Here is a 163,416-nt window from a genome sequence, read left to right as displayed (position 1 = left end):
GGGGCAGTTGACGGATCTTCGTGGGACGTCACTGTATCCACAGAAAGCCGGTGAATACGTCGAGTGCGATCGGTAAGTGGGTGTTTCTCGGCCAGGAAAACGGTGGTCCGGTCGCCGAAGAGACGGTTGAGGACGCTGTATTTGATCGGGTTGTCGTGACGACGGGCCAGGGCGCGGCAGGCAACACGCCCGGTATTCCAGTCAAGGCAGGAGACCTGATTGGGCACTTGGGGCGCTACGACGCGCTGAACCAGTGTAGTTCGGGAACCCGAATGGCACACATTGAAGTCTTCTGCGATGACAGCATCCAGCCGTTCCTCGAAAAGGGGCGTGCATGGGTCAATCAACACAGCCCGAACAAGGAGGATTGGACGGCACTTGGCCTGCCATCCGAGCCGACGATCCTGCGGATCGCGCCGGGCACGTTGCTGTATCAACGTACTCAAGACAAGAAAAAATTTGTTCCTGGTGTTGATCCACAGTTGAGAAAAACGGGCGCCGTTCAGGTGTATTCGCTCGCCGAACTGGCGCGTGACCCGAATCGACGAGTCGCTGAGCCGCATCCGAATCCCGATCCGGGTTATCCGGTGAACTGGTGGCACGTTGACGGTGTGAATGCACAAGGTCAACCGATTGACGGCTGGGTGTGCGACTTCAACCACGCGGGCGGTCGGGTGACGCGGGAATTCGCGCAGAAGTGGATTGATTTCGAGTGCTTGGCGGATGCCCATGATCCGGCGCATACGATCTTTGCGACAACGCAGGGGTGGGTTGATTATGCGAGCGGAGCCAATGTTGACGACCTTGCTTCGCGTTCGAAGCTCAGTCCGTTGATGCTTAAGGTGTATGACGCCCTGATTACCAGAGGCGATGGTAAGCATGCGGCTGATGAGCTATGTGCGCTGTCACGGACCGAGCGTGGTGGATATCCGTGGTTGATGCAGGCGGCGTCCCGATTGATTGTTAAGCATGAGAGCGAGTGGGCGAATCCGTCGAAATGGAAGCAGTTGATCACCGAGTTGGAAAAGCAGACGGGGCCGAAGTCGCAGCATGAGGAAGAGCAGAAGCGGATCAAGAAGCTCGCATGGTGGGATGACGTCAAGGCACGTATCCCGGGTTTCCCTACGACGGATGTCTTTCACCTTCACCCAATTGCACTGCGAGCCAACTTTGCCTCAGCTCCCGACGCGTGCCAGTGCGGCTGCTGTTACGAGGAGGTATTTCAGATCACTCGCATGGGATCCAATTATGGCCCAGTTTACTGGGGCTCCAAGCCGATGGCAAAGTCGACGGTGCTGGGTGATATGGTGAGTGCCGGGGAGTTGTCCTCAAGTGAACAGAGGATACTTGTTGCCATGTCTGAAAACGAAGGAAATTTGGATGCCGTACAGTCATATGACAGCGAAGTCGTAACTGCAGGGGCAATGCAAAAAACGATTAATTCATATGGAAATGGAGAATTTCCTGAGCAGGTTGCACAGTTCAAAACATTCAACGAAGCTGACTATCGAGATCTATTCGAACGATGCGGGTGGATGGTCGATGGGGCTGGACCGACGGCTACCATGTACTATTCTCATCCGATACTTACTGGGGGAGAAAAAATTACTGGAGACGGCTTGAAAAAGCTTATCAGAAACGGGTGTTCGAAGAGTAGTTTCAAGTCTAGGATCAAGAATGAACCCCTGGCGGCCATTGTTCATGCGATTTCTAGCAGATCATACGAAAAACGCCAGTTGATGGATTTCGTTGACCGTCTAAGAAACATAGTATTGCCCACTGTTCCGGCGCGTTATTCGTGCACAGTTGGCGAATATTTTGCATCGGATCTCGGCCGTGCAACGGCGCTGGATCAAAGTGTAAACAGGCCGTCTTATGTCGGACCAGACATCGGCAAGGCGCTAGATACATTCTTCTCCCGTCACCCATCTATTCCAAGAAATCCGGACGAATGGGGAGATAGTCGTGCGGATTACGAATATGAAATATTGGAAATATATGGTCCGGATAGACGGATGGCAAAGGTTGGTGGCGTGAGCGTTGCTCCCGCAAGATATTCATCACTCAAGAACGGGCTTTCTTAAAGGAGGTGTCGTTGAATTTTATTCGATCTGTTTTGGTTAAATGTTTGTCGGTGGCTGCGATCGGATACTCGCAAATATGCCACGCGAGCGCGGATCGCATACCTCTTGTGGGTGGTGCCATGCTTGTATTCTCGGCGCCGTTGACGTCTAATGAGAAAAAAATCTTTGGATCCGGATGGAAGGTTGCAACATATACAAGCGTGGGAGGGGATAAATTCAATCTTTTCCCGTTGGAGAAGTTAACTCGAGAAGGGGGGGTAATATTTGGAGATTATCTGCACCTAAGAGTATCTCCTACTGGAGGATACGCTGTTATAGACATAATCAGGGCTGGCTTTGTAGATCCTGGCATGTCCGGGAAGCCAGAGGTTCAGAGTAGACAATATTGTCCAGTCTTGGAAACAAAGACTGGTTGTATTGTGAGCAACCAGTCTGGCGAACTGTGTGCTGGGCAGTGGGAGAGACAAAGCGATCATTGGATCGTTCCGGGGTTGATGGATGATGCAAGCAACGGAATGCTTAGTCATCAATTTAAAGATGCAAACGCTTTATGGAATGGATATGTAAATTCTGTTGGAAAACCATTTCATCTTTCAATTCGTGAGGAGATTTATTCGGGTTTGGGGGTTTATAATTTGATGGCATGCGATTTACCGAGGGCGGGTAATGTTGAGTCGTACAAAAACATTGCTGAGGAATTAAAAAGGGCTGGGGATGTTGTGGGGTCGGAGTATATTATGAAGAGGCTTCAAGGTGTGGCGGTTCAGCATAATCAGAATGGGTTGTGAAAAGCTCGAGGTAGGAATCCTGAGCATGTGTGCAGTCGAGTCTGGTGGAGAGGCTGCATCGCGTACAAAGCGTATGCGAAGTAACGCGACCGCGCTTCCCGCGCACAGGAAAACAGCCCGTTCGGCTTGTGCCGAACGGGCTGATTCGTTTGAGGTTCGCCGTGACTACCCGCGGCGTTCGCCGCCCTCCGTCACTGCCGCGCGGTTCGCGCGTTGTCCGGCATCGGCTGGTTGTAGTTCGTGCGGAACGGATTGATGTCGAGCCCGCCGCGGCGCGTATAGCGCGCATACACCGCGAGCTTCACCGGTTTGCACGCATGCAGGATGTCGAGGAAGATCCGCTCGACGCACTGCTCGTGAAAGCCCGTGTGGTTGCGGAACGAGATGATGTAGCGCAGCAGCCCCGCGTGATCGATCTGCGGCCCGACGTAGTGAATCTGCACGCTGCCCCAGTCGGGCTGGCCGGTGACCGGGCAGTTCGAGCGCAGCAGGTCGGACACGAGCGTTTCCTCGACCGGCGCTTCGTCCTCGGCGGCCGACAGCAGCGACGGATCGGGTTCGTACACGTCGGTGTCGAGGTCGAGCCGGTCGAGCGACAGCCCGTCGAGCTCCTCCATCTCGAGCTTGCCGAAATCGTGCGGCGACACGAGCTGCACCGACACGCTCGCGCCGCACGCGGCCGACACGTCGCGTTTCAGCACGTCGCGCACGGCGTCGACCGAGTCGAACTTCGATTGCGCGAACGAGCCGAGATACAGCTTGAACGACTTCGATTCGACGATGTTCGGCGATTCGGCCGGCACGAAGAACGTCGCGACCGCGAGCTGCGGCTTGCCGCGCGCGTTGAGCCACGACAGCTCGTACGCGTTCCAGATGTCGGTGCCGAAGAACGGCGGCGCCGACGTGATGCCGAGCTGCTCGCGCGCGCCGGCGCGCGGGATCGGGAACAGCAGCGACGCGTCGTACTGCGCTGCGTAGACGGTCGCCTTGCCGAGCGGGGAATGTTCGGGATTCATTGCACGAAGCCTTTACGACAGGAAGAGGCGGTAAGCCGGATTGGCGCTCTCCTCGACGTACGGATAGCCGAGCGCCGCGAGGAAGCGTTCGAATTCGGCGCGATCGGCCTGCGGCACCTGCAGCCCGACGAGGATCGAGCTGTAGTCCGCGCCCTGGTTGCGGTAGTGGAACAGGCTGATGTTCCAGTCCGGCGCCATCGACGACAGGAACTTCATCAGCGCACCCGGCCGCTCCGGGAATTCGAAGCGGAACAGGCGTTCGTCGAGCGCGAGCGGCGAGCGGCCGCCCACCATGTAGCGGATGTGTTCCTTCGACAACTCGTCGTGCGTCAGGTCGACGGTCTTGAAGCCGTGCGACTCGAAGTTCGCGGCGATCTCGGCCGATTCGCCGCGACGCTTGATCTGCACGCCGACGAAGATGTGCGCGGATTGCGCATCGGCGATCCGGTAGTTGAACTCGGTCACGTTGCGATCGCCGACGAGCGAGCAGAAGCGCTTGAAGCTGCCCCGCTCCTCGGGGATCGTGACGGCGAACACGGCTTCGCGCGCCTCGCCGACTTCCGCGCGTTCGGCAACGAAGCGCATCCGGTCGAAGTTCATGTTCGCGCCGGACGTGACCGCGACGAGCGTCTGGTTCTCGATGCCTTCGCGTTCCGCGTAGCGTTTCGCGCCCGCGACCGCGAGCGCGCCGGACGGTTCGAGCACGCTGCGCGTATCCTGGAACACGTCCTTGATCGCCGCGCACAGCGCGTCGGTGTCGACCGTCAGCACGCCGTCGAGGAATTCGCTGCAGAGCCGGAAGGTTTCCTCGCCGACGAGCTTCACCGCGGTGCCGTCCGCGAACAGGCCGACCTCGCTCAGCTCGACGCGCTCGCCTTTCTGCAGCGATTGTGCCATCGCGCACGAATCCTCGGCCTGCACGCCGAATACCTTGATTTCCGGCCGCACCGCCTTGACGTAGGCCGCCACGCCGGCCGCGAGCCCGCCGCCGCCGATCGGCACGAAGATCGCGTGAATCGGCCCCTGGTGCTGACGCAGGATTTCCATCGCGATCGTGCCCTGGCCGGCGATCACGTACGGATCGTCGAACGGGTGGACGAACGTGAGGTCGCGCTCCGCCTGCACCTTGACCGCGTGCGCGTACGCATCGCTGTACGACTCGCCCGCCTGGATCACCTCGACGCTCGGGCCGCCGTGCGCGCGTACCGCGTCGACCTTCACCTGCGGCGTCGTGACGGGCACGACGATCACGGCCTTGATGCCCATCCGTGCCGCCGAGAACGCGACGCCCTGCGCATGATTGCCGGCCGATGCCGTGATCACGCCGCGCGCGAGCGCGTCGGCCGGAATGTGCGCCATCTTGTTGTACGCGCCGCGCAGCTTGAACGAGAACACCGGCTGGTTGTCCTCGCGCTTCAGGTAAACGGGGTTGCGCAGTCGGGCCGACAGGTTGCGGGCGGGTTCGAGTTCCGTCTCGAGCGCGACGTCGTAGACGCGCGCGGTGAGGATTTTCTTCAGGTAATCGTGGGATGCCATGGGCGCTCGCGTGCAGTGCGGAAGCAGACGGTAAAGGATCAATGATAGCGCCAAGGGTCCGTCCGCACGCAAGCGGCATGCCGGGCGCGCGGTCGCGCAAGCGCGTCGGCGGGCGTGTTTGCCGCGCGGAGCGTCCCCTTTTTACCGGGTTAACCGCGTGGTTACCGACCGGACGGACGGCGAATGCGGGCGCGAAATCGCGCCGAAGCAGGCCCGGCGCGGGTTGCGGCGAAAGCCCCACGACCTGTCCGGCGTCTCACGGGCGGGCCGATCATGGGTTAGAATTCCGTTTTGAATCAAGGATCGGAAGATGCAGAGGCACCCTCGGATCGCCCCGTTGAAGCCGACGCCGCGCGCAGCCAGCCCCGCGGCGGAGCGGCATGCGCGCCGCGCGCGATCGTGCTGATGGCTCCGAGTGCCGCCAGGCCCCGCCGGCCCGGAACGGTGAGTCCAGACCCGCTCCGGCCCCATGCGAGATAGTCGCGCGCCTGGCACCAGAACAGATTTCCCCAAGATTGCGCCTACGCGCTTGCCGACGCCCGTGCACGGTGTATCGGCCCTCCGAGTCGTCCGAACATGAACGCACCACAAGTTTTCGATCCGCATGGCGCGGCCGCCACCGTCGCCGCCGACCCCGCGCCCCGTCTGCGCGAGATTCCCTACAACTACACGTCCTTCTCCGACCGCGAGATCGTGATCCGCCTGCTCGGCGCGGAGGCGTGGTCGGTGCTCGACGAGCTGCGCGCCGAACGGCGCACGGGCCGCTCGGCACGGATGCTGTACGAAGTGCTCGGCGATATCTGGGTCGTGCGCCGCAACCCGTACCTGCAGGACGACCTGCTCGACAACCCGAAGCGCCGCGCGCTGCTGATCGAGGCGCTGAACCACCGCCTGACCGAGATCGGCAAGCGCCGCCGCGCCGACCTGACCGAGCACCGCGACGACGCGGGCCGCGAACGCGCCGGACGCGTCGAGATGCTGGAAGCCGCCGCGCAGCGCGCGGTCGACGAGTTCGCCGACGAATTCGACAAGATGGCCGACCTGCGCCGCCGTGCGACCAAGGCGCTCGGCCGCTGCACGCAGAAGGACAACATCCGCTTCGACGGGCTGTCGCGCGTGTCGCACGTGACCGACGCGACCGACTGGCGCGTCGAATACCCGTTCGTCGTGCTGACTCCCGATACCGAAGCCGAGATCGCGGGCCTGATCAAGGCGTGCTTCGAACTCGGCCTGACCGTGATCCCGCGCGGCGGCGGCACCGGCTACACGGGCGGCGCGGTGCCGCTCACGCCGTTCTCCGCGGTGATCAACACCGAGAAGCTCGAACAGCTCGGCGCGGTCGAGCTCACCGAACTGCCGGGCGTCGCGCACAAGGTGCCGACGATCTTCTCCGGCGCGGGCGTCGTCACGCGCCGCGTGACGGAAGCGGCCGAAGCGGCCGGCTACGTGTTCGCGGTCGATCCGACCTCGCTGGACGCATCGTGCATCGGCGGCAACGTCGCGATGAACGCGGGCGGCAAGAAGGCCGTGCTGTGGGGCACAGCGCTCGACAACCTGGCCTGGTGGCGGATGGTCGACCCGGACGGCAACTGGCTCGAAGTCACGCGCCATGAGCACAACCAGGGCAAGATCCACGACATCGCGGTCGCGCGTTTCGAGCTGAAGTGGTTCGACGGCGCGTACGCGCCGGGCGAGAAGCTGCTGAAGAGCGAGATGCTCGAGATCGAAGGCCGCCGATTCCGCAAGGAAGGCCTCGGCAAGGACGTCACCGACAAGTTCCTCGCCGGGCTGCCGGGCGTGCAGAAGGAAGGCTGCGACGGGCTGATCACGTCCGCGCGCTGGGTGCTGCACAAGATGCCCGCGCACACGCGCACCGTCTGTCTCGAATTCTTCGGCCAGGCGCGCGAGGCGATCCCGAGCATCGTCGAGATCAAGGATTACCTGTTCGAGACGTCGAAGCAGGGCGGCGCGATTCTCGCGGGCCTCGAGCACCTCGACGAGCGCTACCTGCGCGCGGTCGGCTACGCGACCAAGAGCAAGCGCAACGCATTCCCCAAGATGGTGCTGATCGGCGACATCGTCGGCGACGACGCCGATGCGGTCGCGCAGGCGACGTCCGAAGTAATCCGGATGGCGAACGGCAAGAGCGGCGAAGGCTTCGTCGCGATCAGCGCGGAGGCGCGCAAGCGCTTCTGGCTCGACCGCAGCCGCACGGCCGCGATCGCAAAGCACACCAACGCGTTCAAGATCAACGAGGACGTCGTCATCCCGCTGAACCGGATGGGCGAGTACACCGACGGCATCGAGCGGATCAACATCGAGCTGTCGCTGAAGAACAAGCTGCAGCTGGTCGACGCGCTCGAAGCGTTCTTCCGCGCCGGCAACCTGCCGCTCGGCAAGACCGACGACGCGAACGAAATCCCGAGCGCCGAACTGCTCGAGGATCGCGTGCAGCAGGCGCTGGAGCTGCTCAAGCGCGTGCGTGCGCGCTGGGAGTTCGTGCGCGACCGGCTCGACCAGCCGCTGCGCGAGGCACAGCACTACCTCGTGCAGCTCGGCTACGAGGCGCTCGCCGAGAAGTTCGCCGATCGCGCGGACGATCAGCCGGGCGCGACCGTGTTCCACGTCACGCAGGACCGCACGGTCCGCATCTCGTGGAAGCAGGAGATCCGCGCGGAGCTGCGCGCGATCTTCAACGGCGGCGCGTTCAAGCAGATCCTCGACGAGGCGCAGGCGATCCACAAGCAGGTGCTGCGCGGCCGCGTATTCGTCGCGCTGCACATGCACGCAGGCGACGGCAACGTCCACACCAACATCCCGGTCAACTCCGACAATTACGAGATGCTGCAGGATGCGCACGCGGCGGTCGCGCGCATCATGACGCTCGCACGCTCGCTCGACGGCGTGATCTCCGGCGAACACGGGATCGGCATCACGAAGCTCGAGTTCCTGACCGACGACGAGATCGCCGAATTCCGCGCGTACAAGCAGCGCGTCGATCCGAACGGCCGCTTCAACAAGGGCAAGCTGCTCGACGGCGCCGACCTGCGCAATGCATACACGCCGAGCTTCGGGCTGATGGGCTACGAGTCGCTGATCATGCAGCAGTCCGACATCGGCGCGATCGCCGATTCGGTGAAGGACTGCCTGCGCTGCGGCAAGTGCAAGCCGGTGTGCGCGACGCACGTGCCGCGCGCGAACCTCCTGTACAGCCCGCGCAACAAGATTCTCGCGACCTCGCTGCTGGTCGAGGCGTTCCTGTACGAGGAACAGACGCGCCGCGGCGTGTCGATCAAGCACTGGGACGAGTTCAACGACGTGGCCGACCACTGCACGGTGTGCCACAAGTGCGCGACGCCGTGCCCGGTGAAGATCGACTTCGGCGACGTCACGATGAACATGCGCAACCTGTTGCGCAAGATGGGCAAGAAGAAATTCAACGCCGGCAATGCGGCCGGCATGTTCTTCCTGAACGCGACCAATCCGCAGACGATCAACGCCGCGCGCAGCGTGATGATGGGCGTCGGCTACAAGGTGCAGCGCTTCGCGAACGACATGCTGAAGAAGGTCGTGACGAAGCAGACCCAGCATCCGCCGGCGACGGTCGGCAAGCCGCCCGTGGTCGAGCAGGTGATCCACTTCGTCAACAAGAAGATGCCGGGCAACCTGCCGAAGAAGACGGCGCGCGCGCTGCTCGACATCGAGGACAACAAGATCGTGCCGATCATCCGCAACCCGAAGTCGACGACCGTCGATTCGGAAGCGGTGTTCTACTTCCCGGGCTGCGGCTCCGAGCGCCTGTTCTCGCAGGTCGGCCTCGCGACGCAGGCGATGCTGTGGGAGGCGGGCGTGCAGACCGTGCTGCCGCCGGGCTACCTGTGCTGCGGCTATCCGCAGCGCGGCTCGGGACAGTACGACAAGGCCGAGAAGATCGTCACCGACAACCGCGTGCTGTTCCACCGGGTCGCGAACACGCTGAACTACCTCGACATCAAGACGGTGGTCGTGTCGTGCGGCACCTGCTATGACCAGCTCGCGGGCTACGAATTCGACAAGATCTTCCCGGGCTGCCGGATCATCGACATCCACGAGTTCCTGCTCGAGAAGGGGATGAAGCTCGACGGCGTGACGGGCACCCGCTACATGTATCACGACCCGTGCCATACGCCGATCAAGACGATGGATCCGGTGAAGCTCGTCAACGAGCTGATGGGCACGGAGAAGGACGGCTACAAGATCGAGAAGAACGAGCGCTGCTGCGGCGAATCGGGCACGCTCGCGGTCACGCGTCCGGACGTGTCCACGCAGGTCCGCTTCCGCAAGGAAGAGGAAATCCGCAAGGGGGCCGCGAAGCTGCGCAGCATCCCGGTCGTGGCCGGCGACACGCCGGCGCCGGCCGCGAACGGCCCGGACGTGAAGATCCTGACGAGCTGCCCGTCGTGCTTGCAGGGCCTGTCGCGCTACAACGAGGACGCGAACCTCGAGGCCGACTACATCGTGGTCGAGATCGCGCGCCAGGTGCTCGGCGAGAACTGGATGGCCGATTATGTCGCACACGCGAACAATGGCGGGATCGAGCGCGTGCTGGTCTAATGCGGGCATGACGACCGCCCGGCCGGGCGAGGGATGAGAGCGGGCGCCTGCGCTGAAGCGCCGGCGCCCGTCCACATGGGAGCGACGATGGAATGCGTGTTTTGCCGTGAAGACGGCGGCGAGGTGCTCTGGCAGGACGATGCGCTGCGCGTCGTGCTTGCGACGGGCGAGCACGACTACCCGGGCTTCTGCCGGGTGATCTGGGGCACGCACGTGGCCGAGTTTTCCGATCTCGGCGAGCCCGAGCGGGCACATCTGATGCGCGTGGTCTATGCGGTGGAGCGGGCCGTGCGCCGTGTGATGCAGCCGAACAAGGTGAATCTCGCGAGCCTCGGCAACATGGTGCCGCACGTGCACTGGCACGTGATCCCGCGCTTCTCCAACGACGCCCATTTCCCGCAGCCCGTCTGGGCGCCGCGCCAGCGCAGCGTGTCCGAGGCACTGCTGCGCACGCGCGCGGCGCAGGCCTCGCTGCTGCACAATGCGGTGCGCGAGGAAATTCAACGCATGACCGATTCGAGGCAGCCATGAGCGGTTTGACTTCCACGACGCCGATTCCGTCCGGCGTCGTCGTGCACGCGGTGTCGCGCGTGCTCGAATTGCAGTACCCGAACGGCGAGAGCTACCGGATTCCGTTCGAGCTGATGCGCGTTTATTCGCCGTCGGCCGAGGTGCGCGGCCACGGGCCCGGCCAGGAGACGTTGCAGACCGGCAAGCGCGAGGTGACGATCACCGCGCTCGAGGGCGTGGGCAACTACGCGCTGCAGCCGACGTTCTCGGACGGCCATTCGACCGGCATCTATTCGTGGGATCTGCTGTACGAACTGGCGACGCAGCAGGACGCGCTGTGGCGCGACTATTTCGACAAACTGAAGGCGGCGGGCGTCGAGCGCGACGCGCCGATGCAGGCGGCTCCCGCGCCGCACGGCCACTGCCACTGAAATCGACGGCGCCCGCTCGGCGCCGTCTTGCCATTTACTGAGGATCAACGCGATGAGCAAAACCCACTTCGGCTTCGAAAGCGTCGAGGAAACCGAAAAAGCGAAGAAAGTGGCGGGCGTGTTCCATTCGGTCGCGAGCAACTACGATCTGATGAACGACCTGATGTCGGCCGGCATGCACCGCGCGTGGAAGGCGTTCACGATTGCGCAGGCGAACGTGCGCCCCGGCTTCAAGGTGCTCGACATCGCGGCCGGCACGGGCGACCTGACCAAGGCGTTCGCGAAGGCGGCGGGCCCGACGGGCGAGGTCTGGCATACCGACATCAACGAATCGATGCTGCGCGTCGGCCGCGACCGATTGCTCGACAAGGGCATCGTGACGCCGTCGCTGTTGTGCGACGCCGAGAAAATTCCCTTTCCCGACAACTACTTCGATGTCGTCACGGTCGCATTCGGGCTGCGCAACATGACGCACAAGGACGCCGCGCTCGCCGAGATGCGCCGCGTGGCGAAGCCCGGCGGCCGCGTGATGGTGCTGGAATTCTCGAAAGTCTGGGATCCGCTGAAAAAAGCGTACGATCTGTATTCTTTCAAAGTATTACCGTGGCTTGGCGACAAGTTCGCGAAAGATGCTGAAAGTTACAAGTATCTTGCTGAGTCTATCCGGATGCACCCCGATCAGGACACGCTGAAGACGATGATGGAACAAGCGGGCCTCGATGCCGTCAAATATTACAATTTGTCAGGTGGCGTGGTAGCGTTACACCTAGGAACCAAGTACTAAGGGGTTCTTTCCATACATTCGCCTTACATCTGGAGAAGCTGATGTCCGAATCGCGTTCGTTGTTCAACCGTAGCAAGCCGTCGACGCCGTGGGCTCGACGGGTCGGCACGCTGCTGATGGTCGGCCTGCTCACGGCCGGCACGTTCGCATCGCTCGACGCTGAAGCCAAGCGCATGGGCGGCGGGCGCAGCATCGGCCGTCAAAGCTCCACCGTCACGCAGCGCCAGGCCACGCCGCCCGCGCAGCAGCCGATGCAGCAGGCCGCGCCGGCGCAGGCGCAGCGCGCGAACCCGGCCGCACCGGCTCCGGCCGCGCAGCCGAACCGCTCGCGCTGGCTCGGGCCGATCGCCGGTCTCGCGGCCGGCCTCGGCATCGCGGCGTTGCTGTCGCACTTCGGCCTGGGCGGCGCGTTCGCGAGCATGATGGCGAACGTCATCGTGATCGCCCTGCTCGCGATGGTCGGCATCTGGCTGGTCCGCAAGTTCATGAACCGTCGCCGTTCGCACGAACCGGCGTACTCGGTGGGCGGTTCGGCATCGTCGTCGGGCGGCTACTCGCAGAGCCCGTCGTTCCAGCAAGGCAGCACCGGCAACAACTATGCCGGCAGCGGCAGCAGCTATGCGAACGAAGCGCAAGGCGTGTTCGGCGGCGGCGCAGCCGCCGCGGGCGCGATGGCGGCCGCGCCGCTGCAGGTGCCGGCCGGCTTCGACACCGAAGCGTTCCTGCGCAGCGCGAAGGTCTACTTCGTGCGCCTGCAGGCAGCCTGGGACCAGGGCAACCTGGCCGACATTCGCGAGTTCACGACGCCGGAAATGTTCGCCGAGATCAAGATCGACCTCGACTCGCGCGGCAACGAGGCGAACCAGACCGATGTCGTGCAGCTCGACGCGGAACTGGTCGCGATCGAGGATCGCGGCATCGAGCAGTCGGCGAGCGTGCGCTTCCACGGGCTGATCCGCGAATCGGCGAATGCGTCGGCGGCGCCGTTCGACGAGGTGTGGAACCTGTCGAAGTCGGGCAGTCAGGGCTGGCTGCTCGCGGGTATCCAGCAGCTCAACACGCACTGAGCATGACCGGGGGCCGGCTTGCCGGCTGCCCGGGCGACGGCCGCCGCACTGCGACCGCTTGCCGCCCGGGAGTGCGGTTGGCCGCGGTCTGCCGACGATCCGACGTTACAATAGAAACCCGCGTGGGCGCCCGGCCCGCGCGGGTTTTTTCTTTCCCAGCCCGATGACCTTTGCCGCCAAGCCTTTTGCTGCTGCTGTCAATCACCTGCTCGCGCGCGAATCGTGGGCGCGCGACCGCCTGATCCCCTACGCGGGCAAGACCGCCCGGCTCGACGTGCCGCCCGTCACGCTCACGCTGCTCGTGCAGCCCGACGGCTATCTGTCCGCCGTGGAAGCGCGCGATGCGCAACACGTCGACGTGTCGATCGCGCTCGCGGGCGACACCGTCGCCGCATTCCTGCAGGGCGGCCAGGCGGCCGTGATGAAGCACGTGAAGATCGAGGGCGACGCGGAGTTCGCGACGCAGATCGCGAAGCTGGCCGAGCACCTGCGCTGGGAACCTGAGGAAGATCTCGCGAAGCTGGTCGGCGACGCGGCGGCGCACAGGATCGCGACGGTCGTGCGCGACGCCGGCGCGCGCGCGCGCCGCACCGGCCGCAACGTGCTCGATTCCGTCGCCGAATACTGGCTCGACGAAAACCCGCAAGTCGTCCGGCGCACGGTGCTCGGCGGCTTCGACGCCGAACTGGCGCGTGCGCGCGATGCGCTCGCGCGGGTCGAGAAACGGGTCGAGCGACTCGAACAAAAAATCGGCGCGCGCACGGGCTCCGGCCCGCGCGGCGCGCACTGAGGGCCGCAGGGCATGCGCATTTTCCGTTTCATCAAGATTGTCTACACCGTCATCCGCTTTGGCCTCGACGAAGTGATGCTGTCCCGGATCGACGACCGGCGCGTGAAACTGCTGTTGCGGATCACGACGATCGGCCGCCGCTATTCCGATCCGCCCGCCGTGCGGCTGCGTCACGCGCTCGAAAGCCTCGGCCCGATCTTCGTGAAGTTCGGCCAGGTGCTGTCGACCCGCCGCGACCTGCTGTCGGTCGATTTCGCGAACGAACTCGCGAAGCTGCAGGACCAGGTGCCGCCGTTCGATTCGGCGGTCGCGATCGCGATCATCGAGAAGTCGCTCGGCGCGCCGGTCGACGAGCTGTTCGACGAATTCGAGCGCGAGCCGATCGCGAGCGCGTCGATCGCGCAGGTGCATTTCGCGAAGCTGAAGCAGGGCCCGCACGCGGGCAAGGCCGTCGCGGTCAAGGTGCTGCGCCCGAACATGCTGCCGGTGATCGATTCGGACCTCGCGCTGATGCGCGACATCGCGACGTGGACGGAGCGCATGTGGGCCGACGGCCGGCGCCTGAAGCCGCGTGAAGTCGTCGCCGAATTCGACAAGTACCTGCACGACGAGCTGGACCTGATGCGCGAGGCCGCGAACGGCAGCCAGCTGCGCCGCAACTTCGCGGGCCTCGATCTGCTGCTCGTGCCCGAGATGTTCTGGGATTTCTCGACGTCGCAGGTGCTCGTGATGGAGCGCATGACCGGCGTGCCGATCAGCCAGGTCGAGACGCTGCGCTCGGCCGGCGTCGACATCAAGAAGCTCGCGCGCGAAGGCGTCGAGATCTTCTTCACGCAGGTGTTCCGCGACGGTTTCTTTCACGCGGACATGCACCCGGGCAACATCCAGGTGAGCCTCGATCCGAACACGTTCGGCCGCTATATCGCGCTCGATTTCGGGATCGTCGGCGCGTTGTCGGATTTCGACAAGAACTACCTCGCGCAGAACTTCCTCGCGTTCTTCAAGCGCGATTACCACCGCGTCGCGACGCTGCACCTCGAGTCGGGCTGGGTGCCGCCCGAGACGCGTGTCGAGGAGCTGGAAAGCGCGATTCGCGCGGTGTGCGAGCCGTATTTCGACCGCGCGCTGAAGGACATCTCGCTTGGCCAGGTGCTGATGCGCCTGTTCTCGACGTCGCGCCGCTTCAACGTCGAGATCCAGCCGCAGCTCGTGCTGCTGCAGAAGACGATGCTGAACGTCGAGGGGCTCGGCCGTTCGCTCGATCCTGAACTCGACCTGTGGAAGACGGCGAAGCCGTATCTCGAACGCTGGATGACCGAGCAGATCGGCCTGCGCGGTTGGTACGAGCGCTTCAAGGTCGAGGCGCCGCAGTGGAGCAAGACGCTGCCGCAACTGCCGCGCCTGATCCACCATGCGATGGCGGCGCGCCACGACGCGCCGCGCGCGGCGAGCGAGGACCTGATGCGTCAGATCCTCGTCGAGCAGAAACGCACCAACCGGCTGCTGCAGGCATTGCTGATCTTCGGGCTTGCCGTCGGCGTCGGGGCGCTCGTCGCGCGCGTGCTGCTCGCGCTCGCGTACGGTGCATGAACGAAGGGAGCCGCGCGATGCCTGAACCGACACGACCGTCCGCACCGAGCGCCGCCGATTTCGCGACGCGCGACCCCGGCAACGCCGCGTTCTGGGACGAGCGTTTCGCGCGCGGCGTGACGCCGTGGGAATTCGGCGGCGTGCCCGACGGGTTTCGCGCGTTTGCGCAGCGCCTCGAGCCGTGTGCGGTGCTGATTCCCGGCTGCGGCAGCGCGCAGGAGGCCGGCTGGCTCGCGCAGGCCGGCTGGCCCGTGCGCGCGATCGATTTCTCGGCGCAGGCGGTGGCGACCGCGAAGGCGCAGCTCGGCGCGCATGCGGACGTCGTCGAGCAGGCCGATTTCTTCGCGTACCGATCGCCGTTCGACGTGCAGTGGGTGTACGAGCGCGCGTTCCTGTGCGCGCTGCCGCCGAGCCTGCGCGCCGGCTATGCGGCGCGGATGGCCGAATTGTTGCCGGCCGGAGCGTTGCTGGCCGGCTATTTCTTCGTGACGACGAAACCGAAGGGGCCGCCGTTCGGCATCGAGCGCGCCGAACTCGATGCGCTGCTCGCGCCGCACTTCGAACTGATCGAGGATCTGCCGGTGACCGATTCGCTGGCCGTGTTCGAAGGGCACGAGCGCTGGCTCACGTGGCGCCGTCGCTGAAGCCGGGGCGTCGCGGCCGTTGCCGGAGCGCGCCGGGGTTTCGGCTATAATTCAAGGTTTTGCAAGCCGTTTCCAGTTTCTGCGGGAAAAATATCATGCCGATCTACGCCTATCGATGCGAAGCGTGCGGTTTCGCGAAGGACGTGCTCCAGAAGATGAGCGACGCGCCGTTGTCGCAGTGCCCCGAATGCGGGAAGGATGCTTTTCGCAAGCAGGTCACCGCCGCCGGCTTCCAGCTGAAGGGCTCCGGCTGGTATGTCACCGATTTCCGCGGTGGCTCGGGCGGCACCAGCGCGCCGGCGACGGCGTCCGGCGACACGGCGGCGGCACCGGCCGCTGCGGCAGCCGCGCCCGCTGCCGCGAGCTCCGAAAGTACGACGACGAGCGCCGCGCCGGCCCCGGCTACGGCGCCCGCCGCCGGCAGTTGACCGTCGCGGCCCGGCCGGGCCGCGACCAACCCGCGCTTCCGGCGCGGTTCATTGACGGCAGATGATGATTGACGGCAGATGATGAAAAAGACGACCCTGAAAACGGTGTTCCTGACCGGCCTGCTGGTTCTCGTCCCGCTCGCGATCACGCTGTGGGTGCTCGGCCTCATCATCGGCACGATGGACCAGACGCTGCTGCTGCTGCCCGAATCGTGGCAGCCGGAGCGGATGCTCGGCTTCCACCTGCCGGGGATCGGCGCGGTGCTGACGCTCGCGTTCATCTTCGTCGTCGGGCTGGCCACGCAGAACTTCATCGGCCAGAAGCTCGTCACGTGGTGGAACGCGGTCGTGCGTCACATCCCGGTCGTCGGGCCGATCTACACGAGCGTCAAGCAGGTGTCGGACACGCTGCTGTCGAGCAGCGGCAACGCGTTCCGCAAGGCACTGCTGATCGAATACCCGCGGCGCGGCTCGTATACGATCGCGTTTCTGACGGGCACGCCCGGTGGCGACGTGGTCAACCATCTGACGGAAGAGTACGTGAGCGTGTACGTGCCCACGACGCCGAACCCGACGTCGGGCTTCTTCCTGATGCTGCCGAAGAGCGAAGTCATCGAACTCGACATGTCGGTCGATGCCGCGCTCAAGTACATCGTCTCGATGGGCGTCGTGGCGCCTTCGGCGCCGGCTCCGGCGCCCGCCCGCCGTCCCGTCGAGCCGCCGCTGTAAGTAAAGAATCATCGCCCGGGCCGCGCGTTGCGGCACCCGTTGATCAAACCGAACGAAAGCAAACATCATGTCGATGCGTACTGAATACTGCGGTCTCGTGACCGAACACCTGCTGGGCCAAACCGTGTCGCTGTGCGGCTGGGTGCAGCGCCGCCGCGATCACGGCGGTGTGATCTTCATCGACCTGCGCGATCGTGAAGGCCTCGTGCAGGTGGTGTGCGACCCGGATCGCGCGGAAATGTTCGCGACCGCCGAAGGCGTGCGCAACGAGTTCTGCGTGCAGATCAAGGGTCTCGTGCGCAACCGTCCGGAAGGCACGGTCAACGCCGGCCTGAAGAGCGGCAAGATCGAAGTGCTGTGCCATGAGCTGATCGTGCTGAACGCGTCGATCACGCCGCCGTTCCAGCTCGACGACGACAACCTGTCGGAAACGACGCGCCTCACGCATCGCGTGCTCGACCTGCGCCGTCCGCAGATGCAGCACAACCTGCGCCTGCGCTACCGCGTCGCGATCGAAGCACGCAAGTACCTCGACGAGCAGGGCTTCATCGACATCGAAACGCCGATGCTGACGAAGAGCACGCCGGAAGGCGCACGCGACTACCTCGTGCCGTCGCGCGTGAACGCGGGCCAGTTCTTCGCGCTGCCGCAGTCGCCGCAGTTGTTCAAGCAGCTGCTGATGGTCGCGAACTTCGACCGTTACTACCAGATCACCAAGTGCTTCCGCGACGAGGACCTCCGTGCCGATCGTCAGCCGGAATTCACGCAGATCGACTGCGAGACGTCGTTCCTCGGCGAGCAGGAAATCCGCGACCTGTTCGAAGACATGATCCGTCACATCTTCAAGACGACGATCGACGTCGAACTCGACGCGAAATTCCCGGTGATGCCGTACTCGGAAGCGATGGCGCGTTTCGGTTCGGACAAGCCGGACCTGCGCGTGCAGCTCGAATTCACCGAGCTGACCGACGCGATGAAGGACGTCGACTTCAAGGTGTTCAGCACGCCGGCCAACGCGAAGGACGGCCGTGTCGCGGCGCTGCGCGTGCCGAAGGGCGGCGAGCTGTCGCGCGGCGACATCGACGGTTACACGGAATTCGTGCGCATCTACGGCGCGAAGGGCCTCGCATGGATCAAGGTCAACGAGAAGGCGAAGGGCCGCGACGGCCTGCAAAGCCCGATCGTCAAGAACCTGCACGACGCGTCGATCGCGGCGATCCTCGAGCGCACCGGCGCTGAAGACGGCGACATCATCTTCTTCGCGGCCGACCGCGCGAAGGTCGTCAACGACAGCCTCGGCGCATTGCGCCTGAAGATCGGCCATTCGGAATTCGGCAAGGCGAACGGCCTCGTCCAGGCCGGCTGGAAGCCGCTGTGGGTCGTCGACTTCCCGATGTTCGAATACGACGACGAAGACGCGCGCTACGTCGCCGCGCACCACCCGTTCACCAGCCCGAAGGACGAGCACCTCGAGTACCTCGAGACCGATCCGGGCCGTTGCCTCGCGAAGGCGTACGACATGGTGCTGAACGGCTGGGAAATCGGCGGCGGCTCGGTGCGTATCCATCGTGAGGAAGTGCAGAGCAAGGTGTTCCGCGCGCTGAAGATCGGCGCGGAAGAAGCGCAACTGAAGTTCGGCTTCCTGCTGGACGCGCTGCAGTATGGCGCGCCGCCGCACGGTGGTATCGCATTCGGTCTCGACCGCATTGTCACGATGATGGCCGGCGCCGACTCGATCCGCGACGTGATCGCGTTCCCGAAGACGCAGCGTGCGCAGGATCTGCTCACGCAGGCGCCGAGCCCGGTCGACGAGCGTCAGCTGCGCGAACTGCACATCCGTCTGCGTCAGCCGGAACAGCCGAAGGCGTAACGCGTGCCACAGGTCGTGTGCGCGGCGACGCGTGCACGACATCCAGCGAAAAAGGCGCCGTGGTGCGCCTTTTTCGTTTTTTGCGGTACAGTCGCAGCACTTGCCGCACGTTCCGGCACAGGCCCGGCGCCCGGCCCTGTGCCGCATGAAACAAAGATGACGAAGCCGCCGAAAATCCCCGAATCCGTTCTCGTCGTGATCTATACGCCCGAGCTCGACGTGCTGGTGATCAAGCGTGCCGACCAGCCCGATTTCTGGCAATCGGTGACCGGATCGAAGGACGCGCTCGACGAGCCGCTCGCGCTCACGGCCGCGCGCGAAGTCGCCGAGGAAACCGGCATCTCGGTCGGGTCGCACGACGTGCCGGCCACCGCGCTGATCGACTGGCACCACCGGATCGAATACAGCATCTATCCGCAATACCTGCATCGCTATGCGCCGGGCGTCACGCGCAACGTCGAGCACTGGTTCGGCCTGTGTGTGCCGCGCCGCGTCGACGTGACGTTGTCGCCGCGCGAGCATGTCGACCACGCGTGGCTGCCGTACCGTGAAGCGGCCGCGCGCTGCTTCTCGCCGTCGAACGCCGAGGCGATCCTGCAATTGCCCGTGCGCGTATCGCTCGCGCGGGCGCCGCACGGCTCGTCCGCATGAATGCGGAAACCCGCAAGCGCTTCGCGCAATTGCGGCAGATGTTCCTGCAGGAGCGCGGCTCCGCGTCGCGGCTCGCGTTCACGGCCGGCAACACGGTGCGGCTCTGCGAGACCGGCAGCGAATTCTTCCACGCGCTGATCGAACGGATCGATGCGGCGCGCGAGCAGGTGATGCTCGAAACCTACATCTTCTGCGACGACGCGGCCGGCCGCCCGGTGTCGGATGCGCTGATTCGCGCGGCGCAGCGCGGCGTGCGCGTGCGCGTGATCACCGACGGCGTCGGCACCGCGCGCCTGCCGCTGTTCGATACGTGGGCCGGGGCCGGTGTCGAGCACTGCATCTACAACCGCTACCTGTTCGGCCGCTTCGGCTTCTCGCGCACGCACCGCAAGCTCGCGGTGATCGATCATGCGGTCGCGTTCTGCGGCGGCATCAACATCGTCGACGACTACGCGCAGGGCAGCGCGACGCTGCCGTTCCCGCGCTGGGATTTCGCGGTCGAGATGGCCGGGCCGGCGGTGTCGGACGTGCGCGCCGCGTTCGAGCTGCAGTGGCACCGCATCCAGTTCGGCCACAAGCCGTACGCGCAGTACGCGGCCGGGCTGCACGGCGGCGAGGCGTTCCCGGACATGTTCCGGCGCTGGATGCGCAGCCACCGGTGGATCAAGGCCGGTGCGCTGCGGGTCGTGACGGAGCCGAGCGTCGCGTTCGTCGCGCGCGACAACGTCGTGAACCGCCGCGCGATCGAGAAGGCGTATCTCGCCGCGATCGGCCAGGCGCGCCAGCGGATCCTGCTCGCGAATCCGTATTTCATGCCGGGCCGCAAGCTGCGCCGCGCGCTGACGGGCGCCGCGCGCCGCGGCGTCGACGTACGGATCCTGATCGGCCGCAACGAGTTCACGGCGCTCGATACGGCCGTGCCGTTCCTGTATCACGCGCTGCTGCGCGCGGGCGTGCGCGTGGCGGAATACGACAAGACGATCCTGCACGGCAAGGTCGCGGTGATCGACGACAACTGGGCGACCGTCGGTTCGTCGAACCTCGACGCGCTGAGCCTGATGCTGAACAATGAGGCGAATGTCGTGCTGGTGCGCTACGATGCGGTCACCAACGAACTGCGCGACGCAATCGCGGCCGCCTTCACCGAAGGCCGTGAAATCGACGCCGCCCGGTATGCCGCGCGGCCGCGCATCGAGCGCATGCTGAACTGGATCGCGTACAACACGTACCGCATCGTGATGAAGGCGCTGACGGTCGGTGGTTACGACTGACACGGACTAAGCATCCGCTTCAAAAATCTGTCCGCACGTTCGTGCGGAAAAGCCGCTCCGGTCCCGCCGGAATCGCGCAAAATAGCGGCTCGGTTAGACACCGGTTTCTAATAATTTCCTTGTTTCGCGAGCGGCCGCACTCAATAATAGTACGGCCGTTCGATTTTATTCGAACCCCCGAACGGTTACAGAAATAGCTATGCGAAAAGGCGAACAGACGCGTGCCGCGATACTCGAAGCTGCTTTGGACCTTGCCAGCCGTGACGGGCTGGAGGGGCTGACGATCGGCCTGCTGGCCGAGCGCATGCAGATGAGCAAGAGTGGTGTGTTCGCGCACTTCGGATCGCGCGAAGACCTGCAGGTCGAGGTCGTCCGCGAGTATCACCATCGTTTCGAAAACGAGGTGTTCTTTCCGAGCCTGCGCGAGCCGCGAGGCTTGCCGCGCCTTCGGGCGATGCTTGCCCGCTGGACGGAGAAGCGCATCCAGGAGGTGACGACCGGATGCATCTACATCAGCGGCGCCGTCGAGTACGACGACCGGCCGGACAGCCCCGTGCGCGAGCAGTTGATCGCGAGCGTGACGGCCTGGCGTGCCGCGATGCTGCGTGCCATTTCGCAGGCGAAGGAAGAAGGTCATCTGCGTGCGGATACCGATCCGGACCTGATGCTCTTCGAGTTGTACAGCTTCACGCTCGGCCTGCATCACGACGCACGATTCCTGCATTCGCCGGATGCCGTGCGCCTCACGTGGGCCGCGCTGGAAAAGACGATCGTTTCGTATCAGAGCGAGAGCCGTTAGCGGCGCGTGATCCGCCCGCCGGGAGCTCGAGCCGTTTTGCCCACCTTTGGAGAGAGTCATGGGACAGTACGCCGCGCCGCTGCGCGACATGCAATTCGTGTTGCACGAGCTTCTGAACGTCGAAGCCGAGGTCAAGCAAATGCCGCGGCACGCGGACCTCGACGCCGACACGATCAACCAGGTCCTCGAGGAGGCGGGCAAGTTCTGCTCCGAGGTACTGTTCCCGCTGAACCAGGTCGGCGACCGTGAAGGCTGCACGTATGAAGGCGACGGCGTCGTGAAGACCCCGACCGGCTTCAAGGAAGCGTATCGGCAGTACGTCGAGGCAGGCTGGCCGGCGCTCGGCTGCGATCCGGATTACGGCGGCCAGGGCCTGCCCGCGTTCGTGAACAACGCGCTCTACGAAATGCTGAACTCCGCGAACCAGGCATGGACGATGTATCCGGGCCTGTCGCACGGCGCCTACGAATGCCTGCACGCGCACGGCGCGCCGGAACTCCAGAAGCAGTATCTGCCGAAGCTCGTGTCGGGCGAATGGACGGGCACGATGTGCCTGACTGAGCCGCACTGCGGCACCGACCTCGGCATCCTGCGTACCAAGGCCGAACCGAACGGCGACGGCTCGTACTCGATCAGCGGCACGAAGATCTTCATCTCGAGCGGCGAGCACGACATGTCGAAGAACATCGTCCACCTCGTGCTCGCGCGCCTGCCGGACGCGCCGCAAGGCACGAAGGGGATCTCGCTGTTCATCGTGCCGAAGTTCGTTCCGGACGCCGCGGGCGAGCCGGGCGAGCGCAACGGCATCAAGTGCGGCTCGATCGAACACAAGATGGGCATCCACGGCAACTCGACGTGCGTGATGAACCTCGACAACGCGAAGGGCTGGATGGTCGGCGAGCCGAACAAGGGCCTCAACGCGATGTTCGTGATGATGAACGCAGCGCGCCTGGGCGTCGGCATGCAGGGCCTGGGCCTCACGGAAGTCGCGTACCAGAACTCGCTGACGTACGCGAAGGAGCGCCTGCAGATGCGCTCGCTGACGGGCCCGAAGGCACCGGACAAGCCGGCCGACCCGATCATCGTGCACCCGGACGTGCGCCGCATGCTGCTCACGCAGAAGGCCTACGCGGAAGGCGCGCGCGCATTCACGTACTGGTCCGCGCTGCAGATCGACAAGGAGCTGTCGCACGGTGACGAAGCGGTGCGCAAGGAAGCGGCCGACCTCGTCGCGCTGCTCACGCCGATCATCAAGGCGTTCCTGACCGACAACGCGTTCGAGTCGACCAACCACGCAATGCAGATCTACGGCGGCCACGGCTTCATCTCCGAGTGGGGCATGGAGCAGTACGTGCGCGACGCGCGGATCAACATGATCTACGAAGGCACGAACTCGATCCAGTCGCTCGACCTGCTGGGCCGCAAGGTGCTCGGCGACATGGGCGCGAAGCTGAAGAAGTTCGGCAAGCTCGTCACCGAATTCGCGGAAGCCGAAGGCGTGAAGCCGGAGATGGCCGAGTTCATCAACCCGCTCGCCGACATCGGCGACAAGGTGCAGAAGCTGACGATGGAAATCGGCATGAAGGCGATGCAGAACCCGGACGAAGTCGGCGCCGCCGCCGTGCCGTACCTGCGCACCGTCGGCCACCTGGTGTTCTCGTACTTCTGGGCGCGCATGGCGCGTCTCGCCCTCGACAAGGAAGCGTCGGGCGACCCGTTCTACAAGTCGAAGCTCGCGACCGCACGCTTCTATTTCGCGCGCCTGCTGCCCGAGACGGCGGCGACGATCCGCGCCGCGCGCGCCGGCTCGAAGACGCTGATGGAAGTCGACGAATCGCTGTTCTGACGCGAGTCCGGGCGGTGTGCGCCGCGCGCCGCCCGAACGCAACGGTTCCTGGTACTCACTTCGTCGTGCAGCCCTCACAACCCGCGCTGCACGACATTATCCGGAGACATCCCGTGAGCAATTTCCTGATTCGCAAGGTCGCCGTGCTGGGCGCCGGCGTGATGGGCGCGCAGATCGCCGCGCACCTCGTCAACGCGCGCGTGCCGGTGCTGCTGTTCGACCTGCCGGCCAAGGAAGGCCCGAAAAACGCGATCGCGCTGAAGGCGATCGAGAACCTGAAGAAGCTGTCGCCCGCGCCGTTCGGCGTGAAGGACGACGCGAAATACCTCGAAGCCGCGAACTACGAAGACGACATCGCGAAGCTCGCCGAGTGCGACGTCGTGATCGAGGCGATCGCCGAGCGGATGGACTGGAAGCACGACCTGTACAAGAAGGTCGCGCCGCACATCGCACCGAACGCGATCTTCGCGACCAACACGTCGGGCCTGTCGATCACGAAGCTGTCCGAAGGTTTCTCGGACGAGCTGAAGTCGCGCTTCTGCGGCGTGCACTTCTTCAACCCGCCACGCTACATGCACCTCGTCGAGCTGATCCCGACCGCGCACACGCGTCCGGAGATCCTCGACCAGCTCGAGACCTTCCTGACGAGCATCGTCGGCAAGGGCGTCGTGCGCGCGAAGGACACGCCGAACTTCATCGCGAACCGCGTCGGCATCTTCTCGATCCTCGCGGTGATCACCGAGGCCGCGAAGTTCGGCCTGCGCTTCGACGAAGTCGACGACCTGACGGGCAGCCGCCTCGGCCGCGCGAAGTCGGCGACGTTCCGCACCGCGGACGTGGTCGGCCTCGACACGATGGCGCACGTGATCAAGACGATGCAGGACAACCTCGCCGACGATCCGTTCTTCCCGGTCTACCAGACGCCTGCCGTGCTCGCCGAACTGGTGAAGCAGGGCGCGCTCGGCCAGAAGACGGGCGGCGGCTTCTACAAGAAGGAAGGCAAGGCGATCAAGGTGCTCGACGCGAAGACGGGCACGTACGTCGATTCGGGCGCGAAGGCGGATGAAACCGTCGGCCGCATCCTGAAGCGCCCGCCGGCGGAACGCCTGAAGCTGCTGCGCGAGACGGACCATCCGCACGCGCAGTTCCTGTGGTCGATCTTCCGTGACGTGTTCCACTACATCGGCGTGCATCTCGAGTCGATCGCCGACAACGCGCGTGACGTCGACCTCGCGATCCGCTGGGGCTTCGGCTGGAACGAAGGCCCGTTCGAAGGCTGGCAGGCTGCCGGCTGGAAGCAGGTCGCCGAGTGGGTGCAGGAAGACATCGCGGCCGGCAAGGCGCTCGCGAACGTGCCGCTGCCGTCGTGGGTGCTCGAAGGCGCGGTTGCGGAGAAGGGCGGCGTGCACACGGCCGAAGGCTCGTGGGCGCCGGCGTCGAAGCGCTTCGTGCCGCGCTCCGACCTGGCCGTCTACGGCAAGCAGGTGTTCCGCGCGCCGCTCGTCGGCGAAGCCGGCGCCGACCCGAAGACGTACGGCAAGACGCTGTTCGAAACCGACGCCGTGCGTGCTTGGGTCGACGATCGCGCAGGCGAGGACGACGTCGTGATCGTGTCGTTCAAGTCGAAGATGAACACGATCGGACCGAGCGTGATCGACGGCCTCGTGCAGGCGATCGAACTCGCGGAGAAGGACTACAAGGGCGTGGTGATCTGGCAGCCGACGTCGCTGAAGCTCGGCACGCCGGGCGGCCCGTTCTCGGCCGGTGCGAACCTCGAAGAGGCGATGCCCGCGTTCATGATGGGCGGCGCGAAGGGCATCGAGCCGTTCGTGAAGAAATTCCAGGAAGGCATGCTGCGCGTGAAGTACGCGAACGTGCCGGTCGTCGCGGCCGTGTCGGGCATCGCGCTCGGCGGCGGGTGCGAGCTGATGCTGCACAGCGCGAAGCGCGTCGTGCACGTCGAGAGCTACATCGGTCTCGTCGAAGTCGGCGTCGGCCTCGTGCCGGCGGGCGGTGGCCTGAAGGAGGCGGCGCTGCGCGCGGCGGATGCGGCAACGGCCGCGAACGCGACCACCGACATCCTGAAGTTCGTCACGAAGTCGTTCGAGAACGCGGCGATGGCGAAGGTATCGTCGTCGGCGCACGATGCACGCGCGATGGGCTACCTGAAGCCGTCCGACACGATCATCTTCAACGTGTTCGAGCTGCTCGACACCGCGAAGAAGGAGGCACGCGCGCTGGCGGCCGTCGGCTACCGTGCGCCGCTGCGCGCGAAGGACGTGCCGGTCGCGGGCCGCTCGGCGATCGCGACGATCAAGGCGTCGCTCGTCAACATGCGTGACGGCCGCTTCATCAGCGACCACGACTACCTGATCGCGAGCCGCATCGCCGAAGCCGTGTGCGGCGGCGACGTCGAAGCCGGCAGCCTCGTCGACGAGCAGTGGCTGCTCGCGCTCGAGCGCCGCGCGTTCGTCGAGCTGCTCGGCACGCAGAAGACGCAGGAACGGATCATGGGCATGTTGCAGACCGGCAAGCCGGTGCGTAACTGAGCGAGCGGATAAGGAGCTTCAAATGAGCAAACAACTGCAAGACGCATACATCGTCGCCGCCAGCCGCACCCCGATCGGCAAGGCCCCGCGCGGTGTCTTCAAGAACACGCGCCCCGACGAGCTGCTGGTTCACGCGATCAAGTCGGCGGTCGCGCAGGTGCCCGGCCTCGACACGAAGGTGATCGAGGACGCGATCATCGGCTGCGCGATTCCGGAAGCCGAGCAGGGCCTGAACGTCGCCCGCATGGGCGCGCTGCTCGCGGGCCTGCCGCAGACGGTCGGCGGCGTGACGGTCAACCGCTTCTGCGCGTCGGGCATCACGGCGCTGGCGATGGCGGCGGACCGCATCCGCGTCGGCGAATCGGACGCGCTGCTCGCGGGCGGCTGCGAATCGATGAGCATGGTGCCGATGATGGGCAACAAGCCGTCGATGTCGCCGCACATCTTCGATCGCAGCGAGGATTTCGGCATTGCATACGGGATGGGCCTGACGGCCGAGCGCGTCGCCGAGCAGTGGAAGGTGAGTCGCGAAGACCAGGACGCGTTCTCGGTCGAGTCGCATCGCAAGGCGCTCGCCGCGCAGCAGGCCGGCGAGTTCGGCGACGAAATCTCCGCGTACACGATCACCGAGCGTTTCCCGAACCTCGCGACGGGCGAAGTCGACGTGAAGACGCGCGAGATCGCGCTCGACGAAGGTCCGCGCGCGGACACGTCGCTCGAAGGCCTCGCGAAGCTGCGCACGGTGTTCGCGAACAAGGGCTCGGTCACGGCCGGCAACAGCTCGCAGACGTCGGACGGCGCGGGCGCGCTGCTGGTCGTGTCGGAGACGGTGCTCAAGGAATTCAACCTGACGCCGCTCGCGCGCTTCGTGAGCTTCGCGGTGCGCGGCGTGCCGCCGGAAATCATGGGCATCGGCCCGAAGGAAGCGATCCCGGCCGCACTGAAGGCCGCGGGCCTGAAGCAGGACGATCTCGACTGGATCGAGCTGAACGAGGCATTCGCCGCGCAGTCGCTGGCGGTGATCCGCGATCTCGGCCTCGACCCGTCGAAGGTCAACCCGGTCGGCGGCGCGATCGCGCTCGGCCACCCGCTCGGCGCGACCGGCGCGATCCGCGCGGCGACCGTCGTGCACGGCCTGCGCCGCCGCAACCTGAAGTACGGGATGGTCACGATGTGCGTCGGCACCGGCATGGGTGCGGCGGGCATCATCGAACGCCTGTAAGCGGAGCGGGACAGTAGCGATCACGGTGCGCGAGCCACGAGCTTGCGCACCGTTTTTCATTCCGGAAGAGGAAAGTCAAAGGAGACGGTTGTGGCCGAAATTCAAGTGGAACGCGCCGACGGCGTGATGACGATCACGATCGCGCGCCCGGCGAAGAAGAACGCGCTGACGGCGGCGATGTACCAGACGATGGCCGATGCGCTCGCCGACGCGCAGGAAGACAAGGCGATCCGCGTGATCCTGCTGCGCGGCAGCGACGGCAACTTCAGCGCGGGGAACGATCTCGAGGATTTCCTGAAGGCGCCGCCGAAGGACGAGAACGCGTCGGTATTCCAGTTTCTCGCGCGGATCAGCGGTGCGACCAAGCCGATCGTCGCCGCGGTGCCGGGCATCGCGGTCGGTGTCGGCGTGACGATGCTGCTGCACTGCGATCTCGTCTACGCTGCCGACACCGCGGCATTCTCGCTGCCGTTCGCGCAGCTCGGGCTGTGCCCGGAAGCCGCATCGAGCGTGCTGCTGCCGCGCCTGGCCGGCCATCAGGTCGCCGCTGAAAAGCTGCTGCTCGGCGAAGCGTTCGACGCGCTGGAAGCGCACCGCATCGGCATCGTCAACCGCGTGCTGCCGGCCGCCGAGCTCGACGCATTCGCGGCGAAGCAGGCCGCGAAGCTCGCGGCGCTGCCGGCGTCGTCGCTGCGCGTGACGAAGGCGTTGCTGAAGGAGACGGGCGGGGTGTCCGTTGCCGCGCGGATGAACGAGGAAGCCGGCCACTTCTCCGCGATGCTGCGCGCGCCGGAAGCCCGCGAGGCGATGACCGCGTTCTTCGAGAAGCGTAAGCCGGATTTCCGTCAGTTCGACTGACGCAGCGGCCGGGCGGCCGGCATCAGGCCGTGCCGTAATCGACGTGGCCGGTTTCGCGGCAGAAGCAGACCAGCCGCAGGCCGGCCGCCTTCGCGATCTCGATCGCGAGCGACGACGGCGCGGAGATCGTCGCGACCATCGGGATTCCGACCTGCGCCGACTTGCGCACGAGCTCGTAGCTCGCGCGGCTCGACAGGAACACGAAGCCGTCGGTCGCGTCGGCGCGCGACAGCACGAGCGAGCCGATCAGCTTGTCGAGCGCGTTGTGGCGGCCGACATCCTCGAACGCCATCCGGATCGCGCCTGTTGCGTCGCACCACGCGGCCGCGTGCAGGCCGCCGGTGAGTTGCGTGAGCGCCTGGTGCACCGGCAGCGCGTGGGCCGCGCGCGCGAGCGCGTCCGGCGCGAGGCGCGCGAGAAAGCCGGTGTCGGGCACCCGTTCGGGCGCGAGGTCGAGCAGGTCGATGCTCTCGATCCCGCACACGCCGCAGCCGGTACGCCCCGCGAGCGCGCGGCGGCGGTCCTTCAGCGCGGCGAAGGCCTGCTGGACGACCTCCAGATGCACCTCCGCGTGCGGCAGCGATGCATTGGCGTGCAGGATCACCTCGATGTCCTTGATGTCGCTGCCGCGTTCGACGATCCCTTCCGAGATCGCGAAGCCGACCGCGAACGCCTCGAGGTCGCGCGGCGTGCACATCATCACCGCGTGCGAGATGCCGTTGAAGACCAGCGCGACCGGCCATTCCTGGCCGACGTAATCGTGCGCGGTTTCGACGGCGCCGCCGCGCGTGCGGCGCACGGACAGCTCGATCGCGCCGCGCGGTTCTTCTGTTTCAGTCGGATTCACGAGCACTCCCGTTGATTCGTGGCGGGGCGGCGACGATCGTGTCCGCCGCTCGCGCGCAGAGGTTCTAAAATACCTCAGGCAGGCCGGCCGCGCCGGCATCCGCCACTCAGGTAACGACCATGGGACTCAGCGACGCTCCGCTGCTATTCAATTTCGAACACGATTCGTCGGAAAACCTGACGTACATCCCGATGATCGTGCGTTTCAATCTCGACCGTTTCGGTCTGCGGATTTCACTGGAGCAGTGGCAGCTGCTGCCGCTCGAGGACCGCAAGCTGCTCGCACGCTTCCCGGCCGACGACGACACCGCGATCGAGCCCAATTTCGATCACGCGCTGTTCGAAATGCTGCGCACGCACGCCGACCTCGAACCGTCGTGGTTCCAGCCCGACGAGCAGCCGAGCTGGCGAGCGACCGATTCGGTGCCGGACGCGCTGGTGCAGCAGAGCGCGCTGGCCGGGCTGCAGGCGCCCGCGCTCGCGCAGTGGCAGCGGCTCGCGCCGTTCCAGCGCTACGTGCTGATGAAGCTGTCGCGCAAGCCGAAGCTCAATCACGACTTCCTGCCGGCGATGCGGGAGTTCGGGCTGACGGCCACGCACTGACGGGCCGCGTGCGGCGCCGCAGCGCGGCGCGCGCCGATCAGAGCGGCGGCAGTGGCCGCGGCTTGCGGTCGGGGCCGGTCGCGACGTAGGTGAGCGTTGCTTCGGTGACCTTCACGATTTCGCCCATCAGGCGCATGCGCTGCGCGTACACCTCGACGTCGACCGTCACCGACGTGTTGCCGGTGCGCATGATGGTGGCGTAGAAGCTCAGCAAATCGCCGACGAACACCGGCTGCTTGAACACGAACGAATTGACCGCGACCGTCGCGACGCGGCCATTCGCGCGCTGGCTCGCGGGGATCGAGCCGGCGATGTCGACCTGCGACATGATCCAGCCGCCGAACACGTCGCCGTGGACGTTCGCGTCGTGCGGTTGCGGGACGACGCGCAGCGCGGGCTGCTTTTGCGGAAGTTCGAGGGTCGAATTGGTCATGGCGGGGGCTTTCATCCTGTAATAAATGCGCCGCCGCGCGCAGGCCAGCCGGCGAGGCCGCCGGCAGCGGCGCGTAGCGGCTTCTGCGACAATACAACGTTCGCAAATTGTACGAGAAAGCGGGCGAGCCGGCCGCCACCGCAACGCGTGCCGCACCCCGCCGATCCTTCCCCCCATGCGCCGATATTCCGCTTCCGGCGAGCCCGCGCCGGCTCAGACCGGGCCTCGCAACGACTGGCAGACCATCCGGTCGCTGCTGCCGTACCTGGCCACCTACAAATGGCGCGTCGCGCTCGCGCTCGGCTGCCTGATCGGCGCGAAGGTCGCGAACCTCGGCGTGCCGGTCGTGATGAAACGCATCGTCGATCATCTGTCGGCGGTGCAGCAACTCACCGCGCTCGGTCGCGCGGAGCAGTCGGCCGGCATCGTGCTGGCGGGCGGCGTCGGCCTGCTGGTCATCGCCTATGCGCTCGTGCGGCTGTCGACGTCGCTCTTCACCGAGCTGCGCGAGATCCTGTTCTCGAAGGTCACCGAGAGCGCGGTGCGCCAGCTCGCGCTGCAGGTGTTCCGGCACCTGCACGGGCTGTCGCTGCGCTTTCATCTCGAGCGCCAGACGGGCGGCATGTCGCGCGACATCGAACGCGGCACGCGCGGCATCCAGCAACTGATTTCCTATTCGCTGTACAGCATCCTGCCGACGCTCGTCGAGGTCGGGCTCGTGCTCGGCTTCTTCGTGGTCAAGTACGAGGCGTACTACGCATACGTGACGTTCGCGGCGCTGGTCACGTACATCGTGTTCACCGTGAAGGTCACCAACTGGCGAACGCACTTTCGCCGCACGATGAACGAACTCGATTCGCGCGCGAACTCGCGGGCGATCGATTCGCTGATCAACTACGAGACGGTGAAGTACTTCGGCAACGAGGAGTGGGAGGCGCAGCGCTACGACGAAAACCTGAAGCGCTACCGCAAGGCCGCGATCCGCTCGCAGAATTCGCTGTCGGTGTTGAACTTCGGCCAGCAGGCGATCATCGGCACCGGGCTCGTGTTCATCCTGTGGCGCGCGACGCAGGGCGTGCTGGCCGGCAAGCTGACGCTCGGTGATCTCGTGCTGATCAACACGTTCATGCTGCAGTTGTATATCCCGCTGAATTTTCTCGGCGTCGTGTATCGCGAACTGAAGCAGAGCCTCACCGACATGGACCGCATGTTCGGACTGCTGTCGGCCGCGAAGGAAGTCGCGGACGCGCCCGACGCGCGGCCGCTCGCGGTGGCCGGCGCGCAGGTCCGCTTCGAGCACGTGAACTTCGCGTACGAAGCGTCGCGGCAAATCCTGCACGACGTGACGTTTACGATCGACGCGGGCACGACGACCGCGGTGGTCGGGCACAGCGGGTCAGGCAAGTCGACGCTGTCGCGGCTGCTGTTCCGCTTCTACGATCTCGACCGGCAGGGGGGCGGTGCGATCCGGATCGACGGCCAGGACATTCGCGACGTCACGCAGGATTCGCTGCGTGCATCGATCGGGATCGTGCCGCAGGACACCGTGCTGTTCAACGACTCGATCTATTACAACATCGCCTATGGCCGGCCGACCGCGAGCCGTGACGAAGTGATCGCGGCCGCGCGTGCCGCCCACATCCACGACTTCATCGAGAGCTTGCCGAAGGGCTATGACACGCCGGTCGGCGAGCGCGGGCTGAAGCTGTCGGGCGGCGAGAAGCAGCGCGTCGCGATCGCGCGCACGCTGTTGAAGGATCCGCCGGTGCTGCTGTTCGACGAGGCGACGTCGGCGCTCGATTCGCGCTCGGAGCGCGCGATCCAGCACGAACTCGACCAGATCGCGCGGCACCGCACGACGCTCGTGATCGCGCACCGGCTGTCGACGGTCGTGCATGCGCAGCAGATTCTCGTGATGGACCATGGGCGGATCGTCGAGCGCGGCACGCATGACGAACTCGTGCGCGCGGACGGGCTGTATGCGCAGATGTGGGCGCTGCAGCAGCAGCGCGCGGCGGCGGGCGGGGAAGCGGCCGAGGCCGCGTGAGCGTGGATGCCGCGCCGGGCGGCGCGGGAACGGTCGGTTCAGCGACCGTTCGGCATCGGGCGGCGTTGCGCCGTCACGGCCGGGTGCTCCGGCGCGGCGTGAGCGGCATTTGATTCAGGAGCGGCCTGCCGACGATCGGCCGGGCCGTCATCGGCCTTGCCGGCCCTTGGCCGCCGCGCCCTGTGGCTCGACGGCCAGGCCGAGAAACGATCAGCCTGCGGCGGCACGCAGCCGCGCATCCAGTTCGCCCAGCTGCGCGGGCGTGCCGACGTTCTCCCAGATACCTTCATACAATTCGCCGCTCGCGCGGCCGGCCTCGATGGTCGCCTTGAAATACGGCGTCAGCGGCCGGTGCGTGCCGGGCACGATGTCGTGGAACATCCGCGTGTCGTACACGCCGATGCTGCCGAACGTGACGCGCGGGGCGCCGGCGAGCGCCAGCCGGCCGTCGTCGCGGAGCACGAAATCGCCGTCCGGGTGGAACGGCGGGTTCGGCACCATCACGAGATGCATCGCGGGCGCGTCGAGCGCGGCCATCCGCGCGGCGCGGGCGGCAAGCGTCCGGTAGTCGAATGCGCAGTACACGTCGCCCGCGACCGCCGCGAACACCGTCGGCCGGCCGTCGCGCTCGAGCAGCGGCAGCGCCTGTGCGATGCCACCGGCGGTTTCCAGCGCGTCGCCTTCGGCCGAATACGCGAGTCGAACGCCCCAGCGCGAGCCGTCGCCGAGCGTTGCCTCGAGCTGTTCGCCGAGCCACGCGTGGTTGATCACGATCGTTTCGATGCCCGCGCGCGCGAGCGCCTCGATCTGCCAGACGATCAGCGACTTGCCGCCGACTTCGAGCAGCGGCTTCGGGCGGGTGTCGGTCAGCGGGCGCATCCGCTCGCCGCGCCCGGCGGCGAAAATCATCGCCGTGGTCAGGGTAGTGCTCATGTTCGGCTGAATGTGAGGGCGGTCAGAACGTATAGCCGACGTCGGCCGCGCCCTTGCCCTCGAGCTCGTCGAGCAGCTTCGCGAACGGCACGAGCGGGCGGTAGCGCAGCGCGACCTTGCGCGCGTACGCGAGGAAGCGCGGCAGATCGTTCAGGTAATGCGGCTTGCCGTCGCGGTAGTTGATCCGCGCGAACAGGCCGAGGATCTTGATGTGGCGCTGCAGCCCCATCCATTCGAGCTGGCGGTAGAACTCGCCGAAGTCCGGATCGACCGGCAGGCCGGCCTTCTTCGCCTTTTCCCAGTAATACGCGAAGCAGTCGAGCTCGAACTCCTCGTCCCAGCTGATGAACGCGTCGCGCAACAGCGACACGACGTCGTACGTCAGCGGCCCGTACACGGCGTCCTGGAAGTCGAGCACACCGGGGTTCGGTTCGCAGACCATCAGGTTGCGCGGCATGAAATCGCGCAGCATGAAGCCCTGCGGCTGCGCATGGGCGCTCGCGACCAGCAGTGCGAAGGTGCGGTCGAGCGTGCCGCGCATCGCGTCGGTGACGGGCTTGCCGAGGTGCCGGCCGACGAACCATTCGGGCAGCAGCTCCATCTCGCGGCGCAGGAATGCCTCGTCGAACGGCGGCAGCACGTCGGGCTTCGAGCTCAGCTGGAAGCGGATCAGCGCGTCGAGCGCGTCGCGCATCAACGGGCGCGCCGCGACCGGGTCGGCCGGATCGAGCACCGAGATGTACGACGTGCGTCCGAGGTCGGTCACGAGCATGAAGCCCGCGTCGAAATCGTGGGCCAGCACGTCTGGCACATGGTCGCCGGCCGCGGCGAGCAACTGCGCGACCTGAACGAATTCGCGACATTTCTCGGGCGGCGGCGCGTCGACCGCGACCAGCGAGCCGCCGGGGCGCGTGGCCGACGCGACCCGGAAATAGCGGCGGAAACTGGCGTCCGACGACGCGGGTGCGAGGGTCGACAGGTCGAGGGCGAAGCGCTCGGCGAGCGGACGCAGCCACGCGGTCAGTGCGTCGAGGCGGGCGTCGGGCTGGGATGCGGCGGATGGGGGTGTCATGAAACTCGGCGGAGGGGGGAACGTCTTGCCATATAATACCCCACGACTTTTTTGACGCGCCCCGCGTCAGCTTCCGCCGTGCAGGCTCGCCGCCTGTCGCGCCGTCCGCCCGATCGCCCCCCCGGTTTGCGCTCAGCCGCAGTCGCGGTGCGACGGCGCGGCCCGCCGCGCGCGAATGTGCCGTGCAGGTGCGGTTGACAAGGGGCGATTCGCCAAACGATAGATGCCGCCCAAACCGCTATTCCCGAATGTCTTCCCCGGTGACGGGGCGCCGCGCAAACGGCGGCTCGCGCTCGCGCTGCTGGCCGTGCCCGGCCTCGTGCCGGCCGTGTCGTACGCGCAGCTGTCGGGCGCGGCCGCGCAGCCGCAGCCGCTCGACTCGCCGTGGGACCTGCGTCTCGCCCCGCAGCTCGAGGATCATCCGCTGAAGGACGGCGCGAAGCCGGCCACCTTCGTGATTGCCGACCATACGAGCGGCACGGCCGATCAGGACCTCGCCGCGAAGGGCTCGGCCGAGCTGCGCCGCGGCGACGCGGTCGTGAAGGCCGACGCGATCCACTACGATCAGGATACCGACATGGCCGACGCGTACGGCCAGGTCAAGGTAATCAACGGCGGCACGTCGTTCGCGGGCCCCGAGGCGCATCTGAAGGTCGAGGCGAACCAGGGCTTCATGACGGCGCCGAAGTACCACTTCAACGTGACGGGCGGGTCCGGCAGCGCGGAGCGCGTCGACCTGCTCGACAGCGAGCGCTCGGTGTTCGTCAACGGCACCTACACCGCGTGCCAGTGCTCGACCAACCCCGCGTGGTACATCAAGGGCAGCCGTTTCGACTTCGACACGGGCGCCGACGAAGGCACCGCGCGCAACGGCGTGCTGTTCTTCCAGGGCGTGCCGATCTTCGCGAGCCCGTGGATGACGTTCCCGCTGTCGGGCGAGCGGCGCAGCGGCCTCTTGCCGCCGACGTTCTCGATGAACTCGAACAACGGGTTCGAGCTGACGCTGCCGTACTACTTCAACATCGCGCCGAACCGCGACCTGACGATCACGCCGCGCATCATCTCGCGGCGCGGCGTGCAGACCGAAGCGACGTTCCGCTATCTGTCGCCGTCGTATTCGGGCACGTTTACGGCCAATTACCTGCCCGACGACCGGCTCGCGCACCGCAACCGCTACGCGATCTACTGGCAGCACCAGCAGAACTTCGGCGGCGGTTTCGGCGGCTACGTCTACTACAACAAGGTCTCGGACGATACGTATCCCGAAGACCTTGGGTCGATGAACCAGTTCGTCAACGGGACGCAGACGCTGTACCAGCAGGAAGCCGGCCTCACGTACAACAACGGCCCGTGGTCGGTGCTCGCGCGCTATCAGCACTGGCAGACGCTGCCGCCGTCGATCGCGCCGTACAGCCGCGAACCGCAGTTGAACGTGAAGTACACGAAGTACAACGTCGGCGGCTTCGACTTCGGCGCGGAAGCCGACTATTCCCGGTTCCGCATCACGACCGCCGATGCGACCGAAGGCGACCGCATCGTTTTCAACCCGTACATCGCATACGGCGTGTACGGCCCCGGCTACTTCGTCGTGCCGAAGGTCCAGTATCACTTCGCGTCGTACGACCTGAACTATCTGTCGTCGCGCACGCCGAACAACCCGAAGCGCTTCACCGAGTCGATTCCGACCGTGAGCTTCGACTCGGGCCTGATCTTCGACCGCTCGGTGCGCCTGTTCGGCCAGGACTTCATCCAGACGCTCGAGCCGCGCCTGTACTACGTGTACACGCCGTATCGCGACCAGTCGAACGCGCCGCTGTTCGACACCGCGGAATCGGACTTCGGCCTCGCGGAGATCTACCAGCCGAACACGTTCGTCGGCAACGACCGGATCGCGGACGCGAACCGGATCACGGCCGGCCTGACGTCGCGCTTCATCGATCCGCGCACGGGCGACGAACGCGCGCGCTTCGTGGTCGCGCAGCAGTACTATTTCGCCGACCAGCGCGTCACGCTGAATTCCGGGCAGAGCGCCGTGCTGGCGCGCCACTCGGACCTGATCGTCGGCGCCGCGCTGAAACTCGGCTCCGGCTTCATGTCGGAGACGGCGTTCCAGTACAACCAGAACAACAACCAGCTCGTGAAGTCGAGCGTCGGTTTCGGTTTCAGCCCGGGCGAGCGCCGCGTGATCAACGTCGGCTACCGCTATACGCGTGCGAACACGACGCTCGACAACCAGCCGATCAACCAGTTCCTGGTGTCCGCGCAATGGCCGCTCACGCGCCGCCTGTATGCGATCGGCCGCTTCAACTACGACCTGGCCGCCGACCGGGTCGTCGACGGTCTGCTCGGCTTACAATACGACGCGGATTGCTGGGCGCTCGGAGTCGGTGTCCAGCGGTACGCGAACGGCGTGAACACGTCGGGGCAGCAGAATTCGTCGACGCGAGTCATGATGCAGCTGACGTTGAAGGGGCTGTCGAGCGTCGACAACGGTCTCGTGGCCGCATTCCGCGCCGGGGTGCCGGGCTACACGCCGCTGCCGTCCGCGCCGCCGCCGATGTCCCGCTTCAGCAATTACGAGTAACGCCGGCTTGTCTGCACGGTCAGCACGATTTCAATGGAGTATCAGTGGCAATGAAGAAAACCCTTCGTTTCGCGGCAGTCGTGTCCAGCCTCGCCGCGTCCGCCGCGCTGCTCGCCGCCGCGCCGGCCGCGGCGCAGGCGCTTGGTTCGCAAGGCGCGCAGCTCGCCGACGAAGTCGTCGCGGTCGTCAACAACGACGTGATCACGGGCCGCGAACTCGACCAGCGCGTCGGCCTGATCTCGCGCCGGCTGCAGCAACAGAACGCACCCGTGCCGCCGGCCGACCAGCTGCGCGCGCAGGTGCTGAACCAGATGGTGCTCGAACGCATCCAGGTGCAGAAGGCCAAGGACGACGGGATCCGCATCGACGACGCGACCGTGCAGTCCACGCTGCAGCGTCTCGCGCAGGCGAACGGGATGACGCTCGAGCAGTACCGCGCGCGGATCGTGGCGCAAGGGGTGCCCTGGAGCGTATTCACGAGCGACGCCCGCACCGAGCTGATGCTGTCGAAGCTGCGCGAGCGCGAGGTCGACGGCAAGATCACCGTGTCGGATGCCGAGGTCGCGAACTACATCGCGAGCCAGCGCGGGCCGAACGCATCGCAGCAGCAGGACCTGCGCTTCCAGCACATCTTCATCAAGGCACCGACCAACGCGCCGCAAGCCGACATCGAAGCCGCGCAGAAGAAGGCTGAAGCGCTGCTGCAGCAGGCCACGTCGGGCGCCGATTTCGAGAAGCTCGCGAAGAACAATTCGGAAGCGAACGACGCGAAGAAGGGCGGCGATCTCGGCTTCAAGGCGCCGGGCGCGCTGCCGGCCGACGTCGTCGACGCCGCATCGAAGCTGCGCCCGGGCCAGGTCAACCCGACGCTGATCCGCGTGCCGGACGGCTTCGAGATCGTGCGTCTCGTCGACCGCCGCCAGAGCCAGGGTGCGACCGCCGCGGCACCGAAGATCGTCCAGACGCACGTGCGCCACATCCTGTTGCGCGTCGGCGAAGGCAAGTCGGAAGGCCAGGCGCGCCAGCAGCTGCAGGACATCCGCCGCCAGGTCGAGGCGGGCGGCGATTTCGCGAAGTTCGCGCGCACCTACTCGCAGGACGGTTCGGCGTCGCAGGGCGGCGATCTCGGCTGGATCAGCCCGGGCGAGACCGTGCCGGAATTCGAGCGCGCGATGAACAATCTGCAGGACGGCCAGATCAGCCAGCCGATTCGTACCGAGTACGGCTACCACCTGATCCAGGTGATGGAGCGCCGCGAAGCGGAAGGCTCGGTGCAGCAGCAGATGGATATCGCGCGCCAGGCGATCGGCCAGCGCAAGGCCGAGCAGGCGTACGCCGACTGGCTGCGCGAGCTGCGCGATTCGTCGTACGTGCAGTACAAGATCGGCGGCGTCGGCCCGGCGAACTGAGCGAGCTTCGCATGACGGCATCCGCGCTGCAGATCGCGATCACGACCGGCGAACCCGCGGGTGTCGGCCCGGAGCTGACCGTGCAGGCGTTGCAGGATGCCGCGCAGCGCTGGCCGGGCGCGCATTTCACCGTGCTCGGCGACGCCGCGCTGCTCGACGCGCGCGCGGCGGCCGTCGGTGCCGACCGTGCAGTGCTCGCCGGCGGCGGGCCGGTGTCGGTCGAGCACCATCCGCTCGCCGTGCCCGCACGGGCCGGCAAGCTCGATGCGGCCAATGGCCGCTACGTGCTCGCGCTGCTCGATGCCGCGATCGACGGTGCGATGGCGGGCCGGTTCGACGCGATCGTCACCGCACCGCTGCAGAAGAGCACGATCAACGATGCCGGCGTACCGTTTACCGGCCATACCGAATACCTTGCGGAACGCACGCACACGCCGTGCGTCGTGATGATGCTGGCGGGCACCGGCGAGCGGCCGCTGCGCGTCGCGCTCGCGACCACGCACCTGCCGCTGAAGGACGTGTCGGCCGCGCTGACGATCGACGGGCTCGTCGAGACGCTGGCGATCGTCGATCGCGACCTGCGGCGGGACTTCGGCCTCGTCGCGCCGCGCATCCTCGTGACGGGGCTGAACCCGCATGCGGGCGAGAACGGCTATCTCGGGCGCGAGGAGATCGACGTGATCTCGCCGGCGCTCGCGCGCGCGCAAGCGCAGGGCATCGACGCGCGCGGCCCGTATCCGGCCGATACGTTGTTCCAGCCGCGCTATCTCGAGGATGCCGATTGCGTGCTCGCGATGTTCCACGATCAGGGCTTGCCCGTGCTGAAGTATGCGACCTTCGGCGAGGGCATCAACGTCACGCTCGGGTTGCCGATCATCCGCACCTCGGTCGATCACGGCACCGCGCTGGATCTGGCCGGCACGGGCCGTGCGGATCCGGGCAGCATGGTCGCCGCGCTCGACACGGCCGTCACGATGGCGCGCCATCGCCGCGCGGCCTGACGCCCACGGCCCCAGGCCTGACTTCATTCGTCGTATTTTTCGTTTTTCTCAGTCGATGTCGAACAGCAGACAGCACCAAGGCCACTTCGCGCGCAAGCGCTTCGGGCAGAACTTCCTCGTCGATCACGGCGTGATCGACTCGATCGTCGCGACGATCGGCCCCGCGCGCGGCCAGCGAATGGTCGAGATCGGCCCCGGCCTCGGCGCGCTGACCGAGCCGCTGATCGCGCGCCTCGCGACGCCCGAGTCGCCGCTGCATGCGGTCGAGCTCGACCGCGACCTGATCGGGCGCCTGAAGCAGCGCTTCGGCGCACTGCTGGAACTGCACGCGGGCGATGCGCTCGCGTTCGACTTCGGCTCGCTCGCGGCGCCCGGCGACAAGCCGTCGCTGCGGATCGTCGGCAACCTGCCGTACAACATTTCCAGCCCGCTGCTGTTTCACCTGATGACGTTCGCAGGCGTGGTCATCGACCAGCATTTCATGCTGCAGAACGAGGTCGTCGAACGGATGGTCGCGGAGCCGGGCACGAAGGCGTTCTCGCGGCTGTCGGTGATGCTGCAGTACCGCTACGTGATGGACAAGATGCTCGACGTGCCGCCGGAGTCGTTCCAGCCGCCGCCGAAGGTCGATTCGGCGATCGTCCGGATGATTCCGTACGAGCCGCACGAACTGCCGGACGTCGATCCCGTGCTGCTCGGCGAAGTGGTCACGGCAGCGTTCTCGCAGCGTCGGAAGATGCTGCGCAACACGCTCGGCGACTACCGCGAGACGATCGATTTCGACGGGCTCGGCTTCGACCTCGCGCGACGCGCGGAGGATGTGAGCGTGGCCGAATATGTCGGCGTCGCGCAGGCGCTTGCGAAGGTGCGCAAGGCCGCGGAGTAGCAGGACCACGCGGGCAACGCGCGTGATGCCCGACGGCTCGAGATTCATGAGGCTGCCCTGACCGGCAGCCTTTTTGTTTTTCCGCGCCGTTCTCGTCGAGGCCGGACCGCGGCCGGGCGGCGTTACGCGCGCCCGCGCGGCGGCGCGTTGACGAGCGCGATCCCGGTCAGCACCAGCGCGGCCGCGGACATGAAGCGCCAGCCGACCGATTCGCCGAGCAGCAGCACGCCGAACGCGACGCCGAACAATGGCGACAGGAACGTGAACACCGACAGCCGCGACGCGCTGTAGCGCGTCAGCAGCCAGAACCACGACAGATAGCTGACGAACGCGACGATCACCGACTGGTACGCGAGGCTCGCGAGCGCGATCGGCGTGACCTGCGCGAACGACGTCTGGCCGAGTAGCGCGGCGAGCGCGATCAGCACGACGGCCGACACCGCGAGCTGGTAGAACAGCGTCTTGCTCGCGCTGGCCCGCGCGAGCGACGTCGAGCGCACGACGACCGTCGTCGCGGCCCACATCGCGCCGCCGAGGATGCCGAGCGCGTCGCCGGCGAGCCCGGCCAATACCGATGCGCCGGGCGCGCGCGGCTTGAGGAAGCCGTCCGCGAACGCGAGCGCGATGCCGGCGAACGCGAGGCCGACGCCGGCCCACTGGACACGCTGCAGCCGCTCGCCCGGCGCGAACAGGTGCAGGCCGAGCGCCGTGAAGCACGGGGCCGTGTACAGGAAGATCGCCATGTGCGACGCGCTCGTCAGCGTCAGCCCGAAGAACACGCAGACGAACTCGCCGGCGAACAGCGCACCCGCCGCGATGCCCGCGCCGAGCGTGCCGTCCGCGCGGAACAGCGGCGTGCCGCGCGAGCGGGCCCAGCCCCACAGCAGGAGCGCGGCGATCACCGAGCGCAGCCCTGCCTGGAACATCGGCGGGATCGCCGCGTTCGTGCTCTTGATCGCGACCTGCTGGAAGCCCCAGATCGCGCACAGCAGCAGCATCACACCGATGGCGCGCGTGTCGAGCGCGCGGCGCGCGGGCGTGCCGGCGAGGGCGGTCATCGGCGGACCTCGCCGATGCGGCGGGAAGGGGGCACGGACAAGGACAGCGGCGGACGGAGGTCGTGTCCGGCGCGCTCGATTCGGCGGTTTCGCACGGCAGGCTGTGTGGCTGATTGAGGTGGTGGTCGCGTTCAAGCGGCGGACGGCATGCCCGCTTTTGGTGCGAGGTGGGAGGATGTTACCCGATCGGTGGACTTGCAGGGTGCCGTCGGGTGCGGTGACGACTGCCGCCGCACGGGCATCGGGCTCGCCGTCCGGAAGCCGGTATCGGCCGCTGGCGGACGGGGCGCCGACGGCGGGATTCACCCGACTCCGGTAGAATTTCCGCTTCTGGAAAGTCCCCACAGGAGTACAACACATGCGTTTGCTGCATACGATGCTGCGAGTCGGCGATCTCGACCGCTCGATCAAGTTCTACACCGAATTGCTCGGCATGAAGCTGCTGCGTCGCGAGGATTATCCGGAAGGCAAGTTCACGCTCGCGTTCGTCGGCTATGAAGCGGAAAGCACGGGCACCGTGATCGAGCTGACCCATAACTGGGAGACGCCGTCCTACGATCTCGGCAACGGCTTCGGCCATCTGGCGGTGGAAGTCGACGACGCGTACGCGGCCTGCGACAAGATCAAGGCGCAAGGCGGCAAGGTGACCCGCGAAGCGGGTCCGATGAAGCACGGCACGACCGTGATCGCTTTCGTCGAGGATCCGGACGGCTACAAGATCGAGTTCATCCAGAAGAAGGCGCACTGAGCGCGGGATGAGCGGCGCGCGGCGCCCGATGGGCGTGGCGCGCAACGAAAACGGGCGATGCGGAGGAATCCGCATCGCCCGTTCGCATTTTCGGTGCGACCGATCGCGTTACAGCGACGGCAGCAACTCGGGCGGGTGATGCTTGAGCGTGTGCCGCGCTTCGCGGAATTCCGGGAAGATCGATTCGACGGTCTGCCAGAAGGCCGGGCTGTGGTTCATTTCGCGCAGGTGCGACAGCTCGTGCGCGACGACGTAGTCGATGATCGACATCGGGAAGTGGATCAGCCGCCAGTTCAGCCGGATCTTGCCGTCGCTCGAGCAACTGCCCCAGCGCGTCGCGGCCGACGACAGCGCGTACATCGAATACGTGACGCCGAGCATTTCCGCATAGACGACGAGGCGTTCGCCGAAGATCCGCTTCGCTTCGCCCTGCAGCCAGCCCTGCACGCGATCCTTGATCTGCTGCATGTCGGCTTGCGCGGGCAGCGGCAGCGACAGCCGCTGCGCATCGGCGTCGAAGGCGAGCGCACCGGCGCCGAGCGCGATCGTGATCGTCTTGCCGAGATACGGGAGTTGCGCGCCGTCGCGCCAGTCGATCTGCGGCAGCGCGCGCTGCTCGGTGCGGGTTTTCCACTCCGCGAGCTTCGCGAAGATCCAGCGCTGCTTCTCGGCGATGGCCGCTTCGATGTCGGCGAGCGTGACCCAGCGCGGCGCGGTGATCGACAGCCCGCTGCCGTCGATCGTGAAGCCGATCGTGCGGCGCGCGGAGCGCTTCAGCCGATATTCGAGCACACGGCTGTCGAGTGCGAACGTGCGGACGCGGGAGCGATCGGGCGCGGGGCCCGGATCGAGCGGCGCCGTGGGCACCGCGGGGGCCGTGGCCGCTTCAGGCGGCGAGGGCGGTGCGGCGGGCGCCGACGGTGCCGGCGATGCCGTCGGCCCGTCGAAGAGCGGCAGATCCATCTGGCGATGATCGAGGGCCACGACGGCAGGCCGTGGCCGCGGACGCTTTTTCATCAGTTCGCTTCGTTTCGTCGTTCGCAACGGCTGCAATCCGGGTGATTCAGACGCGCGCGGCATCGCGCGCGCCGGCATTGCCCGGCTGGCGATAGGCATCGGGATCGATGCGGCGCATTTCCGCTTCGATCCATGCTTCGACCTGCGAGTTCAATACGTCGGGCGTCTTGCCGTCGACGGGAATCGGCTTGCCGATCGACACGGTGACGACGCCCGGGAATTTCGTGAACGAATTGCGCGGCCACACGCGACCTGCATTGTGCGCGATCGGCACGACCGGCGTGCCGGTTTCGATCGCGAAGCGCGCGCCGCCCGTCTTGTACTTGCCCTGCTTGCCGACCGGCGTGCGCGTGCCTTCCGGGAACATGATCATCCAGGCGCCTTCCGACAGGCGCTTCTTGCCCTGACGGATCACCGACGCGAACGCGTTCTTGCCTTCCTTGCGGTTGATGTTGACCATGTGCAGCAGCCCGAGCGCCCAGCCGAAGAACGGCACGTACAGCAGTTCGCGCTTGAACACGTAGCAGAGCGGCTTCGGCATCAGCGCCGGAAACGCGAGCGTCTCCCACGCGGACTGGTGCTTCGACAGCAGCACGGCCGGGCCGTCGGGCAGGTTTTCCATCCCTTCGATCCGGTAGCGGATGCCGTTCAGCCAGCGCACGACCCACAGCGTCGACTTGCACCAGCCGGCCGCCATCCAGTAGCGCGCGTCGGGACGCATGAACGGGAACGCGATGAAGCACGCGGTGGCGTAAGGCACCGTGTACACGATGAAGTAGATCAGCAGCAGCAGGGAGCGGACGAAGCGCATCGGCGTGGGTCTGACAGTTGGGAGGATGCGCGCGGCGGCTGCATCACTCGTGTTCGTGTGAAAGGAAGTCGAGCGCGAATGCGCGCAGATCGTCGTGGACCTTCGTGCCGTCCGGCAGATTGCCCGCGGCGAGCGTCTTCTTGCCCTTGCCGGTCAGCACGAGGTGCGGCTTGAAGCCGACCGCGACGCCGGCCTGCAGGTCGCGCAGCGAATCGCCGACGGCCGGCGTGTGACCGGGGTCGACCTCGAAGCGCTCCGCGATCATCTGCATCATGCCGGGCTTCGGCTTGCGGCAGTCGCAGTGGTCTTCCGACACGTGCGGGCAGAAGAACACCGCGTCGATGCGCGCGCCGACGGCGGCCGCCGCGCGATGCATCTTCAGGTGCATCGCGTTGAGCGCGGCCATGTCGAACAGCCCGCGGCCGATGCCGGACTGGTTGGTCGCGACGACCACGCGATAGCCCGCGTGGTTGAGTCGTGCGATCGCCTCGAGGCTGCCGGGCAGCGCGATCCACTCGTCGGGCGTCTTGATGAACGCGTCCGAATCGACGTTGATCACGCCGTCCCGGTCGAGGACGACGAGCTTGCGGTTGGGGCTGGTCGGCATCGTTCGGCCCTTATGCGGCGAGCTTCGAGATGTCGGCGACGCAATTCATCTGCTGATGCAGCGCGGACAGCAGCGCGAGACGGTTCGCGCGCAGCGCGGGGTCCTCGGCGTTGACCATCACGTCGTTGAAGAACGTGTCGACCGGCGCACGCAGCGCGGCGAGCGCCGACAGCGCGCCCGTATACGCACGCGCCTCGAGCTGCGACTGCACGTGCGGCGTCACGGCCGCGAGCTGTTCGTGCAGCGCCTTTTCGGCGGCCTCGACGAGCAGCGTCGGCTGCACCGCACCGTTCGCGCCGCCTTCCGACTTCTTCAGGATGTTCGAGATCCGCTTGTTCGCGGCCGCGAGCGCTTCGGCTTCCGCGAGGCGCGTGAATTCGCGCACCGCGTCGAGGCGCGCGACGAGATCGTCGACGCGCGTCGGGTTCAGGCTCAGCACCGCGTCGACTTCGCCGGTCGTGTAGCCGCGCTCGCGCAGCAGGCCGCGCAGGCGGTCCATGAAGAACGCGAGGATCGCATCGGTCGATTCCGCGACGCCCGGCACGCCTTCGAAGCGTGCGTGGGCCGTGCGCAGCAGCGACACGAGATCGAGCGGCAGCTGCTTCTCGACCAGCAGGCGCAGCACGCCGAGCGCGTGACGGCGCAGCGCGAACGGATCCTTCTCGCCGGTCGGCGCGAGGCCGATGCCCCAGATGCCGACGATCGTCTCGAGCTTGTCGGCCAGCGCGACGGCGGTGGACACCGGCGTGGTCGGCAGCGCGTCGCCGGAGAAGCGCGGCTGGTAGTGCTCGGCGCAGGCGAGCGCGACGTCGTCGGGCTCACCGTCGTGGCGCGCGTAGTACGTGCCCATCGTGCCCTGCAGTTCCGGGAACTCGCCGACCATGTCGGTCAGCAGGTCGGCCTTCGCGAGGCGCGCGGCGCGCTTCGCGTGCGCGGCGTCGGCGCCGATTGCGGGCGCGATCTCGCCGGCCAGCGCTTCGAGGCGCTCGACGCGCGCGAGCGCCGAACCGAGCTTGTTGTGATAGACGACGTTCGCGAGCAGCGGCACGCGGTCGGCGAGCGGCTTCTTCTTGTCCTGCTCGAAGAAGAACTTCGCGTCGGCGAGGCGCGGGCGCACGACGCGCTCGTTGCCCTCGACGATCTCGCCCGGCGTCTTCGTCTCGATGTTCGACACGATCAGGAAGCGCGAGCGCAGCTTGCCGGCGATGTCGGTCAGCGCGAAATACTTCTGGTTCGTCTGCATCGTGAGGATCAGGCATTCCTGCGGAACCTGCAGGAATTCGTCCTCGAAGCGGCACGGGTAGACGACCGGCCATTCGACCAGCGACGTCACTTCGTCGAGCAGCGATTCGGGCATCACGACGGTGTCGCCGTTCGCGTGCTCGTTCAGCTGCGTGCGGATCGTTTCGCGGCGATCGGCGAAGTGCGCGATCACGCGGCCCTTGTCGCGCAGCGTGTCGGCATACGCGCGTGCGTGCTGGATCGCGACGAGGCCGTCGGACAGGAAGCGGTGGCCGAGCGTGGTGTCGCCGGCATCGACGCCGAACGCCGTGACGGGCACGATCCGATCGTCGTGCAGCACGGTCAGGCGGTGCACCGGGCGCACGAACTTCACGTCCGAGCCGTCCGGGCGCTGGTAGGTCATGACCTTCGGGATCGGCAGCTTCTCGAGCGTTTCGTCGAGCGCGGCCTGCAGCCCGTCGGCGAGCGTCACGCCGGCGGCCGAGTAGTTGACGAAGAACGCTTCGGCCTTGCCGTCCTGCGCGCGCTCGAGATCGGCGATCGACAGGTTCGGATGGCCGAGCGCCGCGAGCTTCTTCGCGAGCGGGGCGGTCGGCTTGCCTTCGGCGTCGAGCGCGACCGACACGGGCAGGACCTTTTCGCGGACCTGCTTTTCAGGCGCGACGGCGCGCACGTTCTGCACGACGACCGCGAGGCGGCGCGGCGTGGCGTAGCGTTCGAATACGAGGTCGCCTTCGACGAGGTCGCGCGCCGCGAGGCGTTGCGCGAGACCTTCGGCGAATGCGTCGCCGAGGCGCGCGAGGGCCTTCGGCGGCAGCTCTTCGGTCAGCAGTTCGACGAGCAGGGGGGCGGGATGATTGTGCGTCATGTCTGGAATAAATCTCGTCTCGTCAGTCCTGATCGATCTTGCGTTCGACCTTGAGCGGCGGCGCCCATGCCGGCTGGGCGGCGTCCTGGGCGTCGGTGGTGAGGCCCGGCACGCCCGGCGGGTTGCCGAGCATCGGGAAGCCGAGCTTCTCGCGCGAGTCGTAGTAAGCCTGCGCGACGAGACGCGACAGCGCGCGGATGCGGCCGATGTACGCCGCACGTTCCGTCACCGAGATCGCGCCGCGCGCGTCGAGCAGGTTGAACGTGTGGCCGGCCTTCAGTACGAGTTCGTACGCGGGCAGCGCGAGCTGCGCGTCGATCATCTTCTTCGCTTCCGCTTCGTAGCTGTTGAAGAACGTGAACAGCAGGTCGACGTTCGCGTGCTCGAAGTTGTAGGTCGACTGCTCGACCTCGTTCTGGTGGTAGACGTCGCCGTACGACAGGCGGCGCAGCTCGGGGCCGTTCGGGCCCTGCTCTTCCCACTCGGTCCACACGAGGTCGTACACGTTCTCGACCTTCTGCAGGTACATCGCGAGGCGCTCGAGGCCGTAGGTGATCTCGCCGAGCACCGGCTTGCAGTCGAGGCCGCCTACCTGCTGGAAATACGTGAACTGCGTGACTTCCATCCCGTTCAGCCACACTTCCCAGCCGAGGCCCCACGCGCCGAGCGTCGGGTTCTCCCAGTCGTCCTCGACGAAGCGCACGTCGTTCTGCTTCAGGTCGAAGCCGAGCGCCTCCAGCGAGCCGAGGTACAGGTCGAGGATGTTTTCCGGCGCCGGCTTGAGCACGACCTGGTACTGGTAGTAATGCTGCAGGCGGTTCGGGTTCTCGCCGTAGCGGCCGTCCTTCGGGCGGCGCGACGGCTGCACGTAGGCGGCGCGCCACGGCTCGGGGCCGACCGCGCGCAGGAACGTGTGAACGTGCGACGTGCCCGCGCCGACTTCCATGTCGATGGGCTGGAGCAGGGCGCAACCCTGCTTGTCCCAGTAGGACTGCAGCGTCAGGATGATTTGCTGAAACGTAAGCATGAAGAGCCTTCGTGGCGCTGGCGCTCCGTTGCGGGCGGCGCTCCGGGCGGGCCCGGAGGGTCGGCTCGCGCGGCGGCGCGGCTTGTTAGTGTGCTGAAACGTGCAATTTTACCGGATCGGCGGGCGGATGCGGCCGGAACGCGGACGAAGGGGCTTCCGGCGGTGTTTCGGCGAGCCGTGCGCAGCCGGTGCGCGGGTTGCCGGTATGCGCGGTGCGCCCGTGGCAGCGGCGTCTCGATGCGCTTGTGGCACCGCCTGCCGCGCCGCCTTGCGCGGGCGTTAAGATGCGCGTATCGAAGTGCGCGCGACGCCTGCCGCGCGACCGATTTTCCACTCCGGACCGCATGGACGATTCGAACGACCTCCTCATTCCGCTGATGCCGCCGCTGCTCGCGCTGCTCGGGCAGGCCGCCGACGCGCAAGCGCGCGGCGAGCACGGCGCGCACGCACTCTGGCTCGCCGCCGCCGGCCATTTGCATGCTGTCGACACGGCTGCGCTCTCGCAGCTCACCGTGACGCTCGTCGCACGGCAGCGCACGGCCGACGCGCTCGCGCTGGCCGAGTGCGCGGTGCGCATTCATCCGGACGCCGGTGCCCGTTTCAATCACGGCTACGCACTGCAGATGCTCGGCCGTCACGCGGAGGCCGTCGCGCCGTACCGCGCCGCCTATGCGCTCGATCCGCGCTGGCCGTCGCTGCGCAACAACCTGGCGATCGCGCTGCGGCTGTCGGGCGGCGACCGCCGCGAGGAAATCGCGCTGCTCGACGCAGCCGTGGAAGCCGACCCGCACGACGTGCAGGCGTGGATCAACCTGATCGTCGCGCGGCTCGCGACGCTCGACCTCGACGGCGCGCTCGCCGGTGCGGCGCGGCTTGCGGAGATCGCGCCCGACAATGCGCTCGCGCTGAACAACATCGCGATGGCGATGAAGGAGGCGCAGCGCTGGGACGACGCCGAGCGCTACGCGGCGCGCGCGTGCGAACTGGCGCCCGACGACGCGTCGTTCCGTTTCAACCTCGCGATCATCCAGCTCGTGCGCGGCAACTACGCGGCCGGCTGGCGCGGCCACGAGGCACGCTGGGACGGCGCCGGCGAGCTGCGCGGCCGCCGGCCGGCGCTGCCCGGCCCGCGCTGGCAGGGCGAGCCGCTCGCGGGCAAGACGCTGCTCGTCTGGGGCGAGCAGGGGCTCGGCGACGTGCTGCAGTTCGCGCGCTTCGTCGCGCCGCTCGCGGAGCGCGTGCACCGCGAGGGCGGCCGGCTCGCGTGGAACACGTTTCCGCAAGTGGGCACGTTGATGCGGCGCAGCCTCGGCGCGCACGCGGACGCATTCAGCGCGGGCGGCGGCGTCGACGAACTGCCTGCGTTCGACTACGAAGTGCCGCTCATCGGCCTGCCGCTGATGCTCGGGATGGAGACGTCGACGCTCGGCGCGTCGGTGCCGTACCTGCATGCCGATCCGCACGCGCGCGATGCATGGCGGGCGCGGCTCGCGGGCGACGGCCGGCTGAAGGTCGGGCTCGTGTGGACGGGCAGCGCGGGGCACCAGCGCAATCCGTTCCGGCGCGTCGGGCTCGAACGCTATGCCGATGCGTTTCGCGGTATCGACGGCGTCGCGTTCCATTCGCTGCAGCCGGGAGCGGACGCGGATGTCGCCGCGGCGCGCGCGGCCGGTTTCGCGATCGAGGACTTCACCGCCGAACTGAAGAGTTTCGACGATACGGCCGCGTTCATCGGCGCGCTGGATCTGGTGATCACGGTGTGCACGTCGGTCGCGCACTTGTCGGGCGCGCTCGGCGCGCGCACCTGGGTGCTGCTCGACGTGAATCCGCACTGGCCGTGGCTGCTCGAGCGCACCGACAGCCCGTGGTATCCGACCGCGACGCTGTACCGCCAGCCGACGTTCGGCGCGTGGGCGCCGGTGATGGAAGCGCTCGGGTGGGATCTGCGCGGCCTGGCCGCGGACGCGAAGCGGAGCGGCTGAGCGGCCGCCGCCCCGCGTGCGACGGCCGCCCGATGCGTCAGGCGTTGCGGTCGTCGCCGGCCTTCGCGCCGTTGCGGCGGCGCAGGCCCGGCCCGAACGTGAAGCCGAACGCGAGCAGCACCAGCGACACCGCGAGCACGATGTTGTTGCCGCTCGTCACGTAAGGCGTGAAACCGCTCGTGCCTTCGATGCGCACGTCGAGCGAGCCGATCGTGAACGGCTTCAACTGGCCGAGCACGCGTCCGCGCGCGTCGATCGCGGCGGTCATCCCCGTGTTGGTCGAGCGCAGCATCGGCCGGCCCGTTTCGAGCGCGCGCATCCGCGCGATCTGCAGATGCTGGTCGAGCGCGATCGTGTCGCCGAACCACGCGAGGTTCGTCACGTTGACGAGCACGCCGGGCGGCTGCGGGTTGTCGCGGATCGTCGCGGCGATTTCCTCGCCGAACAAGTCCTCGTAGCAGATGTCGGCCATCACCGGCTGGTTGTGCACGAGGAACGGCTTCTGCACCGGCGCGCCGCGCGCGAAGTCGCCGAGCGGCATCTTCATCAGGTCGACGAACCAACGGAAGCCCCACGGAATGAATTCGCCGAAGGGCACGAGATGGTGCTTGTCGTAGTGATAGATGTCGCGCGAATGCGGCGTCACGCCGTACAGGCTGTTCGTGTAGTCGACGTAATGACCGTCCGGCGTCACCGACGCGCCGACCGCGCCGAACAGCACGGCCGAGCCCGTCGTGTCGCTGAACTTGCGGATCGCGACGGCGAACGGCTCGGGCAGCTCCTGGATCATCACCGCGATCGCGGTCTCCGGCGTGACGATCAGGTCGGCCGGCTTCTCGACGATCATCTGCGTGTACATCTTGATCGCCGCGTCGATGCCTTCCTGCTCGAACTTGATGTCCTGCTTCACGTTGCCCTGCAGCAGCCGCACCGTAAGCGGCGCGTTCGCGGGCACGGTCCACGTGGCCTGCGACAGCCCGATGCCGGCCGCGACGAGCGCGACGGCGATGCCGGCCGGCGCGACGACGCGCACGCGCGCGTTGCCGGCGCCGGCGGATTCGGATGCGGGCGCCCGGCGCGCGGCGACGAGCGCCTGCACGATCAGCGCGGCGAACAGCGCGAGCACCCACGCGATCCCGTACACGCCGACGACCGGTGCGAAGCCCGCGAACGGGCCGTCGACCTGCGGATAGCCGCTCGCGAGCCACGGAAAGCCGGTAAACACGGTGCCGCGCAGCCATTCGCCGAGCGCCCATGCGCTCGCGAAGGCGAACGCGCCGTGCCAGGTCGGCGAGAACGGCCGCGGATCGGGTTCGCGGCGATGCCATGCATGGCCCGCGCAGAACGACCAGAGCCCCGCCGAGAACGCCGGGTACAGCGACAGGTAGAGCGAGAACAGCACCAGCGCGCCGCCCGCGAGCGGCGCGGCCATTTCGCCGTACACGTGCATGCTGATGTACAGCCACCAGATGCCGCTGATGAAGTTGCCGAAGCCGAACGCGCCGCCGGTGAGCGCGGCGCCGCGCCAGCTCGACGTGCGCGTCAGCTGCGCGAAAAACCAGACGAATACGGCGAGCTGCAGCCAGCCGCCGTGCGGGGTCGGTGCGAAGCTGAGCGTATTGGCCGCGCCGGCGAGCAGTGCGGCCGGATAGTGCCAGCGCGGCAGCGTGCGGCCGGGGGCCGGCGCAAAAAGGCCGCCTGCCGGGCGGGACGGGATTGGATCGTCCATGTGAAGCGAAAAAGGGCGAGCGGTTGAAGGAGACGCGGCCGGCGCGAGACGGTCAGTCCTCGTGGGAGGTTTCGGCGCGGCGGCTCGCGAGCGGGTTGCGGCGCACCAGCAGCACGTGGACCTGGCGTGCGTCGCCGCGCTGGATCTCGAACACGAGATTGCCGAGCTGCAGCTTCTCGCCGCGGTGCGGCACGCGGCCGAAGTGATGGGTGATCAGGCCGCCGATCGTGTCGACCTCGTCGTCGGGGAAGTCGGTGCCGAACGTTTCGTTGAACTGTTCGATCTCGGTGAGGGCGCGCACGCGGTAGCGGCCGTCCGGCCCCGAGATGATGTTGCCGGCTTCCTCGTCGAAGTCGTATTCGTCTTCGATGTCGCCGACGATCTGTTCGAGCACGTCCTCGATCGTGATCAGGCCCGCGACCCCGCCGTATTCGTCAACGACGATCGCGAGGTGGTTGCGGTTCACGCGGAAGTCGTGCAGCAGTACGTTCAGGCGCTTCGATTCGGGAATGAACACGGCGGGACGCAGCATCCCGCGCACGTCGAATTCCTCTTCGGCATAGAAGCGCAGCAGGTCCTTCGCGAGCAGCACGCCGATGACGTTGTCGCGGTTCTCCTCGTACACGGGGTAGCGCGAGTGCGCCTTCTCGAGGACGAACGGGATGAAGTCTTCGGGCTTGTCGGCGATGTTGATCGCGTCCATCTGCGCGCGCGGCACCATGATGTCGCGGGCGCACAGGTCGGACACCTGGAACACGCCTTCGATCATCGACAGCGAATCGGCGTCGATCAGGTTGCGTTCGTGGGCGTCCTGGAGGATTTCCAGCAGCTCGGTCCGGGATTCCGGCTCGGGCGAGATGAAGTCGGTCAGGCGCTCGAGCAGCGAGCGCTTTTCTTGCGGTTTGTCGGTGAGCTTACGACTGGGATACGAATCGTTCATGGTGGTGCGCCCGGGTCATGCCGGGGCGCGCGGTCACGGAGTAGGCAAGGATACACCAAGGGCATGGCGCGGCCGTGTCACACCGGCCGTCCGGCCAGGGCATGCGGTGCGCGCGAGCCCGCTCGGGAACGGCCGCGCCGGGCGCGGCGCCGTCCTTCGTCTCCATCCTATCTCAGAAAGGCGCGGCGGGGCAGCGGCGGCAAAAAAGCGGGGGCGACCGGCCGGGCTGCCGGCGTCAGCGGCATTTCGTCGCGTGCGGGACGTGCCGGGCCGACGTTCGGACCCTCAGAAGCGCATGCCGGCAGAGCAGCCGCCGGCAGCCGCGCCGTTGGTCGCGGCGCCGCCGCAGCCGAGGATGCCGCAGCCGGACAGCGCGACGCTCGCGGCGACGAGCAGCGCGGCCAGCGTGATGCGCGATTTGCGTGACGGTTTCATGGGCGCGGGGCCTCCTTCGCGTGCATGAGCGGTGCGGGCCGGCTGGTCGAGCCTCACCGGCATCGCGCGAGCAGCCCTTCCAGCGCGCGATCGGGGATGCCGCTCGCGCGCAGCGCGTCCACCGTGCGGCTCACGTAGTCGAGCGTCGTGCCGTAGCGGCCGGCCGCGCAGCTGAACACTTCCTTGACGACGGGGTCGCTCAGCTTGCCGGTGTAAGTGGGTACGTCGCGGCGCATCACGAACGCGAGTGCGTTCACGCGTTCGCCTGTTTCGAGCGAGCACGGCAGCCACGCGGGCCGGTACGACCCCATCGGCATTTCGCGTTTCCACAACGTCTCGAGATGCGGCTGCGCGGTCGGGCCCGCGAGCCGGAATGCGATGCCCGAGCACGAGCCGCCGCGATCGAGCGCGAGCACGAGGCCCGGCCGTTCGGGCGTGCCGCGGTTCACGCGCGACCACAGGTAGAGCCCGCGATGATAGCCGTGCACCTTGCCGCGCACGGCGGCGACGGTCGGCAGCCCGGGGTTCCAGATCAGCGAGCCATAGCCGAACAGCCAGAGATCCTGCCGGCCGTCCCAGTCGCGCATCGTGTGCGCGAGCGACGCGGCGAGCTCGTCTTCCGTCAGCAGCCGTCCCTCGCCGATCGACGGCGGGTAGGCGGGCGGCAGCATCGCGGCGTGGTGCATGGTGCGGACGACTTTACTGGTACGGGTTCGGAAAGCCCAGTTTCGCGAGGATGTCGACTTCGAGCGCCTCCATTTCGGCGGCGTCCTCGTCGCTCGTCTCGTGATCGTAGCCCTGCGCGTGCAGCGCGCCGTGCACCAGCAGGTGCGCGTAGTGGGCCGCGAGCGGCTTGCCCTGGTCGTGCGCTTCCTTCTCGACGACCGGGCAGCACAGCACGAGGTCGCCGATCACGGTGCCGTCGGGCGCCGGGTCGTACGCGAAGGTCAGCACGTTGGTCGGGTAGTCCTTGTGGCGGTAGCCGGCGTTCAGCGTGCGGCCTTCTTCCTCGCCGACGAAGCGCACGGTGAGCTGCGCGCTCGCGAACAGCGCCGGTTCGATCCATTCGGCGATCAGCTTGCGCTTGGGAAGCGTCTTGCGGATGTCGCCGGTGATTTCGTCACCGTACTGCACGGACAGGTCGAGCTCCAGCTCGCGCACCTCGTTCGCCATTTCCGCGAGTTCCTCGTCGAGCGGCGCGGGTTCGGCACCCACGTGCAGCGTCACGCTGTCGTAGTGCTCGGGCTGCAGCGCGAGCTTCGCGCGCATCGCCGGATCGTTGTGCTGCGCGACGATCGCGACGGCGGCCTCGCCCGAACTGCCCGACAGGTCGAACATCAGGCTGCGGCCGTCGGGGAAGTCGATTCGAAGCCCTTGCGCGCTGACGGTCCGGGCCTTGCCCTTCGCATCGAACAGCGAGAGACGGGGGAAATCGGGCGCGGCGGACTGGTCGCGCCCGGACTTGCGAGAACGGGAAGATTTCATGACGGGTGCGGCGATTGGAACGCGTTGAGGATACACCAAACGGCCGATCGTTCCCGAATTCGAACCGGCCGCGCGCAAGCGAAAAAAGGCCCGGCGCGCCGTCGGGCGGGCCGGGCCGTCGGCCGGTGCGGCGCGCGGGCGCCCCCGGTTCGTTACGCGTCCCGGTGCTGCGCGTGGAAGTCGTCGTACGCCTCGACGATGCGCGCGACGAGCGGATGCCGCACGACGTCGGCGCTCGTGAAGCGCGTGAGCGCGATGCCGCGCACGCCGCCGAGCACCTGCTGCGCCTCGACGAGGCCGCTCTTGTGCCCGCGCGGCAGGTCGACCTGGCTCGTGTCGCCGGTGACGACGGCCTTCGAGCCGAAGCCGATCCGCGTGAGGAACATCTTCATCTGCTCGGGCGTCGTGTTCTGCGCCTCGTCGAGGATGATGAACGCGTGGTTCAGCGTGCGGCCGCGCATATATGCGAGCGGCGCGATCTCGATCATCTGGCGCTCGAACATCTTCGCGGTCTTGTCGAAGCCGAGCAGGTCGTACAGCGCGTCGTACAGCGGCCGCAGGTACGGGTCGACCTTCTGCGCGAGATCGCCCGGCAGGAAGCCGAGCCGCTCGCCGGCCTCGACGGCCGGGCGCGTCAGCACGATCCGCTTGACCTGGTCGCGCTCCAGTGCGTCGACCGCGCACGCGACCGCGAGGTAGGTCTTGCCGGTGCCGGCCGGCCCGATGCCGAACGTCACGTCGTGCGACAGGATCTGCTTCAGGTATTCGCGCTGCGCGGGCGTGCGGCCGCGCAGGTCGGCGCGCCGCGTATAGAGCTTCGGCGCGGGTTCTTCGTCCGGCAGGTCCGCGTCGAGCTGTACGACGGGCTCGTCGAACGGATGGTCGGGGTCGCCGCGAAAGCGCACGTCGATCGTGTCCTGGCGGCCGTTGCCGGACGTGTGGCGCACTTCGACCAGCGCGAGCTGGATATCGTCGACCGACAGCGGATCGCGCGCGCGGTTGTAGAAGTTCTCGAGCGCCGCGAGCGCGAGCTTCGCGCCGCGCCCGCGGATCGTGATCCGGTGGCCGCGCCGCGCGAGCGTGACGTCGAGCGCCTGTTCGATCTGCCGCAGGTTCTCGTCGAGCGGGCCGCAGAGGTTGGCGAGGCGCGCGTTGTCGTCGCGCGGCGCGGTGAATTCCAGTGCTTGGACGGTCTTCAAAGTAGCGTCGGGCTCCTGTGGAACGTCAGTCGGTCAGTGGGTGGCCGCGCTCGCGTCGTCGCTCACGAGCAGCAGCTCGCCGCGCAGCGAGTGCGGGTACGCATGGTTGATCTTCACGTCGATCATCTGGCCGATCAGGCGTGGGTGCGACGCGAGCGGCGCCGGGAAATTCACGACCCGGTTGTTCTCGGTGCGGCCCGACAGTTCGTTCGGGTCCTTGCGCGACGGACCCTCGACGAGGATCCGCTCGACCTTCCCGACCATCGACTGGCTGATGCGCGCGACGTTTTCCTCGATGGTCGCCTGCAGATGTTGCAGGCGTTTGAGCTTGACCTCGCGCGGCGTGTCGTCGTGCAGGTTCGCGGCCGGCGTGCCGGGGCGCGGGCTGTAGATGAACGAGAAGCTGGTGTCGTAGCTCATCTCGTGCACGAGCGCCATCATCTTGTCGAAATCCTCCTCGGTCTCGCCGGGGAAGCCGACGATCATGTCGGTCGACAGCGACAGGTCCGGGCGGATCGCGCGCAGCTTGCGGATCACTGACTTGTATTCGAGCACGGTGTAGCCGCGCTTCATCGCCATCAGGATGCGGTCGGAGCCGTGCTGGACGGGCAGGTGCAGGTGGCTCACGAGCTTCGGCACCTTGGCGTAGGTGTCGATCAGGCGCTGCGTGAATTCCTTCGGATGCGACGTCGTGTAGCGGATCCGCTCGATGCCGGGGATGTCGGCGACGTATTCGATCAGCGTCGCGAAATCGGCGATTTCGGTCGAACCGGCCGTCAGCGCGCCGCGATACGCGTTCACGTTCTGGCCGAGCAGCGTGACTTCGCGCACGCCCTGGTCGGCGAGGCCGGCCACTTCGGTCAGCACGTCGTCGAGCGGACGCGACACTTCGTCGCCGCGCGTGTACGGCACGACGCAGTAGCTGCAGTACTTCGAGCAGCCTTCCATGATCGACACGAACGCGCTCGGCCCCTCGACGCGCGCGGGCGGCAGGTGGTCGAACTTCTCGATCTCGGGGAACGTGATGTCGACCTGCGCGCGGCCGCTTTCGCGGCGCGCGTCGATCATCTGCGGCAGGCGGTGCAAGGTCTGCGGGCCGAACACGAGGTCGACGTACGGCGCGCGCGACACGATCGACGCGCCTTCCTGGCTGGCGACGCAGCCGCCGACGCCGATCAGCAGGCCCGGCTTCGCTTCCTTCAGCTCGCGCACGCGGCCGAGGTCGGAGAACACCTTTTCCTGCGCCTTCTCACGCACCGAGCACGTGTTGAACAGGATGATGTCCGCGTCTTCCGGGGTATCGGTCTTTTCGAGGCCTTCGGCCGCATTGAGCACGTCCACCATCTTGTCCGAGTCGTACTCGTTCATCTGGCAGCCGAAGGTCTTTACGTAAACTTTCTTGGTCATGGGGATTCGCCGTTCGCAGTGGTTGACCTGGGGGCGTCGTCAAGGGGTGAATCGGGACGGCTGCTGCCGGTGCCGCGTGGCGGACCGGGGCGCGCGGCGCGCGTCGAGCGAGCATGTCGCGAAACCTCGCGAATGCGTGAAAAGCCGTCGGGAAAGCTTTCCATTATAGCTTTACGCGCCGTCGCGGGCGGGCCGCGGGTTGCGGCCGCGCGACGCCGCCGTGGCGCTCCGACCCCGATATGGCGGCGCGGCAAGCGTCAGCGGCACGCGTTCAGCAGGTCGTCGAGCGCCGCTTCCTCGCGCGCGAAGCGTTCGGCGAGGAAGTCGAGCAGCACGCGCACGCGCGGCGCCATGTAGCGCTTGCCGTGATAGAGCGCGTGCAGCGGCGCGTCCTGGTGCCGCCAGTCGGGCAGCAGCACGCGCAGCCGGCCGGCGCGCACGTCGTCGGCGATGTCCCACAGCGACTTCAGCGCGATGCCGTGGCCGCGCAGCGTCCATTCGCGGGTGAGGCCGCCGTCGTTGGTCTCGAACGCGGTCGAGACCGGCACCGTATGGGTCTGCACCTCGTCGCCGCGCGTGAAGCGCCACGTGTTCATGGGGCCCGATGCGATCGTGATCACGTTGCAGGGAAAACGAGCCAGATCGTGCGGATCGGCCGGCACGCCGTGGCGCTCGACGAACGACGGCGCCGCGCACAGCACGCGCCGGTTCGCGGCGAGCCGGCGTGCGATCAGCGCGCCGTCGGGCGGGGCGGCGAAGCGGATCGCGAGGTCGATCTCGTCCTGCCACAGGTTCGACGACGAATCGGACGCCGTCAGCGAGAAGGTGACGCCCGGATGCAGCGTGGTGAATTCGTCGAGCCAGTCGAGCAGCTGGTTGCGGCCGAAATCGGACGTCGACGACAGCCGCACCTTGCCGGCCACCACGTTGCGGCCCTCCTGCAGCAGCGCGTGCGCGTCGTCGAGTGCCTGCAGCGCCTGCCGGCAGCAGTTCAGGTAGAGCCGGCCTTCGTCGGTGAGGCGCAGCTGCCGCGTCGAGCGCTCGAACAGCCGCGTCGCGACCTTTGCCTCGAGCTTCGCGAGGCGCGCGCTCGCGGCGGCCGGCGTGAGGTTCAGCTTGCGCCCCGCCGCGGACAGGCTGCCCAGTTCCGCCGCCTCGACGAACAGCCGGATGTCGCCCAGTCGATCCATCGGATTTTCCAGAATTTTTTGAAAATGGTTCAAATGCCGCGCCAATTATCAAAGATAGGCGTATTCGGGACAATGCGCGCACATCCCGCTTCTTGTGCGGTGCGGTACGGACCGGATGCCGCGTCCGCCGCCTTTTCGGAGAACGTCATGCCCATTCCATTACTGGCGCTCGCGATCAGCGCCTTCGCCATCGGCACCACCGAATTCATCATCATGGGACTCCTGCCCGAAGTCGCGCACGACCTCGCCGTGTCGCTGCCGTCGGCCGGCCTGCTGGTCACGGGCTACGCGCTCGGCGTCGCGGTCGGCGCGCCGCTGCTCGCGGTGCTGACGAGCCGCATGCCGCGCAAGGCCGCGCTGCAGCTGCTGATGGCGATCTTCATCGTCGGCAACGTGCTGTGCGCGACCGCGTCCGGCTACGCGATGCTGATGGTCGCACGTGTCGTCACGTCGTTCGCGCACGGCTCGTTCTTCGGGATCGGCGCGGTGGTGGCCGCGTCGCTCGTGCCGGCCGACAAGCGCGCGAGCGCGATCGCGCTGATGTTCACGGGCCTCACGCTGTCGAACGTGCTCGGCGTGCCGTTCGGCACGTTCGTCGGCCAGCTGCTCGGCTGGCGCGCGTCGTTCTGGATCGTCGCCGGGCTCGGCGTGCTGTCGCTCGGCGGCGTCGCGCTGCTGGTGCCGAACCGCCACGACAGCGGGCCCGTCGGCCTCGGCCACGAAGTGCGGGTGCTCAAGGAACCGCAGGTCTGGCTCGCGCTCCTGATGACCGTGCTCGGCTTCGGCGGCGTGTTCGTCGTGTTCACGTACATCGCGCCGATCCTCGAAACCGTCACCGGTTTTTCGCCGCGTGCGGTCGCGCTGATCCTCGTGCTGTTCGGCGCGGGGCTGACGGTCGGCAACACGCTCGGCGGCAGGCTCGCCGACCGCGCGCTGATGCCGTCGCTGATCGCGATCCTGGTCGCGCTGATGGCCGTGATGGCCGTGTTCGCGAAGACCAGCCATCTGCCGGTCGCGGCCGCGGTGACCGTATTCGTCTGGGGGATCGCCGCGTTCGCGACGGTGCCGCCGCTGCAGGCGCGCGTGGTCGAAAAGGCCGCGAGCGCGCCGCATCTCGCGTCGACGCTGAACATCGGCGCGTTCAACGTCGGCAACGCGGGCGGCGCGTGGCTCGGCGGCCTCGCGCTGGGGCACGGCTTCGCGCTCGATGCGTTGCCGTGGGTCGCCGTCGCGGTGACGTTCGCGGCGCTCGTCGTCACGTGGTTCGCGATGCGGCTCGATGCGCGCGCACCGGCGCGCGGCGCGGCACCGGCCGCGCATTGAGCGGTGCACCGGGCGGCGGTGTGCCGGCGCTATGGCGACAGGAAAAGGTTCGCGAGAAACGCATTCCTCCGCGATGCTGATAACGGTGTGAAGATAACTTCGTTTGCCGGGGCGGGGCCGGGTGATAGCGTCTCGATACGCGCCGTTCGTGGCGCAACCCGATTCCGGCTTACCCCATTCGCAGGGCCGCGCGGCGGCCCGGAGGCCATGCTATGTCTTCACCCCTGGCGCTGGTGCGCGACGTGTCTTCCTTCGAGTCCGGCAATGCCGCCGACGCGCGGACGTCCGCGTCGCTCGACGTCCTCGAGCAGGTCGTCGGCGTGAATCTCGCGCGCTTGCGCGCCGAGCGGCAGTTGTCGCTCGATGCGCTCGCGCGGCTGTCCGGCGTGTCGCGCGCGATGCTCGCGCAGATCGAATCCGCGCGCAGCGTGCCGTCGATCAAGGTGCTCTGCAAGATCGCCGCGGCGCTGAAGGTATCGGTGGCCGCATTCCTGCGCCGTCACGCGGTGAACGGCTTCGAGCACCTGGCGGCCGAGCGCGCGGCGCGCGTCGTCAGTTCGAACGGCCGCTTCTCGGCGCGCGCGCTGTATCCGGAAGGCGAGCCGGCCGCGGCCGAATTCCACGAGTTGCGGATCGCGCCGCTGCACACGGAACCCGGCACGCGCCGCGCGCCCGGCACGACGGTCAACCTGGTCGTCAGCGAAGGCACGCTCGAGGTCAGCGTGCACGATCGGCGCCAACTGCTCGCGACCGGCGATGCAATCGTGTTCGACGCCGACCAGCCGTACAGCCTGCGCAATCCCGGCGACAGCGAGGCGCGCGCATTCCGCGTGACGGTGAGCCCGGAGGTGCCGCCGCGCTGGCTCGTGCCCGACGCCGCGCACGCGGCCGGCTGAGCGCGGGTCGCCGGGCCGGCGCCGGTTCCGTTCGGGACGGCGCGCAGGCCGGGTGCCGGCCGTTCGGACGATGCCGTTAGACGGAGTCGTCGGTAAGGTTTCAGGTGTGGTTCGCTGCGCGGTGCGCGCGGCTGATGTATGCTTGGCCCGCCGGTTCCGGGGTAGACCCCGGCCGGTAATCAGTGCGTCTTCAGGGCGGGGCGAAATTCCCCACCGGCGGTAGGCTGGCGAAAGCCGGCGAGCCCGCGAGCGCCCGCGCATCCGCGCGGGGTCAGCAGATCTGGTCGAATGCCAGAGCCGACGGTCATAGTCCGGATGAGAGAAGATGTGCAGATAGTCATGTCCGCCAGGGCCGCTTTGCCATGCGTGCGAAGCGGGTTGTCGTTCTGTCTGTTTGCAATGCCCTGAAACGTTTTTCGCCCAAATCGTAATTGCGAGGAGCGTTTCACATGTCCTTCATGTCCGTTTCGTCGGCACCCGCCGACGCCTTTGCCGATCTCCCGTTGCTCGATTCCGAACCGGTGCCGCCGCGCATCGCCGCCGCGCTCGACGCGTTGCGCGCGGGCCGCGCGGTCGTGTTGCAGGACGATCACGACCGTGAAAACGAGGCCGACCTGATCGTCGCCGCCGAGCGCATCACGCCCGAGACGATGGCGCTCCTGATCCGCGAGTGCAGCGGCATCGTGTGCCTGTGCCTGACCGACGACAAGGTCCGCGCGCTCGAGCTGCCGCCGATGGTGCAGACCAACGAGAGCCGCAACGGCACCGCGTTTACCGTGTCGATCGAGGCGCGCGAAGGCGTGCACACCGGCGTGTCCGCGGCCGACCGCGTGACGACGATCCGCGCGGCGATCGCCGACGATGCGAAGCCGTACGACATCGTGCGCCCCGGCCACGTGTTTCCGTTGCGTGCGCAACCCGGCGGCGTGCTGGCGCGCCGCGGTCACACCGAAGGGACGGTCGATCTGTCGATCCTCGCTGGCCTGAAGCCGGCGGGCGTGCTGTGCGAGCTGATGAATCCGGACGGCACGATGACGCGCGGCGACGACGTGGAGCGTTTCGCGCGGCAGCACGGGTTGCCGATGCTGACGATCGCGGAGCTCGTCGAATTTCGCGAGGCGCTGGCGGCCGCGCGCGAGCGCTGCTGCGAGCCGGCCTGACGGCAGGTGTGGCGGGCGCGCCGATGCGCCCGCGGGACGGCGTGCGCATCGAGCCGCACGCCGGTCATGGCGATCCGGCGCGGCCGTCCGTCAGGACTGCACGTCGCCGAATTCGCCGCGCAGGCCGGCCGCGACGAGCGCCGGCAGTTCATCCATCCTGCGCATGATCCGCGTGATGCCCATCGCGCGCAGCGCGTCCGCGTAGTTGTCGGGGATGTGGCTCGCGCCGACGAACGCGATCGTCTTCATGCCCGCCGCGCGCGCGGCGTTCAGGCCCGACACGCTGTCCTCGACGACGACGCAGCGCGCCGGCGCGACGCCGAGCGTCCGCGCGGCGTGCAGGTACACGTCGGGGTAGGGCTTCGGTCGTGCGACCTGCTCGGAGCTGAATACGCGATCGCCGAAGATTTCGGTGAGCGAGGCGCGCTTCAGCGAGCTGCGCACGCGCACGAGCCGGCTGTTCGATACCACCGCGGCCGGCAGGCCGACCTTCAGCAGCGCGTCGCGCACGCCGGTGATCGGCGCGAGCGATTGTGCGAGGCCGGTCTCGATGTTGCGCTCGACGGTCTCGATGAAGTTGTCGGGCATCCGGATGCCGAAATGCGCTTCGAGCCCGGCGAGAAAGCGCGACGTCTGCTGGCCAAAGGCGGACTTCGCGGCCTCTTCGAAATCGAGGTGAGGGAAGGTGGCGGACAGCGTGTCGAACAGCACGCGGTCGGCAATGACTTCGCTGTCGACGAGGACGCCGTCGCAGTCGCAGATAAGGTGATCGAGCATGGTGGTGAAGAAGCGGGGTGTCGGCGACGCCGAGCATCCCGCCATGATACGTGCTTTCGACGGTGCGCCGCGAACCGCTTGGCGCCTGCGTCCGGTCCCGGCTACGCCCTCCGTTGGCCGGCGCGCCGGCGCGAGCGAGGCTGGCGCGTCGTCGCTCGTGTGACGAAAGGGGAGGGCGGAAGCGCGCGGCAGCCGCTGCCGCGCGCCCAGGCTCGAGCTCGATCGAAACCGCGATCAGGCCATCGCGTGCAGACGCAGATACAGGCCGGCCGCCGCGGCGCCGCCGAGCAGCGGGCCGATCACCGGCACCCACGCATAGCGCCAATCGCTGTCGCGCTTGCCGGGAATCGGCAGCAGCGCGTGCATGATGCGCGGCGACAGGTCGCGCGCCGGGCTCATCGCATAGCCGGTCGGGCCGCCGAGCGAGATGCCGATGCCGAGCACGAGCAGGCCGACGGGCAGCGCGTCGAGCGCGCCGAGGCCGACTTGCGGCGACGCGAGGTACAGCACGCCGAGGATCAGCACGAACGTGCAGATCGCTTCGGTCAGCACGTTGTGCGTGGTGCTGCGGATGGCGGGCGCCGTGCAGAACACCGCGAGCTTCAGGTCCGCATCGACTTCCTTCGCGAAGTGCTGGCGATACGCGAGCCACACGAGCAGCGCGCCGGCCATCCCGCCGAGCATCTGCGCGAGGATGTAGCCGCCGACCTTCGACCAGGCGAACTTGCCCGCGAGCGCGAGGCTGATCGTGACGATCGGGTTCAGGTGCGCGCCGCTGAACGACGCGGTCACGTAGACGGCGACGAACACCGCCATCGCCCAGCCCATGACGATCACGATGAGGTCCGCGCCTTTGCCCTTGGTCTTCGCAAGCAGCACGTTGGCGACCGCGCCGTTGCCGAGCAGCACGAGGATCGCCGTGCCGATGAATTCCGCAATGTAAGGTGACATGTTGTCTCTCGTAGATGACGGCGGACTCGCGCGCCGCGCGGTCCGCCGGTGTTGTTTTATTTCGTTCGGATTGCTTCCGGTTCCGGCTGCCGCGGGTTACTGCGTGTCGTCGGCCCACGCCTTGGCGGCGCGCACCGCGCGTTGCCAGCCGGCCATGCAGCGCTCGACCTGCTCCTTCGGCATCGACGGCGAGAAGCGGCGATCGAGCTGCCACTGGCTGCGCACTTCGTCGAGGTTCTTCCAGTAGCCGATCGCGAGGCCCGCGAGGTAGGCCGCGCCGAGCGCGGTCGTCTCGGTGATCTGCGGACGCACCGCGTCGACGCCGAGCAGGTCGGCCTGGAACTGCATCAGCAGATTGTTCGCGCTTGCGCCACCGTCGACGCGCAGCTCGCCGATGCTGATGCCGGAGTCGGCTTCCATTGCGGCCAGCACGTCGAGCGACTGGTAAGCGATCGCGTCGAGCGCCGCGCGCGCGAGGTGCGCGGACGTCGTGCCGCGCGTGACGCCGAACACCGAACCGCGCGCCCGCGCATTCCAGTGCGGCGCGCCGAGGCCCGCGAACGCCGGCACGAGATAGACGCCGTCGGTATGCGGCACGCTCGCGGCGAGCGCTTCGATCTCGGCGGCCGTCTTGATGATGCCGACGCCGTCGCGCAGCCACTGCACGACCGCGCCCGCGATGAAGATGCTGCCTTCGAGCGCGTACTGCACGTCGTCGCCGATCTGCCAGGCGATCGTCGTGACGAGGTTGTTCTTCGACTCGATCGGCTTGTCGCCGGTGTTCATCATCAGGAAGCAGCCGGTGCCGTAAGTGTTCTTCACCATGCCCGACGTCGTGCACATCTGGCCGAACAGCGCGGCGTGCTGGTCGCCGGCGATGCCCGCGAGCGGGATCTTCGACGCGAACACCGTGGTCTTCGTATGGCCGTAGATTTCCGACGACGCCTTCACTTCCGGCAGCATGCTGCGCGGGATGTCGAGCAGCTCGAGCAGCTCGCTGTCCCACTCGCGCGTGTGGATGTTGAACAGCATCGTGCGCGACGCGTTGGTCACGTCGGTCACGTGCAGTTCGTGCTTCGTGAAGTTCCACACGAGCCAGCTGTCGACGGTGCCGAAGGCGAGCTTGCCCTGGCGCGCCTTGTCGCGCGCGCCCGGCACGTTGTCGAGGATCCAGCGGATCTTGGTCGCGGAGAAGTACGAGTCGATCGGCAGGCCGGTCTTCGCGCGCACCTTCGCTTCGAGGCCCTGCTTCTTCAGCGAATCGCAGAAGTCGGCGGTGCGGCGGTCCTGCCACACGATCGCGTTGTAGACGGGCTGGCCCGTCTCGCGATCCCAGACGATCGTCGTCTCGCGCTGGTTGGTGATGCCGATCGCGGCGATCGACGTGCCGTTCAGGCCCGTGCGCGTGACCGCTTCGGCGGCGACGCCGGCTTGCGTCGACCAGATTTCCTGCGGGTCGTGCTCGACCCAGCCGGGTTGCGGGTAGATCTGTTCGAATTCCTTCTGGGCGATCGATACGATGTTGCCCTGGCGATCGAACAGCATCGCGCGGGAGCTCGTCGTGCCCTGGTCAAGCGCGAGGATGTACTGATCCTGCATGTCTCTCATCTCCATCCGTGGATTGGCGTAGTTGTGATGCGCGCCGCATGTTACGCGGCGCGTCGGTGAATCAACGTCGGTCAGACAATTGCAACTGCAAACGCATCACGCGTGCGGCGCGTGCACGGCGGCGAACCACGCGTCGACCGCGGCCGTCACCGCGTCGAGCGTGCCCGGCGTGACGTGCAGGCCGAGCTTCGAGCGGCGCCACAGCACGTCCTGCGCGCAGGTCGCCCATTCGACGTCGCGCAGGTAGCGCAGTTCGGCGTCGTGGATGCCCGGCGCGATTTCGGCGCCGAGGTCGGCGAGCGACGTCGCGCCGTCGACCACGCGTTCCGCGCGCGTGCCGTACGCGCGCGCGTAGCGGCGCGCGAGCGCGGCGGGCAGCCACGGATGGCGCTTCGCGAACGCGTCGGCGAACACGTCGAACTTCGCGTTCGCGATGTCGCCGCCGGGCAGCGGCGCGCCGGCCGTCCAGGTTTTCGCCTCGCGGCCGAGCGCGCTGCACAGCAGGTCGCCGGCTTCTTCCGCGAGCTTGCGGAAGGTCGTGATCTTGCCGCCGAACACCGACAGCAGCGGCGCGCCGGCGCCGTCGTCCATCTCGAGGCGGTAGTCGCGCGTGACGGCCGACGCGTTCGCCGCGTTTTCGTCCTCGAGCAGCGGGCGCACGCCCGAATAGGTCCAGTGCACGTCGGCGGGCGAGATCTTGCGCTTGAAGTAGCGGTTGATCGAATCGCACAGATACTGCGTCTCGTCGCGATCGATCGCGACCTTCGCGGGATCGTTCGTGTATTCGACGTCGGTCGTGCCGATCAGCGTGAAGTCGTGCTCGTACGGAATCGCGAAGATGATCCGCTTGTCCGGGTTCTGGAAGATGTACGCGTGATCGTGATCGAACAGCCGGCGCGTGATGATGTGGCTGCCTTTCACCAGCCGCACGCTGTGTTGCGCGCCGCGGCCGAGCGCGCCGTGCAGCACTTCCCCGACCCACGGGCCGGCCGCGTTCGCGACCGCGCGCGCGTGCACGACGCGGATCGAGCCGTCCGCGTGCCGCAGCCGGGCTTCCCATTCGTCGCCGCGGCGTTCCGCCGACACGAGCTTCGTGCGCGTGAGGATCTCGGCGCCGCGCTCCTTCGCATCGAGCGCGTTCAGCACGACGAGGCGCGCGTCGTCGACCCAGCCGTCCGAATAGACGAAGCCGCGCTTGATCGAGTCGATCAGCGGTGCGCCGGCCGCATGGCGGCGCATGTCGATGCCGCGCGAGCCGGGCAGCAGTTCGCGTTTCGCGAGGTGATCGTAGAGGAACAGGCCGATGCGGATCAGCCAGGCCGGCCGCAGGTTCGGCATGTGCGGCATCACGAAGCGCAGCGGCCACATGATGTGCGGCGCCGCGCGCAGCAGCGTTTCACGCTCCTGCAGCGCTTTGCGGACGAGGCCGAATTCGTTGTATTCGAGGTAGCGCAGGCCGCCGTGAATCAGCTTCGTGCTGGACGACGACGTGTGCGACGCGAGGTCGTCCTGCTCGCAGAGCAGCACCGACAGGCCGCGGCCGGCCGCATCGCGCGCGATGCCCGCGCCGTTGATGCCGCCGCCGACGACGAGCAGATCGTAGCGATTCGGTTGGGTCACCTGCTGTCCTTATCGTCTGATGGAAATGGGCGAACACGAAATGTTCGAATTCGAAATTTAACGAACGAAATCGAAAAAGTAAAGTTCGAAAAAGCGGGGCCAGTAGCGCGCGGCGCGATCCCAGACGATACTGGCGGAATCGACCGTTTCGCGAGGTGAATCATGCGTATTGGGATGTGGGCCGGTGCGTGCGCCGTCGTTCTGGCAGGGTGCGGCGCCGGTATGCCGCCGCTGGCCGGCAATTGGCGTGCGCCGTCGTTCGTCGACCTGCAGACGTCGTGCGGCGGCACCGCGCGCGACTGGGGCGCGGACGCGCAGCCGGTCTACGCGACGCTGTACGACGCGTATGTGGCGAAACGGTATCGCGGGCTGACGCAGGCGAACTATTGCGCGTTCGTAAACGAACTTTCGACGCACTATGCGGCACCCGACGCGGCGGGGCGCGCCGGTTGGGTCGCCTATTTCAACGGCGCACGCGCGCAGGCCGTCAGCTGGCGGGCCGCGGTCGATCCGACGCTGCGCGGCGGCTGACGCGGCAAAGCTGCGGAAGGCGGGAAAACCGGAAAAGCGGCGCGGCCGGAAATCCGGCCGGCGCGCTCAGGTCAGGAACAGCGGAGCTTCAGGAATAACGGTATTTGATGGATCGCAGCGCGGCGTCGCCGGTCTCGGTCACGCAGTATTTGCGTCCCGATCCCAGCCCTTCCAGCCGCACGAGCTGCTGTTCGAGCAGCGCGTCGAGTTCATCCCGATCCATGTCGCCCTGGTCAGGGGCGTCCTTCACAAGCAGTAGCGTGGCGAATTCATGCGGACTCAGCATCGTTCTCTCCATGGCAATCGGTCTGCCCGCGCGGCCGGCGCGAACGCCGGTGCGCGATACCCCACGGGGTATGGCTTGGGGGGAAAGCTGTATTCGCCGGCCTTGGGATTCGCACACGCCTTGGCACGGGCGTATCGGGCGAACGGGCCGGGGAACTGGAGTCTAGTCGAGCGCGCGGGCAACGACAAATCGTGCCCCGTTAATTTTCAGTTTGACAGGGACGTATGCCGCAAGCGGTTCAGCCGGCGCGCCAACTTCTTGATTTCACTTGAAGTTTCAGGTGCGGTGCAGCATCGCAAGCGTCATTCCGCGACGTACACCTGGGTGCCCGCGTTCGCCACCGCATCGGCCATCTCCGGCGGCAGCGGCTTGTCGGTGAAAAGCGCATGCACCTGGCTCAGGTGTCCCTGGCGCACCAGCGCCGGGCGGCCGACTTTCGAGTGGTCGGCGACGAGGTAGACCGTGCGCGCGTGCTGCATGATCGCCTCGGCCACGCGCACCTCGCGCGTGTCGAAGTCGCGCAGCGTGCCGTCGGCCTCGATCGCCGACGTGCCGATGATCGCGTAGTCGACCTTGAACTGGCGGATGAAGTCGATCGCGAGTTCGCCGACGATGCCCTTGTCCCACGGCCGCACGATGCCGCCCGTGATCAGCACCTCGCAGTCCGGGTAGCCGCTCATCATCGACGCGACGTTCAGGTTGTTCGTGATCACGTGGAGCCCGTGATGGCGGTTCAGTGCGCGCGCAACCTCCTCGGTCGTGGTGCCGAGGTTGATGAACAGCGATGCCTGGTCGGGGATGTGCGACGCGGCGAGCGCCGCGATGCGTCGCTTCTCGTCGTGGAACATCCGCTGGCGCGCGGTATACGACACGTTTTCCGAGCTGGTCGGCAGGCTCGCGCCGCCGTGATAGCGGCGCAGCAGGTTCAGGTCGGCGAGCCAGTTCACGTCGCGGCGGATCGTCTGCGGCGTGACCGCGAAGTGCGCGGCGAGATCGTCGACGGTCACGAAGCCGTCGCGCTGCACCCATTCGAGCAGTTCCTGCTGGCGCGCGTTGAGGGTGAGGCGGGGATCTCGGGTCATGGCTCGGCGGTCAGGTCGTGAGGCGGAGCGGGTATTGTAAGGGCGGGAAGGGCGTTCGACCGGCCTGCAGCGTATCGCTGCGCGGAATTCATGCGGAAAGTACATGGATTCATGTGACAAATGAATTTGTGCGATCACGCGGATCGCGCTGCAATGACGGACTGTCCGCGCGCGCCGGCCGTGCGTCCGGCGCGTTCATTCAGCTTTCGACGAGGTGGAACCGATGACTGGCTTCAACTGGCACAACCCGTATCCGACGACCCGCATTCCGGTGTTCGCGCGCAACGTCGTGTCGACGTCGCATCCGCTCGCGGCGCAGGCCGGGCTGCGGATGCTGTGGAAGGGCGGCAATGCCGTCGATGCGGCGCTGGCCGCCGCCGCCGCGATCACGGTGGTCGAGCCGGTGTCGTGCGGGCTCGGCGGCGATGCATTCGCGCTCGTGTGGGACGGCGCGCGGTTGTCCGGGCTGAATGCGTCAGGCGTCGCGCCGGCCGCGTGGAACCCCGGCTACTTCCGCCAGCGCCACGGCGAGGATGCACGCGGCATCGCGAACAAGCCGACGCGCGGCTGGGACACCGTCACGGTGCCGGGCGTGATCGCGGGCTGGGAAGCGCTGCACGCGAAGTTCGGTTCGCTGCCGTTCGCGGACCTGCTCGAGCCGGCGATCGAGATCGCCGAGCGCGGCTATTCGGTGTCGCCGATCGTCGCGCACAAGTGGGCCGCCGCGGTGCCCGAACTGCAGGGGCTGCCGGGCTTCGCCGATACCTTCATGCCGCGCGGGCGCGCGCCGCTCGTCGGCGAGCGCATGTGCCTGCCGGGCCACGCGCGGACGCTGCGCACCCTCGCGAAGGACGGTCCGCGCGCGTTCTACGAGGGCGCGCTCGCCGGGCAGATCGCGGCATTCGCGCGCGAAGGCGGCGGCGCGCTGACCGAAGCCGACCTGCGCGCGTACCGGCCGGAATGGGTCGAGCCGATCGGCAAGCGCTTCGGGCGGCACACGATTCACGAGATCCCGCCGAACGGGCAGGGCATCGCCGCGCTGATCGCGCTCGGGATCGCGGAGCAGGCGGGCGTGGCCGAATGTCCGGTCGATTCGGCCGACTCGCAGCACCTGCAGATCGAGGCGATGAAGCTCGCGTTCGCGGATGTCTATCGCTACGTCGCCGATCCGCGCGCGATGGACGTGACTCCCGCGCAGATGCTCGACGACGCGTATCTCGCGGAACGCGCGAAGCTGATCGATCGCGCACGCGCGACGCACTTCGCTGCCGGCCGGCCGCATTCGGGCGGCACGATCTATCTGTCGGCGGCGGACGAGCGCGGGATGATGGTGAGCTTCATTCAGTCGAACTACATGGGTTTCGGTTCGGGGCTCGTCGTGCCGGGCACGGGCATTGCGTTGCAGAACCGCGGGCACGGCTTCTCGATGGACCCGGCGTCGCCGAACGTCGTCGCGGGCGGCAAGCGGCCGTTTCATACGATCATCCCGGCGTTCGTCACCGAGGAAGTCGACGGCCGCACCGAGGCCGTGATGAGCTTCGGCGTGATGGGCGGCGACATGCAGCCGCAGGGCCATCTGCAGACCGTCGTGCGCATGCTCGGCTACGGGCAGCAGCCGCAGGCCGCCTGCGACGCGCCGCGCTGGAAGGTCAATCGCGACTTCACGCTCGACGTCGAGTCGACGATGAATCGCGACACGGTCGATGCGCTCGCCGCGCGCGGCCATACGATCAAGTCGATCGACGATCCTTACATGGATTTCGGCTCGGGGCAGTTCGTGTGGCGGCTCGATCGCGACGATCCCGAGCGCGGCTACGTGGCCGCGAGCGACAGCCGTCGCGACGGTCTCGCGGCCGGTTTCTGACGGAACGCTTCCAGTCCAGTCTTGCGCTCGACGGGCGGCCGGATGGCCGCCCGTTTCGCTTGACGCGGCGCATCTCGTCGAACGTGCGCGAACCGGTTCGAACAACTCGTCTAACGAACCGCAACATGCGCGGCGGAACTGCGCCCGTCGGGTATGGTCAGTGCTTTGAAGCACGAACATAAAAGTCCGGCTAAGATGCCAGGATGGTTCGGCCGGACCAACTCACTAAAAATGCAAGCAAAACGTCGCCTGCGGGCGCGCCGGGCCCGTGCCGAAGATCGGGGCCGGCCGCCGGCCGCGCGACGACTGGGAGCGCACCACCATGCCTACTGAAACGACGCATGTCATGCCGTGGCGTATCGAGGACATCGACCTCAACCGGATCGATCGTCAGCGCGCCGCCGCGAACGAGGATCTGCTGCTGTTGCTGTGCGCGTCGTCGTTCATCGAAAGCGGCTCGGATCTCTACACGAGCAACCTGAGCGAGTTCTTCAACGACGATCCGGAAGTGTCCGCGTGGCTCAACACGGCGTGGGAGCACGAGGAACTGCAGCACGGGCGCGCGCTGAAGGCGTACATCGCGCACGTGTGGCCCGAGTTCGACTGGGATACCGCGTTCGCGAATTTCTTCGCCGAGTACTCGAAGACCTGCTCGGTCGACGCATTCGAGAAGACCCGCGCGCTCGAGATGGTCGCGCGCTGCGTCGTCGAGACGGGCACGGCCACGCTCTATCGCGCGATCAACGAATGCTCGGACGAGCCGGTGCTGAAGGAAATCACCGACAACATCCGATCGGACGAGGTGCGCCACTACAAGCACTTCTTCAAGTTCTTCAAGAAGTACAACAAGCTCGAAGGCAACGGCCGGCTCGCGGTGCTCGGCGCGCTGACGCGCCGCGTGCTGGAAATCAAGAACGAGGATTCGGAGATCGCGCTGCGTCACGTGTTCGCGATCCGTTACCCGGACCGTGTCGGCGACAGCCAGTACAACCGCGAGCGCGTCGCGCGCATCAGCTCGCTCGTGCGGCGCAACCTGTCGGCCGACATGTGCGTGAAGATGCTGCTCAAGCCGCTCGACCTGCCCGCGAAGATCCAGCCGAGCGTCCACTATCCGCTGACGAAGATCACGCGGCACGTATTCATGCGCTGATCGTCACCGCGCGGTCCGGCGGCGCGCGTATGCTTCGGCATCATCGTCTGCTTTTCACCGGGCCCGCCATCATGACCGATACCCATCGCCACGCGCTCGAACAATGGACGTTCGACGCGTGGCCGCCGGCCGTCGTTTCGCTGTTCGACGGCACCGCGCTCGAACGCCATGCCGACTTCGCCGCATCGCTGATCGTCGCGACCGACGATGGCCAGTTGCGCACGACGCTGCTCAGCGTCGGCGAGATTCATGCGCGCGACGCGCACACGCTGCTGCTTGCGCTATGGCCGCAATCGCGCGCGGCGCGCGCGCTGGCGCAACGGCGCGCGGCCGCGTTGACGCTCGTCGCGGACGGCGCATTCTTTCAGGCACAACTGAGGATCGAGCCGCTCGAAGGGGACTTCGGCGGACTGGCCGGGTTCGCCGCGACGATCGCGCATGGCGATGCGCAGCGGGTCGGCTATGCGCGTCTCGCGACGGGCGTCACGTTCGCGCTGGAAGGGCAGGCGCGCGCCGAGGTGCTCGCGCGCTGGCAGCGCCAGGTCGAGCACCTGCGGCGCGCGGCCGCGCGGCTTCAGTGACCGCGCTGGCCGCTGCGCGACGAGCGGTTGCGGTTGGCGTGCGCGGCGTTGCCGTTCGCCGGACGCGCGCCGTTGCCGCCTGACGGGCGACCGCCGCCGCCACCGGCATTGCCGCTCGCGCTGCCGGCCGTGCGCGGCTTGGCCGCCTTCGCGGCCTTCGGTTGCGCATTGCCGTCGCGCTTCGCGGCCGGCTGGCCGGCGCCGCCTGCACGCGGCTGGCGATTGCCGCCGCCGCCGTTGCCGTTGCCGCCGCGCGGCTGCTGCCCGCGGCGTTGCTGGATCGGCTCCGGCTTCGCGTTCGGATCGGGTTCGAAGCCCGCGATCACTTCCTGCGGAATCTCGCGCTTGATCAGCCGCTCGATGTCGCGCAGCAACTGCTTCTCGTCGACGCACACGAGCGACACGGCTTCGCCCGTCGCGCCCGCGCGGCCCGTGCGGCCGATCCGGTGCACGTAATCCTCCGGCACGTTCGGCAGGTCGAAGTTGACGACGTGCGGCAGCTGGTCGATGTCGATCCCGCGTGCGGCGATGTCGGTCGCGACCAGCACCTGCAGCGTGCTGTTCTTGAATTCCGCGAGCGCGCGCGTGCGAGCCGACTGGCTCTTGTTGCCGTGGATCGCCATCGCGCTGATGCCGTCCTTCGTCAGCTGTTCCGCGAGCCGGTTCGCACCGTGCTTGGTGCGCGTGAACACGAGCACCTGGAACCAGTTGTGTTCGCGGATCAGATGCGTGAGCAGCTCGCGCTTGCGATCGCGGTCGACCGGGTGGATCTTCTGCGCGACGCTTTCCGCGGTGGTGTTGCGGCGTGCGACCTCGATCAGTGCGGGCGAATCGAGCAGGCTGTCGGCGAGCGACTTGATCTCGTCGGAGAAGGTCGCCGAGAACAGCAGGTTCTGGCGCTGCGGCGGCAGCTTCGCGAGCACGCGCTTGATGTCGTGGATGAAGCCCATGTCGAGCATCCGGTCGGCTTCGTCGAGCACGAGGATGTCGAGATCCGACAGATCGATCGTCTTCTGCTGCATGTGGTCGAGCAGACGCCCCGGCGTCGCGACGACGATGTCGACGCCGCGCTTGAGCGCATCGATCTGCGGATTGATGCTGACGCCGCCGAACATCACGGTCGAGCGCAGCTTCAGGTATTTGCTGTATGCGCGCACGCTTTCCTCGACCTGAGCGGCGAGTTCGCGCGTCGGCGTGAGGATCAGCGCGCGCACCGCGCGCTTCGCGCCGCGATGCTCGGCATAGAACGTGTGCAGGCGCTGCAGGATCGGCAGCGTGAAGCCGGCGGTCTTGCCGGTGCCGGTCTGTGCGCCGGCGAGCAGGTCGCCGCCGCCGAGGACGGCGGGGATCGCCTGTTGCTGGATGGGAGTCGGCGACGTGTAGCCGAGCTCGTTGACCGCCTTGACGAGCGGTTCGGCCAAGCCGAGAGATTCGAAAGACATAGATACCACTCTTGAGTTTTATGATCGGCGACGCCTCGCGCGGCCCGCGCGGGGAACGGCGTCGCAAAAAGCAAAGGGGCGCGGCTGCGGTTTCCCGCAGCCGCGCCCCCGTGTGTGTCGCGCGTTATTTAGTCAAGCGGCGCGGAACGCAGGTCGCTCACCTGTTGCGGCGAGATCGGCGTACCGTTGTTGCCCCACGACATCCGGATATACGTGACGACCGCCGCGACTTCCTGGTTCGACAGCGACTGCGCGAACGGCGGCATCCCGTACGGACGCGGATTCTTGAACGTGCTCGGCGGATAGCCGCCATTCAGCACCATGCGGATCGGGTTGACCGCCGATTCCATCACGATCGAATGGTTGCCCGCGAGCGGCGGATACGCCGGCGGCTTGCCTGCGCCGGTTTCGGCGTGGCAGGTCGCGCAGTTGTCCGCGTAGATCTTCTTGCCCTGGTCGAACAGCGCGTTGCCGAATTGCTTCGACGGCTCGTACTGCATGTTCTTCGGCGCTTCAGCCTTCTGCGGGATCGACTTCAGGTACGTCGACATCGCGCGCGTATCTTCGTCGCTCATGTACTGCAGGCTGTTGTGCACGACGTCGGCCATCGGGCCGAACACCGCGCCCTTGTTCGACACGCCGGCCTGCAGCAGGTCCGACAGCTCCTGCACGTGCCAGTCGCCGAGGCCGAGTTCCTTGTCGTTCGTCAGCGACGGCGCATACCAGTTCTGCAGCGGGATCAGGCCGCCCGCGAAGGCCGCCGAGCTCACCGGGCCGCCCATCATGTTGATCGACGTGTGGCACATCGAGCAGTGGCCGAGGCCTTCGACGAGGTACGCGCCACGGTTCCACTCGACCGACTTGGTCGGATCCGGCTTGTATTCGCCTTCCTTGAAGAACAGCGTGCGCCAGCCGATCAGCAGGTTGCGGTTGTTGAACGGGAACTTCAGTTCGTGCGGACGGCTCGGCACCGAGACCGGCGGGACCGAACGCAGGTACGCGTAGATCGCGTCCGAGTCGGCGCGCGTGACCTTCGTGTAGCTCGCGAACGGGAAGCCCGGATAGAGCAGGCTGCCGTCCTTCGAACGGCCGGTGTGCATCGCGCGGTAGAAGTCGTCCGACGTCCACTTGCCGATACCGTCCTTGTCGTCCGGCGTGATGTTCGGCGTGTACATCGTGCCGAACGGCGTCGCCATCGGCAGGCCGCCCGCGAACGACTTGCCGCCGCGCACGGTGTGGCACGCGATACAGTCGCCGACGCGCGCGAGGTATTCGCCCTTCTTGATCAGCGCGGCCTGGTCGGCCGGCGTGGCCGCGACGGCAGCGTTGCCGTGCAGCGTGTCGTTGCCCGGCCAGAGGACCGGCACGAGGGCGGCAGCCGCGACGATCGCGACGGCCGAGAGTGCAAACAGGGACTTGCGTTTCATTGTGTCTGTCTCCCTTGCCTTATTGCGGTTCGCTGCCGCAGGCGAGCGGAGTCTTCATCGAACGCGCCGGGGCCGGCACGGGGTTGGCGGGCGCCGGTTGCGCGGCGAGCCATGCGGTCACGGCCGTCACGTCTTCGTCCGACAGCTTCGACGCGATCTCGTGCATGCAATCCGGTGCCTTCGCGTGGCGGTTGCCCGAGCGCCATGCGCCGAGCTGTGCGCTCAGGTAATCGGCGTGCAGGCCGACGAGGCCCGGGATCGCCGGCTGCATGCCGGTCAGCCCCGCGCCGTGGCAGGCCACGCAGGCCGGCAGCTTGCGCGACGGATCGCCTTGCGTGACGAGCTGCTTGCCGCGCGCGAGCGTGGCGGCCGGCAGCGTCGGCTTGGCCGGCGTCGGGTACGGCGGACGCTCGGCCGAGAAGTGCTCGGCGATCTCTTTCAGGTAATCGTCGTTCAGGTACGTCAGCAGATAGTTCATCGGCGGGTACTTGCGCCGGCCATCACGGAAGTTGACGAGCTGGTTGTACAGGTACTCCGCCGGCTTGCCGGCAAGCCGCGGGAAATAGTCGTTGTCCGTACCCTGGCCGTGAACGCCATGGCATGCGGTACAGCCGCGCACACGCTCGGCCATCGTATCGGGTGCCTTGAGCGGCGCCTGCTGGGCGTGCGCTTGCTCCGTGGGCTTGGTCTGCGCTTGAGCAGCGCTCGTAAGGCCCGCGCCACCGATCAGGAGAACGGCAAGCAACGGACGGAAGAGGCGTCTTGAAGACACACGAGACTCCATGTTTATTCGTCGGGGACCTGTCCGGGCTACGATCGGCTCGGCGCATGGACGGCAGGACAGCCGGGCTGCTGCGACGCGGCATTCTATCATCGATGGGTAATGACGGCTATTTGGCAAAAGGACATCGGTTCCTGCCTGTTTGCGACTTGCGACAATTTGACGCGCTTCGTACACGGGTTGTGTGAACCGGCGTGCGCTTTGACCATCGAAGACCGTACACTCGCGGGTCGCGCGGCGCCGCCTCCGCCGCAGACCCAGTCATTTCTCCCGTTTCCGGATTCATCGATGACGTTCCCTACCGTGCCGTTGCCGTCTTCCCGCTGTCGTTCCACTTGCCGCCGCGTTGCGGGCCGGCCGTTCCCGGGAGGGCGCGCGCGATGAGGATCGACAGCTTGTGGATCGGACAGGTCGCGCTGGCGGCATTGATGGACGCGACGTTCGCGATGGCCGTCGGCTCGGCGCTGCTCAAGGCGTGGCTCGGCAAGGACGGCGCGCGACCGGTCGTCGCGCCGTCGCATCCCGCATGGCTGCGCGCGCAACATTCGCTGGTCGCGGCGGCGCTGGCGCTCGTGCTCGCCGATCTCGGCTGGCTGGTGTATGAAGCGGCGTCGATGAGCGGCGCGGGGCTCGGCGGCGCATTCGCCGCGATTCCCGTCATGCTCGCGCAGACGCACACGGGCTTCGCATGGAGCGTCGCGTTCGCCGGTGCGGTCGTGCTCGCGATCGTCGCGCTGGCAAAGCCGGAAGGCCCGGTCGCGCATGCGGTGCTGTGGCTCGCGGTGATCGTGGTCGCGGCCGGCAAGGCGTCGCTCGGCCATGCGGCCGACACCGGCCCGCTGTCCGCGGCGGTCGGCGTGCAGACGCTGCACCTGCTCGCCACCGCGGTGTGGGGCGGCCTCGTGCTCGCGGGCGGGCTCGCGGTGCTGCCGGTGCTCGGCTCGTCGGTCGCGCGCGGCGCGCTGATCCGGATCGGCCAGCAGCTGTCGCGTACCTCGACGATCGCGGTCGTGTTCGTGCTCGGCACGGGCGTGCTCAATGCGCTGCGCGGGCTCGGCGGCTCGCTCGCGCCGCTCGACGGCACCACGTGGGGGCGCGTGCTGCTGCTCAAGCTGCTGCTCGTCGCGCTCGCGCTCGTGCTCGGCGGGTTGAACCGCTTCTCGGCGCTGCCGCGCCTGCGCCGGACCGCGTCGACCGAAGACGCGCACACGTTCCGCAACATCCTGCATCTCGAGGCGCTGACGATGATCGGCGTGTTCGTCGCGGCCGCCGTGCTGTCGTTCAGCGTGCCGGGGTTCGCGGCGCTCGGCTGACGGCCGGGGCGGCGCGGGGCCGGGCCGGGCCGGGTGCCCGCGCGTCGCGTGCTGCAGATGCAAAAACGGCCGCCTGTCGGGCGGCCGTCTCGAAGCCGTTGCGCGGCATGCACGCCGTGCAACGCACCTCATTTCACTTCCTCATCACCACTCGGCGACGCTGCCGTCCGCATGACGCCACACCGGGTTGCGCCAGCGATGCCCCGTCTTCGCCATCTCGCGCACTTTCTCCTCGTTGACGTCGATGCCGAGCCCCGGGCCCTGCGGGATCGCGACGAAGCCGTCTTCGTAGCGGAATACCTCGGGATTGCGCAGGTAGTCGAGCAGGTCGTTGCCCTGGTTGTAGTGAATGCCGAGGCTCTGTTCCTGGATGAACGCGTTGTAGCTCACCGCATCGAGCTGCAGGCACGCGGCCAGCGCGATCGGGCCGAGCGGGCAGTGCAGCGCGAGCGCGACGTCGTAGCTTTCCGCGAGCGTCGCGATCTTGCGGCACTCGGTGATGCCGCCCGCGTGCGACGCATCGGGCTGGATGATGTCGACGTAGCCGCCCGCGAGGATGTGCTTGAAGTCCCAGCGCGAGTAGAGCCGCTCGCCGAGCGCGATCGGCGTGTTGGTCTGGTTGACGATGTCGCGCAGCGCCTCGGCGTTCTCCGACAGCACCGGCTCCTCGATGAACATCAGCTTGTACGGATCGAGCTCCTTCGCGAGCACCTTCGCCATCGGCTTGTGCACGCGGCCGTGGAAGTCGACGCCGATCCCGACGTGCGGGCCGACCGCGTCGCGCACCGCCGCGACGTTCGCGATCACCTGCTCGACCTTGTCGTAGGTGTCGACGATCTGCAGCTCCTCGGAGCCGTTCATCTTCACGGCCTTGAAACCGCGCTCGACCACCGCGCGCGCATTGTTCGCGACGTCGCTCGGCCGGTCGCCGCCGATCCACGAATACACCTTGATGCGGTCGCGCACCTGGCCGCCGAGCAGCGCGTGCACGGGCACGCCGTGATGCTTGCCCTTGATGTCCCACAACGCCTGGTCGACACCCGCGATCGCGCTCATCGTGATCGGGCCGCCGCGGTAGAAGCCGGCGCGATACATCACCTGCCAGTGATCCTCGATCAGCAGCGGATCCTTGCCGACCAGATAATCGGCGAGTTCGTGCACGGCGGCTTCGACCGTGTGCGCGCGGCCCTCGACGACCGGTTCGCCCCAGCCGACGATCCCTTCGTCGGTTTCGATCTTGAGGAACAGCCAGCGCGGCGGGACGACGAAGGTTTCGAGGCGGGTGATTTTCATGTCGCGAGTCTCCAGGGGTGACCGGCGCGGACATGCCGATGCGGCGCCGGTCGAATGCGTGACGGTTATCCTAGCGTAGCCCGATAAAAAATAGTATTAATAGCACTATTGTGCAGATAGTGGGCAGCCGCGGCGTTGCCCGTCACCGGAGAACGATCATTCAACGCGACCTGCATGGACAGACGGCCTTCCGGCTGGCGACGGCGATCCTGCGCGGCGACTATCCGCCCGAATCGCTGCTGCCGCGGGAGCCGGACCTGATGGCGATGTTCGGCGTGAGCCGCACGGTGCTGCGCGAGGCACTGCGCACGCTGACGTCGAAGGGGCTGGTCGAATCGCGGCCGAAAGTCGGCACGCGCGTGCGGCCGCGCCGCGCATGGAACCTGCTCGACGCCGACCTGCTCGACTGGTACGCGCGCGTCGCGCCGCCGCTCGCGTTCGCGCTGAAGCTGCAGGAGATGCGCGAGATGATCGAGCCGCATGCGGCCGCGCTGGCCGCGCGCGCGCACGGGCCGGGCGCCTTCGACGCGATCGAGGACGCGGTGCGCGCGATGGCCGCCGCGCGCAACGTGGACGAATGGGTGCGCGCGGACCTGCGCTTTCACCTGAGCGTGCTGGAGGCCGGCGGCAACGAGCTGCTGGTGCCGCTCGGCGCGCTGATCGATCGCACGCTCGAGGCGCAGCTGCATCTGAACGCGCGCCGGGCGCATGTGTTCAACGCGTCGCTCGCCGAGCACGCGGCCGTCAGCGACGCGATTCGCGTGCGCGACGAGGACGGCGCGCGCCGCGCGATGGCGTCGCTGCTCGCGGTGACGCGCGCGCGGATCGAGATGTCCTGACGGGGAGGGCGGTGCGGGCCGTCAGTGGTTCGCGCAGCCGCCCGGCTTCAGCACGCGTTGCGTCGACGCCGGATATTTCGCGAGCAGGCTCGCCGGACGGCGCGGCCGCACCACCAGATCGCCGCCGCAGTTCGGGCAGCGGCCCTTCAGCACGTCGTCCGCGCAGGTCGCGCAGAACGTGCATTCGAAGGTGCAGATGCGTGCGTCCGGCGAATCGGGCGGCAGGTCCTTGTCGCAGCATTCGCAGCCGGGGCGCAGTTCGAGCATGGCGGTTTTCCTCGTGGTCGGAGTGGGTCGGGACGAGCGTCGCCGCACATTGCGCGCGACGCGGGTGCGCGCTACTGTACTCGCATGAACCGGCCCGGCCAACGGTGTCCCGCCGGGATGCCGTCGTCGCGCACGGGCCGCCCCGGGAGACGCCCATGCTTTATCGTGGAAGCTGTCACTGCGGCGACGTGAAGTTCGAGGCGGAAGGCGACCTGCAGGGCGTGCTGGCCTGCAACTGCTCGATCTGCCGGCGCAAGGGCGCGCTGATGTGGTTCGTGCCGCGCGATCACATGAAGCTCCTCACGCCCGACGAACATCTCTCGACCTATACGTTCAACAAGCACGTGATCCGCCATCGCTTCTGCAAGCGCTGCGGGATTCATGCGTTCGGCGAGGGGACCCATCCGGACGGCACCGCGATGGCCGCGATCAACGTGCGATGCCTCGAGGATGTCGATATCGACGCGCTGCCGGTCACGCACTACGACGGCCGCTCGCATTGAGCGGCGCGTCTCGCGCGAGCGCGCGCGCCGCCGTCAGGACGGCTCGACCGGCGCGGCCTGCGGCGCCGGCGTTTCCGCCTGCGGCGCCGGGCCCGCCGTGCGCGTGCCGGCCGTGACGGGACGCTCGATCAGCGGCGCGAGCGCCGGCGCCATCGACTTCAGCAGCTGGACGGCCATCGCGCTCGTGAAGTCGTAGCGTGCCGCGTAAGGCTCGTGCGCGGTCGCCGTCAGCACGCCGAAGAAGCGGTCGCCGAGCACGAACACGAACGTGCCGCTGCGATTGACCTTGCGCGACTCGATCAGCCGCGCGCCGCGCGCGTAGACGTTGAAGCGCTGGTCGCCCGTCCCGGTCTTGCCGTACACCTGGAGCGTCTTGCCGTCGGGCAGCGTGAAGCCGCCCGCGAGACGCCGCGCGGTGCCGTTCAGCACGACGTCGCGCAGCAGCGTGCGCGCCACGTCGACGATCTCCGGCGACAGCATCGGCTGCGGCTGCGCGGCCGCGCGCACGAAGCGCGTTTCGTACGGCGTGCCCTTCGCGAAGTCGAGGCGAGTGATCGTCTCGGTCGGCGCCTTCTGGCCGCCGTTCGCGATCAGGCCGATCAGTTTCGCGAGCGCGTCGGGCTGGTCGCCCGATGCGCCGATCGCGGCCGCGTATGACGGCGTGACTTCCGCGAACGGGTAGCCGAGCGCACGCCACGCTTTCGTGATCTCCCCGTACGCGCGCAACTCGACCATGTGGCGAATGCGCCGGTCCTGGGTCGCGTGGTAGCGCGTCTTGTACAGCCACGAGTACGTGTAGAAGCGCGCATCGCGGCTGTCGCGCTGAACGTCGCCGAGCGGCGCGTTCGGGTGGGCGCGCAGATAGTTGAGCGTCCACAGCGCGAGCGGGTGGACGCTCGCGATGTAGCCGCGGTCGTTGAGGTTGAACCGGTCGATCGCGTACTTCGCGTAGAGCGCGGCGAGATCGTCGTCCGACAGCGTCGCGGCCGGCGTGCCCTTCAGCTGCGCGCGCATCCGCGCGCTGAACCACGCGAGCGATTCGTTCGGCGCGACGCTGCGCAGCACTGTCGCGATCTTCGGCGGCGACTTGCGCACGTCCTGCAGCATCAGCGCGAGCGCGTCGTCGGGCGCCTTGCCCGCATAGCGCGTGTAGTAGCGCTTCACGTAGACCTTGCTTTCGCCGTCGACGAACTGCTCGAGGTAATGCTTGCGCTGCTCCGGATCGCCGAGCCACGACGACGACGGGCCGGCCGCCTGCAGCATCTCGTAATGGACGATGTCGCGCATCAGCCGCACGAACACGAGGTTGACCGAGTGCTCGAACGCCGCATGCAGCGTCAGGATGCGGCCGTTGTCGGATTTCTCGAAGTTCGAGAATACCTGCGCGCCGCCGCCCGTGTAGAACACGTCGGGGCTCGCCGAATACTTGCGTTCGACCGCCGCGTCGAGCATCGCCTGCAGCGAGCGATCGCGCGTATGCGACAGGTAATCGAGCGCCCAGCGCGACAGTCCGTCGATCGGGTCGGGCTTCACCTTCGCGAGTTGCGCGTTCGACAGGTTGCCGTAGCGCGCGTGCAGGTCGGAGACGATCTGCAGGTACGTGATCAGCGTGCGCAGCTTCGCCGTCGAGCCGAGGTTGATGCGGCCGCCGCGGTTCACGTCGAACGGCTGGTTCACGCTGTCGGTCTGCACGCGCAGCATGTTCGCGCCGTTGCGGTGCTCGTACAGCGTGAAGCTGTACGTGAGGTGCGACGGGTCGTCCTTCGGCGCGAGCATCTCGAAGCCGTACAGGCCGGCGGCCTGCGCGCCGTCGCGGGTCGACGCCCGCGCGAGCCGTTCGGCGACCGCCTGCTGCACGCCGTTGTCGAGCGTGCTGGTGGCTTCGAGGTCGAGCTGGTCGAGCTGGTACAGGTCGCTGATCCCGAGTGCCGACAGCAGCGACGCGCGCGCGGACGACACGGCCTTGCGCGACACGAACGACTGCACGTGCGCGGCGGCCGGCGGCGCGCTGCGCTCGATCTGCGCGGCGAGCGCAGCATCGCGCAGCGCGGGCGAGATCACGCCGCCGTTCGACAGGAGCCGCAGGTAGCTGTCGGTCAGCTTCTGCAGCGCCGGATAGCCGCGATTCAGGAAGTACGACGGCGCGCGCTGCGCGATGATCAGCGACAGCACCTCGCGGAACGTCTTGCCCTGTTCGTCGACGTTGTCGCCGGTCGTCGGCGCGGACAGGATCCGGTTCACGTCGTTGAAGTCGCGGCCGTACCACGCGGCGAGACCGTCGCCGATGCCGGTGATTTCACCCACGTGCGGCCGCGCGGCGAGCGGCACCGAGTTCAGGTAGCGCACCAGGATCGCGCGCCGCGCGAGCATCGTCTGCGGGCCGTTCAGGTACGCGAGGACCGACGCGGACGCGATCTGCCGCAGCTTCTCCGGCGGCGTCGCGGTGCGGCCGTCGGGCGAATGGCGGAACTTCTCGATCTGCGTCGCGAGCGTGCTGCCGCCGGGACGCGCCTGATGATGGTTGACGACGTGCATCGCCTGGTCGGCGAGCGCGCGGCTGAAGCGTCCCCAGTCGATCGCCGGATTGCGGTTCGGCTGGTTCGCGTCGAGCAGGTAGCGATCCTCGATGAACAGCAGCGAATCCGCGATCACGCGCGGCACCGTGTCGAAGTCGGCGTAGACGCGCTGCGGGAACACGGTCGCGAACAGCGGGGCGCCGGTCGAGTCGAACAGCATCAGCCCGGCCTGGTCTTTCTCTTCGTAAGGCAGGAACAGGCCGTGATCGGCGAGAGACAGCATTCGTTGCGAATCGCGCGCCTGCTTGCCGACGACGAAGCCGCGCGCGAGCAGATGCTGCTGGAACGCGGGAATCATCGCGTAGCCGAGGCGCTGGTCGTACGGCCCGTTGGCGGGGAAGCGGATGTGGTCGCTTGCGCCGGCCTCGACGGTGTAGCCGACGTCACGCGTGAGCTCGGACAGGTAGTGCGCCTGCAGGCGCGATGTCGCGATCTCGGTCATCACGAGTCGCGCGACGATCGCGATCGCGATCACCAGCGCGGCCAGCAAGGACCACTTGATCCACGTCCAGACCGAGGCACTACCGGTCACGCGCGGCAGGATGCGATTCAGCGGCCGATTCATGGCGGCGTCTCCCTGAAGGCGCAGGCTCCGGCCGCACCTCATTAAGGATTAGTGTAGTCCTCCGCAGCGGGCTGCCAAGGGCGGTTCACTACCGAGATGCGTCGACGCAACGCACATGCCTGTGACGTGCGGCAATGGGCGGTGCGATGCGGTGGCGCGTGTCGCCGTGGCGTAACGTTTGCGCGCACCGCCCGGCCGCCGGGAACGACGGCGCGTGGCGGCGCCGGCGGCTCACGCACCGGTCTTGTGCATTGCCGTATCGACCGCAAATCGGGTCCGATCCTGTCCGAATCCGTTGCCGGTGCGTGAAGACGCTACGGGTTTCCGCGATAGCCGGGTGCACCGGCCGCAGGTACGATCGCCCGATGTGCAGCGCATGTCCGCATTCATCGGGGGTGCCATGTCGATCCATCCCGTCGCGCTCGTTTGCACGACGATCCTGGGGTTGCTGCTGTTCGGGCTCGGCCTGATCGTGTCCGTTGCGCGCTTCCGGCGCACCACCGGTTCCGGATGTGCGTCCGATCCGACCGACGGGTTGCACAAGATCGTGCGCGCGCACGGCAACACGGCCGAATACGCGCCGTTTCTCGCGGTGCTGTTTCTCTATTTCGGCGCACACGACCCGTCGCGCGCGATCGTCTCGCTGATCGTCGCGGCAACCGCGTGCCGCTGTCTGCTCGTGATCGGACTGCTCGCGTGGCCGACGATGGACCGGCCGAATCCCCTGCGTTTCATCGGCGCGCTCGGCACGTATCTGTGCGGCGCCGCGCTTTGCGTCGCGCTGTTCGTCTGAGCGCGTCGCCATCGCCATCGCCGCTTCGCGGGATCGTGCCAACGCACGGCTTCGACGAAGCAGTGAATCGGCCAGTCGCACGCGATCGCGATCATCCGCTCGCGTATCGAGTCGACCTCCATGAGGTACTTCGGCGTGCATGACACGGTGTCGGCGTACGACGACACCGTGAACGCCGCGCTGAACGATGTGCATTCGACGATCGGCCGCGCGGTGATATCCTCGCGAAACGCCCGCGACCGACGGGCGGATACCGACTGCCCGCGCGCGGCCCGATGCCGCGCTGCGCGGCGTTTCCGAGGGAGAGCCGAAGCATGAGCCGCAAATTCATCCTGAAGGGCGACACGACCGACCATGGCGGTGTCGTGCTCGACGGAATCGCCAATTCGTCGTTCGACGGCCGCGAACTCGCCTATCTCGGCGCGCCGGTGTTCTGCGCCGCGTGCAAGACCCAGGGCGTGATCGTGTCCGACGGCGGCGAGCGGACGATGACCGTGATGGGCAAGGTCGTCGCGCTCGAACACGACCTGTGCCAGTGCCTGTGCACGCCGCAGCCGAAGCTGATCCCGTCGCAAGGGACGGGCACCATCTCGGGCTGACGCCCGCCGTCAGTCGCTGCCTTCGGTCTCGATCACGAGGATGCGCGCTTCGCCGAGCGGGTGCGCGACGTGTTCGGTGCCGATCGTCGCGTGGAAGACGTCTCCCGTCTCGAGCACCGTCGCGTGCTCGACACCTGCTGCGCGGTAACGCATCTCGACACGGCCGTCGAGCACCGCGAAAACCTCCTCGCCGTCGTTCACATGCCAACGGTACGGCCGATCGGTCCAGTGCAGGCGGACCGTGATGCCGTTCAGGTTCGCGATGTCCAGCGCCCCCCACGGGCGTTGCGCGGTGAATGCGGTGCTGCGGATGATGTTCATCGATAGGTCCGGTCCGTCAATGCGAATGCTGCGGAGTCGGGCAGGCTGCTTGGCCGCGCGGCCCGCCCGCCCTTCGGTTTTCGTGTGCTTGTCTTCAGCGGGACATCGCGCGCAACGCCGCGTCGATCGTCTGCCTGCGCTTCTCCAGCCCTGCCGCCGAGCGCTCGGTCACGCGCTTCAGCACCGACGCCGGCGCCGTATCCGGCGAGCCCGCATCGAACGGCGGCGCGGGCGCGTATTCGAGCGCCAACTGGATCGACTGCGCCTCTTCGTCGCCGACGAGTTCGGCGGCGATCGTCAACGCGAAGTCGATGCCGGCCGTCACGCCGCCGCCGGTGATCAGGTTGCCGTCGCGCACCACGCGCTCGCGCACGGGCACCGCCCCGAGGGGCGCGAGCAGCGAATGAAATGCCCAGTGCGTCGTCGCGCGGCGGCCGCGCAGCAGGCCGGCCACGCCAAGCAGCAGCGCACCCGTGCAGACCGACGTCACGTAGCGCGCGGCGGCCGCGCGCTGCTGCACGAACGCGATCGTTTCGGCATCGAGCAGCAGGTCGTTGATGCCGATCCCGCCGGGCACGCAGATCACGTCGAGCGGCGGGCAATCGTCGAACGTGCACGTCGGCGCGAGCGCGAGGCCGCTGCTCGACGTGACGGTGTCGCGCGATTTCCAGACCAGATGGACGGTCGCGTCGGGCAACGACGCGAGCACGTCGTGCGGGCCGGTGAGATCGAGTTGCTGGACGCCGGGAAACACGAGAAGGCCGATATGCAGGGTCATGCGAACGCTCCGAAGGGAAGGGGATGCGCCACGGCCGGCGCACGATGGACAGATCGATTCTAGGCGCGTAGTGTTTGGCGGAATTGCCATATCACCCACGTTTTCAGCCAATCGCCATGCCTGCCGCTCCGCGCTCGATCATCGTCCTCGCGTTCCCCCGTGCGCAGTTGCTCGACGTGACCGGGCCGCTGCAGGTGTTCGCATCCGTCAACGAACTCGCGCAGGAGCGCGGGCAGCCCGTGCCGTATGCGCCGCGTGTCGTCGCCGCGGAGGCGGGGCCGATCGAGACGTCCTCCGGCCTCGTGGTGATGGCCGATTCGCTGCGCTCGGCCGGGCGGCCCGATACGGTGATCGTGGCCGGCGGCAAGGGCGTGCACGCCGCTTCGCGGGATGCGCGGACGGTGCGCTGGGTCCGGCAGCAGGCGCAGCGCGCGCGACGTGTCGCATCGGTCTGCACCGGCGCGTTCCTGCTCGCCGAGGCCGGCCTGCTCGACGGGCGGCGCGCGGTCACGCACTGGGCGCGCTGCGACGAATTCGCGGCGCGCTATCCGAACGTGCGCGTCGAGCCCGATCCGATCTTCATCCGCGAAGGGGCGTTGTGGACGTCGGCCGGCGTGACGGCCGGCATTGACCTCGCGCTCGCGCTGGTCGAGGAGGATCTCGGGCGGGCGATCGCGCTCGACGCCGCGCGCGAGCTCGTCGTGTTCCTGAAGCGGCCGGGCGGGCAGGCGCAGTTCAGCGCGATGTTGTCGATGCAACGTACCGACGACCGCTTCGGCGAACTCCATGCATGGATCGCCGAGCACCTGACGGCCGACTTGTCGGTGCCGGCGCTTGCCGAGCGCGTCAGCATGAGCGAGCGCAGCTTCGTGCGTCACTACCGCGCGGGCACCGGCCGCACGCCCGCGCGCGCGGTCGAGCAGATTCGCGTCGAGGCCGCGCAGCGTCTGCTCGGCGAAACCGCGTGGCCCGTCAAGCGGATCGCCACGCGGTGCGGTTTCGGCTCGGAGGAGACGCTGCGGCGCAGTTTCGTGCGCGTGCTCGGCGTGTCGCCGCAGGGCTATCGCGAGCGGTTCGTGCGGTAACGTGCCGGTGAGCGGTGAGCGCGCCGCGCATGGCGACCGGGGATGGAGCCGTCGCGTCTGGAACTGCACGAATCCGGATCACTTTCCAGTCCGAAATGCTGCGACTATTCAGAAGTGGCAAACAATAGGCGGGGGCTTGTGCCGCGCGGGTTGCGCGCTCTATTCTGTTCCGTTGGCGATTCGAAGGGGGCGCAGCATGGACCGCATTCAGGCAATGGAAGTTTTCACCCGCGTGGTCGACGCGAACAGCTTCACGCGCGCGGCCGACACGCTCGCGATGCCGCGCGCGTCGGTGACGACCATCATCCAGAATCTCGAGGCGCTGCTCGGCGTGCGTCTGATGCACCGGACGACGCGGCGGCTGTCGCTGACGCCGGAGGGCGCCGCGTATTACGAGCATTGCATGAAGATCATCTCGGAGATCGCGGAAGCCGACGCGAGTTTCCAGACCGGCAACCGCAAGCCGAGCGGCGTGCTGCGCGTCCACATGCCGAGTTCGCTCGGGCGGCGCGTCGTGTTGCCGGCGCTGTCGATCTTCCGGCAGCGCTATCCGGACATGACGCTCGACCTCGGCTTGTCGGACCGTTACGTGGATCCGGTCGAGGAGGGCATCGACTGCATGATCCGGGTCGGGCCGCTCGAGGATTCGTCGATGGTCGCGCGGCGGATCGGGATGCTCAAGCGCGTGACCTGCGCGTCGCCCGACTATCTCGCGCGCCACGGCGAGCCGCAGGAGATCGCCGACCTGGCCGACCATCATGCGGTGAATTTCCGCGCGAGCCACGGCGCACGGGCGATTCCGTGGGTGTTCATGATCGAGGGCAAGCCGGTCGAGGTGCGGATGAACGGCAGTGTCACCGTCAACGATTCGGATGCGTACGTGACGTGCGGGCTCGAAGGGTTCGGGATGATCCAGCCGACGCTGTTCATGGTGCTGCCGCACCTGCGCGACGGCTCGCTGGTCGAGGTGCTGCCCGACTGCAATCCGAAGCCCAAGCCGATCTCGATCGTGTATCCGCACAACCGGCATCTGTCGCAGAAGGTGCGCGTGTTCGCGGACTGGATCGCGGAGCTGTTCGAGTCGACGCCGGCGCTGGAGGGCGGGGAGAACTGGCGGAAGGTGCGGGCGGAGGTGCCCGACGCGCAGCGCGGGGCGGTGGTGGCATGACGCGCGGGACGCACGCCTGACGGACAGGCGGCGCGCGAATCCGCGCCCGCCTGGATGAAGCAATGAAAAAAGCCGCTGATCCTTTCGGAACAGCGGCTTTTCGCATTTGGTGGCGAATCAGGGACTCGAACCCCGGACCTGCGGATTATGATTCCGTCGCTCTAACCGACTGAGCTAATTCGCCGAAGACTTGAATTATGTAGATGTGCCGCCGGGCTGTCAACACCTTTTTTCACTTTCCTGAAAAAAGGTGCCGGCGGCCGGCGCCGGCACGGGTTGCGGGCGGGGTGCCGCCCGCGCCCGACCTCAATCCTGCGCGTAGATGTTCGAGTTCTTCGTGTCCTTGACGAACAGCAGACCGATCACGAACGTGACCAGCGCGATCACGATCGGATACCAGAGCCCCGAATAGATGTCGCCCTTCGCCGCGACGATCGCGAACGCGGTCGCCGGCAGGAAGCCGCCGAACCAGCCGTTGCCGATGTGATACGGCAGCGACATCGACGTGTAGCGGATGCGCGTCGGGAACATCTCGACCAGCATCGCCGCGATCGGGCCGTAGACCATCGTCACGTAGATCACGAGGATCGTCAGGATCACGATCGTCATCGGCCAGTTGAGCTGCGACGGGTCGGCCTTCGCCGGGTAGCCGGCCGCCTTCAGCGTCGACGCGAGCGTCTTGTCGAACGCCGCGCCCTGCGCCTTCGCATCGGCCGCCTTGCCGTCATACGCGGGGATCACCGCATCGCCGACCTTGATCTGCGCGGTCGCGCCAGCCGGCGCCGCGACGTTCTCGTAGTTCAGGCCGGCCTTCGCGAGCGCGCTCTTCACGATGTCGCACGAGCTCGTGAACTTCGACGTGCCCACCGGGTTGAACTGGAACGAGCAGGTGGCCGGATCGGCGAGGACCGTGATCGGCGCCTTCTGCGTCGCGAGTTCGAGCTGCGGGTTCGCGTAGTGCGTGAGCGCCTTGAACAGCGGGAAGTAGGTGAGCGCCGCGATCAGGCAGCCCGCGAGGATGATTGGCTTGCGGCCGATCTTGTCCGACAGCGACCCGAAGAACAGGAAGAACGGCGTGCCGATCAGGAGCGCGATCGCGATCAGGATGTTCGCGCTGGCACCGTCGACCTTCAGCGTCTGCGTGAGGAAGAACAGGGCGTAGAACTGGCCCGTGTACCACACGACGGCCTGGCCGGCGGTCAGGCCGACGAGCGCGAGGATCACGATCTTCAGGTTCTTCCACTGGCCGAACGCTTCGGTCAGCGGTGCCTTCGACGTCTTGCCTTCCGCCTTGATGCGCAGGAACACCGGCGATTCGTTCAGCTGCAACCGGATCCACACCGACACCGCGAGCAGCAGGATCGACGCGACGAACGGCACGCGCCAGCCCCAGTTGCCGAACGCTTCCTCGCCGATGAACGTGCGCACGCCGAGGATCACGAGCAGCGACAGGAACAGGCCGAGCGTCGCGGTCGTCTGGATCCATGCGGTATAGAAGCCGCGACGGTTCGCCGGTGCATGCTCGGCGACGTAGGTCGCCGCGCCGCCGTACTCGCCGCCGAGCGCGAGGCCCTGCAGCAGCCGCATCGCGATGAAGATCACCGGCGCCGCGATGCCGATCGATGCGTAGCCGGGCAGGAAGCCGACCACGAAGGTCGAGATGCCCATGATCACGATCGTCACGAGGAACGTGTGCTTGCGGCCGACGAGGTCGCCGAGCCGGCCGAACACGATCGCGCCGAACGGACGCACGGCGAAGCCCGCCGCGAAGCCGAGCAGCGTGAAGATGAATGCGGCGGTCGGATTGACCCCGGAGAAGAAGCTCTTGCTGATGTAGGCCGCGAGTGATCCGGCCAGATAAAAGTCGTACCACTCGAACACGGTGCCGAGCGACGACGCGAAGATCACCTTCTTCTCTTCGCCCGTCATCGGCGAGTGCGAAATTTGCTCGCCTAACGTTGCCATGAATCGTCTCCAAGTCCCTTGATATAGATATGCGGCCACCTTGGGTGGGCGGGCCTGTCGACGATTATTGGCACGGAAACTTACGGCGCACTGACTCGCGGGCACAAAACGACTGCGCGTTAACCCGCGCCGAATCGGTCGTTTCGCGCTCCGATCCTGTCGCAATCGGGGTTAAAGCGCCGGTTTCGATGCGATCGCGGCGCGGTACGGACCCGCGCGTATCAGGATTGATCCGGCGCGGTGTCCGACAGCGGCAGGCTGATGCGCACGAGCGTGCCCGCGAGGCGCGGCGCGCTTTGGTATACGTGATCGTCGAGCGTGAGCGTGCCGCCGTGCTGGGCGGCGATCTCGCGCACGATCGCGAGCCCGAGGCCGCTGCCGTCGCCTTCGCGGCCGAGGATCCGGTAGAAGCGTTCGACCACGCGGTCGCGTTCCGCGGCCGGGATGCCGGGCCCGGTGTCCTCGACTTCGAGATGCACGCGCCGCGCCGCACGCTCGGCCCGCACGCGCACGGTGATGCGGCCGCCTTCGGGCGTGTAGCGGATGGCGTTGTCGACCAGGTTGCCGAGCATCTCGCGCAGCATCACGGGATTGCCGTCGACCTCGAGCGGCGCGTCGTCATCCGGGCCTTCGTAGCCGAGGTCCATGCGCTTCGCGAGCGCGGCCTGCACCCAGTCGCGCACCGTGCGGCGTGCAAGCGCGGCGATCTCGACCGGCTCGAACGTCAGCCCGCTCGCGCGGTTCTCGGCGCGCGCGAGCGCGAGCAGTTGCGTGACGAGCCGCGCGGCCTGCTCGGAACTCGTCGCGATCTGTTCGAGCGAACGCTGCACGTCGGGCGGCACGGGGTGGCGCAACGCGAATTCGGCCTGCGTGCGCAGCCCCGCGAGCGGCGTTTTCATCTGGTGCGCGGCGTCGGCGATGAAGCGCTTCTGCAGGGCCATGTTCTGTTCGAGGCGCGCGAGCAGGTCGTTGAACGACGTGACGAGCGGCTCGATCTCGGGCGGCGCGCGCTGCGCCTCGACGGGCGACAGGTCGTCGGGACGCCGTGCGCGGATGTGCGCCTGCAGCGCGTTGAGCGGCGCGAGCCCGCGCGACAGCCCGAACCAGACGAGCAGGATCGCGAGCGGCAGGATCACGAACTGCGGCAGGATCACGCCCTTGATGATGTCGTTCGCGAGCGCGTTGCGCTTGTCGAGTGTCTCGCCGACCTGCACGAGCACGGGCTGCGTGCCGTTCGACTCGGGCAGCGCGACGGTCGTATACGCGACGCGCACGTCGTTGCCGCGCAGCAGGTCGTCGCGGAACACGACGACGCCCGGCGGCGGGCGGTCCTCGTCGCGCGGCAGCGGCATGTCGGCCTCGCCCGCGACCAGCTCGCCGCGCGTGCCGAGCACCTGGAAGTACACGCTGTCGACGTTGTCCGCGCGCAGGAAGTCGCGCGTCTGCTGCGGCAGGGTCAGCTCGGCGACGCCGTTGACCGGATGGATCTGCCGCGCGAGCACGTACGCGTTGGTCTCGAGCGCGCGGTCGAACGGGCCGTTCGCGATCGTCTTCGCGACGAGATAGGTGACGGCGATGCTCATCGGCCACAGCAGCAGGAGCGGCGCGAGCATCCAGTCGAGGATTTCGCCGAACAGCGAGCGCGGCCGCGCGGCCTCGGGCGTGTCGGTTTCGTCGGGCGGCGCGAACGGGTTCTCATAGCGCGCGTCGCGCGCGGCGTCGGCGGCGGACGGTTGATCGCCGGTCGAATGGCGGGAATGGGCCGGCGTGGCCATCGCGGCGACGGCCGGGTTCAGCGCAGCGGCGTGCCGGCCGCCGCGGACTGGGGCGCGGGCGAGTCGGCCGGCGCCGCGGGCGCGACTTTCTCGAGGCAGTAGCCGAGGCCGCGCACGGTGGAAATCCGAACGCCGCTCGGCTCGATCTTCTTGCGCAGCCGGTGGACGTACACTTCGATCGCGTTGTTGCTGACTTCCTCGCCCCATTCGCACAGATGGTCGACGAGCTGCTCCTTCGACACGAGCCGGCCGATGCGCTGCAGCAGCACTTCGAGCAGCCCGAGCTCGCGCGCGGACAGATCGAGCACGCGGTCGTTCGCATATGCGATACGGCCGACCTGGTCGAACGCGAGCGAGCCGTGGCGCACGACGGTCGGGCCGCCGCCCGCCCCGCGCCGGGTCAGCGCGCGCACGCGCGCCTCGAGCTCGTTGAGCGCGAACGGCTTGGCCATGTAGTCGTCCGCGCCGAGGTCGAGCCCCTTCACGCGCTCGTCGACGCTGTCGGCGGCGGTCAGGATCAGCACGGGGAGATTGGAATTGCGCGCGCGCAGGCGCTTCAGCACGTCGAGCCCGGACATCTTGGGCAGCCCGAGATCGAGGATCAGCAGGTCGAAGGACTGCATCGACAGCGCGGTATCGGCCTCGACGCCGCTCTTCACGTGGTCGACGGCATAGCCCGATTGGCGGAGTGACCGGGTGAGGCCGTCCGCGAGTATGCTGTCGTCTTCGGCGATGAGAATTCGCATGTTGCTGACCGATGGCCGGCGGGGCGTTCGCGCCGGCGCGGCTGTCTCCGAAGTTATCCGTGTACAACGCAGCCTGCATTGCGGGCTTGCATAAAACACTGTTTTTTTATACAGTGTCTGCATTCGTGGGCAGCGCTTGAAAGCGGGCGCGCCTCTGACAGACGCTGCTCATCATAGCAAAGGACGATTCATGGAAGATAGCAAGAAGGGCTCCGGGATGACCGCCGAGAAGAGCAAGGCGCTGGCGGCCGCACTCGCGCAGATCGAGAAGCAGTTCGGCAAGGGATCGATCATGCGGATGGGCGACGGCGAAGCGGCCGAAGACATCCAGGTCGTCTCCACGGGCTCGCTGGGTCTCGATATCGCGCTCGGCGTCGGCGGCCTGCCGCGCGGCCGGGTGGTCGAGATCTACGGTCCGGAATCGTCCGGTAAAACCACGCTCACGCTGCAGGTCATCGCCGAACTGCAGAAGCTGGGCGGCACGGCAGCCTTCATCGACGCCGAGCACGCGCTCGACGTTCAATATGCGGCGAAGCTCGGCGTGAACGTGCCGGAACTGCTGATCTCGCAGCCGGACACCGGCGAGCAGGCGCTCGAAATCACCGACGCGCTGGTGCGCTCGGGTTCGATCGACATGATCGTCATCGACTCGGTCGCGGCGCTCGTGCCGAAGGCCGAAATCGAAGGCGAGATGGGCGATTCGCTGCCGGGCCTGCAGGCTCGCCTGATGTCGCAGGCACTGCGCAAGCTGACGGGCACGATCAAGCGCACGAACTGCCTCGTGATCTTCATCAACCAGATCCGGATGAAGATCGGCGTGATGTTCGGCAACCCGGAAACCACGACGGGCGGCAACGCGCTCAAGTTCTACTCGTCGGTGCGTCTGGATATCCGCCGCATCGGTTCGATCAAGAAGAACGACGAGGTGATCGGCAACGAAACCCGCGTGAAGGTCGTCAAGAACAAGGTGTCGCCGCCGTTCCGCGAGGCGATCTTCGACATCCTGTACGGCGAGGGCATTTCGCGTCAGGGCGAGATCATCGATCTCGGCGTGCAGGCGAAGATCGTCGACAAGGCAGGCGCCTGGTACAGCTACAACGGCGAGAAGATCGGCCAGGGCAAGGACAACGCGCGTGAATTCCTGCGCGAGAATCCGGAAATCGCGCGCGAGATCGAAAACCGCATTCGTGAGTCGCTCGGCGTTGCCGCCATGCCGGATGGTGCAGGGCTCGACGAAGCCGAGGCGATGGACGAAGAAGAGTGATGGTCGGGCGCCGAGGTCAGGCTGGCGAACCGGAACCGAGCGACGCGCCCGACACGGCGGGTCGCTCCGGCCGGCAAGCCGAATCCTCGGGGGCCAACCGGCGGAGCGCGGGCAGTCGTGCCGCGAACCGCACCGCGACGAGGGCATCCGAGGATGCCCTCGTTTCGTTTGAGATGATCGCGCCGGTCGATCCGTTCGACGACGACGAATCGTTCGACGCGCACGACCGGTCGCGCCGTCGCGTGTCCGGTGTCAGCTTTCCGGGCGAGCGCGCGGCCGATGCGTCTGCGTCGGTCAAGGAAGATGTGTATACGCGCAGTAGCCAGCATCCGCGTCGCACGCGCAGTGCGTCCGGCGGTTCCGCCGGCACTGCTTCAGACGACGCATCCGGTGCCGCCGAGCGCAAGTCGTCGAAACCGCCGCGTTCGCTGAAGGGCCGCGCGCTCGGCTATTTGTCCCGGCGCGAGTACAGCCGGGCCGAACTCGCGCGCAAGCTCGCACCGTACGTCGGCGAGGACGAATCCATCGAGCCGGTGCTCGATGCACTGGAAAAGGAAGGCTGGCTGTCCGACGCACGCTTTGCCGAGAGCCTCGTGCATCGCCGCGCATCGCGCGTCGGCGTCGCGCGCATCGTCAGCGAACTGAAGCGTCATGCGGTCGGCGACAGTCTCGTCGAGGAAGTGAATGCGCAATTGCGCGAGACCGAGTGGGCACGCGCGCAGGCCGTCTGGCGCAAGAAATTCGGTGCACTGCCGCAAACGCCCGCCGAGCGCGCGAAGCAGGCGCGCTTCCTTGCCGCGCGCGGCTTCTCGAGCTCGACCATCGTGAAGTTGCTGAAGGTCGGCGACGATTTCCCGATCGACGACTGACCGGTTCGGTCGCGCGCGCTGCGCGCGATTTTGCTGCAACGCAACCGTTTCCGGACAGGCGGGAATACCCGCCGTCGCGGCCGGATGCCTCAAATACCCAATATGCTAAAATCCACGGGTTTTCCTCTTCGGCCTCAACCTCCAGCATGCCGCTATCCGAGCCCGTGCCCCGTCAGTTGCGACATCGACGCGCAATCCGAGCGGAAGCCTACGAGCGCGGCGACGGCTTGTGGGACATCGAAGCCTGCCTGACCGACCACAAGCCGCGCGATGTCGCGCTTGCGTCGGGCATCCGGCCCCAAGGCCTGCCGATCCACGAACTCTGGCTGCGCGTGACTATCGATCGTGACCTCAATGTCGTCGACGCCGAAGCGTCTTCGGAGTGGGTTCCCTATCCCGGTCACTGTCAATCCGCCCCTCCCGCCTACCGGGCCCTCATCGGGCTCAATCTCTTCCGCAATTTCCGCCGCAACGCGAACCGGCTGCTCGCCGGCGTCGCAGGCTGTTCCCATCTCACCGAACTGTGCGCCGTGCTGCCGACGGCAGCGATCCAGGCGTTCGCCGGTGACGTATGGAACGTGCGCGAGGAGGGAGGCGAAGGACCGGACCATGACGGCGAGCACGCCGAACCGCCTTTCCAGCTCGGCCGCTGCCGGGCGTTGCGGTTCGACGGCGAGGTCGTGCGGCAGTACTACCCGCGCTGGTATGGCACGAACCGGCCGGACTTGCCCGGTGAGGGCAGCACGAAGGAATGAACGGAAATCATTCGAAGAAGCGTCTTAAGCGACATTTCATCCAACTCTCAGACTGAAGGGAATCACGCATGAAGATTCACGAGTACCAGGGTAAGGAAATCCTGCGGAAATTCGGAGTCGCGGTACCGCGCGGCAAGCCGGCGTTCTCGGTTGAAGAGGCCGTCAAGGTGGCAGAAGAGCTGGGCGGCCCGGTGTGGGTCGTGAAGGCTCAGATTCACGCGGGTGGCCGTGGCAAGGGCGGCGGCGTGAAGGTGGCGAAGTCGATCGAGCAGGTCCGCGAATACGCGAACCAGATCCTCGGCATGCAGCTCGTCACGCACCAGACCGGTCCGGAAGGCCAGAAGGTCAACCGCCTGATGATCGAAGAAGGCGCCGACATCAAGCAGGAACTGTACGTCAGCCTCGTCGTCGACCGCATCTCGCAGAAGATCGTGCTGATGGGTTCGAGCGAAGGCGGCATGGACATCGAAGAAGTCGCCGAAAAGCACCCGGAACTGATCCACAAGGTCATCGTCGAGCCGTCGACGGGCCTGCTGGACGCCCAGGCCGACGACCTCGCCGCGAAGATCGGCGTGCCGGCTGCTTCGATTCCGCAAGCGCGCGCGATCCTGCAAGGCCTGTACAAGGCATTCTGGGAAACCGACGCGTCGCTGGCTGAAATCAACCCGCTGAACGTCTCCGGCGACGGCAAGGTCATCGCACTCGACGCGAAGTTCAACTTCGACTCGAACGCGCTGTTCCGCCACCCGGAAATCGTCGCGTACCGCGACCTGGACGAAGAAGATCCGGCTGAAATCGAAGCGTCGAAGTTCGACCTCGCGTACATCTCGCTCGACGGCAACATCGGCTGCCTCGTGAACGGCGCAGGCCTCGCGATGGCGACGATGGACACGATCAAGCTGTTCGGCGGCGAGCCGGCGAACTTCCTGGACGTCGGCGGTGGTGCGACGACCGAGAAGGTCACGGAAGCGTTCAAGCTGATGCTGAAGAACCCGGACCTGAAGGCGATCCTCGTGAACATCTTCGGCGGCATCATGCGCTGCGACGTGATCGCGGAAGGCGTGATCGCCGGTTCGAAGGCCGTGAACCTGAACGTGCCGCTCGTCGTGCGCATGAAGGGCACGAACGAGGACCTCGGCAAGAAGATGCTGGCCGATTCGGGCCTGCCGATCATCTCGGCGGACAGCATGGAAGAGGCTGCGCAGAAGGTCGTCGCGGCTGCCGAAGGCAAGTAACGCTATCGAATACGCATGGCGGCGCGGCAGATACGCGACGCCAATCGAACAGAGGTCAAAATACATGTCGATTCTGATCAACAAGGACACGAAGGTCATCACGCAGGGCATTACCGGCAAAACCGGTCAATTCCACACGCGCGCCTGCCGTGAATACGCAAACGGCCGCGAAGCATTCGTCGCGGGCGTGAACCCGAAGAAGGCCGGCGAAGACTTCGAAGGCATTCCGATCTACGCGAGCGTCAAGGAAGCGAAGGCAGAAACCGGCGCGACCGTGTCGGTCATCTACGTTCCGCCGGCAGGCGCAGCCGCTGCGATCTGGGAAGCGGTCGAAGCCGACCTGGATCTCGCGATCTGCATCACGGAAGGCATCCCGGTTCGCGACATGATCGAAGTGAAGGACCGCATGCGTCGCGAAGGCCGCAAGACGCTGCTGCTCGGGCCGAACTGCCCGGGCACGATCACGCCGGACGAACTGAAGATCGGCATCATGCCGGGCCACATCCACCGCAAGGGCCGCATCGGCGTCGTGTCGCGTTCGGGCACGCTGACGTACGAAGCGGTTGCTCAGCTGACGGCACTGGGCCTCGGCCAGTCGTCGGCGGTCGGTATCGGCGGCGACCCGATCAACGGTCTGAAGCACATCGACGTGATGAAGATGTTCAACGACGATCCGGACACGGATGCGGTCGTGATGATCGGCGAAATCGGCGGTCCGGACGAAGCCAACGCCGCTCAGTGGATCAAGGACAACATGAAGAAGCCGGTCGTCGGCTTCATCGCTGGCGTCACGGCGCCTCCGGGCAAGCGCATGGGCCACGCCGGCGCGCTGATCTCGGGCGGTGCGGATACGGCCGAAGCGAAGCTGGAAATCATGGAAGCGTGCGGCATCACCGTCACGCGCAACCCGTCGGAAATGGGCCGCCTGCTGAAGAAGGCGCTGTAATTTCGGCGTGGTTCGTCCTGCAAAAAACGCCGGCCTCGCCGGCGTTTTTTGTTATGCTCGCGCAATGAATTTGTAAGCCCCGGGCATGCGCGATGCATGTCCCGGCATTCACCCGGCGCGCCTGTCCGACAGCCGTTGCCTCGCACCCGATACCGCTCATGCTTGAATTCCTGACGTCGCTCCACTGGGGCGCGGTGTTTCAGATCGTCATCATCGACATCCTCCTCGGCGGCGACAACGCGGTCGTGATCGCGCTCGCGTGCCGCAACCTGCCGGCCAACCAGCGGTTGCGCGGCGTCGTGTGGGGCACGGCCGGCGCGATCCTGCTGCGCGTCGCGCTGATCGCGTTCGCGGTCGTGCTGCTCGACGTGCCGTTCCTGAAGTTCGGCGGCGGCCTGCTGCTGTTGTGGATCGGCGTCAAGCTGATGGCGCCCGACGCCGACGCGCACGACAACGTGAAGCCGGCCGACCGGCTGTGGGACGCGGTGAAGACGATCGTGATCGCCGACGCCGTGATGAGCCTCGACAACGTGATCGCGATCGCCGGCGCGGCCGAGCAGGCCGATCCGTCGCACCGTCTGGCGCTGGTGATCTTCGGGCTCGTCGTCAGCGTGCCGATCATCGTGTGGGGCAGCACGCTGGTGCTGAAGCTGCTCGACCGGTTTCCGATCGTCGTGGCGCTCGGTGCCGGGCTGCTGGGCTGGATCGCCGGCGGGCTGATGGTGCACGACCCGGTCGGCGACCGCTGGCCGGTGCTCGATACGCCGGCGGCGATCTACGGCGCGAGCATCGCGGGCGCGCTGTTCGTCGTCGCCGCCGGTTACACGCTCCGGCGCCGCCGCAGCGCCTCGCACGCGCATTGACGTTGGCCGTCCGGCCGACTGCCGGGGCCGCGGCCCGCTGGCTACGATCGAAACGCCTGCCTGATTCGGCAGGCGTTTTTCGTTTCCGGAGCCAGTCATGTTCGAAGCCTTTTCCGTTTCCCTGTTCCGTCGCCTCGCCGCCGATCTGCGGCGCGCGAGCCGGCCGGTGCCGCGCTGGCGGCCGGCCGGCTTCACGCTGATCGAGCTGATGATCGTGCTCGCGATCGTCGGCGTGATCGCGGCCTATGCGATTCCCGCGTACCAGGATTACCTCGCGCGGTCGCGTGTCGGCGAGGGGCTCGCGCTCGCTTCGTCCGCGCGACTCGCCGTGGCCGACAACGCCGCGAGCGGCGCGAGCCTCGACGGCGGCTACAGCCCGCCGGCCGCCACCCGCAACGTCGAATCCGTCGCCATCGACGGCGACACCGGCCAGATCACGGTGGCGTTCACCCCCCGCGTCGCCGCGGCCGGCGCGAATACGCTCGTCCTGGTGCCGTCCGCCCCGGACAAGGCCGACACGCCGACCGCGCGCGTGCCGCTGAAAAAGGGCGCGATGCAGGCGGGCGCGATCGCGTGGGAGTGTTTTGCCGCCGGGAAGTCTGCGTCGTCGCTCCCGGCGCCGGGCGCGGGCCCGTTGCCGGCGGAAGCCGCGACGTTGCCCGCGCAATATGCGCCGGCGGAGTGCCGCGCGTAGTGCCGCGGGCATGCCGGCAAGTCCGTGGCCGCGTGCGTGGCGCGGCGCCCGCCGTGCCTGCCGGCCGGCTGCGCTCGCTCCACGGCATGGGTGATGGCACGACGGGGCCGCACAGAGGGGGGAAAGTTTTGTATAGTGCGCCGGTTGCTGACATCCGGTTCGCTCATGCCTTCTACTTTTTCCCGTTCGTTGCCGCTCGTTGCGCTGGCTGTCGCCCTGATCGTGCCGTACTCGATCACGAATCACACGTATCCGATCCCGACCTTCTATTCCGAGTTTGCCGCGCTGGTGCTGTATCTGCTGGTGGGTCTCTCCGTTGTGCTGCTTGCACGCACGGGCCGCCCGGCGGAGCCGTTCGCCGCGCCGGCCGCGTTCGTCGCGCCGCTCGGGTTCGCGGCGGTGCTGATCGCGCAGGTCGCGCTCATGCCGCTGAAGGTACCGTCGATGAACTGGCTGGCGGTCGGGTATCTGGCCGCCGCGCTGGTCGCGATGCAGGCCGGCTACACGCTCGCGCGCGAGGGGCTCGCCGAAGCCGCCGCGCGCATGATGTCCGGCGCGCTGCTGCTCGGCGGGATGCTCGCGGTCGCGAGTCAGATCGTGCAGCTGTTCCATCTCGAATCCGCGGTGTCGCCGTTCGTGGTGGTGTACAACATCGCGGTCGATCGCCGTCCGTACGGCAACATGGCGCAGGCGAACCACCTGGCGACCTACATCGCGTTCGCGCTCGCGGGCGCGCTGTATCTGGTGCAGACGCGCCGGCTCGCGGTATGGGCATGGCTCGCGCTGTCGATCGTGCTGTCGGTCGGGCTCGCGTTGACGGTGTCGCGCGGCCCGTGGCTGCAGGTCGCGGTGCTGGTCGTCGCGGGTTTCTGGATGGCGTGGCTCGAGTCGCGCCGCGCGCCGGGCAACCGCCGCGCATGGGTGATCCCGGTCGCGCTCGCGGTGGTCTTCGTCGCGGTGAATGTCGCGGTGCGCTGGGCCAACGTGCATTTCCATCTGGGGCTCGCCGAGTCGGCGGCCGACCGGATGCGCGACGCGGGGCAGATCGCGCCGCGCCTCGCGCTGTGGAAGTACGGGCTCGCGATGTTCCGCGAGCATCCGGTGCTCGGCGTCGGCTGGGGCGAGTTCCCGTCGCACCAGTTCGCGCTCGTGCGCACGCTCGGCGGTGTCGAGATCGCGAACAACTCGCACGACATCTTCATCGACCTGCTCGCGAAGTCCGGCCTCGTTGGTCTCGGCGTGCTCGTCGTTGCGCTCGTGACATGGTTCGTGCGCGCGGTGCGCGCGCCGCAGTCGAGCACGCGCGTGTTCGGCCTCGCGCTGATCGGCATCCTGTTGATGCATGCGCTCGTCGAATATCCGCAGCAGTACATGTTCTTCCTGCTGCCGGCGATGTTCGTGATCGGCCTGCTCGAGGTGAAGCCGCTGCGGATCCTGCCGGGCCGCGCGGCGTTCGGGCTGTTCGCGGTGCTGTCGTTCGGCGGCGTGCTGGCGTCGGTGCCCGTGCTGCGCGACTACCAGCGCGCGGAAGTGCTGTATTACGGCAGCGATCCGGCCGCACAGTACCGCGATGCGCCGTCGCTGCTGTTCGGTGCGTGGGGCGACTACGGGGCGGCCACGCTGCTGGCGATTTCGCCGGACAACCTGCCGCTCAAGCTCGTCGCGCATGAGCGCGCGATCGCGCTGCTGCCCGGCGAGACGGTGTTGCGCCGCTATGCCGTGCTGCAGGCGCTGGCCGGTCGAGAAGCCGACGCGCTCGATACGGTCGCGCGCCTGCATGTGTTCGCGAAGGAGTTGAAAGATTGGCCGCAGCAACTCGCGTCGCTGTACAAGCTGTGCGATCAGCAGCCGGAGCTGAAAGCGTTCAAGGCGGCCGTCGTCGCGAAGTACGGGGAGGTCCCCGCCAACGCGGACGACGACGACTCGGACGACGATTCCGAGTGACGCCGCGCGGCGCCGGGCGGGGAATCCCGGCGCTGGTCGGATCGCGGTGAGGCAGGCGAGCGATGGCTGCACGGGACGGTGCGGCGATTGCTTCTCTCGGAGAATGGATCACCGCCGAATCCGGCGGGATTCGCGTCAACCATTGTCAAATCGCCGCCACGCGCGAGGTGGCGCGTGCACAATGCGCGAAAGCGTACGCAGGCAAGGTCGCCCGGTGTGGGCCGCCCGGCGCGAACGCAGCGCCCGGATCTCCGGGAACCGCCAAGCAGGATCGCGACCGGTCAGCCTTCGGTCGCGCGGCCGTCACGGGGCGCCGATCCGAGGGCCGCGGCGCAATGCGGTGCATCGCGGACGATACCGGCCGGCGTGCGGCGCTCCCCCAGAACAGTGTTGAAGAACGATATTCGACCATGACTATTCGCTCGACCTACCTGATCCTGCCCGCTGTCGCCATGCTGTTTTCCGGCTGCGCGATGATGTCGTCGTCGCAGGACGGCAAGCTGACGTGCCACATTCCGCGTGCCGTCTATCCGGATAGCGCGAAGCCGCTCACGCGTCCCGTCACCGTGCTCGTGCGCGCGCTGATGACGACGTCGGGCGAAGCGCAGAACGTCACGATCACGACGAGCAGTCGCAACACGGCCGCGGATCGCGCGGCAGTCGAAGCGATGACGCACGCCACCTGCACGCAGACGGGCGCGACCGCGAATCCGTTCTTGCTGACACAACCGTTCGTGTTCGAGCCGCGTCGCGGTGAGTGACGGGCGGCACCGTGGCCGGTGATGTGTGTGCGACCAAGGCCGTCGTGCGCGAGACAGGTCGCTGCGGTTCGCGATCTTGACGATCGAGCGGCCGCAGCGAGGGCTGGCCACTGAGGGTTCAGCGCGCGATCAGAAGGTCCGTTTCTTCAGCGTATAGGCATGCAGCCAGTACAGCGTGTTGGTTTGCGCGTCGAAGTACCCGCCCTGTGCGGTCTTGTCGGTTGTTTTATTCCACGATTTGCCGGCGTCGGTGCTGCTGAACGTCAGGTCGATCGGTGCGCCGCCGGCGGTGCCGCCGCTTGCGGTGTTCGGATCGGTTGCATAGACGAGCAAGAGGCCATTGCGACCGATGCTCATGCTGTCGAGTGTGAGCTTCTCGTCGAACGTGCGCAGTTGCTGCACGACCTCGGGATGGTCGTTCGTCCACGTGGAAATGGCGCCCGTCCGGCGACCGTTGTCGCGACCCTCGCCGTCCTGCGGTTTGTCGAGATGCGACAGCGTGTACACGGAATAGCGTGACTCGGATCCCGGCGTGGTCGGCGTGGTGTCGAGCGCAGTGATGACCTGGCCTGGAAGCACCGTATCTGTCACGAATGCGGGCTGCCCCCAGTCGAGCCGGTCGACCACGCTATGAGCCGGTGCTTCGGCAGTCTGTGCGACATAGTAGGCGATCCGCAGAACGCCATCCGGGCCTAGGCTGATGGCATTGAATTCGCGGCGCGTCTCGCTGCCGACGCGTGCATCGGCCGGCACGTCGATCGCTTGCCACGTGTTTCCGCCGTCCGCGGTTCGCCATACGCGGGGGCCCCAGCCAGCCGCGTAGCCACGCTGCGGATCGAGAAAGAGCAGGCGGCCGATGTTCTGACTCTCGGGCCAGTGCAGTTGCGACCATGTCTGGCCGCCATTACTCGATTTCCACAGCTTGGTGGTTTGCGGCGCGTCGCCGCCTTGCGCCTCGGGAGCCTTATAGTTCATCCATGACGTGCTGATGAACTGAACGGTCCAGTCCGGCGAGTACCACCAGGCAGCCTCTTGGCCGACCTGCTGGAAGTGGCGCTTCATCCCTCCGTCGATGGTGCCGCGGAAGAAGCTGATCGTCATGCGGTTCAGCAACTCGCCAGTGTCGTTCATCCATGCTTCGGTCGGTTCGGGCCGCTGCGGCTGGTTCGATTCGGCCTGGGGCTTGAACGTCACTTCGGGATTGGCGAGCTTGACGCTCATCACGTCATTGCCCCTGATGCGGAAGTTGCCGCCGCCATACGGCGCATCGTCCCGCATGAAGCTTGTCGAAATCGTCTCCCAGCCCGTCGTCATATTTACGTACCCGTATGTTGCAATGGCCAGGGCAACGAGGCCACCGGCGATCCACTTCCAGCGCTTGTGTTTTCGCATGTCACTTTTTCAGCAAACGTTCGAGCGCGCGGTTAACTTCGTCGGCGGCATCCGAACCCCACTCGCGAGCCTTGTCGGCGGCATCCGAGCCCCACTCGCGTGCCTTGTCGACCGCGTCTTTGCTCCATTCGCGCGCTTTTGCCTTGGCGACGGGAATGCCCGCGTCGATCGCCTGTTTGCGCGTGCGCTCGTCGGCCCATTCCTCTATGTTCGGCCGTCTGCCGATCTTGACCAGATCCGACACCGGCAGGCCGGCCAGGCCTCCATCCAGGTACGCCAATGGGTGAGTGACAAAGGCGAAGGTCTTGAACGTGTCTCCGTCCTTGTCCAGTTCCAGTTCGTATCGCTTCACCTGCATCGAGAGCTTACCGTTTCCCGGTTTCGCACTGTTGAATGCGATCTGGTTTCCCTGCATGTTCTGAGACAGCCCGATCTCGATGTATTTCTGGAGCCACCACCGTGCGTTGTCCAGCCATTTCTTTCCTTTTGCCGTGAGCGCGGGATAGAGATTGGCGCCGTAATCGGAGCAATAGTAGTAGCCGTAACTCACATAGTAATCGGGCGGTTTATGCCCACACCCGATATGACGCATCATGAAATTGCCGTGGCGAGACCAGTCCGAATCGATGCTTTTCGGTTTGATCAGATTCTCTCGCCGATGCAGCAGTTCATGGACGACTTTCTTGTCTTTCCACGGATCCCATGACGTTGCGAATTTCTTGACGGTCTCCCATGCGCTCGACACGCTGACCTTCTCGACCGTTTCCCAGTACTCACCGTGAAGCGGCAGGTAATAGAACGGGCAAGTACCGATGATGGAATCCGCCGCCGGCGTGACATGCTTGTCGCAGATCTGGATAGCCACCTTCGGCCGATCCTTGTACCCCGTCGGCGTCAGCATCCCCGCGCCGGTACCCAGCACGTTGTCCTTCTGTTGCACGTCAGCCATTCGATTTCCCTAAGAACTTGACGATGACGTCATGCGGCACGTGGCTCTGCGTGAGCCCCGTCTCGCCTGCCGCGTTGGTGACGCCTTCCGAGATCAGCGCGCCGTTCGAGAACATCTGGTATCGCGTGTTCGCGACCGGAATGTCGGTGCCGGCCCAGTGCGCGATGAACGCCTGGTCGTAGTTGCCGCTCGAGTTCGGCAACGTCGGCAGGGTCTGCGACAGGTGCGTGGGGCCGTCGAACACGTGCTGCGCGCCCTTGATGTCGATCTTGCCGGGTGCGTGCACCTCGATGTTGCCGTCCGCGATGCGGATGTAGGCGCCGCCGGACGTCAGCAGGATTTCCTTCGCCGCCGCGCCTTCGATCGACTGCGTGGCCGCCACCAGTTTCAGCGCCTTCTGCGCAGTCAGTTCGATGTTGTCCGCGTGCGCCTGGATTTCCACCTTGCCCTTGCCGGCGAACAGCTTCATGCCTGCGTTCTGCGCGAACAGGCTGATCCGGTCGAGGACGCTCGCGATCAGCGACTTCCCGGCAGCGACGTGCGTGCTTTGTCCGCTGACGAGGTTGACGTGCCGGTCCGCGGCGAACTGCACGGATTGCTGCGTCGACAGCGCGATGCCGGCCGGGCTGCCGAACAGCATCACGGGTTCCTTGAACGCATTGGCGCTGCCGGTTCCGCCGCCGCCGGTTCGCCCGCCCGACGCGCTGCCGCTCACGCTGTTCTGCGTCGCGTCGCTGAACTGCTTCAGCGCCGAATGGCCGGCGTCGAGCGACTCGCCCTGATGCTGCGCGCTGACCTCGGACATCGCCTCCATCAGGCCTTCCGCCCTGACGAGCTGCTCTTGCGTTTCCTTCACGTCGAGCGGCTGGCTCGCCGGCTGTTTCGGATGCGTCGTGACGTACAGGCCGCGGTTCGCGCGAACCGCGCCGAATGCGTCGGAGCGCAGGTCGAAGCCGCTGCCGAGATAGCCGCCGCGGTCGTTGCCCGTATGGTCGATCAGGTAGCCCAGGTGCAGGTGCGTGTTTGCCTGGCTGCTGTACAGGTGCACGCGGTTCTGCGACGTCGCGTCGTCGAGCACCAGCTGATTGAAGCCGGCGCCCGAATATTCCCTGGACCGGTATCCGGACAGGATCCCGTTGCTGTGCCATTGCGGACGGGTCGCACCGTTGTACAGCTTTCCGACGACGATCGGACGATCGCAGTCGCCGCCGAGGAAATCGACCAGCACTTCCTCGCCGCTGCGATGGGGGTGAACGGCGCCATAGCCATTGCCCGAATCCGACGCGGCGGCGCGCAGCCAGCACGAGGCCTTCTCGTCGCCGTCGTTGAGACGATCCCAGTGGAAGCGGACCTTGATGCGGTTGAGTTCGTCGGTATGGACTTCCTCGCCTTGCGGCGCGACGACGATCGCCGATTGCAGATGCATCGGCGGCTTCGAATGTTCGAACGGGCTGCGGAACGGCACCGTCGTGCGCTGCGCTTCGATGCTGACCTGAAAAATGCCCTCGCTGCCGTCCGGATGCCGGACGTGCGGCAGGTCCGCGCCGCTGGCCCGCACGAGATCGTCGATTTCGGTCTGCAGGCTATGCGGGAACCTGGCCTGCCGATCGCCGACGGGCAGGTTGTTGGCGATGCGCCAGACCGTCTCGATCACGGCGAAGCGGCGCTGGCCGGCATCGTCCTTGTCGTGTTCGGGGTGATCGGCGAGCTCGAACGTGCGTCCCGCGTCCATGCGCCGGACGCCGCCGGTGCCGTGAAAGCGCTTCGCAAGCGACTCCTGCTCCTCCATCCAGATCTTCGACAGATGGTCGCCGCGAGACTGTTCGGGGTACGTGTAGGCGCCGGTGTATTCGTAGACTTCGAGCTGCTGCGGCAGGTCGCCCTGGTTCGCGATCGTCGGCGTGTGGGTTGCCTTCGGATTCGACGCAGTGGGCGGCTGTTTGTAGTCGAACGTGCGCGTCGTGCGCTCGACGCTGCGCAGCGTGCGCGTGCCGGAGAACTGGACGAGCGTGTCGGCCTCGTCGTGTGCGCCGGCGTGATGAAAGCGCAGGGTCTGCGGCGACAGCGCGGGCAGCGCGTCGATCGTGTCGACGACGACGAGCTTGTGCGACTTGCCGTCTTGCGCCTGCTCCCAGAAACCGTACAGGCCTTCCGATTCCAGCAGGCGGTGCACGAAGTTCCAGTCGTCCTCGTATTGCATGCAGAACGAGCGCGACGGCAGCGGCCGGTGGAGCCTGAAGTCGAAGCAGCCCTTGGCTTGCGGGTGCTGGTTCAGGACGTCGGCGATGATCTCGTCGGCGGGTTTGTCCTGCCAGATGCGCTGGTCGCGGCGGAACTTCAGGAAGTGCAGGAACGACGCGAAGACGATCTGATAGTGCGTGAGGCCGCTGTCCGACCCGAGCCGGCGGGCCGCGTGCACATACCCGTGGTGCGGCGCGTACGACTTGTCGGCCTGCTGGATCCGCAGCGTGACGGGCTGCGCGATCAGCTTCTTGAGCTCGATACCGTCGGACACCGACACGGCGTCGACGGTGAACTCGAAATGACGCCCGAGCCGCGATCGTCCCTTGACGCGATGGGGCAGCAGGACGTCAGGGCCGAGCGGCGTCTCCAGCTTGACGAGTCGTTCGTCCTGGATCGGCCCGGCCTGCAGCGCGTTTCTCAATGCTTGCGAATTCATCACCCGTGCTCGCTTTTTTTGTGCTGGGTCGCACGCTCTCCCGTGCGGAATCCGGTAATTGTATGAGATAAACGGCAGTTATCTCGAATTTGCCTTTCAACGATATTTCAAATACGGTCAGCGCGTCGGCCTGACAGGGGAGGCCGCGCACGTCATGCAGTTGAACGACGGTCGGGCGTGGGTCGTACCGGGCACGACCGACCGCCCCTGGGCCGCTCAGCCCGCCGCGTCCTCCGCCTTCCAGTCCCCCGACTTCCCGCCGCGTTTCTCCCTGACGCTCACGTCGGTGATCATCATCCCGCGATCCACGGCCTTGCACATGTCGTACACGGTCAACAGACCGACCTGCACGGCAGTCAGCGCTTCCATCTCGACGCCGGTGCGCCCGAACGTCTCGACCTGCGCGACGCAGTGCACGCCCGGCAGTGCGTCGTCGAGTTCGAAGTCGACGGCCACGCGCGTCAGCGCGAGCGGGTGACACAGCGGAATGAGGTCGGCGGTGCGCTTCGCGCCCTGGATCGCGGCGATGCGCGCGACGCCGAGCACGTCGCCTTTCTTCGCCTTGCCGTCGCGGATCAGCGCGAACGTCGCCGGCAGCATCCGGATCGTGCCGCGCGCGATCGCGATGCGTTGCGTTTGCTCTTTGCCGCCGACGTCGACCATGTGTGCGTGGCCCGCGGCGTCGAAATGGGTAAGTCCTGACATGTCTTGCTCCAGTGGAACGGAGTGCGCGCGCGAGCACGTCCCTCGATCCGGCTTCGCGATCGGCCGGGGGCGCCGAATCCCGTATCCGCACCCCGATCCGATCCAACGTTTCAACGGGCGCCTATCATAGCAGTGGCCTTCGCGGCGCCAAGCGCGCAGATGGCGCATTTGCCGCGCGGGACAGTCGCGATGTCGCCGGTACAATGACCCGAATATTCAGACCAAACGCCGCGATGCGCGCCCGGCGCGCGGGACGGCGTCGCTTTCATCCTGCCATGCGTGTCAAACAGTTGCTTGCCGTGTTGCTGTCGGCGGCGCTCGTGCTGCCGCCGAGCGGCCATGCACAGCGCACGTCCGCGCTGCCGCTCGAGCCGGCGGCAGGCGCGTCGCCGTCGATTTCCACGGTGCCGTCCGGCATCGCGACCGGCGTATTCGGCACCTACGGCGGCGCGGAGAGCCGGTTTTCCGGCGCCGACGGCGCGTCCGCGCCCGTCGCGAGCCTGCGCGCACCGCTGCGCGCGCTGGAGCTGCCCGACCTCGGCGACGGCTCCGGCGGTTCGCTCACGCCGCGGGCCGAACGGCGTCTCGGCGAGCGCGTGATGCGCGAGGTGCGGCGCGACCCGGACTATCTCGACGACTGGCTCGCGCGCGACTACCTGAACGCGATCGCGAAGCGGCTCGCGGCCGCGGCGGCCGCGCGCTACATCGGCGGCTACATGCCGGACTTCGAATTGTTCCCCGTACGCGATCCGCAGATCAACGCGTTCTCGATGCCGGGCGGCTTCATCGGCATCAACAGCGGGCTGGTCGTCACGACGCAGACGGAATCCGAACTCGCGTCGGTGGTCGGCCACGAGATGGGCCACGTGCTGCAGCGGCACATCGCGCGGATGATCGGCGCGAACGAGAAGACCGGCTACACGGCGCTCGCGACGATGCTGCTCGGCGTGCTGGCGGGCGTGCTCGCGCGCAGCGGCGATCTCGGCAGCGCGATCGCGATGGGCGGGCAGGCGTACGCGGTCGACAACCAGTTGCGCTTCTCGCGGTCGGCGGAGCGCGAGGCCGATCGCGTCGGGTTCCAGCTGCTCGCCGGCGCCGGCTACGATCCGTACGGGATGCCGGGCTTCTTCGAACGGCTCGAGCGCGCGTCGATGGGCGACGCGGGCGTGCCGGCCTATGCGCGTACGCACCCGCTGACGGGCGAACGGATCGCCGACATGGAAGATCGCGCACGCCGCGCGCCATATCGGCAGCCGCGCCAGTCGGCCGAATACGGCTTCGTGCGCGCACGGCTGCGCATTCTGCAGAATCGCGCGCCGAACGATATCGCGGCCGAGGCGCGCCGGATGCAGCTCGAGCTCGACGATCGCACGGCGCCGAACGTCGCGGCGAACGAATACGGGATCGCGCTCGCGAACCTGCTGCTCGGCCAGTACGACGCGGCCGACAAGGCGCTCGTGTCGGCCCGTGCCGCTTTCGACGCGCGCGAGCGGCGCGCGGACGATCCCGAGACGAGTTCGCCGAGCCTCGACGTGCTCGCCGCCGACATCGCGCGCCGCGCGGGCCGGACCGACGACGCGGTGCGGCTCGCGGCGCTCGCGCAGCGGCGCTGGCCGGCGTCGCACGCGGCGATCGTCGCGCACCTGCAGGCGCTGATCGCCGCGCGCCGCTTCGCCGAAGCACAGACGCTCGCGCGCACGGAGGCGCAGGCGGATCCCGAGCAGCCGGACTGGTGGGACTATCTCGCGAAGGCGAGCGACGGCCGGGGCGACGTGCTCGCGCGGCGCCGCGCGCTCGCGGAGAAGCTGGCGCTCGACGGCGCGTGGCCGTCGGCGATACGCCAGCTGAAGGAGGCGCGCGACGCGAAGGACGTGTCGTTCTACGACCAGTCGATCATCGGCGCGCGGCTGCTGGAATTCGAGGCGCGCTACAAGGAAGAGCGCGAGGACGAGAAGAACGGCCGCGGATAACGGCCGTCAGGCGGGCAGGGTGGGTTGCGCGTCAGCTTTCGGCGCTGCCGTCGCGGCCATCTGGCGAGCTGCGGCGCGCCCGCTGCGCGGGACTCGCGACGAAGCCGAACGTCGCCGGCACGTCGGCGCAGGCGAGGTTGCCGAGCGACAGCGTGCGCCCGTCGCGCCAGCGCAGCACGGGCGGCGTCGCGTCGAAATCCGCGTGATCGGCGAACAGGCCGAGGTCATGGTCGTGCAGCGCCGCGACGCGCGGCGGCGAGCCGGCCGCGCGAAACAGCACGCCGCCCGCGTCGTCGAGCCACGCGGCGTCCGGTTCGAACGGCGCGCCGGTCTGGTCGGCCAGCGCGAGTTGCCCGTCGCGTTCGGCCAGGCGCACGACCCACGGCGTATAGGCGAGCTCGACGTACACGCGCTGCGGCCCGTTCTGGAAGAACCACTGGCCGTGCGCGTCGCAGTCGTAGTTGCGCCCGATGAACGCGTTCAGCGCCGCATGCCGGACCGGCGAGCCGAGCGCTCCCGCGGCCTGCGCGGCGTCGTCGCGCAGCCGCCATTCGCCGCGCCGGTCGAGCAGCAGCCAGCCGGTGCAGTGCGGCACGTTCGGCCACTTGGCGAGGGCCTGCCTGACGATGTCATCCATGGTCGACGAATTTCGAGCAATAGCCGAACACCCGCGCCGACAGCCAGTCGAGGCGGCCGGGGAACGGCCCGGTCATGAATCCCGCGTGGCCGCCGTCCGCGGGCTGGTCGAGCTCGACGGCCGGCGACACGTCGGCGGCGCTCGGCAGCGCGGATTCGGGCAGGAACGGATCGTTGCGGGCGTTGAGGATCAGCGTCGGCACGTCGATCGCGGGCAGCAGCGGGCGCGTCGTGGCCTGGGTCCAGTAGTCGTCGGCGTCCGCGAAGCCGTGCAGCGGCGCGGTCACGACTTCGTCGAAGTCGCGCATCGTCACGGCCCGCAGCATCGCGTCGCGGTCGAACAGCCCCGGATACTGGTCGAGCTTCGCGAGCGCCTTGCGTTTCAGCGTCTTCAGGAAGCTGCGCGTATAGACCATCGCGAAGCCCTGCGACAGCGCGAGGCCGCCCGCGTGCACGTCGATCGGCGTCGAGATCGCGGCGGCCGCGTGCACGATCGACGTGTCGCTGCGGTGCTCGCCGAGCCAGCGCAGCAGCACGTTGCCGCCGAGCGACACGCCGGCCGCGACGACCGGCCCGCGATGCTGCGCGGCGAGCCGGCGCAGGATCCAGTCGACCTCGGCGCTGTCGGCGAGATGGTAGAAGCGCGGCTGCCGGTTGAGCTCGCCGCTGCAACTGCGAAAGTGCGGGACGACCGCGTGCCAGCCCTTCGCGCGCGCGGCGGCCATCATCGCCAGCGCGTAATGCGAGCCGGAACTGCCTTCGAGGCCGTGGAACAGCACGAACAGCGGTGCGTCGGGCGCCGGGGCGGCACTGTCGAGATGCGCGACCCAGTCGAGATCGATGAAGTCGTGATCGGGGGTTTCCCATCGCTCTCGTCGGTACGCGACCGCCGGACGCCGTGCGAACAGCGCGGGCACGATGGTTTGGGCATGGCTGTTCGGCAGCCAGCGCGGTGCGCGATAGCGCAATGAATCGTCGTCGGGGGCCGGGGCCCCGGTCAGCGGCGAGGTGGGCGGAGAAGCCGTACTCATGATCGCCCCGCTAATGCGTTGCTTCGTTCTTCGTCAGTGCAGCGGACCCTGCCCGTGACGGATCTTCGCGGCGAATTGTCCGGCCGCTTGTTCGGGAATCGGGCTCGCGTGAATATGCGCGATGCGCCACTCGCCGCGTTCGTGAATCATCACGTACGTGGCGAAAACCATGTCCGGTTCGGCCGTCAGGTCGGCCTGCTGATGCGCCTCGGCGATCGTGTAGACGACGGTGCCGAGACTATCGTATACGCGGATGTCGAGCGGCTCGATCGTCACGGGACGCGTCGCGAGGCGGTTCGCCAGCCCGCTGCGGATCTGGTCGAGGCCGTGCAGATGCTCGCCGTCGGCCCAGACGCAGCTGGCGAAGTCCTCGTCGATCCACAACCCCAGCAGCGCGTCGAGATTGGCATCGGCGACGGCCTGGTAGTAAGCGTTCAGCGTATCGGCAGCGGCTTCGAAAAGGCGGGCAAAACGTGGCATCGGGGTTATCTCTCGCGCGCGTCGCGCGCCGTATTCAGCACGGCGGCCCGGATGGGGCCGCCGTACACCGGTGAATCGGATTGCCCGGCGCGTCGTGCGACGCTGCCGGCCAGGGTCAGCGCTGCCCGACGAGCATGCCGCGCAAATCGCCGAATACCTGCTCGGGACCGAGTTGGCGCAGGCAGTTCAGATGGCCGAGCGGACACTCGCGTTCGAAGCAGGGACTGCATTCGAGATGCAGCCATTGTACCTTCGCCAGCTCCGACAGCGGAGGGGTGTGGCGCGGATCCGTCGAGCCGTACAGCGCGACGAGCGGCCGGCGCAACGCGGCCGCGACGTGCATCAGCCCCGAATCGTTGGTCACGACCGCGTTCGCGCGCGCGATCAGCGCGCACGCCTCGGACAGCGACGTCTGCCCGCACAGGTTGCGCACGTTCGGCGCGTGGTCGGCGATCGCCTGCGCGGCGGCGGCGTCCTTCTGCGAGCCGAGCGCGACGATCTGCGTGTATGGGAACGACTGGTGGACGATGGTCGCGAGCGTCGCGAAGTGCTCGGGCGGCCAGCGCTTGGCCGGGCCGTATTCCGCGCCGGGGCAGAACACGACGAGCGGCTTGCGCGTATCGAGATTGAAACGTGCGGACACGCGCGCCGTCTCGTTCAGGTCGGCGTCGAGGCGCGGCGCGGGCAGCGTCTTCATCGACTCGGGCAGCTTCGCGCCCGGCGCATATGCAAGCGCCGCGTAGTGGGTCGTCATCGGCGGACGCTCGGCCGACTTGTCCGGGTTCGCGTGCCGCACGTTCAGCAGGCCGTAGCGGTGCTCGCCCGTGTAGCCGATCCGCAGCGGGATGTTCGCGAGCCACGGGATCACCGCGGACTTCAGCGAATTCGGCAGCACGTACGCCGCGTCGTAGCCGACGTCACGCAGGTCGGTCGCGAGCTGCCAGCGGCGCAGCAGCTGCAGCTTGCCGTGCGCGAGGTCGGTCGCGTAGACATCGTGGATCTCGGGCATCCGCTCGAGCACGGGCGCGACCCAGGTGGGCGCGACGGCATCGATCGCGATGCGGGGATGGAGCTTTTTCAGCAGCGCAAAAAGCGGCTGCGCCATCAATGCGTCACCGATCCAGTTCGGTGCGATAACCAGCGCTCGACGCATCAGGTCGACTTCCGATGTCGTAATGAAGCACGGCGCGCATGCACCGCGTTCGGGTTGTCAGAACAGGAAAAGGGCGGCGCGCCGGAGTTCCGGCTGCGCCGCCTCGCGTGCGGCGGGCCCGCGGGCCCGGCCAGGGCTCAGTGGCCCTTGACCACCTCGCCGTCGCGCAGCTTGTAGCGCGTGCCGCAATACGGGCAGCGCGCCTCGCCGTGCGACACGTCGATGAAGACGCGCGGGTGCGCGCTCCAGCGCGCCATGGCCGGGTTCGGGCAGTAGGCGGGGAGATCCTTGGCCGTCAGCTCGATCAGCGGCATTTCCTTGATTTCACTCATGAGACTTTCTCTTATCACTCTTTTGTGGGGCGGTCGGTGGCGCAGCGCACTCAGACCTTCGTCAGCCAGTGCGCGTACTTCGCGTTCTTGCCCGACACGATATCGAAAAATGCCGACTGGAGCTTTTCCGTGACCGGGCCGCGCGCGCCGCTGCCGATCGTGCGGTTGTCGAGCTCGCGGATCGGCGTGACTTCGGCGGCCGTGCCCGTGAAGAACGCTTCGTCGGCCGTGTAGACCTCGTCGCGCGTGATGCGCTTCTCGATCACCTCGATGCCGGCGTCCTTCGCGAGCGTGATGATCGTGTCGCGCGTGATGCCGTCGAGGCACGACGACAGGTCCGGCGTGTACAGCTTGCCGTTGTTCACCAGGAAGAAGTTCTCGCCGGAGCCTTCCGACACGTAGCCGTCGACGTCGAGCAGCAGCGCTTCGTCGTAGCCGTCGGCGGTCGCTTCCTGGTTCGCGAGGATCGAGTTCACGTACCAGCCCGACGCCTTCGCGCGCACCATGGACACGTTCACGTGGTGGCGCGTGAACGACGACGTCTTCACGCGGATGCCCTTCGCGAGGCCGTCCTCGCCGAGGTACGCGCCCCACGGCCACGCGGCGATCGCGACGTGGATCGTGTTGCCCTTCGCCGACACGCCGAGCTTTTCCGAGCCGACCCAGATGATCGGGCGCAGGTAGCACGACTCGAGCTTGTTCTCGCGCACGACTTCGAGCTGCGCGGCTTCGAGCGTTTCGCGGTCGAACGGCACGTCCATCTGGAAGATCTTCGCCGAATTCAGCAGACGTTTGGTGTGCTCGCGCAGACGGAAGATCGCGGTGCTGCCGTCGGCCGTCTTGTACGCACGCACGCCCTCGAAGACGCCCATGCCGTAGTGCAGCGTATGGGTCAGGACGTGGATCTTGGCGTCGCGCCAGTCGATCAGCTTGCCGTCCATCCAGATCTTGCCGTCGCGGTCGGCCATTGACATAGGATTCTCCTGGGAAGCAGTTGTGCAGCGGGTTGTGTGCAGCATTGAGCCGGAAAGACGCTTATTTTAGCGTCATTTGAAGGCGATCCGGTCGGTCGGCACGGGGCCGGCGCTATAATCGCCCGGTACCGATTCCAATAACGACGGGTCGTACCGGCAGGAGGCGCCGGCGGCCCGACGAACCGCCCGCCGCGGCCCGCTTCCCATGCTCGCTCGATTCTCCGCCACCGACCGCTTCGCGCTGATCCAGGGCGCGCGCGACTATTCCCCGACACTGATGGCGATCCTGTCCTGGGGGCTCGTCACCGGGGTCGCGATGAGCAAGTCGGTGATGACGCTCGGGCAGGCGAGCGCGATGTCGATCTTCGTCTACGCGGGCTCGTCGCAACTCGCGGTGCTGCCGCTCCTCGTCGCGAAGCTGCCGATCTGGACGATCCTGCTCACGGCCACGATGGTCAACATGCGCTTCGTGATCTTCAGCGCCGGGCTTGCGCCCCATTTTTCCTACCTGCCGCTGTGGCGGCGCCTCGCGATCGGCTATTTCAACGGCGACGTGATCTACCTGCTGTTCCAGAAACAGGGCTTCGCATACGGCCACGTGCCGGGCAAGGAGGCGTATTTCTGGGGGATGGCGCTCGCGAGCTGGGCGTCGTGGCAGGTGTCGTCGCTCGCCGGCATCCTGCTCGCGAGCTTCTTTCCCGCGAGCTGGGGGCTGGAGTTGGCCGGCACGCTCGCGCTGCTTCCGATCATGGTGTCGGCGGTCGCGAACCGCTCGACGCTCGCGGCCGTCGCGGTCGCGGGCATCGTGTCGCTGATCGCGTTCGACCTGCCATACCGGCTCGCGCTGCCGATCGCGGTGCTGGCCGCGCTCGCGGCCGGGTGCACGGCCGATTTCTTCGTCGAACGCGCCGACTGGCGCCGCATCCGCACCGAAACCGTGCACGAAAAGGAAATCGAATGAGCGCGACGGAAATCTGGATCGTGATCGTCGGGATGACGATCGTCACGGCCGTCACGCGCGCGCTGTTCCTGATCGGCGGCGAACGCACCGTGCTGCCCGAGCGCGCGCAGCGCGCGCTGCGCTACGCGCCGGCCGCCGCGCTCGTCGCGGTCGTGCTGCCCGACGTGCTCGAAACGCCGACCGGGCTGTCGTTCGCGCTGTCCAACCATCCGTTTTACGCCGCACTGGCCGGTCTCGGCTGGTTTTTGTGGCGGCGCAGCATGCTCGGCACGATCATCGTCGGGATGCTCGTCTTCACCGCGCTGCGGCTGATCTTCTGACGAATCGCCATGGCCGTCCGCCGGGCGCCGGCCGCTGGCGCGTCCACATTGTTGCGTTGCGGAAATGTGTCGACGGCCGCGCGCGATCCCAAATAGGCGGAATTCGCCGCCGCACGGGTCAGTCTGCCGGATGGATCGGCTAGAATGCCCGTTCGAGATTTTTTACCCGTGCGCGTCATGCGAACCGCCAGCCACGGCCGCATCCGGCGCCCTTTCGCGGCAGCCCGCGCACGTCCAGCGTGAACCCCCTTTCCCCATCCACTACTTCAATCTGTTCAACATGAGCCAAGTCAAGCGTCTTACCGACCTGATCGCCGCCGGCCAGCTCGCCGGCAAGCGGGTGTTCATCCGCGCCGACCTGAACGTCCCGCAGGACGATCACGGCAACATCACCGAAGACACGCGCGTGCGCGCGTCCGTGCCGGCCATCCAGGCCGCGCTCGACGCCGGCGCGGCCGTGATGGTCACGTCGCACCTCGGTCGTCCGACCGAAGGCGAATTCAAGCCGGAAGACTCGCTCGCGCCGGTCGCGAAGCGTCTCGCCGAACTGCTCGGCCGTGACGTGCCGCTCGTCTCGAACTGGGTCGAGAACGGCGTGAACGTCGCGCCGGGCCAGGTCGTGCTGCTCGAGAACTGCCGCGTGAACAAGGGCGAGAAGAAGAATTCGGACGAACTCGCGCAGAAGATGGCGAAGCTCTGCGACGTCTACGTGAACGACGCGTTCGGCACCGCGCACCGCGCGGAAGCGACCACCCACGGGATCGCGAAGTACGCGCCGGTCGCGTGCGCGGGTCCGCTGCTGGCCGCCGAACTCGACGCGCTCGGCAAGGCGCTCGGCAACCCGGCTCGCCCGCTGGTCGCGATCGTCGCCGGTTCGAAGGTGTCGACCAAGCTGACGATTCTCAAGTCGCTCGCCGGCAAGGTCGATCAGCTGATCGTCGGCGGCGGCATCGCGAACACGTTCATGCTCGCGGCCGGCCTGTCGATCGGCAAGTCGCTCGCGGAAGCCGATCTCGTCGCCGAGGCGAAGGCGATCATCGACGAGGCGCGCGAGCGCGGCGCGTCGGTGCCGATCCCGACCGACGTCGTGACGGCCAAGGAATTCTCGCCGACGGCCGCGGCCACGGTGAAGCAGGTCGCCGACATCGAAGCGGACGACATGATCCTCGACATCGGCCCGGATACCGCCAAGGCGCTCGCCAGCCAGCTCGAGAAGGCCGGCACGATCGTCTGGAACGGCCCGGTCGGCGTGTTCGAGTTCGACCAGTTCGGCAACGGCACCAAGACGCTCGCCGAAGCGATCGCCAAATCGTCCGCGTTCTCGATCGCGGGCGGCGGCGACACGCTCGCGGCCATCGCGAAGTACGGCATCCATGACCAGGTCAGCTACATCTCGACGGGCGGCGGCGCCTTCCTCGAGTTCCTCGAGGGGAAGAAGCTGCCGGCAGTGGAAGTGCTCGAAACGCGGGCGGCCTGAGCGTGGCGGCGCGCGCAGGGGTGACGAGGGCCGCGCGCTCCGCGAAGGCGGAGCAGCCGGCCGGCGCGGGCAAGCGCAAACGCGCGCCCGCGCGGGCGAACTCGACCCCGCGCGCACCGGCGGCCGCCGGCGACGCGGTCGTGCAGCACCACGAGATTCAGAACAAAGCGATGCCGGGCGCAAGCACCGGCACGCCCCCCGGAACGGCCGCCGCTGGGCCCGCCGATTCCGGCTCTCGCAGCGTTTCACCCAGCGCATCCACCTTGATCCAGATGAGGAGTTTCATGCAGCGCGCCACCAAGATAGTCGCCACGATCGGCCCGGCTTCCAGTTCGCCGGAGATTCTGCTGCAGATGATGCAGGCGGGCCTCGACGTCGTGCGGCTCAACTTTTCGCACGGCACGGCCGACGATCACCGCCAGCGCGCCGAGATGGTGCGCGAGGCCGCCCGCAAGGTCGGCCGCGAGATCGCGATCATGGCCGACCTCCAGGGCCCGAAGATCCGCGTCGGCAAGTTCGAGAACGGCAAGACGACCCTCGTGCCGGGCCAGGCCTTCATCCTTGATGCGGGCTGCGAACTCGGCAACGACGAGCGCGTCGGCCTCGACTACAAGGAACTGCCGCGCGACCTGAAGCCGGGCGACCTGCTGCTGCTGAACGACGGCCTGATCGTGCTGACCGTCGAGCGCGTGCTCGGCGACGAGATCCACACGATCGTCAAGGTGGGCGGCGAGCTGTCGAACAACAAGGGGATCAACCGCCAGGGCGGCGGTCTGTCGGCGCCCGCGCTGACCGCGAAGGACATGGAAGACATCCGCACGGCGATGTCGCTCGGCGCGGATCTGGTCGCGGTGTCGTTCCCGAAGAATGCGACGGACATGGAAATGGCGCGCCAGCTCGCGAACATCGCGGGCGCGCCGTACGGCATCAAGCCGAAGATGATCGCGAAGATCGAGCGCGCGGAGGCGATTCCGGCGCTGCAGAGCATTCTCGACGCGTCCGACGGCATCATGGTCGCGCGCGGCGACCTCGCGGTGGAAGTCGGTAACGCGGCCGTGCCGGCGCTGCAGAAGCGGATGATCCGGATGGCGCGCGAGTCGAACAAGCTCGTGATCACCGCGACGCAGATGATGGAATCGATGATCCACGCGCCGGTGCCGACCCGTGCCGAAGTGTCGGACGTCGCGAACGCGGTGCTCGACGGCACCGACGCGGTGATGCTGTCGGCCGAGACGGCCGCCGGCAAGTACCCGGTCGTCACGATCGAGACGATGGCGGCCGTGTGCGTCGAGGCGGAAAAGTCCGAGCACGTCGAGCTGGACAAGGATTTCCTCGACCGCACGTTTACGCGGATCGACCAGTCGATCGCGATGGGCGCGCTGTTCACCGCGTATCACCTCGGCGCGAAGGCAATCGTCGCGCTGACCGAATCGGGCGCGACCGCGCTGTGGATGTCGCGTCACTACACGCACGTGCCGATCTTCGCGCTGACGCCGCGCGTCGGCAGCGAGCGCACGATGGCGCTGTACCGCAACGTGACGCCGCTGCACGTCGACTTCAACAGCGACCGCGATTCGGCGCTGCAGGCGGCGCTCGAGATCGTCGTCAAGCAGGGCTATGTGCAGCACGGCGACATGGTCGTGCTGACCGTCGGCGAGCCGATGGGGCAGGCGGGCGGCACCAACACGCTGAAGATCGTGCGGGTCGGCGAGCATTATTGAGCGCCGGCATGCGCCGGGCCGGCCCGGCGGCCGGTCCACCGGCCGCCCGAGCCGATCGGGCACCGTTTTTTGACGAAAGCCGCGCGGGGTCTGATGCCCCGCGCGGCTTTTTTTCTGTTTTTTGGCCGGATTGTGCCGTGCGAAGGTAACAAATTGCGAGTACGCGCTACCGGCCGGTCGGAATCGGAGGCGCTTCGCGATAAAATGCGGCTATTCGACGCTCAGCCGCGCCGTGCCGCCCCGGTTTCGACGGGGCCGAGCGCCGCGCCGGCGTCAGGGCGCACCGGTTTTCATTCCAAGGAGTTCCACAATGCCTCTCGTATCAATGCGTCAATTGCTGGACCACGCGGCAGAGCACGGTTACGGCCTGCCGGCCTTCAACGTGAACAACCTGGAGCAGGTCCAGGCGATCATGGCGGCGGCGGATCAGGTCGGCGCGCCCGTGATCATGCAGGCATCGGCCGGCGCGCGTAAGTACGCGGGCGAGCCGTTCCTGCGCCACCTGATCGAAGCGGCGGTCGAGTCGTATCCGCACATCCCGGTCGTGATGCACCAGGACCACGGCCAGTCGCCGGCCGTGTGCATGGGCGCGATCCGCAGCGGTTTCACCAGCGTGATGATGGACGGTTCGCTCGAAGCCGACGGCAAGACGGTCGCCTCGTACGAATACAACGTCGACGTGTCGCGCAAGGTCGTCGAGATGGCGCACTCGATCGGCGTGACGGTCGAAGCCGAACTCGGCGTGCTCGGCTCGCTCGAGACGATGAAGGGCGACAAGGAAGACGGCCACGGCGCGGAAGGCACGATGACCCGCGAGCAACTGCTGACCGATCCGGAGCAGGCCGCCGACTTCGTGAAGCTCACGCAGTGCGACGCGCTCGCGATCGCGATCGGTACGTCGCACGGCGCGTACAAGTTCTCGAAGAAGCCGACGGGCGACATCCTGTCGATCCAGCGCATCAAGGAAATCCACGCACGCATCCCGAACACGCACCTGGTGATGCACGGTTCGTCGTCGGTGCCGCAGGAACTGCTGGCCGAGATCCGCGAATTCGGCGGCGACATGAAGGAAACCTACGGCGTGCCGGTCGAGGAAATCCAGGAAGGCATCAAGCACGGCGTGCGCAAGATCAACATCGACACCGACCTGCGTCTCGCGATCACCGGCGCGATCCGCCGCTACCTGTTCGAGAACCCGGGCAAGTTCGATCCGCGCGACTACCTGAAGCCCGCGCGCGAAGCGGCGAAGCAGGTGTGCGTCGACCGCTACCTCGCGTTCGGCTGCGAAGGCCAGGCCGCGAAGATCAAGCCGGTGTCGCTCGACAAGATCGCCGAGCAGTACAAGTCCGGCGCGCTTGCGCAGGTCGTGCGCTGAGACTGTAGTACGATTGCCCCGCCCGGTCTTGCCGCCGGGCCGGGGCTGGCCGCCCGGGCGCCGGATTCGATCCGGCCCTCGGGGCGGCCGTTCCGTCCGGCCGAACAAGGGCCGGCCGGCAGCCGGCGGGCCTGATCGCCCGCCGGTTCGCCGACGCATTGCAAGACCGCCGTTCCCGCCTGCCGCGGGGAACGGCGTTTCCCTTTTTGTTTGGCTCCTTATCTGCGAAAAGACGATGTCTACCCTTTACGAATCCACGCTCCGCTCGCTGCCGCTCCTCGGTCGCGGCAAGGTCCGCGACAACTACGCGGTCGGCAACGACAAGCTCCTGATCGTCACGACGGATCGCCTGTCGGCATTCGACGTGATCATGGGCGAGCCGATTCCGAACAAGGGCCGCGTGCTGAACCAGATGGCGAACTTCTGGTTCGACAAGCTCGCGCACATCGTGCCGAACCACCTGACGGGCGACGCGCCGGAAGCGGTCGTCGCGGCCGACGAGGTCGAGCAGGTCAAGGGCCGCGGCGTGGTCGTCAAGCGCCTCGAGCCGATCATGATCGAGGCGGTCGTGCGCGGCTACCTGGCCGGCAGCGGCTGGAAGGAATACCAGGAGTCGGGCGCCGTGTGCGGCGTGAAGCTGCCGGAAGGCCTGCAGAACGCGCAGAAGCTGCCCGAGCCGATCTTCACGCCGGCCGCGAAGGCCGAGCTCGGCGAGCACGACGAGAACATCACGTTCGAGGAAACCGAGCGCCGCATCGGCACCGAGCTGGCCGCGACGATCCGCGACATCTCGATCCGCCTGTACAAGGAAGCGGCCGACTACGCGGCGACGCGCGGCATCATCATCGCCGACACGAAGTTCGAATTCGGCCTCGACAATCACGGCAAGCTGTACCTGATGGACGAAGTGCTGACGGCCGATTCGTCGCGCTTCTGGCCGGCCGACCAGTACCAGGTCGGCACCAACCCGCCGTCGTTCGACAAGCAGTTCGTGCGCGACTGGCTCGAGGCGCAGCCGTGGGGCAAGACCGCGCCGGCACCGGCACTGCCGGCCGACGTCGTCGAGAAGACGGCCGCGAAGTACCAGGAAGCGCTCGAGCGCATCACCGGCCAGCCGCTCGCCTGAAGGAAGGAACGCACGAAATGAGTGAAGTCCAGACTGCCCACACGCACAGCGCGCCGCTCGTCGGCGTGCTGATGGGTTCGAGTTCCGACTGGGACGTGATGAAGAACGCGGTCGCGATCCTGCAGGAATTCGGCGTGCCGTACGAAGCGAAGGTCGTGTCCGCGCACCGGATGCCCGACGAGATGTTCGACTACGCGGAGAAGGCGCGCGAGCGCGGGCTGCGCGCGATCATCGCGGGCGCCGGCGGTGCCGCGCACCTGCCCGGCATGCTGGCCGCGAAAACCACGGTGCCGGTGCTCGGCGTACCGGTCGCGAGCAAGTATCTGAAGGGCGTCGATTCGCTGCACTCGATCGTGCAGATGCCGAAGGGCGTGCCGGTCGCGACGTTCGCGATCGGCGAGGCCGGCGCCGCGAACGCCGCGCTGTTCGCGGTGTCGATTCTGTCCGGCACGTCGGTCGACTACGCGAACCGCCTCGCCGCGTTCCGCGTGCGCCAGAACGAAGCCGCGCACGCGATGGTGCTGCCGCCGCTCGCATGACGGCGCACCGGCGGCCGCACTGCCGTTCCAGCGACCGCCAGATCCTCATCACTGCGGCGGGCAGCGCCCGCCGCGACCGACCACTGACATGACCGCAACTCCTGATTCCGTTTCCCCGATCCTGCCCGGCGCGTGGCTGGGCATGGTCGGCGGCGGCCAGCTCGGCCGCATGTTCTGCTTTGCCGCCCAGTCGATGGGCTATCGCGTCGCCGTGCTCGATCCCGATCCGACGAGCCCCGCCGGCGCGGTCGCCGACCGTCACCTGCGCGCGGCCTACGACGACGAAGCCGCGCTCGCCGAACTGGCGGACCTGTGCGATGCCGTGTCGACGGAATTCGAGAACGTGCCGGCCGCGAGCCTCGATTTCCTCGCGCGCACGACGTTCGTCGCGCCGGCCGGCCGCTGCGTCGCGGTCGCGCAGGACCGGATCGCGGAGAAGCGTTTCATCGAGGCGTCGGGCGTGCCGGTCGCACCGCACGTCGTGATCGAATCGGCGGCGGCGCTCGCCGCGCTCGACGATGCCGCGCTCGACGCGGTGCTGCCGGGCATCCTGAAGACGGCGCGCCTCGGTTACGACGGCAAGGGCCAGGTGCGCGTGAACACCGCGCGGGAAGCGCGCGACGCGCATGCGTCGCTCGGCGGCGTGCCGTGCGTGCTCGAGAAGCGCCTGCCGCTGAAATACGAAGTGTCCGCGCTGATCGCGCGCGGCGCGGACGGCCGCGCGGCCGCATTCCCGCTCGCGCAGAACGTGCATCACAACGGCATCCTCGCGCTGACCGTCGTGCCGGCGCCGGCCGCCGATGCCGCGCGCGTCGAGGAGGCGCAGCAGGCAGCCGTCCGGATCGCCGATACGCTCGGCTACGTCGGCGTGCTCTGCGTCGAATTCTTCGTGCTGGAAGACGGCTCGTTCGTCGCGAACGAAATGGCGCCGCGCCCGCACAACTCCGGCCACTACACGGTCGATGCGTGCGCAACGAGCCAGTTCGAGCAGCAGGTGCGCGCGATGACGCGCATGCCGCTCGGCAATCCGCGCCAGCATTCGCCGGCCGCGATGCTGAACATCCTCGGCGACGTGTGGTTCCCGAACGGCGCCGCGGCCGAGGCCGTCACGCCGCCGTGGGACACGGTCGCCGCGATGCCGGCTGCGCACCTGCACCTGTACGGCAAGGAAGAAGCGCGCGTCGGCCGCAAGATGGGCCACGTGAACTTCACGGCCGAGACGCGCGACGATGCCGTTGCCGCCGCCACCGCGTGCGCGCAGCTGCTGCGCGTGCCGCTCGACTGAGGCGCCAGCCGATGTCCATCGATCTCCCGAACTCCGTGACGCCCGCGCAGATCGACGCGGCTGCCGCGCTGCTCGACGCGGGGCAACTCGTCGCGTTCCCGACCGAAACCGTGTACGGGCTCGGCGGCGACGCGGCGAATCCCGAGGCCGTCGCGCGCATCTATGCGGCGAAGGGGCGTCCGGCGAACCATCCGGTGATCGTGCACCTGCCGCCCGGCGGCGATCCCGGTTACTGGGTCGAAGACCTGCCGGCCGATGCGCGGGCGCTGATCGATGCATTCTGGCCAGGCCCGCTGACGCTGATCCTGAAACGCCATGCGCGCATTCCGGACGCCGTGAGCGGCGGCCAGGATTCGGTCGGCCTGCGCTGCCCGTCGCATCCGGTCGCGCAGGCGCTGCTGGCCGCGTTCAGCGCGCGGCGCGGCGGCCACGGCGGCGTCGCCGCGCCGTCCGCGAACCGCTTCGGTCACGTGAGCCCGACCACCGCCCAACACGTACGCGACGAATTCGGCGACACCGTGCACGTGCTCGATGGCGGCCCGTCGGAAGTCGGCATCGAATCGACGATCCTCGACCTGTCGCGCGGCTTTCCGGCGCTGCTGCGCCCCGGCCACGTGACGCCGCAGCAGATCGCCGACGTGCTCGGCCGCGCGCCGCGCCTGCCCGACGGCAGCGACGCGACCGCACCGCGCGCGTCGGGCACGCTGAAGGCGCATTACGCGCCGCGCACGCCGCTCGCGCTGCTGCCGTTCGATGCGCTCGAGCCGCTGCTCGTGGCGGCGCAGACCGATGGCGAACGTGTCGCGCTCGTCGCACGCGCGTCGCGCGTGGGACGCTGGGCGCAGGCCGACGGCGTGCATTTCGTCGCGGCGCCGGAAGATCCGCAGGCGTATGCGCGCGACCTGTACGGCATGCTGCGCGCGCTCGACCGCGCGCAGGTCGCCCGCATCCTCGTCGAGAAACTGCCCGAGACCGTCGAATGGATCGCGGTCAACGATCGCCTCGGTCGTGCGGCCGCCGCGTTCGAAGCGCGCGACTGACGCAGCCGTTCGTATCCGCTCGTGAAATGAAAAACGCCCGACCGGCGAACCGGTCGGGCGTTTTCGTTTGCGCGCGTGGCGCGCGGCTTACTTGCCGACGCCCGAGGCCGCGATCTGCTGCTGGACGTACTGCGCGAACAGCGCGTGCAGACGCGTCGTCGGGTGGACCGTGTCGGCGAACATGTAGGTCTGGTCCGCGTTGGCGGTCGTGTAGGTCTGCGGCGAGCAGAACAGCGACGAGCCGAAGGCGGTCGCGTCCGCGACGCCGTACTGGGTCGCCGCCGCGACCATCGCCTTCAGGTTGCATGCGGTGTCGGTGTTCGACACGCTGAAGCCGTTCGCCTGGTAGTTGGCCGCGATGCCGTCCTGCCACTTGAACGCATCGACCACCGCGTACTTCGTCGTGTCGACCTTCAGCGCGGCGAGCGTGCCGACCAGCGTCTGGTTGAACAGCCCCGACAGCTGCGTGAACGCGGCTTGCGTCTGCGGGCCGCCTTGCAGCGCGAGCGGCGTGCCGCCGATGTCCGGCACCGTTGCGACGAACACGTGCGCCGCGCCGGCCGCGACGATCTGCTGGACGATGCCGCCGAGCTGCTGCGCGGCGAGGCCGATCGCCTGCGCGGCCGCGAGCTGCGCGGCCGGCGTGTTGCCCTGCGCCTGCGCGACCTGTGCCTGATAGAAGATGTCGTTGGCGCCGCCGTTGATCAGCACGATCTGGCCGGCGTTGAAGCTGCCGTGCTGCGTCAGGTATTGCTTGACCTGGTCGGCGATCGGGGTCGTCGTGGCCTGCGCGTAGTCGGCGTTCGGCACGCTCGAGGCCGCGTGGCCGATACCCGGTTGCAGCGTCACGCGCGAGCCGCCCTGCGCGTAGCCGAGGCCGCCCGTGGCCTGCAGCGGAATGCCGAAGCCACCCTGGTTCGCGGGCTGCAGCGTGTCGCCGTAGTACTGCGCGACGTCCTGCGTCCACACCTGGCCGGGGTTGGTCGTGAAGCGGCCGCCGCCGAATCCGAGCTTGATCTGCGAGTAGGTGCCGGCGTCCGACAGGCTGTCGCCGAACGACACGACCTGCATCTTCACGCCGGACGGCGGCGTGTTCGACGCGCTGCTGTTGTTGTCGTCCCCGCCGCCGCACGCGGCGAGCAGGGCGAGCGCGGCGCCCGCGATCGCGACCTGCGCGGTGCGCAGCAGGCGTTGACGGGTGCGCGACGGGAATTGTCGTTGTGACTGCATCGTTCGATCTCCTCGTAGATATGGCCCGATGTGTTTCTCATCTGCCGCGCGCCGGCTCGGATCCGGGCTGCGCGGCGGCCGTTGGCTGAAACGGTTATTGGTCGCGCACGGCCGCAAGCGGCACGGTGCGCGGATCGCGATTCGCGGCCTCGGCGATCTGCGCATGATAAGCGCTCGCCCATTCGGGCGGGCCGAAAATCGCGCGCAGCTTGTTGCGCCATCCGTGGACGCGCAACGCGTCGGCCGCCATCGACACCCACTCGTGAAACGTCGCGACGAGCGGATTGTTCGAGCCGAGCGGCTCGACGATTCCGTATTGCGGCGGATCGTCGGGCGACTCCTCGACGTAGCTGCCGAACAGGCGGTCCCAGATCACGAGCACACCTGCGTAATTGCGGTCGATGTAGCGCGGATTACGTGCGTGGTGCGCTCGATGAATCGACGGCGTGTTGAACACGTATTCGAGCCAGCCGAGCTTGCCGATCGCCTGCGTGTGCACGAAGAACTGGAACGCGAGGTTGATCAGCACGATGCCGACGATCTGCTGCGGCGGAAAGCCGAGGAACGCGAGCGGCAGCCAGAACGCCCACATGCCCGCGACGGGATACATCAGGCTCTGCCGGAACGCGGTCGAGAAATTCATCCGCTCGGACGAGTGATGCACGACGTGCGCGGCCCACAGCCAGCGCACGCGATGGCTCGCGCGATGGAACACGTAGTAGAGGAAGTCCTGGCCGACGAACAGCACGGCGAACGACAGCCAGCCGTCGTGCCACGTGAACAGCCGGAAATGTGCGTAGCAGTACGCATAAACGGGGATCACGAACAGCCACGCGAGCTTGTCGGCGCCCTGGTGCATCAGGGCGAGCGCCGCGTTGCACAGCGTGTCGCGCCACGCATAGACATGGTCCTGCGCACGTGTGCGGGCGAGGTGCCAGGCTTCCCACGCGATGCAGAGCAGGAAGACGGGCGCCAGCGCGAGCAGAAGCAATTCGACGTCGAATCGCATGGACGTGTCTCCTCCTTTCCCCTGCAAGCCGTGTGGCCGGGCGTACGGCCCGTTGTAGATATCGGTCAGGCCAACAGCCTACGCAATCGCCACGCGCTAGGCGAGGGGGCAGCGTAGAGGGTTCCCTCAGAGCGCCCCCAAACCTGTCGCTTCGCGCCAGGCCCCCCGAGGGGGCAAGAAAACTTGGGGCGGCCCGGCGTTTTCTTGAGGACAGGGTTTCTACGGAAGTCATGCGCAACGGGGCCGCGCGGTGCGGCCCCGTTTTGCGGGCACGGCTGGCGGCCCGTGCGCGGCGCGCTGGCGGCCGGGGCCGTTTCAAACCATGCGGGGCGAAACCCCGGGGGCGGGGCGTCTTGCCGTGATCGACGCAAGCCGACAGCCGGGCATGCGTGCGCCGCGTCGCGGCGAGTGCATCGTCAGTGCGCGCCCGCGTAGATCCATTCGAGCAGCGTGTCGTGCGCGGCGCGCGCGGCTTCCGCGTGATCGTCGTTGATGAAGCTGACGACGATGTAGCTCTGGCCGTCGGCGCCCGCGACGTAGCCCGCGATCGCGCGCACGTCGCGCAGCGTGCCGGTCTTGATGTGCGCGTTGCCGAGCACGCCGGCGTTGGTCAGGCGGTTCTTCATCGTGCCGTCGATGCCGGCGATCGGCAGCGAATCGATGAACGCCTGCGCGACGGGGCTCGCGTTCGCGGCTTGCAGCAGCGCGGCGAGCGACTGCGCGCTCACGTGCTCCTCGCGCGACAGGCCCGAGCCGTTCTCGAGATCGAGGTCGGGCATCGCGATTCCGCTCTTCTGCAGGAACGCGTGAATCGCGCGGCTCGACTGCTCGGGGCTCGCGGGCGGCTTGCCGGCGGCCGCGCCGATCGTCAGGAACAGGTTGCGCGCCATCACGTTGTTGCTGAACTTGTTGATGTCGTAGACGATGCTGCCGAGCACGGGGCTGTGATGGACGGCGAGCGGGCGCGCGGCGGTCGGCACCTTGCCTTCGCTGACCGGGCCCGCGATCGTCCCGCCGTCCTGCTGCCACAGCGCGAGGAAGCCGCGCGCGAAGAACGTCGTGTGATCGAGGATCGCGAGGTTGGTCGTGTGCGCGCCGCAGCGCAGCGGATAGTCGCCGGCGAACGACGCGGTCATGATCCCGCCGCCGGCCGACAGCGTCGGGCGCGCGGCAGCGGCAGCCGCGCCGCACGACCCGGTGCCTTCGTACAGCTGGTTGTCGATCGACAGGTTCGCGAGCGGCGGCAGCACGTCGACGGCGATCTTGCCGTCGTCGCCCGGCGTGACCGTGAACGACACGGCCTTGAACGCATACAGCAGCGGATCGGGGCCGACGTTGTACGGTGCGCTCGCGTCGTCGTCGAACGACGGCAGGTCGCGCGTCGACGCGGCGAAATAGCTCTTGTCGAGCACGAGCCCGCCGGCGACGCGCTTGACGCCGGCCTTGCGGATCTTGTCGACGAGGTCGATCAGTTCCTCCGGTACGAGCTTCGGATCGCCGGTGCCCTTGATGTACAGGTTGCCCTGCAGCGTGCCGTCCGGATCGACCGGGCCGTCCGCGTACGCGGTCGTGCGCCAGCGGTAGTCGGGGCCGAGGATCGACAGGCCCGAGAAGGTCGTGACGAGCTTCATCGTCGACGCCGGCATCATCGGTCGGTTCGCATTCCATGCGATCAGCGGCTCGGGGTCGCCGACGCGCTCGACGACGACGCTCATCGCCGATGCCGGCACCTTCGCGCGCTGCAGCGCGACGAGCACGGACGCCGGCAGGCCGGCCGCCCGCGCGGCGGGCGACACGACGGCGGTCTTGCGCGCTTCCTTGTGGGGCTTCTTGCGGGCCTGCGCGGACGGTGCGAACGCAAGGGCCGTGCAGGTGGCGACGACGGCGGCCGCGCGCAGGAACGGGCGGGCGCGGGGGGCGAACCGGGCGGAAAGATCGGAAATCGGCATGGGCGAATACGGGAAAAGCACGGGATTCGGGCAGGGCGCGCGCGGCGCCGGAGCGCACATTGTAGAGACAAGTGCGCACACGTCCCTTGCAATCCGCCTTTCTGTTGCATTGCACGGGGCGCACGCGTTTCGCGGCGCTACAATGGTCGCCATGTTTCACTCGCCCGATGGGTTCCAGCTCCGATGCGGATTCTGCTTGTTGAAGACGATCGAATGATTGCCGAGGGCGTACGCAAGGCGTTGCGCGCCGACGGCTTCGCGGTCGACTGGGTGCAGGACGGCGACGCCGCGCTCACGGCGCTCGGCGGCGAGACGTACGACCTTCTGCTGCTCGACCTCGGCCTGCCGAAGCGCGACGGCATCGACGTGCTGCGCACTTTGCGCGCGCGCGGGCTGTCGTTGCCGGTGCTGATCGTCACCGCGCGCGATGCGGTGGCCGATCGCGTGAAGGGGCTCGACGCGGGCGCCGACGACTACCTCGTCAAGCCGTTCGACCTCGACGAACTGGGCGCGCGGATGCGCGCGCTGATCCGCCGCCAGGCGGGGCGCAGCGAGTCGCTGATCCGTCACGGCGCGCTGACGCTCGATCCCGCGTCGCATCAGGTGACGCTCGACGGCGCGCCCGTCGCGCTGTCCGCGCGCGAGTTCGCGCTGCTCGAGGCGCTGCTCGCGCGGCCCGGCGCGGTGCTGTCGAAGAGCCAGCTCGAGGAAAAGATGTACGGCTGGGGCGAGGAGATCGGCAGCAACACGGTCGAGGTCTACATCCACGCGCTGCGCAAGAAGCTCGGCTCGGACCTGATCCGCAACGTGCGCGGGCTCGGCTACATGGTCGTCAAGGAAAGCTGACGCGTGAGGTCGATTCGTCATCAATTGCTGATCTGGCTGCTCGCGATCGTCGTCGCGGGCGTGGGCGCCGCGGGCTGGCTCATCTATCGGCAGGCGCTCGCCGAGGCGAACGAGCTGTTCGACTACCAGCTGCAGGAAATCGCCGCGGCGCTGCCGTCCGAGCCGTTTTCGCAGGTGTTCGGTTCGCGCACCAACGGCGACGAAGGCATCGTGATCCAGATCTGGAACCGCAACGGCGTGCTGATGTACTTCTCGCATCCGCGTGCGCCGATCGCGCCGCGCGCGGAGCTCGGCTTCTCGACCGAGCGCACCGATCGCGGCGAATGGCGCGTGTACGGCGCGATCGTCGGCGACAACGTCGTGCAGCTCGCGCAGCCGCTGTCGGTGCGCAACCGGCTCGCCGCGAACGTGGCGCTGCGCACGCTGTGGCCGCTGATCGTGCTGCTGCCGTTCCTCGGCGCGGCGGTCTGGGTGATCGTCGGGCGCGGGCTCGCGCCGCTCGGCCGCGTGACGCGCGCGGTCGAGGCGCGCCGGCCGGAAGCGCTCGATCCGTTGCCCGATGCGCGTCTGCCGCTCGAGGTGCAGCCGCTCGTGCGTGCGCTGAACGGGCTGCTCGCGCGGCTGTCGGCGGCGCTCGACACGCAGAAGGCCTTCGTCGCCGATGCCGCGCACGAACTGCGCACGCCGCTCGCGGCCGTGCAGATCCAGGCGCAGCTCGTCGCGCGCGCGAAGGACGACACGTCGCGCCGCGAGGCGGTCGCCGATCTGCAGGCCGGCGTCACGCGCGCGACGCGCCTCGCCGAGCAGTTGCTCGCGCTGGCGCGCGCCGAACCGGACGGTGCGACGATGCGCGAGCCGGTCGATCTGCAGGCGCTGCTCGTCGAATGCGTGGCCGCGCATGCACCGCTCGCGCAACGGCACAGCATCGATCTCGGCTTCGAGGAAAGCAGCGCGGCGACCGTCGTCGCGGATGTCGGCGCGCTGCGCGTGATGTTCGGCAACCTGCTCGACAACGCGGTGAAGTACACGCCGGACGGCGGCCGCATCGACGTGTCGCTGACTCGCGACGCGGCCGGCCGCGTGTGCGTGCAGATCGGCGACAGCGGCCCCGGCATCCCGGCCGACGAGCGCGAGCGCGTGTTCGACCGCTTCTACCGCGACAGCTCCGCGCGGGCGCGCGCCGACGTGTCGGGCAGCGGGCTCGGGCTGGCGATCGTCAAGCGCGTCGCGGCGCAGCAGGGCGCGACGGTGACGCTTGGCGACGCGGCCGCGGGCGGCCTGCTCGTGAGCGTCGTGTTCCGCGACGCCGAGATGCCGGCGCAGGTGCCGCAGGCATCCGAATCCGTATGACGAACGGCGCCGGCGGTGGCCTAAGCCCCGTTTAAGGTCGATTAAGCCTCCTTTAAGTCAGGGTCGTTACGCTGCGTCCTAACAAAGAGGAGGTCCTACGATGAACACCCGATTCCTTGCGCGCGGCGCCGTCGCGGTCGCCGTGGCTGCTGCCCTGTCCGCCGGCTATGTCGCAGGCACCCGCCGCGCCGATCCGCAGATCATCACGCCCGCGCAGGCCGCCGCGCTGATGCCGGCCGAGGCCGCGGCGAAGACCGGCATTCCCGATTTCTCCGGGCTGGTCGAAACCTATGGCCCGGCGGTCGTGAACATCAGCGCGAAGCACGTCGTGAAGCAGGTGTCGCGGCGCGTGCCGCAGCCGCAGCTGCCGATGGATCCGAGCGATCCGTTCTACCAGTTCTTCAAGCACTTCTACGGCCAGATTCCGGGCATGGGCGGCGACACGCAGCCGGACGACCAGCCGAGCGCGAGCCTCGGTTCGGGATTCATCGTCAGCGCGGACGGGTACATCCTCACCAACGCGCACGTGATCGACGGCGCGAACGTCGTCACGGTCAAGCTGACCGACAAGCGCGAGTACAAGGCGAAGGTCGTCGGCGCCGACAAGCAGTCCGACGTCGCCGTGCTGAAGATCGACGCGAGCGGCCTGCCGACCGTGAAGATCGGCGATCCGGCACAGAGCAAGGTCGGCCAGTGGGTCGTCGCGATCGGTTCGCCGTACGGCTTCGACAACACGGTCACCTCCGGCATCATCAGCGCGAAATCGCGCTCGCTGCCCGACGAGAACTACACGCCGTTCATCCAGACCGACGTGCCGGTGAACCCCGGCAACTCGGGCGGCCCGCTGTTCAACCTGCAGGGCGAGGTGATCGGCATCAACTCGATGATCTATTCGCAGACGGGCGGCTTCCAGGGCCTGTCGTTCGCGATCCCGATCAACGAGGCGATCAAGGTCAAGGACGAGCTCGTGAAGACGGGCCACGTGAGCCGCGGCCGCCTCGGCGTCGCCGTGCAGGGGCTGAACCAGACGCTCGCGAGCTCGTTCGGGCTCCAGAAGCCGGACGGCGCGCTCGTCAGTTCGGTCGACCCGAACGGCCCGGCCGCGAAGGCGGGCTTGCAGCCGGGCGACGTGATCCTCGCGGTCAACGGCTCGCCGGTTGCCGATTCCACGTCGCTGCCCGCGCAGATCGCGAACCTGAAGCCGGGCTCGAAGGCCGATCTGCAGGTGTGGCGCGACAAGTCGAAGAAGTCGATCAGCGTGACGCTCGGCGCGATGTCCGACGCGAAGCTGGCCTCGAACGACGGCGGCCCCGTCGAGCAGGGGCGCCTCGGCGTCGCGGTGCGTCCACTCACGCCGCAGGAGCGCAGCGCCACCAGCCTGTCGCACGGGCTGATCGTGCAGCAGGCCGGCGGCCCGGCAGCCAGCGCGGGCATTCAGCCCGGCGACGTGATCCTCGCGGTGAACGGCCGCCCGGTCACGAGCCCCGAGCAGTTGCGCGACGCGGTCAAGGGAGCGGGCAACAGTCTTGCTCTCCTGATCCAGCGCGATAATGCACAGATCTTCGTGCCGGTCGACCTGAGCTGACCGGCGGCCGCTGCGGGCCGGCTTCGCCGGCCTTGGCGGGCGCTGCCGGCGTTCGGCCCGTGGTGCTGTGTTCCGACCCGAAAAGGAGGGAGCCATGCAATATCTACGCAACGTGTCCCGATTTGCCGCCGCCGCGGCGCTGGCCGCCGGCTTCGCCGTCGCCGCGCCCGGCGCGTACGCGCAATCGGACGGCTTGCCCGCGGCGAGCCAGCAGGGCGATGTCAGCTACGTGTCGGGTGGCATCGGCAAGGATCAATCGACGGCATTCGAGCAGAGCGAAGCGGCGTGGCCGCTCGCACTGCGCTTCACCGGCAAGGGTGGCGAATTCCTGGCCGACGTCCATGTGCGGATCGTCGACGGCAAGGGCACCGAGCTGCTGACGACGGACGCGCGCGGGCCGTACATGCTCGTGAAGCTGCCGCCTGGGCGCTACACCGTGCACGCGTCGTACCAGGGCAGCGACGAATCGCGCGCGGTCACGGTCGGTGCGAAGGGCGGGGCGAAGGCCGCGTTCCAGTGGAGTGCGCAGTAGCGTATCGCGCGCGGGCGCGGCCAGGCCGCGCAATCGGAGGCGGTTTCGCCCATAATGAGAGCCACGGCACCTGTGCCGTGGCTTTTTCGTTTCCTGCGCCCGGCTTGCCCGCCGGGGCCGCCGTCCGGAGGAGAAACGATGTCCGACGCTGCCGACCCTCGCCTCGAGATCGTGCCGAACCGCCATCGCGTGCGCGTGATCCATCGCGGCATCACGTATGCCGATTCGCACGGCGCGCTGACCGTGCGCGAAACGGGCCTGCCGGACATCCATTACCTGCCGCGCGGCGACGTCAACATGCACCGGCTCGTGAAGTCGAGCGTCACGACGGATTGTCCGGTGAGGGGCCGTGCGGTGCATTTCAACCTGCAGACGGAAGACGGCGTGATCGAGAACGCCGCATGGAGTTACGAGGAACCGGGGGAGACCGCGTCCGCGCTGGCGCACTACGTCGCCTTCGATGTCGCGCGAGTCGACAGTCTCATCGAGACGTCCTGATGCGGCGCGCGTTCATCGGGGAGGCATCATGGAACTGAACGACACGTTACGCGTACCGCTCGCGCCGGCCGTCGTGCGGGAAGCCCTCGAGGATCTCGCGTTGCTGCGGGCGAGCTTCGACCATTGCGAATCCTTCGTGAAGCACGCGCACGGCGAATTCGCGCTGACCATCACGGTGCCGCTCGGCCCGCTGCGTGCGCGCTACGACGTGCGTGCGCATTCGGCGAGCGAGCAGGGCGACGCGGAAGGCCAGCCGCGCCGCGTGCTCAACTTCAAGGCGCGGGCCGACGGCCTCGGCGCGCTGCGTGGGCAGGTCGAGCTGGTGCTGCGGCCGGACGATGACGACGCGGCCGCGACGCGCATCGAATACGTCGTGTGGGCGACGGCGAGCGGGCCGCTCGCCGAACTGCCGGCACGGCAGATCGAGAATGCGCTGCACGCGTGGACCGACGATTTCTTCCGGGAATTCTGCGCGGTCGTGCAGGCGAAGCACGGTCTCGTGCCGAACCGCGCGCGTTCGAGCCCGCAGCGTCGCCAGCATGTGTTCCTGCGGCCCGCGTCGCTGATGGCCGCGGCGAAGCGTCCGCTACCGCCGCACCTCGGCGGCGCGCTGAGCGGCCGCGTCGCGAGCGCCGTGCATCATCGCGAATCCGGCCCGCTGCCCGTCTGGGCGTGGGCGGCGATCGTCGTGTTCGTCGCGCTGCTGCTGTATGCGGCGCGCTGGATCAACGGCGTCTGAGCGGCCGGCGGCCACCGCGATACGCGGTCGAGCGCCGGCGGCGCGGCGGCCATTAGCGCCGCGCATCGGGCGCGGCGCCGCGAAATTCCCTCCGATAGGCCGACGGCGACGTGCCGAGCGCGCCCGCGAAATGCTGACGCAGCGACACGCTCGAGCCGTAACCGGCCGCCTGTGCGACCGCGTCGATCGATTGTCCCGTCGTTTCCAGAAGATGCTGCGCGCGCGTGAGCCGCTCGGCCTGCAGCCACGCGGTGACGGTCGTGCCCGTCGCCTGGCGGAAGTGGCGCGTGAACGTGCGCCGGCTCATCAGCACGCGTTCGGCGAGCGAATCCACACTGTGCGCGATGTCCAGATGCGCGCGCACCCAGTCGAGCAGGCCCGCGAGCCGCGCGTCGCGCGGATGCGCGGCGACCGGCTGCGGCACGTATTGCGCCTGCCCGCCCTGGCGGTGCGGCGGGATCACGAGACGGCGCGCGATCCGGTTCGCGGCGTCCGAGCCGAAGCGCCGCCGCACGACGTGCAGGCAGCAGTCGAGCCCCGCGGCCGTGCCGGCCGACGTCATCAGGTTGCCGTCGTCTACGTACAGCACGTCGGGGTCGAGCTTCACGCGCGGAAAGCGCTGCGCGAAGTCGTCGGCCCACGCCCAGTGCGTCGTGGCCGGGCGCCCGTCGAGCAGCCCGGCCGCGGCGAGCACGTATGCGCCGAGGCACAGGCCGACGACCTGCGCGCCGCGCGCGGCGGCCGCGCGGACCGCATCGACCAGCACGTCAGGCGGTGCTTCGTCGGGGTCGCGCCATGCCGGGACGATGACGATGTCCGCGTCGTCGAGCGCCTCGAGCCCGTACGGCGCGGTGATCGTGAAGCCGCCCGTCGTCGACAGCGGGCCGCGCTCGGCCGAGCACACGCGGAACTCGAACGCGGGCATCGCGGCCGCGTCGCGTTCCTTGCCGAACACGACGGACGGCACCGACAGGTGAAACGGGCTGATGCCGTCGTACGCGATCACGGCGACGACGGTCGGGGCAGGGGCAACGGACGACGCGGCGGCGCGCATGGCGGGCTCCGGAAGGGTGATGGCCCGATTCTATCGAAGAATGGCTATCGGGCCACTGTCCGTCAGCGCGATGCGATCCGACAATGCATCGCATCGCGCTGCTGGCCGCCCCGTTCCGGAGCGGGGCGGCGCCGCCGAAACCGGAGCCTGCCATGTCGAATGCCCAATTGCCTTCCGCTTCCCGCCGTGCGCTGATCGTGATCGATGTCCAGAACGAATACGTGACGGGCAACCTGCCGATCGAATATCCGCCCGTCGACGCATCGCTGGCGAACATCGGCCGCGCGATCGACGCCGCGCACGCGGCCGGCGTGCCCGTGATCGTCGTCCAGCACGTCGCGCCGGCGGGCGCGCCGATCTTCGCGCCGGGCACGGACGGCGTCGCGCTGCATCCGGTCGTCGCCGACCGCCCGTATGCGCACCTGATCGTGAAGGCGCAGGCCAGTTCGTTCGCCGGCACCGATCTCGCCGCATGGCTCGACGCGCGCGGCATCGACACGCTCGCGGTCGCCGGCTACATGACGCACAACTGCAATGCGTCGACGGTCTATCACGCGGCGCACGCGGGGCTCGCCGTCGAGTATCTGGCGGACGCGACCGGCGCGTTGCCGTACGAGAACGAAGCGGGCGCGGCGAGTGCCGAAGAGATTCACCGCGCGTACACGGTGGTGTTTCAGTCGAATTTCGCGGCCGTGATGTCGACCGATGCATGGATCGCGGGACTCGGCGGCGCGGCGATGCCGGCGCGCGATTCGGTGGCCGCGTCGAACCGGCGGGCCCGCGCGCAACGCGCGAAGGCGGCCTGAGCGAATCGGGGAGGGCAGGGGGGCGACCGGGCGGAGCGGCGCTGCCGCCCGCGCGTGGCCGGATCGACCGGCCGGTCGCGATGCCGCGATGCCACGGTGCGTGGCGCGCCGGCGGAGGGGTAGCCGGTCAGTCGCCCGTCTTCAGCATCGCCGGGCTGTAACGCATCATGTCGAAGCAGCCGTCGACGAGCTGTTCCGCATGCTGCTCGGCGTCGATCTCGTCGGGCAGCATCAGCATGTCACGCACGAAACCGCTGACGAGCGTGTGCAGCATCAGCGTCGCACGCCATGTGTCGAGCCGCTCGGGCAGCAGCTTGAGCCGCACGGCGCCGGCGAGATCGGCATCGATCGCGTGCAGCGCCTCGCTCATCCCCGCACGATTGCGCTGCAGCAGCGGCTCCATGTCCGCGACGTACTCGCACTTCATGAACAGGATGCTGAACACGCGCCGCAACTGCGAGTCGCGCTGCACGCCGAGCAGGCACCAGATCAGGATCCTGCGGATTTTCTCCAGCGGATTGCCGCCGGGCGCATCGAGCGGCATCCGCTTGAGCTCGTCGATCGGCAGGAACACACGGTCGAACATCGCGTCGAACAGCTCGCTCTTGTTCGCGAAATGCCAGTAGATCGCGCCGCGCGTCACGCCGGCGTGCTGGGCGATGTCCGCGAGTGAAGTGTGCGACACGCCCTTCTCGAAGAACACGTGTTCGGCGGCGTCGAGAATGCGGTTGCGCGTCTCGAGCGCCTCCTCCTTGGTGCGTCTGACCATGTGCAGGCCTGAATGAATCGATCGTGGATGAATATAGGGTCCGTAACCCTCGTCGTCGCTGTGCGGACGGGCTATGCTTGCGACTGGTAATAATTCGTAAGACCTAGCGGTTGGCGAAGGGCGAGCGGGCTTTTTACATACATTCGTGAATGTATATACAATACCACCCTACGATCGAATGACCAAAGTGGCAATCAGTTAATATCCCACTCTGCTGATTCCCGCCAAAGTACCAGTCCGCAGTTCGCGGCATCTCGTCGGCATGGAGGTCTCGTGCCGACTTGCTGTATCCAGCAGTCCAGTAATTCAGGTGTTCGATCTGCGCCGCGAGGCGCATCCGTGTTGCGCTCCCGTCGGGTGCTGCACTTATTCCATTGGTTACACACAGAGGTCGCTCCATGCGCGTCGAACGGGTTCCATACCGCTTGATCACTGTCGCGGCAGCCGCGGTTTTCCTGGCTGCATGCGGAAAAAAAGAATCGGCACCGCCGCCGCAAACGCCGGAAGTCGGCGTCGTCACCGTCCAGCCGCAAGCCGTGCCCATCTTCAGCGAACTGCCGGGCCGTACCAGCGCATTCCTCGTCGCGCAGGTGCGCGCGCGGGTCGACGGCATCGTGCTGCGCCGTGAATTCACCGAAGGCACCGACGTCAAGGCTGGCCAACGTCTCTACAAGATCGATCCGGCGCCGTACATCGCGGCATTGAACAGCGCGAAGGCGACGCTCGCGAAGGCGCAGGCGAACCTCGTCACGCAGAACGCACTGGTCGCGCGCTACAAGGTGCTCGTGGCCGCGAACGCGGTCAGCAAGCAGGACTACGACAACGCGGTGGCCACGCAGGGGCAGGCCGCGGCGGACGTCGCGGCCGGCAAGGCGGCGGTCGATACCGCACAGATCAACCTCGGCTACACGGACGTGGTCTCGCCGATCACGGGCCGCGTCGGCATTTCGCAAGTGACGCCGGGCGCCTACGTGCAGGCGAGCCAGGCGACGCTGATGTCGACGGTGCAGCAGCTCGATCCCGTGTACGTGGACCTCACGCAATCGAGCCTCGAGGGGCTGAAGCTGCGCCAGGACGTGCAGAGCGGCCGCCTGAAGACGAGCGGTCCGGGCGCGGCGAAGGTGTCGCTGATCCTCGAGGACGGCAAGACGTATTCGGAAGCCGGCAAGCTGCAGTTCTCCGACGTGACGGTCGACCAGGCAACCGGCTCGGTGACGATCCGCGCGGTCTTCCCGAACCCGGGCCGCGTGCTGCTGCCGGGGATGTTCGTGCGCGCGCGGATCGAGGAAGGCGTGAACGAGAACGCGTTCCTGGTGCCGCAGATCGGCGTCACGCATGACCAGAAGGGCCAGGCGATCGCGATGGTGGTGAACGCGAGCAACAAGGTCGAGCCGCGTCAGCTGAAGACGTCGGGCATGCGCGGCCAGGACTGGATCGTCGAAGGCGGTCTGCAGGCGGGCGACCACGTGATCGTGCAGGGCGTCGAGAAGGTGCGTCCGGGCGCGACCGTGAAGTCGGTGGAGGCACAACTCGCACCGGCGGCCGGCGCCGCATCGGGTGTCGCCGCTGCCACCGCCGCGCCGGCTGCCGCCGGTTCCGGCGCCGCCGCCGCGTCCGGTGCCGCCGCATCGGGCGCCGCGCCGGCGAGTGCTGCCGCTGCTTCGAGCGCGCAATAACAGGGAGCCTGTTTCATGGCAAAGTTTTTTATCGATCGCCCGATCTTCGCGTGGGTGATCGCCATCATCCTGATGCTGGCCGGGGTCGCGGCGATCTTCACGCTGCCGATCGCGCAGTATCCGACGATCGCGCCGCCATCGATCCAGATCACCGCGAACTACCCGGGCGCTTCCGCGAAGACGGTGGAAGACACGGTGACGCAGGTGATCGAGCAGCAGATGAGCGGTCTCGACAACTTCCTGTACATGTCGTCGACCAGTGACGACTCGGGCAACGCGACGATCACGCTGACGTTCGCGCCGGGCACCAACGCCGACATCGCGCAGGTCCAGGTGCAGAACAAGCTGTCGCTCGCGACGCCGGTTCTGCCGCAGGTCGTGCAGCAGCTCGGCCTGTCGGTGACGAAGTCGAGCAGCAGCTTCCTGCTGGTGCTCGCCTTCAACTCCGAAGACGGCAGCATGAACAAGTACGACCTCGCGAACTTCGTGGCGTCGCACGTGAAGGATCCGATCAGCCGGCTGAACGGCGTCGGCACCGTCACGCTGTTCGGCTCGCAGTACGCGATGCGGATCTGGCTCGACCCGACCCGCCTGACGAACTACGGCCTCACGCCGGTCGACGTGAGCTCGGCGATCACCGCGCAGAACGTGCAGATCGCGGGCGGCCAGATCGGCGGCACGCCGGCCAAGCCTGGCACCGTGCTGCAGGCGACGATCACTGAATCGACGCTGCTGCAGACGCCCGAGCAGTTCGGCAACATCCTGCTGAAGGTCAACCAGGACGGCTCGCAGGTTCGCCTGAAGGACGTCGCGCAGATCGGCCTCGGCGGCGAAAACTACAACTTCGACACGAAGTACAACGGTCAGCCGACCGCGGCACTCGGTATCCAGCTCGCGACCAACGCGAACGCGCTCGCGACCGCGAAAGCCGTGCGCGCGAAGATCGACGAGCTCGCACCGTTCTTCCCGCACGGCCTCGTCGTGAAGTATCCGTACGACACGACCCCGTTCGTGAAGCTGTCGATCGAGGAAGTGGTCAAGACGCTGCTCGAAGGTATCGTGCTCGTGTTCCTCGTGATGTATCTGTTCCTGCAGAACCTGCGGGCGACGATCATCCCGACGATCGCGGTGCCGGTGGTGCTGCTCGGCACGTTCGCGATCATGTCGCTGGTGGGCTTCTCGATCAACACGCTGTCGATGTTCGGCCTCGTGCTCGCGATCGGCCTGCTGGTCGACGATGCGATCGTGGTGGTCGAGAACGTCGAGCGCGTGATGGCGGAAGAGGGCCTGTCACCGAAGGAGGCGACCCGCAAGGCGATGGGCCAGATCACCGGCGCACTCGTCGGCGTGGCGCTGGTGCTGTCGGCGGTGTTCGTGCCGGTCGCGTTCTCCGGCGGTTCGGTCGGCGCGATCTATCGTCAGTTCTCGCTGACGATCGTGTCGGCGATGGTGCTGTCGGTGCTGGTCGCGTTGATTCTGACGCCCGCACTGTGCGCGACGATCCTCAAGCCGATCCCGCAAGGGCATCACGAAGAGAAGAAGGGCTTCTTCGGCTGGTTCAACCGCACGTTCAACAACAGCCGCGACAAGTACCACGTCGGCGTGCACCACGTGATCAAGCGTTCGGGCCGCTGGCTCATCATCTACCTGGTCGTGATCGTCGCGGTCGGCCTGCTGTTCGTGCGCTTGCCGAAGTCGTTCCTGCCGGATGAAGACCAGGGCCTGATGTTCGTGATCGTGCAGACGCCGTCGGGCTCGACGCAGGAAACGACCGCGAAGACGCTCGCGAACATTTCCGACTACCTGCTGAAGGACGAGAAGGAAATCGTCGAATCGGCGTTCACGGTCAATGGCTTCAGCTTCGCGGGCCGCGGCCAGAACTCCGGTCTCGTGTTCGTGAAGCTGAAGGACTACTCGCAGCGTCAGCACGCGAACCAGAAGGTCCAGGCGCTGATCGGGCGGATGTTCGGTCGCTACGCCGGCTACAAGGACGCGATCGTGATCCCGTTCAACCCGCCGTCGATTCCCGAACTCGGTACGGCCGCGGGCTTCGACTTCGAGCTGACGGACAACGCCGGTCTCGGCCACGACGCGCTGATGGCCGCGCGTAACCAGCTGCTCGGGATGGCCTCGAAGGATCCGACGCTGCAGGGCGTGCGCCCGAACGGCCTGAACGACACGCCGCAGTACAAGGTCGACATCGACCGCGAGAAGGCGAATGCGCTCGGCGTGACGGCGGAGGCGATCGACCAGACGTTCTCGATCGCGTGGGCGTCGAAGTACGTGAACAACTTCCTCGACACCGACGGCCGGATCAAGAAGGTGTACGTGCAGGCCGACGCGCCGTTCCGGATGACGCCGGAGGACATGAACATCTGGTACGTGCGCAACGGGTCGGGCGGGATGGTGCCGTTCAGCGCGTTCGCAACCGGCCACTGGACGTACGGTTCGCCGAAGCTCGAGCGCTACAACGGCGTCTCGGCGATGGAAATCCAGGGTCAGGCCGCGCCGGGCAAGTCGACCGGCCAGGCGATGACCGCGATGGAAGGGCTCGCGAAGAAGCTGCCGGTCGGTATCGGCTATTCGTGGACCGGCCTGTCGTTCCAGGAAATCCAGTCGGGTTCGCAGGCGCCGATCCTGTATGCGATCTCGATCCTCGTCGTGTTCCTGTGTCTGGCGGCGCTGTATGAAAGCTGGTCGATCCCGTTCTCGGTGATCATGGTGGTGCCGCTCGGCGTGATCGGCGCACTGCTCGCGGCGACGATGCGCGGCCTCGAGAACGACGTGTTCTTCCAGGTCGGCCTGCTGACCACCGTGGGCTTGTCCGCGAAGAACGCGATTCTGATCGTGGAGTTCGCGCGCGAACTGCAGATGACGGAGAAGATGGGGCCGATCGAGGCCGCGCTGGAAGCGGCGCGCCTGCGGCTGCGTCCGATCCTGATGACGTCGCTCGCGTTCATTCTCGGCGTGATGCCGCTCGCGATCAGCAACGGCGCGGGTTCGGCGAGCCAGCACGCGATCGGCACGGGCGTGATCGGCGGGATGATCACGGCGACGTTCCTCGCGATCTTCATGATCCCGATGTTCTTCGTGAAGATCCGCGCGATCTTCAGCGGCGAGAAGGAAGACGTCGACCAGGCGCTGCGTCTGGCTCAGGAGCACTCGCACCACGAAGAGAAGCCGGGCAACGGCGACGAAGGCAACAAGGGACAGTGATGATGCAAAAACACGCTTTGACTGCAATCGCGGTCGCGCTCTTTGCCACGGGCTGCACGATGGCGCCGCATTACACGCGGCCCGACGCGCCCGTCGCGCAGGCGTACCCGGCCGGCGGCGTCTATGCGACGCAGCCGGGCGCTGCCGGCGCGCGCAGCGCGAACGGCCAGGCGGCGACCGCCATCGGCTGGCGCGAATTCTTCGTCGATCCGCGCCTGCAGCGGCTCATCGAGATCGCGCTGAAGAACAACCGCGACCTGCGCGTGTCGGTGCTGAACATCGAGGCGGCGCGCGCGCAGTACCAGATCACGCGCGCGGGCCTGTTCCCGACGCTCGACGGCACGGGCACGGGCAGCATCCAGCGCGTGCCGCAGGGCCTGTCGCAGACCGGTGCGCCGTATATCTCGCGCGCCTACAACGTCGGCGTATCCGCGTCGTGGGAACTCGACCTGTTCGGTCGCGTGCAGAGCCTGAAGGACCAGGCGCTCGCGCAGTACCTGTCGACGTCGTATGCGCGGCAGGCGACCGAGATCTCGCTCGTGTCGCAGGTCGCGGACCAGTATCTGACGCTGCTGTCCACCGACGACCTGCTGCAGGTCACGGAAAACACGCTGAAGACGGCACAGGCGTCGTACGACCTGACGAAGCTGCAGTTCGACAACGGCACGGGCTCCGAGCTCGAGCTGCGTCAGGCGCAGACGGTCGTCGAGACGGCGCTCGCGAACCAGCAGGCGCAGGCGCGTGCGCGTGCGCAGGCGCTGAACGGGCTGGTGCTGTTGATCGGCGAGCCGCTGCCGGACGACCTGCCGCCCGGCATGCCGCTCGACGCGCAGAACCTGCTGACGGACGTGCCGGCCGGTCTGCCGTCCGACCTGCTGACGCGTCGTCCGGACGTGATGCAGGCCGAGCAGACGCTGCTGGCCGCGAACGCGAACATCGGCGCGGCACGCGCGGCGTTCTTCCCGCGCATCTCGCTGACGGGTGCGTTCGGCACCGGCAGCCCGACGCTCGGCGGGCTGTTCAAGGCCGGCACGGCGGCGTGGTCGTTCGCGCCGCAGATCACGATGCCGATCTTCGAAGGCGGGCAGAACATCGCGAACCTGAACCTCGCGAACGTGCAGAAGCGCATCGAGATCGCCAACTACGAGAAGGCGATCCAGTCGGCGTTCCGGGAAGTGTCGGACGGGCTGGCCGCACGCGGCACGTACGATCAGCAGATCGCAGCGCTCGAGCGCAACGAGCACGCGCAGCAGCGACGCTTCGACCTGTCGGACCTGCGCTACAAGAACGGTGTCGACAGCTATCTGTCGGTGCTGACCGCGCAGACCGACCTGTACTCGGCGCAGCAGTCGCTGATCAGCGCACGTCTGGCACGCTGGACGAACCTGGTCACGCTGTACCGCGCATTGGGCGGCGGCTGGATCCAGCGCGCCGGCGAGACGCCGCGTGCACCGGACGAAACGGTCGACTACGACAAGGCGGCCGCACCGGCGCCTGCGTCGGCAGCGGCGACGAACGGGTAAGCACGAAGGCGGACAGGGGCGGGCGACCGCTCCGGTTCGCTGAAGTCTCGGTCTCCGGGATGCGACGACGCCACGGACGAAAGTCCGTGGTTTTTTTTTTGCGACCGGTTTGGGTAAGCCGCGACCGTGGATCGTCATCGCCGCCACCGCCGGCGCCACCGCTATCGTCGCCCAATCAACTCGCCACAAAGCAAAACGCCACGGCAAGCCGTGGCGTTTTTCCTCTACCGTATCGCGCCATGCCCTGGCGCATCCGGTGCGGATCGATCAGTGATGCGCGTCGGCCGGGCGTCCGTCGAAGTCGTGCCCTGCGCGGCGGATTTCGCAACGTGCATCCTTCTCGCCCTTCACGCCGTTGAACACGATGTTCAGGATCACGGCGGAGGCGGACGCAAGCAGGATGCCGCTGTGCAGGATCGGTGCGAGCGCGGGCGGCAGCTTCGAGAAGAAGTGCGGTGACACGACCGGCACGAGGCCCATCCCGACGCTCACGGCGACGATGAACAGGTTGTGCGAGTTGTTCACGAAGTCGACCTTCGACAGCACCTTGATGCCGTTCGCGGCCACCATCCCGAACATCACGATGCCCGCGCCGCCGAGCACGAACGGCGGCACCGAGGCGACGACCTGCGCCATCTTCGGGAACAGGCCGAGCAGCACCAGGATCACGCCGCCCGTCGCGCAGACGTACCGGCTCTTCACGCCCGTCACGCCGATCAGGCCGACGTTCTGCGAGAACGACGTATGCGGAAACGAGTTGAAGATGCCGCCGATCAGCGTACCGAGGCCGTCGACGCGCAGGCCGCGCACGAGGCGCTCCTGGTTGACCGGACGATCGACCATGTCGCCGACCGCGAGGAACATGCCGGTCGATTCGATGAACGTGACGAACATCACCGTGACCATCGTCGCGATCGACAGCGGGTCGAAGTGCGGCAGGCCGAAGTGGAACGGCATCACGAAGCCGACCCACGGTGCGTGCGCGACGCCGTCGGTATTCACGCGGCCGATCGCGAACGCGATCACGAAGCCGGCGACGATGCCGAGCAGCACCGAGATGTTCGCAAGGAAGCCGCGGCCGAACTTGTTGATCAGCAGGATCAGCGTGAGCACGAGCAGCGACAGGCCGAGGTAGACGGGGCTGCCGTATTCCGGATTGCCGACGCCGCCCGCCGCCCAGTTGATCCCGACTTCCATCAGCGACAGCCCGATCACCGCGATCACGGTGCCGACGACGACCGGCGGGAAGAACCGCAACAGCTTGCCGATCATCGGCGCGAGCACGATGCCGATGATGCCGGCCGCGATGGTCGAGCCGAAGATGTCGAGAATGCCGAGGCCGGGGTTGGTGCCGATCGCGATCATCGGGCCGACGGCCGCGAACGTGCAGCCCATTATGACGGGCAGGCGGATCCCGAAGATCCACAGGCCGAGCGTCTGGATCAGCGTGGCGATGCCGCACGAAAACAGATCGGCGCTGATCAGGAACGCGATCTGGTCTTTCGGCAGCTTCAGCGCGCCGCCGACGATAAGCGGCACGGCGACGGCGCCGGCGTACATGACGAGGACGTGCTGGAGACCAAGCGTTACAAGCTTGCCGGTCGGCAGCACCTCATCGCACGGATGGACCGTGTTCGATTGCATCTGTCTCACTCCATGATCTTGTTTTCGGGGTGATACGAAGTTATGCGGAATGGAACATCGCAACAAGAGCGCTGGGTTCTATTCCGTTCTTTGCTGGTTCGATATGCCATTTCGGCATGAAACAGGGTGTCGATCATCGGGAAACGCCGCTGGAGTGAGGTTCCCCGGTTTTATAGCCCTTCAAAATAGTGCAGGCCCCCATGTCAAATATCGGCGGCTTTATGGTGTGTATCGCGACCGCGGCATAGTGGAAAAAACGACCGGCGGAAAATCGCGCCGGGTTAACCCGCTGGCGGCCGTTTTGGCACGCCATGTGCAGCCGGGTGAAACCGGTCGTGCGCGGCTTCGTTCTATCGCGTCGCCAGCGCGTCAAAATCGCCGCGCAAATCGGGCCGCATGTCGCGATCCCGCTATCATCGATATCTGTTTATTCGAATACGCCAACCCGTCATGCGCCTGCTCGGAATCGACCTCGGTACCGGCTCCGTCAAACTCGTCACGCTCGATGCCGATGGCGTCGAGCGCGCGGTTGCGAGCGAACCCTATGAGTTGTCGTCGCCGCAGCCCGGCTGGGCTGAAATCACCCCCGACGTGTGGTGGCAGGCGCTCGTGCGCGCCGCTGCGCGATTGCCGGCCGACGAGCGCGCGCAGGTCGCGGCGATCGGCTTCTCCGGCCAGATGCACGGCGTCGTGCTGATCGATGCGGCCGGGCAGCCGGTGCGGCCCGCGCTGTTGTGGCCCGATACGCGCGCGGCGCGCGAAGCGGACGCGGCCGACTGGCCGGGCGCGCCGAATCCCGTCGCGCCCGGCATGGCGGGCCCCCTGTTGCGCTGGGTGGCCGCACACGAACCGCAGGCGTTGCGGGACGCACGCTGGGCCGTGCAGCCGAAAGACTGGCTGCGCGTCGCGCTGGGCGGCGAGGTCGCGGCCGATCCGAGCGACGCATGCGCGACCGCGCTCGCGACGCCGGACGGCGCGTGGGACACGGCGCTGATCGACGCGCTCGGCTTGCCCGTCGACCGGTTCGCATCGGTGCGGGCGTCGGGTGCGCGCTGCGGCGTGCTCGATGCGAAGGCGGCGGCGGCACTCGGGCTGCCGGCCGGCGTGCCGCTCGCGACGGGGGCGGCCGATACCGCGTGCGCGGCGCTCGGCAGCGGGCTCGTCGCGGCGGGCGACGCGCTGCTGACCACCGGCAGCGGCGGCCAGATCGTCGTGCTCGCGGATGCGTTGCCGCCCGCACGGGGCGCGGGCTGCACCGTTATCGCACGGCGGCTGGCGGCGGCTATTACACGATGGCCGCGATGCAGAACGTCGGGCTCGCGCTCGAAGCCGTGCGCGGCTGGCTCGGCTATCCGGGCTGGCCGGATGCGTACGACGACGCGTTCGCGCAGCCGGCGTCGGCGCGGCTCTGCTTCCTGCCATACCTGACGGGCGAGCGTTCGCCGTGGATGAATCCCGACGCGCGCGGCGGCTGGCTCGGTCTCGGCCTCGGCGACACGCGCGGCGCGATGATGCGCGCCGCGTTCGAGGGCGTCGCGTTCGCGTTGCGCGCGGGGCTCGATGCGATCCGCGATGCGAATCGGGCCGATCCGGTGACGACGTTGCGCCTCGCCGGTGGCGGCTCGGTCGATCCGCGCTGGCGCCAGTTGCTCGCGGATGCGCTCGGCGCGTCGCTCGACGCGGTCGATTGCCCGAATGCCGCGACGCGCGGTGCCGCGCTGCTCGCGGGCGTCGCGATCGGACACTGGCGCGACGACGCGCTGCGCACGCTGGCGCCGACCGCGTCGCCGGTCGCCGCACCGCACGACGATCGCGCGCTGGCCGCACGCCACGCGCGTTTCGTCGATCTGTATGCGCGAACGGATGCGTGGTTCACGACCGGCGTTTAAACTCGGGCACGTGTCCTGTCGCGACAGCGGTGACGCGTCGCGGCAAGCCGGCGGCTGTTTCCCGCACGCGACGGGCGGCGGGATCGGGGATCATGACGGGCACGCCACGGTATCGCCGTGTCGCGCGGCGCGGCTCGACCTGATCACGCACGCGCTGCCGCTCGAGACGCTCCACGGCGCCGCCGACCCGATGAAGAAGGGCGAATCGATTCGCCCGATCGTGCTGTATTGAACGGAAGGGAACCCCATGCTCGAACTCGTTTCTTCGCATGCTTGCCACGGTGGCGAGCAACGCTTCTATCGCCACGATTCGAAGGCGATCGGCCTGCCGATGAAGTTCTCGGTGTATCTGCCGCCGCAAGCGGCGCACGGTCGCGTGCCGGGGCTGTTCTATCTCGCGGGGCTCACGTGCACCGAGGAGACGTTTGCGATCAAGGGCGGCGCGCAGCAGTACGCGGCGCAGCACGGCCTCGCGCTCGTGATGCCCGATACGAGCCCGCGCGGCGCGGGCGTGCCGGGCGAGGCCGATGCGTGGGATTTCGGCGTCGGCGCGGGCTTCTATGTCGACGCGACGCAAGCGCCGTGGTCGACGCATTACCGGATGGAGTCGTACGTGACGGGCGAGCTGCGCGAGCTCGTCGCGGCCGAGCTGCCGATCGACGGCGCGCGGCTCGGGATCTTCGGCCACTCGATGGGCGGGCACGGCGCGCTGACGCTCGCGCTGCGTCACCCCGATTTGTACCGGTCGGTGTCGGCGTTTGCGCCGATTGCCGCGCCGACGCGTTGCCCGTGGGGCGAAAAGGCGTTCTCGGGGTACCTCGGCGATGATCGCGAAGCGTGGAAGCAGCACGACGCGAGCGAACTCGTCGCGCGCGCGGATGCGCCGAAGTTCGCGGACGGCATCCTCGTCGATCAGGGCTTGGCCGACCAGTTCCTCGCGAACCAGCTGAACCCCGACGTCTTCGAAGCCGCGTGCGCGAAGGCCGGCCAGCCGCTGACGCTGCGCCGTCATGCGGGCTACGATCACGGTTACTACTTCATCTCGACGTTCATCGCCGATCACGTCGCGCATCATGCGCGGGTGTTGTCACGTTAGTGCGGCGAACCGGCCACGCTATCCCGCATCAGCGAGTGGCGTGGCGCTTCGACTTTCGCAGCAGGCGCAAGGCGAGCCATGTCGCCGGTATCACCATCGCAAGCGCTATCAGCAAATGCACGACGATGACGAGATCATCGCCCGCCTCGCCGTCCCAGAACCCGGGAACATGCGTGAAGAGCCAAACCCACGCGCGATCGGGTATCGGTAGTGCGAACGACGCGTGAGTGAGGCATAGCCTCGCAAGTGACACGGATGCCACGAGTACCCACGCGGTGACTGCGGCTCGGTACACGATTCGCTTCATTTGACGGTAATCGTGCCGTATGCCCGCACGGAGGAGCCCGGGATCGGAATGGGCTTCTGCGCGGTCAGCAAGTCCTTCAGTCGCGCGTAATCGATCGTCGATTCGATGGTCACGCATCCCCTGCTGATTCCCCGTACGCCTTTTGGGTGAAGGCGAAAACTTCCGCGTCGGACGTCGTCGCAAAGTACGTAGTCGTCGATGCTGTCGTCGGCGGCGTAGAGCGCAAACCAGTCTCTCTTGTCGCTGAAGAGTTCTCGCAGCGGGCCCAGCATGCCGCCGGTTGGCCGATCGACGATGTAGTAGCGGCCTGGCGGAATGGCGCCTTCACCGACGAGGCACGACGACGAGCGGCGATTGCGGTGACGCGCGCTGCCCGAAAAGGCTGGAAAGGACATGGCGCCGCATTGCAGACGACTCATGTCCTGATCGTTCAGATCGAATGTGCATTCGAGCATGGCAGGTATGGCTCAGCCGGAGTGGGGGCTGAACATCCTGCCATGGTCGATGTGGCGCGCGCGATCGGATTGGTCCGAAAATATTGGGTGCGCCGACAGGCACGGTTGCGAGGCATGCCGAGAACCGGCTGAACGTCATGTGCGTCGCCGCAACAGGCTCGCGCCATACACGAGCGCGGACAGCGCGGTGATCCAGAAGCTCGTCGGCCAGTCGGTGTGATATGCGAGCGCGATCCCGGCCCACGCTTCGAACAGCGCGAACAGCGCGGCGAGCAGCACGCCGGTCGACAGCCGCGTCGACACGTTCTGCGCGGCCGCGGCCGGCCCGACCAGCAGCGTGAACACGAGCAGCACGCCGACGATCTGCGTCGCCGCGGCCACCGCGAGCGCGCACACCGCGAGGAACAGCATCGACACCGTGCGCAGCGACACGCCCTTGGCTTCGGCCAGTTCGGGCTGCAGCGACGCGAACAGCAGCGGCCGCGCGATCAGCGCGAGCGCGACGAGGCTCACCGCGCCGATGCCGGCCAGCACCGCGAGCGTGTCGTGGCTGACCGCGAGCACGTTGCCGAACAGCAGTGCGGTGACCTGCGTCGCGAACGACGTGTAGAAGTGCAGGAACAGCAGGCCGAACCCGAGCGCGCCCGACAGGATCACGCCGATCGCGACGTCGCGGCCCGCGAGCCGTTCGCCGAGCGCGCCCATGCCGATGCCGGCCGCGAGCGTGAAGCCGACCATCCCCCAGATCGGCGAAATGCCGAGCAGCACCGCGCCCGTCGCGCCGGTGAAGCCGACGTGCGACAGCGCGTGGCCGGCGAAGGTTTGTCCGCGCAGCACCAGGAAGTAGCCGACGATGCCCGCGAGCACCGCGACGATCCCCGACGCGGCGAACGCGTTGATCATGAAGTCGTATTCAAACATCGTGCGAATGCCCCGGATGAGCGTGTCCGTGGTGGTGATGGTCGTGGCCGCCGCCACCGCCGTGCGAGTGGCCGTCGTCGTCTTCGTGTTCGTGATCGTGCTTTTCGATTTCGACGTCGCCCGACATCACGAAGATCTTGCCGTTCACGCGCATCACGTCGATCGGCGAGCCGTAGAGCCGCGACAGCACGGGCTTGGTGATGACCTCGTCGACGGTGCCGAGCGCCGCGACGCCGTTGCCGAGATACAGCACGCGGTCGAGCGCGTTCAGGAGCGGATTCAGTTCGTGCGCGGAAAACAGCACGGTGATGCCGAGTTCGCGCTGCACCTTGCGCACGAGTTCGACGACGCCGCGCTGGTGGTTCGGGTCGAGGCTGATCAGCGGTTCGTCGAGCAGCAGCAGCTTCGGGTTGCCGAGCAGGCACTGCGCCAGCAGCAGGCGCTGCCGCTCGCCGCCCGACAGCTCCGACAGCGGCCGGCGCGCGAGCGTCCGGCCGCCGACGAGGTCGAGCACGCGGTCGACGTCGCGCCGCGTCGCGGCGTTCGTGTGCGGCAGCCCCCAGCGGTGGCCGTCGGCGGCCATCGCGACGAAGTCGTAGCCGCGCATCCGGCGATTCGCGAGGCCGCTCCTGATCTGCGGCATGTAGCCGATCGACGCGTTGCCGCGCGCGACCGGCACGCCGCCGACCGACAGCGTGCCGCCCGCGACGGGCACGAGACCGAGCACCGCGCGCATCAGCGTCGTCTTGCCGGCGCCGTTCGGCCCGAGCACGCCGACGAATTCGCCGGGTTCGATCGAGAAACTCACGTCGCGAAGGATCGTGCGTCCGCCCAGTTCGAGCGTGACGCGATCGAGTGCGAGTGCGTGGGGAGTGTCGGTCATGGCGTTGCGTAAGTCATTTCTTGCTGGCGGCCAGCGCGGCGGCGAGCGCGTCGAGCTGGCCGGCCATCCATTGCTGGAAGGTCTTGCCGGCCGGCTGCGTCTCGGTGACGCTCACGCCCGGCACGCCGCTGTCGCGCGCGATCTTCAGCAGGCGCTTGGTCATCGGCGCTTCGGCCTGGCTGTTGTAGATCAGCACGCGCACCTGCTTCTTGCGCAGGTCGTTCTCGAACGCGGCGACGTCCTGCGCGCTGGCTTCGGTGTCGTTCATCGTCGCGAGCTGGAAGCGCTGGTTGCGCATGTCGAGGCCGATCGCGTCGGACATGTAGCCGAACACAGGCTCGGTGGCCGTCACCGGCACGCCCTTGTATTGCGCGCGCAGCGCGGCGACCTTGTCGTCGACGGGCTTCAGCGACGCGACGAACTTCTGCAGGTTCGCGTCGTAGTCGGCCTTGTTCGCCGGATCGGCGCGGCCCAGCTCGGCCGCGATCGCGCGCGCGGCGGCCGGCATGGTCGCCGGGTCGTACCACAGGTGCGGGTTGTCGCCGGCCTTCTTGCCGACGAGATCCGCGACGACGATCGTCGCGCGCTTCGCCTGCTTCGACGCGCCGAGCAGCTTGCCCATCCACGGATCGTAGTCCGCGCCGTTGTAGATCACGACCTGCGCGTGCTGCAGCGCGCGCGCGGTCTTCGGGCTCGCTTCGAACAGGTGCGGATCCTGATCGGGATTGCTGAGGATGCTGGTCACCGCGACGTGGCGGCCGCCGATCTGCGATGCGACGTCGCCATAGAAATTCTCGGCGGCGACGACGTTGACGGTTGCGGCCTGCGCGAAGGCGGGTGCGGCGATCGACAGCGCGGCGGCTGCGGCGGCGAACAGACGGGCAAGCGGCAAGGCGCGCCGCGGCGCGCGCTTCAGGGCAATGGACATGAAACTCCTCGTTGGAAGGGGCGGCGCGTGCGCCGCGCGTGTGCGGTGTCAGCGTTGCGCGGGCTTGCCCTTGCAGTGCCCGCACAGGCCGTTCAGCTCGACGACCTGGTGGTGGACTTCGAACCCATGCGCGGGCGCGCTCGCGGACAGCTGTTTCGCGAGGTCGCTGCCCGGAATCTCGACGGTCTCGCCGCACGAGTCGCAGATCAGGAACTGGCCTTCGTGCGGCACGCCGATCTCGCAGCACGCGAAGAACGCGTTCTTCGATTCGATCCGGTGGATGAAGCCGTGCTCGACGAGGAAATCCAGCGCGCGATAGACGGTCGTCGGCGGCACGCGGCCGCGCTGCGGCTCGAGCTCGGCGAGCAGGTCGTACGCGCCGATCGGGCGCTGCGCGGCCAGCACGCGTTCGTAGACCTGGCGGCGCAGCGGCGTCCACGCGAGCCCGTGCTCGGCGGCGAATGCGTCGGCCCGGGACAGCCGGGCGTCGATAGGCGATGAGGTGGCCATGGCGTGAAGCAGGCAATGAAACGAAGTATCGCGATGATATAACGTATCTTCTCGTCGTGCAGCCCGAATTCCGCCCCGCGCACCGGCTCCGTCCCCTTCATCGCCGTTTCAGCCGCGCCGCACCCAGCGCGCCGCGCCTTGCCGCGCGCGGTTTTCCACGCGACGCGCGGCGCGATCGTGCCGCAGCGCATCATCGAAAGCCGCCGTGCCGCCTTGACAGCGTGAATCGCGTATCCGATCATTCGACCAACAACAGAGCAATTGATCGGTCGGCGAGCGTTCGCTCACCTCGCTGCCTTCGCACAGCAGAACGAACCGGAGACAACCAGTGAGACTGGAAGACAAGGTCGCGATCCTGACGGGCGCGGCAAGCGGCATCGGCGAAGCGGTCGCGCAACGCTATCTGGACGAGGGCGCGCGCTGCGTGCTGGTCGACGTGAAGCCCGCGGGCGGTTCGCTCGCACGGCTGATCGAGGCAAACTCCGGCCGCGCGGTGGCCGTCACCGCGGACGTCACGCGCCGCGACGATATCGAGCGCATCGTCGCGACCGCCGTCGAGCGCTTCGGCGGCGTCGACATCCTGTTCAACAACGCGGCGCTGTTCGACATGCGCCCGATCCTCGACGAATCCTGGGACGTGTTCGACCGGCTGTTCGCGGTCAACGTGAAAGGGCTGTTCTTCCTGATGCAGGCCGTCGCGCAGCGGATGGTCGAGCAGGGCCGCGGCGGCAAGATCGTCAACATGTCGTCGCAGGCGGGGCGTCGCGGCGAGGCGCTCGTTTCGCACTACTGCGCGACCAAGGCCGCGGTGATCAGCTACACGCAGTCGGCCGCGCTCGCGCTCGCGCCGCACCGGATCAACGTGAACGGCATCGCGCCGGGCGTGGTCGACACGCCGATGTGGGAGCAGGTCGATGCGCTGTTCGCGCGCTACGAGAACCGGCCGCTCGGCGAGAAGAAGCGGCTCGTGGGCGAAGCCGTGCCGCTCGGCCGGATGGGCGTGCCGGGCGACCTGACCGGCGCCGCGCTGTTCCTCGCGTCGGCCGACGCCGACTACATCACCGCCCAGACGCTGAACGTCGACGGCGGCAACTGGATGAGCTGACATGGCGCCGCTCGCACGCGCAACCCGGGCGTCCGCGCCGCGCGCGGCCGCCGCCGCACGAGGGCACGCATGATGGCCGAGATCGTCGTCGCCGGCGAACTGCTGGCCGAATTCGTCGCCGCCGAGCGCGGCCAGGGCTTGGACACGCCGGGCCTGTTCGCGGGGCCGTTTCCGAGCGGCGCGCCGGCGATCTTCGCCGACCAGGCCGCGCGGCTCGGCGCGCGCGTCGCGTATGCGGGCTGCGTCGGGCGCGATGTGTTTGGCGACGCGATCGTCGCGCGGCTCGAGCGGGACGGCGTCGACGTCGCGCGCATTCGTCGTGTCGCGCGTCCCACCGGCACTGCGTTCGTCGCGTATCGCGACGACGGTTCGCGCAGCTTCGTGTTCAGCCTGTCGACCAGCGCGGCCGCGTGCGTCGATGCATCCGACGTCGACTCCGCGATGTTCGACGGCTGCCGCTACTTCCACGTGATGGGCTCGTCGCTGACGAGCGAATCGGCGATCGCGGCGGTCCAGCGCGGCGTGATCGAAGCGGCGCGCGTCGGCGCGAAGGTGTCGTTCGACCCGAACGTGCGGCCCGAGATGCTCAGCTTCCGTCCGATGCGCGCGGCGCTCGACGCGATGCTCGCCGCGTGTCATCTGTTTCTGCCGAGCGAAGCCGACCTGCCGTTCTTCTGCGGGCCGCAACCTGCCGAGCGCGCGATCGCGGGGCTGCTCGCGACGCATCCGCTGCTCGAGCGCGTCGTGCTCAAGCGCGGCGCGGCCGGCAGCGCCGCGTTCGACCGTGCGAGCCGTGTGGACGTGCCGGCCTGGCCGGTCGACGAACTCGACCCGACCGGCGCCGGCGACTGCTTCGGCGGCACGTTGGTCGCGAGCCTCGTCGCCGGCCTGCCGGTCGACGTCGCGCTGCGCCGCGCGAACGCGGCCGGCGCGATCGCGGTCACGCGGCGCGGCCCGATGGAGGGCAACAGCAGCGCGACAGAAATCGACCGCTTCCTGACCGAACGAGGTGTCGCATGTCCGGCCTGACCCCCGTCGCCGAACGCCCGCGCAACGCGCACGCCGACACCGTGCTGCGGATGATCTTCGACGCGAACCGCGCGGATGCGCAGCGCGGCATCTATTCGGTCTGCAGCGCGCACCGGCTCGTGCTGGAGGCCGCGTGCGAGGCCGCGCGCGCGGACGGCTCGCCGCTCCTGATCGAGGCGACCTGCAACCAGGTGAACCATCTCGGCGGCTACACGGGCATGACGCCCGCCGATTTCCGGCGCGACGTCGATGCGATCGCGCAGCGCTGCGGGCTCGCGCCGTCGGCGCTGGTGCTCGGCGGCGACCATCTGGGCCCGAACCCGTGGCGGCACCGCCGCGCGGCCGATGCGATGCGCGAAGCGGCCGCGATGGTCGCCGCATACGTCGAAGCCGGTTTCGAGAAGATCCACCTCGACGCGAGCATGGCGTGCGCGGACGATCCGGCGCGGCTCGACGACCGGACCATCGCCGCCCGCGCGGCCGAGCTGTGCCGCGCGGCCGAAGACGCGGCGGCGCGCGCCGGCGTCGCGCCCGTGTACGTGATCGGCACCGAGGTGCCGACGCCGGGCGGCGAAGTGGCTGGCGATACGGGCGGCGATGCGATCGCGCGGATCGCGGTCACGCGCAGCGACAGCATCGCCGCGACGCTGGACGCGCATCGCAGCGCATTCGAGGCGGCCGGGCTCGACGACGCATGGACGCGCGTGGTCGCGATCGTCGCGCAGCCGGGCGTCGATTTCGACGATCGCCACGTGCTCGACTACGACAGCGCGAAGGCCGCGTCGCTCGGCGCGAGCATCCTGCGCACGCCGCGCCTCGTGTTCGAAGCGCATTCGACCGACTACCAGACCGAAGGCGCGCTCGCCGCGCTCGTGCGCGACCACTTCGCGGTGCTGAAGGTCGGGCCCGCGCTGACCTTCGCGTTGCGCGAGGCGCTGTTCGCGCTCACCTTCATCGAGGACGCGCTGATCGACGACGTCGCGCAGCGCTCGCGGTTGCGCGACGTCGTCGACGCCGCGATGCGCGCGCAGCCCGAGCACTGGGCGCCGTATTACCGCGGCGACGAAACCGAGCAGCGGCTCGCGCGCCAGTTCAGCTACAGCGACCGGATCCGCTATTACTGGCTGCAGCCGGCCGTCGCGGCGGCGGTCGAGCAGTTGTTCGACAACCTTGCGCGGCAGCCCGTGCCCGAGACGCTCGTCGCGCAGTGGCTGCCGGACGTGTACGCCGCGTGCCGCGCGGGCGGCCTCGCGAGAGAGCCGCGCGCATGGGTGCGCCACCGGATACGCGACGTGATCGCGCACTATGCGCGCGCGTGCGGGATGCAGCGGCCGGCGTGACGGGCCGCGAAGGAAGCGAGGCAATACGAAACGCGCAATACGCAACACCGACGACAGTTCGAACAATCACAGGAGACATGCCATGCAACGAAAGATGCTCGATGCCGCCGCACGCTGCTTCGCCGGAGCCGCGCTCGCGACGGCCGCGTGCGCGGCGTCCGCCGGCACGCTGACGATCGCGACGCTGAACAACCCGGACATGATCGAGTTGAAGAAGCTGTCGCCGGCGTTCGAGAAGGCGAACCCGGACATCAAGCTGAACTGGGTGATCCTCGAGGAAAACGTGCTGCGCCAGCGCGCGACGACCGACATCACGACCGGCAGCGGCCAGTTCGACGTGATGGCGATCGGCACGTACGAGACGCCGCAGTGGGGCAAGCGCGGCTGGCTCGCGCCGATGACGGGCCTGCCCGCCGACTACGACCTGAACGACATCGTGAAGACGGCGCGCGACAGCCTGTCGTACAACGGTCAGCTGTATGCGCTGCCGTTCTACGTCGAAAGCTCGATGACGTTCTACCGCAAGGACCTGTTCGCGGCGAAGGGGCTGAAGATGCCCGACCAGCCGACCTACGACCAGATCGCCGAATTCGCGGACAAGCTCACCGACAAGGCGAAGGGCACCTACGGCATCTGCCTGCGCGGCAAGGCCGGATGGGGCGAGAACATGGCGTACGTGTCGACGGTCGTGAACACGTTCGGCGGGCGCTGGTTCGACGAGAACTGGAACGCGCAGCTGACGTCGCCGGAATGGAAGAAGGCGATCAATTTCTACGTGAACCTGCTGAAGAAAGACGGCCCGCCGGGAGCAAGCTCGAACGGCTTCAACGAGAACCTGACCCTGACCGCATCGGGCAAGTGCGCGATGTGGATCGATGCGACGGTCGCGGCCGGGATGCTCTATAACAAACAGCAGTCGCAGGTCGCCGACAAGATCGGCTTCGCGGCCGCGCCGGTCGCCGCCACGCCGAAGGGCTCGCACTGGCTGTGGGCATGGGCGCTGGCCGTGCCGAAGACGTCGAAGCAGCAGGACGCCGCGCGCAAGTTCATCGCGTGGGCGACGTCGAAGCAGTACATCGAGATGGCCGGCAAGGACGAAGGCTGGGCGTCGGTGCCGCCGGGCACGCGCGCGTCGACCTACCAGCGCCCCGAGTACAAGGCCGCCGCGCCGTTCTCGGACTTCGTGCTGAAGGCGATCGAGACGGCCGACCCGAACGATCCGTCGCTGAAGAAGGTGCCGTACACGGGCGTGCAGTATGTCGGGATTCCTGAATTCCAGTCGTTCGGTACGGTGGTCGGACAGGCGATCGCCGGTGCGGTGGCCGGCCAGATGACGGTCGACCAGGCGCTCGCCGCCGGGCAGGCCGCCGCCGATCGCGCGGTGCGTCAGGCCGGCTACAAGAAGTAACGCGGCCCGCACCGTGCGCGCCGCCGCGCACGGTGCACGTCGCTGAAGCAGACAGGCCGGGCGGCCGTTCGCGCCCGCGCCTCAACCGGAGGGACTCCGATCATGCGTCATTTGCGTCTTCCCTTGAGCCACGCGCCGTCGGTCGGCGACGCGTCGTCGCCGCCGGGCGCGCCGCGCCGCGCGCGCGGCGGCGCCAGCTGGCTCGTGTCGCCGTCCGTCGCGGTGCTGCTGCTGTGGATGTCGATCCCGCTCGCGATGACGATCTGGTATTCGTTCTCGCGCTACAACCTGCTGAACCCGGACGTGAAGGGCTTTGCCGGGTTCGACAACTACCGCTTCCTCGCGACCGATCCGTCGTTCCTGCCCGCGATCTGGCACACGCTCGTGCTGATCGGCGCGGTGCTCGCGATCACCGTGGTCGGCGGCGTGCTGATGGCCGTGCTGTTCGACCGCAAGTTCTACGGGCAGGGCGTGGCGCGCCTGCTCGTGATCGCGCCGTTCTTCGTGATGCCGACGGTCGCCGCGCTGATCTGGAAGAACATGATCCTGCATCCGGTGTACGGGCTCGTCGCGAACGCGATGCGCGCGCTCGGGATGACGCCGATCGACTGGTTCGCCGACTACCCGCTCACCGCCGTGATCATCATCGTCGCGTGGCAGTGGCTGCCGTTCGCGTTCCTGATCCTGTTCACCGCGATCCAGTCGCTCGACCAGGAACAGAAGGAAGCCGCGCGCATCGACGGCGCGGGCGCGATCGCGATGTTCTTCTACATCACGCTGCCGCACCTGAAGCGCGCGATCGCCGTGGTCGTGATGATGGAGACGATCTTCCTGCTGTCGATCTTCGCGGAGATCTACACGACGACGGGCGGCGGCCCCGGCAACGCGACGACCAACCTGTCGTACCTGATCTATGCGCTCGGCCTGCAGCAGTTCGACGTCGGCCTCGCATCCGCGGGCGGGATCATCGCCGTCGTGGTCGCGAACGTCGTGTCGTTCTTCCTGGTGCGGATGCTCGCGCGCAACCTGAAGGGGGAGTACGAGAAATGAGCGACCTGACTCTCGAAGGCCGGCGCGCGCCGGCCGCGTTCGCCCTCGTGCGGCGTGCGCTGCCCGGCGCGCTCGCGTGGCTGCTCGCGCTGCTGCTGTTCTTCCCGATCTTCTGGATGGCGATCACCGCGTTCAAGACCGAGCAGCAGGCATACGCGTCGTCGCTGTTCTTCATGCCGACGCTCGACAGCTTCCGCGAGGTGTTCGCGCGCAGCAACTACTTCGCGTTCGCGTGGAATTCGGTGCTGATCTCGGCTGGCGTCACGGTGATTTCGCTGCTGCTCGCCGTGCCTGCGGCTTATGCAATGGCGTTCTTCCCGAACCACCGCACGCAGAAGGTGCTGCTGTGGATGCTGTCGACCAAGATGATGCCGTCGGTCGGCGTGCTCGTGCCGATCTACCTGCTGTGGAAGAACGCGGGGCTGCTCGATACCGTGTCGGGCCTCGTGATCGTGTACACGCTGATCAACCTGCCGATCGCGGTCTGGATGACCTTCACGTATTTCAACGAGATCCCGAAGGACATCCTCGAAGCCGGGCGCATCGACGGCGCGTCGACGTGGCAGGAGATCGTCTACCTGCTGATGCCGATGGCGCTGCCGGGTCTCGCGTCCACCGCGCTTCTGCTCGTGATCCTGTCGTGGAACGAGGCGTTCTGGAGCATCAACCTGTCGAGCTCGAACGCCGCGCCGCTGACCGTGTTCATCGCGTCGTACTCGAGCCCCGAGGGGCTGTTCTGGGCGAAGCTGTCCGCGGCTTCCCTGCTGGCCGTCGCGCCGATCCTGATCGTCGGCTGGCTGTCGCAGAAGCAGCTCGTGCGCGGGCTCACGTTCGGGGCGGTCAAATGAGCGCGGCCGGCGAAGGCGCGGGCGGAAAAGGCGCGGTCGGCCACGGGGTGAACGTGCTGATCTGCGATTGCGACGGCGTGCTGATCGACAGCGAGGCCGTCGCCGCCGACGTGATCGTGCGCGAGCTGGACGCGCGCTGGCCGGGCGTCGACGCGCGGCCGGCGGTGATGCCGCTGCTCGGGCTGCGCATCGAGCGCGTGCTGGCCGGCGCGAGCGAGGCGGTCGGCCGCACGCTGACGGAGGTCGACGTCGACGCGATCCGCCGCGCGGTCGAGGCGGCGGCGGTCAACGCGCCGATGGTCGCCGGCATCGATACGGCACTCGCCGCGATCGGTCTGACGACGGCATGCGCGAGCAACAGCTACCGCGCATACGTCGAGGCGGCGCTCACCCGCACCGGCCTCGCGCGCTTTTTCGGCGACCGGCTGTTCTGCGCGGATGCCGTCGCCAGGCCGAAGCCCGCGCCCGACGTGTATCTCGCGGCCGCACGCGCGCTCGGCGCGGTGCCCGCGCAATGCCTCGTCGTCGAGGACAGCGTGACCGGCATCACCGCGGCCGCCGCGGCCGGCATGACCGTGCTCGGCTTCATCGGCGGCGGGCATGCGTCGGCCGCGCAGATCGACGCGCTGCGCGGGATCGGCGCGCGTCACGTATTCGACGACATGCACGAGCTGCCCGGCTACGTCGCGCGCTGGCAGGCGACCGGCGCCGTGCTGCCGAATTAGTACCACGAACGATCGCGCCGCATCGAACGCGGCGCATCACGAACGAACGGAGACAGATCATGGCAAGCGTGCTCCTGCGCAACATCGCGAAGCGCTACGACGACACCGAAGTGCTGCGCAACGTGAACCTCGACATCGCCGACGGCGAATTCGTCGTGTTCGTCGGGCCGAGCGGCTGCGGCAAATCCACGCTGATGCGGATGATCGCCGGGCTCGAGGACATCTCGAGCGGCGACCTGCTGATCGACGGCGCGAAGGTCAACGACGTGCCGAGCGCGAAGCGCGGCATCGCGATGGTGTTCCAGTCGTATGCGCTGTACCCGCACATGACGCTGTACGACAACATGGCGTTCGGCCTGAAGCTCGCCGGCGCGAAGAAGCCCGAGATCGACCAGGCGGTGAAGCAGGCGGCGAAGATCCTGCACATCGATCACCTGCTCGACCGTAAGCCGAAGCAGTTGTCGGGCGGCCAGCGGCAGCGCGTCGCGATCGGCCGCGCGATCACGCGCAAGCCGAAGGTGTTCCTGTTCGACGAGCCGTTGTCGAACCTCGACGCGGCGCTGCGCGTGAAGATGCGGCTGGAATTCGCGCGGCTGCACGACGAGCTGAAGACGACGATGATCTACGTGACGCACGACCAGGTCGAGGCGATGACGCTCGCCGACAAGATCGTCGTGCTGTCGGGCGGCGCGGTGCAGCAGGTCGGCACGCCGAACGCGCTGTACCACGCGCCGGCCAACCAGTTCGTCGCGGGCTTCATCGGCTCGCCGAAGATGAATTTCCTGACGGGCACGGTCGAGTCGACCGATGCGACCGGCGTGCTGGTGCGCTTCGGCAGCGGCGAGACGCAGCGCGTCGCGGTCGACGCGGCCGGGCTGCAGCGCGGCGCGGCGGTGACCGTCGGCGTGCGGCCCGAGCATCTGATGGTGGCGCAGGCGGCGACCGGCGTCCCCGCGCGGACGATGGCCGTCGAATCGCTCGGCGATGCCGCGTATCTGTACGCGGAGTCGGCCGTCGCGCCGGACGGGCTGATCGCGCGGATTCCGCCGCTCGACACGTACCGCACCGGCGAGGCGCTGCACGTGCATGCGCAGGCCGAGCACTGCCATCTGTTCGACGAACACGGGCAGGCGTTGCGCCGGCTGAGCCCGCACGCGAAGGCGGCGTGACGGCCGGGCGCGGTCAGATGCGCAGGTGCTCGACCATGTAATCGACGAAGGCGCGCAGTTTCGGCGTCGGATGTCGCCCCGACGGCCACAGGACGTAAATCGGCGTGCGGCTCGCGACGTATTCGTCGAGCACTGCATGCAGCGTGCCGTCGTCGAGCGCGTCGCGCACGAAGAATTCCGGCAGGCACGCGATGCCGAGCGAGATCGGCCGGCGTGCGCGGCGCGCCGTGCCGTTCGAGATAGCCGGGCGACGCGACGAGGTGCTGCCGGAAATGGCCGAGCAGCCGCGACGACAGTCGCGAATCCGTCGGCCGCCCGGTGCGCAGCACCGCGTCGAAGCCTTCGTCGACGACGTCGACGAGGCGGTCGCTGAAATCGATGTCGAGTTCGATTTCCGGATACGCGGCCATGAAATCGGCGAGCAGCGGCAGCAGCAGCGTGCCGATCGTCGGCAGGCTCACGCGCAAGCGCCCGCGCGGCGCTTCGGCGCTGTGCGTCAGTTCCTGCTCCGCCGCGTCGATCTCGGCGATCACGCGCCGACAGCGTTCCAGGAAGCGCGTGCCTTCCGCGGTCAGCGTGATGCTGCGTGTGCTGCGGTGGAAGAGCCGCACGTTCAGCCGGGCCTCGAGCCGCGCGATGCGCTTGCCGATCGCGGACGCCGACAACCCGAGCGCACGGCCGGCCGCGACGAAACTGCGCGTTTCCGCGACCTGGACGAACACGACGAAACCGCCAAGATTTTCCATGCAGGTTCCCGATTGCGGACATCGACGTCCGGAGTGTCCGGAACTCTAACCCGGTTTTTCTTCTTGCGCCGGTTCCCTACGATGGGCGTTCCTTCTTTCTTCGAGGTCACGCCATGTCATCCCTGCCTGTCTCCGCTCGCCGCACCGAACCGGACGCCGCGCTGCCCGAGCGCCTCGATGCCGCGCTCGACCGCGCGCTGGCCGACGCGCGCGTGGTCGGCGCGGTCGTGCTGGTCGCCCGCGACGGCGAGCTTCGCTACGCGCGCGCGGCCGGTCTCGCCGATCGCGAGGCCGGCACGCCGATGCGGGAGGACACGCTGTTCCGGCTCGCGTCGGTATCGAAGCCGATCGTGACGGCCGCCGCGATGCGGCTGGTCGCGGCGGCACGCATCGAACTCGACGAGCCGGTCGCGCGCTGGCTACCCGCGTTCCGGCCGACGCTGGCCGACGGCACGCCGGCCGATATCACGTTGCGTCATCTGCTGTCACATACGGCCGGGCTCGGCTATCGCTTCCTCGAAGCCGACGCCGACGGCCCGTATGCGCGTGCCGGCGTGTCCGACGGGATGGATCGCGCGGACCTGTCGCTCGCGGAGAACGTGCGGCGCATCGCAGGCGTGCCGCTGCGGTTCGCGCCCGGCACGTCGTGGGATTACTCGCTCGCGACCGACGTGGTCGGCGCGCTGATCGAGGCGGTCGACGGCAGGCCGCTCGCCGACGCCGTGGCCGCGCTCGTCACGACGCCGCTCGGGATGACGGACACCGCGTTCTTCTCACGCGATGCGGCGCGCTTCGCGACGCCGTACGTGAGCACGCCGGGCGCGCCGCGGCGGATGGCCGACGACGATCTCGCGCCGGTGTACGACGGCACGGTCGGCATCCGCTTCGCGCCGGCGCGCGCGTTCGACGCGGCCGCGTGGCCGTCGGGCGGCGCGGGGATGGTCGGCACCGCGCGCGACTGCCTGACGCTGCTCGAGACGTTGCGCACCGGCCGCGACGGCTGGCTCGCGCGCCGCTGGATCGACGAGATGGCGCGTGTGCAGCCGGGCGCGCAGGACCTGCCGGACGCGCCGGGATTCGGCTTCGGGCTGGGTTTTTCGGTGCTGCGCGATCCGGCGGCCGCTCAGTCGCCGGAGTCGGTCGGCACGTGGCGCTGGGGCGGTGCATACGGGCATGCGTGGTTCGTCGATCGCGCGGCCGGGCTGACGGTCGTCGCGCTGACCAATACGTTGTACGAAGGGATGCACGGGCGTTTCGTCACCGACGTGCGCGATGCGGTGTACGGCGTCGACGAACGGAGCGCGACATGAGCGAGTGCGTAGCCGTTTCCGATCGCGTGTCCGACCGCATCGCCGACCCGGCGTCCGGATTGTCCACGCCGGTGCACGAAGGCTTGCCGGTCGCGAACCTGCTGGCGCTCGCGACCGCCGGGTTCATCACGATCCTCACCGAAGCGTTGCCGGCGGGCCTCCTCCCGTTGATGAGCGTCGACCTGCGCGTGACCGAGGCGCTGATCGGCCAGCTCGTGACCGTCTATGCGCTCGGCTCGATCGTCGCGGCGATTCCGCTCGTCGCCGCGACGCGCGCGATGCGCAGACGCCGGCTGCTGCTCGCGGCGCTCGCCGGGTTCGTCGTGTCGAACGCGCTGACGGCCGCGTCGTCGTACTACGCGCTCACGCTCGCCGCGCGCTTCGTCGCGGGCATGTCGGCCGGGCTGCTGTGGGCGCTGCTGGCGGGCTACGCGAGCCGGATGGTCGACGCATCGTTGCGCGGCCGTGCGATCGCGGTCGCGATGCTCGGCGCGCCGGTCGCGATGTCGATCGGCATTCCGGCCGGCACCGCGCTCGGCGCGATGTTCGGCTGGCGCGTCGCGTTCGCGGGCATCACGGTCGCGGCGCTCGCGCTGATCGGCTGGATCCGGCTGCGCGTGCCCGACTTTCCGGGGCAGCAGGCCGGCGCGCGCGCGCCGGTGCGCCGCGTGTTCGCGCTGCCCGGCGTGCGGCCGGTGCTGGTCGTGATGTTCGCGTACGTGCTTGCGCACAACATGCTGTACACGTACGTCGCGCCGTTCCTCGCGGGCGTGCGGATGGGCGCGCAGGTCGATGCGGTGCTGTTCGTGTTCGGCGTCGCGTCGCTGGTCGGCATCGCGCTGACGGGCGCATGGATCGGCGCCGCGCAGCGGCGGCTGACGCTCGCGAGCATCGCGCTGTTCGCGCTTGCGGCGGCGATGCTCGGCGCCGGGTCCGGCATGACGATCGTGTATGCGGGCGTCGCGCTCTGGGGGCTCGCGTTCGGCGGCGCGCCGACGCTGTTCCAGACGGCTGCCGCGAACGCGGCGGGAGACGCGGCCGATGTCGCGCAGTCGATGCTCGTGACGGTGTGGAATCTGGCGATCGCGGGCGGCGGCATCGCGGGCGGGATGCTGCTCGGCGCGACGGGTGCAGGGGCGATTCCATGGGTGCTCGTCGCGCTGCTGGCGGCGGCGTGGATCGGTGCGTGGCGCGCGCGCCGGCACGCGTTTCCGGCGCCGCGCGCGGCCGCGTGAGCGTGCGGCGGCGTCAGGCCGCCTTCGCCTCGAGCGCCGCGCGCGCGCAGGTCTCGTCGGTGACGAGCCCCGACAGCCAGCCGCCGCGCAGCGCGGCGATCACGGCGTCGCGCTTCTTCGGGCCGCCCGCGAACGCGATCGTCGGGCGCTTCGGCGGCGCGTCGAGCGCGACGCTCGTCACGCGCGCGCTGGTCGACACGTCGACCAGCTTGCCCTGCGCATCGATCGGCACGCCGAGCAGTTCGGCCACCGCGCCGAGCGCGGTCATCTCGTCGCGTTCCTGTTCGGTGATGAAGCCGTCCTCGTAGAGCGGGCAGTGCGGGCCGATGTTGCCGATCCCGACGAACGCGACATCGGCCTGCGCCGACAGCGCGTCGACGATCCGGTACAGCCGGTGATTGCACCATTGCGCGCGCTCGGCGTCGCTGTCGGCGAACAGCGGCGCGGGCAGCAGGAAGTGCTTGCCGCCGGTTTTCTCGGAGATGTACTGCGCGACGTCGTAGCGGTTCGACGAGCCGTCGGCCGCGATCGCGCCGACCATCGACACGAGCCGGTGCTGCGGCCGCTCGATCTGCGCGATCTGCGCGACCGCGGCCTTCAGCGTCCGGCCGCTGCTGACGGCGATCACCATCGGCCGCGTCTCGTTCAGGTAGCGCTCCATCACCTGCGCGCCGGCGACCGCGAGCTTGCGGTCGATCGCTTCGGGCGCGTCGGCGTCGACGGGCACGACTTCGCACATCGCGAGCCCGTAGCGCTTCGACAGCTGCGCGCCGAGGTCGAGACAATCGGCGAGTTGATGATCGACGCGCACGCGGATCAGGTTCTTCTCGACCGCGAACGCGACGAGGCGCTGCGCGACCGGGCGCGACACCTGCAGCT

Annotated in this window: 145 protein-coding genes, 1 tRNA gene, 2 pseudogenes and 1 riboswitch (1 of these 149 running past the window's edge); of the genes and pseudogenes, 84 read left to right on the top strand and 64 right to left on the bottom strand. The window is 67.6% G+C overall.

Annotation, left to right across the window (positions count from 1 at the left end):
* Positions 1-50 precede the first annotated feature (50 nt).
* Positions 51-2,084 carry a hypothetical protein gene (locus ACV22V_RS12865; protein ID WP_448014091.1) on the top strand — a complete coding sequence of 678 codons (2,034 nt, stop codon included), beginning with the start codon at positions 51-53 and terminating at the stop codon, positions 2,082-2,084.
* 119 nt (positions 2,085-2,203) lie between these two features.
* Positions 2,204-2,872: a hypothetical protein gene (locus ACV22V_RS12860; RefSeq protein ID WP_448014090.1), complete on the top strand. Its 669-nt coding sequence runs from the start codon at positions 2,204-2,206 to the stop codon at positions 2,870-2,872.
* 191 nt (positions 2,873-3,063) lie between these two features.
* On the opposite strand, the gene queF is transcribed toward ACV22V_RS12860, so the two are convergent.
* Together queF and ilvA are read right to left on the bottom strand one after the other, a co-directional pair.
* Complete coding sequence (gene queF, locus ACV22V_RS12855; RefSeq protein ID WP_059528217.1) at positions 3,064-3,888, bottom strand: NADPH-dependent 7-cyano-7-deazaguanine reductase QueF; 825 nt, start codon at positions 3,886-3,888, stop codon at positions 3,064-3,066.
* Between the two features lie 12 nt (positions 3,889-3,900).
* Positions 3,901-5,424, bottom strand: coding sequence for a threonine ammonia-lyase, biosynthetic (ilvA, locus tag ACV22V_RS12850; RefSeq protein WP_059528215.1), 1,524 nt, complete (start codon positions 5,422-5,424; stop codon positions 3,901-3,903).
* A 576-nt stretch (positions 5,425-6,000) separates the two neighbouring features.
* Here ilvA and ACV22V_RS12845 point away from each other — a divergent pair.
* The 18 genes from ACV22V_RS12845 to ACV22V_RS12760 all read left to right on the top strand — a co-directional run bounded on the left by ACV22V_RS12845 (position 6,001) and on the right by ACV22V_RS12760 (position 28,056).
* Positions 6,001-10,017 carry a DUF3683 domain-containing protein gene (locus tag ACV22V_RS12845; protein WP_059528212.1) on the top strand — a complete coding sequence of 1,339 codons (4,017 nt, stop codon included), beginning with the start codon at positions 6,001-6,003 and terminating at the stop codon, positions 10,015-10,017.
* Between the two features lie 87 nt (positions 10,018-10,104).
* Positions 10,105-10,548 (top strand): HIT family protein, encoded by a 444-nt coding sequence (locus ACV22V_RS12840; protein WP_044846840.1) that lies wholly within the window; start codon positions 10,105-10,107, stop codon positions 10,546-10,548.
* On the top strand, positions 10,545-10,958 hold the full coding sequence (locus ACV22V_RS12835; RefSeq protein WP_011886002.1) for a gamma-butyrobetaine hydroxylase-like domain-containing protein: 414 nt from the start codon (positions 10,545-10,547) through the stop codon (positions 10,956-10,958). The genes ACV22V_RS12840 and ACV22V_RS12835 overlap by 4 nt, the downstream gene beginning before the upstream one ends.
* Before the next feature lie 52 nt (positions 10,959-11,010).
* On the top strand, positions 11,011-11,742 hold the full coding sequence (gene ubiE, locus ACV22V_RS12830; protein WP_059528209.1) for a bifunctional demethylmenaquinone methyltransferase/2-methoxy-6-polyprenyl-1,4-benzoquinol methylase UbiE: 732 nt from the start codon (positions 11,011-11,013) through the stop codon (positions 11,740-11,742).
* Positions 11,743-11,783: 41 nt separating this feature from the next.
* Positions 11,784-12,809 carry a Tim44 domain-containing protein gene (locus ACV22V_RS12825; protein WP_448014087.1) on the top strand — a complete coding sequence of 342 codons (1,026 nt, stop codon included), beginning with the start codon at positions 11,784-11,786 and terminating at the stop codon, positions 12,807-12,809.
* Positions 12,810-12,972: 163 nt separating this feature from the next.
* Positions 12,973-13,599 carry a ubiquinone biosynthesis accessory factor UbiJ gene (locus ACV22V_RS12820; protein ID WP_448014085.1) on the top strand — a complete coding sequence of 209 codons (627 nt, stop codon included), beginning with the start codon at positions 12,973-12,975 and terminating at the stop codon, positions 13,597-13,599.
* A gap of 12 nt (positions 13,600-13,611) precedes the next feature.
* On the top strand, positions 13,612-15,189 hold the full coding sequence (ubiB, locus tag ACV22V_RS12815; RefSeq protein ID WP_059528200.1) for a ubiquinone biosynthesis regulatory protein kinase UbiB: 1,578 nt from the start codon (positions 13,612-13,614) through the stop codon (positions 15,187-15,189).
* Positions 15,190-15,206: 17 nt separating this feature from the next.
* Entirely contained in the window at positions 15,207-15,833 is a 627-nt protein-coding gene (locus tag ACV22V_RS12810; RefSeq protein ID WP_448014084.1) for a methyltransferase domain-containing protein, read from the top strand.
* 95 nt (positions 15,834-15,928) lie between these two features.
* Positions 15,929-16,261: an FmdB family zinc ribbon protein gene (locus ACV22V_RS12805; protein WP_448014098.1), complete on the top strand. Its 333-nt coding sequence runs from the start codon at positions 15,929-15,931 to the stop codon at positions 16,259-16,261.
* Between the two features lie 78 nt (positions 16,262-16,339).
* Positions 16,340-16,990, top strand: coding sequence for a DUF502 domain-containing protein (locus ACV22V_RS12800; protein WP_006477842.1), 651 nt, complete (start codon positions 16,340-16,342; stop codon positions 16,988-16,990).
* Between the two features lie 67 nt (positions 16,991-17,057).
* Positions 17,058-18,860 carry an aspartate--tRNA ligase gene (aspS, locus tag ACV22V_RS12795; protein ID WP_059528194.1) on the top strand — a complete coding sequence of 601 codons (1,803 nt, stop codon included), beginning with the start codon at positions 17,058-17,060 and terminating at the stop codon, positions 18,858-18,860.
* Between the two features lie 156 nt (positions 18,861-19,016).
* Positions 19,017-19,511, top strand: a complete 495-nt coding sequence (nudB, locus tag ACV22V_RS12790; RefSeq protein ID WP_059528191.1) for a dihydroneopterin triphosphate diphosphatase — start codon at positions 19,017-19,019, stop codon at positions 19,509-19,511.
* The gene (gene clsB, locus ACV22V_RS12785; RefSeq protein ID WP_448014081.1) at positions 19,508-20,782 is read left to right on the top strand and encodes a cardiolipin synthase ClsB; all 1,275 of its coding nucleotides are present in this window, start codon (positions 19,508-19,510) and stop codon (positions 20,780-20,782) included. The genes nudB and clsB overlap by 4 nt, the downstream gene beginning before the upstream one ends.
* A 199-nt stretch (positions 20,783-20,981) precedes the next feature.
* Positions 20,982-21,581 (top strand): TetR/AcrR family transcriptional regulator, encoded by a 600-nt coding sequence (locus tag ACV22V_RS12780; protein WP_006751498.1) that lies wholly within the window; start codon positions 20,982-20,984, stop codon positions 21,579-21,581.
* 58 nt (positions 21,582-21,639) lie between these two features.
* Entirely contained in the window at positions 21,640-23,427 is a 1,788-nt protein-coding gene (locus tag ACV22V_RS12775; protein ID WP_059690653.1) for an acyl-CoA dehydrogenase C-terminal domain-containing protein, read from the top strand.
* Positions 23,428-23,540: 113 nt separating this feature from the next.
* Positions 23,541-25,976: a 3-hydroxyacyl-CoA dehydrogenase/enoyl-CoA hydratase family protein gene (locus ACV22V_RS12770; protein ID WP_124900921.1), complete on the top strand. Its 2,436-nt coding sequence runs from the start codon at positions 23,541-23,543 to the stop codon at positions 25,974-25,976.
* Positions 25,977-25,998: 22 nt separating this feature from the next.
* Positions 25,999-27,198 (top strand): acetyl-CoA C-acyltransferase, encoded by a 1,200-nt coding sequence (locus ACV22V_RS12765; protein ID WP_448014078.1) that lies wholly within the window; start codon positions 25,999-26,001, stop codon positions 27,196-27,198.
* Positions 27,199-27,288: 90 nt separating this feature from the next.
* On the top strand, positions 27,289-28,056 hold the full coding sequence (locus ACV22V_RS12760; RefSeq protein WP_059690650.1) for an enoyl-CoA hydratase: 768 nt from the start codon (positions 27,289-27,291) through the stop codon (positions 28,054-28,056).
* A 22-nt stretch (positions 28,057-28,078) separates the two neighbouring features.
* Here the strand turns inward: ACV22V_RS12760 and fdhD are convergent, their stop codons facing one another.
* Entirely contained in the window at positions 28,079-28,909 is an 831-nt protein-coding gene (fdhD, locus tag ACV22V_RS12755; RefSeq protein WP_448014076.1) for a formate dehydrogenase accessory sulfurtransferase FdhD, read from the bottom strand.
* Between the two features lie 113 nt (positions 28,910-29,022).
* Between fdhD and ACV22V_RS12750 the strand changes: the two genes are divergently transcribed.
* A complete protein-coding gene (locus ACV22V_RS12750; RefSeq protein ID WP_448014074.1) occupies positions 29,023-29,505 on the top strand; it encodes a nitrate reductase associated protein in 483 nt (160 codons plus the stop codon).
* 37 nt (positions 29,506-29,542) lie between these two features.
* Here ACV22V_RS12750 and ACV22V_RS12745 read toward each other — a convergent pair whose 3' ends face one another.
* Positions 29,543-29,938, bottom strand: coding sequence for an acyl-CoA thioesterase (locus ACV22V_RS12745; protein ID WP_448014072.1), 396 nt, complete (start codon positions 29,936-29,938; stop codon positions 29,543-29,545).
* 175 nt (positions 29,939-30,113) lie between these two features.
* Between ACV22V_RS12745 and ACV22V_RS12740 the strand changes: the two genes are divergently transcribed.
* On the top strand, positions 30,114-31,985 hold the full coding sequence (locus tag ACV22V_RS12740; protein ID WP_448014070.1) for an ABCB family ABC transporter ATP-binding protein/permease: 1,872 nt from the start codon (positions 30,114-30,116) through the stop codon (positions 31,983-31,985).
* A 210-nt stretch (positions 31,986-32,195) separates the two neighbouring features.
* On the opposite strand, the gene murU is transcribed toward ACV22V_RS12740, so the two are convergent.
* The gene (gene murU / locus ACV22V_RS12735) at positions 32,196-32,918 is read right to left on the bottom strand and encodes an N-acetylmuramate alpha-1-phosphate uridylyltransferase MurU (protein WP_448014069.1); all 723 of its coding nucleotides are present in this window, start codon (positions 32,916-32,918) and stop codon (positions 32,196-32,198) included.
* Between the two features lie 22 nt (positions 32,919-32,940).
* Positions 32,941-33,990, bottom strand: coding sequence for an aminoglycoside phosphotransferase family protein (locus ACV22V_RS12730; RefSeq protein WP_059820383.1), 1,050 nt, complete (start codon positions 33,988-33,990; stop codon positions 32,941-32,943).
* A gap of 223 nt (positions 33,991-34,213) precedes the next feature.
* Between ACV22V_RS12730 and ACV22V_RS12725 the strand changes: the two genes are divergently transcribed.
* The 4 genes from ACV22V_RS12725 to rsmA are packed head-to-tail and all read left to right on the top strand — an operon-like array spanning position 34,214 to position 39,870.
* Positions 34,214-36,574, top strand: a complete 2,361-nt coding sequence (locus ACV22V_RS12725; RefSeq protein ID WP_448014067.1) for an LPS-assembly protein LptD — start codon at positions 34,214-34,216, stop codon at positions 36,572-36,574.
* A gap of 50 nt (positions 36,575-36,624) precedes the next feature.
* Positions 36,625-37,983, top strand: coding sequence for a peptidylprolyl isomerase (locus ACV22V_RS12720; protein WP_059528154.1), 1,359 nt, complete (start codon positions 36,625-36,627; stop codon positions 37,981-37,983).
* A gap of 11 nt (positions 37,984-37,994) precedes the next feature.
* Positions 37,995-38,984, top strand: coding sequence for a 4-hydroxythreonine-4-phosphate dehydrogenase PdxA (gene pdxA / locus ACV22V_RS12715; protein ID WP_448014066.1), 990 nt, complete (start codon positions 37,995-37,997; stop codon positions 38,982-38,984).
* A gap of 55 nt (positions 38,985-39,039) precedes the next feature.
* Positions 39,040-39,870 carry a 16S rRNA (adenine(1518)-N(6)/adenine(1519)-N(6))-dimethyltransferase RsmA gene (gene rsmA, locus ACV22V_RS12710; RefSeq protein ID WP_059690644.1) on the top strand — a complete coding sequence of 277 codons (831 nt, stop codon included), beginning with the start codon at positions 39,040-39,042 and terminating at the stop codon, positions 39,868-39,870.
* A 122-nt stretch (positions 39,871-39,992) separates the two neighbouring features.
* Here the strand turns inward: rsmA and ACV22V_RS12705 are convergent, their stop codons facing one another.
* Positions 39,993-40,928 carry a DMT family transporter gene (locus ACV22V_RS12705; RefSeq protein WP_448014064.1) on the bottom strand — a complete coding sequence of 312 codons (936 nt, stop codon included), beginning with the start codon at positions 40,926-40,928 and terminating at the stop codon, positions 39,993-39,995.
* Positions 40,929-41,286: 358 nt separating this feature from the next.
* On the opposite strand from ACV22V_RS12705, the gene gloA reads away from it, so the two are divergent.
* Complete coding sequence (gloA, locus tag ACV22V_RS12700) at positions 41,287-41,676, top strand: lactoylglutathione lyase (protein WP_223962229.1); 390 nt, start codon at positions 41,287-41,289, stop codon at positions 41,674-41,676.
* Positions 41,677-41,784: 108 nt separating this feature from the next.
* Here the strand turns inward: gloA and ACV22V_RS12695 are convergent, their stop codons facing one another.
* The 5 genes from ACV22V_RS12695 to glyQ are packed head-to-tail and all read right to left on the bottom strand — an operon-like array spanning position 41,785 to position 47,248.
* Positions 41,785-42,693: a M48 family metallopeptidase gene (locus ACV22V_RS12695; RefSeq protein ID WP_059820423.1), complete on the bottom strand. Its 909-nt coding sequence runs from the start codon at positions 42,691-42,693 to the stop codon at positions 41,785-41,787.
* A 46-nt stretch (positions 42,694-42,739) separates the two neighbouring features.
* Entirely contained in the window at positions 42,740-43,504 is a 765-nt protein-coding gene (locus ACV22V_RS12690; RefSeq protein ID WP_059528144.1) for a lysophospholipid acyltransferase family protein, read from the bottom strand.
* A 43-nt stretch (positions 43,505-43,547) separates the two neighbouring features.
* Positions 43,548-44,111, bottom strand: a complete 564-nt coding sequence (gene gmhB / locus ACV22V_RS12685; RefSeq protein WP_059528142.1) for a D-glycero-beta-D-manno-heptose 1,7-bisphosphate 7-phosphatase — start codon at positions 44,109-44,111, stop codon at positions 43,548-43,550.
* Positions 44,112-44,121: 10 nt separating this feature from the next.
* Positions 44,122-46,221, bottom strand: a complete 2,100-nt coding sequence (gene glyS, locus ACV22V_RS12680; RefSeq protein ID WP_448014062.1) for a glycine--tRNA ligase subunit beta — start codon at positions 46,219-46,221, stop codon at positions 44,122-44,124.
* Positions 46,222-46,243: 22 nt separating this feature from the next.
* Positions 46,244-47,248 (bottom strand): glycine--tRNA ligase subunit alpha, encoded by a 1,005-nt coding sequence (glyQ, locus tag ACV22V_RS12675; protein WP_080294533.1) that lies wholly within the window; start codon positions 47,246-47,248, stop codon positions 46,244-46,246.
* Positions 47,249-47,592: 344 nt separating this feature from the next.
* Between glyQ and ACV22V_RS12670 the strand changes: the two genes are divergently transcribed.
* On the top strand, positions 47,593-49,230 hold the full coding sequence (locus ACV22V_RS12670; protein ID WP_448014061.1) for a hypothetical protein: 1,638 nt from the start codon (positions 47,593-47,595) through the stop codon (positions 49,228-49,230).
* Between the two features lie 37 nt (positions 49,231-49,267).
* Here ACV22V_RS12670 and lnt read toward each other — a convergent pair whose 3' ends face one another.
* The 9 genes from lnt to ACV22V_RS12625 all read right to left on the bottom strand — a co-directional run bounded on the left by lnt (position 49,268) and on the right by ACV22V_RS12625 (position 57,830).
* Positions 49,268-50,959 (bottom strand): apolipoprotein N-acyltransferase, encoded by a 1,692-nt coding sequence (gene lnt / locus ACV22V_RS12665; RefSeq protein WP_448014060.1) that lies wholly within the window; start codon positions 50,957-50,959, stop codon positions 49,268-49,270.
* Positions 50,960-51,011: 52 nt separating this feature from the next.
* Positions 51,012-51,899, bottom strand: coding sequence for an HlyC/CorC family transporter (locus ACV22V_RS12660; RefSeq protein WP_059447841.1), 888 nt, complete (start codon positions 51,897-51,899; stop codon positions 51,012-51,014).
* Between the two features lie 285 nt (positions 51,900-52,184).
* Positions 52,185-52,334, bottom strand: a complete 150-nt coding sequence (locus tag ACV22V_RS12655; RefSeq protein ID WP_179949148.1) for a hypothetical protein — start codon at positions 52,332-52,334, stop codon at positions 52,185-52,187.
* 53 nt (positions 52,335-52,387) lie between these two features.
* On the bottom strand, positions 52,388-53,020 hold the full coding sequence (locus ACV22V_RS12650; RefSeq protein WP_059701730.1) for a gamma-glutamylcyclotransferase: 633 nt from the start codon (positions 53,018-53,020) through the stop codon (positions 52,388-52,390).
* 13 nt (positions 53,021-53,033) lie between these two features.
* Entirely contained in the window at positions 53,034-53,819 is a 786-nt protein-coding gene (gene ybeY, locus ACV22V_RS12645; protein ID WP_059528125.1) for an rRNA maturation RNase YbeY, read from the bottom strand.
* A 152-nt stretch (positions 53,820-53,971) separates the two neighbouring features.
* On the bottom strand, positions 53,972-55,018 hold the full coding sequence (locus tag ACV22V_RS12640; protein ID WP_059528122.1) for a PhoH family protein: 1,047 nt from the start codon (positions 55,016-55,018) through the stop codon (positions 53,972-53,974).
* 33 nt (positions 55,019-55,051) lie between these two features.
* A complete protein-coding gene (gene miaB / locus ACV22V_RS12635; protein WP_059528119.1) occupies positions 55,052-56,425 on the bottom strand; it encodes a tRNA (N6-isopentenyl adenosine(37)-C2)-methylthiotransferase MiaB in 1,374 nt (457 codons plus the stop codon).
* 257 nt (positions 56,426-56,682) lie between these two features.
* Positions 56,683-57,615 (bottom strand): LysR family transcriptional regulator, encoded by a 933-nt coding sequence (locus tag ACV22V_RS12630; protein WP_059607610.1) that lies wholly within the window; start codon positions 57,613-57,615, stop codon positions 56,683-56,685.
* A gap of 29 nt (positions 57,616-57,644) precedes the next feature.
* A complete protein-coding gene (locus tag ACV22V_RS12625; RefSeq protein ID WP_162499717.1) occupies positions 57,645-57,830 on the bottom strand; it encodes a hypothetical protein in 186 nt (61 codons plus the stop codon).
* On the opposite strand from ACV22V_RS12625, the gene ACV22V_RS12620 reads away from it, so the two are divergent.
* From ACV22V_RS12620 to ribB, 3 genes are all read left to right on the top strand, one after another.
* Positions 57,763-58,938, top strand: coding sequence for an MFS transporter (locus ACV22V_RS12620; protein WP_448014059.1), 1,176 nt, complete (start codon positions 57,763-57,765; stop codon positions 58,936-58,938). The two genes, ACV22V_RS12625 and ACV22V_RS12620, sit on opposite strands and share 68 nt — an antisense overlap.
* Before the next feature lie 212 nt (positions 58,939-59,150).
* The gene (locus ACV22V_RS12615) at positions 59,151-59,834 is read left to right on the top strand and encodes a helix-turn-helix domain-containing protein (RefSeq protein ID WP_059465738.1); all 684 of its coding nucleotides are present in this window, start codon (positions 59,151-59,153) and stop codon (positions 59,832-59,834) included.
* Positions 59,835-60,016: 182 nt separating this feature from the next.
* A riboswitch (FMN riboswitch) is annotated at positions 60,017-60,165 on the top strand.
* Between the two features lie 118 nt (positions 60,166-60,283).
* Positions 60,284-60,994, top strand: coding sequence for a 3,4-dihydroxy-2-butanone-4-phosphate synthase (gene ribB / locus ACV22V_RS12610; protein WP_059528114.1), 711 nt, complete (start codon positions 60,284-60,286; stop codon positions 60,992-60,994).
* 90 nt (positions 60,995-61,084) lie between these two features.
* On the opposite strand, the gene ACV22V_RS12605 is transcribed toward ribB, so the two are convergent.
* From ACV22V_RS12605 to glpD, 4 genes are all read right to left on the bottom strand, one after another.
* On the bottom strand, positions 61,085-61,771 hold the full coding sequence (locus ACV22V_RS12605) for an HAD family hydrolase (protein WP_059528111.1): 687 nt from the start codon (positions 61,769-61,771) through the stop codon (positions 61,085-61,087).
* A gap of 234 nt (positions 61,772-62,005) precedes the next feature.
* Entirely contained in the window at positions 62,006-62,722 is a 717-nt protein-coding gene (locus ACV22V_RS12600; RefSeq protein WP_059820373.1) for an MIP/aquaporin family protein, read from the bottom strand.
* Between the two features lie 96 nt (positions 62,723-62,818).
* Positions 62,819-64,321, bottom strand: coding sequence for a glycerol kinase GlpK (glpK, locus tag ACV22V_RS12595; RefSeq protein WP_059465737.1), 1,503 nt, complete (start codon positions 64,319-64,321; stop codon positions 62,819-62,821).
* 105 nt (positions 64,322-64,426) lie between these two features.
* Positions 64,427-65,950: a glycerol-3-phosphate dehydrogenase gene (gene glpD, locus ACV22V_RS12590; protein ID WP_059690638.1), complete on the bottom strand. Its 1,524-nt coding sequence runs from the start codon at positions 65,948-65,950 to the stop codon at positions 64,427-64,429.
* Between the two features lie 162 nt (positions 65,951-66,112).
* Between glpD and ACV22V_RS12585 the strand changes: the two genes are divergently transcribed.
* Positions 66,113-66,481 (top strand): hypothetical protein, encoded by a 369-nt coding sequence (locus tag ACV22V_RS12585; protein ID WP_059528100.1) that lies wholly within the window; start codon positions 66,113-66,115, stop codon positions 66,479-66,481.
* Between the two features lie 88 nt (positions 66,482-66,569).
* On the opposite strand, the gene ACV22V_RS12580 is transcribed toward ACV22V_RS12585, so the two are convergent.
* Together ACV22V_RS12580 and ACV22V_RS12575 are read right to left on the bottom strand one after the other, a co-directional pair.
* Entirely contained in the window at positions 66,570-66,767 is a 198-nt protein-coding gene (locus ACV22V_RS12580) for a hypothetical protein (RefSeq protein WP_040144790.1), read from the bottom strand.
* 302 nt (positions 66,768-67,069) lie between these two features.
* The gene (locus ACV22V_RS12575; RefSeq protein WP_044846783.1) at positions 67,070-67,849 is read right to left on the bottom strand and encodes a DeoR/GlpR family DNA-binding transcription regulator; all 780 of its coding nucleotides are present in this window, start codon (positions 67,847-67,849) and stop codon (positions 67,070-67,072) included.
* A gap of 223 nt (positions 67,850-68,072) precedes the next feature.
* Between ACV22V_RS12575 and ACV22V_RS12570 the strand changes: the two genes are divergently transcribed.
* From ACV22V_RS12570 to ACV22V_RS12560, 3 genes are all read left to right on the top strand, one after another.
* Positions 68,073-69,713: a gamma-glutamyltransferase family protein gene (locus ACV22V_RS12570; RefSeq protein ID WP_448014056.1), complete on the top strand. Its 1,641-nt coding sequence runs from the start codon at positions 68,073-68,075 to the stop codon at positions 69,711-69,713.
* Positions 69,714-70,035: 322 nt separating this feature from the next.
* Positions 70,036-70,863, top strand: coding sequence for a ferritin-like domain-containing protein (locus ACV22V_RS12565; RefSeq protein WP_059528332.1), 828 nt, complete (start codon positions 70,036-70,038; stop codon positions 70,861-70,863).
* Positions 70,864-70,934: 71 nt separating this feature from the next.
* Complete coding sequence (locus tag ACV22V_RS12560) at positions 70,935-71,444, top strand: hypothetical protein (protein WP_059690636.1); 510 nt, start codon at positions 70,935-70,937, stop codon at positions 71,442-71,444.
* On the opposite strand, the gene ACV22V_RS12555 is transcribed toward ACV22V_RS12560, so the two are convergent.
* From ACV22V_RS12555 to ACV22V_RS12545, 3 genes are all read right to left on the bottom strand, one after another.
* Positions 71,438-72,886 (bottom strand): DEAD/DEAH box helicase, encoded by a 1,449-nt coding sequence (locus tag ACV22V_RS12555; RefSeq protein WP_448014054.1) that lies wholly within the window; start codon positions 72,884-72,886, stop codon positions 71,438-71,440. The two genes, ACV22V_RS12560 and ACV22V_RS12555, sit on opposite strands and share 7 nt — an antisense overlap.
* A 128-nt stretch (positions 72,887-73,014) precedes the next feature.
* Complete coding sequence (locus ACV22V_RS12550) at positions 73,015-74,313, bottom strand: c-type cytochrome (protein WP_059528091.1); 1,299 nt, start codon at positions 74,311-74,313, stop codon at positions 73,015-73,017.
* A gap of 19 nt (positions 74,314-74,332) precedes the next feature.
* Positions 74,333-75,097, bottom strand: a complete 765-nt coding sequence (locus ACV22V_RS12545; RefSeq protein ID WP_059528087.1) for a c-type cytochrome — start codon at positions 75,095-75,097, stop codon at positions 74,333-74,335.
* Between the two features lie 377 nt (positions 75,098-75,474).
* On the opposite strand from ACV22V_RS12545, the gene ACV22V_RS12540 reads away from it, so the two are divergent.
* Entirely contained in the window at positions 75,475-76,407 is a 933-nt protein-coding gene (locus ACV22V_RS12540; RefSeq protein WP_059528083.1) for a copper resistance D family protein, read from the top strand.
* Between the two features lie 144 nt (positions 76,408-76,551).
* Here ACV22V_RS12540 and dgoD read toward each other — a convergent pair whose 3' ends face one another.
* A complete protein-coding gene (dgoD, locus tag ACV22V_RS12535) occupies positions 76,552-77,700 on the bottom strand; it encodes a galactonate dehydratase (protein ID WP_040144789.1) in 1,149 nt (382 codons plus the stop codon).
* A 119-nt stretch (positions 77,701-77,819) separates the two neighbouring features.
* Here dgoD and ACV22V_RS12530 point away from each other — a divergent pair, with 119 nt between their 5' ends.
* Entirely contained in the window at positions 77,820-78,539 is a 720-nt protein-coding gene (locus tag ACV22V_RS12530) for a FadR/GntR family transcriptional regulator (RefSeq protein ID WP_448014052.1), read from the top strand.
* Positions 78,540-78,560: 21 nt separating this feature from the next.
* On the opposite strand, the gene ACV22V_RS12525 is transcribed toward ACV22V_RS12530, so the two are convergent.
* Positions 78,561-78,806 carry a DUF1272 domain-containing protein gene (locus ACV22V_RS12525; protein WP_059528077.1) on the bottom strand — a complete coding sequence of 82 codons (246 nt, stop codon included), beginning with the start codon at positions 78,804-78,806 and terminating at the stop codon, positions 78,561-78,563.
* A gap of 155 nt (positions 78,807-78,961) precedes the next feature.
* Between ACV22V_RS12525 and ACV22V_RS12520 the strand changes: the two genes are divergently transcribed.
* Positions 78,962-79,309, top strand: coding sequence for a GFA family protein (locus tag ACV22V_RS12520; protein WP_448014050.1), 348 nt, complete (start codon positions 78,962-78,964; stop codon positions 79,307-79,309).
* Positions 79,310-79,342: 33 nt separating this feature from the next.
* Here the strand turns inward: ACV22V_RS12520 and ACV22V_RS12515 are convergent, their stop codons facing one another.
* Positions 79,343-82,450, bottom strand: coding sequence for a transglycosylase domain-containing protein (locus ACV22V_RS12515; RefSeq protein WP_448014048.1), 3,108 nt, complete (start codon positions 82,448-82,450; stop codon positions 79,343-79,345).
* A gap of 400 nt (positions 82,451-82,850) precedes the next feature.
* Here ACV22V_RS12515 and ACV22V_RS12510 point away from each other — a divergent pair, with 400 nt between their 5' ends.
* Both ACV22V_RS12510 and ACV22V_RS12505 read left to right on the top strand, forming a co-directional pair.
* On the top strand, positions 82,851-83,243 hold the full coding sequence (locus ACV22V_RS12510; protein WP_059528067.1) for an MAPEG family protein: 393 nt from the start codon (positions 82,851-82,853) through the stop codon (positions 83,241-83,243).
* Positions 83,244-83,557: 314 nt separating this feature from the next.
* Positions 83,558-83,842, top strand: coding sequence for a PAAR domain-containing protein (locus ACV22V_RS12505; RefSeq protein ID WP_011657840.1), 285 nt, complete (start codon positions 83,558-83,560; stop codon positions 83,840-83,842).
* Positions 83,843-83,851: 9 nt separating this feature from the next.
* On the opposite strand, the gene ACV22V_RS12500 is transcribed toward ACV22V_RS12505, so the two are convergent.
* Together ACV22V_RS12500 and ACV22V_RS12495 are read right to left on the bottom strand one after the other, a co-directional pair.
* On the bottom strand, positions 83,852-84,163 hold the full coding sequence (locus ACV22V_RS12500) for a cupin (protein WP_059528060.1): 312 nt from the start codon (positions 84,161-84,163) through the stop codon (positions 83,852-83,854).
* Between the two features lie 94 nt (positions 84,164-84,257).
* Positions 84,258-84,941, bottom strand: a complete 684-nt coding sequence (locus tag ACV22V_RS12495; protein ID WP_059820363.1) for a DJ-1/PfpI family protein — start codon at positions 84,939-84,941, stop codon at positions 84,258-84,260.
* Between the two features lie 116 nt (positions 84,942-85,057).
* On the opposite strand from ACV22V_RS12495, the gene ACV22V_RS12490 reads away from it, so the two are divergent.
* Entirely contained in the window at positions 85,058-86,026 is a 969-nt protein-coding gene (locus tag ACV22V_RS12490) for a GlxA family transcriptional regulator (protein WP_059528054.1), read from the top strand.
* A 196-nt stretch (positions 86,027-86,222) separates the two neighbouring features.
* Positions 86,223-87,194: a LysR family transcriptional regulator gene (locus tag ACV22V_RS12485; protein WP_448014045.1), complete on the top strand. Its 972-nt coding sequence runs from the start codon at positions 86,223-86,225 to the stop codon at positions 87,192-87,194.
* Between the two features lie 107 nt (positions 87,195-87,301).
* Here ACV22V_RS12485 and ACV22V_RS12480 read toward each other — a convergent pair.
* The 4 genes from ACV22V_RS12480 to ACV22V_RS12465 all read right to left on the bottom strand — a co-directional run bounded on the left by ACV22V_RS12480 (position 87,302) and on the right by ACV22V_RS12465 (position 91,680).
* A tRNA-Met gene (locus tag ACV22V_RS12480) sits at positions 87,302-87,378 on the bottom strand.
* A gap of 122 nt (positions 87,379-87,500) precedes the next feature.
* Positions 87,501-89,159 carry an MFS transporter gene (locus ACV22V_RS12475; RefSeq protein WP_059528048.1) on the bottom strand — a complete coding sequence of 553 codons (1,659 nt, stop codon included), beginning with the start codon at positions 89,157-89,159 and terminating at the stop codon, positions 87,501-87,503.
* A 221-nt stretch (positions 89,160-89,380) separates the two neighbouring features.
* The gene (locus tag ACV22V_RS12470) at positions 89,381-90,934 is read right to left on the bottom strand and encodes a sensor histidine kinase N-terminal domain-containing protein (RefSeq protein WP_448014043.1); all 1,554 of its coding nucleotides are present in this window, start codon (positions 90,932-90,934) and stop codon (positions 89,381-89,383) included.
* Between the two features lie 17 nt (positions 90,935-90,951).
* Positions 90,952-91,680 carry a response regulator transcription factor gene (locus ACV22V_RS12465; protein ID WP_059528042.1) on the bottom strand — a complete coding sequence of 243 codons (729 nt, stop codon included), beginning with the start codon at positions 91,678-91,680 and terminating at the stop codon, positions 90,952-90,954.
* Between the two features lie 190 nt (positions 91,681-91,870).
* Here ACV22V_RS12465 and recA point away from each other — a divergent pair, with 190 nt between their 5' ends.
* The 9 genes from recA to ACV22V_RS12420 all read left to right on the top strand — a co-directional run bounded on the left by recA (position 91,871) and on the right by ACV22V_RS12420 (position 101,011).
* Positions 91,871-92,944: a recombinase RecA gene (gene recA, locus ACV22V_RS12460; protein WP_059465716.1), complete on the top strand. Its 1,074-nt coding sequence runs from the start codon at positions 91,871-91,873 to the stop codon at positions 92,942-92,944.
* Entirely contained in the window at positions 92,944-93,813 is an 870-nt protein-coding gene (recX, locus tag ACV22V_RS12455) for a recombination regulator RecX (RefSeq protein ID WP_448014041.1), read from the top strand. The genes recA and recX overlap by 1 nt, the downstream gene beginning before the upstream one ends.
* 146 nt (positions 93,814-93,959) lie before the next feature.
* Positions 93,960-94,568, top strand: coding sequence for a DUF2889 domain-containing protein (locus ACV22V_RS12450; RefSeq protein ID WP_059528036.1), 609 nt, complete (start codon positions 93,960-93,962; stop codon positions 94,566-94,568).
* Between the two features lie 68 nt (positions 94,569-94,636).
* Positions 94,637-95,803 carry an ADP-forming succinate--CoA ligase subunit beta gene (gene sucC, locus ACV22V_RS12445; RefSeq protein WP_124507860.1) on the top strand — a complete coding sequence of 389 codons (1,167 nt, stop codon included), beginning with the start codon at positions 94,637-94,639 and terminating at the stop codon, positions 95,801-95,803.
* Positions 95,804-95,867: 64 nt separating this feature from the next.
* Entirely contained in the window at positions 95,868-96,749 is an 882-nt protein-coding gene (gene sucD / locus ACV22V_RS12440) for a succinate--CoA ligase subunit alpha (protein ID WP_010090788.1), read from the top strand.
* A gap of 158 nt (positions 96,750-96,907) precedes the next feature.
* On the top strand, positions 96,908-97,612 hold the full coding sequence (locus tag ACV22V_RS12435) for a TerC family protein (RefSeq protein WP_059528030.1): 705 nt from the start codon (positions 96,908-96,910) through the stop codon (positions 97,610-97,612).
* Positions 97,613-97,709: 97 nt separating this feature from the next.
* Positions 97,710-98,306 (top strand): pilin, encoded by a 597-nt coding sequence (locus ACV22V_RS12430; RefSeq protein ID WP_059690624.1) that lies wholly within the window; start codon positions 97,710-97,712, stop codon positions 98,304-98,306.
* 165 nt (positions 98,307-98,471) lie between these two features.
* Positions 98,472-100,250, top strand: a complete 1,779-nt coding sequence (locus ACV22V_RS12425; RefSeq protein WP_448014038.1) for a PglL family O-oligosaccharyltransferase — start codon at positions 98,472-98,474, stop codon at positions 100,248-100,250.
* A gap of 410 nt (positions 100,251-100,660) precedes the next feature.
* Positions 100,661-101,011, top strand: a complete 351-nt coding sequence (locus ACV22V_RS12420; RefSeq protein ID WP_448014037.1) for a TonB family protein — start codon at positions 100,661-100,663, stop codon at positions 101,009-101,011.
* A 129-nt stretch (positions 101,012-101,140) separates the two neighbouring features.
* Here the strand turns inward: ACV22V_RS12420 and ACV22V_RS12415 are convergent, their stop codons facing one another.
* From ACV22V_RS12415 to moaC, 4 genes are all read right to left on the bottom strand, one after another.
* Positions 101,141-102,325, bottom strand: coding sequence for a WD40/YVTN/BNR-like repeat-containing protein (locus ACV22V_RS12415; protein WP_448014096.1), 1,185 nt, complete (start codon positions 102,323-102,325; stop codon positions 101,141-101,143).
* Between the two features lie 79 nt (positions 102,326-102,404).
* Positions 102,405-103,352 carry a hypothetical protein gene (locus ACV22V_RS12410; protein WP_448014036.1) on the bottom strand — a complete coding sequence of 316 codons (948 nt, stop codon included), beginning with the start codon at positions 103,350-103,352 and terminating at the stop codon, positions 102,405-102,407.
* Positions 103,345-106,032, bottom strand: a complete 2,688-nt coding sequence (locus ACV22V_RS12405; protein ID WP_448014034.1) for a type VI secretion system Vgr family protein — start codon at positions 106,030-106,032, stop codon at positions 103,345-103,347. The genes ACV22V_RS12410 and ACV22V_RS12405 overlap by 8 nt, the downstream gene beginning before the upstream one ends.
* 216 nt (positions 106,033-106,248) lie before the next feature.
* Positions 106,249-106,737 carry a cyclic pyranopterin monophosphate synthase MoaC gene (moaC, locus tag ACV22V_RS12400; RefSeq protein ID WP_448014033.1) on the bottom strand — a complete coding sequence of 163 codons (489 nt, stop codon included), beginning with the start codon at positions 106,735-106,737 and terminating at the stop codon, positions 106,249-106,251.
* 275 nt (positions 106,738-107,012) lie between these two features.
* On the opposite strand from moaC, the gene ACV22V_RS12395 reads away from it, so the two are divergent.
* Positions 107,013-108,707, top strand: coding sequence for a M48 family metalloprotease (locus ACV22V_RS12395; RefSeq protein WP_059528006.1), 1,695 nt, complete (start codon positions 107,013-107,015; stop codon positions 108,705-108,707).
* Positions 108,708-108,738: 31 nt separating this feature from the next.
* On the opposite strand, the gene ACV22V_RS12390 is transcribed toward ACV22V_RS12395, so the two are convergent.
* The 6 genes from ACV22V_RS12390 to ACV22V_RS12365 form a co-directional block, all read right to left on the bottom strand.
* A complete protein-coding gene (locus tag ACV22V_RS12390; RefSeq protein ID WP_448014032.1) occupies positions 108,739-109,344 on the bottom strand; it encodes a DUF2946 family protein in 606 nt (201 codons plus the stop codon).
* Entirely contained in the window at positions 109,337-110,374 is a 1,038-nt protein-coding gene (locus ACV22V_RS12385; protein ID WP_059528000.1) for a hydrolase, read from the bottom strand. Before ACV22V_RS12385 ends, ACV22V_RS12390 begins: the two co-directional genes overlap by 8 nt.
* A gap of 33 nt (positions 110,375-110,407) precedes the next feature.
* Positions 110,408-110,854: a nuclear transport factor 2 family protein gene (locus ACV22V_RS12380; RefSeq protein ID WP_006749968.1), complete on the bottom strand. Its 447-nt coding sequence runs from the start codon at positions 110,852-110,854 to the stop codon at positions 110,408-110,410.
* Positions 110,855-110,969: 115 nt separating this feature from the next.
* Positions 110,970-112,007 (bottom strand): lipopolysaccharide heptosyltransferase II, encoded by a 1,038-nt coding sequence (gene waaF, locus ACV22V_RS12375; RefSeq protein ID WP_059527997.1) that lies wholly within the window; start codon positions 112,005-112,007, stop codon positions 110,970-110,972.
* A 137-nt stretch (positions 112,008-112,144) separates the two neighbouring features.
* A complete protein-coding gene (locus ACV22V_RS12370) occupies positions 112,145-112,339 on the bottom strand; it encodes a zinc-finger domain-containing protein (RefSeq protein ID WP_448014030.1) in 195 nt (64 codons plus the stop codon).
* 50 nt (positions 112,340-112,389) lie between these two features.
* Positions 112,390-113,313, bottom strand: a complete 924-nt coding sequence (locus tag ACV22V_RS12365; protein WP_059447778.1) for a branched-chain amino acid transaminase — start codon at positions 113,311-113,313, stop codon at positions 112,390-112,392.
* A gap of 205 nt (positions 113,314-113,518) precedes the next feature.
* Between ACV22V_RS12365 and ACV22V_RS12360 the strand changes: the two genes are divergently transcribed.
* The 3 genes from ACV22V_RS12360 to ACV22V_RS12350 all read left to right on the top strand — a co-directional run bounded on the left by ACV22V_RS12360 (position 113,519) and on the right by ACV22V_RS12350 (position 116,071).
* Positions 113,519-114,274 carry an AzlC family ABC transporter permease gene (locus ACV22V_RS12360; protein ID WP_059690615.1) on the top strand — a complete coding sequence of 252 codons (756 nt, stop codon included), beginning with the start codon at positions 113,519-113,521 and terminating at the stop codon, positions 114,272-114,274.
* Positions 114,271-114,594 carry an AzlD domain-containing protein gene (locus ACV22V_RS12355; RefSeq protein WP_059690614.1) on the top strand — a complete coding sequence of 108 codons (324 nt, stop codon included), beginning with the start codon at positions 114,271-114,273 and terminating at the stop codon, positions 114,592-114,594. Before ACV22V_RS12360 ends, ACV22V_RS12355 begins: the two co-directional genes overlap by 4 nt.
* Before the next feature lie 280 nt (positions 114,595-114,874).
* Positions 114,875-116,071 (top strand): phosphoglycerate kinase, encoded by a 1,197-nt coding sequence (locus ACV22V_RS12350; protein ID WP_006481732.1) that lies wholly within the window; start codon positions 114,875-114,877, stop codon positions 116,069-116,071.
* A 157-nt stretch (positions 116,072-116,228) separates the two neighbouring features.
* Here the strand turns inward: ACV22V_RS12350 and ACV22V_RS12345 are convergent, their stop codons facing one another.
* Positions 116,229-116,357 carry a hypothetical protein gene (locus ACV22V_RS12345; protein ID WP_256097633.1) on the bottom strand — a complete coding sequence of 43 codons (129 nt, stop codon included), beginning with the start codon at positions 116,355-116,357 and terminating at the stop codon, positions 116,229-116,231.
* Here ACV22V_RS12345 and pyk point away from each other — a divergent pair.
* From pyk to ACV22V_RS12315, 6 genes are all read left to right on the top strand, one after another.
* Positions 116,356-117,792, top strand: a complete 1,437-nt coding sequence (gene pyk / locus ACV22V_RS12340; RefSeq protein ID WP_059447904.1) for a pyruvate kinase — start codon at positions 116,356-116,358, stop codon at positions 117,790-117,792. The two genes, ACV22V_RS12345 and pyk, sit on opposite strands and share 2 nt — an antisense overlap.
* A 310-nt stretch (positions 117,793-118,102) precedes the next feature.
* Positions 118,103-119,167 carry a class II fructose-bisphosphate aldolase gene (gene fba / locus ACV22V_RS12335; protein ID WP_014896168.1) on the top strand — a complete coding sequence of 355 codons (1,065 nt, stop codon included), beginning with the start codon at positions 118,103-118,105 and terminating at the stop codon, positions 119,165-119,167.
* A gap of 235 nt (positions 119,168-119,402) precedes the next feature.
* Positions 119,403-120,293 (top strand): phosphoribosylaminoimidazolesuccinocarboxamide synthase, encoded by an 891-nt coding sequence (locus ACV22V_RS12330; protein ID WP_448014027.1) that lies wholly within the window; start codon positions 119,403-119,405, stop codon positions 120,291-120,293.
* A gap of 17 nt (positions 120,294-120,310) precedes the next feature.
* Complete coding sequence (gene purE / locus ACV22V_RS12325; protein ID WP_012364611.1) at positions 120,311-120,832, top strand: 5-(carboxyamino)imidazole ribonucleotide mutase; 522 nt, start codon at positions 120,311-120,313, stop codon at positions 120,830-120,832.
* A gap of 88 nt (positions 120,833-120,920) precedes the next feature.
* Positions 120,921-122,117, top strand: coding sequence for a 5-(carboxyamino)imidazole ribonucleotide synthase (locus ACV22V_RS12320; protein WP_448014025.1), 1,197 nt, complete (start codon positions 120,921-120,923; stop codon positions 122,115-122,117).
* An 11-nt stretch (positions 122,118-122,128) separates the two neighbouring features.
* Positions 122,129-123,157 carry an L-threonylcarbamoyladenylate synthase gene (locus ACV22V_RS12315; RefSeq protein WP_448014024.1) on the top strand — a complete coding sequence of 343 codons (1,029 nt, stop codon included), beginning with the start codon at positions 122,129-122,131 and terminating at the stop codon, positions 123,155-123,157.
* Between the two features lie 87 nt (positions 123,158-123,244).
* Here the strand turns inward: ACV22V_RS12315 and ACV22V_RS12310 are convergent, their stop codons facing one another.
* The 3 genes from ACV22V_RS12310 to dacB all read right to left on the bottom strand — a co-directional run bounded on the left by ACV22V_RS12310 (position 123,245) and on the right by dacB (position 127,345).
* Positions 123,245-124,387, bottom strand: a complete 1,143-nt coding sequence (locus ACV22V_RS12310) for an SGNH/GDSL hydrolase family protein (RefSeq protein ID WP_448014022.1) — start codon at positions 124,385-124,387, stop codon at positions 123,245-123,247.
* A gap of 94 nt (positions 124,388-124,481) precedes the next feature.
* Positions 124,482-125,396, bottom strand: a complete 915-nt coding sequence (locus ACV22V_RS12305) for a sterol desaturase family protein (RefSeq protein ID WP_059527973.1) — start codon at positions 125,394-125,396, stop codon at positions 124,482-124,484.
* Between the two features lie 416 nt (positions 125,397-125,812).
* The gene (dacB, locus tag ACV22V_RS12300) at positions 125,813-127,345 is read right to left on the bottom strand and encodes a D-alanyl-D-alanine carboxypeptidase/D-alanyl-D-alanine endopeptidase (protein WP_059527970.1); all 1,533 of its coding nucleotides are present in this window, start codon (positions 127,343-127,345) and stop codon (positions 125,813-125,815) included.
* Between the two features lie 183 nt (positions 127,346-127,528).
* On the opposite strand from dacB, the gene ACV22V_RS12295 reads away from it, so the two are divergent.
* The 6 genes from ACV22V_RS12295 (at position 127,529) to ACV22V_RS12270 (ending at position 132,895) form a co-directional block, all read left to right on the top strand.
* Positions 127,529-128,191: a response regulator gene (locus tag ACV22V_RS12295; protein WP_040141750.1), complete on the top strand. Its 663-nt coding sequence runs from the start codon at positions 127,529-127,531 to the stop codon at positions 128,189-128,191.
* Between the two features lie 3 nt (positions 128,192-128,194).
* A complete protein-coding gene (locus ACV22V_RS12290; protein ID WP_059527967.1) occupies positions 128,195-129,541 on the top strand; it encodes an ATP-binding protein in 1,347 nt (448 codons plus the stop codon).
* Between the two features lie 100 nt (positions 129,542-129,641).
* Positions 129,642-131,126: a DegQ family serine endoprotease gene (locus tag ACV22V_RS12285; protein WP_448014019.1), complete on the top strand. Its 1,485-nt coding sequence runs from the start codon at positions 129,642-129,644 to the stop codon at positions 131,124-131,126.
* A gap of 94 nt (positions 131,127-131,220) precedes the next feature.
* Complete coding sequence (locus ACV22V_RS12280) at positions 131,221-131,658, top strand: carboxypeptidase-like regulatory domain-containing protein (protein WP_059527962.1); 438 nt, start codon at positions 131,221-131,223, stop codon at positions 131,656-131,658.
* Between the two features lie 138 nt (positions 131,659-131,796).
* Complete coding sequence (locus tag ACV22V_RS12275) at positions 131,797-132,156, top strand: DUF427 domain-containing protein (protein WP_448014017.1); 360 nt, start codon at positions 131,797-131,799, stop codon at positions 132,154-132,156.
* A gap of 28 nt (positions 132,157-132,184) precedes the next feature.
* Positions 132,185-132,895: a CoxG family protein gene (locus tag ACV22V_RS12270; protein WP_059690609.1), complete on the top strand. Its 711-nt coding sequence runs from the start codon at positions 132,185-132,187 to the stop codon at positions 132,893-132,895.
* 52 nt (positions 132,896-132,947) lie between these two features.
* Here ACV22V_RS12270 and ACV22V_RS12265 read toward each other — a convergent pair whose 3' ends face one another.
* A complete protein-coding gene (locus ACV22V_RS12265; protein WP_059690608.1) occupies positions 132,948-133,949 on the bottom strand; it encodes a helix-turn-helix domain-containing protein in 1,002 nt (333 codons plus the stop codon).
* Between the two features lie 152 nt (positions 133,950-134,101).
* Between ACV22V_RS12265 and ACV22V_RS12260 the strand changes: the two genes are divergently transcribed.
* On the top strand, positions 134,102-134,755 hold the full coding sequence (locus ACV22V_RS12260) for a cysteine hydrolase family protein (RefSeq protein ID WP_321851294.1): 654 nt from the start codon (positions 134,102-134,104) through the stop codon (positions 134,753-134,755).
* Positions 134,756-134,882: 127 nt separating this feature from the next.
* On the opposite strand, the gene ACV22V_RS12255 is transcribed toward ACV22V_RS12260, so the two are convergent.
* Positions 134,883-135,524, bottom strand: coding sequence for a TetR family transcriptional regulator (locus ACV22V_RS12255; RefSeq protein WP_448014016.1), 642 nt, complete (start codon positions 135,522-135,524; stop codon positions 134,883-134,885).
* Positions 135,525-135,922: 398 nt separating this feature from the next.
* On the opposite strand from ACV22V_RS12255, the gene ACV22V_RS12250 reads away from it, so the two are divergent.
* The 3 genes from ACV22V_RS12250 to ACV22V_RS12240 are packed head-to-tail and all read left to right on the top strand — an operon-like array spanning position 135,923 to position 141,939.
* Complete coding sequence (locus tag ACV22V_RS12250; protein WP_059527948.1) at positions 135,923-137,200, top strand: efflux RND transporter periplasmic adaptor subunit; 1,278 nt, start codon at positions 135,923-135,925, stop codon at positions 137,198-137,200.
* A 15-nt stretch (positions 137,201-137,215) separates the two neighbouring features.
* Positions 137,216-140,416, top strand: coding sequence for an efflux RND transporter permease BpeB (bpeB, locus tag ACV22V_RS12245; RefSeq protein ID WP_059527945.1), 3,201 nt, complete (start codon positions 137,216-137,218; stop codon positions 140,414-140,416).
* Positions 140,416-141,939 (top strand): efflux transporter outer membrane subunit, encoded by a 1,524-nt coding sequence (locus tag ACV22V_RS12240; protein ID WP_059527941.1) that lies wholly within the window; start codon positions 140,416-140,418, stop codon positions 141,937-141,939. Before bpeB ends, ACV22V_RS12240 begins: the two co-directional genes overlap by 1 nt.
* A gap of 267 nt (positions 141,940-142,206) precedes the next feature.
* Here ACV22V_RS12240 and ACV22V_RS12235 read toward each other — a convergent pair whose 3' ends face one another.
* The gene (locus tag ACV22V_RS12235; protein ID WP_059527937.1) at positions 142,207-143,583 is read right to left on the bottom strand and encodes a nucleobase:cation symporter-2 family protein; all 1,377 of its coding nucleotides are present in this window, start codon (positions 143,581-143,583) and stop codon (positions 142,207-142,209) included.
* A gap of 450 nt (positions 143,584-144,033) precedes the next feature.
* On the opposite strand from ACV22V_RS12235, the pseudogene ACV22V_RS12230 reads away from it, so the two are divergent.
* The 3 genes and pseudogenes from ACV22V_RS12230 (at position 144,034) to fghA (ending at position 146,568) form a co-directional block, all read left to right on the top strand.
* Positions 144,034-145,472, top strand: a pseudogene (locus ACV22V_RS12230) (xylulokinase).
* A 10-nt stretch (positions 145,473-145,482) separates the two neighbouring features.
* Positions 145,483-145,704, top strand: coding sequence for a hypothetical protein (locus tag ACV22V_RS12225; protein WP_448014014.1), 222 nt, complete (start codon positions 145,483-145,485; stop codon positions 145,702-145,704).
* 15 nt (positions 145,705-145,719) lie between these two features.
* Positions 145,720-146,568, top strand: a complete 849-nt coding sequence (gene fghA / locus ACV22V_RS12220) for an S-formylglutathione hydrolase (protein WP_448014013.1) — start codon at positions 145,720-145,722, stop codon at positions 146,566-146,568.
* 303 nt (positions 146,569-146,871) lie between these two features.
* On the opposite strand, the gene ACV22V_RS12215 is transcribed toward fghA, so the two are convergent.
* The 6 genes from ACV22V_RS12215 to ACV22V_RS12190 form a co-directional block, all read right to left on the bottom strand.
* Positions 146,872-147,330 (bottom strand): DUF2778 domain-containing protein, encoded by a 459-nt coding sequence (locus ACV22V_RS12215; RefSeq protein WP_448014011.1) that lies wholly within the window; start codon positions 147,328-147,330, stop codon positions 146,872-146,874.
* A gap of 135 nt (positions 147,331-147,465) precedes the next feature.
* Entirely contained in the window at positions 147,466-148,251 is a 786-nt protein-coding gene (locus ACV22V_RS12210) for a metal ABC transporter permease (protein WP_044844479.1), read from the bottom strand.
* Positions 148,244-149,134: an ABC transporter ATP-binding protein gene (locus ACV22V_RS12205; RefSeq protein WP_059527914.1), complete on the bottom strand. Its 891-nt coding sequence runs from the start codon at positions 149,132-149,134 to the stop codon at positions 148,244-148,246. Before ACV22V_RS12205 ends, ACV22V_RS12210 begins: the two co-directional genes overlap by 8 nt.
* 13 nt (positions 149,135-149,147) lie before the next feature.
* Positions 149,148-150,062 (bottom strand): metal ABC transporter solute-binding protein, Zn/Mn family, encoded by a 915-nt coding sequence (locus ACV22V_RS12200; protein WP_059527911.1) that lies wholly within the window; start codon positions 150,060-150,062, stop codon positions 149,148-149,150.
* Between the two features lie 48 nt (positions 150,063-150,110).
* Entirely contained in the window at positions 150,111-150,572 is a 462-nt protein-coding gene (locus ACV22V_RS12195; protein ID WP_059527909.1) for a Fur family transcriptional regulator, read from the bottom strand.
* A gap of 108 nt (positions 150,573-150,680) precedes the next feature.
* Complete coding sequence (locus ACV22V_RS12190) at positions 150,681-150,917, bottom strand: hypothetical protein (protein WP_156437251.1); 237 nt, start codon at positions 150,915-150,917, stop codon at positions 150,681-150,683.
* Here ACV22V_RS12190 and ACV22V_RS12185 point away from each other — a divergent pair.
* The 8 genes from ACV22V_RS12185 (at position 150,901) to ACV22V_RS12150 (ending at position 159,246) form a co-directional block, all read left to right on the top strand.
* The gene (locus tag ACV22V_RS12185; RefSeq protein WP_059527907.1) at positions 150,901-151,677 is read left to right on the top strand and encodes an L-iditol 2-dehydrogenase; all 777 of its coding nucleotides are present in this window, start codon (positions 150,901-150,903) and stop codon (positions 151,675-151,677) included. The genes ACV22V_RS12190 and ACV22V_RS12185 overlap by 17 nt on opposite strands.
* 72 nt (positions 151,678-151,749) lie before the next feature.
* Positions 151,750-152,706, top strand: a complete 957-nt coding sequence (locus ACV22V_RS12180; RefSeq protein ID WP_448014095.1) for a sugar kinase — start codon at positions 151,750-151,752, stop codon at positions 152,704-152,706.
* Positions 152,694-154,046, top strand: coding sequence for a D-tagatose-bisphosphate aldolase, class II, non-catalytic subunit (locus ACV22V_RS12175; protein WP_448014009.1), 1,353 nt, complete (start codon positions 152,694-152,696; stop codon positions 154,044-154,046). The genes ACV22V_RS12180 and ACV22V_RS12175 overlap by 13 nt, the downstream gene beginning before the upstream one ends.
* Before the next feature lie 82 nt (positions 154,047-154,128).
* Positions 154,129-155,454, top strand: coding sequence for an ABC transporter substrate-binding protein (locus ACV22V_RS12170; RefSeq protein WP_059527901.1), 1,326 nt, complete (start codon positions 154,129-154,131; stop codon positions 155,452-155,454).
* Positions 155,455-155,556: 102 nt separating this feature from the next.
* Positions 155,557-156,504, top strand: a complete 948-nt coding sequence (locus tag ACV22V_RS12165; RefSeq protein ID WP_059527898.1) for a carbohydrate ABC transporter permease — start codon at positions 155,557-155,559, stop codon at positions 156,502-156,504.
* Entirely contained in the window at positions 156,501-157,352 is an 852-nt protein-coding gene (locus ACV22V_RS12160; RefSeq protein ID WP_448014008.1) for a carbohydrate ABC transporter permease, read from the top strand. Before ACV22V_RS12165 ends, ACV22V_RS12160 begins: the two co-directional genes overlap by 4 nt.
* Positions 157,349-158,077 (top strand): HAD family hydrolase, encoded by a 729-nt coding sequence (locus ACV22V_RS12155; RefSeq protein ID WP_448014006.1) that lies wholly within the window; start codon positions 157,349-157,351, stop codon positions 158,075-158,077. Before ACV22V_RS12160 ends, ACV22V_RS12155 begins: the two co-directional genes overlap by 4 nt.
* Positions 158,078-158,136: 59 nt before the next feature.
* Positions 158,137-159,246 carry an ABC transporter ATP-binding protein gene (locus ACV22V_RS12150; RefSeq protein WP_448014004.1) on the top strand — a complete coding sequence of 370 codons (1,110 nt, stop codon included), beginning with the start codon at positions 158,137-158,139 and terminating at the stop codon, positions 159,244-159,246.
* A gap of 13 nt (positions 159,247-159,259) precedes the next feature.
* Here ACV22V_RS12150 and ACV22V_RS12145 read toward each other — a convergent pair.
* A pseudogene (locus tag ACV22V_RS12145) lies at positions 159,260-159,992 on the bottom strand (LysR family transcriptional regulator).
* A 113-nt stretch (positions 159,993-160,105) separates the two neighbouring features.
* On the opposite strand from ACV22V_RS12145, the gene ACV22V_RS12140 reads away from it, so the two are divergent.
* A complete protein-coding gene (locus ACV22V_RS12140; protein WP_448014003.1) occupies positions 160,106-161,302 on the top strand; it encodes a serine hydrolase domain-containing protein in 1,197 nt (398 codons plus the stop codon).
* Positions 161,299-162,537, top strand: coding sequence for an MFS transporter (locus ACV22V_RS12135; protein WP_448014001.1), 1,239 nt, complete (start codon positions 161,299-161,301; stop codon positions 162,535-162,537). The genes ACV22V_RS12140 and ACV22V_RS12135 overlap by 4 nt, the downstream gene beginning before the upstream one ends.
* Before the next feature lie 13 nt (positions 162,538-162,550).
* Here the strand turns inward: ACV22V_RS12135 and ACV22V_RS12130 are convergent, their stop codons facing one another.
* Positions 162,551-163,416, bottom strand: the 3' portion of a protein-coding gene (locus ACV22V_RS12130) for a sugar-binding transcriptional regulator (protein WP_059528324.1). 91 nt of this gene lie beyond the right edge of the window; only the last 866 of its 957 coding nucleotides appear in the window; its start codon lies beyond the right edge, outside the window; the stop codon is at positions 162,551-162,553.

Source organism: Burkholderia sp. AW33-5, from assembly GCF_053427615.1.
Note: the sequence above shows the minus strand (reverse complement) of the source record. Positions and strands in the feature narration are given on the sequence as shown.

Bases quoted from the DNA above. Each gene is read 5' to 3' on its own strand.
- ACV22V_RS12860 (WP_448014090.1), top strand. From the start codon at position 2,204: ATGCTTGTATTCTCGGCGCCGTTGACGTCTAATGAGAAAAAAATCTTT.
- queF (WP_059528217.1), bottom strand. From the start codon at position 3,888: ATGAATCCCGAACATTCCCCGCTCGGCAAGGCGACCGTCTACGCAGCG.
- ilvA (WP_059528215.1), bottom strand. From the start codon at position 5,424: ATGGCATCCCACGATTACCTGAAGAAAATCCTCACCGCGCGCGTCTAC.
- ACV22V_RS12845 (WP_059528212.1), top strand. From the start codon at position 6,001: ATGAACGCACCACAAGTTTTCGATCCGCATGGCGCGGCCGCCACCGTC.
- ACV22V_RS12840 (WP_044846840.1), top strand. From the start codon at position 10,105: ATGGAATGCGTGTTTTGCCGTGAAGACGGCGGCGAGGTGCTCTGGCAG.
- ACV22V_RS12835 (WP_011886002.1), top strand. From the start codon at position 10,545: ATGAGCGGTTTGACTTCCACGACGCCGATTCCGTCCGGCGTCGTCGTG.
- ubiE (WP_059528209.1), top strand. From the start codon at position 11,011: ATGAGCAAAACCCACTTCGGCTTCGAAAGCGTCGAGGAAACCGAAAAA.
- ACV22V_RS12825 (WP_448014087.1), top strand. From the start codon at position 11,784: ATGTCCGAATCGCGTTCGTTGTTCAACCGTAGCAAGCCGTCGACGCCG.
- ACV22V_RS12820 (WP_448014085.1), top strand. From the start codon at position 12,973: ATGACCTTTGCCGCCAAGCCTTTTGCTGCTGCTGTCAATCACCTGCTC.
- ubiB (WP_059528200.1), top strand. From the start codon at position 13,612: ATGCGCATTTTCCGTTTCATCAAGATTGTCTACACCGTCATCCGCTTT.
- ACV22V_RS12810 (WP_448014084.1), top strand. From the start codon at position 15,207: ATGCCTGAACCGACACGACCGTCCGCACCGAGCGCCGCCGATTTCGCG.
- ACV22V_RS12805 (WP_448014098.1), top strand. From the start codon at position 15,929: ATGCCGATCTACGCCTATCGATGCGAAGCGTGCGGTTTCGCGAAGGAC.
- ACV22V_RS12800 (WP_006477842.1), top strand. From the start codon at position 16,340: ATGATGAAAAAGACGACCCTGAAAACGGTGTTCCTGACCGGCCTGCTG.
- aspS (WP_059528194.1), top strand. From the start codon at position 17,058: ATGTCGATGCGTACTGAATACTGCGGTCTCGTGACCGAACACCTGCTG.
- nudB (WP_059528191.1), top strand. From the start codon at position 19,017: ATGACGAAGCCGCCGAAAATCCCCGAATCCGTTCTCGTCGTGATCTAT.
- clsB (WP_448014081.1), top strand. From the start codon at position 19,508: ATGAATGCGGAAACCCGCAAGCGCTTCGCGCAATTGCGGCAGATGTTC.
- ACV22V_RS12780 (WP_006751498.1), top strand. From the start codon at position 20,982: ATGCGAAAAGGCGAACAGACGCGTGCCGCGATACTCGAAGCTGCTTTG.
- ACV22V_RS12775 (WP_059690653.1), top strand. From the start codon at position 21,640: ATGGGACAGTACGCCGCGCCGCTGCGCGACATGCAATTCGTGTTGCAC.
- ACV22V_RS12765 (WP_448014078.1), top strand. From the start codon at position 25,999: ATGAGCAAACAACTGCAAGACGCATACATCGTCGCCGCCAGCCGCACC.
- ACV22V_RS12750 (WP_448014074.1), top strand. From the start codon at position 29,023: ATGGGACTCAGCGACGCTCCGCTGCTATTCAATTTCGAACACGATTCG.
- ACV22V_RS12745 (WP_448014072.1), bottom strand. From the start codon at position 29,938: ATGACCAATTCGACCCTCGAACTTCCGCAAAAGCAGCCCGCGCTGCGC.
- ACV22V_RS12740 (WP_448014070.1), top strand. From the start codon at position 30,114: ATGCGCCGATATTCCGCTTCCGGCGAGCCCGCGCCGGCTCAGACCGGG.
- murU (WP_448014069.1), bottom strand. From the start codon at position 32,918: ATGAGCACTACCCTGACCACGGCGATGATTTTCGCCGCCGGGCGCGGC.
- ACV22V_RS12730 (WP_059820383.1), bottom strand. From the start codon at position 33,990: ATGACACCCCCATCCGCCGCATCCCAGCCCGACGCCCGCCTCGACGCA.
- ACV22V_RS12725 (WP_448014067.1), top strand. From the start codon at position 34,214: ATGCCGCCCAAACCGCTATTCCCGAATGTCTTCCCCGGTGACGGGGCG.
- ACV22V_RS12720 (WP_059528154.1), top strand. From the start codon at position 36,625: ATGAAGAAAACCCTTCGTTTCGCGGCAGTCGTGTCCAGCCTCGCCGCG.
- pdxA (WP_448014066.1), top strand. From the start codon at position 37,995: ATGACGGCATCCGCGCTGCAGATCGCGATCACGACCGGCGAACCCGCG.
- rsmA (WP_059690644.1), top strand. From the start codon at position 39,040: ATGTCGAACAGCAGACAGCACCAAGGCCACTTCGCGCGCAAGCGCTTC.
- ACV22V_RS12705 (WP_448014064.1), bottom strand. From the start codon at position 40,928: ATGACCGCCCTCGCCGGCACGCCCGCGCGCCGCGCGCTCGACACGCGC.
- gloA (WP_223962229.1), top strand. From the start codon at position 41,287: ATGCGTTTGCTGCATACGATGCTGCGAGTCGGCGATCTCGACCGCTCG.
- ACV22V_RS12695 (WP_059820423.1), bottom strand. From the start codon at position 42,693: ATGAAAAAGCGTCCGCGGCCACGGCCTGCCGTCGTGGCCCTCGATCAT.
- ACV22V_RS12690 (WP_059528144.1), bottom strand. From the start codon at position 43,504: ATGCGCTTCGTCCGCTCCCTGCTGCTGCTGATCTACTTCATCGTGTAC.
- gmhB (WP_059528142.1), bottom strand. From the start codon at position 44,111: ATGCCGACCAGCCCCAACCGCAAGCTCGTCGTCCTCGACCGGGACGGC.
- glyS (WP_448014062.1), bottom strand. From the start codon at position 46,221: ATGACGCACAATCATCCCGCCCCCCTGCTCGTCGAACTGCTGACCGAA.
- glyQ (WP_080294533.1), bottom strand. From the start codon at position 47,248: ATGCTTACGTTTCAGCAAATCATCCTGACGCTGCAGTCCTACTGGGAC.
- ACV22V_RS12670 (WP_448014061.1), top strand. From the start codon at position 47,593: ATGGACGATTCGAACGACCTCCTCATTCCGCTGATGCCGCCGCTGCTC.
- lnt (WP_448014060.1), bottom strand. From the start codon at position 50,959: ATGGACGATCCAATCCCGTCCCGCCCGGCAGGCGGCCTTTTTGCGCCG.
- ACV22V_RS12660 (WP_059447841.1), bottom strand. From the start codon at position 51,899: ATGAACGATTCGTATCCCAGTCGTAAGCTCACCGACAAACCGCAAGAA.
- ACV22V_RS12655 (WP_179949148.1), bottom strand. From the start codon at position 52,334: ATGAAACCGTCACGCAAATCGCGCATCACGCTGGCCGCGCTGCTCGTC.
- ACV22V_RS12650 (WP_059701730.1), bottom strand. From the start codon at position 53,020: ATGCACCACGCCGCGATGCTGCCGCCCGCCTACCCGCCGTCGATCGGC.
- ybeY (WP_059528125.1), bottom strand. From the start codon at position 53,819: ATGAAATCTTCCCGTTCTCGCAAGTCCGGGCGCGACCAGTCCGCCGCG.
- miaB (WP_059528119.1), bottom strand. From the start codon at position 56,425: ATGACCAAGAAAGTTTACGTAAAGACCTTCGGCTGCCAGATGAACGAG.
- ACV22V_RS12630 (WP_059607610.1), bottom strand. From the start codon at position 57,615: ATGGATCGACTGGGCGACATCCGGCTGTTCGTCGAGGCGGCGGAACTG.
- ACV22V_RS12620 (WP_448014059.1), top strand. From the start codon at position 57,763: ATGCCCATTCCATTACTGGCGCTCGCGATCAGCGCCTTCGCCATCGGC.
- ACV22V_RS12625 (WP_162499717.1), bottom strand. From the start codon at position 57,830: ATGATGATGAATTCGGTGGTGCCGATGGCGAAGGCGCTGATCGCGAGC.
- ACV22V_RS12615 (WP_059465738.1), top strand. From the start codon at position 59,151: ATGTCTTCACCCCTGGCGCTGGTGCGCGACGTGTCTTCCTTCGAGTCC.
- ribB (WP_059528114.1), top strand. From the start codon at position 60,284: ATGTCCTTCATGTCCGTTTCGTCGGCACCCGCCGACGCCTTTGCCGAT.
- ACV22V_RS12605 (WP_059528111.1), bottom strand. From the start codon at position 61,771: ATGCTCGATCACCTTATCTGCGACTGCGACGGCGTCCTCGTCGACAGC.
- ACV22V_RS12600 (WP_059820373.1), bottom strand. From the start codon at position 62,722: ATGTCACCTTACATTGCGGAATTCATCGGCACGGCGATCCTCGTGCTG.
- glpK (WP_059465737.1), bottom strand. From the start codon at position 64,321: ATGCAGGATCAGTACATCCTCGCGCTTGACCAGGGCACGACGAGCTCC.
- ACV22V_RS12585 (WP_059528100.1), top strand. From the start codon at position 66,113: ATGCGTATTGGGATGTGGGCCGGTGCGTGCGCCGTCGTTCTGGCAGGG.
- ACV22V_RS12580 (WP_040144790.1), bottom strand. From the start codon at position 66,767: ATGCTGAGTCCGCATGAATTCGCCACGCTACTGCTTGTGAAGGACGCC.
- ACV22V_RS12575 (WP_044846783.1), bottom strand. From the start codon at position 67,849: ATGACCCGAGATCCCCGCCTCACCCTCAACGCGCGCCAGCAGGAACTG.
- ACV22V_RS12570 (WP_448014056.1), top strand. From the start codon at position 68,073: ATGACTGGCTTCAACTGGCACAACCCGTATCCGACGACCCGCATTCCG.
- ACV22V_RS12565 (WP_059528332.1), top strand. From the start codon at position 70,036: ATGCCTACTGAAACGACGCATGTCATGCCGTGGCGTATCGAGGACATC.
- ACV22V_RS12560 (WP_059690636.1), top strand. From the start codon at position 70,935: ATGACCGATACCCATCGCCACGCGCTCGAACAATGGACGTTCGACGCG.
- ACV22V_RS12555 (WP_448014054.1), bottom strand. From the start codon at position 72,886: ATGTCTTTCGAATCTCTCGGCTTGGCCGAACCGCTCGTCAAGGCGGTC.
- ACV22V_RS12550 (WP_059528091.1), bottom strand. From the start codon at position 74,313: ATGAAACGCAAGTCCCTGTTTGCACTCTCGGCCGTCGCGATCGTCGCG.
- ACV22V_RS12545 (WP_059528087.1), bottom strand. From the start codon at position 75,097: ATGGAGTCTCGTGTGTCTTCAAGACGCCTCTTCCGTCCGTTGCTTGCC.
- ACV22V_RS12540 (WP_059528083.1), top strand. From the start codon at position 75,475: ATGAGGATCGACAGCTTGTGGATCGGACAGGTCGCGCTGGCGGCATTG.
- dgoD (WP_040144789.1), bottom strand. From the start codon at position 77,700: ATGAAAATCACCCGCCTCGAAACCTTCGTCGTCCCGCCGCGCTGGCTG.
- ACV22V_RS12525 (WP_059528077.1), bottom strand. From the start codon at position 78,806: ATGCTCGAACTGCGCCCCGGCTGCGAATGCTGCGACAAGGACCTGCCG.
- ACV22V_RS12520 (WP_448014050.1), top strand. From the start codon at position 78,962: ATGCTTTATCGTGGAAGCTGTCACTGCGGCGACGTGAAGTTCGAGGCG.
- ACV22V_RS12515 (WP_448014048.1), bottom strand. From the start codon at position 82,450: ATGAATCGGCCGCTGAATCGCATCCTGCCGCGCGTGACCGGTAGTGCC.
- ACV22V_RS12510 (WP_059528067.1), top strand. From the start codon at position 82,851: ATGTCGATCCATCCCGTCGCGCTCGTTTGCACGACGATCCTGGGGTTG.
- ACV22V_RS12505 (WP_011657840.1), top strand. From the start codon at position 83,558: ATGAGCCGCAAATTCATCCTGAAGGGCGACACGACCGACCATGGCGGT.
- ACV22V_RS12500 (WP_059528060.1), bottom strand. From the start codon at position 84,163: ATGAACATCATCCGCAGCACCGCATTCACCGCGCAACGCCCGTGGGGG.
- ACV22V_RS12495 (WP_059820363.1), bottom strand. From the start codon at position 84,941: ATGACCCTGCATATCGGCCTTCTCGTGTTTCCCGGCGTCCAGCAACTC.
- ACV22V_RS12490 (WP_059528054.1), top strand. From the start codon at position 85,058: ATGCCTGCCGCTCCGCGCTCGATCATCGTCCTCGCGTTCCCCCGTGCG.
- ACV22V_RS12485 (WP_448014045.1), top strand. From the start codon at position 86,223: ATGGACCGCATTCAGGCAATGGAAGTTTTCACCCGCGTGGTCGACGCG.
- ACV22V_RS12475 (WP_059528048.1), bottom strand. From the start codon at position 89,159: ATGGCAACGTTAGGCGAGCAAATTTCGCACTCGCCGATGACGGGCGAA.
- ACV22V_RS12470 (WP_448014043.1), bottom strand. From the start codon at position 90,934: ATGGCCACGCCGGCCCATTCCCGCCATTCGACCGGCGATCAACCGTCC.
- ACV22V_RS12465 (WP_059528042.1), bottom strand. From the start codon at position 91,680: ATGCGAATTCTCATCGCCGAAGACGACAGCATACTCGCGGACGGCCTC.
- recA (WP_059465716.1), top strand. From the start codon at position 91,871: ATGGAAGATAGCAAGAAGGGCTCCGGGATGACCGCCGAGAAGAGCAAG.
- recX (WP_448014041.1), top strand. From the start codon at position 92,944: ATGGTCGGGCGCCGAGGTCAGGCTGGCGAACCGGAACCGAGCGACGCG.
- ACV22V_RS12450 (WP_059528036.1), top strand. From the start codon at position 93,960: ATGCCGCTATCCGAGCCCGTGCCCCGTCAGTTGCGACATCGACGCGCA.
- sucC (WP_124507860.1), top strand. From the start codon at position 94,637: ATGAAGATTCACGAGTACCAGGGTAAGGAAATCCTGCGGAAATTCGGA.
- sucD (WP_010090788.1), top strand. From the start codon at position 95,868: ATGTCGATTCTGATCAACAAGGACACGAAGGTCATCACGCAGGGCATT.
- ACV22V_RS12435 (WP_059528030.1), top strand. From the start codon at position 96,908: ATGCTTGAATTCCTGACGTCGCTCCACTGGGGCGCGGTGTTTCAGATC.
- ACV22V_RS12430 (WP_059690624.1), top strand. From the start codon at position 97,710: ATGTTCGAAGCCTTTTCCGTTTCCCTGTTCCGTCGCCTCGCCGCCGAT.
- ACV22V_RS12425 (WP_448014038.1), top strand. From the start codon at position 98,472: ATGCCTTCTACTTTTTCCCGTTCGTTGCCGCTCGTTGCGCTGGCTGTC.
- ACV22V_RS12420 (WP_448014037.1), top strand. From the start codon at position 100,661: ATGACTATTCGCTCGACCTACCTGATCCTGCCCGCTGTCGCCATGCTG.
- ACV22V_RS12415 (WP_448014096.1), bottom strand. From the start codon at position 102,325: ATGACGACGGGCTGGGAGACGATTTCGACAAGCTTCATGCGGGACGAT.
- ACV22V_RS12410 (WP_448014036.1), bottom strand. From the start codon at position 103,352: ATGGCTGACGTGCAACAGAAGGACAACGTGCTGGGTACCGGCGCGGGG.
- ACV22V_RS12405 (WP_448014034.1), bottom strand. From the start codon at position 106,032: ATGAATTCGCAAGCATTGAGAAACGCGCTGCAGGCCGGGCCGATCCAG.
- moaC (WP_448014033.1), bottom strand. From the start codon at position 106,737: ATGTCAGGACTTACCCATTTCGACGCCGCGGGCCACGCACACATGGTC.
- ACV22V_RS12395 (WP_059528006.1), top strand. From the start codon at position 107,013: ATGCGTGTCAAACAGTTGCTTGCCGTGTTGCTGTCGGCGGCGCTCGTG.
- ACV22V_RS12390 (WP_448014032.1), bottom strand. From the start codon at position 109,344: ATGGATGACATCGTCAGGCAGGCCCTCGCCAAGTGGCCGAACGTGCCG.
- ACV22V_RS12385 (WP_059528000.1), bottom strand. From the start codon at position 110,374: ATGAGTACGGCTTCTCCGCCCACCTCGCCGCTGACCGGGGCCCCGGCC.
- ACV22V_RS12380 (WP_006749968.1), bottom strand. From the start codon at position 110,854: ATGCCACGTTTTGCCCGCCTTTTCGAAGCCGCTGCCGATACGCTGAAC.
- waaF (WP_059527997.1), bottom strand. From the start codon at position 112,007: ATGCGTCGAGCGCTGGTTATCGCACCGAACTGGATCGGTGACGCATTG.
- ACV22V_RS12370 (WP_448014030.1), bottom strand. From the start codon at position 112,339: ATGAGTGAAATCAAGGAAATGCCGCTGATCGAGCTGACGGCCAAGGAT.
- ACV22V_RS12365 (WP_059447778.1), bottom strand. From the start codon at position 113,313: ATGTCAATGGCCGACCGCGACGGCAAGATCTGGATGGACGGCAAGCTG.
- ACV22V_RS12360 (WP_059690615.1), top strand. From the start codon at position 113,519: ATGCTCGCTCGATTCTCCGCCACCGACCGCTTCGCGCTGATCCAGGGC.
- ACV22V_RS12355 (WP_059690614.1), top strand. From the start codon at position 114,271: ATGAGCGCGACGGAAATCTGGATCGTGATCGTCGGGATGACGATCGTC.
- ACV22V_RS12350 (WP_006481732.1), top strand. From the start codon at position 114,875: ATGAGCCAAGTCAAGCGTCTTACCGACCTGATCGCCGCCGGCCAGCTC.
- pyk (WP_059447904.1), top strand. From the start codon at position 116,356: ATGCAGCGCGCCACCAAGATAGTCGCCACGATCGGCCCGGCTTCCAGT.
- ACV22V_RS12345 (WP_256097633.1), bottom strand. From the start codon at position 116,357: ATGAAACTCCTCATCTGGATCAAGGTGGATGCGCTGGGTGAAACGCTG.
- fba (WP_014896168.1), top strand. From the start codon at position 118,103: ATGCCTCTCGTATCAATGCGTCAATTGCTGGACCACGCGGCAGAGCAC.
- ACV22V_RS12330 (WP_448014027.1), top strand. From the start codon at position 119,403: ATGTCTACCCTTTACGAATCCACGCTCCGCTCGCTGCCGCTCCTCGGT.
- purE (WP_012364611.1), top strand. From the start codon at position 120,311: ATGAGTGAAGTCCAGACTGCCCACACGCACAGCGCGCCGCTCGTCGGC.
- ACV22V_RS12320 (WP_448014025.1), top strand. From the start codon at position 120,921: ATGACCGCAACTCCTGATTCCGTTTCCCCGATCCTGCCCGGCGCGTGG.
- ACV22V_RS12315 (WP_448014024.1), top strand. From the start codon at position 122,129: ATGTCCATCGATCTCCCGAACTCCGTGACGCCCGCGCAGATCGACGCG.
- ACV22V_RS12310 (WP_448014022.1), bottom strand. From the start codon at position 124,387: ATGCAGTCACAACGACAATTCCCGTCGCGCACCCGTCAACGCCTGCTG.
- ACV22V_RS12305 (WP_059527973.1), bottom strand. From the start codon at position 125,396: ATGCGATTCGACGTCGAATTGCTTCTGCTCGCGCTGGCGCCCGTCTTC.
- dacB (WP_059527970.1), bottom strand. From the start codon at position 127,345: ATGCCGATTTCCGATCTTTCCGCCCGGTTCGCCCCCCGCGCCCGCCCG.
- ACV22V_RS12295 (WP_040141750.1), top strand. From the start codon at position 127,529: ATGCGGATTCTGCTTGTTGAAGACGATCGAATGATTGCCGAGGGCGTA.
- ACV22V_RS12285 (WP_448014019.1), top strand. From the start codon at position 129,642: ATGAACACCCGATTCCTTGCGCGCGGCGCCGTCGCGGTCGCCGTGGCT.
- ACV22V_RS12280 (WP_059527962.1), top strand. From the start codon at position 131,221: ATGCAATATCTACGCAACGTGTCCCGATTTGCCGCCGCCGCGGCGCTG.
- ACV22V_RS12275 (WP_448014017.1), top strand. From the start codon at position 131,797: ATGTCCGACGCTGCCGACCCTCGCCTCGAGATCGTGCCGAACCGCCAT.
- ACV22V_RS12270 (WP_059690609.1), top strand. From the start codon at position 132,185: ATGGAACTGAACGACACGTTACGCGTACCGCTCGCGCCGGCCGTCGTG.
- ACV22V_RS12265 (WP_059690608.1), bottom strand. From the start codon at position 133,949: ATGCGCGCCGCCGCGTCGTCCGTTGCCCCTGCCCCGACCGTCGTCGCC.
- ACV22V_RS12260 (WP_321851294.1), top strand. From the start codon at position 134,102: ATGTCGAATGCCCAATTGCCTTCCGCTTCCCGCCGTGCGCTGATCGTG.
- ACV22V_RS12255 (WP_448014016.1), bottom strand. From the start codon at position 135,524: ATGGTCAGACGCACCAAGGAGGAGGCGCTCGAGACGCGCAACCGCATT.
- ACV22V_RS12250 (WP_059527948.1), top strand. From the start codon at position 135,923: ATGCGCGTCGAACGGGTTCCATACCGCTTGATCACTGTCGCGGCAGCC.
- bpeB (WP_059527945.1), top strand. From the start codon at position 137,216: ATGGCAAAGTTTTTTATCGATCGCCCGATCTTCGCGTGGGTGATCGCC.
- ACV22V_RS12240 (WP_059527941.1), top strand. From the start codon at position 140,416: ATGATGCAAAAACACGCTTTGACTGCAATCGCGGTCGCGCTCTTTGCC.
- ACV22V_RS12235 (WP_059527937.1), bottom strand. From the start codon at position 143,583: ATGCAATCGAACACGGTCCATCCGTGCGATGAGGTGCTGCCGACCGGC.
- fghA (WP_448014013.1), top strand. From the start codon at position 145,720: ATGCTCGAACTCGTTTCTTCGCATGCTTGCCACGGTGGCGAGCAACGC.
- ACV22V_RS12215 (WP_448014011.1), bottom strand. From the start codon at position 147,330: ATGCTCGAATGCACATTCGATCTGAACGATCAGGACATGAGTCGTCTG.
- ACV22V_RS12210 (WP_044844479.1), bottom strand. From the start codon at position 148,251: ATGTTTGAATACGACTTCATGATCAACGCGTTCGCCGCGTCGGGGATC.
- ACV22V_RS12205 (WP_059527914.1), bottom strand. From the start codon at position 149,134: ATGACCGACACTCCCCACGCACTCGCACTCGATCGCGTCACGCTCGAA.
- ACV22V_RS12200 (WP_059527911.1), bottom strand. From the start codon at position 150,062: ATGTCCATTGCCCTGAAGCGCGCGCCGCGGCGCGCCTTGCCGCTTGCC.
- ACV22V_RS12195 (WP_059527909.1), bottom strand. From the start codon at position 150,572: ATGGCCACCTCATCGCCTATCGACGCCCGGCTGTCCCGGGCCGACGCA.
- ACV22V_RS12180 (WP_448014095.1), top strand. From the start codon at position 151,750: ATGGCCGAGATCGTCGTCGCCGGCGAACTGCTGGCCGAATTCGTCGCC.
- ACV22V_RS12175 (WP_448014009.1), top strand. From the start codon at position 152,694: ATGTCCGGCCTGACCCCCGTCGCCGAACGCCCGCGCAACGCGCACGCC.
- ACV22V_RS12170 (WP_059527901.1), top strand. From the start codon at position 154,129: ATGCAACGAAAGATGCTCGATGCCGCCGCACGCTGCTTCGCCGGAGCC.
- ACV22V_RS12165 (WP_059527898.1), top strand. From the start codon at position 155,557: ATGCGTCATTTGCGTCTTCCCTTGAGCCACGCGCCGTCGGTCGGCGAC.
- ACV22V_RS12160 (WP_448014008.1), top strand. From the start codon at position 156,501: ATGAGCGACCTGACTCTCGAAGGCCGGCGCGCGCCGGCCGCGTTCGCC.
- ACV22V_RS12155 (WP_448014006.1), top strand. From the start codon at position 157,349: ATGAGCGCGGCCGGCGAAGGCGCGGGCGGAAAAGGCGCGGTCGGCCAC.
- ACV22V_RS12150 (WP_448014004.1), top strand. From the start codon at position 158,137: ATGGCAAGCGTGCTCCTGCGCAACATCGCGAAGCGCTACGACGACACC.
- ACV22V_RS12140 (WP_448014003.1), top strand. From the start codon at position 160,106: ATGTCATCCCTGCCTGTCTCCGCTCGCCGCACCGAACCGGACGCCGCG.
- ACV22V_RS12135 (WP_448014001.1), top strand. From the start codon at position 161,299: ATGAGCGAGTGCGTAGCCGTTTCCGATCGCGTGTCCGACCGCATCGCC.